This window comes from Brucella lupini (assembly GCF_002252535.1).
In the GTDB taxonomy this organism is placed as follows: Bacteria; Pseudomonadota; Alphaproteobacteria; order Rhizobiales; family Rhizobiaceae; genus Brucella; species Brucella anthropi.
The window spans coordinates 115,344-346,029 of the sequence record NZ_NNRN01000053.1; the positions used below are offsets into that span (position 1 = coordinate 115,344).

The following is a 230,686-nucleotide window of genomic DNA, read 5'->3' on the forward strand; positions in this document are numbered from 1 at the left end:
CGCGCTGAGGCGGGCGGCAGCACGCTTGCCGCTCCTTTCATCGAGGCAGCGCGCAATGCGCTGAACGAAAAGCCATGATCGTCGGAACGGCGGGGCATATCGATCATGGAAAGACCTCGCTGGTGCGCGCCCTTACACAGGTCGACACGGACCGGCTGAAGGAGGAAAAGGCGCGGGGCATTTCCATCGATCTCGGCTTTGCCTATCTGCCCTTGTCCGGCGACGAAAAGGACATACTCGGCTTTGTTGACGTGCCGGGGCATGAAAAATTCGTGCATACGATGCTTGCCGGTGCGGCGAGCATCGATTTCGTCATGCTGGTTGTCGCTGCCGATGACGGGATCATGCCGCAAACGCGCGAACATCTGGCAATCGTCAACCTGCTCGGTATCCGGCGTGGCATCGCCGTCATCACCAAATCCGATCTTGTCGAACCTGACCGTCTTGTTGAAGTTGAAACCGCTATCAGCAATGAACTGGCGCTGACGGGACTTGCCGACATTCCCGTGCTGGCGGTCTCCACCGTGTCGGGTGCCGGGATCGACGATCTGAAGGCGCTGCTGGAAGTGCAAGCGCATGCATTCGGTGAGCGGCGGACAAACGGACGCTTTCGTCTTGCGGTGGACCGCTCCTTCACGCTCAAGGGCGCTGGCACAGTGGTCACGGGCACGGTGCTGTCCGGCAAGGCCGCCATTGGCGATCATCTGGTCATCAGCCCGTCTGGCAAGGAGGCGCGTATCCGCACCATTCGTGCGCAGAACCAGCCAAGCGAAATAGCGCAGGCGGGTGATCGCTGCGCGCTCAATCTGGCAGGTGACGGCATATCGAAAGAGGCGATACATCGCGGCGATATGCTGGTGCTGCCAAGCCTTCATCGTCCGACGGACCGCATCGATGCATTATTGCAAATCCTCTCCTCGGAAAAAAAGCCGATCGGTCAGTGGTTCCCGGTTCGCTTGCATCATGCCTCGACGGAAGTCGGTGCCCGCATCCTGCTTTTGCGGGATGAAGAGCTCCAGCCGGGCACCGAAGATCGGGTGCAACTGGTGCTGGATCGTCCTGTCTCGGCTGCAGCCGGAGACCGCTTCGTCATCCGCGATGTGTCCGCACAACGCACCATTGGCGGCGGACGTTTTCTCGATCTGCGCCCGCCGCAACGCAAGCGCCGCAGTCCGGAGCGCATGGCACAGCTTGACGCCCATTCCATTGACGACCCGGTAGAATCGGCACGCGCACTGCTGACTGCTGAACCTTACTATCTTGATGCGACGGCATTCCTGCGCGACCGCGCGCTGGCGGACAACCCGCAAGGTTTGGCGCACGCGCTCGATGCCGTAATGCTCCCGCAGGCAAATTCCGTGTTGTTGTTATTGCCGGAACGATGGGACGCTCTGCGTGACGATATTCTGGCGCTACTGGCCACCTTCCATGACGAAAATCCAGACCTGATCGGCATGGGTGTCGAACGGCTGCGGTTGTTGTTGAAACCGCGCCTGCCAGCGCCCGCCTTTCGCGCTGCCATTGCTGCGCTGGTCGAGGCGGACCTGCTGAGACTGGACGGCGCCTGGCTTCGCCTGCGCGACCATGAAGTCACGATGAGCGATGCCGACGAGGCGCTCTGGCAGCGTATAGCACCGTTGCTTGGCGGTGAGGCTCGTTTTCGTCCGCCGCGCGTGCGCGATATTACAGGTCTGCTTGATGAACGGGAGGAAGATATTCGCCGCCTGCTCAAGCTTTCCGGGCGTATGGGCCGGGTGCATGAAGTGGCGCAAGACCATTTTTTCCTGCGGGGAACGATTGCTGAAATGATCGGCATCCTGTCGGATATGGATGCGGCATTTGATAGTGGCTGGTTCATCGCGGCGCGATTTCGCGACCGGGTGGATAGTGGTCGCAAGGTGGCGATCCAGATACTGGAATTCTTCGATCGCAACAGTGTCACGATAAGACGCGGAGACATACGTCGCCTGAACCGCCGCAAGCTGGACTTGTTCGGCGATCTCGCGCAAGGGGAAGCACCACAGACCGGAGGAACAAAATGAAATCTCTGTCGACTACAATCTGCTTGTTGCTCGTTCTAGCCGCCGTTGGTGGCTGCGCCAACCGGCAGTGCAGCGACTGGCCGGGAACCTGCATCATCCAGTGACGGGCAAGATTAATAGAGAACAAAGCTCGTTACTATCAAAACGCTTCTCTCAGCGAACTATCCGCTTGTTTGGCGCATCAGAAATTCCAGCGACCCCACGGTGTCCGCTCCATTCTCGCAGCTAACACTAACGGCTTGGCGCACGACGGTTCCTGCATTCTTGCTGAGTACGATCTGTTTGCATCACGCGGAACAAAATTTTGGCTAGCGCCATCTCGCATGCTGCATTGATATCACTTCGCGCCAGACACATCGACAGCCGCGCGCAGCCTTGCAGGCTTGACTTGCCGATCTGGAAGCTTGCCCAGTACGTATGCCAAGCGCCGCGCTGATATTTGCTAGGTGCGTCAGGCCATTGTTTGTTGGGATTACCCACGGACAGGGGATCATGAAAAGCTCAGAAGTTGAGAATGCCATTCGGCATCTCAAATTGCGCGAGCCGTTCAATGGTGAAAACACTTCAACGCGCTTTGCAGAATTTGGATGTCACAAAATCGCTGTTCGACTTCAAAAGCACACAGTTAAGTTCAACAGGGCTTACAAACCCACCTACATCCAAGTCATGAGAAGCTTCTACGGGTTGAATGAACGTTGAACGTTAGGTCTTTACAAGCTCGAACTTCTTGAGGTGCCGATGACATATGACTTCCGACCCCGTGCGATCACGCTGAGGGGCTCTTTTTTAACAACTCACCAAGGAATACCGTCGAGATTTCCAACATGCAAAGTTAACAGACCAGCCCTAGACTGCTTCTCGCATCAAGGGGGATTGAGGGGGCGAGCGATGAATAGAATAATGAAACGTTGGGATGACGTAGAGAAATACGTTTCTGAAGATCATGTAATTGCATTTCAAGATACTCTCAGATCAGCTCTCGAGGAGCGAGGCATGTCACATTCAGATCTTGCAAATATGCTCGGTGTGTCGCGATCACGCGTAAGTCAGCTTTTTATGGAAGGCGTAAACCCTTCCCTTCGATATTGCGCTCTGGTTCTCTATCGTCTTGGCTACACTATTGAATTCAAGAAAGTTGAACCTAGCGGACTACCCAACGAATGACTGCTATATTTTCTTGTCCTGCGCCCGCACAGCCAATACGCGATCAAGCCACTTGTCGCTTCTTTCAGGCCCTCGTGCTCCCATCTATATTAGATAGCCATGCAGAGGGCATACAGGCCAATGCTGCTGCACTGATTGACGGCATGATCAGTAATGCGCTAGCAAAGATGAAAAATGGAAATGGTAGAAATTGGGCGGCTAAACGCCACTCAAAGCCGTTGCCGTGAAAGAAACTATATAATGAACTCAATATTTGGAAGGGATGCATGCCCGGTGGCATGTCCGGACTTCAAATTCTAGCGGTGGCATCTGGAAACGTATTGTTCATTCGCAAAATGTCCCGGTTTGTCGGGCTTCCTGATGCCACCGATCCTTTATCGTCCTAGGCTATTTTTGATCGTGCTACCGAGTTGGGTAGCAAAATGGTAGCAACTCGTTCCCGCACTGTTCACGGTGGAACCTTTCGCCCAAATCTGGACGCACCACTTGACCGCCCGCCGCGCCTCTGCCTTTTTCTGAATTGCGGATGCGTGTGAATGCCTGGGGCACGGGTCTACAGATTGCCAATCCCCCGAGTTTCAGGCCCCGCCCCGTGCTATCCGCATAGCCTTCTGTGCAGCCTTAGTGGACAGTCCTGCCTTATCGCGCAGCCAAGGGCCAAATTCGCCCCGTGGGAGCGATTGCTTATTCTGGATGAGAAATCGCCCTATCTCGGACCATTCCGCGTCTGTGCGATGAATACGGGGCTGGAAGATCGGTCTATCAACCTTTGGGCGCTCGACTGGTTTGATGTTCTCCGAACTGCATAGGTGATGAAATGCCTGCATCACTTCCCGCTGTAACTCGACCGGAAGCGCCTTGAAGCGCCTCAGCGACATGCCACACGAAAACGCATAGGGCATAATATCCCTGTTTGGCCCACGTGCTGCATGACGAATACGATTGTGATCTTCGTTGGTGAGGTGCCGGACTGTGCCGACACCTTCAATATGGATTTCGTTGATACGGTTCATGACCTACCTTCCAACTCGGTATTTAGTACGGGCGATGCTGGCTTGCTGTCCGATCCACCGTGTTGTTGATGTCTGCTCCTGCCAGGTCGCCAGACCTCGCGAGACACCTTCCTGCACCATGGCCGCGATCTCAGCATTACCGTTCGCACCGGACACATTCACGTTGATGTTCGGTGAATTGTTCTGGGTGTTGTTGTTGGTCTGCGACATTCCCGCCAGCGACGGAATGCGGGGCGCGCTTAATGATGCTACGCTAGGTACTCCTACCGCGCCGCCTCCAGCGAGCGCGAGACCCTTCCCGCTATTGATTGCATCCAGAAGCGGGCCGAATTTCTTCGTAGCCGCCGCGTTGATAACGTACTCTCCATTGGAGAGCATCGCCGGGATACTGTCGGACGTTGCGGAACCGCGACCGCGCACGTGGCCGCCGCCTGCCAGCCTCAAACCGGACCATGGGTCGGAACTGCCTCCACCGAATATGCCGCTGAAAAGACCTCCGATCCCGCCACCGCCGCCGCCAAACAGTGCATCCAGACCCGAATTCAGGAAGCGGTCAGCCAGTCGGCCCAGAGCATCGGACAGAACATCGGAAGCTTTTGCGCCACTTAGCAGGCCAGAAACCAGGGTGCCGGCGAACTCACGGCCAGCATCGTTAACTTCCTGAATAGCCGCCTGCTGCTTGTCGTACGCCTCGGTAGCCTTGTAGTTTGCCTCCACAAGCTGTTCTATCTGGGCCTTTTCCGCAGCCGTCGCCGCCGCCCCTGCATGGCGGAGAGCGGTCATCTTTTCCTTTTCCAGCGCCGATTTGCCTACCAGAGAGGCTTCGAACTCAAGGTCTTTGATCAGATCGGTGACGGCCTTGCGTTCTCGCTCTGCTGCCTTAGCTGCCCTGTCACGCGCCTTTTCATCGCTGCTCTTGCCTGTTTTTGACGGCGGCGGCGGCGTGTAAGGCTTTTCCGGCGGATCGATTACAATGGTTTCGAGTTTGACGGCGGTAAGCTCGTCCTTGCGAGCCTGCAAACGTGCCATCTGCTCGTTGACGGCCTGCAATTCGGTAGCAGCGTCCTTGCCGATCCAGCCCAGAACGGCATCCTCTGTGGTCCCTGCCTGCGCTTCAAGCTGAGCCTTGCGCTTGGTGAGAGTGTCCAGTTCGGCATTGATGCCAGACAGGGTTTTGTCTTCGAGGTTCTGCCACGACGACAGGAAGCCTTGCAGCGCGGTTGCTGCTTCCACGATAGCGCCTTTGACAGCCGTCCCCATCGTGGTCGCCAGACGGTTGAAAGCCTTGTCGATCTCATCAGCCTTCTTGATGAATTCAGCATCGAAGACAGCGCCCATCTTCTCGGCTTCATTGAGCGTTTTGGTTATGCCATCGCGGCCTTGTTCAATGAGCCTGACGAACTGTTCGCCACCCTGACCGCCTAGAAGCTCATCGAAGATGCGAACGCCTGCCGCTGTGTCCTTCAGACGGCGTGTTCGGTCGATCAGTTCCAGCATGAACTTCGACGGGTCTTTGATGCGCTCCTTCACCTCTGCCGGTGACATACCCAGACGCTGAAAGCTTTCTGCTGCCGATCCCTTGCCGGTCTGGATATACTCATCAGCCCGGAGGTTAAGCTCCTTGAAGCCGTCAATCAGGGCATCAACGCCGATCCTATTCTGGTCGGCCACATAACGCCATTTCTGGAAATCCTTGACGTTGATACCGGCTGTCTGCGCCTCGCGGCCAAGGTCAGCAAAAGACTTGGTGACTGCTTGGACGCTCGCGGCGATACCGGCAACGCCACCGGCAGCAATTCCAGCAAACAAGCCCTTGCCGAATTCGGACACGATGCCCTGCATCTTGGAAAAGCCACGACTTAGCGAGCTTTCCATGTTCTTGGCGGCTTTATTGGTGCGGCGCTCCATACCGCCCATCTGGCCGTCAAGCTGCTTGGCAAACTTCGCCATCTGCTTTTCAGCCTGGGCGACACGCATTTCCATGCGCGCATACAGTGCGGGTTCATTTGCCATCGTTGAAATCCTTGATTGCCTTGTTCATGGCACGGGAACGCCGCCTGCCGAACTTGTCGCGAAACAACCGATAAGCGGTCCAGAAAAAGGGCTGAGCAGGCATTTTGACCGTGCCGAACTCAACGGCGGTGGCGTAATCGAATGTGGCGTTCTGGCCGTTCTTAACTGGCCGTGTCGTCGCTTCGCCGCCAGCCCGCACAACCTGACCGCCTGTCTCGGTCTCGTAATGGCGGATGCTCGGTCTCAGATGAATGCCGTCTTCTGGATCGACGGGCGCAAGCTTGCGCGACCACTTCACCCATTCATCGGCGTTCTGCTCAATGGCCTTATTGGTTTCTTTCTGCACCTTCTGCGGCAGCCGAGACAGCCGCCGCTTGAACTCATTGCTGACGTACCAACCTTTAGCCATTTGCAGTCTCCGGTTCGTCGTCTGCGCCGAAAAGGAATGCCTCTGCTGCTGCGAGCGCGACAGGTAGGCTTTCCGATAGCGGTCTGCTCTCGACGTACTGCTTAACCAACCGGAACGCATCTGCCGGAGCCATACCGCCACCTATGAGGCTGATACGGATGATTTCCTTCACATCGGATACGAAACCGGCCTTAGTCGCCACCATGGCGTCAAACGTCTGGTAAAGGCTGCGGCCTGTCTTTTCTTCCCATTCTTGTGCACCGGCCCAAGTGAGGGCGAATGTGTATTCGTTGTCACCGAACACCTGTGTAGTCTTGGAAAAAATCTTGTTTTCCATGTTAACTCTCCGAATAAAAATGGGCGCGAGCTGCCATCGTGGCGCGGTCAGAAGCCCGGATTTTCAGGATCAAGCGAGCGGAAGGTTTTTCGGTCATTTTTCCGTTTCGCTTAACAATTCGATCTGGGGGAAAAAAATATGCCCGTGGGGGGGATGCGGGTCTAGCCCAGACACGGGATTTCAAGTTTTGATGCCACCCGCCCGCTTTTTTTGAATTGCAGACGTTTGTAATCGCTTGGCGCACGGGTCTGCTGATACAGTTGCGCCAGACATTTACCCACGCCCCGATAGGAAAAGGGCGACGACAGCCCATGAAACAATCGTCGCCCTTCACGCCCATGCTGGATTGCTCCAGTTGCCTCATGGGTTATCCGCCTGTCGGGAATGCACCATAGGTCAGAGCCTTGGCGCGCTTCACTGCCAAGCCGATACGCTCTTCACAGAGGATAGCGACAAGGTTGCGGGTGAAGAAGTCGGCATGTTCGGTCGATACCTCGATACGGGCTTCCCAACGGTCATACAGCGTCGCCGCGGTCTGGAACTGACCTACAAGGAAGTTACCTTGAGACATAGCCGGAGTATCAACCACGGGCAGTCCGAACAGCACACGCGCCGGGCTGGTCGCTGGATTGCCCAAGATGTATTCGCCATCAGCATTCTTGATAAGGCGCATCTTCATCCAGTCAGCCGAATGAACCACGATGCCGTCAGCAGGCAGATCCGCGAGAGAGTTTTGCAAGATAGCCAGGCCGAGAGTGTCAATGGCGTTAGGCGTACCTTCCACCACACCCGGAGTTGCAGCATATGCCGTGGCATTCGGGATCAGCCCGGAAAGGTTCTGACCTGTGCCGTCGCCGTTCAACAGTTGGTTTTCTTCCAGAAGCTTCAGGCCATAGAGCAATTCACTGTCGATGATGCCCTGAAGCTGTGGAATATCACTGAGAACCTGACGAGAAGCAGCCACCCAATGCGCGAGCGTGCGGATTGGTGTGTTCTTCATCTCGAAGGTGTAATCACTCTCCGGCTTCGCTGCGCCTTCGGCCACCGGTGCGGCGTTATTCACGCGGGTGGCCTGATTTGGATATTCCACCGAGTTATCAGTGACGCGGATCACCGGCAGCAAATCGCGGACAGTGAGACGGCGTGTCGGCATAATCACGGTGGCGTCACGTGCGGTCGTACCAAGCGCCCCGGCGGACGTGGTGGCGTTCGTGATGGTCGCCTTCATGTTCATGCTGAAACGAGACGGGCGGGCCTGATATTCCGAGAAGCTTTTCACCTCCGGGTTTTCGGCAAACTGCTTGCCAAGCGTATCAGGCTGATGATCGGCTGCCGGTCCCTGACGCGCCGCCTTCTGTTCAAATTCATCGAGACGGGCCTTGAGTTCTGCAAGCTGCTCGTTCGATGCACCAAGCTTGGTCATCACTTCGGCAGTATGGTCGCCAAACTTCTTGGCAATCAGCGCAAGCGGGTCGCCGCCGTCCTTGGTGTGCAGTGGGGCCGCCGATGCTACCAGATGTGCAATTGCTGCCGTGGTGGCGTGGTTCTTGATAAGGTTCATGTTAGATGGTCCTCAACTTCTGTGTGGCGCGATCAATCATGTCGGCCAGTTCAAATGCTTTCTCGTGATCGGCACCGGCGAGCGCTTCCCATCCACCGGCTGCAATTCGTGCAGCTGCGGCGCGAGGCAGGCCATTGTCGCGAAGCATGTCGATCAGTTCGGATTTGGATTGCAGTGTCTTCACGCCCGATACGCGGGCGCGTCTGTTAGCTGGGAACACGACTGCGCTGACTTCGACCAGATCGACATCAGTCAGGATCGTGGTGCCGTTGCTGCCGCTTTTTTTGCCCTGGGGACTGACATAGAAACCGATAGAGAAGCCCGTTGCATCGCCGTGAACGACATGCGCGTGAGCGTCCTTACCGTGGCTCGTGTCGAGATTGAGCCTTCCCTTAACAAACAGGCCGAAGTCATCTTCGTACATGTCTGTCCATTTGCCGATAGGCTTTGTCTGGTCGTGGCTCCAGAGCATGGCAGGCATAGTGCCTTCTGCCCTGTGTTCGCTCAGGGTGCGCAGGAAAGCGCCTTTCTGGACTATATCGCCGTAGCTGTCAGGATTGCCGCCGAATGCGCTGGCATAGCCCTCAATGGTTCCTGCTTCGGAACCCGCCGAGAACTTTACTTCGAGCGTGGGCGACAGCCGCAAGGACTGTGCAGAGCTTTTGATGTGTAGGAGGTTCTTCATCTGTCACCTACGGTTACGTCAAAACACCGGGCATATCGCCCGTTCTGTGCTTCGCGCTCGGTTTGATAGCCGATACTGCCGAAGGTGACTTGTCGTTGTGATCCCGGCCAGCCGGTGATGGAACGATCAATTCGAGTGATAATGTAGCATCATCGATCAACGATTTCAATGCTTCGCACTCCCTTCGTCTAGTTTGAGGAAGTCGAGTGCACCCTTGTCGATATTGCTGGCCATCTCGCGCAGAATAGCGGCGGCACCTTCCTTTCCCTGAATGATGTACGCCTGAGCGGTGGCGAACGTGAATACGCGGTCGAGCATCATCGGTATGGATGCACCCACCTCATCAACCATCATTGACGCAGCACGGTGAATGATCTCGTCACAGACGGCCTTACGCTGCTCTTCCTGTTCGCCTTCGATAGTGGTCTTTACCGGCTTCATCAGTTCGCCCTCGCTTTGATTAGTACGCTTTCAGCGGCTGCTTCCGTCGCCTCAAGCATGGTCAGACTGAAGCGCTGTCGAAGCGCTGGAATGATCGGATATGGCCGGTCACGGTCTGGGGTCTTTGCCAGCCAAGTAGCAGCCTCGATAACTCGCGGGTTCTTCTGATCGGTCATGCCCGTTTCCTTTCTTCAAGGCGGGCGACTTTGCCGTCACCCTGCTTGTTAGGAATGCTGTAGATCACTTCCATTGCCGCCTTTCGGATCAGGTGCGGCATCGCATCGATGACGTTAGACGGCTTGGTGTCGGCCCAGGCGAAAAGATCAAGCTGGCTCATGCTGCCCTCGCTTCGCGTTTCCAGTTGTCGACAATTCGCGGGAATAGTGTTCCCGCCATCACGCGCTCAATTGCGGTCGTGACGTGTCGTGGTGGCAAATCCAGTTTCCTGACAAATGCCTTGGCGTCTTCTGGATTTTCTAGCTTAGGAAAAGGCTCTGACGATCCACTCGCGTGCGCATACGTAGACGCCTCTTTCTTATCCTCCAAAGCCCCATGATTTGACTTTGGCTGTGACGGTGGCTGTGTTTGTAAATCTGAATGTGATTGTGGTTGTGAATGTGATTGTGATTGCTTTTCATCGGCTTTATGCCGATTGAAAGCCGAATTTAAGCCGGGCTTTTCATCGGCTTTTTCTTCCTTCCTTGGGCGGCCACCTTTTTTCCCGTTTTCAGATAGGTTTTTGTGCTTGGTTTCCGATGCGGCGCGGATATCGGCGGTGCGTTTGTGAACCCAAAGATAATCATACAGCGGGGCAAGAACGTCCTTTACCGCGTCCCATCGTTCTGCATCCACGTGAGCTATGCGGCACAGACGATTGTCGTCTGTCGGAAGCTCGCCATGTCGCCACTGGTGAAGGCGCAAGAACATATGCGCCCCATATTCTTCAGCAGTGAGAGCCGCAGCTTCTGCGAACTCATCACCGATATAAATCTGCATCCACGGTAAGTTTGTCATAGATCACCTCGTAGGCCATCAACCATCCGGGTGAGTATCTCCCGTTCGCTATTCTCGGCGGCTAGGAGCACTTTCAACTCATCCTGTGGCAAATGAATATTGATCGCTTGTTCTACGATCTGTCGAAGTCGGGCTGGCTCGATTGCATCTAGTTCAACGGACACATCGCTCTCGAAATTCTTCGCACGACTATCCGTCTTTTTTGTTGGCCTAGATGGGAGGCTCCAAGCGTCTATCTGATGCGGAAGGACTGCGAGCCGTTCAAAATGTATCTCCGCATTCGGTGCCATCTCTCGTAATGTTTGTTCGATCTTTTCACCGGCGTTGACGCCAGACGGATCATAATCACCAAGGTGATAAATGTACGTGGGTACCTCCAGATCATCGATAAAGTCAGCCGCGCTATGTAAAAACGATAGGCTTGCGTAGCCACGTGCTACCATCAGCGGAACGTCATAGAGGCCTGTTACCGGCATGATGACGCCTGACAGTGCATCCTTCTCCAGCCACACCTCAACATACGCGTCAGCATCGCTCCATAGGCTCTTTCTGTAAAAGCGAGCTGTCTCCTCCAGTGCTGCATCGATGCTGTTGAATGTCTGCGGCTTACGCTGCCAACGGGTATTATCTGCCAGCCATCCGTAGGGCATCATTCCCGTGCGGCGCATGATGGTCAGATCGGTCTGGACCTTGGCATAACCGGCCTCTGTCTTTTCGATCAGCCCGTGCACCGTAGCTTGATAGAATACCTGCCGAACGGTCATAGGCTTTCCATAGAAAACGATCTCCCGAAGTTCCTTTCTGCGTGCCTCAATCTCTGATTTCGTCGCTCTGGCGCGTTTTATCTGGCTAGGTTGATAAGTCATTCACGATCCCCTTTTTCAGTGATTTCCGGGGCAATGAACTCGGCAAACCAACGGGAAGCCTTGAGAGCAAACCGTGCTGCGCTGATACGAATGCGGAAAGTGCTCATCGGTCGTACCTCCGCAGGAAGTCCTCATATGAACGGTCAGCCTGCCTACAGGCCCAGAGCGCCAGCCACTGCCAGCAGCGGTTACGGAATGAATGGAGGAGCATCATTGTCCGCTCCTCCGCCGTTCCTTCCGCAATGTGACGACTGCTTGAAGCAGTTCGGCAAATTCGCCTTCGAGGCAAATCTGAATGGGATAATCTGCCGCAGCGGATGGATAGATGATGATGACCTGATAATCATCGACATCGTTCAGTGTCGCTGAAATCTCCTTGGCGAGCCGCCGAATGCGTTGCTCCGGGTGCTCGCTTGCAGCCTGAAGAGCTTCTGTGCTATTCGTATCCATGTTCTTAAGTCCTGTTGAACGGATTGAACCATGGCTCGGAACCGTTGGCGCGGTTGCCGGGCCTTTTGTTTGCTGGGTCATTGTGATGCGCCTCCGATATTGGCGCGAAGTCCGAGGCTTGCAGCCAGCGGCGCAACCGGCACCACGATCCGGCCTCCAACTCTGATTGTCTGGAAATCACCACGCTTGGCAGCATCGTAAGCTGAATTTCTCCCTAGGCCGAAAAATAGCTTTCCCGCATCAATTACCGAGATGGTCGGCTTTGTGAGTGCTTCTTCGAGGGTCAACATCTTTCCTTTCTATGAACATATGAACCTACGTAGGAACTGATAACACAAATTAACGGTCTTGCAACCTGTTTCTGCGTAGGTTACGTAATTTGTGAACAGGAAGGACAATCCGATGTCGGATAAGCCGAAGCAGGAAGAGCAGAAGACTGAGCGTTTCAATATGTTTATGTCGCCGTCTGAGATGAAGGCGATTGATGATTGGGCTTGGGAAAATAAAATTCGGTCGAAATCGGAGGCCGTGAGAAGGTTATGTCAAATCGGAATAGCTGCCGATGAACATTTCATCCCCATGGCCAACGGGTATGTCGATGTTTTTAATGCTGCCCTTGAGGTAGCCGAGCAGACTGATAATGAAGCCGATGCGATCAAGATATTTGATAGCGTATCAAAGATAGCCGAGGCATTCACTCGTATGCGTGGCGCTATTTTGTCGATGAAAGGCAACGAAGAAATTGAAAAGTCGTTGATAGAAATCGAGGAATATAGAAACGCTTGCGACACGCAAAATTTAAGCCCAACTCAAGCAATGCTATCCCTCTGGAAGTCGAATAAAAGAAAAAGCGAAAAGTGAGACTAAGCGAAATCACATATGCAATGATTGCATATGCCGTTCGATCTTATCGGCAATCGTGTCCGCTTTCTACATGTTCGACAACATGAAGCCGCCTGCTGAGAAATGGAAGGATGAAGAATGAAAGGCCACATCCGCGAACGCTCGCCCGGTAAGTGGGCAATTGTGCTTGACGTTCCCGATCCTGAAACTGGTCAGCGCCGTCGCAAGTGGCATACCTTCCACGGCAACAAGCGCGAGGCTCAGGTAGAGTGTGCGAGGTTGATCTCGGAAATTAAGGGCGGTGTCTATATCAATCCAGACAAAACGACAGTCGCAGAATACCTCAAGCGGTGGCTTGATCATGTGAAGCCCAGCGTGTCGAACAAAACGCATGAGCGATACGCTGAGCTTTGCGACCAGAAGCTGATACCTGCACTCGGAAACACTATTCTGAATAAGCTCGAAACTGAGCGCATCGACAGCGCGCTTTCGAAGGCGATGGTATCTGGTCGCCATGATGGGAAGGGTGGTCTATCTCCCACAACCGTGAGACATATGCGTCGCGTTCTGGTCATGGCTCTCAAACAGGCCATTGTGTGGAAGTTGCTTTCGAGTAATCCCGCTGAAATGTCCAAGGCTCCAAAGATCAATCGAAAGCCAATGGCCGCGTATGACGCCAACCAGACAGCGATTTTGCTTGAAGCGGTCGAGGGTAAGCGGTTGCACATTCCGGTGTTGCTGGCGGTGATGTGCGGCTTGAGGCGAGGGGAGATTGCCGCACTCAGATGGAAGCACGTGGATTTCGTTGGATCGCGTCTGATGGTCATCGAAAGCGCAGAGCAGACGAATAAGGAAACCCACTACAAAGAGCCAAAATCGGGCAAGGGACGCGTTGTCGATCTTCCTGCCTCGGTCGCAGCCACATTGCAGTCACATCGCGCCAAGCAGGCAGAGAACTTATTGCTGCTTGGAATACGCCTGACCGACGATAACTTCATTGTTGCCGACCATGAGGGTAAACCGCTCCAGCCCAGAGCGCTGACTGACGCATGGCAGGACTTGATAAAGGGTCTCGACCTTCCCCGCATTCGTTTCCACGACCTCCGGCATACCCACGCCACGCAATTGCTTGCCGCTGGCGTCCATCCGAAGATTGCCAGCGAACGGCTCGGCCATTCAACAATCGGGATCACGCTTGACCTGTATTCGCATGTCATGCCGGGGATGCAGGCCAATGCCGCCGCCCAGATTGACGCCATGATCAGTAATGCGGTAGCAAAGAAGGGAAAATAGAAATGGTAGCAAATGGGTAGCAAAACGAAGCTTCCGGCTACTGCCAAAACGGAAATTATGTAATAAAAACAATATCTGGAAGGGATGCATGCCCGGTGGCATGTCCGGACTTCAAATCCGGGAGGGGCCGATAGACGGTCTTTGGTGGGTTCGACTCCCATTCTCTTCCGCCAAACGGCTTTTGAAGTCATCTTGATCGTACGATGCTCAGCACATTGCGAACCACCTCGTCTTGAAGCGGGCGCTGCTTTTCGATGTTGAAATGGCCGATATCCTTCATGCCTGAGAAGTCGCGATTGTTGAGGTTGCCCTTGAAACGGGGACCGGCGGCGAGCGGCAGACCCCAGCCATGCTGCTTGAAATAGAAGTTCACGACACGCTTTATATTACCGGGCAGCGGGGCAGGCGCGGTGGCCGCAAAGGTGGCCATATAAGTGACCTGAATGCCCTTCTTTTCAAGCGCGGTTGCAATGTCGATGACGGCATTGGCACCGAGCGAATGGCCGATCAGTACCACGGGTGCGCGTGGGTTCTTTCGCTGATCGGCGAGTATCCGGTTCAGCACGAAACGCCAGGCCTGATGCCCCTCGACATGCGCATCCACTCCGTTGGCCTGCAACTGCTTGCCGATCTCATCGATGCCAGTGGAGAAGACGTCCCCGAAACCGCGCAGAAGATAGACATCGGCTTCCGGCGAGATTCTGGAAGACGTTTTCGGCGCTGCCTGTGCCGGGCTGCCGTAGAGCGCAAATGCAGCCCCCGCAAACAGCAGGCCGCGACGGGTCAAGGATTTCGGACGGAAATTGTTCGGCTTTGAAGTCATCTTCGATTACTCGTTGGAGCACGTTCGAGAACGATGAAACGACTTTGAACGCGATATACTGGAACAGGTATCTAGAGCGCCGATCCGTTTCAGCCAAATCACTAGAACTTGATTTTTGGAAAGACACGGCCTGTTCGGCTTGCATATTCGTCATAGGATGTGCCGAATGTCGCACGCATCATCGCCTCCTCGTGATCGACCCGATAGAAATAGAGGATAGCGACGCCGACAAGGCCAGCCAGACCGGCAAACCAGTTCGGTAGCAGGCAGAATTGGGCAATCGCCCACAGCCAGAATGACAGATACATCGGATGACGGACATATTTGTAAAGCCCGTCCGTCACCAGCTTGTGCTCGCGGCGGATTTCAAGCGAGACGGACCAGTTCTTGCCCAACTGGCGATGGCTTGCATAGAAAAGCCAGAGGAATGCGATCTCGACAATCAGACCGATCCAAGCCAGCCATGGCTGGAAAGCATAGTCAGCAAAGGCGGGAAAGCCGGTTGCGACATAGACAATAGGGATCAGCGACAGGCCGACGCTCGCCGCACCCAGCGCCAGCCGATCGGCCAGCGTTTTTGCATTGTTCGCAACCTTGATCTTTCGCGCGCGCCTCTGATGCGGAATGCGGATAACGACCCAGGCAACAAGCCCTATAGCCCAGACGATTGCGGCCAGTGTCGGTGTCATTCGGCAATAGTTTCCTTCTTTGGCAGGGCACCGATTATTCGGTCATCTGTTCGAGCCCGGAGCGAGATCGGCCCACAGCAAATCTGAAAGAAATCATACCAATAGGGCATCGTATTTCCGAATACATATTGATAGTGCACGCGAAAAAGGTTCCGTTTTACACGCTTGTAGATTTCCGGCTGCAGCATTTCCTTCATCCGCACAGTCTTTGTGACAGGAAAGGGCCGCTGCGGCTCCCGCTTCAGGCCCATTTCGGCTACCGGATCGGTCTTGTAGAAATTGATCGCATCGGTCAGGCACTGGATTTCCACCCAGTCGATCTTGCCGTCGTCCACGAGCCGTTGCACGCCTTCGCGAAAGTGTCCGCCTGCAGGGTGATAGCCTGCCTTGAGCGCGGTTGAACCAAGCGTGAGGACCGTCACTTTGGGCGCGCGGCTGCTGAACTCCGGATCGATGGCAAGGCAGCGCGCGGCAACGTCCAGCATCAGCATGCCGCCGGTGCTGTGGCCTATCAGAATGACTTCGTCGTAATGTTTTGCCGTGATGCGCTCGACGATACCGGCTGCAAAGCGCTGCATCAGCGATTCGGCATCCTGCCGCCGCCCCCGAATGAAATTGAGCGAAAACGACCATAGGTCCATCAGATGGTTGGTTGACCACCGCTTGCCGAGAACGGTGAGCGCTGCGGAAAAAACCACCAGACCGAGGAGCCAGCTGACGGCGCCCAGCCATTGCACAGTCCATCGCGCCACGGCATAGCCTGCTACTGCAAACAAAGCGAGCACAAGAAACGGGTAGAGGAAATAGAGCCCGAAGCGCCAGGCCTTGGTAAAGAAGCGAAAGGCTGTGCCGGTTACGACGAAATCGCCGAAAGCGACAAGATATTTGGCCAGCCTGACAGGCAGGGGGCGGTCGAAATCCGCCAGCACTATTCTGTCCAGAACGAGAAAATTAAAGTCGGTTTCGGTGTCCCAATCGTCGTCAGCAGGAACCGTTTTGATCGACACGGAGCCGATTTCGCAATCAGGCGAGATGCTGACATCCGAAACATCGGAACGAACGCCCCAGAGTGCCTCGAACCTTTTGATTTCTCTATTCAATCGTCCGAAAAACGCCTTGGGCGTTTTAGGGTCATAGCCGCCAATGAAGAAGACAGCGCGTCGTCGAACCGGTTGCTTCATGCGCAAACCGTAGTTTGGGGGTTTCTGATTGTCGAGATCATTGCCGGTCCTCCCCAAACAAATATGTTTGAACTTGCTCGCTTATCTCATGTCGACGAGACCGCGCCTTATTGCTTCACGGGTTGCCTCGGCGCGAGAAGAGACGCTCAGCTTTTGATAGATGGCCTTCACATAGTCGCTGACTGTATGTTCCGATAGTCCAAGTTTGCGGGCGATTTCACCATTTTTGTGCCCGTCCCCGATCTCCTTCAGCACTTCGGTTTCCCGGCGCGAAAGATGGATGAACTCGCCTTCCAGTTCCATTGCCGCCGGATGGGCGGATATGGCTTTCACCCGAGCGACCAGATTGAGCCTGGCGCGGATCGTGAGGATAAGAACGTCGAAATCGATTGGCTTGGTCAGATAATCGTCAGCGCCTGCTTCTCTGCCGGTCAGCTCGTGGCTGCGGTCGGCAAGAGCAGTCAGGAACAGAAATGGTGTTCCGGCTAGGTCGGAGCGGGCGCCGCGAATCTGTTCCAGAAACTGCAGGCCGTTGGTGCCGGGCATCAATATATCGCAGATGATGATGTCAGGCGTCGTCGTGTCCAGTACGCGCATCGCCTCGATCGCGTTTGCCGCGCCGACAGCGTTGAAACCCGAAGTGCTCAGTTCATCGATCAGTTCTTCCAGAATATGGGCTTCATCCTCGATGCAGAGGACGGTCGGCATGGGGAGGGTTTCAGGTAGTCGCATGCGGGGCCACCTTTGGTAGGGTCAGAATGAACACCGTACCTTGTCCTTCAACCGAAGTGAAGACAAGCGTTCCGCCGTGTAATTCGGCCAAAGCGCGCGACAGGCTGAGACCAAGGCCGGTGCCTGCCATGTGCGATGCATTGCTGGCGCGGAAAAAGCGCGTGAATATGCGGTAGGTATCCTCTGCCGGTATGCCGATACCGTAATCGCGGACGATGCATCTGAACCCGTTTTCGTCTTCTTCGGTGGTCACCTCGATGGGCTTGTCGGCAGGGGAGTATTTGGTGGCATTGCCAAGCAGGTTGACCAGAATCTGCTCGACCAGAATGCCGTCGCAATAACAGAAGGTCTCGCTGTCCTGAATGTTTGTGACCAGCTCCAGCTCCGGATGCAACTCCTGATGATAGGCGCAGGTATTGCGGACCAGTTCCGAGAAATCGACTGGTTGCCGGTTGATCTGAAATCCGTTCTCATCAAGACGTTCCGCATTGGCGGTACTCTCCAGAAGCAGGATCAGGCGGCGGCTGGCGTTCCGCATCCGCTTTGCCTTGTCGACGATGATTTCGGGCGTGAACTCGTCGGCGCGACGGATGAAACGCTGGGCGATGATGTCGATGATCGATACGGGTGTGCGGAACTGGTGAGACACCGTGGTGATGAAACTCTTGTAGAGTTCTTTGGCCTTGCGTTCACTCTCCAGTGCCTCGCGCAGGGCGGCGGTGCGGTCAGCGACGGTGTGTTCCAGTTGCTGCTTGTATTCCTGCAACGCCTTGTGGGCGCGTTCGGCCTTGCGCATGTTGGAAAATACCTGCCATGACAGAATGGCGCCAGTGGCCATGATGCCCAGTACCGCGAACATGATCAGATAGATCGACTGCAATTGCTGGTCGCGCTGCGCGCCGCCGCGGTCACGCTCCAGTATCATCGCATCATTGGCAACTTTGGTCAGTTCCTCGCGCATGGGAACCAGCGCTTCATAGATGGCAATCGGATCGAATTTGTCAGGCTCCGCATCGATCATCGCCTCGATCTCGGGAAGCCGGTCCGCATTGCGCTGGATGGTTTGGGCGCCGCCCGGAATGCGGGCGAAATATTTCTTCTGCGGGGCATCGGCCAGCAGCGCAAAACGGCTGTAGAGAACGTCGAGACGGAGTGAGAGATCGGCGGTGTTGGTGTTGCCGCTTGGCAGGGTCAGCGCGGTTTCGCCGAGACGCCCGGCGTCACGCTCGGTCTGGGTGATGGCCCAGACCATGTTTTCGCCGACATAGGTAGCGAGCGATTTCTGGATGACGAGAAGCTGAATGAAAGCATAAGCGAGCAGGGCCGCAAACCCCACCATGACTAGGCCGGAAAGAATGTAGCCCCGCTTTAATCTCATTTCACCTCGATCTGCTTCAGCTGCCATGCCCAGCGGTGATCATAGCGCGAATCGTTCAGTTCCTCATGCTGGTCGCGCGGGTAGACGATCCAGTATGGCCCCTTGTCTCGCCGGTTCAACTCCTTGCCGTTCATCTTGTGCGCGACAAGGACGTCGTATTTATAGGCGTCTTCCAGCGGAATGCTGATGCTGTAATCGTTGAGCGCAAGCACCGTAATCGAGTGGCTGCCTGCCTCTGTTCCGTCGACACCCACCGTCGCCAGCACATCGCGCAGCAATACGCCGTCGAAGTTCTGCGGCCCTTCGGTCCATGCGGTGTTGGTTTGCAAGCTGTTCTGCGGCAGTTTCGTGAAATCATCGCTGCTCAGCACGCGCGTCGTTCCATTCGGAGCGACAATAGTCAGCGTGATGGTTGCCGCAGCGGGTGGTGCGGCATCAGCCGGGCCAGTGAAATGGATGACTTGGCAGATGGCGAAAAGCGCGATCAGTGCTCTGAACGCCAGAAGACGCTGGAAAGCGAACATCCAGTTTGCACATGACACGTGAGGCATCTCCAGAAGCGAAAAATTGCGAATGTATCCAAGCTTAAACGGGAGGACGCGCGCAATTTCAAGATTCTCTTGAGTTTGCCGAGCGAAATTCCCCTTCAAAAGCGATAATTCACACATAACACTAAAAAATTTTGGTCCAATTCCAAATAAATATCAAACTGATTCACGAAATTTTTTAATCTCTACCGGCGGTTACACGTCAGTTTTGGATAAAATGGTTGGTTTTTCTTTGTGAACTATCCCCCTGAATAGGGGAATTGTTTTTCGCTACTAGAGCGTTCACTAAATAATCGCCGGCCTGTTGGGGCTTAGGAGGCTGGCGCAAAAATTGGGCGGGGGCTGCTTATCGACCGCGGGGAGTCGGGGTCGATAGGCAGCCAACCAGTCCGGATAGCGCGGAAGCGGCGATAACGGTTACTCTCGGAGCGATGCGTTTCGAGCTACGAATAAAAACCGATCCTGCAATCATTGTTGCTTTCCGGGAAGAATGGCCGACTGGCATCTGGTCGAGCCTTGTGAACCTGCCGTTCGGGTTCCTCGATCAGAGCGAGCTTGCACCTCTTTCGCGTCCTTCATCTGGAGGGCGCGCTTTTTTTTGGCGTTTCGCTGAAGCGCAAAATGTTTTTTTTGGTCATGCTTCGCGAATTCTCGGTTGTGCGCTGCTGCATCTATTGGTTGCAAGTACATCGGGGCGCGCTATCGAATAAACCCAATATTACTCGCAGAAAATTGTAGTTTCATCTTTTGTTTCTGCAATTCGCAATGTAAAAGCGAAAATGCGCGTTCGCGTCGTTCAGTAAAATCTATGCACTGCTGGCGGATATCCGGGGGGATTCACATGAAAGGCGTATTGCGTCACAAATCCATACTGTTGATGACGACGGCAGTGGCCAGTTTGTGCGCGGCATCTTCCGCGCACGCGGCATGCTCAGCCAACGGGACGGTAGTGACCTGTTCAGGTGCTGCAAATCCATTGGCACCCAACTACTTGAACGCTGATGACAATCTGAATGTCACTGTATTATCCGGTGCCAGCGTAGGTGTGCTTCTGGGTCTTGGTGGCGACACGATGAGGCTTACAGGCGGCAACCTCACTGTCACGAATAACGGTACAATCGATCCCGCTCTTCTGGGGCAATTGAGTATTGTGTCTTCTGGACTTGTGGTCGGTAATTTCGATTCCAGTGTTAACAAGATCACCAATAACGGTTCGCTGTATGGTGTTAGGAGCACGTCATCTGATCCCACCCAAGGTCTGGCGCTTATGGTGAAGAGCGGCAGCGGCGGCGGCGTCAACATTACCAATAATCATACGATTGGAGCCAAGCCTGTTTCGGGGACAACAATAAATCCGGCTGACGCAGGTGTAGTTGCGGTCTATGGCGGCGGGCAGGTCAATTTCGAGAATTTCGGAACCATCACTGGGCGCATCGGGTTTGGCGCTTCGGCATCAGGTAACACATTTACAAACTCCGGAACAATTGATGGCAGCGTGTCGCTGGGAGTTGGGGGCGCCAATCATTTCATCGCCAACACGGGTTCATCGGTCAATTCAGCGGGCGGCACTGAGGGGGCTGTAGCCGTTAGCGTGCCCGAAGGCAATTTCGGTTACGCCCGAACGGGATATGTCGATGGCGGAGCCGGTGGGAACAATACGCTAACCCTTCAGCAAGCCGGATCATCAGCTGGCACAATCGACGTCAGCCGGTACATCAATTTCAACCTGCTCAATGCTCGAAGCGGGTCCTGGCTGATATCAGGGGCATCGAGTGCCTCCAGTGCCAGCATTGGCGCCAGCGCTATTGTAACTATCGATAGTGCTGTATCTCTGGGTATTGGCCAGATTACATTTTCTGGCGGGCATATAATGTCGGCGGTCCCGGCATTGATGCTTCCCAATGATATTGTCGCCGGAGCTGGGGGGATGAACGTCGGCGGCGTGAATGACCTCATTTTGAGTGGCGTCATTTCTGGTGGCGGCTCGCTTAAGAAGAACGGCAACAGCACGCTCACTCTCAACGGCTCCAATACTTTCAGCGGTGGCACAGATCTTGTTGCAGGCAAAATAGTGGCCAGCAACAACCTCGCATTTGGAAGCGGCAGCATTACCGTCAGCGGGAATGCCAGACTTGACGGCAGTGTATCTCTTGATATCTCAAACCGTATAAATCTGATTAGTGGTGCAACGCTTGCAGTTAATGGCTCCAACGCCATGACCTTGAGCGGCGTGGTTTCAGGTAGCGGTGGACTGACGAAGAACGGCGCCGCCTCACTGAGGCTGAATGGTCCCAACACCTATAGTGGCGACACGACGATCAATGCAGGTACACTGGTGCTGGGCGCCGGTGGATCGCTTGCAAGCAGCGGCGCGATGAACCTCGCAGGCGCAGGTGCAAGTTTGGATATCAGTCAGGCCAGTTCGTCCGGATCGATTGGAGTGCTTGCCGGAACGGCAGGAACCCAGATCAGCCTGGGAGCGAACTCCCTGACATTAGGTGGTGCCGCAAACGCCACATTCGGCGGAACGATCGGCGGCATGGGCGGAATCACGAAAACGGGGTGGGGCACGCAGACACTCACCGGCCACAACTCTTATACTGGCGGCACGACGATCTATGCAGGCACACTGGCACTTGGAGGTGGTGGATCGCTTGTGGCAGGCGGCTCTGTAAATCTCGGCTCAGCAGGCGCCGGTTTCGATATTAGTGCAGCAGGCAGCCAAACCATCGGCGCATTGAGCGGTGTGGCTGGATCGACCATAGCGCTCGGTGGCAACACACTGACATTCGGCGATGCGACCAATCAGACCTTTGCTGGGGCGATCAGCGGTACGGGCAGCATTGTCAAGCAAGGCAGCGGACAGCAGGTTTTCAACGGCGTCAGCACCTATGCCGGATTTACCAGTGTCATGGCTGGCAGTCTCATCATCGGAGATACAAGAGGCACGAGTGCATCGATTGCGGGCAATGTTACGGTTGGTGCAGGCGCAACAATTGGCGGGCATGGTCGCATTGGTGGTGATTTGACCCTCGCCTCGGGTAGTCATTTAAGCCCTGGCGCCAGCATCGGAACACTGACAGTCGACGGCAATCTCACCGTGGGGCAGGGCAGCCAGCTTGATTTCGAGTTTGGAGCGCCGGGTATAAATTTCGCGACTTTCGGTCAGGGCGACAGTGTCAGGGTCCGAGGCGATCTGACCGTAAACGCTTCTGTCCTCAATGTCATCAACGGCGGTGGCATGGGGCCGGGTCTATACAATCTGTTCAGCTATGGTGGGGCTCTCAGTTTCAATGGCGGTGGGTTCTTTCCGCCTGCGGGAAGTGCTATCCAAATTCTCACCGGTACCAAGCAGATCAATCTGGTCAACATGACCCCCGGGGTCGAACTCAATTTCTGGAATGCAAACGGCCTGGCGGGTCCCTCCCAGATGGGCGGCGGCTCTGGTACGTGGTCCGTTGCCAACGCGAATTGGACGGATAGTCAGGGCAGTTTTACGGGGCCTATGACTCCGCAACCGGGTTTTGCAATATTCGGTGGAGCGTCGGGCACCGTCACGGTTGATGACAACGCCGGGACGGTTGGCGCGCTTGGAATGCAGTTTGCCAGCGACGGCTATCGGCTAGACGGCGATATTCTGATCCTTCAGAGCCAGAGCGCGACAATGCCTGAAATTCGCGTGGGTGACGGTTCGGCCGCAAGCGCAAACTGGACTGCAACCATCGACACCGTTATCGCTGGTATAGACGGTATCACCAAGACCGGCGCGGGGACACTCGTTCTCAATGCCAGCAATCTCTATAGCGGCGGCACACGGATCAGCGCCGGCACACTTTCTGTATCGAACGACAGCAATATGAGCTTTGTCAGCGATGGCCTCATCCTTGATGGCGGAACGCTGCGGATTACGGGAACAGGGTTCTCGCAAACAGCCCGCAGCGTGACCATGACTGGCAATGGCGGTGGCTTTGACATTGCCGACGCTGCGGCACGCTTTACGGTGTCGCAGGCTCTTTCGGGCAGCGGCGCTCTGGTCAAATCCGGCGACGGAACCTTGGTGCTGTCAGGCGCAAACAGCTATAGCGGCGGCACGCTTGTCAACGGCGGCACCTTGCTGGGTAACACGGAAAGCCTGCAGGGCAATATCATCAACAATGCGCGACTCGTCTTCGACCAGCAGAGCGACGGCGCATTTGCAGGCGATCTGTCCGGCACTGGCACATTTGTCAAATCGGGCGGTGGCAAATTGGTCCTTTCGGGTGCCAACAGCTACAGCGGCGGCACGCTTGTCAGCGGCGGCACCTTGCTGGGCGATACGGCAAGCCTGCAGGGCAATATCACCAACAATGCGCAGCTTGTCTTCGATCAGCAGAGCAATGGCATTTTCACAGGTAGCCTTTCCGGTAGCGGAAGCCTTGTGAAGCAGGGTTCGGGCATGCTGGTTTTCAACGGCAACGGTGCAGGTTTTGCCGGTTCCACAGTCGTCGAAAACGGTATGCTCAAGGTCGGCGATGCCGACCCTTCCGCTGCGGTTCTGGGTGGCGATGTCACCATCGGGACAGGCGGCACCTTGCGCGGTCACGGCGTCATTCTCGGGTCGGTAACCAATCAGGGCATCTTGCGTCCGGGCGGTTCCGTCGGAGCGCTGACCATCAATGGCAATCTGGTGCAGACGGTAAACAGCGTCCTGCAGATCGACACCACACCTGCGGGAGAGGCCAGCAAGCTCGTGGTCGGCGGTTCTGCGCAGCTTGCGGGTGGTCTTTCGATCATTGGCGAAAATGGCAGTTGGTCACCGCAGACCAACTATACGATCCTGACTTCAGCGGGTGGCATCAGCGGGACCTTTGCGACCATCGACAGCAATCTGGCATTCCTGACGCCGAGCCTGACTTATGGCGCGACAACACTCGATCTCCGTCTTGACCGCAACGACACCAGCTTTGCCAGCGTCGGCGAGACGCGCAACCAGAAAGCGGTGGCGGGCGCTGCCGACAGGCTGGGCCGTGGCGAGGTTTACAATGCGCTCGTCAGCTTGAGTGCTGCCGAAGCGCGGGCAGGTTTCGACGCCTTGTCGGGCGAAATCCATGCCAGCGTCAAAGGCGCTCTGATTGATGAAAGCCGGTTTGCACGTCACGCCATCGGCGACCGTTTGCGCGCTTCGTTCGATGCAAATTGCAAGGCGGGCAATCCGGTGTGGACCGGCAAAGGCAGCGCCGGAGCCTACGGTCAGGCCTGTGCCAATACCGCCGATGCGGCCTTCTGGCTGCAAGGTTATGGCGCTTGGGGCTCCAACGATGGCGACGGCAATGCTGCCAAACTTTCCGGTTCTGCAGGCGGTGTTTTCATCGGTACCGACATTCCGGTCGGCAGCTGGCGTACCGGTCTGATGGCGGGCTATGGCAATTCTTCCTTCGATGCGGATGACCGCTTTTCAAGCGCCGATGTAGACTCCTATACGCTGGGTGCCTACGCCGGAACTGTGATCGAAAAGGTTGGTGCAGGCGATATCGGGCTTCGTTTCGGAGCAACCCATAGCTGGTACAATATCGACACCGGGCGTTCGATTTCCTTTGCCGGCTTCAAAGCGGTGGAAGAAACTTCGTATGATGCACAGGCGCTGCAATTGTTCGGCGAGGCCGGATACAAGATGAAGGCCGGTCGCGCGAGCTTCGAGCCTTTTGCCAATCTGGCCTATGTGCGGCTTCATACTGACGGTTATGATGGGGATGGCGTCGCTGGCCTTCACAGTGACAGCGACAATAGCGATGTCACCTATACGACGCTGGGTCTCAGAGCCGCGACGGATCTGACACTTGGCGGTATCGCCTCGACATTGCACGCAACGCTTGGCTGGCAACACGCGGCGGGTGACATCACACCCGTTGCCCGTCATGCCTTCGCCGGTTCGGAACCCTTCAGCGTGGCAGGTGTGCCGATTGCCGAAGACGCAGCCCTGATCGAGGCAGGGTTGAACTTCCAGTTCAGTGAAAATGCTTCACTCGCTGCTGGTTACAAGGGGCAATTCGGTGATGGAGCGGTGCGGAATGGCTTCAACGCTTCGTTCAACGTGAAGTTCTAAAGCGGTTCCAATTAAACTGAATCATGGAACCGCTCTATCTATTTATTTTTACGCATTATCCTGCGCAAAACCGCTTCGCACTTTTGCTGGAAATGCTCCTATAAAAATTTGTGACGATGGTTGCTTATGGCAACCATCGTCACAAATGAAGATATGGCAGTTCAGCTTCAAACATTCCGGCAGCTATTTCTGTTCCGGTGCCGTTGTCTGAATGCTTGCAGTTGTCTGAGGCTTCTCCATCTTCGTGGAGGATTGAGCATTATGATAAGTGCAGTCTGCCATCGCAGCTGTAACCGACAGAGCGAGGACAGCTGTAGTCACGAATACGACTTTCATGTCTGTCTCCCTTCAGTTTGGGTGTGGCATTGCAACGGCAAGTTTAGCAGAGCGGGATCGCCCTGTCGCATCACATTGTCCCGGAATATCTTCTGCCATATTTTGGCCATGATTTAGTCGGGCGTTCGCCGTAATTTCCGTCGGGAAAACGCAACGCTTCTGCTCGTAAAAACGCATCTGGCGCGAAAATCGCGCCAAATCATGGTTATGCCTTAATGTGTTTTTGGGGGCGGTCAGGAGGTGCAGCGGCTCACCACTGCCCGCTTGCCACCCATGGACAGGAACGAGATATGCAGCGACTGGCCGACAGGTGAAATAGTGATGTTTTCGTTCGACTGTTGACCGTTAGCGGTGCAGGACATGGCGACGGTAAACGTGCCTTCGTAATTGTTGATCCGTGTTACGGAGCACTGGCTGTCGCGGCTGTCAAAACGCTCGCCGGAAATGGAGAACCGCTGGCCATCGGAGCTGCACCAGTTGCCGGTGATGGGTGCCGGATCGACAGGCCGTTTTGCAGGAGCGGCACTTGCCGACGGGCCGGGCGTTGTTTCGGAACACGCTGTTAGCGCAGTGACAACAAGGGCGAGGGCAAGCAAACCGGACTTTTGCAACAATCTTCTCCTTCATGCATCGAACAAGCTCCCTGTTAAGAAACAGATTCGGGCGATATCGCGACGCGAAGAAAATAAATCCGCTGATTACATGAAAAGAGCCGGATTGCTCCGGCCCTTCTGGTCAGGTCTTGAGGTGATGCCGGGGTCATTCTCCCGGCGCCAGATGCGGGGCTTCGATCTTTGCGCCTGCATGTTTCAACGGACGTTCACCTGAGAGCTTGCGGATCAGCACATAGAACACCGGCGTCATGAAGATGCCGAAGGCCGTCACGCCGATCATGCCTGCAAAGACTGCGACACCCATGGCTGAGCGCATTTCCGCGCCAGCACCTGTCGACATTACCAGAGGCACCACGCCCATGATGAAGGCCATCGAGGTCATCAGGATCGGGCGCAGACGCAACCGGCTTGCCTCGACCGCCGCCTGCACGACACTTCGTCCGGACAGCTCCAGCTCGCGGGCGAATTCCACGATCAGGATCGCGTTCTTTGCCGACAGCCCTACAAGGACTATCAAGCCGATCTGGGTGAAGACGTTGTTGTCACCTCCTGTCAACCAGACGCCGGTGAGTGCGGCCATGATCCCCATTGGTACGATCATGATGATCGACAGCGGCAGGGCAAGGCTTTCATATTGCGCGGCCAGAACCAGATAGACGAGCAGCAACGCCAGCGGGAAGACGAGGAAACCTGAATTACCGGCGAGAATCTGCTGGTAGGTCAGATCGGTCCACTCGTAAGCGATGCCCGGAGGCAGGGTTTCTTCCGCGATCCGTTCGATGGCAGCCTGTGCCTGCCCGGACGAGAAGCCGGGAGCCGGGTTGCCGTTGATATCTGCGGAAAGGAAGCCGTTATAACGGATGGCGCGTTCCGCACCTACGGTCTGCTCGACTTTCAGAAGAGCCGACAGCGGGATCATCTCGCCCGACTGCGAACGAACCTTCAGCTTGCCGATATCTTCGGCATGGCTTCTGTAATTCGCGTCGGCCTGAATGCGCACGCTATAGGTACGTCCAAAGGCATTGAAGTCGTTGACATAGAGCGAACCCAGATAAATCTGCAGGGTTTCGAACACATCGGTCACCGCCACGCCCAGCTGCCGTGCCTTCGTGCGATCAAGATCGGCATAAAGCTGCGGCACATTGATCTGGTAGCTCGAATAGAGACCAGCCAGCTCGGGTGTCTGATAGGCCTTGGCGAGAAACGCTTTGGTCGCATCGTCCAGCGCCTTGAAGCCAAGCCCGTTGCGATCCTCAAGCTGGAGCTTGAAGCCGCCTGTCGTGCCGAGACCCTGAACGGGCGGTGGCGGGAACATGGCGATGAAAGCATCCTGAATGGCGCCGAACTGCTGGTTCAGTTCTCCGGTGATGGCATTGGCCGAAAGTTCCGGGGTTTTACGCTCCTCGAACGGCTTCAGCGTCACGAAAACGATGCCGGAGTTCGACGAGTTGGTGAAACCATTGATCGACAGACCGGGGAAGGCAATGGCATTGGCCACGCCCGGATGCTTGAGGGCAATGTCGCTCATGCGGCGGATCACATCTTCCGAACGGTCGAGCGTTGCCGCATCCGGCAATTGCGCGAAGCCGATCAAATATTGCTTGTCCTGCGCCGGAACGAAGCCGCCGGGCACTGCACGGAACAGCACGAAGGTGACGCCGAGCAGCACGACATAGAGGCCCATCACCAGCGACTTGCGCGAGAGAATGCTGCCAACGCCGCGGCCATAGGCGTTTGAACTTGCACCAAAGAAACGGTTGAAGCCACGGAAGAACCAGCCGAACAGCCTGTCCATGATCCGGGTCAGCCGATCCTTCGGCGCATCGTGACCGCGCAGCAGCAGAGCTGCCAGAGCAGGCGAAAGCGTCAGCGAGTTGAAGGCGGAGATCACCGTCGAGATCGCGATGGTGAGAGCGAACTGGCGGTAGAACTGACCGGTCAGACCGGTGATGAAGGCAAGCGGCACGAAGACCGCAACCAGCACCAGTGCGATGGCGATGATCGGCCCGGACACTTCCTGCATGGCGCGATAGGTTGCCTCGACCGGCGACAGGCCCTGCTCGATGTTACGCTCGACATTTTCCACTACCACGATGGCGTCATCGACCACGATGCCGATGGCAAGCACGAGGCCGAAGAGGCTGAGCGCATTGATGGAGAAGCCGAACACATACATCACCGCAAACGTGCCGACGATGGAGACGGGAACGGCAACCAGTGGGATGATGGAGGCGCGCCATGTCTGCAGGAACATGATAACGACGATCACCACCAGCACGATGGCTTCAAGCAGGGTATGAATGACCGATTCAATCGAGGCTTTCACAAACGCCGTCGTGTCATAGACGATGTCGAAATCCACGCCTTCCGGCATAGTTTTCTTCAGGTCGGCCATGGCGGCATGGACGTTTTCGGAAATTTCAAGCGCATTGGAGCCGGGTGCCTGAAACACGCCCATGCCAACCGCTGACTTGTTGTCGAGGAGCGAGCGCAGGGAATAATCAGCGGCGCCCATTTCGACACGCGCAACATCGCCCAGCCGGGTGATTTCACCTTCGCTGCCCGATTTCACGACGATGTTCGCGAACTCTTCCGGTGATTGGAGACGGCCTTGCGCATTGACGGATAGCTGAAGGTCGAGGCCCGAAACGGACGGCGATGCGCCGATGACACCGGCAGCAGCCTGAACGTTCTGCTGGCGGATGGCAGTGGCGATATCGCTTGCAGAAAGTCCGCGTTCGGCTGCCTTCTGCGGGTCAATCCAGACGCGCATCGAATAATCACCGCCGCCGAATATCTGCACCTGACCGACGCCCGGAATACGGGCGATACGATCCTTGACGTTCAAAACGGCATAGTTGCGCAGATAGTTCACGTCATACCGGCCATCGGGCGAGATGAGGTGAACCACCAGCGTCAGGTCGGGCGAGCTTTTGGCAGTTGTGACGCCAAGGGTGCGCACTTCTTCCGGCAGGCGCGGTTCGGCCTGCGAAATACGGTTCTGCACCAGCTGCTGGGCCTGATCGGGATCGGTGCCGAGCGCAAATGTGACGGTCAGCGTCATGACGCCGTCGGCGGTCGCCTGGCTCTGCATATAAAGCATGCCTTCGACGCCGTTGATCTGTTCTTCAAGCGGCGTGGCGACGGTTTCGGAAATAACGGCTGGGTTGGCGCCCGGATATTGCGCGCGAACTACGATTTGTGGCGGCACGACTTCCGGATATTCCGAGATCGGAAGACCTGTCATGCCGATCAGACCGGCAACGAAGATCAGGACCGACAGAACGCCAGCGAAGACCGGGCGGTCGACGAAAAAGCGTGAAAAGTTCATCTGTTTATCCCCCTTAAGCGGGAAGGCAAAGACTCTCCCGGCCCGCGGGAACAAGTGTTCTCGCGGGTTGTTTAGGCTGAGTGTTTGCGTTTATGCGCGCTTCAGGCGCGCACTGTTTCAATGAGCATTTCCAGCAAAAGTGCGAAGCGGTTTTGCGTGAGGTAAATGCGTACAAGCAAAGAGATAGAGCGGTTCCACGATTCCGTTCAAACTGGAACCGCTCTAGTTCTGGGCAAGTGTTTCGGTTACCGGTTGCGGTGCGACGACCACGCCTGGACGAATGCGCTGCAGGCCGTTCACGACGATATTCTCGCCGGGCTTCAACCCGCTTTCGATAATGCGCAGGCCGTCATAATTGCGACCAAGAACTACCTGCCGGTATTCAACCTTGTTATCCGTGCCGACCACGAAGACGAACTTCTTGTCCTGATCGGAAGAAATCGCCCGGTCGCTCACCACCAGTTTTTCATCCGGTTCGGGCTCACCGAAACGAATGCGGACAAACTGGCCAGGAATGAGCCTTCCGTCCGGATTGTCGATTGCCGCACGAACCCGAATTGTGCCGGTTGTGGCATCGACTTCATTGTTGATGAGCTGAATATGGCCGGAAATCGGGGTGCCTTCATCGGAAGCAGTGCCGATCTGGACAGGAATGCGCTCGATGGCGTTTCCGCCAGGCGAGGCTGCAAGCTTGGCAAGCGCCTTGGTGACGACTTCCTCATTGGCGCTGAAGCTTGCATAGATCGGATCGACCGAAACAAGCGTGGTCAGGACCGGCGAGGCGGAACTTGCCGCAACGAGATTGCCTGCCGTGACTTCCAGCCGCCCGACGCGACCGGAAATCGGTGCGCGCACTTCGGTATATTGAAGATCGAGCTCGGCGGAACGCAGGGCTGCCTTGGCGGAACGTAAGCTTGCCTGCGTCTCATCATAGGCGCTGGAGCGCTGGTCGAGGCCGCTTTGGGCGATCGTACGGGTGGTCACGAGCTGGCGCCCGCGTTCCAGTTCGGTCTTGGCCAGTGCGACGCGGGCTTCTTCAGCGGAAACCTGCGCTTTTGCCTTTTCGACCGCCGCCGCATAGGGCTCGGGATCGATGGTGACGAGCAGGTCACCCTGTTTCACCAGAGCGCCTTCGCGGAAATGGGTTTTCAGGATGGCGCCGCCGACACGCGGCCGAATTTCTACCCGGTCAATCGCTTCCAGACGGCCGGAAAACTCTTCCCAGCTTACGATGCGTCGCGATTCTGCCTTGGCGACCGAAACCGGCACGGCGGGCGGTGGAGCGGAAATATCGGTTGCAGCATCGGCCTTGAGGTGAGGCGCGCCAAAGAGAATGGCGCCGCCGCCGGCTGCAGACAATAGGATACTCAGGCCGGCGCCCCATAGCGCCCGGCGGGCTGTGATCGATGTCATTGTTGTATCTCCTAACCGGTGGGGGCCGGCTTCAATGTGAGCACCAGATCAAAGCTTGGGAGGACTTTAAAACTGATGTTATGCTGCGATTGACTTTGCTCCTGCCTGCCGGAAGAAATCGGAAAACAGGTCGATAAGTTTATGTTCCTGTGGCGACCAGTCGGTGCCCGCCACCTTGTTTTCGGCTATCCAGCCGGCTTTCCCGGGCAGGACATGCGATTGTACCTTCACGCCCGCCTGACGGAGACGCTCGGCATAGGCCTGCGTTTCATCGCGCATCGGGCACTGGGCGCTGGTGACAAGCAAGGTGGGTGCCAGACCAGCAAGACGCGTACACAGGGCAGGCGCGGCGTAGGGGTGGGTGAAACCCGCACACTCGCCCAGATAATGCTGCCAGCCATCCGACATCGTCTGGACGGCGCTTTCCGGGCAATGCTTGCGGAAAGACGCCGTGGCGAGGCAGGGGTCGAGCATGGGCGAAAGCAGTATCTGACCCTTGAGTTCGGTCAGATATTGATCGCGCGCCATGAGGGCTACGCCGGCAGCAATATTGCCGCCCGCCTCTTCACCGGCGACGAACAGCATCGACTTCTTGTGCGCTAATTCAGGGCAACGCGCGCGCATCGAAGACAAAATGGAGTAGGCTATCTCAAGCGCCGCCGGGAACGGGTTGAGGCAGGCCGACGAATATTCTGGCGACACGACCACCGCACCTGCCTCGGCAAGTGTTTCGGCAACACGCTCGCAGTCACCAAGGCAGTTGACCGAGAAAGCACCGCCGTGAAGGTGCAACACCACAGGCGGCGGAGAGAGCAACTTAGCGCCCTTATAAATGCGCGCCGTGCAGTTGGTGTTACCCGCCTGCATTGTCTCAACCGTAAACTTCTCGCACATCTTTCTTGGCCTTCATGTATAGCGGCAAACCGCCATTGTTAGATATTAGCATTGTCTATAGGCTGGAATAGTCCCCTATAATTGGTTACACTGTCCAGAATCTCGAACAATGACGGCTTTTTGATAATGGACCAGCTCTCGGCCATGCGCGCTTTTCTCCGGGTTGTTGAAACCGGGAACTTCACGCGCGCCTCCGCCTCGCTCAATATGCCCAAGGCAACGATCAGCAATCTTATCCAAGGATTGGAAACCCATCTTCGTACAAAACTCCTCAATCGTACGACCCGCCGTGTTCTCGTAACACCGGATGGCGCACTTTACTATGAGCGCGCTGCACGATTGCTGGCCGATCTTGCGGAACTTGACGGCAGCTTGTCGAGCGCCCAGACCTTGCCCAAAGGTCGCCTGCGCGTGGAAATGGCGAGCGCGGTCGCCAATCTCATCATTATTCCGGCGCTGATCGAGTTTCATCAGCGTTATCCCGATATCCAGATCGATCTTGGCGTATCGGACCGGCCTGTCGATTATGTGGCGGAGAACGTCGATTGCGCCATCCGCATTGGCGAGCTGGCCGACCAGTCGCTGATTGCGCGGCGCATCGGCGACATGCATTTCATCGCCTGCGCTTCCGCCGAATATCTCGACCGTTGTTCCACGCCACTGCACCCGTCCGATCTCGGCAGGAACTGCACGGTGGTCGGTTATTTCCGGCCATCGACCGGCCAGCAGATGCCGTTCCGTTTCAAAAAAGGGACGGAGGAAATCGAGGTCAACGGACGCTATGTGGTGGCAGCGAACGAATCGACCACCTATCTCGCAGCCGCGCGCGCAGGGCTCGGTGTGGTGCAGGCACCCTTGTTCATGGTGAAGGATGACATAGAAAACGGCACGTTGCGCCCCGTCCTGCAGGAGTGGGAAATCGAGCCGATGCCGATCTATCTGGTCTATCCACCCAACCGCCACCTCAGCAACCGCCTTCGTGTCTTTGCCGACTGGGTCGTCAAGACCGTTGCAAAGTCACAGCTTAATGGGAGTTAGAACGGTCCTGTTATAGCAGGACTGTTCTAACGAATTGGTTTGCCGCACTATCCTAGGCAAAACCGCTTCGCGCTTTTGCTGGAAATGCTCTAGCGCGCGCACCGCCGCTTGTTGAGCCGGACCTTGATCTTGTCGGGAGAAGTGCTTTTCGCCTTGTGACCCGACGAGATGATATGCGCTCGCACGGTGCAGTCGCCTGCGAGAACCTCGAAATTATTGGAGCGGATATACATCACCGTATTGATCGGCTGGTCGGGCATTTTCTGCGCGACGGCGTTGATGACAGCGGTGACTTCCTTCGCCCTTTGTTTCGAACTGCCATTGCTGGCAGCCAGCGCCGGGCTGAGCGCGGATGAAAATGCGAATATGCCCGCAAACAGAAAAGCAGTCTTAGCTTTCTTCATTGGCATGGCCTCCGATTGAGCTGGAATTGAATGGACCAACATAGGCCCCAATTGCGTCAATACCAGTACCGGAAAGCCGTTTTACCCGCTCTTTGCTTCGTTTATGCCGTTTGTGATGCGCTTGACCGTGGTCGCGACAAGAAGCAGGCATAGGAGCGGCTGCAGCCAGAAAATCCATTGTGGCAGAATGCCATCAATGGAAATCCATGCGCCGAGCACGCCAAAGACCACAGCGCGGTCACTTTTGCCCATCGGGCCGTCATAGCGGCGGCTCGCACCCACGGACGCACCGGCAACGCCTGCAAATTCCGTAAGGGTGGCCAGAAAGATAATCGCGAATAGCCATGGGCCGGTGAACGGCGCGATGATCGCGAAGGGCGCATAAAGGGCAGCATCGGAAACAACGTCTCCAATCTCGTTGAGATAGGCACCCAGTGTCGATTTCTGTCCGTGTTCGCGCGCCAGCATTCCGTCGACGGCGTTCAGCGCCATGCGCAGGAAAAGCCAGATCGGGACGAGTGCAAACCATGCCGCGTTACCGCTCAACGCCAGAAAAGCGCCAAGTATGATCGAGACGAGCGCGGCAGCGACTGTAACCTGATTGGCCGTTACACCGCCTGCAGCAAGTCGCACGACAAGAGGTCTCAGTAAATTCTGGAAACGCGACTTGAGTTGATAAACCGACATCAAGAATCTCTTGGGAAACGAAGAATAAGTATTGAACAGCTATTTGCGGTTCGCTCCAGCTCGTTTATTCAAACATTTTGTTTCACTCAATAGAAATTGCGGGCAATTGTCCCATGAGGAAACAGGTGGAGAGGGGATGGCATGAACGAGCACGCTACAAATCGGCATCGCGCGGCGCAGGAAAGCCAGTTCGTCACCCATGACGGCACGTCGCTGTTCTACCGTTTCTGGCCGGCAATTTCCGGCAGGCCGAAAGGCGTGATTGTCCTCCTGCATCGTGGCCATGAGCACAGCGGACGCGTCGCACACCTCGTTGATGAGCTGGGGCTGGATGACTACGCCTTCTACGCCTGGGATGCACGCGGCCACGGCCAGTCGCCGGGCGTGCGCGGCTTCTCGCCGTCCTTCGGCGCGTCGATCCGTGACCTCGACAGTTTTGTCGCCCATATCTGTCAGGAAACTGGCACCGCCATCGAGGATGTGGCAATTATCGCGCAGAGTGTCGGCGCGGTTCTGGCTGCGGCCTGGGTGCATGACTATGCGCCGAATATTCGGGCGCTGGTGCTGGCTTCGCCCGCTTTCGACATCAAGCTCTATGTGCCATTCGCCAAGGAAGGCATCGGCCTGTGGCAGAAGCTGAAAGGCACCTTCTACGTCAATTCATACGTCAAGCCGCAATTCCTGACCCATGATCCGGAACGCATCGAATCCTATCGTACCGATCCGCTGATTACGCGCCCCATCGCCTCGCACATCCTGCTGCAACTCTATGAGACGGCGAAGCGCGTGGTGGATGATGCGCGGGCGATCACCGTTCCGACGCAACTGCTCATTTCCGGCAGCGATTTTGTCGTGCGTCCTGCGCCGCAACATCGCTTCTTTGAAAATCTCGGCAGCCGCATCAAGGAGCGGCATGTTCTGAAAGGGTTCTATCACGACACGCTCGGCGAACGGGATCGCAAACCCGCAATCGAACTCATCCACGATTTCATCGAGTTCCGTTTTGCCGAAAAGCCGCAGCGCGCCGATCTGACGGATGCGCATATTGCCGGCCACACGCGCGACGAGGCCGACCGGTTGTCCAGCCCGCTGCCGCTTCTGACCGCGCAGGGGCTTTACTGGGCGTCGACACGCGCTTCGATAGCCTTCGGTGCGTTGTTTTCGGAAGGGTTGAAAGTCGGCAAGCGCACGGGGTTCGATTCCGGTTCCACGCTCGATTATGTCTATGAGAATGAAGCACGGGGCCTCGGGCCGGGTGGCAAGCTCATCGACAAGCAGTTTCTGGAAGCGATCGGCTGGCGGGGTATCCGCCAGCGCAAGGTGCATCTGGAAGAACTGATCGGTGCGGCGATCAAACGGCTCAAAAGCGAGGGCCGCTCGACCAATATTCTCGACATTGCCTGCGGCCATGGCCGCTATGTCATCGATGCGATGGTGCGTGCCGACGCCATGCCGGACAGCATTCACCTGCGCGATTATTCGCCGATCAATGTGCTGGCGGGCAACAAGCTCATCCGGGATCGCGGGCTGGAGGCGATTGCCCATATGGAAGAGGGTGACGCATTTAACGAGGAAAGCCTTGCAGCGGTCACGCCGCAGCCGGACCTCGCCATCGTGTCCGGTCTTTACGAGCTTTTCCCGGACAATGCGCTCATTAACCGGTCGCTTTCGGGCCTCGCCCGTGTGCAGAAACCCGGCTCACTGCTCATTTACACCAACCAGCCATGGCATCCGCAGCTTGAAATGATCGCGCGTGCGCTCACGTCACATCGCGGCGGCGAGGCATGGGTGATGCGCCGTCGCACGCAGGGCGAAATGGATCAGCTTGTCGAGAAGGCCGGTTATCGCAAGATCGAACAGCGCGTCGATCAGTGGGGCATTTTCACCGTCTCGATTGCGGAGCGCGTGGGAGACGGCCAAGCGTGACAGTGCATTTGACGCAACTTGACGGATCTTCGCGGCGGCCTGTGATCCGTCGCGCGATCCTTTGGCTTCTGTTTCTAGCGCCCTTTTTCTACCTGACCTACGGTACGGCCAACTGGCTCGCATCGCAGCAAGGTCATGTGCCTAACCTTGCTTTCGGATGGGAAAGCCAAGTTCCGTTTATCGCGTGGAGCATCGTTCCCTATTGGTCGGTCAATCTGTTTTATGCGATTGCGCTGTTCGTCAATGACAGCCCCGAACAGGTCGACCGGCTGGCAAAACGCTATCTGACGGCACAGATCATCGCTGTTCTCTGCTTCGTCGCTTTTCCGTTGACCGCAACTTTTGTAAAACCGGCAACGGCAGGTCTTCCGGGTTTTATGTTCGATGTGCTTGGCGGCTTCGACAAACCTTTTAATCAGGCGCCCTCGCTGCATATCGCGCTCTTGATCATCATCTGGGATCAGATGCGCCGCGTGATGGGCGATACCATACGCATGGTCTGGCATGTCTGGTGTCTGCTGATCGGTCTGTCGGTGCTGACCACCTATCAGCATCACGCGGTCGATATTCCGGCAGGTGCTTTGCTTGGCCTGTTTGCCTTGTGGCTTTTTCCGCGCAGCGGTCCTTCGCCGCTGGCAGAGTTTCGGTTCACATCAGACCCCAAAGCCGGAAGGATCGGGTTTTACTATCTGGCAGGCGCAATCCTGTTTCTGGTGCTCGCCATCCATGGCCTGACCGTCACCGGCTATGCAGTTTTCTGGCTCTGGCCTGCAACGGCACTGGCCATTGTAGCGCTTGGCTATTTCGGTGCAGGTGCTGGCATTTTCCAGAAGCAGACAGATGGATCGGTCAGTCTCGCAAGCCGTTGGCTGCTTTGGCCTTACCGATTTTTTGCCCGGCTGAATGTGCGGTTCTGGACACGCAAGCTGCCGCCGCATGTCGAGTTGGCCGACGGAGTGTTTCTCGGGCATTTTCCAAGAGCCGCAGAACCCTCATCCTTTGCTGCCGTCATTGATCTTGCCGCTGAAATGGTGCCACCGCTGCATGCCACGGAATGGAAAAACTTTGGCACGCTCGATCTGGTCGCGCCGTCATCGGAAAAGGTGCAACTGGCCTCCGATGCCGTTGAAGCCGCACGCCATCACGGCCCGGTTCTTGTCTGTTGCGCGCTTGGTTTTCAGCGCAGCGCAACAGTTGCGGTCGCATGGCTCGTCTCTACCGGGCGTGTCGCCAATGCGCGAGAAGCCGAAGCGCTGATCCGTGCCAGGGGCTGGCCGGTGCATCTGCATTTGGCGGAGGAGCTGACATGAATTCTCCGGCAGCGTCCATAGCAATTGTTCTGCGCCGCAATGCCTTTCTCGGCATCGTTGTCGCCGTGGCTTTGCTTGCGGTCGCGCCCTTCATGCGCCCGGTGCATGATCTGGCCTTCTGGCTGATCTGGCCGCTTTTGTTGGTAAGCGCGTTGATCGTGCTGGGTATCGCTGCGCATCTCCTGTTCGATGCCGCGCTTTTCAAGCTGATCGCCGGTTCCGGTGAAACGGGCTTGGGTGAGGTAGACAGCATTCTTGAGCGCATGGGGTTGCGCTCCAATGACGGCACGGTCCGTCCACTCGCGAAAAGGATAGAAGGCTCGCGACGCATCATGGGGCGTCTGCGGTTCTTCATGGGGCTGGGTATCGTACTTTTCATTCTGCTGGCCACGGTGCCATTGGGTCAGGGGCTGTGACATGCGGGAACTGATCCGCCATCAGGTGCAATCGACGTTCGGTTCGTTTCTCGCAATCCTGTCGCGCGGGATTACCGGCGTGCGTCCGATCTGGAGCGGCACCGGTCCGTCGCGCAATCAGCGTATCTATTTTGCCAACCATACAAGCCATGGCGATTTCATCCTGCTTTCCTCCTGTCTCGATCAGGAAGAGCGCGCGCGCACCCGTGCAGTTGCTGGTGCTGATTACTGGCGGGGCAACCGCGTGCGCCAGTTCATGGCAGAAGTTCTGTTGCGCACCGTGCTTGTCGAGCGCAACTGGGTGGAACGCACGCAAGACCCGATGGAAGTCATGCTGAAAGCGTTGGCCGATGGTCATTCGCTCATCATCTTCCCCGAAGGCACACGCAACATGACCGACGAAGCGCTGCTGCGCTTTCGTTCCGGCATCTATAATCTGGCGCTGGCACGCCCCGATGTCGAGCTGGTGCCGTGCTGGATCGAAAACATGTCGCGTGTGCTGCCCAAGGGCGCCATGCTGCCGGTGCCGCTTCTTTGCCGTGTCATTTTCGGTGCGCCGGTGCAGCTTTGCGAGGGTGAGGACCGCAAGGAATTTCTCGCCCGCGCCCGTCAGAGCCTTCTCGATATTCAGCCCCAGAATGGTAATCACTCATGAGTGAAACGACCCGATTATTCCTTGGCCTCATGGGCGTTCTGATAACGGCAAGCGCCGTCGCCGGTGTTCTTTCATGGCGCGCGCCGAAGCCGCTTTCGTCCACGCTGGTCAATCTCAATGCCCGCATCAAGGCGTGGTGGATCATGGTCGGGGCCATGTGCATCGCCTTCCTGTTCGGCAAGGGCGGCGTGATCGTGCTGTTCGCGCTGATCTCGTTTGCCGCCTTGCGCGAATATGCGACGCTGACGCAGACACGCCGCGCCGACCATCGCGTGCTGCTCGGCATGTTCCTGCTGGTCATTCCGGTGCAATACTATCTGATCTGGATCGACTGGTACGGGCTCTATTCCATCTTCATCCCGGTCTATTGCTTCCTCGCCATGCCGGTTCTGACTGCACTTTCCGGGGACACGTCGCGCTTTCTGGAGCGTATCAGCGAGCAGCAATGGGGCATCATGCTGTCGGTCTATTGCATAAGCCATGTGCCCGCGCTGATGACACTGGATATTCCCGGTTTTGACGGTAAGAAACTGCTTCTGATCGCGTTTCTGGTGGCCACCGTGCAGGGCAGCGATGTGCTGCAGTATATTTTCGGAAAGCTGTTTGGAAAAAATCGCATCGCGCCCAGCATATCGCCGTCCAAAACCTGGGAAGGTTTTGTGGGCGGTGTCGCGAGCGCCTCTCTTCTGGGGGCCGGTCTTGCATGGCTCACACCGTTTTCGCCTGTGCAGGCGGGTGCCCTTGCGGCCACATCATGCATCATGGGTTTCTTCGGCGGGCTTGTTGCTTCCGCTATCAAGCGCGATCGCGGCGTGAAGGACTGGGGCCATATGATCGAAGGACATGGCGGGATGCTCGACCGGGCCGACAGTCTCGTCTTTTCGGCTCCGGTCTTCTTCCATATCGTGCGCTATTTCTGGACCTGAGCTCTGAATATTTGTTTCGTCGCATTATCCTAGGCAAAACCGCTTAGCACTTTTGCTGGAAATGCCCGGGTCGGTCAGGGCAGCTTCAAAGCAATGAACTGTGAAACCTGACCGTGGTTGAAATTGTTATCCGAGGCAAGGATCAGCGTTCTCTTGCCGTCAATCATCGGCCCGAAGGTGATGGCCTCTATATTGTCGATGTCGAGGCCGAAATCACCTTCGTTCAGCTGGAGGAAAAGTTTCTTGCTGAGCGATGTCACAGACTGATTGGCCAGTGAGGGCACATCCTTTACATTGCTGGCACCGTCGAAAGATGCGCGGTAGAGCGTAATACGATTGCCCACACCCATGGCGAAGGAGCGCTCGACGGTGAGGAGATCGTTTCCATCGGAAACGAATTCCGACAGACCGTTATCGTTCCAGAAGGGCGGCAGCGTCGCCTTGGTGAAGATCGGGTCGGTGTCATAGGCATATTCTGCCGTCACATTGCCTGAGGCGAGGTCAAAGGCGATGATGCGTGAACGGCTGCCATGATCGAGTGTCGCCTTGTCTCCATCCTGTGTCAGGGCGTTTTCCGTCCCCGCCAGAAGCGTCTTGCCGTCCGGTGTGATGGTCAGGCTTTCAAAAGACAGATTGTTGCGGACGCCGCGTGTCTTGCCTTCGTCGGGAATGTAGGCTTCCGGCAAAGCAAATTCGCGAATGAAACTGCCATCGGTCTTTGCTTCGCCGATAAAAGGCCTGCCGTTCTTATCGCCTTCGCTTGACCAGTAGATCGTGCCGGTCGCCGTGTTGAAACGGATGCTTTCAGGGTCCACATCCTTCAGCGCAAATGATTTGCCGGCCTTGTCCAGAAGCGTGACTGTTTCCAGAACATCAAGGCTTTGCACGCCGGAACCGTCGATGGCGAGCTTGAGCTTGTAAAAGCGCGCAGGTGCGTTTTCCGAACGATCGTCGGATATGGCGTAATAGATATTTTCACGTGGGTCGTAGTCGAGGCCGGAAATTCCGCCGAATTCAATGCCGCCGATTTTCAGGCCGGTCGGTAGCGTGATAGCGCCGATGAGTTCCGGCTTCTGCATTTCCTGTGCCGCAGCGCTGGTGGCAAGGGCAAGAAACAGTGCAACAAAAGGTGCTTTCATGGCGGATATCCGTTCGATCAGGAAAGTCACCGGATAGTCGTTCTGTTTGACAGGAAGATGAAAGCCGGTCTCAAACCCTGTCGGCCGTGCGCGCCGGTTCTTCCCTGTCGATCAGATGGGAAGGTGCCGCAAACTGCAGCAGCTTGTTCTTGTTCGTGATCTTGATTGCAGAGGCCTGCACACTGACACCGTGGGACCCGAGCGTTGCAAAACTGCGCGACAGGTTCTCCGGCGTCATGCCGAGATAGGCGGCAAGTGTCCGCTTTTCATAAGGAATCATTACGACATCTGCGCCGTTGTTAAAAAGCGATTCCTTGACGATCCAGTTGGCGAGGCGCTGCACACTGCTTCTAAGCTTCTGCGCCTTCAGCTCTTTGACCAGACGACGATAGGCGCGTGCCGTTTCAAAGACGACGGCGCGCATGAAACCGACGTCCTCGCTCATCAAGTCCCGAACCAGACTTGAAGGCACCATCAGCACACGGGTTGGCGTGAGGGTCTGTGCAGTTTGCAGGCACACATCGTCATTGAGCACGGCTGCGAGAATGAAAATATCGGCGGCGCGCAATATTTCCAGCGCGGTTTCGCCGTCGTCCGATTTCGCGGACATCAACACGAGGCCGTCCAGGATTGCGAACAGGAAGTCCGCAGGCTCGTCTTCCTTGATAAGGGTCGTGCGTGGCGGAAACGACTGCACGAAGCTCGGGCGCATGATCCGCTCGAAAGTGGCATCTGCCATATCCATGAAGAGCGGCAAATTCTTCAGCGCGTCGATGTCTTCTTTCCGCATTAAACCTCACTTTTGGGGTCAAGTTTTCATCAGTCTATTATGCTTGATAAATATCAATTACGCAATATGCATAAATCAATACTTTGAACTAACTAGGTCTATTTTGGTCGTTAAGCCACGAATATCTAAAATTCAACTTGAATAGTCTAAAGATATTGATCTTAATCAATGTATTCATCTGAAAGTCGACGCATAAGTGCATACGAAACCTCCAATGGTATTCAATTCGGAGTACGCCTATGCAACATGTCGCAGGGGAAAATCCCAGGGCGCAGACCACGGCGCTAGCGATGAGTACGACCGCTTTCACAGTGTGTTTTGCGGTCTGGACCATCTTTGCAATCATCGGCATTGAAATTCGATCCGAGCTGGGCTTAAGCGAAACCCAGTTCGGCTTGCTCGTCGGTACGCCGATCCTTACGGGATCGCTGATCCGCGTCATTCTGGGCATCTGGGCGGATCGCTATGGCGGTCGGGCCATCTTCACGCTCACAATGCTGGTCTCGGCGGTTGCCACCTATCTTCTGACCTACGCCACCACCTATCCGCAAATGCTGATTGCAGCGCTTGGTGTTGGCGTGGCGGGCGGGTCGTTCTCGGTTGGCGTTGCCTATGTCTCGCGCTGGTATCCGCCGGAAAAGCAGGGCGTTGCGCTTGGCATTTTCGGCGCGGGCAATGTTGGAGCGGCGGTGACGAAGTTCTTCGCGCCGATGGTCATGGTTGCATTCGGCTGGCATACGGTCGCCGAAGTCTGGGCGGCCGCGATGGTCGTCATGGCGCTGATTTTCTATTTCACCACGAGCGATGATCCGGTCCTGGTCGAGCGTCGGTGCAAGGGCGAAAAACCCGCCAGCACCTTGATGGAGCTGGAGCCGCTGAAGAATATTCAGGTCTGGCGTTTCTCGCTTTACTATTTCTTCGTCTTCGGCGCCTTCGTGGCTCTCGCGCTGTGGCTGCCGCAATAACTGATCCATGTCTATGGCGTCGATATTCGCCTCGCAGGTATTATCGCTGCGTTCTTCTCTGTCCCGGCAAGTCTTTTCCGCGCCTATGGCGGACATCTTTCGGATGTCTATGGCGCGCGCCGGGTCATGTACTGGACCTTCGCCGTCTCGCTGGTCGCGACATTCATACTGTCTTATCCGCCGACGGACTATGTCATCCAGAGCGATAATGGTCCGCTGGCCTTCCATGCCGAAATGGGCGTGATCGGCTTCACCATCACCGTCTTCATCCTCGGCTTCTTCATGGCCTTGGGCAAGGCAGCCGTCTTCAAGCACATTCCGGTCTACTATCCGGGCAATGTCGGCTCCGTCGGCGGTCTGGTGGGTATGATCGGCGGTCTCGGCGGCTTCATCCTGCCGATCCTGTTCGGTGTACTTCTGGACCAGACCGGCCTCTGGACGAGCTGCTTCATGCTGCTCTTTGTCATCGTCGCGGTTTCCTTTGCGTGGATGCATGTCTCGATCCGCCAGATGGAGCGCGCAGCCGAAGGCAAGACGACGGAAGAGCTTCCGGCCTTTGCTGAATTGCAGGGCTTGAAGAAAGCCGACGTCAAGCCGGCAAAGGGCGATTCCGTCCTGACCGACTGGCGTCCGGACGATCCGACCTTCTGGGAAGAGAAGGGAAGAAGGATCGCCAAGCGCAACCTGTGGCTTTCGATCCCGGCACTGCTTCTGTCCTTCGCCATCTGGCAGGTCTGGTCCGTGGTGGTGGCAAAGCTGCCACTGGTGGGCTACCAGTTCACGACCGACCAGCTGTTCTGGCTGGCAGCGCTACCCGGCATCTCGGGCGCGACCTTCCGCATCTTCTATTCCTTCATGGTGCCGATCTTCGGCGGCCGCCTGTGGACCACACTGACCACCTGGTCGCTGGTCATTCCGGCCATCGGTATCGGCTATGCCGTGCAGAACCCGAATACGCCTTACTTCATCTTCCTGCTGCTGGCGCTCTGCTGCGGCTTCGGCGGCGGTAACTTCGCCTCCTCCATGTCCAACATCTCCTTCTTCTTCCCGAAGAAAGAGAAGGGCAATGCGGCAGCGCTCAATGCAGGACTCGGCAATCTCGGCGTCAGCGTCGTGCAGTTCGTGGTTCCGCTGGTCATCACCGCCGGTATCTTCGGCAAGCTTGGCGGCGATCCGTCAATGATTGCGACCGAAGCGGGCAGCACGCCGCTCTGGCTGCAGAATGCCGGCTTCTTCTTCGTGCCGTTCATCATCATCACGGCTTTCGCCAACTGGTTCGGCATGAACGATATCGCGTCGGCCAAGGCTTCGTTTGCCGATCAGGCCGTCATTTTCCGCCGCAAGCACAACTGGATCATGTGCTGGCTTTATACCGGCACGTTCGGCTCGTTCATCGGTTATTCGGCTGGCTTCCCGCTTCTGACCAATATCCTGTTCCCTGAGGTTAATACACTTCAGTTCGCCTTCCTCGGACCTCTTGTCGGCGCGCTGTCGCGGTCGGGTTCGGGCTGGCTTGCCGATAAATATGGCGGCGGACGCGTCACCATCTGGGCATTCGTCCTGATGATGATCGGCGTGGCGGGCGTACTGTACTTCGTCGGCATCAAGGATCAGCCGAATGCGTTCTGGGGCTTCTTTGCTTCCTTCATCCTGCTGTTCTTCGCAACGGGCATCGGCAATGCCTCCACCTTCCAAATGATCCCGGCGATCATGTCGAAAGAGATGGACAGGCTTATGCCCAATGCCACCCCGGAAGAACGCCGTCACGAAGCAGACAAGGAATCTGCGGCCATCACCGGCTTCACCTCGGCCATTGCTGCCTTCGGCGCCTTCTTCATCCCGAAGGGTTACGGCACCTCGATCAGCATGACCGGCGGACCGGAAGCCGCGCTCTGGGCCTTCCTGATCTTCTACGTGACCTGCCTCGTCATCACCTGGGGCGTCTACACCCGAAAAGGCGGTCTGCTCTACGACGTGGAGCACCGCAGCAAACCAGCCGCTGCTGCTGCCTGAAGAAATAAAGTGAGGATATAATCATGAGTCTACTCCTCGATCGCCTGAACTTTCTTGCGCGCAAGAATGTCGGCACCTTCTCGGAAGGCCATGGCGTCACGACCAATGAGAACCGCGACTGGGAAGACGCCTATCGCAAGCGCTGGCAGCACGACAAGATTGTCCGCTCCACCCATGGCGTGAACTGCACCGGCTCCTGCTCGTGGAAAGTCTACGTCAAGGGCGGCATCATCACCTGGGAAACCCAGCAGACGGATTATCCGCGCACCCGGGCCGACCTGCCGAACCATGAGCCGCGCGGCTGTTCGCGCGGGGCAAGCTATAGCTGGTATGTCTATTCTGCCAACCGGGTAAAATATCCGCTGATCCGCTCCCGTCTCCTGAAGCTGTGGCGCAAGGAACGCACGCTGAAAACGCCTGTCGCGGCCTGGGCCGCGATCCAGCAGGACCCCGCCAAGCGTGCCGACTATATGAAGGTGCGCGGTCTCGGCGGCTTCGTTCGCGCAACGTGGGAAGAAGTCAACGAGATCATCGCCGCCGCCAATGCCTATACGGCCAAGACTTATGGACCGGACCGCGTGATCGGCTTCTCGCCGATCCCGGCCATGTCGATGGTGTCCTATGCGGCGGGCTCACGTTACCTGTCACTGCTCGGCGGCGTCTGCATGTCGTTCTATGACTGGTATTGCGATCTGCCGCCCGCTTCGCCGATGACATGGGGCGAACAGACCGACGTGCCGGAATCGGCAGACTGGTACAATGCCGGTTTCCTGATGCTCTGGGGTTCCAACGTACCGCAGACCCGCACGCCGGATGCGCATTTCTATACGGAAGTGCGTTACAAGGGCACCAAGTCGGTCGTGGTCTCGCCCGACTATTCGGAAGCAGCGAAGTTTTCCGATCTGTGGCTGCATCCCAAGCAGGGCACCGATGCCGCACTTGCCATGGCGCTTGGCCATGTGATCCTGCGCGAATATCACCTTGACCGGCAGGTCCCCTATTTCGAGAATTACTGCCGTAAATATTCCGACTTCCCGATGCTGGTCATGCTCTCGAAGAAGGACGGACGTTATGTGCCGGACCGCTTCCTGCGCGCTTCCGACTTCAAGGGCGATCTCGGCGAAGGCAACAATCCAGACTGGAAGACGGTCGCCTTCGACACGAAATCGGGTGCCTATGTTGCGCCGCAGGGCTCCATCGGCTTCCGCTGGGGTGATGACGGCCAGTGGAACCTTGAAGAAAAGGACGGCAAGGGCAAGGATGTGGAACTTGCCAAGAGCTTCATCGACAAGGACAGCCATGACGCCGTCGCCGATGTGGCTTTCCCATATTTCGGCAACCGCGAGCACGATTATTTTGAAGGCACGGACCATGACAGCGTGCTGGTGCGCAAGGTTCCGGCCCGCAAGCTGAAGATCAAGGGCGGCGACGTCATGGTTGCGACGGTGTTCGACCTGTTCGCAGCCAATTACGGTCTCGATCGCGGGCTTGGCGACGCGAACTCTGCCAAGTCCTATGACGAGGGCCTGCCATATACCCCGGCCTGGGCTGAGAAGATCACAGGTGTCCCGCGCGACCAGATCATTGCTGTCGCCCGCGAATTTGCAACCAATGCCGAAAAGACCAATGGTCGGTCCATGGTCATCCTCGGTGCCGGTCTCAACCACTGGTACCACATGGACATGAACTATCGTGGCATCATCAACATGCTGGTGATGTGCGGCTGTATCGGCCAGTCCGGCGGCGGCTGGAGCCATTATGTGGGGCAGGAAAAGCTGCGCCCGCAGACCGGCTGGACAGCGCTTGCCTTCGCGCTCGACTGGAACCGTCCGCCGCGTCACATGAACTCCACCTCGTTCTTCTATGCGCATACCGACCAGTGGCGCTACGAGACCGTGAAGGTGCAGGACATCCTTTCGCCCACCGCACCTGAGGGCGCGTGGGACGGCACGATGATAGACTACAACATCCGCGCCGAGCGCATGGGCTGGCTGCCTTCCGCGCCGCAGCTCCAGACCAACCCGCTGGAGCTTGCCAAAGAGGCAGCCGCATCAGGCAAGGAGCCTAAAGACTTCATCGCGAATGCTTTGAAGAACGGCACTGTCACCATGTCCTGCGAGGACCCCGACCACGAGGCCAACTGGCCGCGCAACATGTTCGTCTGGCGCTCGAACCTGCTTGGTTCGTCGGGCAAGGGGCATGAGTATTTCCTGAAGCACCTGCTCGGCACGTCGAACGGCCTGCTTGGCAAGGATCTGGGTCAGGAAGGCGCACAGGAAAGCCGCGAGGCGGTGTGGCATGAGAATGCTCCGGAAGGAAAGCTCGACCTGCTGGTCACGCTCGATTTCCGCATGTCCACAACTTGCGTCTATTCCGATATCGTTCTGCCGACTGCCACCTGGTACGAGAAGAACGACCTCAATACTTCCGACATGCACCCCTTCATCCATCCGCTGTCGAGCGCAGCCGATCCGGCATGGGAAGCACGCAGCGACTGGGAAATCTTCAAGGGTATCGCGAAGAAGTTCTCGGAAGTGGCGCCGGAAGTGCTGGGTGTCGAGAAGGACATCGTTCTTGTGCCGACCCTGCATGACACGGCGGGCGAACTGGCGCAGCCGAAGGATGTTCTTGACTGGAAGAAGGGCGAAGTCGAGCCGATCCCCGGCAAGACCATGCCATCGGTCGTGGTTGTGGAGCGCGATTATCCAAACCTCTACAAGCGCTATACGTCCGTTGGGCCGCTTCTCGACAAGCTGGGCAATGGCGGCAAGGGCATTTCGTGGAATACCGAACACGAGGTCGAGCTGCTCGGCAATCTGAACGGCAAGGTTCATGAGCCGGGGGCAAGCGAAGGACGTCCGCGCATCTATACCGACGTCGACGCAACCGAGGTCATTCTGTCGCTCGCGCCGGAAACCAACGGTGAGGTGGCGGTCAAGGCATGGGAAGCGCTGTCGAAGTTCACAGGTCGCGACCATTCGCATCTGGCCATTCCCAAGGAAGACGAGAAGATCCGCTATCGCGATATTGTTGCGCAGCCGCGCAAGATCATCTCCTCGCCAACCTGGTCGGGCATTGAATCCGAAACCGTCTGCTACAATGCAGGCTATACCAACGTGCACGAGCTGATCCCGTGGCGCACGCTGACCGGCCGTCAGCAGCTCTATCAGGATCACCTGTGGATGCGAGCTTTCGGCGAAGGCTTCTGCGTCTATCGCCCGCCGATCGATACCAAGACGGTCAATCCGGCAATCCGTGAAAAGGCGGACGGCCAGCCGCATCTGGTGCTGAACTTCATCACGCCGCACCAGAAATGGGGCATCCACTCCACCTATACGGACAATCTGTTGATGCTGACGCTCAATCGCGGCGGGCCGGTTGTCTGGATTTCGGAGCCGGATGCCGCAAAGGCTGGCATCGTCGATAATGACTGGGTGGAAGTCTACAACGCCAACGGCGCCATTGTGGCCCGTGCGGTCGTCTCCCAGCGCATGAAGGACGGAACCGTCTTCATGTATCACGCACAGGAGAAGATCGTGAATACGCCCGGCTCGCCGCTCACCGGCCAGCGCGGCGGCATTCACAACTCTGTCACCCGCATCATCACCAAGCCGACGCACATGATCGGCGGCTACGCCCACCAGTCCTATGGTTTCAACTATTACGGAACCGTCGGCTCAAACCGCGACGAGTTCGTGGTCGTGCGCAAGCTTGAGAAAGTGGACTGGATGGAAGGTCCGCTTGAAGAAGGCAACCAGAACTCCGCAGCGAAGGAGGCAGCAGAATGAAAATCCGTGCGCAAATTGGAATGGTGCTCAATCTCGACAAGTGCATCGGCTGCCACACCTGCTCCGTGACGTGCAAGAACGTCTGGACCAATCGTGAAGGCGTGGAATATGCCTGGTTCAACAATGTCGAGACCAAGCCCGGCATCGGTTTCCCGAAGGAATGGGAAAACCAGAAAAAGTGGAACGGCGGCTGGGTTCGCAAGAAGAACGGCAAGATCGAGCCGAAGATGGGCTCCAAGTGGCGCATCCTCGCCAAGATTTTCGCCAATCCGGACCTGCCGGAAATCGACGACTATTATGAACCGTTCGACTTCGATTACGGCCATCTCCAGACGGCAGGCGAAAGCAAGACCATGCCGACCGCCCGTCCGCGCTCGCTGATTTCCGGCGAGCGAATGGAAAAGATCGAATGGGGTCCGAACTGGGAAGAAATCCTCGGCGGCGAGTTCGCCAAGCGTTCGAAGGACTACAATTTCGAAGGCGTGGAAAAGGAAATCTACGGCCAGTTCGAAAACACCTTCATGATGTATCTGCCGCGCCTGTGCGAGCACTGCCTCAATCCTACCTGCGTTGCGGCCTGCCCGTCAGGGGCGATCTACAAGCGCGAGGATGACGGCATTGTCCTGATCGATCAGGAAAAGTGCCGCGGCTGGCGCATGTGCGTCTCCGGCTGCCCCTACAAGAAAATTTACTACAACTGGAGCTCCGGCAAGTCCGAAAAGTGTATCTTCTGCTATCCGCGCATCGAAGCTGGCCAGCCGACCGTATGTTCGGAAACCTGCGTCGGTCGCATCCGCTATCTGGGTGTGATGCTCTATGATGCCGACCGTATTTCGGAGGCCGCTTCCACGGCCAACGAACAGGATCTCTATGAGGAACAGCTCAATATCTTCCTGGATCCGAACGATCCTGCCGTGATCGAACAGGCGCGCAAGGACGGTGTGCCGGAAGCCTGGCTGGAATCCGCCAAGCATTCGCCGGTCTACAAGATGGCGATGGACTGGAAGATTGCCTTCCCGCTCCATCCTGAATACCGCACCCTGCCGATGGTCTGGTACGTACCGCCGCTCTCGCCGCTCCAGTCGGCTGCCGCTGCGGGCAAGCTTGGCATGGATGGTCCGCTGCCGGATGTTCGTTCCATGCGCATTCCGGTCCGCTACCTTGCCAATCTTCTGACAGCAGGCAAGGAAGAGCCGGTTATCTCGGCGCTGGAACGTATGCTCGCCATGCGTGCCTATATGCGCGCCAAGACCGTCGATGGTGTTATCGATGAGGCGATTGCCGACCGCGTCGGCATGAGCAGCGCGATGATCGAGGAAATGTACCACATCATGGCGATTGCCAATTACGAAGACCGCTTCGTCATCCCGACCACGCATCGTGAAATTACCGAGGATGCCTATGACGTGCGCGGCTCCTGCGGCTTCACTTTCGGCAATGGCTGTTCGGGTGGAACGTCGACCGAAGACCTGTTCGGCTCCAAGCGCCAGAAAGTCGTCCAGACACCAACGGATATTTTCCGGGAGCAGGTGTAATGAACAAGACCCTGAAAATCATTTCGCTGCTGCTTTCCTATCCGACCGCAGAGCTGCAACTCGGCGGCGAGGAACTGAAAAAAGCACTGGCCGGGGAAAAGCTTTCCCCCGGCATCCGCAGGCTGCTCGACAGCCTTGTCGATTATGTCTGCGACTGCGACCTCTACGAGGCGCAGGAACGTTACGTGCATCTTTTTGACCGCACGCGCTCGCTGTCGCTGCATCTTTTCGAGCATGTGCATGGTGAAAGCCGCGACCGCGGCCAGGCCATGGTCGATCTCATGAAGATGTATGACGACAACGGCTTTGTCGTAGATGCCAAGGAACTGCCGGACTATCTGCCGCTGTTCCTCGAATTCCTGTCGACACGCTCGCCAGAGGAAATCCACGATCTCCTCACCCAGACAGGCCATATCACGGCGGCCATCGGCGAGCGTCTGCGCAAGCGCCAGTCGCCTTATGCCAACGCCTTTGCGGCGCTGCTGCATGTCGCCAATGCCAAGCCGGACAAGAACCTCGTCGGAGAATTGCTTCGGCAAGAGGAAGACGACCCGAACGATCTCGCCGCACTCGACCGCATCTGGGAAGAAGAAGCGGTAACGTTTGGCGGCAATGCGGGCGACAATTCCTGCGGCCCGGACCGGTTGCGGACGCAGATGCGTGCAGCACAGCGCAAGCCCGGCAACCCGTCCAACCCTTCACATATATAGGAGACGGAAAATGGCTTATCTCCATACGTTTCTTTTCGGCATCTATCCCTACATCGCACTGAGCGTGCTCGTGCTCGGTTCGATCTTCCGTTACGACCGCGAGCCCTATACGTGGCGTTCGGGCTCAAGCCAGCTTTTGCGGCGCAAGCAGCTCATGTGGGGCTCGGTTCTGTTCCACCTTGGCGTGTTGTTCATCTTCGCCGGTCATTTCGTCGGCCTGCTGACGCCGATCTGGGTCTTCGACATGCTCGGCGTCAGCCATGAGGCAAAGCAGATTCTCGCTGTCGTGGCAGGTGGTATCGCCGGTGTGATGGCAATCGTCGGCGCCAGCATGCTTGTGCATCGCCGTGTGTTCGATCCGCGTGTTCGTGCGTCCTCGCGGCCATCCGACACGCTGATCATCATTCTGTTGTGGTTGCAGCTTCTGCTCGGTCTCAGCACCATTCCGATCTCGCTGCAGCATCTGGACGGCGGCGAAATGGTGACATTCATGAACTGGGCGCAAGGCATCTTCACCTTCAATCCGGCTGCATCAAGTTACATCACCAATGCGTCGATCATCTTCAAGATGCATATCTTCTTAGGCTTGACCATATTCCTGCTGTTCCCGTTCACGCGCCTTGTGCATATGCTGAGCGCTCCGGTGCGCTACATCTGGCGTCCGGGCTATCAGGTCGTGCGTGAGCGCAACCATACGGCTCAGCCCTCGCATATGCGTATTCCTGCGGAGTAAGGCTCATGGTGACACTTTTTGACCGGAAGCAGCCAACTGAACAGCCAGCTGAACATTCGCACGGAGCGCATGCTCATAATACGGGCTACACGACCTATCAGGAGCCGGATACGCGCGTGCCGCCGAAGCCGCGCCCGGTCTTCGATGCGGTGTCCGTCAATGGTGTGGCGATCAACGAAACCGACATTCTGACGGAGGCTCAAAACCATCCGTCGGAAAATCCCGGCGCGGCACTGCTTGCCGCCGCGCGGGCGTTGGCGATCCGTGAGCTTCTTCTGCAGCGTGCGAAGGAAACCGGCATCGTGCCCGAGCACGAGAAGGATGCAGAAGGGCGCAGCGAGACCGACGAGGATGCGCTGGTGCGCATGGTGATCGAACGGGAGGTGGAAGTGCCTTCCGCCACACGCGAGGAAGCCTTGCGCTTTTACGAAAACAACCGCCACCGCTTCACCAGTGCGCCTATTCTGGAGGCGAGCCATATCTTGATCGCTGCCGATCCTGCTGACAGCCAAGCCCGTGAGAAGGCCCGCACGACCGCATCCCATCTGGCATCCTCGGTGATTGCCGCGCCTGCCACATTCGCCTCGGTTGCGCATGAATATTCGTCCTGTCCTTCGGGCGCGCAAGGCGGCAATCTGGGTCAGCTCACACGTGGCAGCACGGTGCCTGAATTCGAGCGGGCGCTGGAACGCCTGACACCTGGTGAAATAACGCCAGCCCCGATTGAAAGCCGTTTCGGCTTTCATATCGTACGGCTTGACCGCCGTATCGAGGGCGAAGAATTGCCCTTCGACTATGTTGCCGACAGGATTGCCGGCTGGCTTGAAGCCTCCACCTGGTCGAAGGCCGTGTCGCAATATATCGCGATCCTCGCAGCCGATGCCGACATTACCGGCATTGATCTGCTGTCGAACGAGGGAGCCGAGGCATGAGCCATGAACCGACACTTGCAGCCATCCTGGCCGCAAAGGATGTGCCGGTGGACCAGCTTCTGGCTGGCGTAGCGCATCGGGCGAGGCAGGCAGGGCTGCGCGTGGCGGGCTTTCTCCAGCACCGCGAGAGCAATACGGATGAATGCTGCCGCGATATCGAGATCGAGCATATTGGCACCGGCGTGACGCAGATTATCTCGCAGTCGCTCGGTTCGGGGTCGAAGGGGTGTCGTCTCGATCCAGCGGCCCTTGCCGATGTGGCAGGTTCGCTTCTGGCGGAACTCGATAGCGGCGCCGATATGCTGATCCTCAACCGTTTCGGCAAGGGCGAGACGGAAGGGCATGGTTTCCGCTCCATCATCGAAATCGCCTATGCGCGCCAGATTCCGGTGCTGACTGTGGTGCGGGAAACCTATGTCGAAGGGTGGAACGACTTCGCCGGTGATTGCGGCGTTCTTCTGGCTCCTGATAGCCAGGCAACGCTTGGATGGTTCGACCGGGTGACGGAACCCCGGCAGCTGTCGGAAGCCGTTTGACGGCGGTCTTTCTGCCGGAATTGCTGCTCTATAAATCGAGCTGGTCGCGACGGTCTTCCGCAATCAGCTTGCGGATCTGATAGACGATCTGGTCTCCATGGGCCTTGCCAAGCAGATCGGCGGTATCCACGTCCCGTTCTTCGATGGCGCGGATCATGTCTTCATGCTCGGTGACGTAGCGCTCGGGCAGGCGATCGGCGAAAGACTGGTAATAGAGGCGCAACAGCCTGCGCCCTTCATCGAGAAGCCTCGAAAAGAAGGTGGTGTAGAAGGGATTGCGACCCGCTTCAGCAATAGCGGCGTGAAAATCGCGGTTGGTCGCGATCATTTCCAGCGCATTTTGTGAACGGACTGCGCGGGCAAAAGCTTCCTGATGCGCACGGATGTTCTCAAGATCCTTGTCGGTCCGGTTGCGGGCGGCAAGCCGCGTGGTCACGCGGTACATCAGCGTTACTGCGTCGAAAAATGCGGGCAGGCTCAAAAAGTCGATATTGGACACAACGGTCGAGCGATTGGGAAGCGTGGTTACGAAACCGTCGCTTGCCAGCCGCACCAATGCTTCGCGTATAGGCGTGCGTGACATGGAAAAGCGTTCGGCCAGCTGGTTTTCATCAATGGGGCTACCCGGCGCGAGCGAAAGATCGATGATCTCGTCGCGCAGCACGTCGTAAACCAGCTTGACACCTGAACCTTTTTTCCGGTCGGCTGTCTGGTTTGCGTCGTCTTTGTCCATGATCTTGTCTGTCCTCTGTCGGTGTAATTGCCGCAGCACAACTGCATTCTAACACCAGTTTAAATCTCATCGGTCAAGCAATCCTATCCCGAAATAAAATTTTGGTCGACAAGAAAAATACAAAGTGTATATTTGATTTCAATACAAGGTTCGGCAGACCGATTGTAGATCCAGCCCGCGTGAAGAACGCTCAAGGAAAAACGTCCAAGGAACGACGCTATGACCTCTAATATTTTCTCCGGTTGCATTCCGGCCCTCATGACCCCCTGCAAGCCCGACCGCACGCCGGATTTCGATGCGCTGGTCCGCAAAGGCAAGGAACTGATCGCGAAGGGCATGTCTGCGGTTGTCTATTGCGGTTCCATGGGCGACTGGCCGCTTCTCTCGGATGAGGAACGCATGGCTGGCGTTGAAGCGCTTGCCAAGGCAGGCGTGCCCGTCGTCGTCGGCACCGGCGCTGTCAACACGAAGATCGCTGCCGCCCACGCAGCCCATGCGCAGAAAGTTGGCGCGAAGGGCCTGATGGTCATTCCGCGTGTTCTCTCGCGTGGTTCGTCGATCTCGGCGCAGAAGGCCCATTTCAAGGCGATCCTTGCGGCAGCTCCCGATCTGCCAGCCGTTATCTACAACAGCCCGTATTACGGCTTTGCGACCCGCGCCGACCTGTTCTTCGCACTGCGTGCGGAACATCCGAACCTCATCGGCTTCAAGGAGTTCGGCGGTGCGGAAGCCATGCGTTATGCAGCCGAAAACATCACGAGCGCCGATGACAATGTAACCCTGATGGTCGGCGTCGATACCGGCGTTTTCCACGGCTTCGTCAATTGCGGTGCAACTGGTGCGATCACCGGCATCGGCAATGTGCTGCCGAAGGAAGTCCAGCATCTGGTGGCACTGTCGAAGGCCGCCGCCAAAGGCGATGTCGAGGCACGCAAGCTGGCGCTGGAACTGGAAGCCGCACTGGACGTGCTGTCATCCTTCGATGAAGGCCCTGACCTCGTTCTCTTCTACAAGCACATGATGGTTCTGACCGGCAATCCGGAATATGAGCTGCATTTCAATGAGACGGACAAGCTGTCCGATAGCCAGCGCGGCTATTGCGAAACCCAGCTTAAGCTGTTCCAGACCTGGTATGCCGACTGGCTCAAGCAGGGCAGTGCGGCGGCGAAATACGCTGCCTGAAACGCATACAGATAAAAGAAAAAGGCGCCGAATTCCGGCGCCTTTTTGTGTCTGGTCAGGATATGGCGTCCAGACCCTTATCCTTCAGTTTTTCCAGAAGCGCCATTTCGGCAGCGGTAAGCATGATGCCTTTGGCCAATGAATCGCGGCGGGCGGCAAAGCGGCGCTGCGACGGCAGGCGCGCGCCCTGTCCGGCTATCGCTTCGATCAGGATTTCGCCGCGCTCCTGCGGATTGCCGCGACCACCTGCCATGCGAGCAGGGTCGAAGGCAATGATGAGTTCGCCATGGCGCGGCGCCAGCGTCGTCGTGCCAAGGAAATCGAGCGCTTCGGGGCTGGTGAAATCACCGATCATCACACCGGCCAAAAGTTCGATCATCGTGGAGATGGCCGATCCCTTGTGCCCGCCAAATGGCAGCATCGCGCCTGCAAGGGCGGCTTCCGGATCGGTCGTCGGATTGCCGTCTGCATCGACGGCCCAGCCTTCCGGCAGTTGCTTTCCGGCGCGACGGTAGAGTTCCAGTTCGCCACGTGCGGCAACGCTGGTCGCAAAGTCGAACACATAAGGATAATCGCCGGAGCGAGGCCAGCCGAAGGCAAAGGGGTTGGTGCCGAGAAGCGGCTTCGTTCCGCCAGCGGGCGCAACGGTGGCATAGCTCGGGCACATGGCCATTGCCGCAAGCCCCTGTTCGGCAAGTGCTTCGACTTCCGGCCACAAGGCCGCAAAATGGGTGCAGTCGTTGATCGCCAGCGCCGCGACGCCGAGCTTGCGCGCCTTCTCGACGAGGGCAGGCGTACCGCGCTCGAACGCCAGATTGGCAAAACCGCCCTTGGCATCGACGCGAACGACGGCGCTGTCATCGGTCGTGACGACCGGATCGGCATCGGCAACGACCTTGCCGCTCTTCAGCGTGCGCAGGCAGCCTTCGATACGGTAGACACCATGCGATTTGCAGCCGTCGCGCTCACCCGCCACAATCGTCTTGGCAATGGCTGTGGCATGATCGGCGCTGAAACCTGCCTTGTGCAGGATTTCTCGCACAAGCCTGGCGAGTTCTTCTGTCGAAATCGAAATGGTGTCGCTCATTCTGTCATTCCTTGCCAATTCTCGGGGGCCGTTCTTAAGGGGGCAGTGCTGGGCTGTAATAGGCGTGAAGGCGAGTATCGTTCGTTGAATGCATACAAGATGCATGCAGGCTTGTCATGTCGCGCAGGCTGACCGGAGGCTGCGGCAAAAGGGCTGGCGGGCACATCAAATGGTGCGATGGTGGAATGCAGAAAATCAATCAGTTTTATTCTGAGCGTCATTATCATGAATAACTTCACCTGTTTGATCCAGATCAAAGAGGTTGGCAGGCGACGGGTCTAAACCCCATTACGTGGCGTGTTGAGGCCGAGACGGCAGGTGCGCCAATCGTTGGAGATCAGGACAAAATGCGTAACATCGCGATCAAATTTGCTGCCGCAGGCATCCTCGCCATGCTGGCTGCCCCCGCTCTTGCCGAAAATATCGAAGTTCATATGCTCAACAAGGGCGCCGAGGGCGCCATGGTTTTCGAGCCTGCCTATATCAAGGCCAATCCCGGCGACACGGTCACCTTTATTCCGGTGGACAAAGGACATAATGTCGAATCCATCAAGGACATGATCCCTGAAGGTGCCGAAAAGTTCAAAAGCAAGATCAACGAGAACTATGTGCTGACGGTTACCCAGCCCGGCGCATATCTGGTAAAGTGCACACCGCATTATGCCATGGGTATGATCGCGCTCATCGCTGTCGGTGACAGCCCGGCCAATCTCGACCAGATCGTTTCGGCCAAGAAGCCGAAGATTGTTCAGGAGCGGCTGGAAAAGGTCATCGCCAGCGCCAAATAAGAGCGCCAAATAAGATTGACCGAAAACTCTCGATGAGCCGAACTTGAACCGGCTTCATGACGAGGACATCATGACCAGACAGCCAGGCCTGCAGGCAGTACCTGCTGCGATGCCATCCGATCAAAAAGGTATGCCGCGCGGACTGAAAATGACCGGTCCCGTCCTCCTCAGCTATGGCTTCCGCCCATTCTTTCTGGGCGGAGCCATATGGGCCGTTCTGGCCATGCTCTTCTGGATATTGTCACTGACACTCGGAATGCCGCTCGGCGGCTCCTATGGCGGGTTGAACTGGCACGCCCATGAAATGGTGTTCGGTTTCTCCTCTGCCGTTCTGGCAGGCTTTCTGCTGACAGCCATTCCGAACTGGACGGGAGGCTTGCCGGTATCTGGCACACCGCTCGCCATTCTCTGCGGGGTATGGCTTGCCGGACGGCTGGTCTTTCTGGAGCCTGACCTAATCGATGTGCACTTTGCAGTCGTTGTCGAAAGCCTGTTTCTGCCCTTGCTGCTTTTCATCTGTGCGCGGGAAATCATTGCCGGGCGCCAATGGAAAAACCTGAAGGTACTGGTTGGCGTGACGACGGTGATGGTTGCCAATCTTGTCTTCCATTATCTGATCCTGACCGACGGCGACGTGGCATTGGCTAACCGCATCGGGGTCAGCGCCTATGTCCTGCTGGTCATGGTGATTGGCGGGCGCATTGTGCCAAGTTTCACCCGCAACTGGCTCAACAAGATGGGGCGGACACGCTTTCCGGTGTCTTTCAACCGCTATGACGGTTTCAGCATTCTTGTCGGGGTGGCTGCCTGCATCGGCTGGATCGCCGCTCCTGATCAGACGATAACGGCGGTGCTGGCGTGGATCGCAGCCCTGTTTCACATCGTGCGGCTTTACCGCTGGCGGGGATGGTCTGTGGCGCGGGAAAAGCTGCTGCTGGTTCTTCATGTCGCCTATGCGTTCATCCCGCTCGGTTTCATCGCCATCGGTCTTTCCGCCATTGATCGCCTCAACCCCTATTCCGCCTTGCATGTCGTGACTGTCGGCGCAATCGGCTGCATGATGCTGGCGGTCATGACGCGGGCCACCCGCGGCCATACCGGGCGCGAACTGACTGCCTCGCCCGTCACACAGGTCGCTTATCTTTGCCTTGTCGCGGCAGCGCTGATCCGTCCGCTGGCGGAAGTCATGCCGAATTTCTTCCATACCATCCTCGCAGCATCGGCTTTGCTCTGGATGGGTGCTTTCGGGCTTTATGTCCTGGAATACGGTCCGATGCTGTTGCGTGAGAGACGCCAGCGCATGGCCGGGGCGTAATCCGCCTCATTTCGATACCATTATAAAGCGCAGTCCGTGGTGATCTACGGGCTGCTTTTTTGTGTTTCGAGAGGTGAGTCGCGACGCCAGAGCTGCGATTCGGCCCGTCCGAAGGGCCTGAAACAGGGGTGTGGAAAGAAAAATCACACTCAAGATCACATTTAAATCGTTATAATGTTATGGCCGTATTGTTATGCTTTTGAAACGGTGTTACCGGAATTGGTGCCTGAGAGGCTGGCCTTAAAAGGACTGCGAAATCTCAGGCAGCACGAGCGCGATGCGCTCTGGCTTAGTTGTTTTACGCATATCGGCACCGAACCGGGTTTCGTCTGCCGGACATGCTCAAGGCTTTGCTTTTGGCAAGGAGGTTGCCGCCGATGAATTTCGCCCCGCCCGTATCAGATATGCTGCAACTCGCCAACTGCATTCGCGCTCTCTCGATCGATGCCGTCGATGCCGCCAATTCCGGCCATCCGGGAATGCCGCTCGGCATGGCTGACGCCGCAGCCGTTCTGTTCTCGAAGCATCTGAAATTCGACGCATCGGCTCCCAATTGGGCGGACCGCGACCGTTTCGTGCTCTCCAACGGTCACGGCTCGATGCTGCTTTACAGCGCGCTCTATCTGGCGGGCTACAAGGATGTGTCCATCGATGAGCTGAAGAACTTCCGCCAGTGGGGTTCGAAGACCGCCGGTCATCCGGAATATGGTCATACAGAAGGCGTTGAGCTGACCACCGGCCCGCTCGGTCAGGGTCTCGCCAGCTCTGTCGGCATGGCAATCGCCGAACGCGCGCTCGCCGACCAGTTCGGCAAGGATATTGTCGATCACCGCACTTATGTGTTCTGCGGCGACGGCTGCCTCATGGAAGGCGTGGGACAGGAAGCGATCTCGCTTGCCGGTCACCTTCGCCTCGGCAAGCTGATCCTGCTTTATGATGATAACGGCATCACCATCGACGGCAGCACGGAAATCGCCTTCACCGACGATATTCCCGCCAAGTTCAAGGCTTGCGGCTGGAATGTCGAAAAGGTCGACGGTCACGATCACGACGCCATCGATGCGGCGCTGACGCGCGCCAAGGCTCAAGCCGACCGCCCGACGCTGATCGCGCTCAAGACTGTCATCGGCTATGGTTCGCCAAATCGCGCCGGTACGAGTGGCGTGCATGGCGCGCCGCTGGGTGCCGCGGAAAACGCCGCCACCAAGGCAGCGCTCGGCTGGACGGCGGAAGCTTTCGAAATCCCTGCACCGTTGCTCAATGCCTGGCGTGAAGCCGGTGCGCGTGGCGTTTCGGAACGTGAAGCATGGCAGAAGCGCGTTGATACGCTGCCTGCAACCGAACGCGCCGAATTCGACCGTCGTATTGCCGGCGTTCTGCCGGAAGGCTTTGCGGCAGTTGTCCACGACGCCAAGCAGCGCCTCCTCGACAAGCCGCTGAATGTTGCAACCCGCAAGGCAAGCCAGATCGCGCTTGAAAGCCTGACGGCAGCCCTGCCGGAAATGATCGGCGGTTCGGCTGACCTTACCCATTCGAACCTCACCCGCGTTCCTGCCGTCGACAGCGATTTCACGCCGGAAAAGAGCGGTCGCTATGTCAGCTACGGTGTGCGTGAATTTGCAATGGGCGCGGCTATGAACGGTATAGCGGTTCATGGCGGTTTCATCCCTTACGGCGGCACCTTCATGGTGTTCTCCGATTACGCCCGTAACGCCATCCGCCTTTCGGCGCTGATGGGCGTGCGTGTCATCCATGTGTTGACACACGACTCCATCGGCCTCGGCGAAGACGGCCCGACCCACCAGCCGGTCGAACATCTGGCCAGCCTGCGCGCCATGCCGAACCTTTATGTCTTCCGTCCGGCAGACACGATTGAAACGCTGGAATGCTGGGCTGTGGCGGTTTCTGATCCGCATACGCCTTCGGTTCTGGCCCTGTCGCGCCAGAACGTGCCGCAGCTTCGCACCGATAATGGCGAGAACCTTTCCGCACGCGGCGCCTATGTGCTGCGTGAGGCGAAGGGCGAACGCCAGATCACGCTGCTTGCCACGGGCACGGAAGTCTCGCTCGCAGTGAAGGCCGCCGAAAAGCTCGCAGAAGAAGGCATCGCAACGGCGGTTGTCTCCATGCCGAGCTGGGATCTGTTTGAAAAGCAGGGCAAGGATTACCGCAAGGGTGTTCTGGGCGATGCGCCGTGCATCGCCGTCGAGGCCGCAGGCAAGTTCGGCTGGACGCGTTATGTCGACAGCGAAGACGATGTGATCGGCATGGATGGCTTTGGCGCTTCGGCACCTGCCGAGGTGCTCTATGAAAAATTCGGCATCACGGCGGAGGCGATTATCGCCCGCGCCAAATTCTTGCTGGAGCAGGGCAAATGACGATGGCTGGCAATTTTTCTCCACTGGTTCTGGTGGGCGATAGCGATCGCGTGGAAGCAGAAGCGGTCGGCGCCTATCTCGACAACTGGGCTGGCAAGGACGGCTTGCGTCTTGCGACCGCCGACGCTATCAAGGCTATTCTTGCTGGCGCAACGCGGCTCGCCGGTCGCATTGCACGCGGTTCGCTTCCCGGCGATCCGGGCAAGCTTGTCGGCGTCAACAGCGATCAGGACCAGCAGAAGTGCATTGATGTCGGTTCGCACAATCTGTTCGTCGAGCTGCTGATTGCGGCGGGTGCAGCCTCCATTCTTTCGGAAGAAGCGGACCTCCCCGTCGCAGGCAAGGCGGATGGGCTGATTGCCGTTGCCATCGATCCGCTTGACGGTTCGGGCAATGTGGGTCTCGGCGCACCGCTTGGCACGATTTTCTCGGTTTTCCCGGCAGATACGGCTGAGCCGTTTTTGCAGCCCGGCAACCGCCAGATTGCAGCCGGTTATGTTTCCTACGGCAATTCGGTCGATCTCGGCTTTTCGGTCGGCGAGGGCGTGATCTTCGCGACCTTCGATCCGGCAAGCGGGATTTTCCATATCACGCGCCGCAATGTGACGCTGCCGGAACGCACGTCCGATCTGGCATTCAACGCATCCGTCCAGCGGCATTTGTCCGCTGGTATGCAGGCCTATGTCAACGACGCATTCCTTGGAAAGGATGGTCCGCGCGGGCGTAACTTCAACATGCGCTGGCTCGGTGCTGCGGTGGGCGACATGCACCGCATCATGCAGCGTGGCGGTTTGTTCTTTTACGTGAATGACAGCCGCCCCGGCTACGAAAAGGGCCGCTTGCGGCTCGTCTACGAAGCCAATCCAATTGCTTTCCTCGCCCGTGAGGCGGGTGGCAAGGCGACCGACGGTTCGAGATCCATTCTCGATATCGTCCCGCAAACCTATCACGAGCGCAGTGCGCTGGTGTTCGGCGTGGCCGAAGAGGTGGATATCCTCGGCGAATATTTCGCGAAATAACCTGATCTGACATCGTCTGGAGCATTGGAAATGCTCCATCCATTTGTTTTTACGCGCATCTTGTTCCGAAAACCGTTTCACACTTTTCGGGATGCGCTCTAGGAGGCTAGAAATGGCGCGCATTACGCTGCGGCAATTGCTCGATCACGCCGCTGAAAAGGGTTACGGCGTCCCGGCATTCAACATCAACAACATGGAACAGGCGCTTGCCATCATGGAAGCGGCGGATGCCGCCGATGCGCCGGTGATCCTGCAGGCTTCGCGCGGCGCGCGTTCCTATGCAAACGACATCATGCTCCGTCATATGATGGATGCGGTGACGGAAATCTATCCGCATATCCCGGTTTGCGTGCATCTGGACCACGGCAACGAAGCCGCCACCTGCATGACCGCCATCCAGGCAGGCTTTACCTCCGTCATGATGGACGGTTCGCTCAAAGCTGACGGCAAGACGCCTGCCGACTGGGACTACAATGTTTCAGTCACGCGTCAGGTCAGCGAGATGTCGCATCTCGGCGGCATCTCGGTGGAAGGGGAACTCGGTGTTCTGGGTTCGCTCGAAACCGGCATGGGCGATGCAGAAGACGGCCACGGCGCAGAAGGCGTGCTGTCGCACGACCAGCTTCTGACCGATCCGGACGAAGCCGTGAAATTCGTGCGCGAAACCAAGGTCGATGCACTGGCAATCGCCATGGGCACGTCGCATGGCGCTTACAAGTTCAGCCGCAAGCCGGACGGTTCTGTGCTGGCCATGAATGTGATCGAGGAAATCCATCGCAAGCTGCCGAACACGCATCTGGTCATGCATGGTTCGTCTTCTGTGCCGGAAGAGCTGCAGGAAATCATCAACAAGTACGGCGGCAAGATGAAGCCGACCTGGGGCGTTCCGGTTGAGGAAATCCAGCGCGGCATCAAGCATGGCGTGCGCAAGATCAACATCGACACGGACAACCGCATGGCCCTGACCGGCCAGATCCGCCGCGTCCTGCAGGAAGATCCGAGCGAATTCGATCCGCGCAAATACCTGAAGCCTGCAATGGCTGCCATGACCAAGCTCTGCAAGGAGCGCTTCGAGCAGTTCGGCACTGCCGGTCATGCTGCCTCGATCCGTCCGATCCCGCTTTCCGAAATGGCAAAGCGCTATCGCGATGGTTCTCTGGACCCGAAGTTCAGCTAAATTCTGCTGTTAAACCAAGTCTCGCTGAGACCTGGTTAAGCCCGTGCGGCGATTGAGCATCTTCAGGGCGTGATGCGTTAGCATCTTAGCGCCCTGCTATAAGCCAAAAGAAAAGCGGCCTGATGGCCGCTTTTTTTGTTTTCAAGAAACTGAATAATCAGCCCTTGTTGTACTTCGCGTCAACTTCGTTGATCGCGTTGACATTGCCAGCCGAACGGCCATTTTCGTCAAAGGTCTCAGCGAGGAAGGCGTCGGCAATGGTCTTGGCTACTTCCGAGCCGATGACGCGGGCGCCCATGGTGATGATCTGGGCATTGTTGGAAAGCGCTGCGCGCTCTGCCGAATAGGTGTCGTGCGTCAGCGCGGCGCGGATGCCCGGAACCTTATTGGCTGCAATGCATACGCCGATGCCGGTGCCGCAAACGAGGATGGCGCGGTCATAGGTGCCGTCGAGAACGGCGGAAGCCACGCGGTCGGAGAGGTTGGCGTAGAATGTATCTGCGCCAGCGTCTGTACGCGAGATTTCCGAAACCTCGAAGCGATCCTTGAGGTGATCGGCGAGAACCTTGGCCAGACCTTCGCCGGCGCTGTCGCCTGCTACTGCTACTTTCATCATATTGCTCCTTAATTAGCTCGAGTCTTGGCGGCACACTTGGCCAGAATGTTGAGGTAACCTTCGACGTTCCATGCCGAGCGACCGATGAAAAGCCCGTCAATGTGCGGGCAGGCGATCAGCTCTTCGCAATTGCCCGGATTGACCGAGCCGCCATAGAGGCAAGGCACACGACGACCGAGCACGCTTTCTGCAACCGCGATGATTTCCGCCTGGCGCGCATCGGCATATTCCGCCGATGCCGGGATACCATTTTCGCCGATGGCCCAGACCGGCTCATAGGCAAACAGGATTTCCGCCTGCTTCTGGTCACCGGAAAGCTTGGAAAGTGCACCGCGCACTTCTTCCTCAAGAACTTCCGCGGCGCGTCCGCTTTCGCGGTCTTCCAGCGTCTCACCGATACAGATGAGCGGGATCAAACCGTGGCGCACCGCAGCTTCGACCTTGAGGCCAACCGTTTCGTTGGTTTCACCGAAATGTTCACGACGCTCGGAATGGCCAAGCTCGACGATATCTAGATTGCAGTCCTTGAGCATCAGCGGCGAAATCTCGCCGGTCCATGCACCCTGATCGGCCCAATGCATGTTCTGCGCGCCGACCTTGACGGAGGTGCCGGACAGGATTTCCTTTACTTCGCGCACGGCGGTAAAGGGAGGGATGACGAAACGCTGAATGTCGGTCGAGCGGCTTGCATCGGCAGCTTTCAAGGCTTCGGCGAAAATGCGGGCCTCGGCCAGCGTCTTGTTCATCTTCCAGCTGGTGCCAATCCAGATTTTTGTCATGCTCGATTTTCGTCCTCTAGGTTTATGCGCAGTCGTCAGCGATGGTCAGTGCAATGCCCGCCTGTTCAAGATCGGCCAGTACGGTCGCGTCGGGGGAGGCATCGGTTATGATCGCGTCAAAATCGGAAAGATCAGCCATGACATGCAGGGCAGGGCGTCCGAACCGCTGGTGATTGACCAGAAGGCAGGTGCGGGCGGCGGATGCCGTCATCGCGCGCTTGGTGCGAACAACATTCTCATCCATGTGATAGACGAGCTTGCCATTGACTGCAGGCGAGGAAATGAAGGCGATGTCGGCGCTTAGATGCGACAGGGCCCCTTCAGTCAGGATGCCGAAAAACGCATTGAACTTGGCTGAATAGGTTCCGCCGAGCGCAATCAGATTGATCCCGTTCTCGCCCTTCAGTTCATCGATGATGACCGCATTGTTGGTGATGACTGTCAGCGGGCGCTTTTCCAGAAGCATGCCGCCAAGGACAGCCGCCATGGAGCCGTCATTAATCATCACCGTCATGCCTGGTTCAACAAGCTCAAGCGCGGCGCGGGCCATCTTTTGCTTCGCTTCGCCGTCCTGCCGTTCGCGGAAGCGGAAATCGCTTTCAAATTGTGTGCCGGTATCGATCGTCGCGCCGCCGCGTACCTTGCGCAGCACACCGGTATGTTCCAGCGAATCCAGATCGCGATGGATCGTCATTTTTGATACGGCAAACCGATCCGCCAGATCGTCGAGATCGACGGCCTGATTTTCGATCAGAAGGTTTATAATCGCCTGTCTTCTGTCGTCGCGCTTCACGCTCTCGTCCGATCTTATTGGCGGAACATTTTCTGCGCGAAGTTAGATCACAAAATCACAAAATAATCCATTGCAAAAATGTTATTATGTTATTTTCCGTTCGGCTGCTCAACGAGCGTCTTTGCCGTGCGTTCATCGGTGATGAGACCGTAAAGACGACCGCTTTTCAACACGGCCCGGATGGCTTCCGCCTTGGAAATTCCACCGGCAAGGCCCACGATTCGGCTCATATCCGCGTTTTCGACCGATGCAGCGATGGTGCGGGCTGTCAGTGCGGTTTCAAGGCGCTGGCCATTGGCGTCAAAGAAATGGCCGAGCATTTCGCCAACGCCGCCGAGGCTGGCGATCTCTTCGACCTCGGCCAGTTCTATCATGCCGGATGTGACAAGCTGCGCCTGTGCATCGACCGTGCCGATGCCGACGATCTTCAGTTCGGCTTGGCAACCCATGTCGAAAACGGTGGTGACGCCGCGCTGTGCGAGCAGCACTTCGCGGTCTTCCGCCGTGTTGGCGAAGAAGGGCACCGGCATCACATAAGCGGGCATGCCGGTCTTTTCGGCGATACGGTGCATAACGTCGTGCGGGTTGGCGGCGAAATTGCGCGTCAGGCCGCCGAGCAGCGACACGAAGCGCAGGTCATTAGCAACGACGCGGGGCATATAGTTGACTGCAGCCGAAAGCGTGCGGCCATGACCGATGCCGATGACTTCATGGTCGCCATGCTCGATCTCGCGCCGCAGAAAATCCGCACCCGCATGGCCAAGCGCCATGAGTGGCAGGCCTTCCTCGCCAATGTCAGGGGCAACTTCGCAATAATCGAGGCCGTACATATCAGCGAGGCGGTTTTCGAGGTCGATACATTCGGTAATGTCGCCGTCGATACTGACCTTTACCGCACCGTCCGCGACGGCTTTGGCAATAAGGCGATGCGCTTTCACGGACGGCAGACCAAGGCGCTTCGCAACGGCTGACTGGGTCATGCCCGCCACGAAGTGAAGCCATGCGGCGCGCAGCGCCAGTGAATCGTCAGCATCTGCCATTGAAAGCGGTCCGGTTCCTGAAATCGTTTATATCTTCAAGTCCTTAGCGCCGGTGTCAATGTGCGGAGCCCAGAAAGCCACACTTTCCGCAATCTGCGGAATGACTTCACGGTCATTCGGCTCGCGCTCCTTGAACGACAGTTCGAGGCAGATTTCATTGTCCACAGCGCCGCCTTCGGCAAAGGCTTTCAGAAGCGGTTCCGGCTGGATGCGTCCTTTGGCATTGAACGCGGCTGTGAAAGGACGATGTCCGCCCTTGTCCATCAGGCTCTGCTTGATGTGAATGATCGGCGAGACTTTCGGCACGGCGCGTGCCCAGGCGTAGGGATCGAAATCGTCCGGATTGGCGGAAGTCACATCGCCGTGGTCGATATCGGCCATCATCCACATTGGAATAGCCATGTCGGCGGCGGTCAGGCGATCCTGAAGCTTCATGCATTCGGCAATCGTCTCGCCAAATTCACGCCCGATGCTCATCGGTTCCCAGAACACATAGTCGAGACCGGCACGGCTCGCATGTTCGGCGACTTCCGCCCAGCAATCGATGGCGATCTTGATCAGGTCTTCGCGGTGCGCAGCGTCATCGAAATCCTTATAGGTGAAGATCGCAAACTGCGTGCCGACCGACTTGCCGCCAAGATCGCCGATAATGTCGGCAAAGGTCTTGAACCAGTCGATATAGTAGCGACGCACTTCTGCATCCGGATGGCCGAAATGGTTGAGGCGGCCATAGGGGCCGGTCATGCCCGAAGTGACGCGGACACCGGTGCGCTGCAAGGCCTTGTCCATATCGCGCGTCAGGCGGCGGATGGTTGAAGCCTGCCAGCTCGGATTGATGAACTCGTGTGTGAGCTGGAGATCGCGCAGGCGCAGATCGCGCGCAACCGTTTCAATCAGGTCATCCGGTTCGGCAAAGCGGTTCACAAGTGGATTGGTGTTCAGAGAAAGCGTAAGGGCCATAGTGTCCTCAAGAGACCATTTTAGCGTTGTCGAACCATTCCACGAAAGCGGCGCGTTCGGCTTCGGTCAGGTGCAGATAGTGCTTGGTGCGGCGATAGAGAATGTCTTCCGCCGTCTTCGCCCATTCCCTGGCCACCAGATAGCGCACTTCCGCCTCATGGAAATTGCCGCCGAAATGACGGCCGAGCCCTTCGAGGTTCTGTGCGCCTGCAACAACGTCTTTCGTGCGTGCGCCGTAGAGACGACCGTAGTGCTGGACGAGCGCGCGCGGCATCCACGGATAGGTGTCGCGCAAGGAGTTGGCGAAGGTTTCATAATCGGCATTGGCGATTTCGCCGCCCGGAAGCGGTGCGTCATGCGTCCAGTCGCCGCCCATCTTCGGGAAGATATGCTTGAGGCGATGCATGCCGCGCTCCGCCAGTTCGCGGAACGTGGTGATCTTGCCGCCAAAGACGTTGAGCAGCGGCGCGTCATTGGTTTCATCGAGGTCAAAGACATAGTCGCGGGTGACGGCGGAAGGGTTGCCCTTGCCGTCGTCGAACAGCGGGCGAACACCGGAGAAGGAATGCAGCACGTCTTCACGCCTCAGCTTTTCCTTGAAATAGCGGTTCACTGCAGTCAGCAGATATTCGATTTCCTTCTCATCTGCCGCAACATCTTCGGCACGGCCTTCATAGGCGATGTCGGTGGTGCCGATCAGCGCCTTGTCGCCCTCGTAAGGATTGATAAAGATAACGCGCTTGTCGTGGTTCTGGACGAGATAGGCATTTGCGCCCGACCAGAATTTCGGAACGATGATGTGGCTGCCCTTGACGAGACGCACATTGCGCGACGAGTTGGAGCCGGCGACATTGTGGATGACATCCGTGACCCATGGTCCGGCGCAATTGACGATGCAGCGCGCGCGGAATGTGCGGGTTTCGCCCGTGTCGCGGTTTTTCGTTTCCACGATCCAGCCGCCTTTTTCGCGACGAGCGGAGACGACAGGCGTGCGGGTCAGAATGGTCGCGCCTTTTTCAGCAGCGCCAACCGCATTCAATGCAACGAGACGGGCATCATCGACCCAACAGTCGGAATATTCGAAGCCCTTGGTATATTGGTCGAGGATCGGCGTGCCTTCCGGATCGCGCCGCAGGTCGAGCGTGCGTGTGCCGGGAAGCTTCTTGCGACCGCCGAGGTGGTCATAGAGAAACAGGCCAAGCCGCACCAGCCAGGCTGGACGGTCCTGCGGGCTGTGCGGCAGAACGAAACGCATTGGCCAGATGATATGGGGAGCGGCGTTCAACAGCACTTCGCGCTCGATCAGCGCTTCGCGCACAAGGCGAAACTCATAATATTCGAGATAACGCAGACCACCATGTACCAGCTTGCCGGAGCGTGACGAAGTTCCCTGCGCCAGATCGTCTTTTTCCGCCAGCACCACCTTGAGGCCGCGCCCGGCGGCGTCACGGGCCACGCCCGCGCCGTTGATGCCACCACCGATTACAAAGAGATCGCAGGTTTCCGGTTCAGCCATTTCATGCTCCTTCGGATGCAATTGCATCCCATAGTCTATATGTGCCGGAAGGGAGGTCCGGCCTTATTCGTTTTGTTCACCGCATTTCCGAACGCAAAACCGCTTCACGCTTTCGCTGGAAATGCTCTATCGGAAGCCAACTTGTCCCAGACGGGCGTCAGTGCCAGCCGGGCTTCCTGATAGGCAACGAAGAGTTCTTCATAGTGCTTTGCGCGCGGACCATCCGGGGCCTCGCAAGGGCCAAGCAGCGGCTCGACCCATTCCGTAATACATGCATCCATGCTCGGATAAGCGCCGATGGCTACCGCAGCCATCATGGCAGCACCTGCGGCTCCCGCCTCTTCACGCGAGGAAACGCGCACGGGCGCATTCACCGCTGCGGCAAGGGTGCTGCGCAATGCTTTTGAACGCGCTGCACCGCCGGTGATGCGCAATTCTGCGGGCATTGCACCCATGGCCGTGTAGCAATCGCGCGTCGCCATTCCGAGGCCCTCAACAACCGAGCGCACCATTTCCGGGAAACGGTCGCGACTGGAAAGGCCTACGAACCCGGCTCGGGCATAGGCATTGACGAAGGGACCGCGTTCGCCCGCTTCCGAAATATACGGATGATAGAGGATTGCACCCGGACGGCTGGCATTAAACCAGTCATCAAGGCGGGGAATGAGGTCACTGAGCGAAACAGGCTTGTCTGGCGTCGACATGAGGTCGGCAGCAACCTGCAATATCCAGTCGATGTTGATCGTCGCCCCCATATTGGTCTGCACCTGGGTGACGATGCCGGGAATGGGCAGCGCGATGACGTAACCGGTGCCTTCCTTGTTCAGGTGGATATCGGCAACCGGCTTGGCGCGCATATGGACGCCTGTCGAACCAATGGTCGAGCACCCGGCGCCTGCTGTGCCGCCGCGCACGCCCGCACCAAGTGCTGTCATGGCCATATCGACATAGGCGAGACTCACCGGCGTCCCTGCCCGCAAACCCGTTGCAGCTGCCGCTTCGGGGGATAGCGGATGCTGCACTTCGGTGCCGTCGATGATTTCCGGCAGCAATCCACGCCGTTTCCTCAGACCGAGCGCGTCGATGACGACATCGTCATACTGGCGATTGCGGAAATTGCCGAAGGTGAAGCTTGCTTCCGAAGGGTCAGTGGCGCGAACGCCGGTGAGATTGAGATAGAGCCAGTCTTTGCAGTGGAGCGCGACTTCGGCATTGTCCAGCAGCTCGGGCGCGATGCTGTCCATATGCGCCATCTGCGAGCCTTGCTGGCAGGTGTTCAACCCAGTACCGGTCGCTTCAAAGCGCGCGCGGTTCATGGGGCCAGCGGCGAGGCGCGTCACCGTCGTTGCCGCGCGGGCATCGAGCCACAGCCAGGCGTCGCTGACCGGCTGGTTGTCGCGACCGACAAGCCAGGTTCCGTCACCCTGGCCGGTAACGGCGATAGCCGCGGTGCGTTCGGCAAGGCCGGGCATCTTTGCACCGAGGTCGCGCAAGGCGCGCGCGCAGTCTTGCCACGTCTGGGAAAGCGATTGTGTGACAGCGCCATGTTCGCCGGTATCGTATTTATTGCGAACGGCAGCAGATTCGATCTGGCGTCCGCTAAGGTCGAAAGCGACTGCCTTGAGCACAGACGTGCCCGCGTCGATCCCGATGATGATGTCACCTTTCTCACGCATGGCGGCTATGTGCTTTCATTGACATTTGGATTCCTCCCGCGACTGAAAATACGTCGCTCGCAGCCCTGTTTATAATGAAATCGGGCGATGGCGCATGCTGGAGATAACATAACGCTATCACGTTGTCTGTAAAATTTTCTAGATGGCGCATTTTTTTTCACCAAAGAGTGAATGCAGGGAAAATCTCCGCGCCTTCCAGTGCGGTTTTCCCACTGTTTTCCATCGATGGCTTAATGTTTCTTCGGTTTTGAGTATATTTAATTCATTGAAAATAAAAGAAAATATAGAAATTTGCGAGTATCTCTATGGCTGGCTTTGCGAGAAAAGACGGCGCTGTGAATAGTGCGATTGATAACGAATTATGTAGTGGATTTCTCTAGATCGTGATCGAGATTCGGCGCGAAATTGTGCTATTTCACCGGTGTTTCGAAAACATCCGATTGACAGCTTTCGAGCTTTATAACATCATTATTGGAGTTAATAACACGCCGCTATCATAGGTTTTGATTGCGGCGCATCTGTTTCCAGGGTGCACGGAGGAGCGGGGCCCTGGAATTCATGTGGAGGCTATCATGATCTCGTCTGTCGCGTCCTGCACCGCTTTGGCGGAGGCTTTTGCCTATCCGGTAAGCGTGATGACAATGGTCGAGGGTAATCTCCGGGCGGTCTAATTCAGCCGCATCATCCGTTTCCATAACGACAATACGGCAGAATTGCTGAAGGCGTTTGATAATGAGTGCACAAACCAGTCAAGTTTCACAAAAACCCGCCAAGCTGAGCCGCGCCGTCGTCTGGAGCGTGATCGCTGCGATCGTGGTTGTCGGTGCGATTGCCTTCGACACGAAGGTCGTGAAGATCGGGTCTGATTCCGATGTGCGCCAGCAGGCTTTCTCCCCCGATGCCTACGGTGCTTCCGAATTCCCCAAGGTGAAGGCGAGCGTTGAGCAGCGCGCCGTGGATGCAGTGGAAGTTGGAACGGCTCTCGCCGCCGACAAGGCCGCCGCCGGAAAGAAATATGGCGTCGGCGACGTCAATCCGGTTGTCCCGGTCAAGTTTACAGGCACCGTTGAGGAGCGCAAATCCAACTACAATGTCGTGAAGGTCGACGGCCTGCCGGAAGGCGTTGCCATCCGCGTTCAGACCGGCCCTGCCGTCAACGGCACCGATCTGCGCGATGCGACCGGTGAAATCCAGTTCGGCCAGTTCAAGAACCAGATCGAATATCAAAATGCCGGTTCTGCCCTGAACAACGAGATGAAGAAGCAAGTGCTTTCCGGCGTCGATGTCGAGAATCTCGTCGGCAAGACCGTGACGGTGGTTGGCGTGTTCAAGGTCGTCAATCCGAAGAACTGGCTCGTCACGCCTGTGGGGCTCGAAGTGAAATGAGCACCGCTTCGAAAATCGAAGGCAAAAACGGTGATGTCGTTCTTGCCGCAAACAACGTTGCCAAATCCTATGGTCGCATTCATGCCCTGAAGGGCGTGAATTTCGAGATTCGCCGTGGTCAGGTCACGACGCTTTTCGGCGAAAACGGCGCTGGCAAATCAACGTTGATGAAAGTGCTTTCGGGCGTCATCCAGCCGACTTCGGGCATGATCATTCTCGATGGCGAACCTGTGACGTTCAATTCGTCCACCGAAGCGCGCGACCTCGGCATCTCGATCATCCATCAGGAATTGAGCCTCGCGCCCAACATGAACGTGCGCGACAACATCTTCATGGGGCGCGAAATCCGCACCGCCACCGGCGTTGATTTTGCCGAGGAAGAACGCCTGACGCGCGCGCTTCTGAAGGAACTGGAAGAAGACATCGACCCGCTGACGCCGGTCGAGGAACTTCGTCTCGGCCAGCAGCAGGTCGTTGAAATCGCCCGCGCCCTTTCGGTCAATTCGCGCATTCTCATCATGGATGAGCCGACTTCGGCGCTCAGCGCCTCGGAAGTGGAAGTCCTGTTCAAGGTCATTCGCGACCTGACGGCGCGCGGTGTCGCCATCGTCTACATTTCGCATCATCTGGAAGAAGCGTTGCAGATCACCAATCATGCGGTGGTGCTGCGCGACGGAACCATGACGGCCTATGCGCCGCGTGAGGAAATTGATCTGGAATGGATCGTGCGCAACATGGTCGGCGAGAACTTCGATCTCGGCTCGCCTCCAACCGGATATGACTGGGGCGATGTGGCGCTCTCTGTTGAGAACCTGACCGTTCCCGACCCGGGTGGCGCGGGCTTCTCGCTGGTCGACCGCATGTCGCTCAATGTGCGCGCAGGTGAAATCGTCTGCATTTATGGTCTTATGGGCGCCGGTCGCACGGAACTTCTGGAAACCGTTGCCGGTCGTCTCAAGGCAAGCGGCGGACGCGTTCTCCTCAAAGGGCAGGACGTTTCCGGCCTCACCATCGCACAACGTATCGAGAAGGGCCTTGTGCTGGTGCCGGAAGATCGCCAGCGCGACGGTCTCGTCCAGACGATGACGGTCGGCAAGAATCTGTCGCTCGCCAGCATCACCGAAATGACCAAGGGTCTGTTCACATCGCGCAAGCGCGAAAAGCAGATTGTCAATCAGTCGATCAAGAATGTGCACATCAAGACGGATGGCGGCGAAGCGGCAATCGGTTCGCTTTCCGGTGGCAACCAGCAGAAGGTCGTGATCGGCAAGATGCTGGCGACCGAGCCGGAAGTCATCCTGCTTGATGAGCCGAGCCGCGGCATCGACATCGGGGCGAAGGCGGAAGTGTTCAAGCTTCTGGCTGAAAAGGCGAAGCAGGGTCTGGCCGTCGTCTACACGACTTCGGAAGTCGGCGAATGCCTCAGCATCGCTCATCGTATCATCGTCATGCACCGTGGACGCATCTCCGCCGAATTCGGATCGGACGTGTCCAAGGAGAAGATCATGGCCGCCTCGGGCGAAGCCATGGTCGGTCACTAAAGCATAATCCCGAAAAGTTGCAGACTTTTCGGACAAGATTATGCGTTAAAACAAAAGGATAGAGCATAAGACCCGACAAAGTCGGGTTGTTAAATGCTCTGGTTATGGAGCACTGATAGAATGTCAGTCACGAGCACCAACAAAGAAACAGCGGCTCCGAACGGCGCGAAGCGGAAACCCGGCATCGTGCATCTGCTGCTCGAAGGTCGTGCATTTTTTGCACTGATCGCGATCATTGCAGTTTTCTCGTTCCTTTCGCCTTATTATTTCTCGGTCGATAACTTCCTCATCATGTCGTCGCACGTGGCCATTTTCGGCCTGCTTGCCATCGGCATGCTGCTCGTCATCCTCAATGGCGGCATCGATCTTTCCGTTGGCTCCACATTGGGGCTGGCCGGTGTGGTCGCCGGGTTCCTGATGCAGGGCGTGACGCTGCAGGAATTCGGCATCATTCTCTATTTCCCGGTCTGGGCCGTGGTTCTCATCACCTGTGCGCTCGGCGCATTCGTCGGCGCGGTCAATGGTGTGCTCATCGCCTATCTGCGCGTTCCGGCCTTCGTTGCGACGCTCGGCGTTCTCTATTGCGCGCGTGGCGTGGCGCTTCTGATGACCAATGGCCTGACCTACAACAATCTCGGCGGACGTCCGGAGCTTGGCAATACAGGCTTTGACTGGCTCGGTTTCAACAAGCTGTTCGGCGTGCCGATCGGCGTTCTGGTTCTGGCGGTTCTCGCCATCATCTGCGCCATCGTTCTCAACCGCACCGCATTTGGTCGCTGGCTCTATGCGTCGGGTGGCAACGAACGTGCGGCTGAACTGTCCGGCGTTCCGGTCAAGCGCGTCAAGGTGTCGGTCTATGTCATTTCCGGCATCTGCGCTGCCATTGCAGGTCTGGTTCTTTCTTCGCAGCTGACGTCGGCCGGTCCGACGGCAGGCACCACCTACGAACTGACGGCAATCGCTGCCGTGGTTATCGGTGGCGCTGCGCTCACTGGGGGGCGCGGTACTATCCAGGGCACACTTCTCGGCGCTTTCGTGATCGGTTTCCTTTCCGACGGCCTCGTGATTATCGGCGTGTCCTCCTACTGGCAGACCGTCTTTACCGGCGCGGTAATCGTGCTCGCGGTTCTGCTCAACAGCATTCAATACTCCCGGCGATGATCGATAGCGGCTCTGTCCACCGTTCCGGACGGAGCCGCGAAAATAACCGGGCGTATCGAAAGACTTCCAAAAAGGCACAAGATCTCGAAAACGGCCTGATGGAAATGAGTACCGCCGGGGAACCGGCATAACACAAACGAAAAATGTTAAGGGAGTGAGACCATGTTCAAGAAGGGAATGCGCGTTCTGTTCGCCGCTGCGGCAGCGTTGCCTCTCATCGCCAGCACGGCCTGGGCCGAAGGACTGATGACGATCATCGTCAACGATCCATCCAACCCGTACTGGTACACCGAAGGTGAAATCGCCAAGAAGACCGCTGAAGGTCTCGGCTACAAGGCTGTTGTCGGTGGCCACAAGGGCGACACCAACACCGAAAGCAACCTGATCGACACGGCTATCACCAACAAGTCGGTTGCCATCATTCTCGATCCGGCCAATGCGGACGGTTCGGTCGGTGCGGTCAAGCGTGCAATCGCCGCCAACATCCCGGTTTTCCTCGTCAATGCGGAAATCAACCAGGAAGGTCTGGCCAAGGCACAGCTCGTTTCCAACAACGCACAGGGTGCCGCTCTCGGTGCGACTCAGTGGGTCGAAAGCGTTGGCGACAAGGGCAAGTATGTCGAGCTGTTCGGTTCGCCATCGGACAACAACGCCGCAACGCGCTCGAACGGCTATGAAACCGTTCTGTCGCAGTATCCGGATCTGGTGAAGGCCGGTCAGGACGTCGCCAACTGGGACCGTACCCAGGGGCACGACAAGATGCAGGCTCTGCTTCAGGCCAATCCGGACATCATCGGCGTTATCTCCGGTAATGACGAAATGGCTCTGGGCGCAATTGCCGCTCTGAAGAAGGCTGGCAAGCTGGATCAGGTGAAGGTCGGTGGTTTCGACGGTTCGCCGGATGCGGTTGCAGCCATCAAGGCGGGTGAACTGCAGTACACCGTTCTGCAGCCGGTTGCCGTGTTCTCGGAAGCTGCCGTCAAGCAGGCCGACAACTTCATCAAGACCGGCAAGACTGGTGTGGATCATGAAAAGCAGCTCTTCGACTGCATCCTGATCACCAAGGACAATGTCGACAAGTACACCTCGCCGTTCGTTCTCGAACAGTAAGGTTTGAAAAGGCGCATCCCGACAGCAGAAAGCTTTCGGGATGCGCATTCTGGAAGTCCCTCTCCGCAAGAAAGTCCCATGCAACCACTCGCTGGATTTTGGGGCTGAAGACCGCGCAATATGAAGCCTATCAGGCGATTTCGAGGCTTTCGAAACGCGCAAGCAAGGGGACAAGTGACAGGCATGGCAGTGAGCAACAAAGCAAGCATTGACAAGCTGATGGCGGAGCAAGTGCCGAACGACAGCCGGCATGCGCGTCAGCTCGTCCGGCGCCAGCAGATTGCGGAAACTGTAATGGCCGAAGGCTCGATGCGTATCGAGGACCTCACCGAACGGTTCGGCATCAGCCTGATGACAGCGCATCGCGACGTCGATGAACTGGTAAGCCGTGGCCTGTTTCGCAAGTCGCGCGGCATCGTGTCGGCTGCGCCCACAAGCCTGATCGAGGCAAGCGATCTTTATCGCGTTACCCGCCAGTCGGAAGAAAAGAAACTGATCGCCGAAGCTGCAATGCAGTTCGTTGAACCGGGACAGGCCATTTTCTTCGACGATTCCACCACTGTTCTGCAAATGGTGCCGCATCTTCCCGGCAAGGGACCGCTCACCGTCATCACCAATTCGCTGATCCTGATGAACGAGGTGCGTGACATCAAGGATGTGACGCTGCTCGGCCTTGGCGGTCAGCTCTATAACTGGTGCAACGCATTCGTCGGCGGCATGACGATCCACGAAATTCGTCGTCTTCGCGCCGATGTAGCGTTCATTTCGATTGCAGCGATCACCGACGACCTTCTGTTCCATCAGTCGCCGGAAATGGTGGAAACCAAGCGTGCCATGCTGGACTGCGCCGCCAAGCGCATTCTTCTGGCTGATCACACAAAATTCGAGCGCCGCGCTTTGCACAATTTCGGGGCACTCAGCGACTTTGATGTCGTCATCGTGGATGAAGATACGCCTTTCGCGCATATCGAGCGCATGGAGGCGCAAGGCATCAACGTGGTGGTTGCCCGCGCCAATGCCCGGACAGGCGGCAAGCAAGAATAGCCCGCGCATATTTATCAGGAATACGATACATGCCCTCTCTGCTCGGAATCGACAGCGGACTGACCGTCACCAAAGCCGTATTGTTCGATATTGACGGAACCACCCTTGCCGTTGCGCGCCGTCGCGTGGCGCAATCCTTTCCGCGCGCCCGTCATGTCGAACGCGACATGGATGAATTCTGGAATGCAACAGCGGATGCGATTGCCGAAGCTATAGCCAAAAGCGGGCGGCCTGCTTCGGACATTCTGGCCATCGCCACCACAGCGCATGGTGATGGCATCTACATGCTCGACAAGGACCGCCGTCCGCTTGGCGCAGGGATATTGTCGCTCGACAGCCGCGCTGTCGATGTTGCGGAGCGTTGGGTCAATAGTCCCGTTGCAGAGCAGGCCATCACTACCACGGGTCAGCTTCCCCATGCATCGGCTCCATCCGCCATTCTGGCATGGGTGAAGGATAACGAACCGGAACGCTTTGGCCGCATCGCGCATGTGATCGCCTGCAAGGACTGGCTGCGCTTTTGCCTGACCGGCGATGTGGGCACGGATCGCACTGAAGCCTCGACCTCCTTCACCGATGTCAACACGCAGGAATATTCGAAAGAAGCACTGGCCCTTTTCGGGCTGGATGCGCTTTGGGATGCGCTGCCACCCATGTCGCGTTCCGATGAAATTGTGGGTAGCGTCTCGGGCGAATGCGCGGAACGCACCGGCCTCGTTGCCGGAACACCGGTTGTCGGTGGCTTGCACGATGTCACCGCTTCAGCACTTGGCGTCGGCGGGCTTGGCATCGGGACCGTTGCCGTGGTTGCCGGGACCTATTCCATCAACGAAACGCTGTCTTCCGAACCGCGTGTCGACAAAAGCTGGTTCTGCCGCAATGGCATTGCGCCGGGCGAATGGAACAATATGTCGATCTCGCCCGCATCGACGGCCAATTATGACTGGTTTCTCGACAAGCTCTGCCCGGCAGAACGGCGCGAGGCAGAGGAAACAGGGCGTTCCATCCACGACATGCTGCGCCCGGAAATCGATGCGGCACTGGCAAAGCCTTCGACGGCAATGTTCCATCCCTACCTCTTCGGTTCGCCCTATGGAGCGATGGCGAGCGGTGCGTTTTTCGGTCTGCGCGGCTGGCAGGATCGGGGCGACATGCTGCGCGCGATATGGGAAGGCATTGCCTTCAATCATCGTATCCATGTCGATCACCTGAAAGACGGGTTTGCAATCTCCGTCGCGCGCCTCACTGGTGGCGTGTCGCGCAGTCCGGCTTTCGCGCAGATGTTCGCCAATGTTCTCGGCATGCCCGTTACCGTCACGGATACGGACGAGGCCGCTGCCTGGGGTGCTGCCCTTTGCGCTGGCAAGGGCGCTGGTGTCTTTGCCGATGTTTACAGCGATCCGCGCGATCTCGATGCCATAGGCCGCACCTATGAGCCGGATGCGGCGCGAAGCGCGCTTTATGAAAAGCGCTATCAGCTTTTCAGGGAGATTGCATCGGCGCTTGGACCGATCTGGCCGAAGATCGAAGCGCTCACGGATTGAAATAAACGGCGTGTCCCGCGCCTCAGAGCATGTCTCCCGAAAGTGGGAACCGGTTTCGGGATAAAGACATGCGTAAAAACAAAGAGATAGAGCATTTCCGATGATATGAGAAAAGCAGGGAATGCTCTAGAGAGACAGTAAGATGAATGACTTCGCAGGCAATGCCGAAATGAAAAGCCGTATCGGACAACTCGAGACCGAGGGCGTAGATGTGCTCATCCTTGGCGCGGGGGTTAACGGAGCAGGCCTTTATCGCGATCTTTGCGAGCAAGGCGTTAGCTGTCTCATTGTCGACAAGGCGGATTTTGGTTCAGGGACAAGTGCTGCGCCGTCGCGGCTTATCCATGGTGGTCTCAAATATCTGGAAACGGGCGAGTTCGGGCTTGTGGCCCAGTCCACCCTCGAGCGCAACCTGCTCCTGAAGAATGCGCCGCACAATGTCGAGCCGCTGCCGACTTTCATTCCTGTCTTCTCATGGACCAAGGGCATCACGGCCGCGCTGCGCACCCTGTTCGGCTCGACGACCGCGCCACGCAGCCGTGGCGCCGTGCTGATCAAGATCGGTCTGGCACTTTACGATTATTTTGGTGCGCGCGAGCGCGTCATGCCACGTCACCGTTTTCTGTTGAAGGAGATGGCGACGAAGGAAATGCCCTATATCACGCCTGCAATCGTGGCGGGCGGCATCTATCACGATGCGAAGGTCAGCCAGCCGGAACGTCTGGTCTATGAACTCGTCAGCGACGGGCTGCGCGCCAATCCGAAAAGCGCTGCCGCCAATTTCACGACGCTGGTTTCCGCCGAGAACGGCCTTATCGGCTTTGAAGGGCCGGATGGCGTAAAATTCGCGGTGAGGCCGAAGCTGGTCATCAACGCGGCTGGCCCATGGATCGACCGGGTCAATGCTGCACTCGGCAAGCCGACCAAGATGATCGGTGGCACCAAGGGTTCGCATATTCTTGTCGATCACCCCGAACTGGTGAAGAGCCTCAACGGACGAATGATCTATTTCGAGGCGGATGACGGGCGCATCTGTCTCGTCTACGACTATCACGGTCTGGCGCTGGTGGGTTCCACCGATATTCCATCGGACGATCCGGACAATGTGCGTTGCGACGATCATGAAACCGACTATTTCATCGACAGCCTGCGTTCGCTGCTGCCGAAGCTCAAATTCGACCGCAGCCAGATTGTCTACACTTATAGCGGCATCCGCCCGCTTCCAGCGTCCAATGCTTCCGAACCGGGTTTGATCAGTCGCGATCATTCCGCGCCTGTCATCGAGCCGGATAACCAACGGCCATTCGCGGTCATTTCGCTGGTCGGCGGTAAGTGGACCACATTCCGCGGCTTTGCCGAGGAAGTGGCCGACAAGGTTCTGGGCCGGTTCGACAAGACGCGGCAAGTGTCAACGCGCAACCTCCCCATAGGGGGCGGCAGGGACTATCCGTCCGACGATCGCGCCCGCAAGGCTTGGGTGACGAAATACGCCACCGAAACAAGATTGCCCGCCGCACGGGTTGAGACCCTGTTGAAGCGCTATGGCAGCACGGCCTTGCCGATCCTCCGCGAGGAAGCCGGGGTAACGGTTGCGATGCTGCCTGAAACCGACACGGTCAGCGCGACGGAAATCGCATGGATCGCACGCAACGAGCTTGTCGTGCATCTGGCGGATGTCGTTTTGCGACGCACCACACTTGCAATCGACGGGGCGCTGACGACCGGCAATCTTGCTGCAATCGCCGATATTCTGGCGCGGGAGCTTAGCTGGGACGATCCGCGCAAGGCGCAGGAAATCGAAGCGGTCAACACAGAACTTGCGAAACGGCATAACGTGATTTTGCAGCGGAACCCGGCCAAAAGGCGCTGAACAGTCCGTGAAGTTGATCTATGTTGCGTTGTGAACAGGAAAGGAAACGCCTCATGGATATCAAGCGAAACGGAACCGATCCTTCGGGAAAAGGCCCAGCCGACTGGTTTACGGGCAATGTCCGTATCGATCCGCTGTTTTCTCCCAATAATGCCCGGCGGGCTGCGGCTGCGACCGTAACCTTTGAGCCCGGCGCCCGCACTGCCTGGCACACGCATCCGCTTGGCCAGACCCTGATCGTGACCGCCGGGCTTGGCCTCGTGCAACGCGAAGGCGGACCGATTGAAGAAATCCGGCCCGGCGATGTGGTCTGGTTTGAGCCGGGCGAGAAACACTGGCACGGCGCATCCGCGAGCAATGCCATGACTCATATAGCCATTCAGGAACAGCTCGACGGCAAAGTCGTTGACTGGATGGAGCATGTCAGCGACCTGCAATATGGCGGTGGGAAATAAATTTCGCCCCGGTTTTGCGCAGCTTTCAGAAGTCGGCCCGACCGATCAATGGTCAAGGGTTGCGCAAAACGCAAAGATGATTGCGCATATTGCGAACAGGCGTTTCCTGTTTCCCCTATCATGTTGTTCTCAATAAAAACAAAGGGGAGAAGATAATGAAACGCCTATTTCTTTTGCTTGCAGCAAGCGTCGCCAGCCTTGCCAGCGTGCAGGCGCATGCCGCTGAAGGGGCAAACTGCAAGGCACCCAAATTCTCCGATGTCGGCTGGACCGACATTACTGCAACGACGGCGCTCGCTTCTCTGCTGCTTGAAAAAGCCGGATACGAGCCGCAGACAACCATCCTTTCCGTGCCGGTCACCTTCCAGTCGCTGGAAAATGGACAGATCGATATTTTCCTCGGCAACTGGATGCCGCTTCAGGAAGAAGCGCGCAAACCCTATCTTGAAGGCAAGAAGATCGAGCAGGCTAGCGTCAATCTCGAAGGCGCAAAGATCGGTCTTGCTGCGACGGGCAAGGATCTTGGCATCAAGAATTATGCCGATATCGCAAAATTCAAGGACCAGCTTGGCGGCAAGATTTACGGCATCGAGGCTGGCAGCAGCGCCAACGCCACGATCCAATCGATGGTCGAGCAGGACAAGTTCGGCCTGAAGGATTTCCAGCTCGCGGAATCGAGCGAGCAGGCCATGCTCTCGCAGGTTCAAAATGCGGTGCGCAAGGATGAGCCCGTTGTGTTCTTTGCCTGGACACCGCATCCGATGAACATTCGCTACAAGCTCACCTATCTGGAAAATGGTGAAAACCTGTTCGGACCGGATGATGGTGCGGCAACCGTCGAAACACTGACCCGCAAAGGTTATGCAACCGACTGTCCCAACGTCTCGCGCTTTGTGTCGAACCTGAAGTTCAACACGGATATGGAAAGCACGATGATGAACATGATCCTGAACGATGGCATGGAAGCCAAGGATGCCGTCACGAAATGGATCAAGGAGAACCCGGCGCAGCTTGATGCGTGGCTTGACGGCGTGACCACTTTCGACGGCAAACCAGCACTTGCTGAGGTGAAGTCGGGGCTGGGCCTTTAAGTAAGGGTGCCTTTACTGCCGCAGCTTGCTCGGCGACTGACCGAAATGCCGCTTGAAGGCGCGTGACAGTGAACTGATCGACGAAAAGCCGGTCTGTTCCGCTGTATCCGCCATGGAAAGATGCGTATCGAGGATCAGGCGCCGGGCTGCTTTCAGCCGGAGCGACAGGTAGTAATTGCCCGGTGACTGCCCGATCACATTGGCGAACAGCAATTCAAGGCTTCGTGTGGAAAGGCCAAGTCTTCGGGCGATGCTCGACACCGGGATCGGGAGGTCGATATGGGTTTCCATGATTTTTATGGCATCTGCCAGTCGCGGTTCGCGGTTAAGCAAACGGCCAAGGGATACCAGCGGCTGTGCGTCGGAAGCCTGTTTCACCTCATCGTAGATGTAGAGGCTCGCCACATCCAGCGCGATGGAATAGCCGTGGCGGGCGCGAATGAGTGCCAGCATCACGTCGAGCGCCGGGGCAGCGCCTCCGGTTGTCAGAAAAGCTCCATCCCGCACCCAGCGATCCGATTGCATTTCGACTTCCGGGAAGCGCTGCGAAAATGCTTCCATGTCCTCCCAGTGCGTCGTTGCCTTGCGTCCGTTGAGCAATCCCGCCTTTGCCAGCACCCATGATCCGGCTTCCACACCCACGACGAGTTTCGATTGCTTGGCCGCCTGGCGCAGCATGGCGAGAAGCTTCGGCGTCGCATGTTCCAGCGCATGAAAAGCGCTGACGATAATGAGAATGTCCTGCGCGCCGACCTCGAAACGGCCATTGGCCGCAACTTTGAGGCCGCTGGATGTGACGGGATCGCTGCCATCCGGTGACACCACCCGCCAGCGATAAAGCGAGCGGCCCGTCACGCGGTTGGCGCCGCGCATTGGGTCCAGCGTTGCGGCCAGCGACATCAGCGAACAATCCGGCAGGACCAGCAGGGTAACGCTCAGTTCTTCGTCGGAGGGTTCAAAGATCATATGTTTCGTTCTTCGCCAAATAGATTTCGTAAAATGATAATCCCGGCATTTCGCGACCTGTCAAGCTCGGCGAAAATTGAGGGAAACGATCATGCCTTTAAAGCCCGCCCGCGAAATATTCATCACTGCTGCCGTCACCGGTGCCGGAGCCACCACGCACCGCTCAAACAAGGTGCCGATCACGCCGCGCCAGATTGCGGATGCGGCCATTGAAAGTGCGGAAGCAGGTGCCGCCGTTGCGCATATTCATGTGCGCGATCCGGAAACGGGTGAACCATCGCGCAAGCTGGAGCTTTTCCGCGAGGTTGTGGACCACATCCGGGCGTCCGGTGTCGATATCGTGCTGAACCTGACTGCAGGCGTTGGCGGTGATCTGGTCTTTGGGTCGCCAGAAGCTCCACTGCCACCCGATGCCGCCAAGACCGATATGGCGGGCGCGACGGAACGGCTTGCTCATGTCGCTGAACTCTTGCCGGAAATCTGCACGCTGGATTGCGGCACGATGAATTTCGGCGAGGGCGATTACGTGATGACCAACACGCCTGCTATGCTCAGGGAAATGGCCGGACAGATACAACGGCTTGGCGTGCGTCCGGAGATCGAGATTTTCGACACCGGCCATCTGCCGCTCGCCCAATGGCTGCAACAGCAGGGTCTGCTTGATGACCCGGTTCTGGTGCAGCTGTGCATGGGTATTCCATGGGGCGCGCCGGACGATCTGGCGACGCTGGTTTCCATCGTCCACAACCTGCCGGACAACTGGATTTTCTCGGCGTTTTCCATTGGCCGCAATCAGTTGCCTTATGCGGCCCTTGCCGTGCTGGCGGGTGGCAATATCCGTGTGGGTCTCGAAGACAATATCTGGCTCGACAAGGGTGTTCTAGCGTCGAATGGCGATCTGGTCGAACGGGCCAAAGCCATCGCCGTTAATATGGGAACGAAAGTTCTGACGCCTGCTGAAGTCCGCGAAAAACTCAAGCTTACAAAGCGCTGGTGATATCCATGAACAGCCATCCTCCCAAGATTGCCTGCATCGGCAGCGGTGTCATCGGCAGCGGCTGGGCCGCACGCTTTCTGCTGAACGGTTTCGACGTTGCCGTTTACGATCCGTCGCCCGATGCAAAGGCGACGACCGAACACATTCTCGATAATGCACGCAAAGCGCTGGCGGCGCTGACCACCGCGCGCCTTCCGCAGGAGGGGCAACTGTCCTTTTCCGCTTCGCTGGCAGAGGCGGTGGCAGGCGCGGCGCTTATTCAGGAAAGCGTTCCCGAACGCCTTGACCTTAAACTTGCCGTGCTGGCGGAGATTGAAGCCGCTTGCGCAGACGATGCACTGATCGCCTCGTCCACTTCCGGCTTTCTTCCAAGCAAGTTGCAGGCTGGGTTGCGGCATCCGGAGCGCCTCTTGATCGCGCATCCCTATAATCCCGTTTACCTGTTGCCACTGGTGGAACTCGTGCCGGGTGAAAAGACCAGCGGATCGACAATTGAAAGAGCGTCCGCGCTCTACCGTCTGACCGGAATGGAGCCGGTCGTTCTTGAAAAGGAAATCGACGCTTTTGTTGGCGACAGGCTTCTGGAAGCGCTGTGGCGAGAGGCCTTGTGGCTCGTGCGCGACGGCATCGCCACGGTCGAGCAGATTGACGACATCATCCGCTATTCGTTCGGGCTTCGCTGGGCGCAGATGGGGCTGTTCCAGACCTATCGCATTGCCGGCGGTCCGGCAGGTATGCGACACTTCCTCGCCCAGTTCGGGCCTGCGCTACAATGGCCATGGACGAAGCTGACAGATGTGCCCGATCTTGATGACAGCCTGATCAGCCGCATCGCGGATCAGTCGGACGAGCAGAATGAAGGGCTTTCAATCCACGATCTGGAACGGATTCGTGACGAAAATCTGGTTGCGATCATTCGCGCTCTCGCGCATCAGCAGAACGGCAAGGGTTGGGGCGCGGGCGCGCTTCTCAATGCCTATACTGCACGGCTCGATGGGGCGGGCTCTTCCAAGGCAGGTTCCGGCCCGTTGCGTCTTCTGGATGCGCGCGTGATTCCGGAGTGGATCGACTATAACGGGCATATGACCGAGCATCGTTATCTCGATGTATTCGGCCAGACGACCGACAGGTTTCTGGCACATATCGGTGTGGACGAAGCCTATCTGAAATCCGGTCACAGCTACTACACGGTCGAAACCCATATCATGCATCGCGGCGAGGCCAAGGTAGGCGATGCGCTACATGTGGAAACGCAGTTGCTCTCCTTTGACGAGAAACGCGCGCATGTCTTTCACAGTCTGAGGCGGGGCGATACGGAAATCGCCAGCGCCGAGCAGATGCTGCTGCATGTCGATAGCACAGTGGGCAAGGCGGTCGCTGCGAAGGCCGGAATTCTGGCCGCATTGGAGGGGCTTTCTCATGCACACCGTGAGATGCCGACACCGATCGCCGTCGGGCGGCATGTTGGAAGACGGGGGTGAACGACGTCTATAATTTTCAGTGAAATCAAGGTGCTGATCCAGGATCGGCGCTTTGGTTTTTGTCGTGCTTGACATTTAATCAATCGATTGATTAAATCATGATATGAGCAAAGCGAAACATACAAGGCAAGAGCCTCCGTCACCTTCGGTCGATCAGACGCGAGCGGCGCTGATCCACGCGGCCTTGCAACTATTTGGCTCGAAGGGTTTCGATGCCACATCGACGCGTGAGATTGCCGGTCTGGCCAAGGCGAATATCGGTTCCATCGCGTATCATTTCGGCGGCAAGGAAGGGCTGCGACTGGCGGCGGCAGACTATATTGTCGAAACGATACAAGGCATAGCCGGGCAGGCGCTTGGACATCACGGTGTGATCAGTGCACCTGCCGAAACGAAGGAAACGGCCCGCCAGCAGCTCGGTCTGGCGCTGGAGCGGATGACGCATTTCATCGTCGCGCAACCACAGTCCGGCGAGATCGTTCAGTTTCTCTTGCGCGAACTGGCGCATCCGACCGCAGCACTCGATCGCATCTATTCCGGTGTTTTCGAGCCGACGCACAAAAGGCTTTGCGCCATCTGGGAAGTCGCGACGGGCGAACCTGCCGAGAGCGAGGCCACACGGCTTCTCATCTTCACCCTGCTTGGGCAGATCGTTTATTTCCGCATTGGCCGGGAAACTGTGAAACGGCGCATGGGCTGGTCCACGATGGGCGCGGAAGAGGCGGCGGCTGTCGCGGCAATCGCACGCCAGAATTTGATGGCCATTCTCGCAGCGAAGGATGCCATCAAAGACGGCGAGGTGAAAGCATGAGTATTCTCTGTATTGTTCCTTTCGCCTCTTATCTTTTCGCCGCATGCAGCGCGCAGCCCCTTGCTGTTGGTTACGTTGAGGGGGAATTCGTGCAGCTTGCGCCGCTGGAAGTGGCGCAGGTTCAGTCCGTTGCCGTCAGGCGTGGGGATCGTGTCGAGCCGGGCAAGCCCATAGCAATGACGGAGGATGCGGACGCAAAGATCGCCGTCGCGCAGGCCGAGGCAGCATTGGCGCAGGCACGCGCGCAACTGGCGGATTTGCAGGTTGGCAAGCGCCCCGATGAAATTGCAGTTCTGGAAGCGGCGGTCAGGACGGCCAAAGCACAGGCAGACGATGCCCAGCGAACCCTTTTGCGCACGCAAGACCTGACGAAACGTGGAGTGATGACACAGGCGCAGCTTGACGATGCGGCCACCAAGGTCGAAGTGGCTGAGGCCTCGATCAATCAGGCCACAGCCAATCTGGCGGTCGGTCGATTGCCCGCGCGCCCCGAAGAAATCAAGGCGGCAGAGAATGCCGTCAAAAGTGCCGAAGCGCAGCTGGATTCCGCACGCTGGCATCTGACCAAGCGAACGATTGAAGCACCTGCGCCGGGCCGGATCACCGATGTCATCCGCAATCCAGGCGATATTGCCGGTCCGTCTGCGCCGGTTTTGACGATGCTGCCCGATGGTGCGGTCAAGCTGAAGGTCTACATACCGGAAGACAAGTTCTCGACCGTGCGGGTGGGCGATACGCTGTCCGTGCGCTGCGATGGTTGCGCGCCCGGCCTGCAAGCCCGTGTGAGCTATGTTTCGCCCGATCCAGAATTCACGCCGCCCGTCATCTACTCGCTCGAAACGCGCCAGAAGCTTGTCTATCTTGTCGAGGCGCATCCTGTCGATCCCGCATCGCCTTTGCAGCCCGGCCAGATCGTGGATGTCGATCTGGCTGCCCGATAGGCGGAGGCGGCCATGGCGAACGCTATCGATGTCAAAGGTCTCGTCAAGCGGTTCGGTGACGCTACGGTCGTCGACCATGTGAGCATGTCGGTGGCCGAAGGTGAGATTGTCGGCTTTCTGGGGCCGAACGGTTCGGGCAAGACGACCACCATCCGCATAATGTGCGGGCTGCTGACGCCCGACGAGGGTGAAGGCAAGGTGCTTGGTTTCGATCTTCGTACCGAAGGGCTGAAGATCAAGCGTGAAGTCGGCTACATGACGCAGCGCTTTTCATTCTATGAAGACCTGACAATTGCCGAGAACCTTGAATTCGTTGCGCGTCTCTACCGGTTGAAGCCAGTGAAGGAGCATGTGGCACGGACACTTGAGGAACTGGGCCTGACATCACGCGGAGACCAGCTGGCGGGCACGCTTTCCGGCGGCTGGAAACAGCGGTTGGCACTGGCAGCCTGTATCATGCACAAGCCAAAGCTTCTGCTGCTGGATGAACCAACTGCCGGGGTTGATCCGAAGGCGCGGCGCGACTTCTGGGACGAGATACATCGCCTCGCCGATGGCGGGCTGACTGTGCTCGTTTCGACCCATTACATGGATGAGGCCGAACGCTGCCACCGCATCAGCTATATTTCCTATGGCAAGCTATTGGCGACGGGAACCGTCCGGGACGTTATCGATAAGGCAGGGCTGACAACCTTTATCGTCAACGGTCCGAGGCTCGGCGAAGTGGCGCGCGAACTGGAGGGCGAACCGGGTGTCGAGCAGGTTGCACCTTTTGGTGCGTCGCTCCATGTCGTGGGGTCCGACAGGGTGAAGCTTGAGGCGGCTCTGGAAAAGATCAGGCATCGTGAAGGAATTACCGTCGAGGCGGGTGAAACCAGCCTTGAAGATGTGTTCATCCAGTTCATGGCCAATGCGCAGGACAATATGTCGAAGGGCAGAAGTTCAGGGAGCGATAAGCAATGAGCGGCTGGTTCTCGTTTGAGCGTCTTGGCGCGATGCTGGTGAAGGAATTCATCCAGATGCGGCGTGACCGCATCACCTTCGCCATGATGCTGGTCGTCCCGTTGATGCAGCTGCTGCTCTTCGGCTTTGCCATCAACAATGATCCGAAGAGCCTGCCGAGCGCACTGGTCGCGACCAGCCAGGATCACTATACGCGCGCCATGATTTCTGCGCTGGAAACCACAGGCTATTACCGTTTCGACCATGTCGTGCAAAGTGCGGCGGAAGCCGAGGCGTTGATTGCCGATGGAACGGTTTCCTTCGTGGTGACAATCCCGTCGGATTTCGCAAGGCGTGTCGATGCCGGCGAACAGCCGCAAATTCTGATCGAGGCCGACGCGACCGATCCGTCAGTGGCAAGCGGTGCCATTTCCACGCTTGGAACCGTCGCAGGTCAGGCGCTCCTGCGTGAACAGGGCAAGCAGGCCGAAGCCGCAGATGCCGCGCGAAGCCAGCTACAGGTCATCGTGCATCGGCGTTACAACCCGGAAGGCGTATCGCAATACAATATCGTTCCCGGCCTGCTGGGCGTCATCCTGCAAATGACCATGGTGATGATGACGGCTATGGCACTGACCCGTGAGACCGAACGCGGCACGATGGAAAACCTGCTTGCCATGCCCGCCACGCCTGCCGAAATCATGCTGGGCAAGGTTCTGCCATTTCTGGTCGTCGGCGGCGTGCAGGTTGTGGTCGTGCTGGTCGCGGCAAAGCTTCTGTTCGGCGTGCCCTTTGTGGGATCGCTGGCACTTCTCCTGACCTGCGTGCTGATCTTCGTCCTGTCGCTGGTCCTGCTCGGCTACACGATCTCGACGGCATCGCGCACACAGATGCAGGCCATGCAGCTTACCTTCTTTTTCTTTCTGCCATCGCTGATGCTGTCCGGCTTCATGTTCCCGTTTCGTGGTATGCCTGATTGGGCGCAGGCGTTGGGCGAAATTTTTCCGCTGACGCATTTTCTGCGGATCGTCCGCGCAGTCATGCTTAAGGGCGCCCACCTTTCCGACATCGCCGGAGAGGTGAACGCCCTCATATTTTTCGTGTTCCTGTTTGCGTCGCTGGCGCTTTTGCGCTTCAGGAGAACGTTGGATTAGCAGGCCGATGGCGCCAGCGCTGTTTTCGGGCGGCGGGACAGTGTGAACAACAGTCCTGCCGCTGCCAGAAGACCGCCTGCGACGGGAATGGCTGCATAGCCATAGCCTGCGCTGATGACGCCGCCGCCAAGGGCCGCGCCCACCGCATTGCCGAGGTTGAACGCACCGATATTGATCGACGATGCCAGCCCCGGTGCTTCCGATGCAGCCTGCATCACGCGGGTCTGAACCGGAGGAACGATGGCGAAGGCCGCCGCACCCCAGGCGAGCAGGCCGATTGCTGCGCCGATATGGCTTCCCAGCAGGAACGGCAGTGCCAGACTGATGATGGCAACTGCTGCAAGAAATATCCGTGTCGCGCCATTGAGCGACCAGTCTGCGAGGCGTCCGCCGAGCGCGTTGCCGATAGTGAAGCCCACGCCGATAAGAATAAGCGCCAGCGTCACGAAGCCTTCCGAAGCGCCGGTAAGGTCGGTCAGTACAGGTGCTACATAGGTGTAGAGCGTGAACATGGCGCCAGCGCCCATGACGGTTGTTGCGAGCGACATCAGCACGGTCGGGCGCATCAGGACGCCAAGCTCGCGCCGGATGTCGGGCATCTTGCCTGCTTCACCGCGCGGCAGTGAAAGCCAGAGCGCCGAGATGGCGAGCAGACCCAGAACAGCAGTACCGGCAAATGACATGCGCCAGCCGATCTGCTGGCCGATCCAGGTCGCAGCCGGGACGCCGCCGATATTGGCAATTGTCAGACCCATGAACATGGTGGCAACCGCGCTTGCCCGCTTTTCAGGAGGCACGACGCTGGCTGCAACAATGGAACCGAGGCCGAAAAATGCACCGTGATTGAGGCTTGTTACCAAGCGTGCTGCAAGCAGCGTCCAGTAGTCCGGTGCGAGAGCCGACAGGATGTTGCCAAGCGTGAAGATACCCATCAGCAGCATCAGGGCCGTGCGTTTGCCGAACCGCCCGAAGGCAAGCGTCATGATCGGTGCGCCGACCATCACGCCGATGGCATAGGCGCTGACCAGAAGCCCGGCTGTCGGGATGGAAACGTCAACGCCGTCGGCAATGACCGGCAGCAGACCCATAGGTGCAAATTCAGTGGTGCCAATACCGAAGGCACCGATTGCAAGCGCCAGAAGCGGCCAGTTGAAACCGGCCGTCTTCGTCGCGCTGTCGTGAGACGTCATCGTGCTCATCATAGTCTCCGTTATTTGTCCCAGACTGGGGCCAGACCTTCGGGGCTGACCAGTCGTCCATCGGGACGGGCGAGTTTGGAAATCGCTGTCATGTCTTCAGCACTGAGCTCAAAGTCGAATATGTCGAAATTTTCAGCGACACGCTCGGGCTTGGCCGTCTTGGAAAGGGCGATGAAGCCGCGTTCAATCAGCCAGCGCAGACCGACCTGAGCTGCAGTCTTGCCGTATCGGGCGCCAATGGCCTGCAAGATGGGGTCGCGCGGCACTGCGCCATCAGCCATACCGTAATAGGCGGTGATAGCGACGCCTGCTGCCTTTGCGGCCTCGGCTACAGCATTCTGGTCGAGATAGGGATGGACCTCGATCTGGTTGGTGACGATGGGCGCGGCACTGCGAAGGATAGACTCTTTCATTTGCGCGACATTCTGATTGCTCACGCCAATGAAGCGCGTCTTGCCTGCCGTTTGCACTGTGTTCAGCATGTCAATCTGGTCGGCAATAGCCACCTTGTCGGCAGGCCAGTGCAGAAGCAGAAGGTCGACCTGATCCACTTTCAGCTTGTCGAGGCTTTCGTCGACGGATGTATTGAATTTGTTAGGACTGTAATTATCGACCCAGACTTTCGTGGTGAGGAACAGGTCCTCGCGTCGTGCGCCGGCCTTTTCCAGTGCGCGCCCGAGAGCAGCCTCGTTCTGGTAGATCTGCGCCGTGTCGAAATGGCGGAAGCCAGCTTCCAGCGCTGCTGGAACAACGTTTTCCACTTCCGCATCCGTCATGCGGAAAACACCGAAGCCGAGCGCGGGTATGGCCGCGCCGTGTGCGTTCACGATTTTCATATTATCTCCTGTTGACTGGCCTTCGGCGTTTCGCGTGAAGAGCGCGAGCTTGGGAGGCTCATGCTTCGGGCCGTCATTTTGTTGATCCTGTACCAAGCAGCTTTCGGTCAGGTTTGATTTCGTGAAGCAGAAATAGGATAATCGCGCGGGCTTGAAAATCCGCTCGGAAACCACATTATCTGTGAAACGGTTTCATAGATGGAGCGGGCGATGGATAATCGCGTTGGTGAAATGCAGGTCTTTCTGCGGGTGGTGGAAACAGGCAGTTTCTCCGAAGCGGCCCGTCTTCTGCGCATGAACCCTTCGACCATCAGCAAGCTCATATCCCGTATCGAAGCAAGGCTCGGCGTGCGGCTTTTGGAACGCTCGTCCCGCCGCCTGTCGCTGACGACCGAGGGGCAGATTTATTATGAGCGTAGTCAGGGGCTGCTGCGCGATTTCGAGGAAGTCGAACGCGAACTTTCGCAAGGTTCTGCAAGCACGGGCGGTACGGTCCGCGTCAATGCATCGGTTGCATTGGGCACGCTGGCGCTGGAGCCTTTGTTGCCAGAATTTCTGTCAGCCTATCCGAATATCGTGATCGACCTGTCCCTGTCGGACGAGCTGGTTGATCTTTATCTTGATCGCACCGATGTGGCTTTCCGTATCGGCACCTTGCCCAATTCCAGCATGATGGCGCGCAAGCTTGGCACGGCTCGGCGCAAGATCGTGGCGGCTCCCGCCTATCTGGAACGCTGCGGGATGCCGTTGACCATAGATGATCTCATTGATCACAATTGCATCGGTTTCAATTTCCGCCGTGCAGCACCTGTATGGCCGCTGAAGGAAAGCGGTCGCATCGTGGATCGCGCGGTCTACGGTTCGCTGCTGGCCAATAATGGGGAGACGGTCCGGCGCATGGCGGTCGCGGGGCTGGGGCTCGCTCGTATCGGCGATTATCACGCGCGGAACGACCTCGCGTCTGGCGCATTGGTGGAGGTTCTGGCCGAGGCGGTGGAGAATGACATAGAGGAAGTACACGCCGTATTTCTTGGCGGCGCGCGACTGCCGCAACGGGTCCGTGTCTTCCTCGATTTTGTAGTGCCGCGTCTGCAGGCTTATCTCGCAGCTCAGTAGAGTCTTTTTGCTCGAATCATTGGCAATGATCCCCGGAAACGTCGAATTTCCGGTGTAAAACGTGCGCTTCATCCAAAATAATTAGCTTTCCGATAGCCCAACGATTTCAGCTTGTTGCTGATGCGAACCCCTATGATCACGGGTTAGTGCTCCGCTTTTGTGTTGACTATTAACACTCCGTTAACCACAGTTTGTTGCAATATGTTACAAAGCGTTATCACTCAGTTGTCAGAACGAGGTGTGGATTGAGCAAAAACCGGCAGACCAGACAGCAATCCTTGCAGGCAAGGGGGAGGTCTGCCGTGGCTGACATGACGTCGTTCTGGGGGCTGATGCGCGCCTATTGGGTTTCCGACCGCTGGAAGGAAGCCTGGGTTCTCACCATCGCAATCTTCCTGATGACGGCCTTTGTGAGCAAGACCACCGTATGGGTGGCCGAGGCCTCGGGCCTGCTCATGAATTCCATTGTTAACGTCAACACTGCGCCTGTTCAGCATCCTCTCATGACCATTGCCGCCAATGCGGGCATTCTTGTTCTGCTGATGCTGGCAAAGGATGTGATGCTGGTCGGTTCCCGCCATTTCCTGTCCACGACGCTGCACCGTAAATGGCGCAAATGGCTGAACGACCAGTTCTCCACTGCGCTTTTGAACGGCAAGCATACACATTTCCATCTGCAACAGGGCAGGGGCAAGGATCAGCCCGACAATATCGATCAGCGTCTGCAGGAATCGATCAAGGGCATGACCGGCGGGGCCATCGGCCTCGTCATGGGCATTGTCGGTGTGTTCCTGTCTGCTTTCTTCATCGGCCAGAAGCTGATCGAAATGTCCACCCACGTGGAGGGGCTGGATTTCCTCGGCAGTTATGGCAGCGCCGTTTTGGCCTTTGCTGCGATCGTGATCTACGTCCCGCTCGGAACGCTGGTCGCGATCAAGATCGGCAAGCGTCTGGAGCGCCTCAATCTCGGCATCCAAAAGGCCGAAGGTTCCTATCGTGGCGAGTGGACAACGCTGCTGCGTCGCAGTTTCCAGATTTCGGCATCCGGCGGTGAGGCCGTCCAGCGGTCGGTCAACGACCGTCTCTACAAGGATGTCGATGGCACCTGGAACCGGCTCAATCGTTTCGATGCTGCCTATCTCGCCTTCTCGCAAGCCTATGGCTTTCTGTCGAACCGTATCGTTGCCTATATTCCGGGCCTTCTGCCCTATATGAGCGGTTCCGTCAGTTTCCGGAACTATGTAACGGGCGCGGAACTCGTCGCAGCAATGATCAACGATTGCTCGTGGTTCATTCAGGTGATGCCGGCGATTGCCAATCTGCGCGCCAATGCGGGCCGCGTGATCGGCCTCGCGCAGGCTATCGAGAATGTTCAGGACCCGACCGATTTCTACAGCCGCTCCGGTATCAATCGCTTCGCTTTTGCTGAACAGCATCCGCGTTTCGGCCTGTCGGTACGCGATCTCACCCTCATGCAGGGACCGGATAGCGAAGCACCGTTCCTGCGCTCTGGCGTGATCAATATTCGTTCAGGCGACTGGGTCTATATGCGCGGTGAATCCGGTTCGGGCAAAACTTCCTTCGTAAAGGCGCTGAACGGCCTGTGGCCATATGGTACCGGCGATATCATTTATCCGCAGAATGCCACCTCGTTTTATGCGACCCAGGAGGCCAAGTTCCCCTCCGTCTCATTGAAGCAGCTTGTCAGCCTGCCCGCCGATGAGAGCCTGTTCAGCGATCTCGCTGTTGCTGCCGTCCTGCATGAGGCGGGGCTGGGTGAATTCATCGAGCGTATGAATGACGCCGATGCCGATGGCACGCCTTGGGATATGGTTCTTTCCGGCGGCCAGAAGCAGAAGATCGTGCTGGCGCGCATTCTCCTGCACAAGCCGTCGATTATCTTCCTCGACGAGGCAACCGGTGCCCTCGATCCGGCTTCCAAGATGCGGTTCCATGAGGCGCTGAAGACGCGCTGCCCGCAAGCCATCGTCATCAGCATCATGCATGAGGACAAGCTGCCGCGGCTCGAAAACGGCCAGAACGTCTATTCGCATGTGCTGGATATCCGCAACGGCTATGTCTCGCTGCTTCCGGTCCATTTCGATACAATGCCGGATGTGGTTGCCGAAACGCCCCTTATCGCCGCCGAATAAAGCCTGTCTCATCGCTCGAAACACCGTAGAGTTGCAAAAGTCCAAATTTGGACTATATTCTGATCTGGACGATCGGAGGCAATTATGGCCAGAAGCAATACGGTGTTGAAGACAATGATAGGCAAGGGGCCTGATGTTCTCGACGCGGCTCGTTTTTCTCCTCATTCGCGCAAGCGATTGAGCGGGCCGGGCCTGCGTACATTTCTGACCATTGCCGATCTGTGGGGGCTGGACGAGCAGCAACGGCTGATGGTGCTGGGTCTGCCTTCCAGATCAACCTATTACAACTGGGTGAAGGCGGTGCGCGAGCATCGCGATATCACGCTGGATGTGGATGTGCTGATGCGCTTGTCCGCCGTGCTTGGCATTCATCAGGCGCTGGGCGTACTTTATCCAGATGGGAAAGCTGGTATCCGCTGGCTGCACACGCCCAATCAGTCCGGTGTCTTCGGCGGTCATCCGCCGTTGAGCCTGATAACAAGCGGTCTGCAGGATGGCTTGCTGACAGCTCGCCGGTTTCTGGATGCGGCGCGCGGCGGCCTTTATATGGAACCGAACGAACTGGATCGCGAGTTCCGACCTTATCGCGATGAAGACGTGGTGTTCTCGTGAAGCGCAATCCCGCGCCACAGCCAAGCTATCGCCTAATCCCGTCGCGTTTCCCGCCGATTGGTCTTTTTGACACGGTTGCCACTGCTGCCGATCTGGAAGCGGTGATGGAACTGGCTGGCTGGACGAATGACCGTCTTCTCAGTGAACGATTGCAGCGCCTTCCCCATGAGGAGTGGGTGTTCGGCAGGCCCAATTCCAGCATCGTCATGGCGACGTTTCTGCATGTCGCGCCGGGCGGCATGCGCTTCAATGGTCCTGAGCTTGGCGCCTGGTATGCGGCGGCGCGGCTGACCACGTCCGTCGTCGAGGTTGCGCACCACATGCGTCGCGAAACCGTTGCGATACAGCAGGACAGTCTGGCTCGCACCTTTCGGGTCTATACGGCGAAGCTGGAAGAGGATTTCATCGATATATGCGGCGAACAGGCGACACTACCTGCTGTTTATGATCCGGCAGATTACGCTGCGTCACAGAAGTTCGGCGAGGAGATGCGCGAGAGTGGCGAGTTCGGAATTCTGTTCGACAGTTTGCGCCACGATGGCGGTATCAATGCCGTAGCATTTCGTCCGAGCCGGATCGCTGAGGTAACGCAGGGCGACCATTATGAAATCACGGTCGAAAGAGCATCGCCGCGCATTCAGGCGAAGAAGCTTAGTGCCTGAAAAGGCAGGCGTTGCCGCCTGCCTCAGCTGACCCGATTATGACCACCCATATTCCTCATCGAGATCCTGAAATTTCTTCAGATCAACGATGTCGCAATATTGCTGATAGGTGATCATATCGCCGGAGCGGGCCTTCGGCGTACCGTCGCGCTTGAGGACTGACAGCGTGTCGCTCACCGCCTTCACCGCCGAGAAAAGCGTTGAAAGTGCATAGAATACGACGTTGAAGCCCATCTGTTCGAGGTCGGTGGCCGTCAGAGCCACGGTTTCGTTGCCGTCGACAATGCTGACGACCTTCGGCCCGTCGACGTGGCGGGCGACAGCTTCGACTTCCGCGATGGTCTTGATGCCGTCGACGAAAACAAGATCGACACCCGTATCCTGATACATTTTCGCGCGACGGATGGCTTCTTCCGCACCGGCCGCAGGCATGGCGTCGGTGCGGGCGATCAGGAGCAGGTCCTTGTCGGCGCGCGCCGCAATCGCGCATTTGAGGCGGCGCACATTTTCTTCTGCGGGGATCAGCCGGATACCGGCAAGCTGGCCACAGCGTTTCGGCGCCATCTGGTCTTCCAGATGAATGGCGGCAACACCGGACTGGATATATTCCTCCACCGTACGAACGATATTGGCCGGGCCGCCGTAACCAGTATCGGCATCAGCGATGACCGGAATATCCACCACGCGGGTCATATCCCGCGCATGGGTTGTCATTTCGGTCTGTGTGAGAAGACCCAGATCGGGCGTGCCGAGGCGGCTTGCCGTCGCGCCGAACCCGGTCATGTAAATGGCCGGAAACCCTGCCTGCTGCACGAGACGAGCGGTCAACGGATCGGGTGCGCCCGGCGCCTGAATGATGCGACCGGTTTCGATGAGGCTTTTCAGGGTCTTTGCCTGCGTCATCATTGTCTCCTTATCGCCCGCCCGAAACGTCAAGCACAACACCGGTAATATAGGCCGCTCCCGGCGACAGCAGCCAGATGGCTGCGTCTGCAACTTCGTCGGCAGTTCCAAGCCGCTTCAACGGAATGAGGTCGGCCATTTTCGCGATACTGGCGGGATCGGCAAAGACGTCCTTCTGGATTTCAGTGTCGATCACGCCGGGCGCCAGTGCATTGACGCGGATTTCCGGCGCAAGCTCCTTGGCGAGTGCGTAGGTGTAGGAAGCGATTGCTCCCTTGGTCGTCGCATAGGCGATATTGCCGACCATGCCGCCGGTACGGCCGGCGATGGAAGACAGGCCAACAATCGATTTACTCGGCTTGATGCCCGGATTGTTGAGGAAAGCACTGGAAACGTAGAATACACTTTTCAGATTGACGGCCAGCACCCGATCCAGTTCGTCCGCATCGAAGTCCTTCACGGTCATGCGCTGACCGATGATGCCTGCGTTGTTGACGAGATGATCGATGCCACCCCATTTGGCGGCGATATCATGCGCTGCGCGATCAACTGCGGCCTTGTCAGAGACATCCACAATGGCCGTCAGAACCTGCTCGCCATGTTTGTCCGCCATTTCCTGCAGGCGCGCGCCGTTCACATCCCAAAGCACTATCTTGGCCTTGAGCGCGATGAGTTTTTCAGCAACGGCCTTGCCAATGCCCGATGCACCGCCGGTGACAAGCACCACCCGGTCTGCAAAAAAATCGACTAGAAACGCTGTTGAACTTGTCGTCATGAAATACTCCTCCTCGAAGATGGACGCTGTTGCGCGCCCATAGGTCACCGAAGAGAATCTGCAGACTCAACCATTCGGCGACAGTGGCTTTAAAAGCCATGTGCGGACACTTCTGTCAATCTAAGGTACAAGATTTTGTATGCTACTTGTAAAGTAGTTGTTTGCACGCTAATCATTGCAGTGGGAGTGAGACGATAACGGCCGGATCAGTGCTCGTGGCCTGTCCGTGATCGGGATTGCCTATCTGTTGGAAGTGAGCCGGATTGGCCTCGGTTCCATTTCCGCTGATGAAGCTCTGAACGGGAGCGCGCATTAACGTGTGACAGCTCCCGCAAAGATTATTGCATGCCGCTCATGCTGGAACGTGAGCGGAGACCTGGGAGGACATCGTGGTCAATTCCACTCTGAGTGCGGTCGGCGCAACGCCCGACCTGCGCGACAGCACCATTCGCAAGCTCAATCTGCGGATCGTTCTGTTCTGCTTTATCTGCTTTATCGTCAACTATCTCGACCGTGTGAATATCGGCTACGCCGCGCTTCACATGAACAATGATATCGGCCTGACACCCTATATGTTCGGCATCGGTGCGGGTATTTTCTTCATTGGCTATATGCTGTTCGAAGTGCCGAGCAACATGATGCTGCACAAGCTCGGCTCGCGCGTCTGGATTGCGCGCATCATGGTCACGTGGGGGATCGTGTCCTGCGCCATGGCTTTCGTGCAGGGCCCGGTTTCGTTCTATGTTCTGCGCTTCCTGCTTGGCGTGGCAGAAGCCGGTTTTGCGCCGGGCGTTCTGCTTTATCTGACCTACTGGTTCCCGGCCAAGGAACGTGGTCGCGCAACGGCCCTGTTCATGACTGCAACCGTGCTTTCCATCGTCGTGGGCGCACCGTTCTCCGGCTGGCTGATGGATGCGGGCGAGGGGCTTTTCGGTTTGCATGGCTGGCAGGCGATGTTCATTCTTGAAGGGCTTCCCGCCGTGATCCTCGGTGTCGTGACCTTCTTCTATCTGGTCGACAGTCCGGAAAAGGACAAGCGTTGGCTGACCGCCGACGAACGCGCATGGCTGATGGCCGAACTTGCCAAGGAAAATGCAGGCAAGCAGGCCGATACCCGTCACTCGCTGAAAGAAGTGTTCAGCGATTACCGCGTCTGGCTTCTGACGCTGGTTTATATGTTCAACGGTATCGCTGTTTACGGCGTGATCATGTGGTTGCCGCAGATCGTAAAGAGCCTTGGCGATTATACCGCAGCGCAGACCGGGCTCATTTCGGCCATTCCGTTCGTGTTTGCCGCGATCGGACTTGTCGTGATTTCGCGCAGTTCGGATCGTACCGGCGAGCGCAAGATCCACACGGCAATTGCCGGCCTGTTCGGCGGTGTCTTTCTTGCCGCCAGCGCGCTGGCTCCGTCGCCGATCCTGAGCCTCGTGCTCCTGTCGGTCTGCGCGTTCTTCCTGTGGTCCTATCTCGGCGTGTTCTGGACGCTGCCGACGCAATTCCTGTCCGGCGCCGCTGCTGCTGGTGGACTTGCGGCCATCAATGGCTTTGCGCAGCTTGGCGGGTTCACAGGGCCCTATCTGGTCGGCTGGGTCAAATCCACGACTGACAGCTTCTCGCTGTCGCTGCTGGCTTTGTCCATCTTCCCGATCCTTGGCTTCTTCCTCTGCATGAGCCTGAAAGCCAAACGGGACTAATCAGATTGACGGGTCCGGTTTTCGGCCGGGCCCGTCATCGTTGATGGGTGTAATTTGAATGCGGTTTCAACCGCTCTATACGTCGCAATAAGGCGTCTGTAAGATTCGGACATGAGAGAGATTCGAGGCAAGAGCAAGAAGTCGCTGGCAAGCAGCATCGCCGAACGTATTCGCGGTGCCATTGTCGATGCAGAGTTTCAATTCGGAGAGAACCTCTCCGAAGACATGCTCGCTGCGGCTTTCGATGTCAGTCGCACGCCGGTGCGCGAGGCACTCAACATTCTGCAGATGCAAGAACTGGTTCACATCGTTCCGAAGTCCGGCACCTATGTTTTCACGCCGACGCAGGAAGATATAGCCGAGCTTTGCGATTTCCGCGTCGGGCTGGAAGATCAGGCCATGCGGTTGGCGCTAATCGGCAATCGCAAGAAGCTCGTCTCTCAATTGAAAAAGCAGTACGATCTTATGCGTGCGGCAATAGATGAGGACGATCTGCGCGCTTACGGGCGTTGCGACACCGAATTCCATCTGGCCTTTTTCCGCGTCTGCGGTAATCGCTATCTCGCCCGTGCCTATGACAGCATTCTGGGGCGCGTCGCAGCCTTGCGGACACATCTTGCCATCGGTGCCGAAGGCGAGCCTGCGCGATCCTTCGCCGACCATGCCACCATCATCGAGCTGGCCGATGCCGACAAGCCCGAGGAATTGCGGGAAATACTGGAGGCGCACATCATGCGCACCAAGACCAATTATTTGAATGCTTTCAATCGGCTGCCTCGTCAGCCGGGGGACAGCCGCACGATGCGGCTGCGCCGACAGTTGTCGCTGACGAACGAGTAACAACCATTCAGGTCAGACGGCCCACTCCACATCCGTCGTAAATGCGATGGTCAACCACCGGTCCGGTCCCTCACCGCCGAGTGCATCACCGATTTCGTCGCGTAACGCATCCCACTCCTCGAGCTTTCGTGGCGGAAGATCGGACGGAACGATGAAATAGAGTTCGATCTGCTTGCCGCGACCGACCTTGGCGACATAAGCGCGGTATGACAGAAAGCCGTTGCGTTTGACGAACTCTTCCGCAACCGCATCGACATGCTGCTTAAGGTCGACAGGCGTAACAAGAAATATGTCAGCCAATGCCTGTCTGATCGTGCCGACTGGCATGGGGATGATGACAAGACAAACAACCGCGAGAACTGCCGGATCGATATAGGGCGTCAGCCAGCCGAGTTCTGTTCCTTCAATGGCATAGCCGACCGAAAAAGCGATCAGAAGTGCCGCGGTTATGCCGCCGGACATGATCCAGGCTTTGGCATCGAGTGCGACGAAATCTGATTTTAGGGTTCGGTTTGCACGCATTTCCAGGAGTGCCATACCGAGGCAGGCAATCAGGGCAACGACAGCATAGAAAATCGCGTAGCTGAATTCGAGATCGCGTCCGCCATCCATCAGGCTGCCGACTGCGTTGATGAGCGCGTAGATCGCAACGCCGGTGAGCATCATACCGTTAAGGCCAAGCACCATCGGTTCGAGATGCCAGAAGCCCATTGTGAAGCGATCGCGCAATTTTCCGCGTGGCTGTTCCGGCAAGGCAGAAAGGGCGATGAGGCGTGAGACGAGGAGAGCTAATCCGCTCATCGCAGCATCAGCCAGCATGTAAACACCATCGAAAACGATAGAAAATGAGCCGGATAACAGGCCGAAAACGACACCGAAACCAGCAACCAGAATAGTAACCGCTATGGAAATTTGAAGAATAGATTGTTCACTACGCAATTTTTACTCCGATATAAACCGCATGCAACGCGGTTTGGTTTCAGATGCGTATTTCTACGTGCTGAACCAATTCCGCGTTGCACGACAAATCTACACCAGCGGCCTGAATCTGACAAATCGCGTCAAATCTTGAATATTACTAGGCCCATTCCGGCACGCGGGTTGCTGATTCTCGCAGGATCAGTTCGACCGGCCATAATTCATGGATGTCGGTTGCCGCGCGTCCGTCGAGTATGTCCATCAGGAGATCGGCACAACGTTTTCCAGCAGCGCGCATCGACGAGCGGGTTGCGGTCAGGGACGGCACCATATTGTCGGCGCTCAGGAACGAGATGACATCGTCATGGGCGATGACGGAAATATCCTTGCCGATAGTCAGGCCGAAAGAGCGCGCGGCCCGGTATATGCCAAGCGCAGTCATCATAGAGCCGGCAACAAACGCGGTCGGGCGCGGATCGCGCTCCAGAAGTTTGCGCGCGAGACGATAACCGATCTCGTCCGTGAAGTCGCCGTGCTCGACAAGTTCCGGATCGAAGGCGATGCCTCTGCTTTCGAGAGCGTTCCGGTAGCCTTCGTCGCGATGAAGCGAAAAGGTGAAGCCGTAGCGACCGTTTATCATCGCAATGCGACGGTGGCCGAGGTCGAGCAGATGGGCAGTCGAACGGTAAACCGCGCCTTCATTGTCGATGTCGAGCCATGCATGCGGAATATCGGTTTCAGACCGTCCGTGCACGAGGAATGGCATGCCCAGTTCGTGCAGCATGCGGATGCGCTCATCATTGGGCTTTGGAGATGTCACGATGATGGCATCGACGCGATGGCTGGTGGCCAGACGTCGGCAAAGCTGCACTTCGTCGTCGGTGCCGTTGTTTGCAATCGGGCTGACGAGAATATCGACTTCATCCTGACTGAGCCGTTCTGCCATGCCGCGCATGAACTCGGCGAAATGAAACTCGCTGTTGCGGCCCATCACGACGCCGATTGCACCGGCACGCCCGGTAACCAGTCTGACCGCGTTGACGTTAGGCCGGTAACCGAGACGTACAGCCTCGTCCATGACCCGCTTGCGCGTGCTTTCCGCCACTTCGGGATAGCCGCTCAACGCCCGGCTGACGGTCGTGGCTGAGAGGCCGAGATGTTTGGCGAATTCACGGAGCTTCATTTGGCTTTCGAATTATTCAGGCAGGCAAGGCAGCGGATTATAGCCGCTTCCTTGCGATTAACAATTGGTCGGTTGAGTTCTTTGAACTGCTGCAACATATAGGGTGCACGAAAACCAAACCGATTTCAAGTTTGTTTCAGTTTTCGCTTTGTGATGTTTGGGAAGCTAAGGTTCCAGACCGACAATCAACAATGAAACGGAACGGTAAGATATTGAAATATCGCTGTTTCATGGTTGGTGTTGGATGAAGTGAAGCATGGTGCAGAATCTGCGGCTTGACAGAAATGCGGTCCTCTGCAACCTTTTCGTCATCCAAACCGTTTTCGATTTTATCAAACCGCTTACAGAATGGATGGGAGGAGGGAACAATGAAGGCTTTTCAGGGTGTGCTCGCGGCCTGCGTGGCATTTGGTATGGCGACAGTGAGCGCTCATGCGGTGGAGATTTCCATCGCAGCCAATTCAACGGGCAATAACATCAAGTTTCTGCAGGAGCAGATCGTCAAGTTCGAGAAGGATACCGGCAACAAGGTCAACATCGTCTCGATGCCATCGTCAAGCAGCGAGCAGTTCAGCCAGTATCGTCTGTGGCTTGCAGCCGGTAACGCCGATATCGACGTTTACCAGACGGATGTAGTCTGGGCGCCGCAGCTGTCCGAACAGTTTGTTGATCTGACGGAAGCCACCAAGGATGTCACGGGCGCGCATTTCCCGTCCATTATCGCGTCGCAGACCGTGAATGGAAAGCTGGTTGCGTTGCCATTCTATACTGATGCTCCGGCACTTTTCTATCGCAAGGATCTCCTCGAAAAATACAACAAGCAGGTTCCCAAGACCTGGGACGAGATGACGGCGACTGCCAAGGAAATCATGGACAAGGAGCGGGCCGAGGGAAAGTCCGATCTCTGGGGTTTCGTGTTTCAGGGCAATGCCTATGAGGGCCTGACCTGTAATGCGCTTGAATGGGTAAAGTCGTCGGGTGGCGGCCAGATCGTCGAAGCCGACGGTACGATTTCCATCAACAATGAAAAGGCTGCGGCAGCGATCGATCGCGCCAAGGGCTGGATCGGTTCGATATCGCCGCAGGGCGCACTCGCCTATCAGGAAGAGGAATCGCGTGGCGTCTGGCAGACCGGCAATGCCGTCTTCATGCGCAACTGGCCTTATGCCTATGCGCTTGGCAACAGTGCCGATAGCGGCGTGAAAGGCAAGTTCGACGTTGCGCCATTGCCTGCCGGTGCGGAGGGTGACGCGCCATCCTCGACGCTTGGCGGCTGGAATCTTGCCGTTTCCAAATATTCCACCAAGCAGGATGCTGCCATCGCGCTGGTGAAATATCTGGCTTCGCCGGAAGTGCAAAAGGTGCAGGCGGTCCAGATTTCGCGCCTGCCAACCATTGAAGCGCTTTACGACGACAAGGATATCATTGCAGCGCAGCCTTTCATGGCAAACTGGAAGCCGATCTTCCAGAATGCAGTGCCGCGCCCGTCGGCTGCGACAAAGGTGAAATACAACGAAGTGTCGTCGAAATTCTGGACTGCCGTGCACAAGACGCTCTCGGGCAACGGTACGGCTGCGGAGAATCTCGAAATGCTTGAGGTCGAGCTGACTGAGCTGGAAGGCTCCGGCTGGTAGGGACCGATCAAGCCGCGTCCGGGTTGTCCTCCCAAGCCCCCGAAAAGGGCAGCCCGGACGCTCCAGTTTCTCTGAGCAGGACCAAGAGTGGGATCATGACGGAGACTTCTCTCGATATCTCGGGGAGCTCGGCAACAACAAGCCGGGTTCACTCCGATCTGCGCGCGCAACGTATCCGGTCGGCATGGGTGTTTCTCGCACCAACACTGATCGTGCTGGCGCTGGTGGCTGGCTGGCCGCTGCTGCGGACCATCTATTTCAGTTTCACCAATGCATCGCTGGCGAGCCTCGGTACGGCGGAATTCGTTGGCTTTAACAATTATCTGTCCTGGGTGACGCTCAAGAGCGGTCGTACCGTTTATCGCGGTCTTCTGGCTGATCCCGCCTGGTGGGGTGCGGTCTGGAACACGATCCGGTTCACTATTCTGTCAGTCAGCCTTGAAACGATTTTTGGATTGATCGTCGCTCTGGTGCTGAATGCGAATTTCCGGGGGCGTGGGCTCGTGCGCGCCGCAATCCTGATCCCGTGGGCAATCCCGACGATTGTTTCAGCCAAGATGTGGGGCTGGATGCTCAACGACCAGTTCGGCATCCTCAATCATATCCTGCTCAATCTGGGCCTCATCAGCCAGAAGATCGCCTGGACGGCCAATCCCGACACCGCGATGGTCGCGATCCTGATTGTTGATGTCTGGAAGACGACGCCCTTCATGGCGCTGCTTATTCTGGCCGGTTTGCAAATGGTGCCATCCGACATTTACGAAGCGGCCAAGATCGATGGCGTGCATCCGGTCAAGGTGTTCTGGCGGGTAACGCTGCCGCTGATCCGTCCGGCGCTGATGGTGGCGATCATCTTCCGTATGCTGGATGCCTTGCGCATCTTCGACCTGATCTATGTGCTGACGCCGAATAATGCGCAGACCAAGACCATGTCGGTTTTCGCCCGCGAAAATCTCTTCGATTTCGACAAATTCGCCTATGGTGCGGCAGCATCGACAATGTTGTTCCTCATCATTGCGGCTATCACCGTGCTCTACATGTTCTTCGGACGCGTCAATGTCGGCAGCAGGGGGGAATAGCATGATGCACTATGTGAAAACCCTCAGCTTCTATCTGCTGGTGGCGCTCATCATTTTGATCGCGGTGTTCCCGTTCTATTATGCGATCATCACCAGTCTCAAATCCGGGACGGCGCTGTTTCAGGTCGATTACTGGCCAAGCAGTTTCTCGCTCGACAATTATGCCGGTGTTCTCACGCAGGGCAGCTTCCTACGCAGTCTTGGTAATTCACTGCTGGTGGCGACCGTGGTGGTGGCAATCTCGCTGTTGCTGGCGGTGACGGCTGCCTACGCGCTGGCGCGTGTGAGTTTTCGCGGACGGGGCTTGTTACTGCTCACCATTCTTTCGGTGTCCATGTTTCCGCAGATCGCCGTTCTGGCGGGTCTGTTCGAGCTGATCCGCTTCCTCGGCATCTTCAATACGCCGCTGGCGCTGATCTTCTCCTATATGATCTTCACGCTGCCGTTTACGGTCTGGGTCCTCACCACCTTCATGCGTGACCTGCCAATCGAGATTGAGGAAGCGGCCATCGTGGATGGTGCATCGCCATGGGTCATCATCACGCGTGTTTTCATGCCGCTCATGTGGCCGGCGCTGGTGACAACCGGATTGCTCGCTTTCATCTCGGCATGGAACGAGTTCCTGTTTGCGCTCACCTTCACCTCTTCGGGCAGCCAGCGCACCGTTCCAGTGGCTATCGCGCTTCTGTCCGGCAGCAGTCAGTTTGAAATCCCCTGGGGCAACATCATGGCGGCTTCCGTCATCGTGACGGTTCCCCTCGTCATCCTCGTGCTCATCTTCCAGCGGCGGATCGTGTCCGGTCTGACGGCAGGCGGCGTAAAGGGTTAGGTACAACCATGGCAGAACTTCAGTTGCGCGATGTGCGCAAGTCTTTCGGTAACTTCGAGGTCATCAAGGGCGTGGATATGGATATCCGACCCGGTGAGTTCATGGTCTTCGTCGGTCCATCCGGTTGCGGAAAGTCCACGCTGTTGCGCCTCATTGCAGGTTTGGAGGAAATCTCATCGGGTGATCTGTCCATCGACGGAACGGTCGTCAACAGCTTCGCACCTTCGAAGCGCGGCATCGCCATGGTGTTCCAGTCCTATGCACTTTATCCGCATATGACAGTCTACGAGAACATGGCCTTCGGCATGCAGCTCGCGGGCAAGAGCAAGGATGAGTGCAAGAGCCGCATTCACAAGGCTGCGGAGATGCTGCAGCTGACGCCTTATCTCGAGCGCCTGCCACGCCAGCTTTCCGGTGGGCAGCGGCAGCGTGTCGCGATTGGTCGTGCCATCGTGCGCGATCCGAAAGTGTTCCTCTTCGATGAACCCTTGTCCAACCTCGATGCGGCACTACGTGTGGCTACAAGGCTTGAGATCGCCAGGCTCCATCAGAGCATGGAAGACACCACCATGATCTATGTGACGCACGATCAGGTGGAGGCGATGACACTGGCCGACCGCATCTGTGTGCTGCGCGACGGACGCGTGGAGCAGATCGGAACGCCGCTCGAGCTTTACGAAAAGCCAAATTCGCTTTTCGTCGCCGGGTTCATCGGATCACCGAAGATGAATTTCCTGACCGGCAGATATAGTGAGCCTTTTGGCGCGCATACGGTGGGTTTGCGTCCCGAACATCTCGCTATCGTGCACGAAAATGGTCATTGGACCGGTCAGGTAATCCATACCGAAATTCTCGGTTCCGATACCTATGTCTATATCGATCTCGGCCTGGAGGAACCGCTGGTGGTCCGCGAAAGCGGCGTGGCGGCGCGTAAATCAGGTGAGACGCTTTCGGTTTCCCCGATGGGTGAAAACATTCATCGTTTCGATGAAAAGGGTCGTGCCATCTGACGCTGACCTCCCAAGCATAATGACACATGAGACAAATGGGCTGTAATGCCCGCAGCAAGGAGAATACTCGTGCCTATTCGTACCATCGTCTGGGGTGAAAACATTCACGAGCAGATCAATGAAACAGTGCGTTTGGTTTATCCGGACGGCATGCACAACACTATCGCCAGGGCGCTGAGCGAGGATAGCGCCATCGAAGCGACGACTGCCACCTTGCAGGAACCGGAGCACGGCTTGACTGAAGAGCGTCTCGCCAAGACCGACGTGCTCGTTTGGTGGGGCCACAAGGATCATGGTGGCGTCAGTGACGAGGTTGTGGAACGCGTCGCGAAGCGCGTTTTCGAAGGCATGGGGCTGATCGTGCTCCATTCCGCACATTTCTCCAAAATATTCAAGCGTCTGATGGGAACGCCCTGTGCGCTCAAATGGCGTGAAGCGGGCGAGCGTGAGCGGCTCTGGGTGGTCAATCGCGGCCATCCGATCACACAGGGGCTGGACGAGAACTTTGTGCTTGAGAACGAGGAAATGTACGGTGAACAGTTTTCCGTGCCGGAACCGCTCGAAACCGTTTTCATCTCGTGGTTTGCGGGCGGTGAAGTCTTCCGCTCCGGCATGACATGGCGGCGCGGTGCGGGCAATGTGTTCTACTTCCGCCCCGGTCATGAAACCTATCCAACCTATCATGATGCGAATGTGCAGACAGTTCTGCGCAACTCGGTCAAATGGGCCTACAATCCGCAACCGGCATGGACGGGCATTCACACCGCGCCGAATGTTCCGGTCGAAAAGGCGTTGGAGCCGATTGTCGAGCGTGGGCCTAAACTGCACAAGCCGGGCGAAGCCGGTTATCGTTGAGGTGCATGATGCGTCTTCTTATTCTGGGAACAGGCGGCATGGCGAAAAACCATGCCGAAGCCTTCAAGGCCATCGAGGGCGTCGAGGTGGTTGCCGCATGTGACGTTTCGGCGGAGCGTGTCGATGGCTTCTCTGAAAATCACGACATCCACAACCGCTTCACCCGGCTTGAGGATGCGCTGGAGTGGGGCCGTTTCGATGCAGTTGCCAATGTCACGCCGGATGCCATTCATCATCCGACCACACTTGCGCTGGTGGGCGCGGGAAAGCATGTCTTCTGCGAAAAACCGCTTGCAGAAAGCTACGAAAAAGCCGCTGAAATGGCGGATGCTGCCGAGCAGGCAAATGTCATCAACATGGTCAACCTGACCTATCGCAATGTCGCGCCCCTGCAAAAGGCGCGCGAAATGGTGATGGCGGGTGAGATCGGCCAGGTGCGCCATTTCGAGGCGTCCTATCTGCAAAGCTGGCTAGTCTCGAAGACATGGGGCGACTGGAAAACTGAAAGCAAATGGCTCTGGCGCCTTTCGACCCGACACGGTTCGAACGGTGTTCTGGGCGATGTCGGCATCCATATTCTCGACTTTGCGAGCTATGCTATCGGCAGCGATGTGGAGCGGGCCTCGGCACGTCTCAAGACATTTGAAAAGGCGGATAACAACCATATCGGTGAGTATGTGCTCGATGCGAATGACAGCTTCGTCATGATGGCGGAATACACCAATGGCGCGCTGGGTGTCATTCACGCCAGCCGGTGGGCAACGGGGCACCTGAACGAGCTGCGGCTGCGGATCCATGGCGACAAGGGTGCGCTGGAAATCCTCCACACACCCACTGGCTCAAGCCTGCGTGGTTCCATCGGCGAGGACATTGAAACGCCGGTCTGGCGGGACATCGATGCGGGAACGGTAGAGACGAACTACCAGCGTTTTGCGCGTGCTGTGGCCGATGGTGCGGAACTGGAACCGAGTTTCCGTCACGCCGCCAATCTGCAACGGGTTCTCGATCATGCGATGACAGTGGATCGACCGTTGCCTGAAGTCGTGAGTGGATAAAAACCAGAAGCCCTCCCGGTGGGACCGGGAGGGCTATCGGTCAGTTGTCTTTGGTAAAAGTGTTGTCTACTTCACCACGGAAGAAGTCACGGCCATATATCAAAAGGCAGAGGACGACACCGGTCGCAAAAGCCCAGGCTGCACCGCGAGTGGCAAGAACCGCGCCGACCACGCCGGCAATGCCAAGATCGCGTTGGGAACGTGCTTCGAGAATGCCGACGCGAACCGAAACATATCCCTGAATAAGCAAGGTGAGGGCGAGTGCGACGCCAAGGATCGGCTGCACCAGAGTGACGATCGGCATCAGAAACAAGCCGGTATTGGTGCCCCAGCGAAATGAGCCTGCGCCACCAAAGATCGAATGCATGGCCTTCTTTCCTTGCGAAAAACGCTCGGTGATGACGACGTGCATGGCCGACCAGAGCGGGCCGCACATGCATACATCCGGTCCGAGAACACTCATTGCAGCATTGCGTCCACCAAAAATGAGATGTGCCCGGTCGGGGTTGTAGTCCACTTTTTCATCAGGACGCGCTTCATCGGCTTCCTTCAGAATGGCGCGGCTTTGCAGGACATCGCCGAACACGACGATATAGGCCGCAAGCATTGTCGGGATTGCGCTGAGGAACATCGAAAGCGGCGGCAAGCCGAGGCCGAAAACCGTATATTCGCGCCATAGCGTGGTGAAATCCGGACTTGTGATCGACCATTCAAGCTTCGGCCACTGTGCTTCACCGAAGAGGGGAGCGATAACGACAGCGAGCAGAATAATCGGGAACACACCAAGCTTTCCGACAATGGCAAGCACCGGATTACTGTTCTTGATACGCGCAAAATGGCGAGAGAAGATGACGTAGAAGCCGAGGCCAACAGCAATGGTGATCGTGAACGGGAACGTATCGAAACGCCCGCCCAGCTGGAAAACCGATATCACGGCGGCAAATCCCGCGCCGACAATGATACCCGCCTTGATGGCGGCGGGAATAAGCTTCACCACCCGATGCGCCATGCCCGTCGCGCCGATAAAGATCGAGAATATGCCGAGCATCATCTGGAATGCGACCAGAGCGTGAACGCGTTCGGGACCTTCGGGGAATGTGGAGCAATAGGCCATCAGAAGCGGGATGGCAGGCGTGATCCAGCCCGGAACGACGGGATCGCCCAGAAGATGATGCGCAAGATAGAACAAGCCGTTCAGCACGACCACAGCAAGGGCGACCTCAAAAGGCATCCCAAGAAGTTCAGTCATGAGCGGGATGGCGGACAGATCCACTGCGCACATCAGCAGACCTTGAAAATAATCAGGCCATTCGAATTTGTAGTGAACGAAAGGCAGGCGAATTTTGAATGGTCCGGCAGGCCAATAGGGCTGCTCCTGACCGTCGATACGTTCAGTGCTCAATTTATTCTCCAGAGACACAGAGACAAGCTGCGGAGAAGTGGCTGTCAGCTCGCTTCTCGGGTGTCCGGTCCGTCAGGTCGTTATGTTTGATCAGAAAGCTTCGCGATAAAGCGCCAGAGCGTCGGCCTCGGTCACATCGACCGGGTTGTTACCCAGAAGCCTTGTTTGCAGCATCGCGTCGCGCGCGAGCATTTCGAGGCTTTCTTCCGTCACGCCGACATCACGCAGGCGGCGCGGTGCGCCGGACTTGTTCATCAGCTCTTCCATATAGGTGACGAATGCCGCAGAACGCTCTTCCGTCGTGCCTTCGGATTTCTCCAGCAGCAGATCGCCAAGCTCTGCATAGAGCTTGGCCGCGCCCGCCATGTTGTAACGCAGCACAGGCCCCAGCATCAGCGCATTGGAAAGGCCATGCGGCACATGATAGTGACCGCCGAGCGGATAAGCCAACGCGTGAACAGCGCCGACGGGCGAGTTGGAGAAAGCCTGACCGGCATAATTCGCGCCGAGTAGCATGGCCTGACGGGCATGACGATCATTGCCGTTTTCGCAAGCGGCGATCAGATTGGCCGAAAGAAGCTTCAGCGCTTCGCGTGCAAATGCGTCGGACAGCGGGTTCTTCTTGATCCGGCTTGTATAGGCCTCGATTGCGTGGACCATGGCGTCGATGCCGGTTGCGGCTGTATGCAGGGCAGGCAGACCGCAGGTCAGTTCTGCGTCGAGAATAACGAAATCGGCGTAGAGCTGACGGGCAACGACGCCCATCTTCGTGGTTTCACCGGTCGTCAGAATGGTGATGTTCGTGACTTCAGATCCGGTTCCAGCTGTGGTCGGGATTTGGATCAGCGGAAGACGGCTGCCCTGCACCTTGCCGATACCATACAGTTCGGAAAGCTCCTGTTCGGAGACAAGCAGCACTGCTGCGAGCTTGGCGATATCCATGGACGAACCGCCGCCCAAACCGAGTACGATGTCGCAACCAGCGGTCTTTGCTTGCTCGACGCAGGCAAACAGCACGGATTCCGGCGGATCGGCCACCACGTCATCGAAAACGCTGATACCGAAACCAGCTTTCTCCAAAGAAGCCAGTGCACGGTCGAGAACGCCTGCCTTGTGCAGGCCTTTGTCCGTCACGATCAGAATATTGCGTTCGGAAAACCGTTCGCCGAGGATTTCGCCGAGGCGCTTCGCGGCGCTCCATTCGACGAGCATCGAACCGATGGTGTCGAACGAAAATGGCTTGATCTCTGTTGTCATCATTCCACCCTTATCACATTCACCAGCGCCGAGGTCTCTCATTTCCTCACCGGCACACAACGCTGGGCTTATCCCGGACCTGCTTCTGTCTTGGGAAGGAAGCGTATCCGTAATTCTCCGATGCAGCCGATGCACCGATGGCTTTGAAAGAAGGCCTTGGGAGAAACCTTCGATCGTTCAATATATTGAACGATGTTCAAAGCCTAAAGATCGATACATGATGGAAAGGCGGACTGTCAATTTCTCCCTTCGACTAAGACGCTGAAATCCATGTTGGAAAGCTCATCCGTGCACGCCTCGGAGCAATAAGCGATTGAAAATATTGTCGTTCTTGGCGAGTGTCATCAGGCTGTTCTGTGAATATTTCACTCGAAATAACTTGCGGGGCTTCGTCCGAGGCTGCGCTTGAACGTTGCGGCGAAAGCGCTTGCGCTTTGGTATCCGCAATCCAGCGCCACGGTCACGACAGGCACGCCTGCGGCAAGCGCTGGCAATGCAGCAAGCAAGCGGGCCTGCTGCCGCCAGCGACCGTAGGTCATGCCGGTTTCACGCTCGAAATGACGCATGAAACTGCGCCTGCTCATTCCCGCCCGCGAGGCGGCAGCATCGAGCGATAACTCCGTATCGGGTTCCGCTTGCAGCGTCTGGCAAAGGGTGCGGAGCCGGTGATCCGATGGCACGGAAAGACTGAGGGGTTCGGCGGGCAGAAAAGTGAGTTCCTCCAACAGCAATTCGCAGACACGTTGAGCGAAGGGAGTAGCTGGCCGGCCCTGCAATTCCACAAGACGCAGGATCAGTTCGCGCAGCAAGGAAGAAACTTCCACCACGCCGCAGGATGAGGGGAGGGATCGAGCGGCATCCGGGTGGATAAAGATCGTACGAAACTGAACAGGTCCGTGGCTGCGGGTTGCGTGCTCCACCATCGGTGGCACCCACACGGCGCGATTGGGAGGAACGACCCAGCTCCCGTTTTCGGTTGCAACGGTTACCACGCCGGACCGCGCATAGATCAATTGCGCATCGCGGTGACGGTGCGGCGGCCCTGTAAAGGATGCATCGTCCTGCGCGATGGCGGATATGGCGAGTGCAAGGGGCGCCGGATGATTCAGTGACATGGATTGACCCTTTTACGCTCAAGAATGGCCTTAAAGCGCAGGAATGCCAATATCCATTCACATATGATGGAGTGGAGAAGCCATTTTTAAGAGAGCCCCGCAGTGTCCGCTTGCGCCAGCCACAAGACACTTGTTTCAACGGATTTGAACGCTCCGGCTGGCGGCGCACGCCTGGCTTTTTCGCTTCTTCTCCTTCGACCTACCGGCGACCGTTGGGCCTGATGGCATCCCGGCGGTCGTAACCTGCCGTCAATCCCCTTTCCCAATTGTCGCAGCTGCTGCTCCGCAGCCGAAGGAACTATTGTCATGATGCAAAACCCGGATAGCAAATACCGTCCTTTCATATCTCCGATCGAATTGCCGGATCGCCAGTGGCCGAACCGACGGCTGACGCAGCCGCCGCGCTGGGTCTCGACGGACCTGCGCGACGGCAATCAGGCGCTCGCCGACCCGATGGACGGCGAGAAGAAAATGCGTTTCTATCGCATGCTTCTGGAAATCGGTTTCAAGGAAATCGAGGTTGCGTTTCCTTCCGCTTCGCAGACGGAGTTCAACTTTGTTCGTCGGCTGATCGAAGAGGAACTCATACCCGACGATGTGACCATTCAGGTGCTCACTCAGTCGCGCGCTGACCTCATCGCGCGCACTTTCGAATCCCTGCGCGGTGCCCGTCGGGCCATCGTTCATCTTTATAATGCAACCGCGCCGCTGTTTCGTCGCGTGGTGTTCAATATGGAAAAGGAGGAGATCATCGATCTGGCTGTCAGTGGGGTAACTGCCATGCTGGAAGAAAGCCGGAAACAACCAGAGACACGCTGGACTTTCGAATATTCGCCGGAAACCTTCTGCTTTACCGAGCCTGATTTCGCGCTGGAAATCTGCGAACGTGTTCTGGATGTCTGGCAGCCAACGCCCGAAGATAAGGCGATCCTCAACCTGCCGGCTACGGTAGAAGTGGCAATGCCGAATGTCTATGCGGACCAGATCGAATGGTTCTGCCGCAACCTGTCGCGCCGCGACAGCGTCATTATAAGCGTGCATCCGCACAATGACCGGGGGACGGCAGTGGCTGCTACGGAACAGGCCTTGCTGGCAGGCGCTGATCGTGTCGAGGGTTGCCTGTTCGGCAATGGCGAGCGCACTGGCAATGTCGATCTCGTTACGCTGGCGCTCAATTTCTATACGCAGGGCATCGACCCAAAGCTTTATTTCCCGGAGATGCGCTCCGTCGTGCGAACGGTCGAACATTGCAATGACTTGCCGGTTCATCCGCGCCACCCCTATGTTGGCGAACTGGTCCATACAGCTTTTTCCGGCTCGCATCAGGATGCGATCCGCAAGGGTTTTGCCGCGCATCAAAGCCGCAATGACGGCATATGGGAAATGCCCTATCTGCCCATTGATCCGAAAGATATCGGTGAAAGCTATGAAGCCGTCATCCGCGTAAACAGCCAGTCGGGCAAGGGCGGCGTAGCATGGGTGCTGGAGCAGGACCGGGGGCTGAAACTGCCGCGCCCGCTGCAAATCGATTTCAGCCGTCGCGTGCAGGCATTCGCCGACGATACCGGCAAGGAAACAACCGCGGAAATGATCTGGTCGCTGTTCCACGATGTCTATCATCTGGAAGAGAATGCTGATTTTGAGCTGCTGAACTACAAGGAAAGCAGGCCCGCACGGAGCGGAGAGGCGCGTGTCTTCGCCGGGCGCATTCGGCATCGCGGGCAGGAAATCGCCATAACCGGGCACGGCAATGGTTTGATATCAAGTGCGGTCTCGGCATTGCAGGCCGGTTGCGATATCGATCTGGAAATCGTCGACTATCACGAACATTCATTGAAAAAGGGCACCTACGCGCAGGCTGCGGCTTATATCGAATGCCGTACGCATGATGGACGGAAAGTTTTCGGCGTCGGGATCGACGACGATATCGCAACCGCATCGATACGGGCTGTGTTGAGCGCTGCTGCGAATTTTTCCACGAGCGTTGTCTAAAAATGAGGAAGCAGACGAGATTTGCTCTTGACCTCAACCAAGGTTGAGGAACTAGAGAAGCATGGCCGATCATCTGGAGTATCGTCCATGCGCTTGTCGCTTCTTTTTGTTCCCCTTGCTTTTTCCAATGTCCTTCTTGTTTCGACAGCTGCCTCTGGTGAAAGGGCAGATGCTGCGGCGGGAGAAAAACTCTTCAAGCGATGCTCCGTCTGCCACACGGCGGATGCCGACGAAAGCAAACGCGGCCCATCACTGAAAGGCGTGGTGGGCCGCAAGGCCGCCTCCTATCCGGGCTATCCCTATTCGGATGCGATGCGCAAGGCGGCTGCTGAGGGGTTGGTCTGGAACGACGAGGAATTGAAGGCTTTTCTCAGGAAGCCGCAGGCCATGGTGAAAGGCACCTGGATGGCTTTTGCCGGACTGACCAGGGAGAAAGACCTCGAAAACATGATCGCCTATCTGAAACAGCATTCCGAATAGCTGTTTGGAAACGATATGGCCGAACGGACATCCCGACGTGAGGCCATGGCCGGTCGGAAGCGCTGCGGGGCGTTTCCGACCGGCGCTATCAGGGACAGAAGCCGAAGGTTGCCTGAGATGATGAACAGAAACGTGCTGCATATAGACCGCGACGCAATCGGCGCCGTTTCGAAGCGAGAGTTCGCGGATGCGATGTCGCGGATGGCCGCAACAGTGTCCGTGCTGACCTCATGCGATGCCGGTGAAGCCCACGGTCGCACGGTGACAGCGGTGTTGTCGCTTTCCGCCGAGCCGCCCATGGTTTTGGTTTCGGTGAAAAGCGACAGCGCGCTGGCAACGGCGATCCTTTCTGATGGCGGCTTCTCGCTCGCCATGCTCGCGGAAGGGCAGGAGATGATCGGCGATGCCTTCGCGGGAAAGGTTCCCCCCGCGCAGAGATTTCTCATTGGTGTGTGGGGCGAATGGCCGTCTGGGAGACCGCGTCTTTTCGGGGCTTCGGCTGCCATTGACTGCGAACTGGCGGGCAACGTTCCAATGGCGGATCACACGCTTTTTGCCGGGCTGGTAACGAATACCGATCTGCCGCTGCATTCGCGCCCGTTGCTATGGGCACGCCGCAATTATCGCGCGTTGAGACATGATGCGGATTTATGACGCGTCTTGCAATTGTGCGGGGCTGCGGCCTACACATTCGGCATGATCGAGTTTGACGATATGGAACATTCAGGTCTCAAGAAAAGCCTGACGGTTGGTGACGTTTCCCGGCGCGCCGGCGTGGCGGTATCTACGGTCCATTTCTATGAAACCAAGGGGCTCATCGAGGGCTGGCGCACAGAGGGCAACCAGCGCCGCTATCACCGTGCCGTGCTGCGCCGCATCGCCATTATCAAGATCGCGCAACGTGCGGGCATCCCGCTTGCGATCATTCGTGAAGCGCTGGAAGACCTTCCCCACGACCACGTACCGACGGCAGAGGACTGGAGACGTTTTTCGGAAGCCTGGAAAGACATGCTTCAGGAACGCATCGACAGTCTGATGCAGCTTCGTGACCAGATTACGAGTTGCATCGGCTGCGGTTGTCTCTCGCTGTCCGAATGCCCGTTGCGAAATCCGGATGACATCCTCGGTCAGCAAGGCGCCGGTCCCAGAAGATTGATGGTCAAGCCCGGCAATCTTATCTGACTTCCCTGCATCTGAGGCGAACCTGTCCGACGCTGCTGCGCTCATTCGCAGCGGCAATCTTGCGGCGTTCCATGCCACATTTCGCACCGGTCAAAAGCCTTCGTTTCCAGTGGAAATAGCCTATTGACCTCAACCAAAGTTGAGGTCCTATAAACCCGTCGGCAACAATTCAGTTCACGGAGGCCGACAGTGCAAAGTTCGATCGAAGAAACAACACCAGCGGGGATTGCGGGACATGCGCCTGCTGGCTGGGGGGAGCTTCTAAGGGGTAAAAATGGTCTCTATGCCCTGGCTTTGGCCGGAGGGGTCACTCTCCATGCGGTCAATATGTATATCGCGACTACAGTCATGCCGAGCGTGGTGCAGGACATTGGCGGCATGGATTTCTATGCCTGGGCGACGACCTTGTTCGTCGTTGCCTCCATTCTGGGGGCTGCGCTCACCGCGCGGCTGCTGAAAAGTGCCGGTCCAAGAGGCGCTTATGTCGTGGCGACCCTGCTGTTTGCAGCAGGCACACTGATCTCGTCTCTGGCCATCAACATGCCGGTCATGCTGGCGGGGCGGAGCGTGCAAGGCCTCGGTGGCGGATTTCTTTACGCGCTCGCCTATGGTCTCACCCGTGTCGTTTTGCCGGAGCGCCTGTGGGGCCGGGCCATCGGTCTTATTTCCGCTATGTTCGGCGTGGCCACGCTGATCGGGCCGGCGATTGGCGGCATCTTTGCCGAATATGGCGCATGGCGCGCCGCTTTCTGGTCATTGCTGCCGGTATCGGGTCTTTTCGCTGTGGTGGCATTCGCGACTTTGCCACGCTCGAGCTGGGATAAAAACGAGCGTGTTTCCATTCCGATTCTTCAACTCATCCTCTTGACCGGCGCTGTCCTTGCGGTTTCAGCGGGGAGCCTGTCACAGGAAACGCTATGGAAGGTCGTCGGTTTGGGTGTGGCGATGTTCATGATCGCCATCATCACATTCGTGGAGCGCGACGCCAAGGCACGTCTCCTGCCGCGCCGCTCGTTCAGCCTGTCGACGCCGCTCGGGACTCTTTACCTTACGATCGCGCTTTTGATGCTCAGCATGCAGCCCGAAATATACGTGCCTTATCTGCTGCAGCACTTGCATGGCCAGTCTCCGCTCTGGGCAGGATATCTGGCGGCACTTATGGCAATCGGCTGGACGGTGGCATCCTTCCTCAGTTCCAGATGGCAGGAGAAGGGGGGCGACAAGCTTGTCGTTGCCGGACCTGTTCTGGCGCTCGCCGGTCTTGTCCTGCTCGCCATATTTCTCCCGATCCATGGCAACGGCAACTGGTTGCTGCTCGCGCCCGTCTGCCTTGGGCTCATCCTGATCGGTTTCGGGATCGGTCTTGCATGGCCAAGCCTCGTTACCCGCGTCTATCAGAGCGCTCCGTCCACCGAGCAGGATCTCGCAGCGGGTGGAATGACGACCGTACAACTCTTCGCCATAGCCTTCGGGACGGCTTGCGCGGGGATGATTGCCAATTTTGCCGGCATTGCCGTGCCGGGAGGTGTGGAGGGCGCGGCAAATGCCTCGCTCTGGCTGTCGGTGATATTCGCACTCGCGCCAGCAGTTGCCGTGGCGGTCGCATTCAAGGTTATCCGTATCACCGGCGGAAAGGGTTGACCAATGCCGCGTTTCATCGCCAACATCCTCGATTCCCATGCCAGCCTTTTGCTGGCGCGGGTGGTCCTTACCTTCATTTTCTGGTCGAGTGGGTTGGCCAAGCTCTTCAACTTCGGCGCCAATGCTGCGGAAATGGAAAGCTTTGGTCTTCATCCGGGCTGGCTGTTCAACAGCGCAACCCTGCTTTTGCAGATTGTCGGATCGCTGATGATCATCTTCAATCGCGGAATCTGGTTGGCTTGTGGTGCTCTTGCCGTCTTTACGATCCTGACCATTCCTGTTGCCCACCCGTTCTGGGCAAAGGAAGGAGAAGAAGCTTTCCGGGATATGACGGTGGCGCTGGAGCACATATCGCTGATCGGTGGTCTCGCTCTTGCTGCTATTCTATCGCGCAAGGTCTAAACCACTGGACGCATTGATTGCCCTGCCTGTACCTTGCCTGTCGTCTGATCGATAGGCAGGGAGGGCCTCGCATGGATGTGACGATCATAACGGGAGCATCGGATGGGATCGGTGCCGAAACTGCACGGCAGATTGCCCGGCGTGACCGTGCCAATGCTGCTCTGGTGCTTGCTGCGCGCAATGTTGAAAAGCTGGAAAATCTGGCCACAGAGTTGCGGCAACTGGGCAGTTCGGTTCTCGTGGTGCCAACCGATGTGAAAGATCGTACAGCCTGTATCGATCTTATCAGTAAAACCGTTTCCGCTTTCGGTCGTATCGACACTTTGATCGTGAATGCAGGCATGTCGGCCCACGCCAATTTTGCTGAGATCAAACCAGATGATCTCAACTGGATGCATGATCTGATGGAATTGAATTACTGGGGTAGCGTCTGGCCCATTCATGCAGCACTTCCGTATCTTGCCGGCAGCAAGGGACGGATAGTGGCTGTGTCTTCTGTTGCCGGATTGATCGGTGTGCCGGGGCGCACTGCCTATAGCGGAACGAAGTTCGCTCTTTCGGGTTTCTGCGAGGCGCTTCGCGCGGAACTGGAACCAAGCGGCATATCCATTACCATCGTCTATCCGGGCGTTGTCAAAACCGATATTCGCAAGGTGGGTTACAGCGCAAGCGGCGGCGCGCTGGGAACAAGTGGTGTGCGCGAAGATGACATGATGCCCGTTGAGGAAGCTGTGCGGCTGATGCTGGAAGGCGTGCAGGCTCGCAAGCGTGAAGTGTTGATGACCCGCCAGATGCGATTTGGGCGCTGGTTGAAACTGATTGCCCCCGCAATGGTGGATCGCATGGCCCTCAAGGCCATCAAGCCGGAGTTCAGACCGAAACCGATCAAGCCAGCTGGGTAAAGAACGCTTCGTTCATTCTACGCTTTGCGGATAACTATCTGTTGACGAGTTTTTAACTTCGACTACTATATATAGTGTTCTAGGTTCTTTCGATTCGTTGGATCGAAAGCTAAGACGGGAATCCGGTGCGTTTCATCCATGATGGATGCGGCAATGCCGGAGCTGCCCCCGCAACTGTAAGCGGAGAGTTCTGTCCATCACGTCACTGGCTTTGGCTGGGAAGGCGGACAGAATGTTGATCCGTGAGCCAGGAGACCTGCCTTGAACGAGTACGTCCACGGGCGGGGTGTCCGGTTGGCGCGCAATCTTGTGTGGCAAATCGTTGCCTTACGGGTTGCTGCCCCGAACTTCCCGCTCATAGCTTCGGGGTGAAGTCCATGTCCAGTTTATTCAGTTTCGGTTCCGATCCTCCCTTCGAGGCATAGTTTGTGTGGTCAGGCTGCTTGTTCGTGCGGCTGGCCGATCCCGTATCTCATGTCTTTCGACGCGCATTTTGCGATGCGCGAACGGCTCTTTGCGTCTCCTATCGAGAGTATTCCAGTTTAAACCGGACCGTTGGAAATACTCTATCTCTTTGTTTTTATGCATGTCTTAACCCCAAAACCGGTTCCCACTTTTGGGAGACATGCTCCAGTGAGGAAAAAATGAACGTCACCGTTTACAGCAAACCCGCCTGCGTCCAGTGCACGGCCACCACGCGCGCCCTCGACCGCCAGGGTATCGAATATGAAGTCATCGATATCTCCGCCGATGCCGATGCTTTCCATCTCGTTCAAGACATGGGTTATCGCCAGGTGCCGGTGGTTGTGGCAGGTGAATCCCATTGGGCGGGCTTCCGGCCCGATATGATCAGCGCTCTCGCCTGAGGGCTATGGTCACATGAGCCTGATCGTCTATTTCTCCAGCCGGTCGGAAAATACACACCGGTTTGTCGAGAGGCTTGGAATGCGGTCGAACCGTATCCCGATGGACGGTTCTGGCGGATTGCAGGTGCGCGAGCCATTCGTGCTCGTGACGCCCACATATGGCGGCGGCGGCTCCAAGGGCGCTGTCCCCAAGCCTGTGATCCGCTTTCTCAACGATGAGAGCAACCGCTCTTTCATCCGCGGCGTGATTGCCGGGGGAAACAGCAATTTCGGCGAGGCTTTCTGTATCGCCGGCAACATTATCTCCGCCAAATGTCAGGTTCCCTATCTCTACCGCTTCGAGCTTCTGGGAACCGATGAGGACATTGGCAATGTCAAAAACGGGATGGAACGATTTTGGACACGGCAGACACGACCCTGATCCGGGAACGCGAAGTATGGCCAGTGGCGCAGGATGCGCCGCAAGCGGCCACCTCCAACAGCAGCAAACCGTCAAAATCTTCGGACGGGCTGGATTATCACGCACTAAACGCAATGTTGAACCTTTACGATGACGAGGGCAAAATCCAGCTCGATCGCGACCGGCAGGCCGCACGCCAGTATTTCCTCCAGCACGTGAACCAGAACACTGTCTTTTTCCATAACTTGCGGGAAAAGCTCGATTATCTGGTGAGCGAAGGCTATTACGAACAGGAGGTACTGGATCAGTATTCCTTCAATTTCGTGCGCGACCTTTTCGACGAAGCCTATGCGAAGAAATTCCGCTTTCCGACATTTCTGGGCGCGTTCAAATATTACACCAGCTATACGCTGAAAACCTTCGACGGAAAGCGCTATCTGGAGCGCTATGAGGATCGCGTCTGCATGGTGGCGCTGGCGCTGGCGCGTGGCAATGAGCAGCTTGCGCGCGATCTCGTTGATGAGATCATTTCAGGCCGCTACCAGCCTGCGACGCCTACATTCCTCAATGCGGGAAAAAAACAGCGCGGCGAACTTGTTTCCTGCTTTCTGCTGCGGGTTGAGGACAATATGGAGTCCATCGGACGCTCCATCAATTCGGCTCTGCAATTGTCGAAGCGGGGCGGCGGCGTGGCGCTGAGCCTCACCAATATCCGCGAGGCGGGCGCGCCCATCAAGCAGATCCAGAACCAGTCATCCGGCATCATTCCGGTGATGAAGCTTCTTGAGGATTCCTTTTCCTACGCCAATCAGCTTGGCGCGCGACAAGGTGCGGGCGCTGTCTATCTGCATGCACATCATCCGGATATCATGCGTTTTCTCGACACGAAGCGTGAAAACGCGGACGAGAAAATCCGCATCAAAACCTTGTCGCTTGGTGTGGTCATTCCAGACATTACCTTCGAACTCGCGAAGAACAACGAGGATATGTACCTCTTCTCGCCTTATGACGTGGAGCGGGTCTACGGTGTGCCACTGACCGAGATTTCGATCACCGAAAAATATCGGGAATTGGTCGATGATGCGCGCATTACCAAGAAGAAGATCAATGCACGCGAGTTCTTTCAGGTGCTGGCGGAAATCCAGTTCGAGTCCGGTTATCCCTATATCATGTTCGAGGACACGGTGAACCGCGCCAATCCGATTGACGGGCGCATCACCATGAGCAATCTCTGTTCGGAAATCCTCCAGGTGAGTGAGGCGAGCATCTTCGGCGAAGACCTTTCCTATGATCATCTCGGCAAGGATATTTCGTGCAATCTGGGTTCGCTCAACATTGCATCGGCAATGGACTCGTCCGATTTCGGCAAGACCATCGAAACCTCCATCCGCGCTCTGACAGCAGTTTCCGATATGAGCCAAATCGGTTCCGTGCCGTCGGTCGCCCGAGGTAATGATGAAAGCCATGCCATCGGTCTCGGCCAGATGAATCTGCATGGTTATCTCGCCCGCGAGCGGATTTATTACGGCTCGGAGGAGGGCGTCGATTTCACGAATATCTATTTCTATACGGTTACCTATCACGCGATCCGCGCATCGAACCTGATTGCAGTGGAAACGGGCAAGTCCTTTAAAGGTTTCGAGAAATCCAAATACGCAACAGGTGAATATTTCGACAAATATACCGAGCAGCTTTGGGAACCGGCGACGGAAAAGGTTCGAGAAATTTTCGAAAAGGCTGGCACTGCGATTCCGACGCAGGATGACTGGCGCGATCTGAAAAATGCGGTGATGGAGGGCGGGCTTTATAACCAGAACCTTCAGGCCGTGCCGCCGACAGGCTCGATCTCCTACATCAACCATTCGACGTCATCGATCCATCCGATCGTGTCGAAGATTGAGATCCGCAAGGAGGGCAAGATCGGTCGCGTCTACTATCCGGCAGCGTTCATGACCAATGACAATCTCGATTACTATCAGGACGCCTATGAGATCGGGCCGGAAAAGATCATCGACACTTACGCGGCGGCGACGCAGCACGTCGATCAGGGCCTGTCTCTGACATTGTTCTTCCGCGATACCGCAACGACACGCGATATCAACCGCGCACAGATCTACGCGTGGAAGAAGGGCATCAAGACCATCTACTACATTCGCCTGCGCCAGATGGCGCTCTCCGGCACGGAAGTGCAGGGTTGCGTTTCCTGCGCCCTCTGACCACTGGTGATGACCAATGAATATTCAAGTGAAAACCAAGAACCCGAAACCCGCCGCAGTGCGTGCGATCAACTGGAACCGGATCGAAGATGAGAAAGACCTTGAGGTCTGGAACCGTCTGACCGGCAATTTCTGGCTGCCGGAAAAGGTGCCGCTTTCGAACGATATTCAGTCGTGGGAAACGCTGAAACCGCAGGAAAAGCAACTGACGATCCGCGTTTTCACCGGGCTGACACTTCTCGATACGATCCAGAACGCAGTCGGTGCCGTGAAGCTGATGGATGATGCAGCGACGCCGCATGAAGAAGCGGTGCTGTCCAACATCTCCTTCATGGAAGCGGTTCATGCACGATCCTATTCGTCGATATTCTCGACTTTGTGCCTGACGCCGGATGTTGACGATGCCTATCGTTGGTCCGAGGAAAACGAATTCCTGCAGCGCAAGTCCGTTCTGATCCTGGACCAGTATCGCGCGGATGATCCGCTGAAAAGGAAAATCGCCAGCGTTTTCCTGGAGAGCTTTCTGTTCTATTCCGGCTTCTATCTGCCCATGTACTGGTCGAGCCGGGCAAAGCTGACCAATACAGCCGATCTTATCCGGCTCATCATCCGTGATGAGGCTGTGCATGGCTATTACATCGGTTACAAATTCCAGCGCGGACTGGAACGCTTGAACGAAGAGCAGAAGCAGGCAATCAAGGATTTTGCCTTCGAACTTCTTCTGGAACTTTACGACAATGAGGTTCGCTACACGGAAGCGCTATATGATGGCGTTGGCCTAACTGAAGACGTCAAGAAATTCCTGCATTACAACGCCAACAAGGCTCTCATGAACCTCGGCTATGAGGCACTCTTCCCGGCTGAAGCGTGCAAGGTCAACCCGGCGATCCTGTCCGCTCTTTCGCCGAATGCAGACGAAAACCACGACTTTTTCTCCGGTTCCGGCTCTTCTTACGTCATCGGCAAGGCGGTCGCGACTGAGGATGAAGACTGGAGTTTCTGATGGCATCTCGGCGCCGCGTAACACCGGTGCCGAAGTTTTCTGTTCTGGAGATGACGTTGACGTTGCGGTCTTGTTTTGCGACACATGAATGATGCAGACCGCCATCACAATCGATCAGGACTATCTCGTAACACGGCTCAAGGCGCTTCTCGCCATACCGAGTCCGACCGGGTTTACCGACGAAGCCGTGCGTTATGTTGCGCGCGAGCTGGAGCATCTGGGACTTGAGGTTATGCTGACGCGCCGGGGGGCTATTCGCGCGCGCAGGGTGGGCCTGACGGAGAGACCGGCGCGCGGGATCGTATCGCATGTCGATACGCTCGGCGCGCAGGTAAAATATCTGAAGGAAAACGGACGGCTGGAACTGGTTTCCATCGGTAACTGGTCAGCGCGTTTCGCTGAAGGTGCCCGCGTTTCCATCTTTTCGTCCAAAGGAATTTATCGCGGTTCGATCCTGCCGTTGAAAGCTTCCGGCCATACATTCAATGACGAAGTCGATACGCAGCCGGTCGGCTGGCCTTATGTCGAACTCCGCGTCGATGCGCTCGCCCGAAATCGTGATGATCTGCTGCAGCTCGGTATCGATGTCGGTGACATAGTTGCTGTCGATCCCGCGCCCGAATTCATCGATAATGGCTTTATCGTCTCGCGTCACCTTGATGACAAGGCAGGCGTTGCAATCATGCTTGCGGCCCTCGAAGCGATGCAGAGAGCCAATGTGGAAACGCCGGTCGATAGCTATTGGCTGTTCACCATCGGCGAGGAAGTTGGAGTGGGTGCCTCTGCGGTCGTTGTGCCGGATATTGCCTCGCTGGTCGCCATCGATAATGGCACGACTGCGCCGGGCCAGAATTCATCGGAATTCGGCGTCACGCTTGCCATGGCGGACCAGACCGGACCGTTCGATTACCATCTGACGAAGAAACTTTACGAGCTTTGCGGAGAGCATGACATTCAGGTCCAGAAGGATGTGTTCCGTTATTACCGTTCTGATGCCGCGTCTGCGGTTGAGGCCGGGCATGATGTGCGTACGGCTTTGCTGACCTTCGGTGTCGATGCCTCGCATGGTTATGAGCGCATTCATCTAAGCGCTCTGACTTCCATTGCAAAACTTGCAGTTCATTATGCAATGAGCGAAGTCGAGATCAAACGCGATGCCGAGGAAACCGCCAAGGGCCTCAAGGGTTTCACGCATCAGAAATCGACCAAGGCAGAGCAGGATTTGAGACCCGAGGATACGCCTGCGGAATAGGCTCTGAACTTTCTGAAATCGCGAGCGGGCTCAGGCCCGCTTTTTTTGTCTCGCAAAAATTAATTATGATAATTCATTGATGATAGTTGATTTATGCCTATAAATTAGAGTCTGACGGATTTGACAAATGAAGGGGAACCCCATGAGAAGGTTATTCCGTGCCGTCCTGACTGCTATGGCGCTTTCGGTCGCCGGGGCGGGCACAGTCGCGCTGGCCCAAACGCCGCCCAATGTGCTGATTGTCGGGCAGATTGCAGAGCCGCAATCGCTCGATCCGCATACAGTCACGGCCACCAATGATTTCCGCATCCTCGTCAATATTTATGACGGCCTTGTGCGCTACAAGGACGGAACGCTGGAAGTAGAACCGGCACTGGCGGAAAGCTGGACGATTTCGGACGACGGCAAGACCTATACGTTCAAGCTGCGTCAAGGCGTGAGGTTCCATGACGGTTCGGATTTCAATGCCGAAGCGGTCAAGTTCAACTTCGACAGAATGCTAAAGGAAGACCATCCCTTCTATAACACCGGCCCATTTCCGCTTTCGTTCAATTTCTCGTCCATCGATGCAGTCAATGTGCTCGATGAACACACTGTCGAGTTCAAGCTGAAGGAGCCTTTCGCTCCATTTCTTTCCAATCTGGCCTATCCGACCGGCCTGATCGTGTCGCCGGAAGCGGTCAAGAAATACGGTAAGGAATTTGGCCGTCATCCATCCGGAACCGGTCCGTTCAAGTTCGCGGAATGGCAATCCGGCCAGCGTGTGGTGGTGGAGCGTAATCCCGACTATTGGGACACAGCGCCAGCATTGGAAGCAGTTGTGTTCCGCCCGATCACGGATGCCAATACCCGCGTCGCGGAGATGATGGCAGGCGGGCTGGATGTCATGGTGGAAGTGCCGCCGGATAATCTTGCCACCTTCAAACAGGACGCGAATTTCGCGGTTGCCGAACAGGCGGGCCCCCATGTCTGGTTTACCATCCTGAACGCGAAGAGCGGTCCATTCGCGGATAAGAAAGTGCGTCAGGCGGCGAATTATGCGGTTAACAAGCAAGGCCTCGTAGATAATGTGTTGCAGGGTTCCGCAACTGTTGCTGCGGGGCCGATCCCACCTGCCTTCAACTGGGTCGAGAACAAAACCGAACCCTATCCCTATGATCCTGAAAAGGCCAAGGCGCTCCTTGCCGAAGCTGGTGCAAGCAATCCCGAAGTCACGTTCTATGTGACCGAAGGCGGTTCTGGCATGCTTGATCCAATCACGATGGGTGCCGCAATCCAGGCCGATCTTCAGGCTGTGGGCTTCAAGGTCAAGATTGAAACCTATGAGTGGAACACGTTCCTTGGCAGGGTCAATCCGGGGCTGGATGGCAAGGCCGATATGGCCGAGATGGCATGGATGACCAATGATCCGGACACGGTGCCTTATCTGACGCTTCGCAGCGACGCACTGCCGGACAAGGGCGGTTTCAATTCCGGTTACTATTCCAACCCCAAAGTGGATGAGCTTCTGGAAAAGGCGCGGTCATCGACCGATCAAACCGAGCGTGGCAAGCTTTATGGCGAAGTGCAGAGCATTGTCCATGACGATGCACCATGGCTGTTCGTGGCGAACTGGAAGCAAAACGCAGTCACGACCGCTGCCGTCAAGGGTTTCAAGTTGCAGCCGTCCTTCCTGCTGCATTTGAAAGACGTAACCAAGGAATAAGCAGGGAGGGCATTTATGCCAGCCTATATCCTCAAGCGACTTTTGGCCGTTGTTCCTGTGTTGCTCGGGCTCTCGATCATCGTTTTTCTCGTCATGGCGATGATCCCCGGTGATACGGCAACCGCCTTGCTCGGATCATATGCGACGCCGGAAAATGTCGAGCGGATCAATCGCGATCTCGGTCTCGACAAGCCGTTGCTGCAACAATACTTCATCTGGATGGGCAATCTCCTGCATGGAGATTTCGGGCGTTCCTTCGTGCTCAATCGTCCGGTTCTGGATGAGGTTATGGAGCGCTTTCAGGCGACACTCGTGCTTGCAGGCGTAGCACTGGTACTGTGTTCAGTCTTCGGCCTGCTCGCGGGCATCGTTTCGGCGGTACGCCAGTTCGGCTGGGCGGACAGGACGATCACTTTCATCGTGCTTGCCGGAATTTCCATTCCCTCATTCTGGCTGGGGTTGCTTCTGATCTATCTCTTTGCAGTTCATTGGCGCATTCTGCCAGCGTCCGGCATGTATGCTGTTTATGGCGGCGGTGACCTGAAGGATCTGCTCTGGCATCTGATCCTGCCTGCCACGACGCTGGCCGTGGTAGCGGCAGGCGTGATCGCACGTCTGACCCGCGGCGCGATGCTGGAAGTGCTTCGCCAGGACTATATCCGGACAGCCCGGGCCAAGGGTCTCAACGAACGTCGCGTGATATACGGTCATGCGTTTCGCGCCGCACTTGTCAGCGTCATTCCTGTGATCGGTATTCAGGCGGGATTTGTGCTGGGCGGCGCCGTCTACATCGAAACCGTGTTCCAGTGGCCCGGTATTGGCGCCATGCTGGTGAAAGCCATTTCCACCCGCGATATCTTGCTGGTGCAGGGTGGCGTACTTGTGGTTGCCGCGAGTTATGTCCTTTTCAATCTGCTCGCTGATGTCATCCAGACCATGCTCGATCCAAGGATACGCTCATGAGCGCGCTTCCAGAAATTTCTGCCGCGCCAACGGCGGTCCGCATGTCATCATGGCGGCTCCTGATGAGCAATCGACTGGCGGCTTTCGGTTTTTTTATGCTGGTCCTGATCTGCCTCGTCATTCTGCTGGCCCCGGTTCTCCCGCTTCCCAATCCTGACGCGACTTCTCCCGCAATGCGATTGAAACCCGTGTTCAGCGAGGGACATCTTCTTGGAACGGATCAGCTCGGGCGCGATATATTGAGTCGTGTCATATGGGGCACGCGGGTGTCTGTCGCAGTAGGATTTGCAGCGACGCTGATCGCAGCGATTGTTGGCTCGGCAATCGGTCTCGTGTCCGGCTATGCGGGCGGACGAACCGACAATTTGATGATGCGCGGCATCGATATGCTGATGGCATTTCCTTATATCCTGCTGGCGCTGGCTATCGTGGCAGTGCTCGGGCCGGGCCTGATGAATGCGCTTTACGCGATTGCGGTGGTCAATATTCCGTTCTTCGCGCGTAATGTTCGCGGGGTTACGCTTGGTCTCGCGCATCGTGAGTTTATTGATGCTGCCCGGCTCTCCGGGAAAAGTCCGGTTTCGATCCTGTTGAGCGAAGTGCTGCCCAATGTGCTGCCGGTTATCGTCATTACCATGTCGACCACGGCGGGCTGGATGATCCTCGAAACGGCGGGCCTGAGCTTCCTCGGTCTTGGCGCGCAGCCGCCGCAGGCCGATCTCGGCTCCATGCTCGGCGAGGGCCGCGCGCAACTGTTCAACGCCCCGCATGTCTCCATCGTGCCGGGATTGATGATCTTCCTGCTGGTCATCAGTCTCAACGTATTGGGAGATGGGGTGCGCGATGTTCTTGATCCGCGATTGCGGTCAGGCGCGCTGGGGCGGCCAGGCTCGATAACCGATATTGCCAAGGACCGGTCATCGCCCATGATCAAGGTTAGCCAAAAAGCTCTTTCTATTGCCGGTCTCGAAACGGGCTTCGTCAATGGCGGGCATTTTACCCCCGCTGTCCGCAGCGTTTCACTGGAACTTGAACGCGGCGAATGTCTCGGCCTGATCGGGGAGAGCGGATCGGGCAAAAGCGTGACCGCCCTATCAGTAATGGGCCTCGTGGCGTCCCCGCCCGGACTTATCCGCAACGGCGCGATCTATCTGGGCGACCGGGACGTTCTTTCAATGTCTGAAACCGAGTTGACGGCGGCACGGGGCTCAAGAGTTGCTTATGTGTTTCAGGACCCACTGACGACGTTGCATCCTATGTATCCGGTCGGTCGGCAGGTCGAGGAAGCAATTGCAGCGCATCGGCGGATTGGAGCCAGTGAGCGGCGAGAACAGGCGATTGTGCTTCTTGACAAGGTTGGCATTCCGGATGCAGCGGAACGGGCCAATCACTATCCGCACCAGCTTTCAGGTGGCCAGCGTCAACGTGTCGGCATTGCCATGGCTCTGGCCAATGATCCCGATATCATCATTGCGGACGAGCCGACCACGGCGCTCGATGTCACGGTGCAGGCGCACATTCTCGAGCTGCTACGCGATCTCCAGCGCGAGCGCGGCATGGCTCTCCTGTTTATCACCCATGATTTTGGAGTGGTTTCGGAGATTTGTGACCGCGTGGCAGTGATGAAAGACGGCGAGATTGTCGAGACGGGTACAACTTCGGCAGTTCTGTCTAATCCGCAGCACAGCTATACGAAACGCTTGATAGCTTGCGTTCCCGAACTTGGGCAGGGCGCCGACTTTCTGGAACGTGTGGCTGGTCTCTTCAAGCGCGAAAACGGGAAGGCGGCAGGATGAGCGGAAATGCGATCAGCGTTCGCGATCTCACCAAAATCTTCGGTGGCGGACGAACACTTCTGGGCAAAGAGCGTCACAAGGTCGAGGCGGTTAAAAATGTTTCGTTCGATCTTGGAAGCGGTGAGACACTGGCGATTGTCGGTGAAAGCGGATCGGGCAAAAGCACGCTCGCCAGAATGCTCGTCGGGCTGACAGAGCCGACGGGCGGTACAATGACGATTGCTGGACGCGATGCGCATGAACTGCGAAATTCCGGTGCTCGGGCATTCGGCAAGGTCATACAATATGTGTTTCAGGATCCTGTCGCTTCACTCAATCCCAGAAAGACGATCCGACAGATACTGGAAACACCACTGAAGCTTCTGGGCGGGCTGGATTCAGCTCAGTGCCAGCAACGCATGATCCAGTTGCTGGACGCCGTTCAGATGCCCAAGGATACGCTGGAACGATATCCGCACGAATTCTCCGGCGGGCAGGCGCAACGTATCGCCATCGCGCGCACGCTGGCCGCTGAAGCGGAAATCGTGGTGCTCGATGAACCGGTTAGCGCGCTTGATGTCTCAGTTCAGGCACAGGTTCTTCTGCTTCTGGATCAACTGAAGAAAGAGTTTGGTCTCTCCTATCTCTTCATCAGTCATGACCTTGCCGTGGTGGAAGCCATCTCCGACAGGGTTGCGGTTATGTATTTCGGAGAAATCGTTGAGGAAGCAACTGCAAGCGCTCTTTTTGCCAGACCTGAACATGCCTATACACGACAACTCGTGGAAAGCGCGCCGCGCATCAGGAGAGAGTAGCAAGATATGGTCAGAATGGGCCGGAATTCCGATCACGAACCGCAATCGCGCGCGAGGGCGGCAAAGGTCCGTCGGCGACCGGAAGAGATTGCCGACCGTATCAAGGATGTTATCCGTTCCGATGCATTGAGGCCGGGAGATCGACTGCCACAGGAAAAGGAACTGATTGACCAGTTCAAGGCCGCCAAGGGCACTGTCCGCGAAGCGATGAAGGCGCTGGAGACGCAGGGTCTGATTTTTACGCGCAGCGGTCCCGGCGGCGGGGCTTTTGTGGCCGAACCTTCCGCCCAGCACGCAATGGAAATGCTTGGCAGCTATTTCTTTTTCGATCAGCCGAGCCTTGCCGAAGTTTACGCTATCCGTAAGCTTCTCGAACCAGAGGTTGCTGCTCTCTTGTCCGGCAGATTGACTGGTGACGACATTGCTCGGCTGGAAAATGCGATGCGGGTCTATGATCGCCCGCCGGTCGATCTTGATGATCAATATCGCCAGCGCATTGCGGAACTGGATTTCCATTCCTTGCTGGCACAGCTTTGTCCGGACCGTCTGTTGGGCTTCATCTGCGGATTGACCCACAATCTGTTGCGAAGCCTGCCAATAGCGCGCGCAATCTATGCTGATCCGACACCGGCTTCGCGCGAAGAAGGACTTATCTTCCAGCACCGATTGCTCGCAGCGCTTGTCGAAAATCGCAGCGAGGATGCACGCCGTATAACGTTTGAGCATATGGTTTCCGCTGAAAACTATATGCTTTCCAAGGCGAATTTAGTCGGAAAAGCCACATAGCGGAAACGAAAAAGTTGGGAACAATCCCGGCGCTCCCGCATTTGCAATTATGCAGGCCGCCGCCTTAACAGATGCGACGGCCTCATTTGTTTATGAATGACAATGGAGGTTTCGACCCTTTTTATGTGTGGTATTTGCGGAGAAGTCAGGTTTGACGGTGGTTCGCCGTCAGTTTCGGCAGTCTCGAAAATGGCGGATGTACTCAGTCCTCGCGGGCCCGATGCATCCGGGATTGTGATCCGGGGCAATATCGGCTTCGGGCATCGAAGATTGAGAATCCTTGATCTTTCCGAAAAATCGCAGCAACCGATGATCGACGCCGACCTCGGTTTGACGCTTGTGTTCAATGGCTGCATCTATAATTTCCGCGAATTGCGCACAGAGCTGGAACAGAAGGGCTACAAGTTCTTCTCCGACGGTGACACAGAAGTCATTCTCAAGGCATGGCATGCATGGGGCGAAAGCTGTGTAACGCGTTTTCTTGGCATGTTTGCTTTCGCCATTCACGAACGTGATACCGGCAGGGTTATCCTCGCGCGTGATCGGTTCGGCATCAAGCCGCTCTATATTGCCGAGGCGGAGGGTGCCTTGCGGTTCGCCTCTTCCTTGCCTGCTCTGGTTAAGGCAGGCGGCATCGACACCTCGATAGACCGCGCGGCCTTGCACAATTACATGAGTTTTCATGCCGTCGTGCCGCCACCGCGCACGATCTATAATGGTGTTCGAAAGCTCCCCCCGGCGACGATCCGTGTCTATGAACCGAATGGGCGTTTCGCTGACCGCATCTATTGGCAGGCGCCTTATCGCCGACTGCCCGGCGACGGCGCGTTGAGCCGCGAGGAATGGCAGGAGCAATTGCTCGCTATGCTGCGTGTCGCAGTCAAGCGCCGGATGATTTCCGACGTGCCGGTCGGCGTGCTTTTGTCCGGCGGGGTGGATTCCAGCCTGATCGTCGGTCTGCTTGCTGAGGCAGGTCAATCGGGCCTGATGAGTTTTTCAGTTGGCTTTGAGGAAGCAAACGGGGAAAAAGGCGACGAATTTGTCTATTCCGATCTGATCGCCGAACATTTCGGCACCGAACATCATAAGATCTTTGTGCCTTCTGCAGACCTCATGGACGCCTTGCCGGGAACGATCGCGGCAATGTCCGAACCAATGGTGTCCTATGATAATGTCGGCTTCTACCTTCTTTCCAAGGAAGTTTCGAAGCATATCAAGGTTGTCCAGTCGGGACAGGGCGCGGATGAAGTGTTCGGCGGCTATCACTGGTATCCACCGCTAGTCGATTCTAACGATGTCGTCAGCGACTATGCCAAAGGGTTCCGTGACCGCTCGCACGACGTTCTCGCCACGCAGCTATCGCCGGAATGGATGCCGGAACGTGATTACAGTCAGGACCTTCTGGAAGAACATCTGCTGCAGGATGGAGCGGATACGCCTGTCGACCGCGCGCTACGGCTCGACACCAATGTGATGCTCGTGGACGATCCGGTCAAGCGCGTGGACAACATGACGATGGCTTGGGGGCTTGAAGCGCGGGTGCCATTTCTGGATCATGAATTGGTCGAGCTTGCCGCCCGCATTCCGCCGGAGGAAAAACTGCGTGACGGCGGCAAGGGTATCCTAAAGGATGTGGCGAGAAAGGTCGTTCCAAGCGAAGTGATTGATCGCAAGAAGGGATATTTCCCGGTTCCGCAGCTCAAATATATCGATGGCCCTTATCTCGATATGTTGCGAGACGCCCTCTCTTCACAAAAGGCGAGGGAGCGCGGGCTTTTCCAGCGCGATTATCTTGAACGCCTGTTTGCAAAACCGTCCGAACACATAACGCCGTTGCGCGGTTCTGAGCTTTGGCAGGCCGGCCTCCTTGAAATGTGGCTGCAAACGCAGGAGGCATGAAATGCGGAAAACCGGTGAGGTGGATATGACCCGGCAGAAAGCGAAAGGTCGCAAAGCCTTTTCGCACCGTCTTACGCGCTTGCGTACACCTGAAAGCGCAGGCTTTTATCAGGAACATGCGCACGGCCATGACAAAGCGGGAAGCGAAGATCGCAAGCAGGATGTGGTTGTCGATTGCGGCTGGGGCCGACTACTCTTCGCGCAGACCTTCGAGACCAATGAAGCCATAGTGGAAGCATTGCGGGGGGAAGCGCCAGCGAGCCGCGATATCGTCTTTTACGTCAGCGATCCTCACGTACTGCTGTCACTCGCACCACATGAGATATTTCTCGATCCGTCGCATACATACCGGATTGAACTTGCGACCTATCGACCGGGCGGGCGACGGATACGTGGCATCACCATACGTCGCGCAGTCTCCGAAGTGGACGCGGAAGGCATCAACGCTGTTTACGCGGCCTGTGGCATGGTTCAGCTACGTCCCGACTTTTTTTCATCGGAGCGAGACAACCGTGCTGTTACCTATTTTGTGGCTCAGGACGATGCTACCGGCGAAATTGTTGGCACCGTAACTGGCATCGACCATCAGCGCCTTTTCGATGATCCTGATCGCAGTGCTTCGCTTTGGTGTCTTGCAGTTCATCCTCAAGCACGGCAGCCGGGTATTGGTGAAAAACTGGTCCGAAAACTTGCCGAGCATTTTCAGGCTCGCGGCTTGAGCCATATCGATCTCTCGGTTCTGCACGATAATGAGAATGCCATAAGGCTCTATGAAAAGCTGAAGTTTCGTCGCGTTCCGCTCTTCGCGATAAAGCGTAAGAACGCAATCAACGAGAAATTTTTCGCCTCGCATCTGGAAACCTTCGATGCGCTCAATCCCTATGCTCGCATAATCGTGGATGAAGCGGTGCGTCGTGGTATTCAGGTTGAAATAACCGATGCTGAAGGCGGCTTTTTCCGCCTCTCCTATGGCGGGCGTTCCGTCCATTGCCGTGAGAGCTTGTCTGAAATGACATCGGGTGTAGCGATGTCAATCTGCGACGACAAGGCTGTGACGCGGCGCGTCGTCGAGAAGGCTGGTCTGATAGTGCCGGAGCAGATTGCCGCCGAAGCGGACGATGATGCGCTGGAAGCTTTTCTAAAACGTCACGGCAAGCTGGTGGTGAAACCAGCCCGGGGCGAACAGGGAAGAGGAATTTCTGTCGGCATATCGACCATGAAAGACCTGCGAACGGCAATCAAACAGGCGCGAACCGTGTGCGACCGCGTGCTGCTGGAGGCGTGTTTTGAAGGTGAGGACCTTCGGCTGGTGGTTATCGACTACCAGCTCGTTGCCGCTGCGGTTCGTCGCCCGCCACGCGTTGTCGGTGACGGCAAGGCAACCATCCGCAAGCTTATCGAGATACAATCGCGCAGACGCGCTGCGGCGACTGGCGGAGAAAGCCGCATACCGGTCGATACGGAAACGAAAAGGTGTCTTGAGGAACAAGGCCTGTCGCTCGATTACGTTCTGGAAGATCATCGTGAAATCACAGTGCGCAAGGCGGCCAATCTACATACAGGCGGTACGATCCACGACGTGACAGCGACTGTTCATAGAAACCTTGTCGATGCTGCCTGTAAGGCTGCGCGTGCAATCGGCATTCCCGTTGTCGGGATCGATTTTATGGTCAAGCAGCCCGAAAAGCCGGACTATATTTTCATCGAAGCCAATGAGCGTCCCGGCCTTGCCAACCACGAACCGCAACCGACTGCAGGCAAGTTTGTCGATTTGCTTTTTCCGGGCTCAAGATAATGATAGTTTAGAGATGTCTAAACTATGGAATGTTCGCCGGAAAGTCTCTCCGGCGAACTTGAAACTATGCAACCCGCAAACAATATGCTGTATTTTAGCTATTGAGGAAATTTTAAGCAGAAACTGTACTCAGCAAATCAATTCTCGATTGTAATGGAAAAATTCATTTTTCATTTGGTTTCTGCCTCTATCCCTTTACGACAGGGGGCTCGGGCGGAAAAGGTTGATCGAACCGCATTCACGCCTGAGCGGAAAAGGGCTGAAAATGGATACGCGGGGGCAAAGCAGCAAGAATGTGCCGCTGGCAGTCGATCTGGACGGAACTCTGGTTTCGACCGATCTGCTGTGGGAGGGTATTTTTCTTCTTTTGAAGAGGAACATCCTGTTCGTCATCATGCTGCCGGTGTGGCTGTTCTCAGGCAAGGCATATCTCAAGCGACAGGTGGCTGAGCGCGTAACGCTCGATGCATCGCGACTTCCCTACCGAACCGAGTTTCTGGAGTTTCTGCGTAGCGAACATGGGTCGGGGCGGACTTTGGTGCTGGCAACAGCTGCTGCTGAACCGATGGCCAAGGCTGTTGCGTCTGAGCTTGGGATTTTCAGCGCTGTCTATTCAACATCCGGTACGACCAATCTTTCGGCACAGCGCAAGGCTGATCTGCTTGTCGAGCACTATGGGCGACAGGGATTCGACTATGCCGGAAATGATCGTGATGACCTGCCTGTTTTCGATGCAGCCCGACAGGCGATCGTTGTCGCACCTGATCGTGCAGCGGCACATTTCCAGAAGCAAACTGGTTGTGAACTTTTCAGTGCCGAAAAACCAACTATTCGAACCTATGCTCGTATGCTCCGCGTTCATCAGTGGCTAAAGAATCTGCTCGTCTTTGTCCCGGCCATTCTGGCGCATGACATAATGAAGCCAGACGTGTTGATTGCAACTTGCCTGGCATTCGTGGCCTTTTCTGCGGCATCGTCTGCGATCTATATCGTCAATGATATTGTCGATCTTCCGGTGGATCGAAGACATGTGCGAAAAAATCAGCGACCTTTTGCACACGGAAAGATATCCATTCCCTTTGGCCTAAGCGTTGCGGCCCTGTTGTTGCTTCTGACGGCTTTCGTCTGCTTTTTCCTTCCGCCCGCCTTTACGCTTGCAATCGTCACCTATCTGTTTTTCACGACCGCCTATACCTTCGCCTTGAAACGCATGTTGTTGGGAGACGTGATTTGCCTCGCGGGACTTTACAGCCTGCGGCTATTGGGAGGGTCGGCGGCTTCCTATATCCCGCCATCGTTCTGGCTGATGGCCTTTGCCATGTTCTTCTTTCTGTCGCTGGCGCTGGTGAAGCGTTATGTCGAACTGCAGGGCGCTACCGTGACAGAAAAGGACCGGATTTTGGGGCGAGGCTACCGTCCGGAAGATCGCGATATTGTCGGACAGTGTGGGGTCGCAGCCGCGTTTACCGCAGCGCTGGTTTTGGCACTCTATATCAATAGCGATGCCGTCAAGACGCTCTACACCTATCCCTGGCTGATATGGCCGCTCGGTCCGATCGTACTCTATATCAACGTGCGTGTGTGGATATTGGCGCATCGCGGCGACATGGATGACGACCCGGTCCTCTTCATTGCGAGGGATTGGCGCAGTCAGGTCGTCATCGCGCTTGGCGCGGTGCTGCTTCTTGTGGCTGGTATGCGCTGATGGAACAATCCTTCGACAGTTTCGGACGTATTAACCGGCGAAGCCGGCAATACCTTCGGCTGGAGAGACTGGAGACTGATTTCACGCGAGCCTTGCCCGGCGATGCAAGCCTGTTGCCATTCGGAAATGGTCGCTCCTACGGTGATAGCTGCCATAATGATATGGGCTTTCTCGTGCCCATGCAGGCGCGGAAAAAGATACTACTCTTCGATCCAGATACGGGATTGCTGACGGCTGAGAGCGGCGTGTTTTTGAGTGAAATCGTCACCCATGTTACTCCGCATGGCTATTTCCTCCCTGTCACGCCGGGCACGCAGTTTGTGACGCTCGGCGGCGCCATTGCCAATGACGTGCATGGTAAAAACCATCACCGGCAGGGTACTTTCGGGTGTCATGTTGAAAGGCTGGAACTGCTTCGTTCGGACGGCGTCTACTACAGATGTTCCGATACGGAGCACATTGATCTGTTTCGGGCAACCATCGGTGGAATGGGACTAACCGGATTAATTCTTCGCGCAACGATCCGGCTCAAGCGGGTCGGCGGTCTCGATGTCGAGGAAAAGGTTCTGCCCTTCGCCAACCTTGATGCTTATTTTGATATGGCCGGGGTGGCCGATCATGAAAATGAATATGCTGTTGCCTGGGTCGATCAGCTCTCCGATGGCCGGGGCTTGCTGATGGTCGGTAATCATGTTGCCGCGCCGAATGGCTCTATTTCGATCGCTGGGCGGTTTGGCGTGCCGGTTGAATTGCCATTCTCGCTGTTGAACAAGACAAGCCTGTCGCTTTTCAATGCGGCCTATTTCCAGCGCAAGAGGCGGCTGAAAACAGCGCGTATAGTGCCGTATCAAAGCTTCTTTTATCCACTCGACGGAGTGAGAAACTGGAACAGGATTTACGGCCCGGCAGGGCTCTACCAGCATCAAAGTGTAATTCCGTTCGAAGCAGCCCGAAAGATCGTTCCAGCGATGCTTGAGGCAAGTCGCAATGCAGGACAGGTCTCCTTTCTGACGGTACTCAAGCGTTTCGGTTTGATGAAGTCTCCCGGTCTCATGTCATTTCCGATGCCGGGATATACGCTGACGATGGATTTCCCCAATCGTGGCCACACAACGCTGGAATTGCTGAACCGTCTGGACCAGATGACTGTTGAAGCCGGTGGCCGGGTCAATCCATATAAGGACCAAAGGATGAGCGCAGAGGTTTTTGCTGCAAGCTATCCGCGCTGGCGCGATTTCGAGGCCTTTCGCGACAAGGCTTTCAATTCCAATTTCTGGCGCCGGACCGCATTGATGCTCGGCGCTGCAGGTTAGGAAACGTGATGAAATATATTCCCTTCATCCTGTTCACAGTCATGACCAATGCTGCCGCGCAGTTGATGTTGAAATATGGCATGCTGACGCTCGGGCCGATCAGCTTTTCAGCCGAAACATTGATCCAGCGCATATTCCAGATTGTCTTCAATCCCTGGATTTTTGCCGGTTTGCTCACCTTCGTGATCTCGATGGCGTCGCATCTTTACGTGCTGTCGAAAGTGGATCTTTCGTTTGCCTATCCGTTCCTCAGTCTTGCCTATGTCGCGGTCGCTCTGTTCGCCTGGCTTTTGTTCAAGGAGGAACTTGGCGCCTACAAGATTGCGGGAATTGCGTTCATCTGCATCGGGACAGTGCTGATCGCACAAAGCGGCAAGCCGTCCGAACCGCAGGCGGAGACGCATGTGAACCAGCAGACGCATAGTTGAACGGGGGCAGTACGATGAGACATGTAATCTTCGGTGGCGACGGTTTTGTCGGGCGCTATCTTGCTCCAAAGCTACTTGCCGATGGTCACGAGGTCCTTGTCGCGGATATCGTGAAAAGCGATCTGCCACACTATACTGATGCCGCTTTCATCGCGACTGATGTGACCGATCCGGAAGCAATCCGCAGGCTTGGTATCCGCGCAGACGACATGGTCTATAACCTGTCCGCCAAAATGCTTTCACCAATTCAGGTCCGGGCAAAGCGGCACGACTTCTTCTTTCCCGTCAATTATTACGGGACGGCGAACATCATCAAGGCGATGGATGTGGCTGGTGCCAACAAGCTCGTCCATTTCACCACCGATATGGTGTACGGGCACACCTATGTCTGGCCGCAGAAAGAAGACCATCCGTGCAAGCCGCTCGGTGAGTACGGCCTGTCAAAACTGAAAACCGAAGAACTCGCCATTAAATGGCGCGTGCGGGGCATGAATATCTCCCTGTTTCGTCCTCGTCTTATCATTGGACCGGGCCGTCTCGGCATTCTGGAAAAGCTGTTCAAGCTGATTGATTACAATTTGCCGGTGCCGATGATCGGCTCGGGCAGGAACCCTTACCAGTTCATTTCGGTGTTCGACTGTGCGGAGGCGGCACGTGCCGCTTTCAAGGCTGGTGTTCCAAACGAGGCCTATAATCTCGGCTCGCTCAATCCGCCTCCTGTCCGCAAACTGCTTGGTGATCTGATCAGCCATGCAGGTTCGAAATCTATTTTGTTGCCAACACCCGCCTGGGCGGTGAAACGCACGCTGGATCTGCTGGACTGGATGAACATGCCGATCATGGACCCGGAGCAATATCTGATTGCCGACGAAATGTGTGTTCTCGATGTCTCGAAGGGCGAGCGCGAGCTTGGCTGGATACCGCAATATCGTGATGAGGATATGCTGATCGCGGCTTACAGCGAATATCGCAAGAAAATCGGCGCGGCATCATCGGATGTGCGGGCTTCCGAAACGGCATAGAGGCAGAAATGAACAAGACCAATACAACGCCGAAGCCGAAGCTGTTGACGGTTGCCGAGGCGAAAGCGCTCGATCTGCCACGGATGACGGAGCTGTTTACCACTCACCTCAATCCAGGCCAGCTTCACTTCATGAAGCTGCTCGGCTTTCACAAGGTGAAGATCGAACGCGCTGAAGGCATGTATTATTATGATCAGAATGGGCGCGCCATTCTCGATTTTTTCGGCGGGTTCGGATCGCTGGCTTTTGGCCATAATCACCCGCGTATTCTCGAAGCACGGCGTCAGTTTCAGGAAGAAATGCGCCACGAGATTGCAATCGCCTTCATGTCGCAATATGCGGCCGCTCTTGCTTATGACATTGCGGCTTGCTCGCCGGGCGATCTCGACATGGTGTTTCTGGGGTCTTCCGGTTCTGAGGCGATGGAAGCCGCGATCAAGGTCGCAGAGCGCGCCGCAGGTCCTAAAAAGCCCAAGATCGTCTATGCGGAAAATTCGTTCCATGGCAAAACGAAGGGTGTTCTGTCCATCACTGATGGTGGGCTATATCGTGGCGAATTCAAGCTGGTCGATAACACCGTTCGGGTTCCCTTCGGTGACATTGCAGCCATTGAAAATGCGTTTCGCTCTGACCCCGAGATCGGGGTGATTGTGCTTGAAACGGTGCAAGGTGGTGGCGGTATCATTCAAACTGATGCACAGTTCTGGCAAAAGTTGCGAAGCCTTTGCGACCAGTATGGTGTGATCTGGGTTGCCGATGAAGTGCAATGTGGGTTGGGACGAACCGGGAAATTCTATGCTTTCGAGCATTATGGCGTCATACCGGATGTCACCGCACTGGCGAAGTCGCTTGGCGGTGGAAAGACCGCAATGGCCGCCATGATCGCGCGGCGCGACGTCTACATGAAGGCTTACGGCACGCCCAAGACGGCGATGATCCATGCGATGGCGACTTTTGGCGGGATTGGCGAAGCCTGCGTTACGTCGATTGAAGCTCTGAACGTTCTTTACGACGAGCATCTGATTGATAACGCAGCCGATGTCGGGGAATATCTTCTGGATCGGCTGCACGAACTGCAGAGCCGCTATCCTGCGCTTTTGAAAGATGTGCGCGGGAAGGGGATGATGGTGGGGCTGGAGTTCCATGATTTTTCCCAGACGATGCCGGTCGTGCTGCGACCAGTCCTGGCAATGCTTGATGAAAAACTGAAAGGTTCACTTCCCGGCTTTATTGGCAGCCATCTGCTGCGCGATCATGGGGTTCTGGTCGCCTTTACTGAATATAATCGAAACGTCATCCGTCTTGAGCCGCCGCTGATCTGCGGGCGGGAGCATGTGGACGTATTCATCAAGGCGCTGGATGAGGTCCTTTCACGCGGCATCGTCCGGATTGTGCGGGATTTCGTCAAGGCTCAGATCAAATGAGCCGTTTCTGATTACGGAATAAAGCCGGGGCGAAGCAGCAAATCCCAACAGGGGTTCAAAGCGACGACGGCGCGATCCTGCAGTGCTTCGGCATATATTTTCTGCAAGGCAAGACGATTGGTCGTCGTCGGACATTTCGGGCGCAATATGCCGTCTGTTGCTTCTACGGCAGCCTTCGTTTCCTTGGATAACGCCGGGACAGTGCGGAAGGGGTCGGCGCCGATCTGGATATGCCGTGTCGCATCGCGATCCAATATCCATGCAAACGGATTGACGAAGTCGAGCGACATGATGCCTTGCAGGCGAACGTTGTTCCGGGTCTCGAAGGATTTCAGATCCTTCACCATCCGGTTTGCAGAAACGAGCCAGTAGACCTGGAAATCGATTTCTGAATAAAGCTGCCAGCTAGGTAGTTGGCCTTGCGCTGCCAGCGCGTCATAGGCTGCATTGTTTTCCGGGTAGTGGGTTTCGAAAAGCTCTGCCCGCTGCAGGAAATCGGGCCGGGTCAACACCTGCCCGAGGTTCTTCAGTTCCGGGAAGGACGGTTGCACATAAGTCGGGGCTACGGCAACGGCGCGCAGGGTACGGTGCGCAACCTTGGTGAATGTCGGGAGGGCACAGAAGGCAGCGAGCACGACGAAGGCGATTTTGAGCTTCTCGGTGTCGGCTTTTATCCGCTGAAAAATCATAAGCAGGATGGGCCAAAGGAATATGAATTCCTGACTTCCGGTGTTCTGTGTCTCAAGGATGATGCCACCCAGAAGCCCAACGGCGAGCCAGACCGAACTCCGGTCGAAAAAGCGATTGTGTTTGCCGGAATGGAACTGTTCATTCCAGAAAAGAATGAGAACAAGGATCGTCGCTGGCAGAATGACGTCCAGCTTCAACGATATGACGGTCAGGAAACGCGGCAGCAGGGCTTCTTCGTTCAGGGCGATCAATGAGGCGATATCGCGAATATATCCGCCGATAATCCCATTGTACAATTCAAGGACGAACAGAAATGCAACGGTAATGGCGGCGGCCAGCAGAACGTTGCGTATAGAGATTCGTCCAGCGAGAAGTGCCGCAAGCCCGAACAGTCCACCTGCAAGAAAGCCCGTGACCTTCATCAAGAACAAGGCGAGCATCACTGCCGCACAAAACAGCGCGAGCTTTGCGCCGTTTCGCATAAACAGCAATCCGCACATCAGCACGTAGAGCAAAAGCGATGTATGGCGGTTATAAATGCCAAACCCATCCAGTCCGGGGTAGGGATAAAAGCTTTGTGTATTGGCCGGAAAGATTGCGAAAACTAGAAATGGAACAAGGATCAGAAATCCGGTTATTCGATTATGGGGGGAAAGCTCTGTCAGTACCCATGCCATCAGAGGGGCTGCAACGACCAATATTGACCATTGAACGAGCAAAAGCGGTTGTGCCTGTGGGAACAGGGAGTGTCCCCATGCAAAAAGATAGTAGCCAAGCGGTCCGACAGGCGTGGAAAAGTCTACACCGGGAATCTGGTCCATTCTTATGCGCTGGGCTGCGTCGAAGTAGATGTAGCTGTCCCAGTACATTGGCCCAATGGGGGCATTGAGCCTGAATGACAGAAGCGCGATCAGCAGAACGAGAACAAAACCTAGCCAGAGCATAGGCGCGCATAGCAGCGTCGGTCTGGCCGATTTGAAGGTCGTGCTGAAGAACATGGAACCCCGCTCCCTCGTGCATCACGCGCAGAAATTACCTGCAAACCCTTAAAACTACTGAAATAGCCACAGGCTCACCTGATTGGGCACAAATTTCCGATATGTGTGAAGAGCTTTCCAGAAAAGAGAGCGCCCACTGCACTGGGAGGAGGAATGTGCAGTGGGCGGATCTATAAAGCGCGATTGGGAGGAGGAGTATCGCGCTTTGGGTTCGGTTTTTGGGAGGAGGAGTAAAACCGAACAAGCCCAAGATAGGAATAAGGGCCGCTGCTTACAAGGGGCAACGCTGCAATGCAGATATGCATTTTTGGGTAGCTAAAAAAGAAACCGCCCCGCAGCGGTCTAGCGCGCTGGGGCGGTACTCCCTCCTCCAAGTGAGAGGAACAATAACCGTGCTCATGGAGAAAGCAACCCCTTAATAAAACTCTATAAATTTCAGAAAATACTGAAATTTGTGTAGGGTTATTGGGTGATAGTCATTCAGGTTCCATCCGGTACAAGAGCATTTTAATTGCACTGCAGGACTGAACTATACCCGATCTTTAATAGTGTTTAGTCGAACAGTTGCAGACGCGGAAAAGTTCGTTGAGATAGGTTTCTCAACCATTGGCTGATATTGTTCACCAGATTTTCAAGTGTGCGTGCAGATTGTCTATTTATTTTCGTCAAAGCTGTGAGTAAGTTCTTCTATCTTCTTCGATTGGGGGCTTTCGGGGGAGATATGCCGCCTCAGCGCGTTCATTCGCTGCGAGGCGGTTTTCATTTGGATCTGTTGAAAGTGCATATCAGCAATGCAAGCTTGTTGATTGAGTAGGCCGGCTGAACGGGTTATTAAAAAAACGTCCGGTTCACTCCTCCTCCCAAGAACCGGACCCAAAGCGCGATACTCCTCCTCCCAATCGCGCTTACAGATTAAGCCCACAACGTTCTCCTCCTCCCGAGCGTTGTGGGCTTTTCTATATTCTACTCACGTAATTTTTCAGGCTGGAACGTATTGTTAGTTCCAGAATCGGAGCTAACGTTCCATTTTCCCTGTGCGTGCACTCCTGAGAGCTCGCCCGCCTCGCGCCCCTAAGCCCCCCGCCCAAACGCGAGGCGGTTCCTTTGAGCGGAACCTTCCAGAAGATTTATATTTCAGTGTTTCCGTCAGGGATTATTCCCACTGAATAAAGCTGCGTTCGAAGAGGAATGAAAGCGATCAGAAAGATCGCTGTTGCTTCGTTGGGTTATACTCATTTGCTGCGTCGGCTAGGTTGGCTGATAGGGCGTGTGAAGATTCCTCATGGCGCAGATTGTTCATGGAATTCTTGACGCAGTGTCGACAATACCAGAAACTGATTTAGTTGATCTGCAATTCCGGAACAATTAGAAGAAATATACTTTAAAAAGAATCGGATAAGGTTCGGCAGCTTTCCACTTGCTACAAGTTATTCTGATTTTTGGCTAAATAAAAATATATTATAAAATTATAATACATTACGTAGCGTCATATTTGATTGGAAATTAATTTTATATTTTCTGCGTTGTCTTCTGTGGATGGGTGAAGAAACGATGATTATCGATCCTGATATCCGTTTACAATCAAGAATAAGCTGAGTCGTTTCCAGGCTGGAGGCGCTTTCGGCTGTTCAGGTGGGCACAATGTTGCGTTCTGTGTCTGGAGGCTAATGCCTCGTCGATAGTTATGCTTTGATCGTCAAAAGGGACCGGCCGCTTCAGCAATGGGGGCGTTCTGGCTTCAGAAATTAACCATCTGTTAACCATTGCGCATATAGACCGGATAAACCGTTTTTTAACCAAGATGAATCAAGTGCTAACACAGTCTCGTCCAATCCGTTTGAAAGGGAGATCCTTTCTTGCGCTGGTACTCTCGCCTGAACTGCCGCTCGATGGCTGGCTCGACAAGCTGGACGATCTTGCAGCCCGTTCCGTGGGTTTCTTTCTGAATCGCCCGATCGTTCTCGATCTGGAGAACGTTTCGATCGAGCGTCCGCAATTGGTTCAATTGCTTGAGGATTTGGTTAAACGTGGTGTCTGGATCACGGGCTTTGAAAATGCGCGGCCCTCTCTGCTGGGGCCAGGCATGCCGCCAGCGATGCGTGGCGGACAACCTGCCGCAGATTTCGACCCGGAGATCACAGAACCGAAGTCGCAGGAGCGCACTCCGGTGGCACCCGCATCGGTACAACTCGTCAAGGCCGTTCCGTCCATGGTGGTTACCGAGCCGGTACGGTCTGGTCAGTCGGTCTACTTTCCGGACGGCGATGTAACGATTGTTGGTTCTGTAGCGTCCGGTGCGGAAGTGGTGGCTGGTGGCTCGATCCACGTTTATGGCGCGCTGCGCGGTCGTGCGATGGCTGGGACAGCCGGAAATGCCGATGCGCGCATTTTCTGTCGCAAGATGGAGGCAGAACTCGTTGCCATCGACGGTCTTTACAAGACGGCCGAAGACATGGAGAGCCGATTGCGCGGACAGGCAGTCCAGCTCTGGCTCGACGGCGATTACATGATGGCCGAAACGCTAAACTAGCATGTTTCCCAAACGGCCGAACAGCCTTGGGAAAATGCTGGTCCAGACAAATTGTCAGGGCACTTTTGAGTGCTGAAAAAGAAAAGCAGAGCATTTCATATCCCGGGTAACGAATGCTCTGGAGGCGCGCGGGAGATACAGGAGACAAATATGGCAAAAGTGATTGTTGTAACTTCCGGTAAGGGTGGCGTTGGCAAAACGACATCAACCGCTGCAATCGGCGCTGCGCTGGCGCAACGCGGTGAGAAGACAGTCGTTATCGACTTCGATGTTGGTCTGCGTAACCTTGACCTCGTCATGGGGGCTGAACGTCGCGTCGTGTTCGATCTGGTTAATGTCATTCAGGGTGACGCAAAGCTTCCGCAGGCTTTGATCCGCGACAAGCGCCTTGAGACACTGTATCTGCTGCCTGCCTCCCAGACGCGCGATAAGGATAACCTGACCACTGATGGCGTCGACCGCGTCATGGAAGATCTCAAGAAGGAGTTCGACTGGATCATTTGCGATAGCCCCGCCGGGATCGAACGCGGTGCCACACTCGCCATGCGTCATGCGGATATGGCTGTGGTTGTCACGAATCCTGAAGTGTCGTCTGTGCGCGATTCCGACCGTATCATCGGTCTGCTGGATGCCAAGACACTCAAGGCCGAACGTGGCGAACGTGTGGAAAAGCATCTCTTGCTGACCCGTTATGACCCGGTACGCGCCGAGCGCGGCGACATGCTGAAGGTTGATGACGTTCTCGAAATTCTGTCCATTCCGCTTCTGGGTATTATTCCGGAAAGCCAGGACGTTCTGCGGGCATCCAATATTGGTTCCCCCGTAACGCTCGCCGATCAGCGCAGTGCGCCTGCATTGGCTTATCTCGACGCAGCCCGCCGCCTTGCCGGCGAAGAAGTGCCGATGACTGTTCCATCCGAAAAGCGCGGCCTTCTTGGTAAACTTTTCGGAAGGAGAGCGGCATGAGCCTGTTTCGTTTCTTCAGCAAGCCTGCCTCCGCGCCGCAAGCGCGCGAACGGTTGCAGGTTCTGCTCGCCCATGAAAGGGCGTCACACGAACATTCCGATCTTGTTGCGGTATTGCGGGAGGAAATTCTCGCCGTTATCGCCAAGCATATCCAGATTGATCGCGACAAGGTCAGCGTGAAAATGGATCGAGGTGACCAGATGTCGACGCTCGAAGTCGATATCGAGCTTCCGTTGAAAACAAAAGCGAAGGTGCGGGCAGCCTGATTAAAGCACAATCCGACCGGAGTGAAACGAAGGTCGATAAGATTATGCTTACAATAGAAAAGGTTAGAGCGCCGATCTGATTTAATCGGATCGAAATGCATTCTAACACCAGTCTTGCGGATAGCCAGAAAGATGGAGGGAAAACCATGAACCGCGGTGCACTTCTCACCAGATTGAAGGAGCTTCAGGAGCTTCCAAAGTTTCAGAAGCGGGATATCTGTACCATAAGCGCTTTCCTGCAGCTTGAGGCACTGGCTGAACATGTCAGAGTCTGCGAAGAGGCAGCGGGCGTTGCACAAACGGGGCAGGATCATTGATCCTGCCTTTTCCTTGTAGGATTGAGCTTTCCTGAACACTCATAGCGTGTGTTCTCGGCAGATCAAGATTGTTGCGTGTTTACGGCACGGCGAAAAACATCTGCAAATAGCAGCCGAGAAAGGCAAGGGCGATCAGCGCCACGATGAGGAACAGGAGCTTCATGCATCATGCATCGCTCAATCGCTGTTCACGTTCAAGAAAACAGATGGTGATTGACGGCAATGGTACAAAAAATATTGCTTCATCCCATTGTTTCCATGTGTTTTTCGAATTGGCGGCTTTCCTCATTTGTTTGAGATAGGCGCAAGCTCCTGTCGTGCCGTCGTCAAAACCGTCTGTGTCAGGCTTGCGAGCCTGTCGGCCGCAAGGCGGTTGACCTGCCAGAACAGGGGAATATCCAGCGGCGTATCCGGGATGAGTTCCACCAGTTTGCCCGACTGCAAATGGTCACCGACCAACTGCACCGGATTCATCCCCCATCCCATGCCTGACAGGCTTGCCTCGACAAAAGCCTGTGTCGAGGGAAGCCAATGTGTCGGGCATGCTATATCGGTTCGGAGGGCAGTGCGCACCCACTGATCCTGCAATCTGTCCTTTTGGTTGAACGTCAGTGCCGGCGCTTTGGCAATAGCATCGTGGGTTATTCCGTCTGGAAAGTGGCGAGCGATGAATTCCGGTGATGCCGTGGCGCGATATTGAAGGATACCAAGCGGGGTTAGACGACAGCCTTGAACTGGTTTTGATAAAGAAGTCACGGCGGCTACGACACGCCCGCGCTGCAGCCATTCGGCAGTGTGATCCTGATCGTCGACCGCAATGTTGAAAAGATATTCCGCTGTCGTGCTGAAATGCGAGATTGCTTTCAGAAACCACGTGCCCAGACTATCAGCGTTGGTCGCTATATGAAGCGTTACGCGCTGTGCAGTATTTTCGCTTCCGGACAGTCCAGGCAACTCTGCCAGAAGTTCGCGTTCGAGCATGCCTACCTGCTCGATATGCCGGCACAACCAGTCTCCTTTTTCGGTCGCCGTGCAAGGAGAGCCTCGCTCAATGAGTACTGCGCCAAGCCGCTCTTCGAGATGTTTGACACGTTGCGAGATTGCTGACGGAGTGACGTTCAACGCTCGTGCGGCTTTCTCAAAACTGCCCGTCTGAACCACCATCGCCACTGCTCTCAAGGCGGAGTAGTCGATCATTAGAATTCCTAAACTGAAGTTATTAAGTTTAATTATTCTAATCCTATAGCATTTGGTATCCAAGTGCCAACTTACTCCCAGATGGCGACCATTTATGAACACTTCAATCTACGTAACCGGCTTTACCATGGGCCTCACCCTCATTGTCGCGATTGGTGCACAAAACGCTTTCGTTCTGCGGCAGGGTTTACGCGATGAGCATGTGTTCGCCGTCAGCCTGGCTTGTGCCGTATCGGATGCCATCCTGATCCTGATAGGTGTGACAAGCTTCCAGAAGATCGCTGCCATCATGCCTGCGCTTGATCCCATCATGCGATATGGCGGTGCAGCTTTTCTGATCTGGTATGGTGCGCGAAGCCTTTACTCCGCTTTCACCTCGTCAGCGGTTCTGGCCACTGCGAACGGGGCGTCCGTGAGCCTCACCAAGACGCTTGCAACCTGTCTGGCACTGACATGGCTCAATCCGCATGTCTATCTGGATACTGTCGTGCTGCTCGGAACGATTTCTACGCAGTTTCCCGGTTTGGAAACGTCGTTCGCGGCGGGGGCTATCACCGCATCCTTCGTGTTTTTCTTTTCGCTTGGCTTCGGTGCCCGCTGGCTGCGCCCGATCTTTGCCCGCCCGTCGTCATGGCGCATTCTTGAAGGCGTCATTGCCGTTACGATGTGGTCTATCGCGCTGAAGCTCGTGACCGGCGTGTAACGATCTCAGGCTATCCAAACTAAAAAGCCGGATGCGTTTACTGCATCCGGCTTTTTAGTTTTTGGAAGAACACACCTAGAGGCCCATAGCCTTCAATTCCTGAAGCGGAGGGATCGTTTCGTACATAACAGGATCGAGGCGGTCCCATATGATTCCGCAGGTTGGCTTGTGCGGGTCCTTCACCTCTATTGTGCGGGTGGGTGTGAAAATCACGTCCGCGACGGTGTCATAGACATCCGGCGTGAGCTTTTCGCTCAGAACCTGACAGTCGTGTACGACAGCGGCAGCAGGCGTCGCTGCAGTGATGCGGCCCAGACGGTAAAGCATACCCCATTCGGCATCGAAGAAGCCATGCCCTTTGCCGAAGCGTACGCCCTCGAGATTGATCGCGCCGGTGCCGGTGACCATGTAATCGACGACTGGCATAGCCGAGATATCTTTCAGCGTGACCGGCTGTCCCACACGCTCCATGCCGTCGAGCGTCGAGGCGTAAAGATAATAATCCGGCGAAATCAGCTTCGGATCGAGAACCCAGAAGCCGCGCTTGATGGAATATGTGGTTATCAGAACGGTCTTGCCGTCTTTCAAAGCCTGAAGACGCAGGCGGTCGAGACAATTATCGGGCGTAATGAAGATGAAATCTGCATTCTGATAATAATGATGGCTTGTCAGCCGGGCTACCGCATCCTCTCCACCTTCAAAATCTGCGATGAACTCGCCGAAGTCGAAATGGAAACGGCTATCCGGGACAGCAACCTTGCGCAACTCGCTCCACACACGTTCGCGAACGGAAGCTTTGTGATCGGTGATTTCCATGGGGACTCCTTGCATTTTAGTCTGCCGGGCTCATGCCGCGGCGTGCGAGCACCTGGCGCTCGCAGAGGGCTACGATTTGATAGAGAATGACGGACAGCATCACGGACACCACGGCAACGGCCCAGATCATGCCGTAGTCGAGATAGCCGCGTGACTGGTTGAGAAGGTTTCCGAGCCCCGTACCCGTTGCCAGCCATTCTGCAATCATGACGCCGAGCAAAGCGCGCGGTACGGCAAGGCGAATGGCAGCGAAGAGATAGGGTAGGGAGGCGGGCACGGATACCAGACGGATTTGGGTCCAGATGCTGGCGCCATAGGCGCGGGGCACATCCAGTGCGGCACGAGGAACCAGTGCCATACCCTGAGCCATAGTCACGAAGGCAGGGAAGAATGTGACCGAGACTGTAATCCAGAGGATGACGGACGGGCCGCGTCCCAATAACAAAACGAGCAGGGGGGTCAGGGCAACGAGTGGCATTGTCTGCGTGACAAGGGCGACAGGCATGAAGCCGCGCACGATGGCAGGCTTGGCGACTGAGGCGATAGCGAGCGCAAAGGCGAAAAGGATGCCTGCTGCCATGCCAAGAAAGGTAAGCGGCAAAGTCTGTGAAAGCGCTGTCAGCAATTTTGCCTGTGCGGGAGCTGCAGACGGAGCGAGGAAAAGATAGTCGAACAGTCCGGCTGGTGTCTTGGCAATCATGGCCGGTGTTCCCATGAAAACGAGCAGCAGCCACCATAAGACGAACGGAAGCGCGATCGAACAAATGACGAGAATAAAGTTTAGGCCGCGAGAGTCGCGCGGGGCAGTGTTTGGAGCGTTGGCTGGGACGGTGATGGCCTTGGTGCTGCCAGTCAGCATTTTTGCAAGAATGGAAAAGAGCGCATAGGCCAATCCTGCGAGCAAGGTAGCGCACAGACCGATACCCCAGAGCCGGGTCGGTTCTGCTCGCCCGAGAGAACCGATCAGATAGGCGCCGAGACCGAAACGCCCACCGCCACCAAACTCAGCCAGAATGGAGCCTAGAACCGCATTGGGAGCGGCAATACGCAGGCCGGCAAGGATTGACGGCAGAGCGGATCGCAATTGGGCCAGACGCAGCACTTTCCATCGGTTGCCACCATAGGCACGAACAATATCCACCATACGGCGGTCCGTCTGGCTGATGCCAGTCACGGTGGCGGCCATGGTGATGAAATAACAACCAAGTGCCGCCAGCGTGATACGCGGTGTCATTCCTGAAAAAGTCAGAACCAGAATAGGCGAGATGGCAATTGGAGGCAGTGCAAAAATCGCGATGTTGACGCCCCGACCCAGTTTCGCGGCAGCTGGAAAGAGGGCGAACAGAATGCCTGCAGCTACGGCAACAAGGTTTCCGATGACAAAGCCAGCACCGGCGCCCTGAAGTGTCGCTAGTATATGAGCTGGATAATCGGCACGGTCGATCCACAGACGGGCCAGGACCGCCGAAGGTGCTGGCAAGGCGCCGCCTGCAATCAGGGAAAAGCGGCCACACATCTCCCAGGCTGCAATGAGGATGACCCAGTTGCGCAAGGTGGAGAGATGGGTTGATGGCTTCATGTCAGCCATGCAAAGCCTCCGCGACGGCGTCCTCCAGCGCATGGAATTGCGATGTGCTGAATATTTCGGGGCTGCGTGGGCGTTCCAGCGGAATATTGATGATCTTCGCGATGCGTCCGGGGCGACTGTGCATCACCACGATCCGGTCGGCGAGGAAAACCGCTTCGTCTATGCCATGGGTGACAAGCAGGGTGGTGGCCTTGCTTTCAAGCCATATGCGTTGAAGCTCAATGTTCATCTGGCGGCGCAATATCTGGTCGAGTGCGCCGAAAGGCTCGTCGAGAAACAGAACGCGCGGATCGGTGACCAGAGAGCGAGCAATTGCCACACGCTGGCGCATGCCGCCGGAAAGCTCACCCGGAAGAGCTTTTTCGAAGCCTTTGAGGCCAACAAGGGCGATCAATTCGGCAATCCGGTCGGTCTTTGTCGAACGAGACAGGCCAAGCACATCCAACGGCAAGGCAATATTGTCTTCGACATTGCGCCAAGGCATGAGCGCCGCATCCTGAAAAGCCACACCGGTCAGTCCGGCCTTTGCGGCCTCTACAGGGCTTTTGCCCATGACTGAAATCGAGCCGTTATCAGGCTGATCGAGACCGAGTGCCAGCCGCAACATGGTCGACTTGCCACAACCGGACGGTCCGATGAGTGCAGTGAACGAGCCGGTCGGGCATTCGAGCGAGACATCGGATAGTGCAATTACGTTCGTGCCGCGCCCCGAAAAGGAGCGCGTCACATTTTCAAGTTTGATCCCGGACATATCAGGCATCAAATCTCTTCAAGAAGCGTTGTGTCGAAATGATCGCGCTTGGCGGCGATGCCAATCGTACCGAGCGCCTTGATCGTGTTCTCGATGGCTTCTTCGCTCATGGAGAATACACCATTCGGCGTCTCGATCAGCGGCTTCTGCGCCGTGTTGAAATAGACTTCGTTTTCGATCGAGCGGCCGGTGCCCTTGAACCAGCTGTCGGCAAATTTTGGTGGGTAGGCTGCCGGGTCCTTGAGGTTTTCATCCCAGCCCTTGCGGCTTGCGCGAAGGAAAGCAACGAGATCCTTGCGCTTTGTCTTGAGTGTTTCTTCCGTAACGACAACCGTATCGTTGAAGATCGTAAAGCCAAAATCATAGAGCAGGAAGGAAACTGCTTCTTCGCCAGCCTGCTTGATGGTGAAAGGAACATTGGTCGTAAAATCGAGTGAAGCGTCGATTTCACCCTTGATGAGCGGCGTCGGATCATAGGCGTAAGGAACGATGTTGACTTGAGAAGGCTCTATGCCCGAAATCTTCAGCATGGCTTCAACCGAGATGACGTTGACCGGCGGCACAGCCAGCGTTTTGCCGATCAGGTCCTTTGGCTCCCTGATCGGGTTCTTGGCCAGCGAAATAATACCGATTGGGTTCTTCTGATACTGGGCGCCGATGATTTTGAAAGGCGCACCCTGTTCGACGATGGCCTTGATCGTCGTGTCGGGGGTGGTGAGGGTCAGATCGGCCTTGCCCGCGATGATCGTGCTTTCCGGAATGACGTCGGGACCACCGGAGATATAGTTCAGGTCGAGGCCTTCTTCGCGATAGAAGCCCTTGTCGACTGCAATGAAATAGCCGCTGAATTCCGCGTCATTGATCCAGGAAGCCTGAAAGTTGAATGGTGTATCCGCAGAGGCAAAACGGCTCATGGCTGGCAGAGCGGCTGCGGCGCCCATCAGTCCGAGAAAACGACGGCGATCCAGGGCAATATTCATTGAATTTTCCTTTTGGTGCTGAACTGTCAGGCAATGCCGCGCATGCGCGCAAGCTCACGCAGCGGGGGGATGGACTGGATTTCTTCGGCTGAAACGTCGTTCCAGCGAATACCACGCGGCCTGCGACGGTTGCGCGTTATCTCGATCAGGCGGCTGGGCGTGGCAATGAAGTCGAGAGCAATATCGTTCTCCGATACGTTGAGGCGCTCTTCCACGATCTGTACGTCATGCACGGCTGCCACAATCAGAGACTGCTCGTCGGCAAGTCCCAGATCGGTGAACATGCCCCATTCCAGATCGAAGAACGCATGGCCTTTGCCAAAACGGACTCCATCGATGGAAACAGCGGATGCGCCAGTCGCAATGACATCAAAACGACCGATATGGGTCAGGTCTTCTAGACTGACCGATCGACCGAAATGTTCCATTCCGTCAAGCCAGGCTGCGGCTTTCTCCAACCCCGGGGGAACGGATCCCGGTTCGAGCAGGAGAAAGCCGCGCTGCATGCCGTAGGTCGGCATGATGAATGGTGTACCCGACATGATCAGGCGACGGCGCAACTCGATCATGGAATTATCTGGCGTCACAAAAACCAATTTGGCTTTCGCAATCCCTTCAATCGCCAGCAAGCGATCCGTAGCTGCCTCTACTTCTTCAAAGTCCGGTATGAATTCCGAGAATTTGAAGTGGAAGCGTGCATCAGGGCGCGCGACGTCTTTCAGCCGATCCCAGATGCGCTGCCGTGTATTGCGGGAATACGCCATGGAGAATCCATGAATTTCAATGTTTCACTATCAATGAAACAAATGTTTCAGTATTGCAAGAGGCGATGATAAGCTTTTTTAGTGCACAGAGAGATTCGGAATAAACGCACATGGCTTCACGTCTGGTACTGCGCATACAGGAGCGCTACGCAAAGCTCACGGCAGGCGAGCAGAAAATCGCGCAGCTCGTTCTCGAGCGCGAGGACGACATTCTGATTCATTCCGCTACCGAAATCGCGGAGATGGCCGGCGTATCCAAGGCGACCACAGCTCGCTTCTTTCAGCATCTGGGTTATGCCGATTTCAATGAAGTGAAACTTCAGGCGCGCGAAGAGCGCAATCGCACTGAACCTTTTGAATATTCGAGTACGGTTGACGAAGAAGTGCCGTTGGTGCGCACCATCAGCACGCACCTCGATCTGGAGATCGCCAATATTACTCGAACGTTCGAGGCGCTTCGCTCTGACAAGATGCGCGAAGCTGCCGAACTTATTGCAGAAGCGCCGCGTGTCTGGGTGATCGGGCTTGGTGACGAGGAAGGGTTTGCGCGCTACGCGCGGCTTCTGTTTTCAAGGCTGCGCCACAGCGTGATGCTCCTGGGCATCAACCAGGGGTCATGGGCTGAGGACCTGGCCATGACTGGTCCGAAGGATGTGTTGCTGCTGATCACATTGCCGCCGCATCGGGCATTGCTGAAACAAATTCTGGGCTACGCCGCAACGAGCCGGTTGAATATCGTGACTATTACAGACCGTGGATCAGTTTTTGAGGCACAGCGTTACGCGCGTGTTGTTCTCCCATGTCATGTAGACAGTATCGCATTGGGCGCATCTTATACCGCCGTCAGCAGCGCCATCCGGCTTTTGGCGCTGACCTATGCTTCATATGCGGGGAAATCGGCGCAACAGCGGCTGGAAATCGTCGCCGGTATTCACGACGAACTTGACGATATGGACTGAAACTCAGCCGTTCAGTTGTTTCTGACATGTTCCGGGCGGAAGCCGACACCGATCAACCTGCCCGCAAGATGTGCAAGAATGGGCCAGCGTGCGAGGTGACGCATAAAGGTGGGTGGCCCATCGCGTCTGGTATTGTTTGTTTCACGCTTGCGACGATCACTGCGCATCATCAGTTGCAGTTTCTGCGTTGCCTTTGTGGGAAAGCGACGTCGGGCTTCGACTGCTTGGAGATACGGTTCCAAAGTTTGGTTATCCTTAAGCGGTGCGGCCAGAATATTGGCTGCTGCAACGGCATCCTGAATGGCGAGATTGACCCCAAAGCCACCAATTGGCGACATGGCATGGGCGGCATCGCCGATACACAGAAGCCCCGGTTTCCACCACGTTTTAAGTCGGTCGATGCGTACGCTCAAGAGATGAATGTCATCCCATGTGCCTATTTCGTTCATTCGGTCAGGAGGCAATGGAGAGACTTCTGCAACTGCCTTGCGGAATGCATCGAGTCCTCCCTGCCTGACTTCGGCAAAGGTCTGTTTGCGGAGTACAAAACCGCATTGCCAGTAGTCACCGCGATCAATCATGACGAAACCTTGTCGAGGGCCGCCATGGCCCATCGTATAGGGTGGGTCATTGGGAGCGTGCGACAACTTCATCCAGAGAATTTCGCTTGGCGAGCCAAAACTTTCGACCTCCAGACCGGCTTTTGTGCGCACCACGGAGTTTCTTCCGTCCGCACCCACAACAAGTTTGGCATTGATATTTATGGTTTCAGCTGGTGTTGTCGCGACGAGGCCGGTAACACTTCCGTCCTTCTCGGTCAGATTGATCACACTTGCACGCATAAGGAGCCTGAAGTTTGAATATTTCGCAGCTTCGCGTGCAATGTAATCCAGAAATTCCCATTGCGGCATGAAAGCGATGAAACGACACTGAGCGGGAATTCTCGAAAAATCGGCTATCGTGATGTCCTTGCCGCCAATCTCCGCATGTAACCGATGCGCCTTGGTATGGGGCAAGTCGAGAAGACCGTCCAGCAAGCCGAGTTCATGCATGACTTGAAGCGTGGACGGGTGAATTGTGTCCCCGCGAAAATCACGCAGAAAATCTGGATGCTTTTCGAGAACGGTCACGTTCACACCAGCGCGTGCAAGCAAAAGTCCCAGCATCATTCCTGCTGGCCCACCACCCGCTATCGCGCAATCGGTTTCGATATAGCTTATTGGCTGCGTCATGACTGTTCCACTCGACCGCGCTTGTTTTGCACAAGACATAAAAAGACCGGCGCTCTCAATAGGTCAAGCGCCGGCTGGAAGTCTACGCGACCAGTAGAGGTCAAAACATGAATTAAATTATCAAGTTTAATTTGTCAAGCCGGTGAGCCCTGTCGTTGGGTCAGTGATTGGAGCTGATTTGACGGAAAGTACTCGAAACCTCTGACTCGTCGGTATATCAGGCATTGAGAATTGAAACCTATCCAAGCGCGGGTGGATTTCTTTTGCCAAGCTGCCGCTCGCGGAAGACCGAGAACAATCCGGCGCTGACGACGATGACCGCACCGGCAATGATGTTCCATGTCAATTGCTCGTGGAACACTGTGACTGCAATACACGCGCCGATAACGAGCTGCAGATAGGTAAGCGGTTGTACTTCTCCTGCCTCCAGAATGTTGTAGGCACGGATGAGGAAATAATGGCTTGCTATACCGCAGGCACAAAGGGCTGCCATCCAAAACCAGTCGCTTCTGGCAATAGGCATGAGATAGAAACTGCCGACAAATGTGAGGGCAACAGCACCTGCTATGCCAGTGTAGAAGAAGCTGGTCATGGCATCGTCGCTCTTGCTGACGGCGCGTGTCGCAACCGCGTAAACGGCGAACATGACCATCGCCGCCACGGGTAGAAGCAGGCTTGCGTCGAATGTCGCGTTCACTGGATTGATAATCAGCAGAACACCGATCAACCCGACAATAATTGCAGTCCAACGTCTCCAGCCAACCTTTTCGCCAAGGAAGGGCACCGAGAGCATGGTCACCAATAGCGGCGCGCCCTGAAAAATCGATTGTGCCGTTGCCATGCCCGCGCGACTGAGGGCGAATATGAATGTAACGATTTCAGCAGCAAGCAGGATGCCGCGAAAAACCTGCAAAAAGGGACGTTTCGTTGCTGCGGCCTTGGCAATGCCTCCGGAGCGGATTGCAAGCAGGAGAACGAAGGCAGCAAAGACCCAATAGCGGATCATCGTTATGAGGATCGGCGAATAATGGGTGCCAAGATACTTCGAGATACCATCCTGCGTTGCAAAAATGGTAACCGCGAGAAGTGTGAAGAGATAGCCCTGGCCTTTGCGTGTCATGGCGCACTCATATCGACACAGCTTTGGTGCTGCCACCCATAAAATCCGAAATGCCCACATTGTATGAGCATTCCATCGTTATCGACGGAAGATTTTCAGTCGATGTACTTTGATGGATTGACACCTCCAAGTTCTCGGCTATTCTTTTATAAAAGCCTATATAACATAATTGTGGAACAAATCAAGAATGGGGGTTCTGCCTTGCGGATCAAATTAGCACTCCTTCTGGCTTCTGCCATGATCTTCAGTCCCGGCGTTTCGCTGGCTCAGGACAAGGGTGGTGTCATCAATGTCGCGACCATTGGCGAGCCGCCGACGCTCGACCCGATGGTATCCACTGCCGATCTTGTGGGTATCGTCACGCAGCATATCTTCGAAACGCTCTATACGTTCGACAAGGAATGGAAGCCGACGCCATTGCTGGCAGAAAGCCTGCCTGAAATCAGCGCGGATGGAAAAACCTATACGATCAAGCTGCGTTCCGGCATCAAGTTCCATGACGGTAGCGACATGACGTCGGAAGACGTGGTTGCGTCGCTGGAGCGCTGGACGAAGCTCGCTTCGCGCGGAAAGCAGGCGTCGGCCTTTATCGATAATATCGCGGCGACCGATCCGGCCACAGTGACGATAACGCTCAAGCAGCCTTATGCGCCATTGACCTCTCTGCTTGCCTTCAACAACTCTGCGGCGATCATCATACCGTCAGAAAAACAGGCTGAGCCGATGAATGAATTTATCGGTACCGGTCCCTATATGCTCAAGGAGCGAAAGGCTGATCAGTATATTCAGCTGGTGCGTTTCGACGGATACAAGTCGCGCGACGGTGAGAGTGATGGTTACGGTGGCGCACGCCATCAATATCTAGACGAAATCCGTTTCGTGTCAGTCCCGGATGCTAACACCCGTGTCGAGGCAGCGGTTTCCGGACAGTATGATTATGTCGATTCCATTCCGGTTGAATCATTTGACAAGATCAAGTCTTCGACAGCTTCCCAGCCATTGCTTCTCAAGCCCTTCGGCTATCCTGTCTTTGTTTTCAACACCAAGGAAGGTGTGGCGTCGAAACTGCCGGTCCGAAAGGCCGTGACACATGCGCTGAGCATGGAAGACATGCTTGCAGCGGCATTTGGCAGCACGGAATTCTATGCATTGGACGGCGCTTTCTATCCGTCCAATTTTGTCTGGAATACAGAAGCTGGCGTCGAAGGGAACTACAATGTGGCCCAGCCGGAAGCTGCAGCGGAAGAATTGAAGGCGGCTGGCTACAACGGCGAGCCGCTGCGTATTCTGACCAGCCGCCAGTACGAGTTCCATTACAAGATGGCGCAGGTGGCTGCCGAATATCTGAAACTTGCCGGTTTTACAGTGGATTTGCAGGTTGTCGATTGGGCGACGCTGACACAGCGCCGCGCAGATCCCAAGCTCTGGGATATCTACATAACGCACAGCCCCTTCCTGCCCGAGCCTGCTTTGATGGGCTCTCTATCGACCAGTTCGCCGGGTTGGTGGGACACGCCAGCGCGTAAAACCGTAGTCGATGCTTTCACGTCCGAATCCAATCCGGAAAAGCGCGTTGCGCTGTGGGCGGACGTTCAGAAGACCATCTATGACGAACTGCCCCTGATCAAGATCGGCGACTTCAATGCCGTTGCAGCGATGTCCACCAAGCTGGAGGGCGTCGAGCCAGCGCCGTGGCCTTACTTCTGGAATGCTTCGTTGAAGAAGTAACTTCCGGCAAGGCGAATGCCGTCCTTACGGTCGGCATTCGCTGAATGGTTCAACCTGGAGAATCTGATCGCATGGTGCGCTACATCCTTCAGCGGTTTGTCGGCATGGCTGTCGTCATGTTTCTGGTCGTAACGATCGTATTCGTGATCGTTCGTGTGACGCCCGGCGATCCTGCCGCCGTCATGCTTGGGCCGGACGCATCGGCGCAGGACATTGCCGATCTGCGCGCTCGACTCGGACTCGATCAGTCGCTGGTCATCCAATACTTCTACTACATCGGTCAGCTACTGAAGGGCGATCTCGGCCAGTCGATCTTCCTCAACATGCCGGTTGGTGCAGCATTGCTCGACCGGGCTGAGCCGACCTTCTTTCTGACCGTTCTTTCGCTTCTGATTGCCTGCAACATTGCCCTGCCGGTTGGAGTTTATGCAGCTTATCGGCGCGGTTCCTTTGTCGATCAGGCGGCGACAACGGTTGCTATGCTTGCAGCGAGCATACCGAGCTTCTGGCTCGGTCTCATCCTCATGCAGTTTTTTGCCGTCCGGCTGAACCTGTTTCCGGTATCCGGCTATGGCGGGCCGGGTTCGAGCTTCATCGATCGAATGTACCATCTGATCCTGCCAGCCATCGCGCTGGGGCTGGTTTCCTCCGCTCTGATCCTGCGTTTCACGCGCGCCTCAATGCTTGATGTTCTTGGTGACGATTACATCCGCACGGCGCGCGCAAAGGGGTTGATCGAGCGGCGCGTGATCATGAAGCACGCATTGAAGAATGCGCTTATCCCTATCCTCACAGTCGTCGGTCTCACCGCAGCCGTTCTGATCTCCGGCGCTGTGGTGACGGAGACTGTGTTCGGCCTGCCGGGGGTTGGCAATCTTGTCGTGTCTGCGGTCCTCCGACGGGATTATCCGGTAATTCAGGGCGCGCTGCTCGTCATCGCGGGGCTCTATGTCCTGATCAATTTCATCATCGACATGCTCTATCTGTTCGTAGATCCGAGGGTTCGCTACTGATGGCCGATCTTGTTACGACCACGCAAAAAGCCCCTTCGGAACGCGCTTTGTTCATCCGTCGGCTGTTCAAACGCAAGACGGTGGCGGCAGGCATCATTGTGCTTGCCGTCTTCGCTATCCTCGCGCTGCTGGCACCCTGGATCGCGCCTTATTCACCGTCGAAGCTTTCTATCGTCAACCGGCTCAAGCCACCGAGCGAGATGTTCTGGTTCGGTACGGATGAGTTCGGGCGCGATGTCTTTTCTCGCACGATCTATGCCGGACGGCTGTCACTTATGGTGGGCGCGGCGGTCGTTGTCCTGTCGGCGATCATAGGCGTTACGCTCGGATTGCTTGCAGGCTTCTTTCAGCGTCTGGATACGCCGATCGCTCGCCTGATCGACGCGATGATGGCATTCCCCGACATTCTGCTGGCCATTGCGCTGGTCGCGGCGCTCGGCCCGTCGCTGGCGACGGTCATCGTTGCGCTGTCTGTTGTTTACGCACCGAGGCTGGCGCGCATTGTGCGCGCCTCAACGCTGGTGATCCGTGAGTTGCCCTATGTCGAAGCGGCCCAATCGCTTGGAATTTCGACATTCCACATCATGACGCGGCACGTGCTGAGAAATCTGATCTCACCCATCATCGTGCAATGCACTTTCCTTTTTGCGAGCGCAATGCTTGCCGAAGCGGGGCTCTCTTTCCTTGGTCTCGGCGTAAGCCCCGAGATTCCAACCTGGGGAACCATGATTGCGGCAGGACGCCAATATATCGGTCAGGCCGACTGGATGACCTACTTCCCCGGCTTCGCCATCATTCTTTCCGTCCTCTCGCTCCAGATGGTGGGGGATGGACTACGCGACATGCTCGATCCAAGACTGCGAAGGGATTTGTAATATGATTTCCGGTGAACAGGCGAAGCCGCTTCTTATCACCAATGTCAAACCGGTAGCCTTCGGGGTGGAACACTCCGACGCGACGACCGATATTCTGGTAGGGAAAGACGGTAGTATCAGCGCCATCGGCAAGTCGTTGAACGCACCAGCCAATGTGGAGCGTGTCGATGGCAAAGGAGCTTGGATTTCGCCAGGTTGGGTCGACCTACATGTCCATATCTGGCATGGCGGTACGGATATTTCGATACGCCCTTCGGAGTGTGGCGTTGAACGAGGGGTGACGACGCTTGTCGATGCCGGTTCGGCGGGAGAAGCCAATTTCCATGGCTTCCGGGAGTATATCATCGAGCCGTCCAAGGAACGGATAAAAGCCTTCCTCAATCTCGGCTCCATTGGCCTTGTCGCCTGCAACCGGGTTCCGGAATTGCGAGACATCAAGGACATCGATCTCGACCGTATTCTCGAATGCTATGCAGCCAACAGTGAGCATATTGTCGGGATCAAGGTCCGGGCCAGCCATGTCATAACCGGGTCATGGGGCGTTACGCCGGTCAAGCTTGGCAAGAAGATCGCCAAGATACTCAAAGTGCCTATGATGGTGCATGTAGGCGAGCCGCCCGCGCTCTATGACGAGGTTCTTGAAATTCTTGGCCCTGGCGATGTGGTCACGCATTGCTTCAACGGCAAATCCGGCTCCAGCATTATGGAAGACGAAGACCTGTTCAACCTCGCGGAACGCTGTGCAGGCGAGGGTATCCGGCTGGATATCGGCCATGGCGGGGCGTCCTTCTCGTTTAAGGTTGCTGAAGCGGCAATTGAACGTGGCCTCCTTCCATTCTCAATCTCGACGGACCTACATGGCCATTCGATGAATTTCCCTGTCTGGGATCTGGCGACAACCATGTCCAAGCTGCTGTCGGTCAACATGCCGTTCGAAAATGTCATCGAAGCTGTCACGCACAATCCAGCGTCGGTGATCAAACTCTCGATGGAAAACCGGCTTTCGGTAGGACAGCGCGCAGATTTCACGATCTTTGATCTGGTCGACGCCGACCTGGAAGCGACGGATTCCAATGGCGATGTGTCTCGCCTGAACAGGCTTTTTGAACCCCGCTACGCAGTCATCGGTGCCGAGGCCATCACGGCCAGCCGCTATATACCGAGTGCGCGCAAACTTGTTCGTCATAGCCATGGCTATTCGTGGCGCTGACACTGTCGGCGCAGCATTGAATTTGCGGGAACGTCCCGTGACGAAATGATGAGGAAAATTCGTGTCTCATTCTCCCCAAACGACCGAAGTACAGCACTCCCCCTATGACCGGCTGGCTTCGCTTGGCATAACTTTGCCACCACCGCCACCGCCTATCGCGAATTTTGTCACGCATGTTCGGGAAGGCAATATCCTCTATCTTTCCGGGCAGGGGCCGCGGGAAGAGAGCGGATATTTGCGTGCGGGTAAAGTCGGTGGCGATATCGGCGTGGATCAGGCCTATCAGGATGCCCGACTGACGGGTATCAATCTGCTGGCCGTCATGCACGAGGCGCTTGGCGATCTTTCCCGTGTGAAGCGTGTCGTAAAGCTGTTGGGGATGGTCAATGCCGTGCCGGACTTCGAATTGCACCCCAACGTCATCAATGGCTGCTCCGATCTTTTCATCGAAGTATTTGGCGCTGCCGGACAACATGCACGTTCAGCCGTCGGCTTCGGTTCCTTGCCGGGCAATATCACGGTTGAAATCGAAGCGATCGTCGCCCTGAATGACTAGGACAGCGTCAATGATTGCGCCAACCCATCAGCTTTTCGATCTTCGCTGCCGAAGCGCGCACCTGACTGGTGTAGCGGCTTTCGTCGGAAAGCACTTTCTGTTCCGGGAGCACGATGGAGATTGTCGCAACGCATTGTCCATCGCGGTCGCAGATCGGGGAAGCAATACAGGCAACCGCATAATCGGATTCCGCAATCTGGATCGAGAGTCGCTCATCGAAGGCTTTCGCCGCAGCCTCCGAAAGACTTGCGGCATCGATTTCAGCCCGACCGGTTGGAGAAGTCCGGGCGCAGCGCTTGAAAAGCTCGATCCGTTCATTTGCAGCCAAATGGCCGACCAACAGACGTCCGGATGCGGTCCAGTTCAAGGGCACTCTTGTGCCGACACGCGAGGCAACCTGGAACGGGCTCGGTCCATCTGCCATAGCCAGAACAAGCATATGGTCGCCGTCCCGGCCACACAGCTGCACCGCTTCGTTTGCTTCGCGGCAGAGATCATGCATCTCGTGCGTGGCCACACTCATGAAGTCAAGCGACCGCGCGTAAGCAAGACCGTAGTGATAGAGCCGCGCGCCGAGCCAGATTGCGCCATCCGCATTGCGGGCGAGCATATTCTTTTCAACGAGATCATCGATGGTCACATAGACCGTCGACAAAGGCGCCTTGATCGCCTTTGCAATCGCATAGGGGCCAGCCGGAGCACCGGTTTCATAAAGATAATCAATCACCTGCAACGCACGATCTATGCCGCTCACACGCGAGCGGCGTGTCGACTTGGCTTCGGTGTCGTCTGCAGGGGCCGTTTCAGCGGGGACGGTGGATGATGATGCGCTCACTCAAGTGCTCCATGTGAATTCGAGAAGTTATTACATTACTATGGTATATCCGTCTATGCCTGAGACAGCGAAAGAAATGGGAGAATTGAAATGACCGATGATATCCGCCGCAAGATCGGGCTTCGACCGGTCATCAATGTTTCCGGTACGATGACATCGCTTGGCGCGTCCATCGTTGTGCCTGAGGCGGTAGAGGCGATGGTGGCCATCCTGCCGCAATTCATCGAGGTCAATGATCTTCAGCGCAAGGCAAGTGAAGTGATTGCGCGATTGACAGGCGGCGAGGCTGGCTTCGTCACGGCGTCCTGCTCGGCAGGCATTACGCTTGCTGTTGCCGGAGCTATGACAGGCAGCAACCTTCTCGCAATTGAAAGGCTACCGGACACTACGCCGGAAAAGAACGAAGTTCTGGTGCAGACCGGTCACGTGGTCAGCTACGGCGCTCCGGTCGATCAGGCAATCAGGCTTGCGGGAGGCAAGGTCGTCCTGATCGGACAGGCAACATCGACTCATCGCTATCATATGGAAAATGCGATTACCGAAAAGACGGCTGCTGCGGTTTATGTCGTATCGCACCACGTCGTCGACTATGGCCTTCTGCATCTCAGCGAGTTTGTCGAGATCGCGCATGCCAAGGGTGTGCCTGTGATCGTGGATGCCGCATCTGAATACGACTTGAAGCTGTTTCTGGAAAAGGGCGCAGACATCGCAATCTATTCGGGACACAAGTTTCTGGGCGGTCCGACCTCCGGCATCGTTGCGGGTAAGAAGGAGCTCGTCCGCAATGCGTTCCTGCAAAATCTCGGCATCGGGCGCGGCATGAAAGTTGGCAAAGAGAGCATTTATGGCGTTATGGCGGCGCTGGAAGCGTGGGAGAAGCGTGACCATGCTGGAATTCGCGAGAGGGAAACCGGATATCTGGAATTGTGGAAGAAGACACTGGATGGTCGCCCCGGTATCACGGCTCTGATCGAACCAGATCCGACCAATAACCCGCTCGACCGCCTGCGAGTAATTGTATCAGCTACTGATGCCCACATCACGGCCTGGGATTTGGTAACCGCTCTTGCGCGAGGGAACCCACCGATCATCACACGTGACCATGAGGTAGAGCACAACTATTTCTATCTCGATCCCTGTAATCTTCATCCCGGTCAGGAAACCGTTGTTGCGCAGCGTCTTGGTGAGGAGCTCGATAAAGCCCGGGCGTCTAATGAGATTATCGCCACTCCTTTTGAGGACCGAAGCAGACATCGTTTCGACGGTTTGCTGCGTTGGCCGGATTGATAATCGGAAGAGCCTGAGTAAAGCGGAGGAACATCATGACGTCTGAGAAAATAGCGACGGTTGGAAAACACGAACCTGTTCTATCCGTTCAAGGACTGACCACTTCTTTTCTGGTCGATGGTGTCTGGAAGCCTGTTGTCGATGACGTTTCCTTCGATGTCCACCCCGGAGAAACCGTGGCAATCGTCGGGGAATCCGGCTCGGGCAAGAGCGTAACCTCGCTGTCGATCATGCGTCTTTTGCAAAAGGATACGAGCCGCACCGAAGGCAGTATCAGGTTGGGAGATCTGGAGCTTCTGACGCTCCCGGAAGAGGAAATGCGCCGGATACGCGGCAATGAAATCTCCATGATCTTTCAAGAGCCGATGACCAGCCTCAACCCGCTCTTCACAATCGGAGACCAGATTTCGGAAGCATTGCTCTGCCATTCGCAAATGTCGAAGGCAGATGCGCGCGCTGAAACGATCCGCTTGCTTGAAAAGGTCCGTATCCCGTCGGCTGCTTCCCGCTTCGATGAATATCCACATCGCTTTTCAGGCGGTATGCGTCAGCGTGTCATGATCGCGATGGCTCTGGCGTCGAGACCCAAACTGCTGATCGCCGACGAACCGACAACGGCATTGGATGTAACCATTCAGGGGCAGATACTCGATCTTATCAAGACATTGCAGGAAGAAGAGGGCACGTCCGTTCTTTTCATCACGCATGACATGGGCGTGGTGGCCGAAATATCGGATCGTACGGTCGTCATGTTTCGGGGAAAGCAGGTCGAGACAGGGCAGACTGCTGATATTTTCCGGCAGAGCCAGCATCCTTATACGCGAGCACTTTTGTCGGCGGTTCCTGTACTGGGTTCAATGCAGGGCTATCAACGTCCTCTGCGGTTTCCGATAGTAGACAATGCGACTGGCCTTTCGGAAACGCCAGTCGAGGTGGCGGATACGGTCGACAAGATCGATGTACCCGTGTTGGAAGTAAAAGGCCTTACAAAGCGCTTCGAGATTTATTCGGGCTTTATGTCTCGCCTGAGCGGGCGTGTTCATGCCGTGGAAAACGTGTCCTTCGATCTTCGCAAGGGCGAAACCCTTTCGCTAGTTGGCGAGAGTGGGTGTGGGAAATCGACGACCGGCCGTGCCATCATGCGGCTGAGCGAACCGGATTCCGGTGAAGTTCTGGTTGAAGGCCGAAACATTCTGTCCCTCGACAAACAGGCTATGCGCGAGATGCGACGGTCGGTTCAGATGATCTTTCAGGATCCCTATGCATCGTTGAACCCGCGCATGACAGTGGGTGCCGCGATCGCGGAACCCTACATTGAACACCGGCTGGGGAGTGTGCGGGACGCGAAGGATGTTGTTGCAGACATGCTGGAGAAAGTTGGCCTCACGCCTGATATGGCAAAGCGCTATCCGCATGAATTCTCTGGCGGGCAAAGGCAGCGTATCTGTATCGCCCGCGCGCTTGCCTTGAAACCTAAAGTCATCGTGGCAGATGAGAGTGTGTCGGCGCTCGACGTCTCGATCAAGGCGCAGGTCATCAATCTCATGCTCGATCTTCAACAAAGTCTCGATCTAGCGTTTCTGTTCATCTCACACGATATGGCCGTCGTCGAGCGTGTAAGCCATCGTGTGGCCGTCATGTATCTGGGCGAGATCGTAGAAATCGGACCGAGATCGGCGGTATTTGAGAACCCTCAACATGATTACACACGCAAGCTGATGGCGGCTGTTCCGGTTCCTGATCCTGACAGACGCCGGGTGAAGCTTTCAAGCGAAACGGGAGAACTCAAGAGCCCAATCCGTCCTGCGGATTTCGTTGTGCCTTTGCGCGAATATCGAGAGGTATCGCCGCAGCACTTCGTGGCGTTGTAGAGCATGCAATTCATTATGGTGCGCCGAGACGATCCAGTGCAGTGCGAAGCGGAGTTTCGGAAATGTGGATCAGTCCGGCATAGGGGCTCGCCATATCCGAAATCACGAAAATCGCGCCGGCAACGGACAATGAGCATACGATTATTATCAGTATGACAGTGCTGTTTAGCGGGGCCTGTAGGCCAAAAGTTGCGAATAAAAGCGCCAGCCATGAAATCAGCACGATGAGAAATGGGACAGGCAGCCCTTCATCTGTCGTTTCCACCAATTGCCAGTGACCTTCTGCAATCATGCCGCTGACTTCAAGCGCGCGTGTTTGGAGAGAGCCTTGCGCGGCGTCCTTCGGGTTCAACGCGCGCAGACTGTCCTGAATATCCTCAATATCCTTGAACTCCGGCAAAGCTCCATTGGAGAGCTCATCGGCCCGCTCGGCATTCCATGCCCGATCAAGACGTTTCTGGATTATTTGCTTGAGTACGGCACGTGGATGCTCCGTTTCAGGACCATAGCGGGCCATGATCCGGTCCAGGAGAACAATGCGGGCTGCCGATGTCTTCATCTCGGCTTGCGCATTGTCGTAATCGGATTTTGCTGAAGCAATCAGAAGTCCGAGAGCGAGAGCGGAAAGTGTTCCGACAACAGCGGTGGCAAGGCGTATGACATCCTTGGACTCAGAGTTAAGATGATGCTCGGGCAAACGCGATCGAGCGAACATGCCAAGCATAGTCGCCAATATCAGGATGAAGAATACCAGTGCGCCAAGCAATAAAGAGTTCAACTTCGCCTTCCGCGACTTGCTCTCGAATGATCGCCCATTGAAACTTAGTATATCATCTGTGAGTTGAGATGCAGCTTCACCAAAGGGATGGTGTTTTCGGCTCGATATGGCCCGGTATGCGAAGAAAGTGCATTCAATAAATCACACTGCGATCAGATGAAAAAGGTCGGCACATATGGCCGACCCTTTGTTATCAAAACTGCTTTCAATCAGTTCTCTGTATGTTGCTGCTTTGCGAGGTCCTCGACGCTCATGTCCGGTTCGTTACGGGTTTTATACAGCGAATAAAGCACACCGCTTGCGAGGATAGCCAGCGTTACGACAAGCGACAGCAGCGTGTTGATGTGAACGCCCAGCGGTACAAGGAAAATCTTGATACCGATCAGCACGAGAATGATAGCAAGCGAAACCTGTAGATAGCGGAACCGGTTCATCGCCGCAGCCAGCGCGAAATAAAGCGCGCGCAAACCCAGAACGGCAAAGATGTTCGAAGTGTAGACGATAAACGTGTCCTGAGTGACTGCGAAGACGGCGGGGACAGAGTCGACTGCAAAGATCAGATCGACAGTTTCCACCATGATGAGCGCAACCGCCAGAGGGGTCAGCCAGGTGACCATCTTGCCGGTTTTGGGATGTGGCTGTTTGACCGTGAAGTTGCGACCATGCAATTCGCGGGTGATATTGAACCGGCGACGAAGGAACTTGAAGACAGCGTTCTGCTCGATGTCGGGTGTCTCGTCCTGATGGCCGAACATCTTGAAGCCGGTGAAAACGAGAAACGCGCCAAAGAGGAACAGGATCCAGTTGAACTCGTGCACAAGGGCTGCACCAAGTCCGATCAGGATTGCCCGGAAGGCGATAACACCGAGAATACCCCAGAACAAAACACGATGCTGGTAAAGACGAGGAATGCCAAGAAAGCCGAAGATCGTTGCGATAACAAACATGTTGTCCATCGCAAGACTCTGTTCGATCAGATAGCCGGTATAAAATTCCAGGCCGGATTCCGCTCCGCGCTGCCACCACACCCAGCCACCGAAGGCGAGTGCGATCAGAACATAAAAGCCATAAAGCAGGAGGCTTTCCTTGGCTTCGATCTCGTGTTCGTCACGATGGAGAATGCCGAGGTCGAAGACAAGCAAGCCGACGACGACGACGATAAACGCCGCCCAGAAATATACAGGTGTGCCAAGAAAATCGCCCGAAAGGGCTACAATAAGCGAATCCATCGCCGGACCATCTCCATTTGAACAAGTGGAGCAGCCCCGACATCGCCATAGCGGTAGCCATGACCAGAGGGGCCCGGCGCTGCATTTCTTCAAATGTGTATGGTTTTGCCAAGTTCAAGAGTGGAACCTGAATTTTTTGTAATGTTCGATCCGGTACGTGTCCCGTTCTGAGAACTTTCAATGCGAGTTACGATATCTAAGCCAAGTACTGGAAGCTGATTGCCGCTAAACGCGACATGAAAAAAGCCAGGAAGTGTCCCAACTTGCTGTCTATAACATTGATTTTATTGAAGAAAGTATTGGCTGGGGAACCTGGATTCGAACCAAGACTAGCGGAGTCAGAGTCCGCTGTTCTACCCTTAAACTATTCCCCAGCAGGAATATGCAAATGCCTTCGATCTGGAGGCCTGCAAGCGCGGTAAAGCATCAGCTCATCCGCGACGGCTTCCATCTAGCGAACTCAAACACCGAACGCAATACTTTTCTTCGAAAAAAATCAAAGCGATTTAAGTTATCCAGCAATTGCTGATTTCATGCGATAGGGTCGCTGCAAATTGATGCGCTGAGGAATGGTTTCTGGAAGCCGGCGCATAAAAAAAGCCCGGCCAGCGGAGGAGCGGCCGGGCAAGAGGCAGGCTGACCGGGAGGGGACCCGGTATGTGAAGGTGGCGCCTGCCAGATGATTTGTCTGCGGGCTTAAAAAGGCTGCGCCTTACTTACCCGAAGAGATGTTGGTTCAGCAGATCAGGCGTGTAGCCTTGATCTGCAACCGAGCGTCTGCCAGCTCACTCAGAACCCGCGTAGGGTCTTCCGTGCCGCGATAATGAGCTGCCGTGTAAATATCCTCACGGCGAAGTCCGATATCGCGCAGCATGTGGTCGTCAAAGCTGCTCAGGTTCAGCACTTGCCGTCGACCATTGGAAAACGTCCAGCGACGCATGATCGACGTAAATACGGTCTTTACCATCTGCACGAACGTGGAGGTTTGTCCGCTTATTGCAGGTAAATGCGTTGTCGTTATCTTGCTTGTCGCTGTCATGTCCGCTCTCCTTTGATCTGGCGGGGCTAAGTGATCCTTATCGTCAGGGTCATTCGCTTTCGCGGCTCCTTTTCCTTTACGATGGCGGCTTTATCCAACAATCGAATTGATTGTTCCAACGAATGTTTTTAATGTAATTCTTCAATAATAATGATGGATGACGCCGATGAGCACGCCTCTGGATCTCGATCAGTTGCAGACCTTCATAGCGATAGCGGATGCGGGCAGTTTTACGCGGGCAGCCGATGCTGTTTTCAAGACACAATCCGCTGTTTCCATGCAGATGCGCCGGCTGGAAGAGCGTATTGGTAAACCGTTATTTGAACGTGATGGACGGATCAATCGTCTTACTGAAGAGGGCGAGCGGCTTCTGCTTTATGCACGCCGCATGATGCAGCTCAATGGTGAAACCATCGCTGCGTTTGATGACACTCAACTGGAAGGCCACGTGCGTATCGGTACGCCGGACGATTATGCCGATCGGTTTTTGCCGGAAATCATGGCGCGTTTTGCGCGATCAAACCCGCGCGTCGAATTGTCGGTTGTGTGCGAACCGACCGTCAATCTGGACGAGATGATCCGCCGCGGAACACTGGATATTGCTCTTGTCACCCAGTGCGATGATAAGCGTCGCTCCGAGGTCGTTCGTACAGAACCACTGCTTTGGGTGACTTCTGCCAATCATGCGGTGCATGAAGAGGCTGTCCTGCCGCTTGCTGTCGGGCGCCCGACCTGTATCTGGCGACATACAGCCATTGATGTACTGGAAGCGGCCAGACGAGATTATCGCATCATCATCACAAGCTGGTCAGCGACCGTTCTGGCGGCGGCGGTTCTCTCCGGCCTTGCGGTCTCAGTTCTTCCGGAATGTGCACTGCGTCCCGGTATGCGGGTCCTTGGTGAAGCAGACGGGTTTGGAATGCTGCCGGAGTTCGGTATTGGCATCATGCGCGGCCATACAAAACAGAATGCCGTCGTCGACGCCCTTGCGCAGCATATTATTGAAAGTCTAGACAATATATCGTCACCGCAGCCCGGCGCGATGGCTTCGGCGGAAATTTCACCGTTTCCGGCGGTTCGTACGAGGAGGGTGCGAGCCAACGAATTGCTGCCAGGCTGGTGACGACACCGTAAATAGCCGCATGGCTTCTTGACCAGCCATGTCACCTGGTTGCCTATGATGGGATGAGCATGGGTTCCGATTCGAGTTTTACCGGCGCATCGTCTAATGTTGCCGAGTATAGCGTTTCCGAGATTTCCGGCGCGTTAAAGCGCACGGTTGAGGATACGTTCGGGCATGTGCGCGTGCGCGGCGAAATTTCCGGCTATAGAGGTCCGCATTCGTCGGGGCATGCCTATTTCGCATTGAAAGATGATCGCGCGCGTCTTGAAGCCGTCATCTGGCGCGGTTCGATGAGCCGCCTCCGCTTCCGTCCCGAAGAGGGGATGGAAGTCATTGCTACAGGCAAACTCACAACCTATCCGGGCTCGTCGAAATACCAGATTGTCATCGAACAGATGGAGCCTGCCGGGGCTGGCGCCTTGATGGCGCTTCTGGAAGAACGCAAGCGGCGGCTTGCTACTGAAGGGTTGTTTGATCCAGCAGTAAAGCAGCTTCTACCCTTTATGCCCCGTGTGATCGGGGTGGTGACATCTCCAACCGGAGCGGTCATTCGTGATATCATCCACCGCATTGCTGATCGTTATCCGTTGCATGTCATTGTCTGGCCTGTGCGTGTGCAGGGCGAGACAAGTGGACCTGAAGTGGCCGCCGCGGTGGACGGTTTCAACGCTTTGCTCGACGAAGGGAATATTCCGAGGCCGGATGTGCTGATCGTGGCGCGGGGTGGCGGCAGTCTGGAAGACCTTTGGGGCTTCAATGACGAAATCGTCGTTCGTGCCGTTGCTGCATCGCATATACCGGTAATTTCTGCGGTCGGCCACGAAACCGACTGGACTTTGATTGATCTTGCAGCCGACATTCGTGCTCCCACGCCAACAGGCGCGGCGGAAATGGCGGTGCCTGTAAAGGAAGATCTTCTGGCAGCGCTGGCGGGGCAATCCGCGCGGCTTTCGTCGGCCATGTCCCGCTTTATCGACCTTAAACGGCAAGCCCACCGTTCGGCAGCGCGAGCTCTTCCGTCGGCTGACCAGTTGCTGGCTTTGCCGCGTCGGCGTTTCGATGAAGCCGCTGCGCGCCTCACGCGGGCTCTGTTCGTTAATACGCAAAAGAAGCGGGTCCACTTTGACGGTCATGCGCGACAGTTATCGCCGCGTCTCCTTCAACGCCGGTTTACGGAACTGCAGCGCGATGTTTCCGCTCTTGGACAAAGACTGCCTCGTGCGCTCGAGGCATTCCTGCGCGAACGAAGAACAGCTTTCATTCATCGGGCAAATCGCCTTTCGGCGGAGCCGATACTGCGGCGAACAAAACTTACGAGCGTTGCAATAGAACAGCTGGATCGTCGTCGCGATCAAGCCGTCCGTCTTCTCATTGAACGAGCTAAACGGCGCGGGCAGGAACTGGAGCGTCTTATGCGCACGCTTTCTTATGAAAGCATTCTAGAGCGCGGTTTTGCGGTTGTCTTCGATGAAGAAGGGAAACCGGTGAAGCAGGCTGGATCCGTATCGGCTGGCGATGCATTGTCTATTCGGTTTCGCGATGGTGACGTTGCAGTCGTTGCGGGTGATGAGGACGAGAGCGAGCCCGCAAAGCTTGTACAAACAAAAAAGGTTCAGTCTCCCGGCTCTGGCAATCAGGGATCGTTATTTTAGCAACAGTCAGTCGCTGTGTTTTCCGTTTTCTGCTGAGATTGTTTGGCCTTAAGGCTGGCTTAAGCTTGGACGTCTTTTTCTCGCGCATCTGTCATTGTTAGAGATTTAGGATGTCGCGTAAAAAATCCCAGGACGACCTCACAAATGGCTTTGCGAAGGCTGCTTTCAGCCGTCGCGGCTTTCTTATAGGTGTAAGCGCGGTTGCGTTGTCGGGCTGTGTTTCCACGACGCAACAGCCACCTCAACCGGTGAAAAAACTGCCTGAACCTGCACCGTCGCGACCTGTGCCGCTGATGTACCAGGCGCTGCCGGAAGAACAGTTCCCGATCCCGGCTGTCGATACGAGCAAGGTTGATCCAAAATTCTGGCGGCAGGAAGTGGATTATCCAACGGACGAAGTCAGAGGCACTGTTATCGTCGATACGCCGAACAAGTATCTCTACCATGTACTGGGCAATGGGCGGGCCATGCGCTACGGTATCGGTGTCGGGCGCGATGGTTTTGCATGGGCCGGACGCGCCAAGATCGCTTATAAGCGCCAATGGCCGCGCTGGACGCCGCCGGATGAGATGGTTGCACGTCAACCTGCGCTGGAGCCTTACAGCATCGCCAATGGCGGGATGCCCCCTGGTATCAAGAATCCGCTGGGTGCGCGAGCGATGTACATTCACAAGGATGGGCGCGATACGCTCTATCGCATTCACGGATCGCCGGAAGCATGGAGCATCGGTAAAGCCGTGTCGTCGGGGTGCATTCGCATGCTCAATCAAGATGTGATTGATCTTTACAATAATGTACGCGATGGCAGCACGATTGTCGTGATACCCGATCCGAGCAAAGGCCAGCAGGTCACAAGCTGACTAAAACAAAAAGGGCGCGGTATCCGCGCCCTTTTTGTTGGATGTGTTTTGCGGCTCAATGCTCAATAGGCATATTCGAGAAAGATTGGATCGACCGACCCTGCCCATACGCTGTTATATGCCTTCAGCATGCGCTCGGCATCCGTGACGCCTGCTGCTACGATTTCTTCAAGCGGTGCAAGGAAATGCGTTTCGTCATGGCCTTCGCTGTTGAGCTTGTTGCGATTCAAAAGACCGAGCCGGGAGATTTTCAAAGTCTCACGAGCGACCTGTTCCAGCGGCTTGCCCCGGAAGGTCGTGTTCAAAGCTTTAGCGGGAACCTCGTTACGAAGGGCAAGGACCTCTTCGTAAGTCCAATCCTTGGTGAGAAGCTCGGCAGCAGTCAGAGCCTCTTCATCATAAAGCAGGCCGACCCAGTAGGCTGGAAGCGCACAGATACGGCGCCACGGACCTCCATCGGCTCCCCGCATCTCAAGGAAGCGTTTCAGACGGACTTCGGGGAAAAGCGTGGAAAGGTGATTGGTCCAGTCGCCCATATTGGGAACCGGGTCGCTCACTTCACCTTTCAGCGCACCATTCATGAACTGACGAAACGTGACATGCGTACAGTCGTGATAATGGCCGTCGCGCAGGATGAAGTACATCGGTATATCAAGCGCCCATTCGACATAATCGGCGAAACCGAAGTTCTCCGAGAAGACGAACGGCAGCACGCCCGAACGCTGGTTATCGGTATCGCGCCAGATATTCGAGCGCCACGACAAAAGGTGGTTTGGCTTGCCTTCGGTGAATGGGGAACTGGCGAAAAGTGCGGTGGCCACAGATTGCAGCTTCATCGAAACCTGCATCTTGCGGCGCATGTCGCGTTCCGAGCTGAAGTCGAGATTAACCTGAATGGTCGACGTGCGGTACATCATGTCCAGACCTTCATGCCCGACTTTTGGCATATAGTTGGTCATGATTTTGTAGCGTGATTTCGGCATGACAGGTGTTTCAGCCAAGGTCCATTTTGGACTGCCACCAACACCTAAAAATTGGATGCCCAGAGGCTCGGCAATTTCGCGGACCTGGGACAGATGCGCATTCACTTCTCGACACGTCTGGTGAATGGTGGAAAGCGGTGCTCCGGAAAGCTCAAACTGGCCTCCGGGTTCCAGCGAAATGGCACCCTGTCCGGTTGGCTCTACCAAGCCGATGATATTGCCTTCATCGATAATAGGCTCCCAACCAAGCGTGGCCTGCATGCCTTCGAGTATGGCTTTGATACCGCGCGGCCCCTCATAGGGAACAGGACTAATATCGGCTGTGTAAAATGGAAATTTCTCATGCTCGGTGCCGATACGCCAGGCATCCTTGGGCTTGCATCCGCCAGCCAGATAGTTCGCCAGTTGTTCAACGCCCGTCAGTGCCGTTTCGTCAGTTGTATCGCGCGCCATGCAGTCTATCCCTAGCCTATTTTTCGCTTTTCAGCGTGATTGGACAAATTTGTCAAATCACGCAAGTCAATTCCATTGAACGTCAGATTTCGAGAACGTCATCCTGCATTCCGCCAGTCTCCGAGCACAGATTGTACCAGAGCCATCGCAGCGACAGCAGCTGTGTCGGCACGCAGGATTCGAGGGCCGAGCGGAATAGCTGTCACGAAGGGGAGATTTCGGAGCGTTTGACGTTCGTCTTCTGAGAAGCCACCTTCGGGACCAATCAACAACGCGACAGGGCCGGGCGCCATTTTCTGCAAGATGGTCAACGGATCGTCCGATTCGTACCCTTCATCGCAGAAGATCAAATGTCGGGATTTGTCCCACTGCTCAATGAAGCGGTCAAAGCGAATGGCCTCACAACATTCCGGTATGGAAAGTACGCCGCACTGTTCCGCAGCTTCTATCGCATTGGCCTTGATGCGATCGGCCCCCAGCTTTGGTACCTGCGTGTGCTGTGTGATGACAGGTTGCAGTATACCTGCGCCCATCTCGACAGCTTTCTGGACCATATAGTCCAGCCGCCCCTGTTTCAGAGGGGCGAAGCAATAAACAAGATCACTCGCTAAAGGCTGCGGGCGCGTCTGTTCGAAGGGCATGAGGAACAGACGCTTTTTACCCTCCGGCTTCAGCCGTGATTTCCATTCGCCGTGGCGTCCATTGAAGGCGAGAATTTCATCGCCATCCTTCAAGCGAAGGACGTGGGTGAGATAATGTGCGGCCTGCGGGGCGACCTCAATCTGGTCGCCGTCGTCGAGGTCGTTTTCAACGTATAGTCTCTGCATTTTGTAGTTTGCGCGCATGACAGCATCGATGGCAGAGGGCAGGGGCGGCGGTCAAGCGCTTTGGTAATGCATCAAGAGACAATTAATTAGCATTCCTACACAAACAATTGATGGGAAACATCATGGCAGTTGCATTTAATTAGATTGTATCCATATAGGTATGAAGCTATCTATTTGAATGGAATTGATGTGATGAAACAAACTTGGGTCGAATTCGCACCGCTTCTTGCAAGCACCGCCAGAGGATGGCGGAAAGCTTTCGATGCAGCGATGGCGGAACATGGTCTTTCCGACGCGAAAGCCATACCGCTGATGATCCTGTTGCGGCACGGAGATCGTATTCCCCAAGGTGTGCTGGCCGAACGGGTCGGTATCGAGGGAGCAACGATTGTCCGGGTTGTCGACGAGTTGGAGAAGGATGGCCTGATCCAGCGGGTTGCCGACGATGCTGATCGTCGCGTCAAGCTCATTCAACTGACAGAGGACGGTCGCGCCCTTGCCGCCAAGGTGGAAAAGTCTGCTGCCCGTCTTCGCGCCATTTTCCTTGGTGATTTCGATTCCGATGCGGTCGACATCGCCATGGAAGTGCTGCGCAAGCTGAATGAGAAGTTTCAAACACAATCTTTCTGATCGGTCGCGCGACCGGAAAGATGCGATGCATTCAACCGGTGCCCTCACAGCCATGATGAAGCCAGTCGAAACAACTCCGAAGTTCTGGGACGTAGTCTTTTCACTGAAGACTTTCGCTGCAGCCATGCTTGCGCTGTGGATCGGCCTGATGGCCAATTTGCCCAATCCTTACTGGTCCATTGCGGCTGTCTATATTGTTGCGCATCCGCTCTCAGGTGCGACGACATCAAAGGGTTTTTACCGTCTGATCGGTACGATTATCGGCGGAGCAGTGACCATTCTGTTCGTGCCGCATCTGGTCAATTCCCCTGAAATACTGACGCTGGCGATCGGTCTTTGGATGGGCCTCTGCCTTGCGATCAGCCTGCTCGATGGTACGCCGCGCAGTTATTTGTTCATGCTGGCTGGCTATACGGTGGCTATCGCGAGTTTTGCCGTTGTTTCCGTGCCTGAAACGACTTTCGACTATGCCGTGGGTCGTGTGGAAGAGATCGCAATCGGGATCATTTGCGCTGCTGTCGTCAATCGACTTGTTTTTCCACGTCACAGCGGCCCGGTGCTCGTCAGTCGTATCGATAATTGGCTGCGTGACGGCTCAAAGCTGGCGCTGGCAAGCATGCGGGGTGAAGGTGCTACACCTGAATTTCTTCGGGATCGCCAGCGTCTTGCAGCCGATGCGCTCGAGCTGCGCAATCTGACGACGCATGTTGCCTATGACACGTCATCAATCAGAAATGTCGGAACGCAGCTTCACGTTTTGCAGCAGCGTATGGTGGCTGTTCTTCCGATCATATCAAGCTTGCACGATGTGCTGGCGATGAAGCCTGGTGAAAACGAAAAGTCCTGGCATCCAGCGGTGCAGAAACTGTTGGACGAGGCCTGTGACTGGATCGAGAGCGGCGAAAACCTGACAGAGGAACGCCGTGCTGTTTTCTTGCAGTTGATCGACGAAATCGACCGGCATGGGAAGGATGCGACAAGTTGGGGTGAATTGCTGCCGTTCAATGTGGCTGCGCGCGTTCGCGATCTGGTTCAGATATGGAGCGATTGCATCACATTGCGTCAGGACATTGTTTCCGGTTCCCGACATTCGCTGCGCTGGCGTCGCTACGACGCACATTTGAAGGCCCGCCCTATGCATCGGGACTACGGCATGGCCTTCCTGTCTGGCTTTTCCGCCTTTCTGGCAACTTGTGTAGCGACTGCATTCTGGATTGCGAGCGGCTGGTCTCAAGGCAGTGCTGCAGCCATGATGGCCGGTATTTTCTGCTGCATCTTCGCAACCATGGATGATCCGGTGCCGGTCATGCGCAAGTTCAACTGGCTGCTTTTGATTGTCATCGTTGCTGCCTTCATTTTTGAGTTTGCGTTGCTGCCACTTGTGGACGGGTTCTTTCCGCTGGTTCTGGTGTTGGGACTGTTCCTCATCCCGGCAGGCTTGCTGCTTGCCATTCCTTCGCAATTTTTGCTCGGCATGGTGCTCTGCGTGAACTTGCCGAACATGCTCATGCTGCAGGGCCATCTGACCCACGATTTTGTCAGTTTTGCCAATGCCAATCTGGCCACCGTAGTGGGGATCGTAATCGCTGCCGTAGTGACTTCAATTGTCCGGTCTGTCGGTGCTGAATGGAGCGTGCGCCGCCTGATCAAGGCGGGTTGGAACGATATTGCACTTGCTGCTGAACGGCGCCCCGGACGTCATCGTCGCCAGCGCATGAATCGCCTTTTGCTCCGGATGATCGACCGTATCGGCATGATGACCCCGCGTCTCGCGCTGGTCCCGGCGGCAGATGTCGCGAAGGTCGATCTGTTGCGCGATCTGCGAAACGGCATGAACACGATCGATCTCCAGCAATACCGCTCCAAACTGCCCGAAAACTGTCGGCCAGCTGTCGATGAAGTGCTGGATGGTGTTGGCGCGCATTACCGAGCCTTGGCCAACAAGCCACAGGAGGCAGGTGAAATCGACAGAAACCTGCTCGCCTCCATTGATGCGGCAATCACTACCATTATCGAGAGCGGATCGCCAGTAATAGCCAAACGTACGCGAATGGCGCTGGTCGCCCTTCGCTTCAATCTGTTTCCGAAAGCGCCACCTTTTGCCTTGCCGCCGCGTCCACTCATGGAACTCCCGCAAGCAGCCTAAGACAACGATGTGATTTGTGATGCAACCTGAACTCGATATCTACGGAATTTACATTCCGACCCTCGGCGTGCTGGCGCTTGGCGCTTATTTTGCAAATACGGTCATGCAACGCCTTTTGGCGCGGGCACGCCTTTATCGTTTCGTCTGGCATCGGCCTTTGTTCGATGCTGCGATGTATTTTTGTATTCTCGGTGTTGCCGCCGTCATTCTCAATGGAATACCGCTATGAAAAAGCTCTTTGCACATTCAGGCCGTGTCTTTGTAACCGTCGTCATGGTTACGATGGCAGGGCTCCTCGGTTGGCATTTGTGGGATTACTACATGAACGCGCCATGGACACGCGATGGCAAAATTCGTGCCGATGTCGTGCGTGTTGCGCCGGATGTCTCGGGCCTTGTTGGCGAAGTGCTCGTCCACGACAATGCGACTGTTCATCAGGGCGACGTTATCTTTCGCATCGATCAGGCCCGTTACAAGCTCGCCCTGCAAACAACGGAAGCAAAGGTTGATAGCAGCAAGGCGGCACTTGATATGGCAAACCGCGATCTGGTCCGCTATCGCCAGCTTAACGACACGACCGTGACACGCCAGAAACTGGAGCAGATTGAAACGACGGCCCAGCAAGCGGAAGCTTCCTATCGGCAGGCGCAACTGGATCGCGATCTTGCAGCACTCAATCTCGATAGATCGTCGGTAAAAGCGCCCGTCAACGGTGTGATTACCAACTTCTCGCTTCAGCCGGGTGATTACGTCTCCGCAGGCTCAGCAGTGACTGCCTTGGTGGATACGGACTCGTTCTACGTTTCTGGCTATTTTGAAGAGAACAAACTCGAGCGTATCCAGATTGGTGACCCGGTAGTGGTCGATATCATGGGCAGCAAAGTGCAACTCAAAGGAAAGGTTGAAGGCATCGCTGGAGGTATTGAAGATCGTGAGCGTAGCGATTCTTCCAGCTTGCTTGCGAATGTTTCGCCGACCTTCAACTGGGTGCGTCTGGCACAACGTGTGCCAGTGCGTGTGAAACTTGAAGAGGTGCCGGACAGTGTCCATCTCGTTGCTGGCCGAACAGTCAGCGTTTCGGTGGTGAACTGATTTAAAAGCCCGGCTGTCGTCCGGGCTTTTTCCATGTTAGCAAAGACAAAAGCGGTTGGGGATTTCTCATGGGTGTGCTGGTTGTCCAGAACTACGATGGGTCCGGATTGGGACAGATCGAGCCAATACTGGTGAATGCTGGGCATTCGATTGATCTGCGTCATCCCTACAACGGCGATTCATTACCCTCCGATGACAATGGCTATCAAGCCTTGATCGTTCTTGGTGGTGAGCAGAATGCGCTTGCCGACGCCGAATGTCCTTACTTCCCCCATTTGCTCGAGCTTATACGCCGGTTTGGCGATCATGATAAGGCCGTTCTCGGCATTTGTCTGGGCAGCCAGCTCGTGGCTCGTGCTTATGGTGGGGAGAATATTCTGGATCGCCCGATGGAGTTCGGCTGGCAAGAAATTCGGCTTACCGAGGAGGGTAAAAGCGATCCGGTCTTGTCTGCCGCGGGTGACATCTTTCCAATCTTTCATTGGCATCGCGATACGTTTTCGCTTCCGAAGCAAGCTTTGCATATGGCGATAAGCGATATGACACCTCATCAGGCTTATCGCATTGGACGTGCAGTCTATGGCACGCAATTCCATTTCGAGGCGAACACGCAGCTTGTGGCCGAGTGGAATGACCAGCTAAGCGAACTGATCGCGGGTTTCGCGCCGGATTGGGCGTTACAATATCCAGAGCTTGCAAAGAAGTTCGGAGCACAGGCGGATGCCGCAGGTGCTGCATTAGCCAAGGCGTGGGTAAACCAAATCTAGAGGCCTCGTAACTGCGTCTTAACCTTAAGTCGAAGTATCGCGTTGCCGCTTTGCCACAGCGTTCAACCAATTCGGTTTTTCAAGAGAAAAGCGGTGGCTTGGCTGGAACCGTTCAGTTGCGGGTAACTTTTTTCGGGTGTAACTGAACGCCGTCTCCCCGGGCAGCAACCGAATGAGCAAGGCTGATCGCCATGCTCTCAAGTGGCGGCTCGTCTACCGAACTTTATCCGGCCACCGTCGAAAGAGTTTCCGAATATGACCGCCAAGCATGCCGCTCTTCTCACCGTCCTGATGGTTTCCGCGATTGTATTCATGGCGGTCGGCATATTTACCGTCGATGCGGGCAACAACGCGATGTCTACTGACGGTTATGGCATTTCCAGCGCTCATTGAGCGTACTAGCTCGTTGCAATAAAACGCTTTTCAGAGCCGTTGATCACGATGGCTGAAAGCTGCCCACTTCTCCATGCATATGTATCGAGATTGACCCTGTTCGGTTGAATATCGATAGCGCTTTGCGGTGTATGCCCGTGGATGATGACCTTTTCGAAGGGCTCAGTCCATTTGAGGAAAGCTGTGCGAATCCAGATCAATTCTTCCGGGTCTTGTGCATCCAGCGGCACAGCAGGGTTTATGCCTGCATGACAGAAGAAGAATTCGCCAAAAGCGACTGAGCGCGGCATGGCGCGAATGAAGTCGATATGGGTTTGGGGAACGGCCTTGACGAGCGCGGCATGACCTAGGCGCGCTGAATCTGCATCAGTAAAATCAACTTCCACATTGTAGGAGCGGGCGGTATCAATGCCACCGTGGAGTGCGAATATCCCGGCAACGTCTCCCGTTGCTAGATAGGTAAGAAAACCGTCGTCGTGATTGCCCAACAGCGAAATGACGCGCTTATCCCGACGTGACACATCAATCAGAAAATCCAGCACTTCTTTCGAGCGCGGACCACGATCGATATAATCACCAAGATGAATGATACGCCAGTCGTGAGCGGGGCGGTGGTCAAGGTCGGCACGGATCAGCCCGTGCATATCCTGCAACAAGTCGAGACGGCCATGTACGTCGCCGATGGCATAAAGGCGGATACCGTCGGGTCCTTTGGCATCTTTGAAAACTACGCCGTTCATTCGCTGTCATTTTCCTTCGTGTCCTTGCCTGACTTCGCACCCGCCCGCTGCCGATAGCGCAGGCGCGAGACACGTTCGCGTTCTTCGTGAAGCTCGCGATCATGCGTGGCCTGTTCCACGAAACGAATGTGTTTTCGCACCGCTTCGCGTGCCGCTTGCGGATTACCGGCCATGACGGCATCGTAAATGGCGCGGTGCTGCGAAAGAAACATGTCGGCGACGCCAGGATAGCTGTAAATTAGGCTGCGATTGTAAAAAACGCCATCCTTCAGAAGTTGATAGCAAGACCGCAGGGTGTGCAGCAGAACGATGTTGTGTGCTGCTTCACCAATGGCATTGTGCAATTCCACATCGAGGCGTGCCTCCGTGTCGAAGTCGCTGACGCCATGAGCCTTTTCCATGGCCTCCATGATCTCGGTCAAAAGCGCTTTGTCAGCTGGTGTAGCTCGAAGTGCTGCATATTCTGCGGCAATGCTTTCGATTTCCCGGCGATATTCGAGATAGTCTGCGGTCGCCTTGCGATGATCGGCAAAAAGCTTGACCACAGGGGCGCTGAATACCTGTCCGATCACGTCTGCAACGAATGTGCCTCCACCATGACGAGAGATGAGGAGTTCGGCAGTCTCAAGCCTTTTTAGAGCATCGCGCAATATCGGGCGAGATATATCGAACTGGCGCGCCAGTTCACGCTCGCCGGGAAGCCGGTCGCCACCGCGCAGAACGCCTTCGAGAATGAGCGTTTCGATCTGATGCACAACGTCGTCTGCCGTGCGGCTTGCCTGTATGCGTGAAAAAATTGTTTCGGCCATGCCGTCTGAAGCCCTCTCCATAACGGCGGCAAATTAGCCTTTAGGTCGATGCCCGGCAACGGAATATATTGAAAAGGAAAGTCCGATCGATGATGCGACCGGGCTTTCGGAATACATGATCAAAAAATGATCAGGCTTTTTTGCGCTTGCGTGTCGCGACGAGTACGAAAAGACCTGCGACAAAGCCGTACATAGCCCATTTAAACGGGAGTGCGTCAGCGGTTTCGCTGCGGATCGGAAGTACGGTCACAGTGCCGGGGCGGCTTTCTACGCCCGATTTGCCTTCGGCTTTAGCTTGTTCGATCTGTTGTGGAGAAACGACCCACTCGGCGCCACGTGATTTGTCATAGAACATGAAACCACAGCCGACGATAACGGCGACGATGATCGCTAGAATAAAACGTAAAGGTGTGTTCATCATTTTTCCCAGAAAATCAGGACAATGGGAGAAAATCATCCGATTCGCTTGAATAACGGATTGCGGGATATTTAAGCCTTTTAGAATCAAAAGCTTAGTTAGCTTTATATGCTGGCACACTAATATAGCGCGCGCGACTTATTAACCGACGAACGAAAGCCAGTCTATTTCTTTGCTACTTCGTGCGGAGATGCGCCGCTTTCCCAGTAAGGAACAGGGCCATAAAGATCTGCCAGATAGTCGATGAACAGTCTGACCTTTGCCGGGAGGAACTGTTTCGATGGATAGACGGCATGAATTGCAACGTTGCGAGACGCGGCATAGTCGGGCAGAACTTGTACCAACTTGCCTGCTGCAAGTTCCGGGCCGATATCCCAGGTCGAGCGTTGCGCTATGCCGAGGCCTGCCAGGACTGCCTCGCGTACCATTTCGCTGGAATTGGTTTGCAGTGGCCCCACTGGGCGAATGACGATGGGGCCTTTGGGGCCTTCCAGTCGCCAGGGGTCGTTGTTGTGCGGTGCCAGACAGATATGGTCCTGCAAGTCCTCAATCGTCTGTGGTGTACCGCGTTCCGCGATATAGCCGGGTGAAGCGACGAGAATACGACGCACGGGTGCGAGACGGCGTGCGACGAGGGTTGAATCGGAAAGTTCGGCGATCCGAATGGCAAGATCGTATCCATCGCCTACAATGTCGACCATCTCGTCGGTGAGCTGCATATTGACGGTAAGGTCTGCGTTGGCGCGCATGAACGGCACGAGATAGGGCGCAATGTGCATGCGACCGAAAGTCGTAGGGGCTGAAATTTTCAATGTACCGCGCGCATCGGCAGAACGGCGGGCAACAAAGGCTTCCGCTTCTTCGATGTTGGAGAGAATGGCCAGAACCCGCTCATGATAACCCTGACCGGCCTCAGTCAACGCGATCTGGCGTGTCGTTCGTTGAAGCAGTCGGGTTCCGAGGCGCTCTTCCAGCCGTCCCAGACGTTTTGAGACGACCGCTGGCGAGAGGCCCAGATCGCGAGCGGCTGCTGACATGCTGCCCGTTGCCACGACGCGGGCAAAGATTTCCATATCCGCCAGACTGCTCATCATGTTCTGCTATCCCACTCATTGCCGTGCTTTGCTAAAGCTTTGGGTTTAAAGCATCTAGCCGAGCGCTAGGAAACTAGGCAAGCAATTATGCCGCAGTGTGAAAACTGTTTAGCCGCTGACTAAAGTGGTAAAAATGATTTACCACTTGACGAGAATGGTGCGGAGTGCACTTTGACCACATAAGTGGTGGAGGAGAATATGAGCGGACTCATCATGCCGGAACCGGACGCGTCCGTCATGCAGCGGCGCGAGCAGATCGTTGCAGACTTGCGCGACATCGTGTCGGGCGAAGGCGTTGTGGATGCTATCAATGCAATGCGCGTGTTCGAGAGCGATGGCCTGACCGCGCACCGTTCGTTGCCGTTGGTCGTTGTGCTGCCAGAAACGGTTGATCAGGTTTCGCAGGTTCTGCGCTATTGTCACGATAACAACGTTCGTGTCGTGCCACGGGGAGCGGGCACATCGCTGTCGGGCGGTTCCATGCCGCTGCAGGATGCGGTGCTGCTTGGTATGTCTCGCTTCAATCGTATTCTCGAAATCGATTATCCGAACCGCGTTGCCGTGGTACAGCCGGGCGTGACCAATCTCGGCATTACCAAGGCTGTTGAACACGAGGGGTTTTATTATGCGCCTGATCCCTCGTCACAGATTGCCTGTTCCATTGGCGGTAATGTCGCTGAAAATGCGGGTGGTGTGCATTGCCTTAAATACGGTCTGACCGCCAATAATGTGCTCGGCATCGAAATGGTGCTTATCACCGGAGAAGTTATCCGGCTTGGCGGTAAGCATCTCGACAGTGAGGGCTACGATCTTCTCGGTCTGATGACCGGCTCAGAAGGACTGCTCGGTGTCGTGACAGAGATTACGGTCCGTATCCTGCAAAAACCGGAAACGGCGCGTGCAGTCATGGTCGGCTTTCCCTCCAGCGAGCAAGCCGGTCAGTGTGTCGCTGACATCATCGGCGCAGGTATCATACCAGGCGGCATGGAGATGATGGACAGGCCAGCCATCAAGGCTGCCGAAGATTTCGTGCGGGTCGGTTATCCGCTCGATGTCGAAGCGCTGCTGATCGTCGAACTTGATGGGCCGCCCGTCGAAGTGGACTATCTGATAGGTCGGGTCGAAGCACTGGCGCTTACAAACGGTTCCACAACCTGCATTCTGTCGCAGTCGGAAGAACAACGTCTGGCTTTCTGGGCAGGCCGGAAGGCGGCATTCCCGGCAGTGGGACGCATCTCGCCGGACTATCTGTGCATGGATGGCACCATTCCGCGCAAAGAGCTGCCGCGTGTTCTGTCCGGGATGCGCGAACTTTCCGAGAAATACGGATTGCGGGTGGCCAATGTGTTCCACGCGGGCGACGGCAACCTGCATCCGCTTATCCTCTATGATGCGAATATTCCTGGCGAACTGGAAGCTGCGGAAGATTTTGGCGCGGACATTTTGCGCCTTTGCGTGAAAGTCGGTGGTGTTCTCACTGGCGAACATGGAGTAGGCATCGAAAAGCGCGATCTGATGCCGGAAATGTTCAACGAGATCGATCTTGACCAGCAGATGCGCGTCAAATGCGCTTTCGATGCCAAGCATCTGCTCAATCCCGGCAAGGTGTTTCCGCAATTGCGCCGCTGCGCCGAGCTTGGTCGCATGCATGTGCATCGCGGCGAGCTGGCCTTCCCGGATATTCCCCGATTCTGAGTTGTGGTTTTGATCATGAGCGATGCAAATATTCTAAAGCCGCAGGATGAGGCGGGCGTTCTGGAGGCGGTGCAGGATGCACTGGCCAGTTCTACGCCGCTGGAAATTATCGGCCATGGCTCCAAGCGTGGCATCGGACGCAGGGTTGATGCAGGTCGCGTGCTCGACGTGTCGCGGCTTACGGGCGTGACCTTGTATGAGCCGGACGAACTGGTGCTTTCGGCAAAAGCCGGAACGCCAATGGTCGAGATCGAAAAGCTTCTGGCCGACAACAATCAGTGCTTTCACTTCGAGCCGATGGATTACGGCCCGTTGCTGTCGGGCGAGGGTGGGCGCGGCACGATTGGTGGCGCGCTTGCCGCCAATCTGTCCGGTCCGCGCCGTCTCAAGGCAGGTGCTGCCCGCGATCATGTGCTTGGGGTGCGCGTCGTGTCCGGGCGTGGCGAATTGTTCAAATCTGGTGGTCGCGTGGTCAAGAACGTGACCGGCTATGATTTGTCCAAAGGCATGGCTAATTCCTGGGGCACACTGGGCGTTGCCACCGAGGTGACGTTCAAGGTTCTGCCGAAGCCGGAAACGGCGGCAACGCTTGCCGTGCGTGGGCTGACTGACGAACAGGCCGCGCGCGTCATGGCCATGGCGATGGGGTCGCGCGAGGAAGTCGCATCTGCGGCACATTTGCCACCGACGGTTGCCAACCGCTTCCTTGACGGAAAACTCGGCTGGGATGCGGCGACCGTTCTACGGCTCGAAGGCTTTGCACCTTCGGTCGAGCACCGTAGTCGGCAATTGCAGGCGCTGCTGGGCCAATCCGGCACGGTGGAAGTGTTGAACGGGGGGCAATCGCAGCAGCTCTGGCGTGAAGTGCGCGATGTCCTGCCTTATGCCAATGCAGGCGACAATCGCGCTGTCTGGCGTGTTTCGATGACGCCGATGCAAGGCTGGCAGATGGTGGACGAGTTCCGCCGTCATGCGGGCGTCGATGCCTATTACGACTGGCAGGGTGGGCTGATCTGGATGCGGATGGAAGCGGACCCGGAAGCGCAAACTTTGCGCAAGCTGATTACCAAATATGGCGGTGGCCATGCGACGCTCGTGCGCGCATCGGAACATATTCGCGCAAGCAATGCAGTGTTCGAGCCGCAACCGGCAGCACTTGTAGCGCTTTCTCAGCGGTTGAAGCAACAATTCGATCCCGAAAATATCCTCAATCCGGGGCGTATGCATCCCCGTCAGGCTGGAGCTTGAAGCCATGCAGACCCATTTCAGTCCCGATCAGTTACGCGATCCTGGTGTCAGCGAAGCCGAAAAAATTTTGCGCAAATGCGTGCATTGCGGCTTCTGTACCGCAACATGCCCGACCTATGTGACGCTCGGCAACGAACTCGACAGCCCGCGCGGGCGCATTTATCTGATCAAGGACATGCTGGAAAATGGTCGTCCGGCGGATGAGGAGGTCGTGCGCCATGTCGATCGCTGCCTGTCGTGCCTCTCATGCATGACGACCTGTCCTTCGGGCGTCAATTACATGCATCTGGTCGATCATGCCCGCGCGCATATCGAGAAAACCTACAAGCGCCCCTTCATGAACCGTTTTCTGCGCGGTGTTCTGGCGCAGGTTCTGCCCTATCCGGGCCGGTTCCGTGCAGCGTTGAAACTGGCGAAGCTCGGCAAGCCGTTCGCGTCGCTTTTGCGCAAGAGCGATGCCCTGAAACCCATGGCGGCGATGCTTGATCTCGCGCCGCAAAGCCTGCCATCAGCGGCCCCTATTGAAGCCATCAGCGCTGCCAAGGGAGAAAAGCGCGGTCGCGTGGCAATTCTCAACGGCTGCGCGCAACCTGTGCTCAATCCGGGTATCAATGCCGCCACCTTGCGGCTTTTGAACCGCTTCGGCATCGAAGTGGTGACACCGAAGGGCGAAGGCTGCTGCGGTTCGCTGGTCCACCATATGGGCCGCGAAGAGCAGGCGCTGGAACAGGCGCGGCACAATGTCGATGTGTGGACGCGCGAGATCGAGGCGGGCGGTCTCGACGCGATCATCGTCACGGCGTCCGGCTGCGGCACAACGATCAAGGATTATGGTTACATGCTGCGGCTTGATCCGGCCTATCACGACAAGGCTGCGCGCGTGTCGGCGCTGGCAAAGGACATCACCGAATATCTCACCGGCATCGATCTGCCGGAACCCGATGCGCCGCAGGCGCTGACAGTCGCCTATCACTCGGCCTGCTCGATGCAGCACGGGCAGAAAATTGTGCGGCAGCCGAAAGACCTGCTGTCAAAAGTGGGCTTCACGGTGAAGGAACCGCTGGAAGGGCATCTGTGCTGCGGATCGGCTGGCACCTATAACATCATGCAGCCGGAGATTGCCGCCAAGCTGCGTGACCGCAAGGTAAAGAACATTGAGGCGACAGGCGCCGATCTGATCGCTACCGGTAATATCGGCTGCATGACCCAGATCGCCACCGGCAGCAAGCTACCCATCGTGCACACGGTGGAACTGATCGACTGGGCCTATGGTGGGCCGAAGCCTCAGGGATTGTCACAAATCGCTGCATAAAAAAAACCGGGCAATTGCCCGGTTTTGTCTTCGATGTCTGCTCAGCCAGCCGAAAAGGTACTCGGGTTCGGGCCGATCCGACCGTCTGCCTTGTCCAGTTTCGTAATCGCATCGTGATCGGTTCCGTTGAGACGGAAATCGAAAATATCGAAATTTTCTTTGATACGGGCGGGCGTAACGGACTTGGGAATGACGATATTGCCCGTTTCGATGTGCCAGCGCAGGATGATTTGTGCGACCGACTTGCCATGCTTTTCCGCGATGGCCTTCAGCGTGGCATTCTCCAGAATTTTACCCTGACCAAGTGGGCTCCACGCTTCCGTCGCGATGTCGTGTTTGCTGTGGAACAGACGCAACTCGTCCTGCTGGAACTGTGGGTGCAGCTCAATCTGATTGAGAACCGGCGTTACGCCGCTTTCCGTGATGATGCGTTCGAGATCGGCTGTACGGAAGTTGGATACACCAATGGATTTGGCTCGACCCTCTTCTTTCAATTTGAGAAAAGCGCGCCATGTTTCCATGAAAAGATCTTTCGAGGGCATCGGCCAGTGGATGAGATAGAGATCCACATAATCCGTGCCAAGCTTTTTCAAGCTGGCGTCGAATGCTTTCAGCGTCGATTCATAGCCTTGTTCACCGTTCCACAGTTTCGTGGTGAGGTAAATGTCGCCGCGCTCGATTCCGGAACTCTTGATCGCCTTGCCGACGCCTTCTTCATTGCCGTAAATGGCAGCGGTGTCGATGTGACGATATCCTGCTTTCAACGCTTCGCTGACAGCGGCCACTGCTTCGTCATTACCTACTTGCCAGACACCGTAACCGAGCTGCGGAATGTGATTGCCGTCGTTCAGTTTAACCGTCGGTACGGTCATGATTTATCCTTTCCCTCCGAAGCATTCAGCGCAAAGGTGGATCCTTTGATGCGCATGAATGCTATTGACCTGCATGCCGGTTCTTTCTCCAGCACGAACTGCCATTTGGCAGCCATTTTCATATCTCTTTGGACTTTGCCACTGTCAGCATATGGGTGTTCGGGGGAAAAGGAAAAGCCCTTTCAATCATGTTTCCAAGCCTGCAATCATTCTTTCTGTGCAGAAATTTTGATCTTTTCAGATTTATGAAAACAATACGACCGCCTCCGAGAGAAGGCGGTTGTAAATGGCATAAAAAAAGATGGTTCGATTAGCGGACAACCACTTCTGCGCCGACCGGGACACGTTCATAAAGATCGGTGACGTCTTCATTGCGCATGCGAATGCAGCCGGACGACATTGCCTTGCCGATAGTCCAAGGCTGGTTAGTCCCGTGGATACGATAGAGTGTTGAACCGAGATAAAGCGCGCGCGCGCCAAGCGGGTTATTTATCCCCCCTTCCATACGCGCCGGGAGGATACGCCCCTTCTTGCGCTCGCGGGCGATCATTTCCTTCGGCGGCGTCCAGGTTGGCCATTCAGCCTTGCGGCTGATGCGTTGCGAACCCTTCCAGCTGAAACCTTGTTTCCCGACGCCGACGCCATATCGCATCGCTTTACCGCCGGATTGAACGAGATAAAGGAAGCGCTTGCCTGTATCGATGACGATTGTGCCCGGTTTTTCGTTGCCGGAATAGGAAACCGTCTGCGGCAGGTAAGCGGGATCGATCTGGTGCTTTCGTACTGTGGTTGCCGGATTCGCAGCCGGGCGTTGATACGAAACCTGACGATAGCTGGATTTGACTTTCTGCTTCTGTCTGGCGGCAACACGTGGCGCTGGCTGCAAAGATTGCGGTACGGCCTTTATGCGGGCAGGCTGTCCATGCAATTGAGCTACCCATGGCGCGGAAAGATCAGGACTCACACGTACCGGCGGCAGCGTTGCATAGCGGTCGTTGGCAAAGGCCATGCCCGTACTGACGATGGAAACGGCAATCGCCGCAAGCGACCCGATTAAAAGAAGATGCCGTGGTTTCATAATTCAGATCCGTATCTTTGCGCCTGAAAATCTTTGTGACGCAGTTGCCCGTTGCAGCTCCTGACATCTGCTGTCAGGAGAGCGACCCTCATGCTCGTGTGGGGATTGTGTGCCGGAATGGAATCGTAAAGGTAAATTTTGGTCGCGTGTTTTGCCTGACGGCCCTTCCAATTAAAGTTGTGGTTAGTGTCAGGTTGCGCGACATAATTAATTATGGATGAAACTTGAGAGGCGGAACAATGAGCGATGTCGCTGAGGCAAAAACCGGTCTGATCGTCGGCGCCGATGGAATGACGCGTTGCTTCTGGCCGGGCGAGTTACCCGATTATCTTGCTTATCATGACAAGGAATGGGGTGTTCCTGTCTCTGACGATTTCCGGCTTTTCGAAAAAATCTGCCTTGAGGGTTTCCAGTCAGGCCTGTCGTGGCTCACGATCTTGCGCAAGCGTGAGAACTTTCGGGCCGCTTTCGATGGCTTCGATTTCCATCGTGTTGCGCAGTACAATCAAGAAGATGTGGCGCGCCTGCTGGCCGATAAGGGTATCGTGCGCCATCGCGGCAAGATCGAATCCACGATCAACAACGCCAAGCGCGCAATTGAGCTGGTTGCCGAAAAGGGTTCACTTGCGGCCTATTTCTGGTCATTCGAACCGGGCGTAAAAGATCGCCCTACCGTGGTGGACTATCCAACTCTTGTTGCCAATCCGAAGACTGAAACATCAATTCGCATCTCCAAAGATTTGAAGAAGCGCGGCTGGTCATTCGTTGGTCCAACGACTGTATATGCTTTCATGCAAGCAATGGGGCTGGTGAACGACCACATCGAAGGTTGTCACTGTCGGACACACATTGAAAAATTGCGACAGAGTTTCAAACGACCCAGCTAGAGCAACGATTGCTAAGCTGCATCATTTCTGCGAGAAACATCCATCTTTGAGTATGGGAGACGATCATGGATTTGGTGTCGTTGTTGGCATTTGCCGGTATTCTGGTTGTGGCGGCGGGTACGCCGGGGCCGAATGTCGGCGCGCTGGTGGCACGCGTCATCAGCCGCGGCCACAAGGGCGTCTTTCCATTCATGTTCGGTCTGTGGCTTGGTGATGCTATCTGGCTTTCACTCGCAGTCTGGGGACTGGCTGCGCTGGCCAACACATTTCACACTGCGTTTCTCATCCTCAAATATGTGGGCGTAGCCTATCTGATCTATCTTTCGTGGAAGATGTGGATCGCACCGGTAGATGAAGTTGCGGATGAAAATGCCATTCCGCGTCAGGGTGAGGCTGGGAAGCTCTTCCTTAGCGCGCTGGCGATTACACTTGGTAATCCGAAAATCATGGTTTTCTACCTTGCCATTCTGCCGACGGTGGTTGATATCACCCATGTTTCGCTGGTTGGTTGGGCTGAATTGCTGGTGGTCATGTTTGCTGTTCTCGCTGCAGTTGATACGGCATGGGTGGTGCTTGCCGCGCAGGCAAGACGGTTTCTGCGCAGTCCTCGCATGATGCGGATCGCTAACAGAACCAGCGCTGGCATGATGGCAGGCGCGGCCGTCGCCATTGCGACACGCTGAACACGCTTCCTGCACTTGCCGCAACGGACTTGATCGGTTAGGAAACCGGCAACAGAATTGATGCCGGTTCCAATCGGCATGTGTGTATAAATCAGCGATCAGGCAGGAAAAATGGCCGATAAAGCGGACAAGATGAAGGCGCGGTTGCCGCGCGGGTTTGTCGATCGGGTGCCGGATGATTTGCGCGCCGCTGAAAAGATGATGGCGACAATCCGTGAAGTTTACGACCTTTATGGCTTCGAGCCGGTGGAAACTCCGCTCGTGGAATATACGGATGCGCTCGGCAAGTTTCTGCCGGATCAGGACCGCCCGAACGAAGGCGTGTTCTCGTTTCAGGACGACGATGAACAATGGCTGTCGCTGCGCTACGATCTGACTGCGCCGCTGGCACGTTACGTCGCTGAAAACTACGAGTCGTTGCCAAAGCCTTATCGCAGTTATCGTAATGGTTGGGTGTTCCGCAATGAAAAGCCGGGACCGGGTCGTTTCCGTCAATTCATGCAGTTCGACGCTGACACGGTCGGTGCGCCGAATGTCTCGGCCGATGCCGAAATGTGCATGATGATGGCCGACACGATGGAGCGCCTAGGCATCAGTCGTGGCGATTATGCGATCCGCGTCAATAACCGCAAGGTTCTTGACGGTGTGTTGGATGCTATCGGTCTTGAAGGTGAGGGCAATGCTGTCAAGCGCCTCAATGTACTGCGTGCCATCGACAAGCTCGACAAGTTTGGACCTGAAGGCGTTCGCCTTCTGCTCGGCAAGGGCCGTCTTGATGAAAGCGGCGATTTCACCAAGGGCGCTGAACTTACTGATGATGCAATCGAGAAAGTTTTGGCTTTCACTGCGGCGGGCGGGGCGACAGGCGTCGAAACGATCGCCAATCTCCGTGCAGTTGTGGCTGGCAACGCCAAGGGTGAGGAAGGTGTAACCGAACTTGCCGACATGCAGGTGCTGTTCTCGGCGGGTGGCTACGATGGTCGTGTGAAGATTGACCCGTCCGTTGTGCGTGGTCTTGAATATTATACGGGGCCGGTTTTCGAAGCGGAACTGCAATTCGACGTTACCAATGAAGACGGTCAGAAGGTCGTGTTTGGTTCTGTGGGCGGTGGTGGCCGGTATGATGGTCTCGTGTCACGCTTCCGCGGCGAGCCAGTACCAGCGACGGGCATTTCTATTGGTGTTTCGCGCTTGATGACGGCTTTGAAGAACCTCGGCAAACTTGATGTTTCCGATGTTGTCGGCCCGGTAGTGGTTCTGGTTATGGACAGGGATACAGAAAGCCTTGGCCGCTATCAGAAGATGGTCTCCGACCTGCGCCAGGCCGGTATTCGCGCTGAAATGTATGTCGGCGGGTCCGGCATGAAGGCGCAGATGAAATATGCTGATCGTCGTGAAGCGCCTTGCGTCATCATTCAGGGCTCGCAGGAGCGTGAGGCAGGTGAGGTGCAGATCAAGGATCTGGTCGAGGGCAAGCGCCTTTCTGCGGAGATCGAGGACAATGTAACCTGGCGCGAAAGCCGCCCGGCTCAGATCACGGCCGAGGAAAATGGCCTCATCGATGCCGTCCGTGAAATCCTTGCCAGCCAGGCGCGAGATCGCGCAGAACAGTCGAAGTGACGGAAACCATGGCTGGATCGAGCTCGTCTGGTGTTTTCAATTCTCTTCGTGCGACGCTTGGTGCGCGCGAAGCCGAAATTGTCGAAATTCCGCTGATTCAGCCGGCTGATCCATTTCTGGATATGGCGGGCGAGGATTTACGCCGTCGTATTTTTCTCACTGAAAACGAGAACGGCGATAGTTTGTGCTTGCGGCCTGAATTTACCATTCCCGTCTGCCGCAACCACATCGCCCTGAATGCTGCCACGCCGAAGCGCTATGCCTATCTGGGCGAAGTGTTCCGTCAGCATCGTGACGGTGCGGCTGAATTCCTTCAGGCCGGTATCGAAGACTTGGGTGCTTCCGACGAAGCCGCATCGGATGCGCGCTCGATTGCTGATGCGCTTTCCTGTGTTCGAGCGGCGGCTCCTGAAGCAGAGCTTGAGATTGTTCTGGGAGACCAGTCGGTTTTTGCGGGTATGCTGAAGGCGCTGGGCCTGCCACAAGGTTGGCGCAAGAAGCTTCTGCGTTCTTTCGGCGATGCGAATTCCATGGAACAGGTACTTGCTGAACTGACTGGCGCACAACGGCGTGATCCGTTGCCGGAAACGCTTGCCGGGCTGGTGGCAGAGGGCGATGAATCCGGGCTTGCACGCATGCTGGAAGCGGAAATGCTCGAAGCTGGCATTTCGCCCAGTGCAGGACGTTCGCCGGCCGAGATTGCACGCCGGTTGATCGAGAAGGAAGATCTTGCGGTTACGCGCTTTCCTGCACCCGCGCTTGATCTTCTGAAACAGTTTCTTGAAACGCGCGTCTCGCTTGATTCCGCAGCCGTTACCTTGCGGGCATTTGCTTCGGAACACGCCCTTGATCTTGCTGCAGTCTTGCAGAAGTTTGAGGCGCGCAGTGAAGCTATTGTGAATGCGGGCATCGCCACAAAAGATATTATCTACGATGCCTCCTTCGGGCGTCCGCTCGATTACTATACCGGTCTCGTTTATGAAATCCGGGCTCCGGGTGTTGAAAAGGAAGGCGTTCTCGCTGGCGGCGGTCGCTATGACCGGCTTCTGACCATGCTTGGCGCTTCGGAAAACATTCCCGGCGTCGGCTTTTCCATCTGGCTCGACCGACTGCAAATGCTGGCGGGAGAGAAAAAATGAGTGTGACTCTGGCATTGCCGTCCAAAGGGCGCTTGAAGGAACAGACGCTCGCAGTACTAGACAAGGCAGGTTACAAAGTGATCCTGCCGGATGACTCGCGTAATTACCGGGCTCGTGTTGAGGGCGAAACTGATCTCGACATTCTGTTCCTTTCGGCTTCCGAAATCGCCCGTGAACTGGGATACGGCAGTGTTGATCTGGGCGTTACAGGCGAAGATCTTGTTCGCGAAACATTGGCGCATTCGGAAGAACGCGTGGCCATCGAAGCGGAACTGGGGTTCGGTCATGCTGACGTTGTGGTGGCAGTTCCGGAAGTCTGGCGTGATGTGACCAGCATGGCTGACTTGGACGATGTGGCGGCAGATTTCCGCCAGCGTCATGGTCGCCGTCTGCGCATCGCCACCAAATACTGGCGACTGACACAGCAATTCTTTTCGCAGAAGCATGGCATTCAGGTTTACCGCATCGTTGAAAGCTTGGGGGCTACTGAAGGCGCTCCGGCTGCAGGTTCTGCAGACATGATCGTCGATATTACATCGACGGGTTCAACACTGCGGGCTAACCGCCTAAAGGTTCTGGAAGACGGCGTTATTCTGCGCTCGCAGGCTTGCCTTGTTTCAGCGCGCCGCAGTCGCGAGAATGCACGTGTCACAGAAGTTGCGACCCGTATTCGTAAAGGACTGGGCGGGTAGATAACTTCAAGTTTGTCTTTTATGTTGCGAGTTGCCATTTCACAATTGGAACTCGGAACAGTTCAGATGAATAGTGTGCGGAAATTGATTGGACGTTGTACCTGCGAAGCAGTCCGTTTCACAGTGACGGATGAATTCGAATATGCCCTGAACTGCCATTGCTCATTATGTCGTCGTGCCACTGGCAGTGCATTCAAGGCTTTCGGTGGAATAAAAACCCACGCACTCGAAGAGACAAATAGTAAATCGTCGCTCATGCTTGTCGGCAACGAGATCGATCACGATGTGCGATGCGCTTCTTGTGGTTCTTTTCTATATTCCATCGTTCGCGGGGGCGAATATGTTCACGTCAATTATGGTGTGTTGGCTGAGGAGCCAAAGCTGAAGCCGTCTGCTCATATTTTCGTCGGCTCGAAAGCTCCATGGTATGACATTCTGGATGACTTACCTCAATTCGAGGAGAATCCTCCTTTTTAACCATTGGCAGCAAGACGCTGGAAATTAAAAAACCGCGCCATCTGAATAGCGCGGTTTCTTTATGTTGTGTTGGTGATTTCTGATCAGCCGCGCTTGGCGTCAATCGAAAGCGAACCTGCACCATGCAGGGCGAGGATAAAGAGACCACCCGCAATTGCGAGGTTTTTCTGCGCCATCATGGCGTTCATGCCTTGCGAGAAGTCCATGTGGGCAACAAGCGTCGCGCCGATGGTGAACAGACCGACAATGGCTGCCGCGATGCGGGTCTGAAAGCCGACGAGAATTGCGAGGCCGCCGACAAATTCCACCAGACCGACAATGACAGCCGTAACGGTTGGAACCGGAAGGCCGAGACCAGCGAAGTAACCTGCAGTGCCCGAGATGGCGGTCAGCTTGCCGTAGCCGGCAAGAATGAAGAGGATCGAAAGAAAGATGCGGGCGATGAGCGTTACAGCGCCATTGGACTGTGGAGTGATAGAGGACATGCGGGGCTATCTCCTGTTGAACTGAGGCATCAATTAACGACTGCAGACTGTCAAGGAAAGCCGTCTAATCCTCGACAGTTTGTTTACAGTATGAATACCAATTCACTCTGGTGCAATCATTCTCTCTGCCCGCACCAGCCGCTCATAGTCTTCTGCCGACACCAATCCGCTCGCCAATGCTTCTTCACGTAAGGTCGTTCCATTCTTGTGCGCAGTCTTGGCGATCTTGGCTGCATTGTCATAACCGATCGCCGGAGCCAGCGCGGTCACAAGCATCAGCGAGCGGTCCAGCAGTTCCTTGATACGGTTCAGGTTCGGTTCGATTCCCTCCACACAATGATCGGCAAACGACACCATGGCATCACTGAGAATGCGGATCGATTGCAGGACATTATATGCGATTACCGGTTTGAACACGTTAAGCTCGAAGTGACCCTGGCTTGCGGCGACCGTAATTGTGGTCTGGTTGCCAAACACCTGTGTTGTGACCATAGTCAAAGCTTCTGCCTGGGTCGGATTGACCTTGCCCGGCATGATTGAGGAGCCGGGTTCGTTTTCCGGCAGTGACAGTTCACCAAGCCCGGAACGCGGACCCGAACCGAGGAAACGAATGTCATTCGCGATCTTGAAAAGATCCGCCGCCAAAGCATTCAGGCTGCCATGGAAATTGAGGATAGCGCCGTGGCTGGCAAGAGCCTCAAATTTGTTGGGCGCAGTCTTGAAAGGGAGGCCGGTAATTTCGCTCACGGCTTCAGCAAAGCCCGTGTCGAAACCGATTGGCGCGTTCAGGCCCGTGCCGACTGCAGTCCCGCCTTGTGCGAGCAGAAAGACGTCTGCGAGCGATTGCTCGATGCGATGGCGCGCATATTCCAACGCGGCGCGATACCCGGAGAATTCCTGTCCCAGTGTAACCGGCGTTGCATCCTGCGTATGGGTACGACCGATCTTGATGATATCCTTGAAGGAATCTTCCTTGGCCTGGAGCGCCTTGGTCAGATGTTCAACCGCCGGATAAAGCCGATTGACGGCCTCGACTGCCGTGGCAACATGGATTGCCGTTGGGAAGCTATCATTGGACGACTGGCTCATATTCACGTGGTCATTGGGATGGACCGGCTTCTTGGACCCCATTTCACCACCGAGAAGTTCGATAGCCCGGTTTGAAATGACCTCGTTGGCATTCATGTTCGATTGCGTTCCCGAACCAGTCTGCCAGACGACCAGCGGGAAGTGCTCGTCGAGCTTACCCTCGATGACTTCGGACGCCGCCACTGCAATTACCTGGCCGAGAACCGGATCGAGTTTGCCAAGCGCAATATTGGTTTCCGCTGCCGCGCGCTTGACGACACCCAGTGCGTGGACCAACGGAAGCGGCATGCGCTCCCCGCCGATCTTGAAGTTTTGCAACGAGCGTTGCGTCTGAGCGCCCCAGTAGCGGTCTGCAGGAACATCAATCGGTCCGAACGTATCTGTTTCGGTACGCGTAGCGGTCATTTCAGGTCTCCGGGTAATTGGACTCGAAACCGAGCCATCCAAAGCAAATATAGCACCGCCAGGTGCTTGGCGGGCTAATGTTTCTTCGTGAAACTTTTATAACGCAATCATTTGATAAAACATGACTATAAAAGTCAATTTTTGTTGACCTGGACCTCCACGGTCAAGCGTCGTCCTCTTCGTCACCGTTATCCGTTTCGGAAATCCAGGCGGTCGGTTCGATCTTGCGCTGGGTTTTGCTATCGGTGAACGTCCACCAGCCAGTATCTGTCTCATCCCACTGACCGCCACCGGCCTGCAATTGGGCTAGCGTTCGATACTGTGCAATTGACTCATTGCGCTGGTCATCTTCATCGGTCCAGACGACTGTAATCTTACGGCCGTCTTTCGGAGCTGTGGCGATAGGAAGTTCTTTACGCATATGATCATCCATTACATTGTGACTGCGGATAATCATAGGGCATACAATGCTAGCGGCAAGCCGGAACTCTAACGTTCCGGCTTGCCGTCTTATTCAGATGGCACGCGCCGACTTAAGTGCCTTGCCCCACCAAACCAACTGATCCAGCATGTTTTTGGCTGCTTCTGCCAGATGAGGGAAGTCGTCCAGCTTATTCTCGCCTTTGACGACGGCGAGATAATCAGGGAAAAGTATATGAACGCCGGTCTTGACGGACATAGAAGACATTTCGACTGCAATCATCCGCAGTTGTTCGACAGCGCGAGCACCACCGACGCCACCATAGCCGACAAATCCCATTGGCTTCTGAACCCAGTCACCATAGTCGATGGCGTTTTTTAGAACAGCAGTAGGAGCGTGATTGTATTCAGCCGCAGTCAGGATATAGGCATCGAATTCGCGCAGCTTGTTTTTCCATTTGTCAGCAGTTTCTGCTTGTGCGGTCGTGGTGGAAGTGTCGCCATAGAAGCCCATCGGATAATCGGCGACATCGAGAATTTCCACGTCCAGTTCCGGGCGTTCTGCTACGAGTTTCGCAATCCACTGAGCAGGGACTGGAGCAAAACGCTGTTCACGTGTACTGCCGACGATGACGGCGACTTTGAGCTTAGACATAGATAGCACCTTTATTTAGAGTGGTAACCGTTAGAAACTGACGCTATATAAGTGACTTACCTAGCGCACAAGGAGGCACTTTTATGAAACCCGGTGACTTCAAGGAAACCAGTGCATGCAGGACCGTTGCGGATATTCTGTCTCGCGTGGGCGATAAATGGACGGTGCTTGTGGTGAGCTATCTCGGTAATCATCCAATGCGTTTCAACGAGTTGCGTCGAAGCGTAGATGGTATTTCTCAGAAAATGCTGACGACGACGTTACGCAATCTGGAGCGAGATGGTTTCGTCACGCGTACGATCTTTCCGACAATTCCGCCCAAGGTCGAATATGAACTGACTGAAATGGGGAGCGATCTCTTGCGGCCTGTGCGCGCATTGGGTGAGTGGGCGATAGCCAATGAAGCAAAGGTAATGATGGCTCGCGCGCGTTATGACGCCTCGATATCAGGAAAGGCGCAGATTGACGCCGCAGAATAGAAGCTGAGTTTTTGGAAGTGCAAGTGGAAAGACAGGCCGAAGCCTGCCTTTCCTGTTGCCTGAGACAGGACTTCCAAAGTGCGGGGGCAAACAGGAAGTCCATCTCTGTGTCATTCGGGATTGACCATGATTGGTGGTTATGAGTCAATCAGAAGTTTCTAAAATAAAGACTTCGGTGCAGCAAAGCGCGAGCAGAGTAAATTTTTCATAAATCACAAACGGTTATGCAACGTAAAAAGAAAGGCGGCCCAAGGCCACCTTTCTCGCATTTTCATCAAAGTAAGCTTGACGGACTTCTTGGAAGTCCATGCCGCTACCCGCACCGCTTTGCGGTGCGAGCTTATTACCTGATGGGCGTGCTTTATAGACTTCTTAGAAGTCCATGCCGCCCATGCCGCCCATGCCGCCAGGCATGCCAGCCGGAGCTGCATCCTTCTTCGGCAGTTCAGCGATCATGGCTTCCGTCGTGATCAGGAGGCCGGCAACCGATGCAGCATTCTGCAGGGCGGTACGGACAACCTTAACCGGATCGACAACGCCAGCCTTGATCAGGTCGCCGAATTCACCATTGGCAGTGTTGTAGCCGTAGGTTTCAGAAGCATTCTCAAGAATCTTGCCAACGATAACCGAAGCTTCTTCACCGGCATTGGTCGTGATCTGACGAGCTGGAGCCTGCAGAGCGCGACGAACGATGTTGATACCAGCTTCCTGGTCGGCGTTGATGCCCTTGGCGGAGATCTTGGCCGAAGCGCGGAGGAGGGCGGTGCCGCCACCAGCAACGATGCCTTCTTCAACCGCAGCGCGGGTTGCGTTCAGGGCGTCGTCAACGCGGTCCTTCTTTTCCTTCACTTCAACTTCCGTTGCACCGCCGACGCGGATCACGGCAACGCCACCAGCAAGCTTGGCAAGACGTTCCTGAAGCTTTTCACGGTCGTAGTCCGAAGAGGTTTCTTCGATCTGCTGTTTGATCTGGCTAACGCGAGCGTCGATTTCAGCCTTCTGGCCTGCACCGTCAACGATCGTGGTGTTTTCCTTCGAGATCGAAACCTTCTTTGCACGGCCGAGCATGTCGAGCGTAACGGTTTCGAGCTTGATGCCGAGGTCTTCGGAGATAACCTGACCGCCGGTGAGGATCGCGATGTCTTCGAGCATGGCTTTGCGGCGATCGCCGAAGCCAGGAGCCTTGACAGCAGCGATCTTCAGGCCGCCGCGCAGCTTGTTGACGACGAGCGTTGCAAGAGCTTCGCCTTCGACGTCTTCAGCGATGATGACGAGCGGCTTGGAGGTCTGAACGACAGCTTCCAGAACCGGCAGAAGAGCCTGGAGGTTCGAGAGCTTCTTTTCGTGCAGAAGGATGTAGGCGTCTTCGAGGTCAGCAACCATCTTTTCAGGGTTGGTGACGAAGTAAGGCGACAGGTAGCCGCGGTCGAACTGCATGCCTTCGACGACTTCGAGTTCGGTTTCAGCGGTCTTGGCTTCTTCAACCGTGATCACGCCTTCATTGCCGACCTTCTGCATCGCATCAGCAATCATCTTGCCAATTTCGGCTTCGCCGTTAGCGGAGATGGTGCCAACCTGAGCAACTTCTTCCGACGTGTTGATCTTCTTGGCCTTGCCGAGAAGTTCAGCAACAACTTCGGTTACTGCGAGGTCGATACCGCGCTTCAGGTCCATCGGGTTCATGCCGGCGGCAACAGCCTTTGCGCCTTCCTGAACGATTGCCTGACCGAGAACGGTAGCGGTCGTCGTGCCGTCACCGGCAGTGTCGTTGGTCTTCGAAGCCACTTCGCGCAGCATCTGTGCGCCCATGTTTTCGAACTTGTCTTCCAGTTCGATTTCCTTGGCGACCGATACGCCGTCCTTGGTGATGCGCGGAGCGCCAAAGGACTTGTCGATGACAACGTTACGACCCTTCGGGCCGAGCGTTACCTTTACAGCGTCAGCAAGGATATCGACGCCGCGCAGCATCTTTTCGCGCGCAGAGCGACCGAATTTTACGTCTTTTGCAGCCATTTTACTCTCCTGGGAATTGTCCCGGTCAGATTATGGTGAATTGGTTTGTGGTATATGATCGACCCGTATGTAGGCCATATTAGCCGACGATACCGAGTCGGAGGCGTTAGCCGACAATACCCAAAATGTCGGATTCCTTCATGATCAGCAGGTCTTCGCCGCCGATCTTGACTTCGGTTCCCGACCACTTGCCGAACAGAACCTTGTCGCCAGCCTTGACTTCCAGAGCGATCAGCTTGCCAGCTTCGTCACGAGCGCCTGCGCCAACAGCGACGATTTCGCCTTCCTGCGGCTTTTCCTTGGCGGTGTCAGGGATGATGATGCCGCCAGCGGTCTTGGCTTCCGATTCAACGCGACGAACGACGACGCGGTCATGAAGCGGGCGGAACTTGATATCAGCCATGGTATAACCCTTGGTGTTATAGACGTTGAACCCTGTTAACGGATCGAGCCGATCCGCGCTTGTTAGCACTCATCATGCGAGAGTGCTAACGTGGCTCTGAGATAGAAGCCGGACCTTATCTTGTCAAGGTTGCCTGAGAAATTTGACAGATGAATGATGGTTAATTTGCACCATCCTTAACGCGGAGCGGCCACGGGTTGACTATGTCCGATCCGGCATATGGTGATGTCGTTGGCAATATCAATCCACAATGCGCAAATTGGAGAGTTCGTCGCCGATCTGCCTGAATGTTTCGCTTAGTTCACCGCCGGTTGAGTTCCAGAAAAGCTTGGCTGGTCTGCCGCTCTCCATGCGAACGCGCGAGTTTGAAGAGCAGGATCTCAACAGATCTATTTGTGCTTTCTCGGTGCTGTTCGTCTCGTTGAGATCCAATGCGACTGTCATAACGATGATATTGGCTGACTTGGCGTTGTCGCAGAGCTTTGCAAAACGCGCATTCATAGCCTTCGTATATGTACTGTTATTTTGCGAAACCGAAACGCCACTTTCCTGAAATAAACGGGCCTGGCTGTAGTGTTTGGTTATGCGAGCAGTGTAGCCGTGCGCTGAATAGTAGGAAAAGTTTGCAGCTCTGTCGGGACCCGAGCCAGCCAGTCCGTCATATTTATAATAGGTGTTGGCGCCGTCGGTCAGCACGATCACAACTTTATCATTGCCGCGTTCGGTCGAAGGCCGGGCTTCTGTAAACGGTGCTCCTCGGACGATCGTTCGCCAGCCCCAGGCCATAGCCTCGGGAACATTCGTACCGCCGCTTGGTACCATCGCCTTGATTGCGGTTTGAATTGTTTTCATCCCCTGTTCGGTAGTGACGTCCGTCAATGGGGTGAGAGGTGATGATGTGCAGCTATAGTTGGGGCCGCCGCCATTCGATCTACCGCCTCGGTAAATCTTGTCGAGGGAATCGCGCAGATAGTATTTCTTGAGGTCGCTTTGCCGGGGCGAGTAAGCCAAGGATGTGTCGTCTTGCCACCAGCTGTTCAAAACGGTGGAAGTGACGTTTCCCCTGCTATCGGTATTGTAATACTCAGCCGGGCCGAACATGGGGACAAATAATGTGTCTGGGTTGTTGTCAGAAGGAGGCGTTACATCCAGCGCATAGGTGCCCGGACGAGATTCGACACAACCCTGCCAAGGGAGCCAAGTCTCTTTCGATCGCAGGGAAAGGTCGGCATAAAGTTCTGCACGCGAATAAGGTTTGTTATTGCGTTCCCCCCAGCCGGTTCCGGATTTGTAATATCGCCCGCTGCCTACCGGCTTTTCTTCTATCTTGCGTGTACTGTCGATGGTGACAGGCAGCGTAAAGTTTTCGAGATTGACGGGAGACCTGCCTTCCGGATCCATCCAGGCTGCGTTCAAATATTGCGGGCCGACATTTACTGAACCAGCAAAGGGAACGAGTGAAAATTGCACAGGGTTTTCAACGTGGGTTATGAGCGTGGATTGCGCGGCCAATGTCTCCACGAGCTGTGAGGCGGCTTCTTTCAGAAGGTCGATGCGCTTTTTTGTCGACCCGCTTCTGGTTTCATCCATGGAGCCGGAATTGTCGAGAACGAGAGCGACTTCAATCGTGTTCTTAAGCCTGACCGAAGAGCTGAGCGTATATTGGTTTTGATCCCAATCATCTCCTGTAAGGCGAGAAGCAATGACACCAAACAGGGACTTATAAGTGAATCCAGCGGTCGCCTGTATCTGTTGATCAGTTGTTTTATCTTTGGGAAAAGCGACGTCGAAATTGACCGCATCTGCGCTCAGTGCGGTAAGGTTAGCGGTAAAAACTTGCGCACCATATACCTGCACGACAGTTTGACTTTCGCCAGTGGAAAATCTCCTACCCACAGCAAGTGCCGCAGCATCGAGCGAAGCCTGCACATTGTTGCGCACGCGCATGAGATTGGCGGAGTCGACTGCAACCATGCCGGCAAGCAACAGGGGCACCAGCACCAAAGCCATTATCATCGCAAAATTACCGCGCTCGTCTTTGGCAAAGCGCAGGCTCATGGGTTGAGTCAATTGACGAAAACCACGCAGCGCAAGCCTGCTGGTTTGAGTGATCCAGTTTTTCAATGTAGCCCCCGCCGACGGTTGTGTCTGCGACACATGAAATGAAAGGTTGTATCCGCTCCTACCAGCATCCTTCTAACAGTCAGTCACGAAGCACGGTAAATGATCGGTGAAATCACCTATGGGATAATTGGACGCGCTTTGCCGGTCGGATATCCAGGCCAAAGACCGTGACAGATGTGATTGGCTGCGTTAGATGGAGCGCTGGCTGCCTTCTCGGCAGTCTTAAAGACACCCTATAGCGGTTCTCGCCTTACCGATGGATTATCAAGAGGAAACCATGAAGCAGCTCGAACGCCTCGACGATCTGACCGACCAGTACGATGTGCTCTTCTGTGATGTATGGGGCGTGGTGCATAACGGTGAAGCCGCGTATCCGGCTGCAATCGAGGCGCTAAAGCGCGCGCGCGCCGAGGGTGTTACGGTCATTCTGGTGACGAATTCTCCAAGGCCTCATCCTGATGTCGAAAAGCAGATGTTGGGTCTTGGCGTTCCCGCCGATGCCTATGATCGTGTGGTCACGTCCGGCGATGTAACCCGTGATCTGATCGCCGAAGGTCCGCGCAAGGTGTTTCACATCGGCTGTGAGCGCGAGTTGACCATCTATGACGGTCTCGATGTTGAATTGGTCGAAGAATTCGAAGCTTCGGGGGTCGTCTGCACCGGACTTTATGATGATGAAAGTGAAACACCGGACGATTATAAGGAATTGCTGGTCCGGCTGCGTTCGCGCAATCTTCCGTTCATCTGTGCCAATCCGGACATTATGGTTGAGCGCGGTACGCGGCTGATCTGGTGCGCAGGTGCCCTTGCACGCGAATATGGCCAGCTCGGCGGACGCACCCTTATAGCAGGAAAGCCGCATCGCCCGATTTACGAGGCAGCACTGAGGTTCGCTGAAGAGATCCGCGGTGAGACAGTCGAGAAAAGCCGGATTCTCGGTATCGGAGACGGTGTCTTGACCGATGTGAAGGGAGCTGCCGATTTCGGACTGGATGTGCTCTACATCTCCGGCGGAGTTCATGCTGCGGACTATACGACCGATGGTACTGTTGACATCGCCCGAATGGAAGCGTTTCTCCAGAAGCATGGCAATCGTCCGGTTGCTGCGCTTAATGCTCTTGTTTGAGGGCGAGCAATCTCGTTACGACCAACGAAGTTCGGATCACAATGACCCCATCCAGCTTTCAGCGCCTTTCTGGAACGGATTCTTTGCCGGAACGCCTGCAGAATTGTGTCGTGGCAATCGGTAATTTCGATGGTGTCCATCGCGGCCATCAGGCTGTGCTGGAGCGCGCGCTGGAGATTGCTGAAAAAAGCGGTCTGCCAGCAGTAGTCCTGACTTTTGAACCGCACCCGCGTAGCTTCTTCAAGCCAGATGCGCCGATCGATCGTTTGACCGCAGCAGCAAAGAAGGCTGAGATTCTGCGTCTGATGGGTTTTGATGCGGTCGTTGAGCAACCATTTACCGGTGAGTTCTCGTCTCGCTCTGCGGAGGACTTCGTTGAACACATTCTGGTTGAAAGATTGCACGCAAGCTGTGTGGTCACCGGTTATGATTTTCATTTCGGCAAGGGCCGGCGCGGAACACCGGAATTTCTTCAGAAAGCTGGAGAAAAAGCCGGTTTCACGGTTACACTTGTTGACGCCTTTTCAGACGAAGGCGATAACCTCGTCTCATCGACCCGCATAAGAAATCTGCTTTGCGAAGGGGACGTCGTTCAAGCAGCGGGACTTCTTGGTTATCGCTATATGGCTTGCGGTAAAGTTATTCACGGCAAGAAGCTCGGACGTACGCTTGGATTTCCGACCGCGAACATGCAAATCGACGCGCAGGCGGGCTTAAAGCACGGAATCTATGCTGTCAGGTTCCGGCGCGAGAACGGTGACCTTAATGACGGGGTTGCAAGTTTCGGTCGTCGGCCAACCGTCGACAGTGACGGTACGCCCCTTCTTGAAACATTTCTTTTTGACTTTTCGGGCGACCTTTATGGTGAGATCGCTTGTGTATCCTTCTTTGGCTTTCTGCGCGGGGAAATCAAGTTTGATGGCCTTGATCCGCTTATCGATCAGATGAAGCGCGATGACGCAGAGGCACGAGCCCTGCTTGCAAGTGCGAAGCCACTGTCAGAACTGGATCGCTTGCTTTCTTTTGAGTGAGGTGAAGTCTTGGTTTCGTTTTCCACTTAAGATTTAAATCAAATTTTACTTATTCTCGACAAAAAGTGATAAATGCCTCAAAACTTGTTGGGGCGCTTTTTGTTGGAGTTTAATGTGGCACATATTGTTCCTTTGGCGCTCGTTGCAGGTGCCGCATTCCTAACGAGTAGTTCGCTCGCTTTCTCCGCCGATGTACAGCAAACCGATATTTATGCGGCGGAAACCGTTCAGCCCGCTCGCAAGCATTTCTGGTCCGGCGATTGGTATCTCAAGGTCGGCGCGGCAGGTCTCGTCGCTCCAAAGTTCGAAGGCTCGAACAAATATCGCTTTTCTGCCCAGCCGCTGATCTCGCTTGGCCGACAGGGGCAGGCGACGCGCTTCTCATCGCGAAATGACAACGTGTCCTTCGCATTGATCGACAATGACCGCTTCCGTGTGGGTCTCGCTGGCAAACTTCTTTTTGAGCGGGATGACGACATTCATGGCCTGAAAGACACAAAGTTTGGCGGTGAAGCGGGCGCTTTTGTCGACGTCTACCCCACCGACTGGATGCGTGTGCGTGGCGAAGTGCGTCACGGTATCCGTGCGCATAATGGCGTCGTAGCCGATATTGCTGCCGATGCATTCTATGATGTTACGCCGACTGTTCGTGTGTCGGGTGGTCCGCGTGCGACTTTCGCCTCAAAGGATTACTTCAAAACCTATTTCGGCGTCGATGCCGAGGAAGCGGTTACGTCGGGACTTTCAGAATATAGTCCGGGCGGTGGCTTCAAGTCAGCTGGTGTTGGTGGCGCAATTACCTGGAAGGCAACCGACAAGATCGATACGAGCCTGTTTGGTGAGTACAGTCGTCTGCAAGGTTCGGCAAAGGATTCAAGCATCGTGAAGGAACGCGGCTCCCCGGACCAGTTCATGGTCGGCGTTTCTGCGACTTACCGTTTCGATTTCTCGCTGGACTGACCTCAACGGTATCAATGTGAACACTTTCAGGGGGCAGGGATGCAGTTTTATTGCGTCTTTGCCCCTCTGGCCTCTTTATTCCTGCGAAGCTCATTGCTAAAAGCGTGCCCATGATGACGGATTTTCGGCTTATCATGACGGCCATACGAATTATTGGCCCGGCCTCCCGCTTTGCCTGAATGGCTGCTTTGCCAGGCAATATCTGGCGCGGAGGTCCGGGACCGACCGGCTGTGCTCTACAGCCCCCTGTTTTCTTTGATCCACTTGCCCGCCATCTCCGGCCGGGGCTTCACAGGCGAATACCCTCATGACTGAGACGACCAAAATCGATTATTCCAAAACCCTTTATCTGCCGCAGACAGAATTTCCGATGCGCGCGGGCCTGCCGCAGCGCGAACCGCTGTTCGTCGAGCGCTGGGAGGGGATGAACCTTTACAAGAAGCTGCGCGAACAGGCCAAGGATCGCCCGCTCTATGTGCTGCACGACGGTCCGCCCTACGCCAACGGCAATATCCATATCGGCCACGCACTGAACAAGATTCTCAAGGATGTTATCACGCGCTCTTTCCAGATGCGCGGATACAACTCGAATTACGTTCCGGGTTGGGATTGTCACGGTCTGCCGATCGAGTGGAAGATCGAGGAAAAGTATCGCGCCGAAGGCAAGAACAAGGACGAAGTTCCGATCAATGAATTCCGCAGGGAATGCCGCGAATTCGCGACCAACTGGATCAAGGTCCAGACGCAAGAGTTCAAGCGTCTCGCAATTCTTGGCGACTTTGAAAATCCTTACACGACAATGAACTTTCATGCGGAATCGCGTATCGCTGGCGAACTTCTTAAGTTTGCGGCCTCCGGTCAGCTATATCGCGGCTCCAAGCCGGTGATGTGGTCGGTCGTGGAACGTACTGCGCTTGCGGAAGCCGAAGTCGAATATCACGATGTCGAGTCGGATATGATCTGGGTCAAGTTTCCGGTTGCTGGCCAGAACGATCTTTCCGACAGCGCCGTTGTGATCTGGACGACAACGCCTTGGACCATCCCCGGAAACCGTGCGGTGTCGTATTCTTCGCGTATCGAGTACGGGCTTTATGAAGTTACGGAAGCTGAGAACGATTTCGGTCCGCGTCCTGGTGAAAAGCTTATCTTCGCCGACAAGCTCGCCGAAGAAAGCTTTGCCAAGGCGAAGCTTCAATTCAAGCGTTTGCGTGGTATCTCGGCTGATGAACTGGGTAAAATCGTTCTCGATCATCCGTTGAAGGGCTTTGGCGGTGGTTATGAATTCATCGTGCCAATGCTTGATGGCGACCATGTTACCGATGATGCAGGTACGGGCTTTGTGCATACTGCTCCAAGTCACGGCCGCGAAGACTTTGAGGCATGGATGAACAATGCCCGCGAACTGGAAGCACGCGGTATAGATCCGAGCATCCCGTTCCCGGTTGGTGATGACGGCTTTTATACCAAGGATGCGCCGGGCTTCGGTCCTGACCGTGAGGGTGGTCCCGCGCGGGTTATCGACGATAACGGCAAGAAGGGCGATGCCAACAAGTCTGTCATGGATCAGTTGATCGCGCGCGACAAGCTTTTCGCACGTGGTCGCCTGAAGCATTCTTATCCGCATTCGTGGCGTTCCAAGAAGCAGGTCATCTTCCGCAATACGCCGCAGTGGTTCGTCTATATGGACAAGAACCTCGGTGACGGTACGACCTTGCGTTCACGCGCTTTGAAGGCAATCGACGACACGCGTTTCGTACCGGCAGCCGGACAGACACGCCTGCGCTCGATGATCGAAGGCCGCCCGGACTGGGTGCTTTCGCGTCAGCGTGCATGGGGCGTGCCGATCTGCGTTTTTGTGGATGAAGAAGGCAACATCCTTCAGGACGATGCGGTCAACAAGCGTGTTCTCGATGCTTTTGAAGCCGAAGGCGCTGATGCATGGTTCGCCGAAGGCGCGCGCGAGCGCTTTCTCGGAAGCCGTGCCAATGAAGGCTGGACGCAGGTGCGCGACATCCTTGACGTTTGGTTCGATTCCGGTTCGACGCACACGTTCACGCTGGAAGACCGTCCGGATATGAAGTGGCCAGCTGATGTCTATCTGGAGGGCTCTGACCAGCATCGCGGTTGGTTCCATTCGTCGCTGCTGGAAAGCTGCGGTACGCGTGGCCGGGCGCCATATAATGCCGTCGTGACCCATGGTTTCACCATGGATGCGCACGGCAAGAAGATGTCGAAGTCGCTCGGTAATACAGTCACGCCACAGGACGTCATCAAGGAATCCGGTGCGGATATTCTGCGTCTCTGGGTCATGACGACCGATTATTGGGAAGATCAGCGCCTCGGCAAGAGCATCATCCAGACTAACATTGATGCCTATCGCAAGTTGCGGAACACGATCCGCTGGATGCTGGGCACGCTCGCCCACGATGAAGGCGAAAATCTTCCTCACGCTGATCTGCCGGAACTTGAACGCCTGATGCTGCACCGGTTGACTGAATTGGATGAAGTTGTTCGCTCTGGATATGATGCTTTCGACTTCAAGCGAATCGCTCGCACGCTTATCGACTTCATGAATGTTGAGCTTTCGGCCTTCTATTTCGATATCCGCAAGGACGCGCTTTACTGCGATGCGCCGTCGAGCGTTCGCCGTAAGGCTGCGCTACTGACCGTGCGTGAAATCTTTGATCACTTGACGACCTGGCTGGCGCCAATGCTGCCTTTCACCATGGAAGAAGCTTGGCTCGACCGCTATCCGCAATCGGTTTCGGTTCATGCCGAGCAGTTCCGGCCGACACCTGCCGAATGGCGGGATGATGTGCTGGCGGAAAAGTGGCGCAAGGTTCGTGCGGTGCGTCGTGTCGTTACTGGCGCTCTGGAACTGGAGCGTGCGGATAAGCGCATTGGATCGTCGCTCGAAGCTGCTCCGCTCGTCTACATTTCCGACAAGAGCTTGACCGATTCGCTCGAAGGTCTTGATTTTGCGGAAATCTGCATCACCAGTGGTATTTCATTGAGCGATGCGGCTGTACCGGAAGACGCGTTCACGCTTTCTGATGTGAAAGGCGTTGCTGTTGTGCCTGCACGCGCCGAAGGTGAAAAGTGCGCCCGTTCGTGGCGTTATACGACGGATGTTGGTTCCGATCCCGAGTTTCCCGAAGTCTCGGCGCGCGACGCTGCTGCTCTCCGGGAACTCAAGGCACTCGGCAAGCTTGAAGCTTGATGGAGTTCTGAAAATTTTACCCTCGGCGTTTCATATGTTGGGGGTATTTTCAGAAGGAAACGGCTTGCAATCCTTTCTTCGGACATGGTGAAATACCGATTAACATCGGATTGCCGCATGGGTTGCACTCATGTACAAGGCATTCCTCGGATAATTTCAAGATCTGCCTTGGAGTTGCCGGTTTCTTCAGTCAAGGCTTGCTTGAGCAAATTTTGGTGAAGATAAAATCGGCAAGCGTAAAAGAAGTGGCGCTAATGAAGATTGAAGGACGAGTTCTGGTGCTTATGACAGCGATAGCGGGCGTTTCGCTATCCGGCTGCGTTTCTTCGCCAACCTATGGAACCGACAAGACCGCAGGAGCACAGCTCTTTGACGATGTGTCGAATATGGCGAGCTTCGGACAGGGTAAGAACAAGAAAGAACGGATTGACTACAAGCCTCGCCCCGACCTGGTTCGTCCGGCTCCGGGGGATAAAGGTCAGTTGCCCGCTCCGCAACAAAGCGTTGTTAGCGCCAACGATCCGAATTGGCCAGAATCGCCGGAACAACGTCGCAAGCGTTTGCGTGACGAGATCACGGCAAACCGCGATGATCCGAATTTCGTGTCGCCGGTCGTTCAGGATGGTCCGGTAGCGTCCAACATTCAGGCAGCATTGCCGCGTGGTAACAGCCGCCGCGAAGATTATGAGTCCCGTACGCCGACATTCGACCCGGCAAAGGTTGCTGCCTACAAGGCTGCACGCCAGCAGCAGGTTCAGGGTTCCTCGACGACACGCCGTTATTTGAGCGAACCGCCGCTTACTTATCGTGAGCCTGCGTCTACTGCAGCTGTCGGCGAATTGGGTACGGACGAGGCGCAGAAGGAACGTGAGCGCAAGAAGGCATCCGGCAAATCCAAGGGCTGGCGCGACTATCTGCCTTGGAACTAATTGCTCGCTGAATTTATTTTCTTGATAATAAGCCGCAGTAAATAGAATTTACTGCGGCTTATTATTTCAGTAGTTTTAGTGAATGTTTAATCTGTTTTCTTGCAGGAAAGATTATTAAATATTTTTAATGTCGGCAATTCTGACGTATATTTGATTTCAATCAAAGATTTCTTTCATGCAAATCGTATCATGCCAACTTGGGATGTAAGGTATGATTTGATGAACGATACGAACACTATCTGGGATACGCCGTCGGGATATGGTCTGATCAGTCGATCTCTTCATTGGCTGATGGCCCTCCTGTTTCTTTGGCAGTTTGCGTCAGCAATTCTACGCGTCGTGGCTAAAGATACGATGATCTACAATATCTTCTGGTCGGCTCATTACCAACTTGGTTTCGTGCTTCTGGTGCTTGTACTATTACGTGGGGTCTGGGGATTGTTGAACTCAGGTCGTCGTCCGCATAAGTCGGGCCATGTCGGCAAACTGGCTAAACTCGGGCACCTCGTTATCTACGGCCTGATGTTCGCAGTTCCTGCATTGGCTCTGCTGCGCACATATGGCGGCGGGCGAGGCTTCTCTTTTCTTGGCATCCGGATTTTCGAGCAGACCGGTGTGAAAAACGCCGCGCTGACCGCTCCGGGCAGTGCATTGCATGGTTTGCTGGGTTGGGGCCTACTTGTGATAATTGCGGGACACGTTCTGATGGCTCTTATTCATCATTTCATGCTGCGGGATAATACGCTGCGCTACATGGCCGGACACAAGGCTCTGAGCAGAAGCTAGCGCTTGTCGCGGAAGAAATCCCGCAGGATTTTCTGTGAATCCCCCTCGGAGAAACCCGCATAAATCTCCGGTACATGGTGGCAGGTGGGCTGCGTATAAAACCGTGGCCCATGTTCCACACCGCCACCTTTCGGGTCGGAGGCACCGTAATAGAGGCGACGTATACGGGCAAAAGAAATGGCGGTTGCGCACATCGCGCATGGTTCCAGCGTCACATAAAGATCGCAGTCGACCAGACGTTCGGATTGTAGGGTTTTTCCAGCCTCACGAATTGCAAGCACTTCGGCATGGGCTGTTACGTCATTGAACTCACGTGTACGATTGCCTGCTCGTGCAATGATCGTGCCGTGATGCACAATGACTGCGCCAATCGGAACCTCTCCACGTGAACCTGCAGCGCGCGCTTCTGCAAGTGCTATCTCCATGGGGGTGGCCATATTTGGGTCCGGGACTTTGGCACTCTTATTCATGGCTGTTCCATTTCGTGCATTCTTTCGGAAATTTCGCTCGCAAGCCATGAAGCGATTTGTTACTGCATAATTCCCGAAATCGAAACCGATTTGCGAACGGATTTATACAGCGTTCCTGTTTCCGGCTGTCCCTTGCCTGTCATTAAAGGTGTAAGGTGACACGGCAGCGCTGCTGAAAGGCCAATACCAGATGACTAAAGATGATGACAACAAGGATGGCAAGCGTCCGCATGGCCGTGGAGGGCGCTCCGATCGTCCCGGTCGGCCAGATCGTGACACTCGTCCGCGCCGCGATGACGGCGGACGTGACAAGCCACGTAAATTCGCACCGCGCGACGCCGAGGGGCAAGAGGACACGGGCGAACGTATTGCCAAGCGTCTGGCACGCGCAGGCATAGCTTCACGCCGTGAAGCGGAAACGATGATCGCTGCTGGCCGTATTGCCGTGAATGGCAAGGTGCTTGAGAGCCCCGCGGTCAATGTCAAGCGCACGGATATTATTACGGTCGACGGCAAGCCATTGAAGCAGACCGAGCGTACCCGTCTCTGGCTTTATCACAAGCCTGCGGGTCTTGTGACGACCAATCGCGATCCTGAAGGTCGCCCAACGGTTTTCGAGGCGCTGCCTGCCGAGATGCCACGCGTACTTTCAGTTGGTCGTCTCGACATCAATACCGAAGGTCTGTTGCTGCTCACCAATGATGGTGGGCTTTCACGCGTTCTGGAGCTGCCTTCCACCGGCTGGCTGCGCCGCTATCGCGTTCGCGCCCACGGCAAGGTCACACAGGTGCAGCTTGATGAGCTGAAGAACGGCATTGCCGTCGATGGCGTCTTCTACGGCAGTATTGAAGCAACGCTTGAGCGGGAGCAGGGTGCCAATGTCTGGATCTCTATCGGATTGCGCGAAGGCAAAAACCGTGAAGTAAAGAATATTCTGGGCGCTCTTGGTCTGACTGTTGGACGTCTTATCCGCGTTTCATTCGGTCCTTTCCAGCTCGGCGATCTTGAAGAAGGTGCCGTACGCGAAATCAAGGGACGTATCCTGCGAGATCAGCTTGGTGACAAGTTGATTGAGGATTCAGGCGCAGATTTCGATGCGCCTGTTCTGAACGAGTTTTCCAATGCTGCTGTTCAGGGACGGACTCGTCGCGACGTGGAAGATGAGGGCGAGGAAGGCGAACGCCGGCGTGGCCCGCGCGAACGTGAATGGATTTCCAGCAGTCCTCAGCGTCGTCGCGGTCGCGACGACAAGGGAGCCGAAAAGGTTGAACCGCGTCGTCGCGGAAACGCTAATGTCTGGATGGCTCCAGGTGCGCGCCCCAAGGGCGAAAATGCGGCTGCCAAGCCCGCCCGTGTCGAACGTCAAGTTCCGCATCGTTCAGCGAAATTCAGTGGCGATCTGCAGATGCGCCCGCGTCGAGCTGGTGATGAGGAGCAGGGACGCGACGAAGGTGGTGAACGCCGCTATAACAAGCGACCGGAAGGCCGCTTTGATAAGGACGCTCGTCCACAGCGTCCGCGTCCGGAAGGAAACCGCTCGGAAGAGGGACGTCCAGAGCGCCGTGAGCAGCGTGAGGATGGACGCAAGGAGCGTCGTCCCGGCAAACGCGAGCGTGCAGAATTGCGCGACGCGGAAGGCCGGACTGTAGAGCACGGTAAGGGTGGCTTCGAGGGCCGCAAGACGGGAAAGCCGGGCGGACCGCGTGGTGAAGGTCGTTTTGGTGCATCCGATCGCGATACGCGCTCAGGCCCGCGCAGCAGCGGACCGGGTAATAAACCTCGTCGTTTTGATGATGGTCCGAAGGATGGACCGCGTCGTGGACCGGGAAACAAGCCGGGTGGTAAACCAGGTGGAAAGCCGGGTGGCGGCAAGTCAGGCGGTGGCAGAACTGGAGGCGGTGGTGCGGATCGTCGGCGGTAGATTCCGCGGGCGCGCGCTCGTAACACCTTCGACCAACGCCATTCGTCCCACCACCGATCGCACACGCGAGAGCCTGTTCAACATCCTCGCGCATAATTTCCCCGACAAGGTAGAGGGCGCACGCGTCCTCGACCTGTTTGCAGGGACAGGCGCGCTTGGTCTTGAGGCCCTATCGCGCGGTGCGCGCTACGCGACCTTCGTGGAAGAATCTGCGGAGGGGCGGGGATTGTTGCGTCAGAATATCGAGGCTTTCAGTCTGCAGGGGCACACCAAGATTTTGCGGCGCGACGCCTGTCAGTTGGGTATCGTCGGTACGATGGAGCCGTTCGACTTGGTTTTTGCCGATCCGCCTTATGGGCGGCGTACGGGGGAAAAGGCATTTTTGTCTGCACTTCAAGGTGGTTGGCTTAATCCTGACGCACTTTTGGTGCTTGAAGAAGATGCGGAGGCGGCGCTCGAACTTGATGAACGATTCGTCGTGCTGGAAGAGCGCAACTACGGGGGCACGATTATTCGGCTGATCCAGTTGAAAGCCGCCGAATGAATTAGCGGACGATTCCGTTCGCATAAAATATAACATGTCGCCCGGAAAAACGGGCGGGAATGAAACCGATTGGAGATGTCGCTTGGTGAATAACCCCTCACTCCGGCGCTTGCTGTTGTCCACCGCCTTGGGTTTCGTGCTGGCTTTACCGGTGGCAAGCGGTGCAGTCCGGGCAGAAAGCCAACCTGCCGCTGCCGCCGAAACGCAACCAGCGCCCGTGTCGCCCCCAGTCGCTGAACAAACAGCGCTTCCAGAAATCATCCAGTCGGATGGGGTCAGTCATTTCACATTGCCAAATGGTCTGGAAGTGGTTGTCATCCCCGATCATCGCGCTCCAGTCGTGACCCAGATGATCTGGTACCATGTAGGGTCGGCCGATGAAGCGCCCGGCGTTTCAGGTATCGCGCATTTCCTCGAACATCTGATGTTCAAGGGTACGAAGAACCACCCAGCTGGCGAGTTTTCGGCGAAAGTCGCCTCCATCGGCGGGCAAGAAAACGCCTTCACCTCCTATGATTATACGGCCTATTTCCAGCGGGTATCTCCCGAAGCGCTGGAAATGGTAATGCAGTTCGAGTCGGACCGGATGGAAAATCTGGTGCTCAATGAAGAAGCCGTGAAAACCGAACGGGATGTCATTCTGGAAGAACGCCGGATGCGAGTTGATTCCAATCCGGCTTCCATGCTGATGGAGAATACCGACGCTGTTCTTTTCTATAACCATCCTTATCGCAAGCCTGTAATTGGCTGGCAGCAGGAAATGGAAAAGCTAAGCCTCAAGAACGCCATCGACTTTTATCAGCAATATTACACACCGAATAACGCAACGCTCATCATCGCTGGAGACGTTTCACCGGAACGCGTACGCGAGCTGACGTTGCAGACATGGGCAAAGGTGCCGAAACGCGCGGAAGTTCTGCCGCGTGAGCGTCCGCAGGAGCCCGCGAAGCACGCCGCCCGCGTCGTGACGTTGCACGATGAGCGTGTAAGCACCCCCTCATTCCGTGTGTCGTGGCTTGTTCCTTCCTATGCGAACGAAAAACGGTTTCCGAATGTAAAACCAGGGGATGCCCCCGCCCTCGATCTACTGAGCGAAATTCTCGGCGGTTCGTTGCGTTCACGCCTTTATCAGGAATTGATTGTCAAGCAGGGTATCGCTGCCAATACGGGCGCGAGCTATGGTGGCGATGCGCTTGATGACGGCACGTTTTCTGTATATGGCGCGCCGCGCAATGGCGCGACGCTTGGCGATGTCGAAAAAGCCGTTGAAGCCGAAGTGGCACGGATCATCAAAGACGGCGTAAGCCAGACCGAGCTCGATCAAGCTCGCAATCGTTTCCTGAAAGCGGTTATCTTTGCACGCGACAGCCAGACAGGTATGTCCCGGATTTATGGCTCGTCACTGTCTGTTGGGCAAACGGTTGACGATATCCAGAAATGGCCGGAGGTCATCAAGGGTGTCACAGTCGATCAGATCAAGGATGTGGCGACGCGTTATCTCGTTAAAGACCAATCGGTAACGAGTTACCTGCTTCCTCCGGACGCCGAGCCGGAGAGCGCTCGCGAGAACCCGGATGCGTCAGCGGGAAGCGCCGGGGCCAATGGTGCGGGAGGAGCGATCCAGTGAAGAACATTCTTACGTTGAACTTCAGACGTGTTTTCGACTTTCGCTATGCCGGGTCGGCTGTGGGTGTTCTTGCCGCATCCGTGACATTGCTGATCGTGTGCGCCTTGCCGGCGCGCGCAATCGAAATTCAGGAAGTTGTTTCGCCAAAAGGTATTCATGCCTGGCTGGTAGAAGACGATTCAGTCCCGCTTATTTCCATGCGGTTCTCATTCAAGGGTGGCACATCGCAGGACCCTTCCGGGAAGGAAGGGTTGGCTAACCTGATGACAGGGCTGTTCGACGAGGGCGCGGGTGATCTGAAATCGGATGCGTTTCAGGAGAAGATAGACAATCTGGGCGCGGAAATGAGCTTTTCTGCAACACAGGATTCCGTTTCGGGTGGTATTCGCATGCTCGCGGAAAATCGCGACGCAGTCACAAACTTGCTTGCTCTTTCTGTCAACAAGCCTCGCTTCGACCAGGATGCAATTGATCGTATTCGACAGCAGGTGGTTGCGAGTATCGAATCCTCACAACGCAACCCTTCGACGATTGCATCGCGTAAGTTCTCCGAAGTTCTCTACGGGAACCATCCTTATGCGCGTCCCGACGATGGCACGGTGAAATCACTGCAGTCGATCACGCGTGACGATCTGGTGAACTTTCACCGCAAGAACTTTGCGCGTGACCGTCTGACTATCGGCGTTGTGGGTTCGATCAATGCGAAGGATTTGGGGGCGTTGCTGGATAAGGTGTTCGGCGATCTCCCCGCGATGGCCGAACTGGTTCCTGTACCCGATGCCAAACTGGCACTTGGCACGACGACCAGTCTCAATTTCGATATGCCGCAGACCTCGATCAGCTTTGTCTATCCGGCTATTCCGCGCAAGGATCCCGAATTCTTTGCAGCCTATCTGATGAACCATATTCTGGGTGGTGGCTTTACATCGCGTCTTTATGCCGAAGTGCGTGAAAAGCGTGGCCTTGCCTATTCGGTATCGTCATCCATGGTCATGCGCGATCACGTTTCGGCATTGATGATTTCGACTGCGACCCGTCCTGACAAAGCGCAGGAATCCCTGAAGATTATCCGCGAGCAGGTTGCTGCTATGGCCGCGGACGGGCCCACGGAAGAAGAACTCGCTGCTGCCAAAAACTTCCTCAAGGGATCTTACGCCGTCAACAATCTGGATTCATCCGCCGCTATTGCTGAAACTCTCGTTAGCTTGCAGGAAGCAGAACTTCCGCGTGATTATATCGACAAGCGTTCGGGGTTGATTGATGCTGTAACGTTGGATCAGGTCAAGGCTATTGCCAAGAAACTGCTTGAAGCGGAACCGGCAATATTGATTTTCGGCCCGGCCCAAAGCTAAAAGGTGCCAAATTGGAAAAGGCAGTGCCGTCATCGCCCCGAATTGCCGTCGCTTTCGGCGGAGGTGGGGCACGCGGCATTGCCCACATCCATATTGTCGAGGTGCTCGATGAACTTGGTATCAAACCGGTTGCAATTGCAGGCTCGTCGATAGGTTCGATCGTTGGCGCCGGAATGGCGAGCGGCATGACGGGCAAGGAAATTCATGAATATATGGCGGCGATTTTCAATCGCCGCTCCGAAGTCGCAAAGCGTATGTGGCAAACCCGCCCTGCGCGCTGGGTAGAATTGCTGAAAGGTGGCTTGCGCGTCAGCCAGTTCAATATCGAAAAGGTGCTGGACGTCTTTTTGCCTGCAAGCCTGCCGATGAATGTAGAAGAGCTGAAAATCCCGATGACTATCACAGCGGCGGACTTTCACGCCGCTCGGGAAATCCATATTCGCGATGGCGATCTGCATTCGGCCATCGCGGCATCCTGTGCCATACCACCAGTTTTCGCACCAGTACGCCGGGATGGCCGCATTCTGGTCGATGGCGGTTTGTTCAACCCCGTGCCCTTTGATCTGCTGTTTGATGAGGCTGATATTGTCATCGGTATCGACGTTGTCGGCACGCCGGTCGGACCAGATGACTATATGCCTACCACGTTCGAGGCAGTGATCGGAGCGAACCAGCTGACCATGTGCTCCATCATCGAAAACAAATTTCGAATTCGCCCCCCGCACATTTTCATTCGCCCTAATGTCGAGCGGATCGGTCTTCTGGATTTCCTGAAGTTCGAACAGATATTGTCACAGAGCGCCAGTGTTCGCGACGAACTGAAACGTGCTCTCGAACTGACAGTCGAGGGAAAAGTGGTGCCGATAAATTCAACGCTTGCAACCTGAATCTACCGGCTTCCTATACGTTTGCTATTCCGCCGGAACGGGTGATCCGACTGTGTCACTTGACGACGAGGCGGATACGATATCATCCGCGCCTTTGTCGATGCGCTGACCTTCGCGGGCAGGTTTGACCAGAGGCTCTGGTGTGACCGGTTTGTTAAAGAGCAGATGGCGACCAGCCATGATTCCTTCCGAAGCCTGCACGTGGAGACGATCTTCGTCGCGCTGGCGAACGTCTTCACGAATTTCGTAGGCTTGGGTTTCGGCTATGCCGAGCCCTTCGAGTGTACGCTGACCAAACAGCAAACCGGATTCGAACGTTTCGCGCAGTTCATACTCGACACCTTGAGCGCGCAGTTGCAGCGTATGTTCCCGATCATATGAACGAACGAACAGCCGCACATCCGGGTATTCGGATTGTATAAGGTTGATGATGTGGTTGGTCGTTTCCTTCTTGTGGGTACAGATGGCAACGATCTTCGCTTTTCTTATACCTGCCGCTTCCAGCACGTCTTTACGAGTACCGTCGCCAAAATAAATACGGAAGCCAAATTTTCCGGCAGCACGCACGCGATTGGGCGAACTGTCAATCACGGTTACGTCGATACCGCCAGCGAGCAGGATTTGCGATGCAATCTGACCGTATCGCGAGAAGCCGATCATCAATACGTCAGAACCGGCACCTTCGAAGTTTTCCTCAATTTCATCGACAGTCTTGTCCTTGATAAGCAGCTTTGAGCCAATCAAAACGGAAAGCGGTGTTAGCGCCATGGATACGGTGACGGCGGCTACAAGCTCTGAACCGAGTGCGCTTGAGATTATGGACGCGGCAGAAGCTGCCGAGAAAAGAACAAAGGCAAATTCGCCGCCTTGCGGCAGAAGAAACGCAATTCGCACAGCATCGTTATGGTTGGACCGGAAGACACGGCACAGCAGATAGATGATCGCGATCTTGGTTGCCATGAAAATGGGAACAGCAAGAAGGATAACCTTCCAATACTGTACGATCACAGTGAGGTTCAGCGAAAGACCAACCGCCACGAAAAACAATCCGAGAAAGATTCCGCGAAATGGTTCGATATCCGCTTCAAGTTCGTGTCGGTAGGATGATTCCGCCAGCAAAACACCAGCGATAAATGCACCCATGGCCATCGAAAGGCCAGCCGCCTGAAGCAGGCTGGCTGATCCGAGCACCACAAAAAGCGCTGCTGCGATCATCACTTCGCGAGCGCCGGTATTGGCGATAATGCGGAACATCGGATTGATGAGATAACGTCCGGCGACCACCAGTGCCGCGATGGCCGCAATTGCTGTGGCAAGATGGAAACCCGCGCTCGCCTGCGACGGTTCGGTCGGCGAAAGTGCCGGAATAATTGCAAGGATCGGCACGATGGCGAGGTCCTGGAACAGCAGGATCGAAAAAGCACGTTGACCGTGTTTCTGGTTCGTTTCGGCCCGGTCCTCCAAAACCTGCATGGCAAATGCCGTAGACGAAAGTGCGAGACCGAAACCGATGATGATCCCTGCTTCGGGGCTGAGGCCCGCAAAGTAGATGCCAAGAGCAGTCAGGGCTGCTCCACAAAGCAGAACCTGCGCGGTACCAAGACCGAAGATTGATTGGCGCAACGCCCAAAGTCTTGAGGGTTTCAGCTCAAGTCCGATGATGAAGAGAAGGAAGACAACACCAAGCTCGGAGAAGTGCAGGAAATCTTCGCCGTCTGCAATGAGGCGAGCTACGGGTCCGATCGTGATGCCTGCCGCAAGATAGCCGAGGACTGTACCAAGCCCTAATCGCTTGAACAGCGGCGCAGCGATAATCGCACCGCCCAAAATCATCAGACACTGCAGGTAGAGACTTCCGCCAGTTGCAACCATGCCAAGCTCTTGGAATTTGGAGAAATGTAGGAGGGCTTGCCTTGAAGCCCTAGGATTTCGGCAATATAGAAACAAGATATGGCTGTAATCAGCCCGATGTCGAACAATTTGACGATATTTTTTAGCAAGTCCCGGTTTCGGTCCCGCTGCAAATTGTATTGCGAGGTTGAACCGTGATGAACTTGGGAAACTCGGATTATATAATGATTTCAGATAATTCGGCGGAGAAACTTGTCGATCGCGCAGCCGTTCTCGTGGCTGCAGCCAAACGGGCGGGAGCTGATCAGGCTGACGCAGTCGTGATGCGAGCACGGTCAGTTAGCGTATCAGTGAGGTTGGGCAAGGTTGAGGGAACCGAATCGTCGGAAAGTGACGATTTCGCTCTGCGCGTTTTTGTGGGCCGTCGCATTGCGAGCGTTTCGGCCAATGCGAGCGCCGATCCCGACCGTCTCGCCGAGCGTGCTGTTGCTATGGCACGCGTTGCGCCGGAGGATCCCTATGAGCAACTCGCAGACCCATCGCTGCTTGTTGTTTCGCCTCGTGATCTTGATCTCTACGATTCAACGGAAATCGATTCCGACCGTTTGACGCAGGACGCACTTGCGACGGAAGCAGCTGCACTCGCAGTCAGCGGCGTGACGAATTCAGGCGGAGCTGGTGCCTCGCGCAGCCTGGGTGGTCTGGTGCTGGTCACATCGACAGGCTTTTCGGGGCATTATGCTGCTACACGCTTTGGACGATCGGTCTCGGCCATTGCGGGCGAGGGCACGAAAATGGAGCGCGATTATGATTTCAGTTCGCGCCTGCATTTTTCTGATCTTGATACGCCTGATGATATCGGTCGTCGCGCTGGTGAACGCGCTGTGCGGCGGTTGGGTGCACGTCAGGCGAAGACGGGGCCTGTCACCGTTATCTACGATCCTCGCCTTGCGCGCGGTATTGCGGGACATCTTGCAAGCGCGATTAATGGCGCTTCTGTTGCACGCAAGACGAGTTTTCTTCGTGACAGTCTCGGTAAACAGGTTCTCAAGAACGGCATAAATGTTACTGACAATCCGCTGCGTGTGCGCGGTTCGTCTTCGCGCCCGTTCGACGGCGAAGGGATTGAGGGGCAATCTTTGACGATGGTGGAGGATGGCGTTCTCAAACACTGGCTGCTTTCTGGATCGAGCGCCCGGGAACTGGGCCTGCAAGGCAATGGTCGTGGTGTTCGTTCGGGCTCTGGCGTTTCGCCTGCTTCAACCAATTTTGCCATCGAGCCCGGTTCGCAGTCGCCGGAGGAATTGATCCGTGCAATAGGCACAGGTTTTTATGTGACAGAGGTATTCGGGCAGGGCGTTGACATGATCACGGGCCAATATAGCCGCGGCGCGTCGGGGTTTTGGATCGAAAATGGCGAACTTGCCTACCCGATCAGTGAAGTGACGATTGCTTCGAACCTCAAGGACATGTTCCTCAATATGACACCCGCCTCCGATATTGACCGAAACTTCGGGATGACGGCACCGACACTCGTAATTGAAGGCATGACTCTTGCCGGAAACTGACAGGCACAACGAAATTGTCAGTGAACTGACGCTTCTGCGTGATGCTGCGCGTGAAGCCGGACGTATCGCGATGCGCTACTTCGGTCGTTCTCCGGAAGTCTGGCTGAAGGATGGTTCATCGCCGGTCAGTGAAGCTGATCTGGCTGTTGACCGCTATCTAAAGGATGTTCTTTTGAAAGCGCGGCCAGATTATGGCTGGATATCGGAAGAGACCGTCGATGAACGGGCGGCTGAAAAACGCAGCCGCGCCTTCGTTGTCGATCCGATTGACGGCACCCGTGCATACATCGCTGGACAGGATCAATGGTGTATTAGCATAGCCGTTGTGGAAAATGGCCGCCCGTTGGCTGGCGTTCTGGAATGTCCGGCGCGCAACGAACTCATCGAAGCAGGGAAAGGCGTTGGGGCTTCACAAAACGGTGCTGTGATACGTGTCAGATTACCATCGCCCGGTGAACAGGTGACAATAGCATCAGCCCGCAATATGGTGACGGCACTCCCGGAAAGCTGGCGGGATCGTGTAAAGATTCATCCCTATGTTCCCTCGCTGGCCTACCGTATCGCTATGGTGGCGCGTGGAGATATAGCGGGCACCTTCATTCGGCCAAATTCACATGATTGGGATTTGGCAGCAGCTGATCTGATCCTGAGTGAGTCGGGCGGGGCAATCCTGACAAGCGATGCCCTACCGATCCAGTATGGTGGTCCGACGTTGAGCCATGGCGCTCTCGTTGCCGCCAGCGGAGACCTTCTGCAAAAAATGTTGAGTGTTGTCGCGGACTGACCCTTGGGTTAATCATGCCGCGAACCAATTTTGTTCAGGGATAATTGTCATGAGCGTCGAAGGCGACAAAAAGCAGCTTCTTCATCTGGTGTTCGGCGGTGAGCTGAAAAAGCTCGGTACCGTTGAGTTCCGCGATCTTGAAAACGTCGATATCGTTGGCATCTACCCGGATTACGAGTCGGCCAAGACCGCATGGAAGTCGAAGGCACAGCAAACAGTAGACAATGCTCATATGCGCTATTTCATTGTGCACCTGCATCGGTTGCTCGATCCAGAAGGCGTGACGCTGAAGGCGGATTGAGCAGTTTGACTGCTCCCGGCCAATATCGGATGCAAAGCGGAGATAGCCCGGGTCAGACCACCGGGCATAAGAAGCAAGGATTCGCGAAGCGCCTCTGGCGACGTATTCGCGGGCCACTGGCGCAGTCTGCCGTGGTTAAAGCCATGCTGGTCTGGCTGATCACCTCCTACTTCAAGCTTGTCTATTTCACAAATTCTCGCTTGAAAGAATCAGCAGACCCACAGGCGCTGGTGGGTAAAGACGATCCTTTCATCGTGACTTTCTGGCATGGGCAACATCTCATGGGACCGTTCATCTGCCCCAAGGGAATTGAACTTGTCGCCATGTTTTCGCGCAGTGCAGATGCGGAACTGAACGCTCGTGTTGCGGAAAAACTTGGATTGTTGACAGTGCGTGGCTCTGGTGGACGAGGTTCGCGCTCCAAGCCTGAAAAGGGAGGCGCGCGCGCGCTTCTGACGTTGAAGAATGCTCTCAAAAACGGGCAGTCGGCATCAATTATAGCGGACATCGCTCACGGCAAAGCGCGTGAGGCCGGAGAAGGCATCATTTTATTGGCGAAATTGTCCGGTCGTCCGATAATACCGGTTGCTTATGCTTTCTCACGGAACCATGTTCTGGAAAAGTCCTGGGATAAAACGACGATTCCGCTGCCCTTTGGGCGTTCGATTATCGTGCGCGGCGACAATGTATGGGTCGACGCGGATGCCGATGAAACGCAATTGGAAGAAAAACGCATGGAGCTAACGCGCCAACTCAACGACGCGACCGTCAAGGCCTATGCTGCGTTGGAGAAAGCGAAATGAGCGAACGCTGGGCGCGCAATATGTTGTCTGCCTACCGTGCACTCGGTTCCGCGGCCTATCCATTTATGGGGCCTTACATCGCCTATCGTGCGTCTCGCGGCAAGGAAGAGCGCATGCGCCGCGGCGAGCGCTACGGCAAATCCGCCATAGCACGTCCGCAAGGGCCGGTTATCTGGGCCCACGCGGCAAGCGTTGGTGAAACCGTCGCGATCACGCCATTGATTGAGCGGATCGCTGCGACTGGTATCCATATCGTGCTGACGACAGGTACTGTGACGTCGGCAAAAGTTGTCGCAGATCAGTTAGGTAGTAAGGTCATTCACCAATACGCGCCGCTGGATTTGCAACCGGCGGTTAACAGGTTTCTCAACCACTGGAAACCTGATCTTGCCATCGGTTGTGAATCTGAAGTCTGGCCTGCTACTGTGCTTTCACTTGGCAGTCGCCACACGCCGCAGGTTCTGGTCAATGGGCGCATGTCTGACCGCTCTTTTGCTGCCTGGCAGAAAAGACCGGCTCTGGCCGAAGCGCTCTTTGAAAATTTTGCCTATGTGGTCGCACAGTCGGAACTAGATGCAGATCGCTTTCGTACGCTGGGAGCGCGGCCTGTCAGTGTTTCAGGTAATCTCAAGGTCGATACGAATCCGCCGCCGGCTGATCCACAGGCTCTGGCCGCATTGCAACGCCAGATCGGTGGACGGAGAACGTGGGCCGCAATTTCGACCCATGACGGCGAAGAAGCGATCACAGCAGAAGTTCATCAGATGCTGAAAGTACGCTATCCGCATCTTGTCACGATCATCGTGCCGCGTCATCCAGATCGTGCTGCGGCCATTCAGGCTATGCTGGCTGAAAAGGGGCTCAAGGTTGCGCGTCGCAGCGCCAATGAGCCGATTGAAGCCGACACAGATATCCTGCTCGGAGATACCATTGGGGAGATGGGACTTTATCTTCAGCTCACCGAAATAGCATTTATTGGCAATTCGCTGACCAAGGAAGGTGGACACAACCCTCTGGAACCGGCGATGATGGGAACTGCTGTGTTAACAGGACGAAATGTCCAGAATTTCCGTGAATCCTTCCAACGCCTCATCAAGAATGGGGGCGCACGCATTGTGAAGGATCGCAATATGCTCGCAGGAGCGATCAATTTCCTGTTCAACAACCCTCAGCATCTCCGTGCCATGATCAATGCCGGGGTGAGCACGGTCAGGGATATGCGCGGCGCACTGGATCGTACGCTTGTCGCACTCGAGCCGTTTATCCAGCCATTGATCCTGCAGGCACAGTTACCCGGCAATCGCAATGAGGCTGCCTATCAGACAGGCGGTCACTGAGCATGGTGAGTGAAGCGCCGCCTTTCTGGTGGGATAAACCTGATTGGCGCGCTTTGTCTTTGGCGCCTGCTGCCTGGCTCTACGGAGCCGTGGCGGGCCGTCGGCTTTTGAAAGCGGAACCACCAAAAATTTCTCTGCCGGTTCTTTGCGTGGGCAATTTTACCGTAGGTGGGGCCGGAAAAACACCGACTGCAATTGCTTTTTCTGCTGGTGCAAAAGCACGAGGTCTAAACCCCGGAATTGTCTCACGCGGATATGGCGGCGCTTACAAGGGACTACACGTTGTTGATCCCGCGCATGACAGTGCGCGTTACGTCGGAGATGAGCCACTCCTGCTGGCACGTCATGCTTCGGTGGCTCTCTGTCCTGATAGGCTAAAGGCGGCTCGATATTTACAGGCGCTCGGTTGCGATTTTATCATCATGGATGACGGTTTCCAGAGCGCACGACTTTTTGCCGATTTTTCGTTGCTGGTTGTGGATGCTGCCCGTGGTATTGGCAATGGTAAGGTCATACCGGCAGGCCCCCTGCGGGCTCCACTGACAGATCAAATGCGTAAGACCGACGCTTTGCTGCGTATCGGCAAAGGTGATGGTGCTGATTTCGTTATCCGTCAGGCAGCACGAGCAGGTAGACCGATATATGAAGCTCAGCTTAAGCCGTCGTCTACCGTACCGGTAGCGGGCAATCGTTGGCTTGCATTTGCGGGCATAGGTAATCCTGAAAAATTCTATGCAAGTGTTGCTGAAGCAGGCGGTGAGATTGTAGAAACACGCTCATTCCCCGATCATCACAGCTTTGCATCAGACGATATTCGCAATCTGACAGACACAGCACGTCGTCAGGGATTGGGATTGATCACTACGGCGAAGGATCAGGTGCGTCTGGCAACGATGATTGGAGTTCCTGCCGGTTTTCTGACGAAACTCGCTGTCCTTAACGTTGATCTCAAATTTGATCGCAACGATGCGCTTGATCACATTCTGGATACGGTCATCGAGCGCTTTAAAAGCCGTGTTGCAAGCTGATTTTAAGCCTTCTTTCGGCTACGCATTTCAGGATTGACTTCCAACTCACGTTCAAAAGAAATCAGGCCTGTTGCGTAGGGTTCCTGCCGCGAAACACTCCAATATTTGAGTTCATCGAGCGGGATATGGGCGCCTGTCACCGCGCACGCGACATAGGCTCCATGCCTGACGATTTCATAATCACCGTCGAGATAGCGCAGAACAGCTTCAGAAGAACGGGGGGATTCAAATTTATTCATGTGTGTAAAACCTTTGTAGCCGACTCTAGCAAGCGTCGTGCGTTGCGTCCAGCAGTACAACATCATACGTCGTTGTAATTCTATCAGCGCCTGCCAAATAGCCGTTCGATATCTGTCAGTTTCAGTTCGATGTAGGTTGGGCGACCGTGATTGCAGGTGCCTGAGCCGGGGGTGGCTTCCATTTCACGCAGGAGCGCATTCATTTCTTCAGGCTTCAACCGTCGCCCCGAGCGAACGGAACCATGACAGGCCATTGTTGCGGCCAAATGGTTCAACATGGCCTTCAATCCTTCAGATGTGTCGTGTTCCGCAATCTCATCCGAAAGATCGCGGATCAGCTGCTGCACGTTCATTTCTCCGAGCATTGCGGGCGTTTCACGCACTGCGATGGCACCGGGTCCGAATTGCTCGATGCCAAGGCCAAAGCGGGCAAGTGTTTCCGCGTGGGTTGCCAGTCGCTCGGCGTCTTCTTCTGGCAGATCCACAATTTCAGGAATAAGCAGCATTTGTCCCGGTATGGGGCGGGAATGCAGGGCGTTTTTCAACGCCTCGTAAACAAGACGTTCGTGAGCCGCATGCTGATCTACAATGACGAGACTGTCTTCGGTTTGGGAGACAATATAGTTCGCGTGGATTTGCGCGCGGGCTGCCCCGAGTGGCTTTTGCTGGAGTTCCACTGGTGCTTCGTCACGCGTCGCTCGGACATCTGCCGCCAGCACGTTAACGGTGGCGAGCGTCGCCTGGTCACTTTCCTGAAAGGAGCGTGCCGCTCCCAAGTCCAGCGGCCGATGCGCCGGATGTGCGGTCTGCGGTGACCATTCGGTTCTCGGCGAGAAAACTGCGGGGTGCCAGCTCCCCGATGCATAACCAGCCGAAGAAGGCCGCGATGTGAATGATGGTGAGGGCGGCTGGAATCCTTCTGCACGGAACGCTTGCAGCATGGCATCGGCACCGCTGGTCGCAGGCCGAATACCTGACTGCGCCAGTGCTTGTTTGATCGCCCCGACGATCAGTCCGCGCACGAGACCCGGATCACGGAAACGGACGTCAGCCTTGGCAGGATGCACATTAACGTCGACTAGTGCCGGGTCCAGCGTCAGAAACAGTACGGCAACCGGATGACGATCGCGTGCCATGACATCCGCATAGGCTCCACGCAATGCGCCGAAAAGCTGTTTGTCCCGCACCGGGCGCCCATTCACATAGGCGAACTGATGCAGGGCGTTGCCACGATTATGGGAGGGGATGCCGACAAACCCGGCCAGACGCACGCCGTCGCGTTCCGCGTCAATGGCAAGCGCATTTTCGCCGAATTCTTTTCCGAGCACCTGATTGATGCGCTCAAGCGTTGCTTCTGCGCCGCTGCCGGTTGCGGCCAGTTCCAGCGGTGTCCTGTCGGTGCCTGCAAGCGAAAAGCGGACATGGGGAAAGGCAATTGCGATGCGCTTGACGACGTCGGTTATGGCAGCAGCTTCCGCACGATCCGTTTTCATGAATTTGAGACGGGCAGGCGTCGCGTAAAAAAGATCGCGGACCTCGGCAATCGTCCCGCGATTGAGCGCGGAAGGACGGGGACCGTCGAGATGTCCGCCGGAAACCGATACTTCAAAGCCGGAGTCAGCGTCCTGCGGACGAGATTTGAGGGTCAGTTTTGCGACCGAGCCAATGGATGGCAGAGCCTCCCCACGAAACCCAAGTGCGCGAATGTCGTGCACATCGTCCGAAAGCTTGGAGGTACAATGGCGGGAGACTGCCAATGGAAGCTCATCGATCGGAATTCCCGAACCATTATCAGTCACGCGCAACAATGTCTTGCCACCGCCACCGGTCACGACCTCAATGCGGGTCGCGCCAGCGTCGATAGCATTTTCGACAAGTTCCTTGATAACGCTGGCGGGGCGTTCGATGACTTCCCCCGCCGCGATCTGGTTGATGATGGTTTCGCTTAAGTGTCGAATTGGCATGGTTGGACTATAGAAGGATTCGCTTCTGTAAAGAACACGCTTCTACAGCCTGTCCAGACTGCCTTTTGTGCATCTGACGGGCCGCCGAAGTGCACAGTATTGTTGACAGGTAACCACCTTACTGCGGGGCATAATCCTTATATGCTGGCAAATTCAAATCCTTAAGGCTGTCTGCATTGACAACTGCACGTGCCACGGCTTCTGCCATAACAGTCGCTGCAATTGCTCCAATCGCAGTTACATCGGCTTCCACGTCTTTTGCCTTGCCTGTGGAAAGTGCGAAGATCGTGTCACCGTCCCACATGGTATGGATTGGGTTGATTGTGCGCGCAAAACCGTCATGCGCCATGCCCGCAATCTTTTTCAGCTGAGCCTTGTCGAACGGGACGTTGGTCGCTATTGCGCCAATCGTGGTGTTGGCACCGCCGGACTTGACCACGCCATGGCCCTGCATGATGGCGGACATCGTATCACGGAAGCCCTTGCCGTCCTCGGTCCGCGCCCCAGCCAGAATCTGGCGTGAATTTGGCGCATAGACGTCACCAACAGCATTGACGGCAACAATCGCGCCGACAACGATTTCGGTGCCAGGCACCTTGTAACTGGCTGTGCCGAGCCCACCCTTCATGGCGTAGTCCATGCCGAACATTTTGCCGACGGTAGCGCCTGCACCAGCACCGATGTTGCCTTCTCCAGAAGCTTCAGCCTTGGCGGCCTGGCATGCCAGATAACCGGCTTCCTCATCGGGGCGGACAGAAAAATCTCCGACACCGAGATCCATCAGGATTGCTGCTGGTACAATCGGAACGACGCCTTTGCCGATCTTGAAGCCGAGATTGTTCTCTTCAAGATAACGCATAACGCCAGTCGCAGCCGCCAGACCATAGGCACTACCGCCTGAAAGCAGAATAGCTTGAACCTGCTGCACATAATTGATCGGATCGAGCAGATCGGTTTCACGCGTACCGGGCGCCGAACCGCGTACATCAACACCTGCGGAAGCGCCTTCTTCGCAGAGAAGAACGGTGCAGCCGGTCGGGCGTTTTGTTAGTGTGTGGTGTCCCAGCTTGATTCCGGGTACATCCGTGATGCTTCCACCCATAAGCTCCAGCATGCCTGCTCCTCCCTCAGTAGCTGCCGATGCCGCATTGACGACAAAGGGCATTGCCCCAAGTCCCGCAAGCGACTTGGCGAATGTTCTGCGATCCATGAACAGTTTTCTCCTCCATTTTCGCTCTATTGAGAGAGCGTATTCTTTTCGCGCGCCCGGCGCTGGCGCAGTACGTCTGCCACGTAGTCACGTGACAAAGCATGGTAGAGCGGCTCGTGAGAGATCAGCCGTGCAGTGCCGTAGCCCAGCATCGATGCGCACATGAGTGGAATGACGTTGTTATGATTGCCGGTCATTTCCAGAATGATGACGAATGCAGTCATCGGCGCTTGCACGACGCCGGCAAAGTAGCCTGCCATACCGAGAACAGCAGCAAGACTCGCACTGGTTCCAAGAACCAGGCCGATTGTGCTGCCCAGTCCCGCACCGACCGACAAAGAAGGTGCAAATATTCCGCCCGGTATCCCCGAAATCATGGAAAGGAGACCGGCAAGGAACTTCCCTATGAAATAAAGAGGTGGAAGAGCCAACCCTTCCACGGCGCTCCGTGCCTGATCGTAGCCTGCTCCAAAGGTCGATCCGCCGGACGCAATGCCAATGATAGCGACCAGAAGACCGCAAATTCCCGCGAAAAATACGGCATTGCGAAGAGGGGCCTTTTGTATGCGGCGTCGCACACGACGTCCTAGTTCGAGTGCGAGTGCACTGAAGGCAGCCCCGAATGCTCCACCAATTACACCGCACGCAATCACCAGAACCCAGTCTTTGCCGCTGGAAGCGGTAACGGTAGTCAGCCCGAAATAATTATAGTTTCCAACGAGGCCAAGTGAAGCAAGACCGGCGAGAATAACAGCAGATAATACGAGACCGTTGGTTCGTGCGGCGTAGGCGCGCCCCATCTCCTCAATAGCGAAGACAACACCTGCAAGGGGGGTATTGAACGCAGCCGCTATACCTGCGGCAGAGCCTGCAAGGATGAGACCACGCGCTTGTTCCATGCCGCCGAAACGCGCAGATTGCATCATGATGGACGCGCCGATCTGCACGGTTGGACCCTCACGACCGATAGATGCACCACTGAAAAGCCCGGCCAGAGTAAGAATGATCTTACCGATCGCGGTTTTGAGTGAAAGCAGCAGAGTTCGATCTTCATGATCGTGCAAATGGCGTGCGGCAATTGCTTGCGGAATGCCACTGCCTCCAGAATTTAGAAACCAGGATAAGGCTATCCAGGAGCAGGCCATAAACCCCACCGGCGTGATCAGCAGGGGAAGCCATGCACGCCAGCCGCTTCCACTTGTGAGGCTCTTGAACCAATCTTGTGCAATGTCCGCAGCTTCGGCAAAGCCTACACTGATAAGACCGATGGCCAATGCGCCGCACCAGAAGACCAGTCGCGGTTTCCAGACATGTGGTGAGATCCACATGGCTTTTGACCGGCGGATGAGTGGAACGCGTCTATAGGATTTTCTCACTTTGCCCCTGCAAGCCTGCTGCTGCCCGATTTCGATGTGTGCAGAGATTTATCACGTAAATCCTTATCGGTAACTGAAACTTGTCAGCAAAAGGCTTTCCATTTGGTCATAACCGTGTTACCAGCCGGTGCCAATTCAACCTAGCAAACCAGATGTGTCGCTGCTCCCGGACCTATTCCGGAGAGGCGGCTTTTCTCATTCGATAAAATCGGCAAAGGAATTGGCAATGGCTAAAATCGTGGAATCGCCCACTGGCGCTCTCGCTCTCACATTTGATGATGTGCTGTTGCAGCCGGGCCATTCCGAAGTAATGCCGGGGCAGGTTGATCTGCGCACGCGCATCGCCAAGGATATCGAGCTTAACCTTCCTCTTCTTTCTGCTGCCATGGATACGGTGACGGAATCCCGTCTGGCTATTGCGATGGCGCAGGCCGGTGGTATTGGCGTCATTCACCGTAATCTGACGCCGGAGCGTCAGGCGGAAGAAGTCCGTCAGGTAAAGAAATTTGAATCCGGCATGGTAGTAAATCCGGTTACCATCGGGCCGGATGCGACACTTGCCGACGCTCAGGCATTGATGAAGGCACATGGAATTTCGGGTATTCCGGTCGTTGAGAATGCTACCAAGGGTCCGGGGCGTATTGTCGGTATCCTGACCAATCGCGACGTCCGTTTTGCGTCCGATCCGAAGCAGAAAATCCACGAGCTGATGACCCGTGAGAACCTCATTACGGTTCGCGAGAATGTCAATCAGGACGAAGCAAAACGTCTGTTGCACGCTCATCGTATTGAAAAGCTTCTCGTTGTCGACGATCAGGGTCGTTGCGTTGGTCTTGTTACCGTCAAGGATATTGAAAAGTCGCAGCTCAATCCGAACGCCGCCAAGGACGCTCAGGGACGTCTGCGCGCTGCTGCAGCAACGAGCGTCGGCGAGGATGGTTACGAACGCGCCGAACGTTTGATTGAAGCCGGTGTCGATCTTCTGGTGGTGGACACGGCGCATGGCCATTCGCAGCGCGTTCTTGATGCAGTGGCCCGTATCAAGAAAGCCTATCCGAATATAGCAATTCTTGCAGGTAATGTGGCAACGACCGCTGGTACACAGGCACTGATTGATGCCGGTGCGGATGCGGTCAAGGTTGGTATCGGGCCGGGCTCGATCTGCACCACGCGTATTGTTGCCGGTGTCGGCGTTCCACAGCTTTCGGCCATTATGTCAGCCGTTGAAGCAGCGCAGAAGCAGAATATCCCGGTAATCGCTGATGGCGGCATCAAGTTTTCGGGCGATTTCGCCAAAGCGTTGGCCGCTGGAGCAGTCGCGGCAATGGCTGGTTCGCTGTTGGCCGGTACGGAAGAAAGCCCCGGCGAAGTCTATTTGCATCAGGGCCGCTCGTTCAAAGCCTATCGCGGTATGGGTTCGGTCGGTGCCATGGCGCGCGGCTCGGCTGATCGTTATTTCCAAGCGGAAGTGCGCGATGAGCTGAAGCTCGTACCGGAAGGCATCGAAGGACAGGTGGCTTACAAGGGGCCGATTTCCGCGGTCCTGCACCAACTTGCAGGCGGTTTGCGCGCTTCCATGGGCTATGTAGGCGCGAAGACGCTGGAGGAATTCCGCGAGAAAGCGACTTTTGTGCGCATTTCCAACGCCGGGTTGCGGGAAAGCCATTCGCATGGCGTTGCAATCACCCGCGAAAGCCCGAACTATCCCGGCGGCATGTAAACCTGTCTCATGGTATTCATGATAGGGCGGCTTTAGGCCGCCCTTTTATTTTGTGAATGCTGCCAGTTCCTTTGAACGAATGAAAAGCCCATTGGCGCTTTCCACGATACAATCACCAAGCGCCTGAAAATCTTTTCGGCGCATACTCTGTCGCCGCCAGAATAAGGCGATTTCCCGCTTTGGTTGCTCGCCGTCAAAGGGCACGATGCGCATATGATTGCTGCGTGCTTCCGCGCGCACCGCGATTTCGGGAATGAGAGTAAGGCCCATTCCATGACTCACCATTT

The 230,686-nt window shown here is 56.0% G+C and carries 207 protein-coding genes, 2 tRNA genes, 1 pseudogene and 1 riboswitch (2 of these 211 only partly in view); of the genes and pseudogenes, 128 read left to right on the top strand and 82 right to left on the bottom strand.

The window, feature by feature from the left end; all coding sequences use genetic code 11:
• The 3 genes from CES86_RS17435 to CES86_RS28305 all read left to right on the top strand — a co-directional run.
• On the top strand, window positions 1-78 hold the 3' portion of the coding sequence (locus CES86_RS17435) for a tetratricopeptide repeat protein (RefSeq protein WP_094515022.1). 660 nt of this gene lie to the left of the window's left edge; only the last 78 of its 738 coding nucleotides appear in the window; its start codon lies off the left edge, out of view; the stop codon is at window positions 76-78.
• Complete coding sequence (gene selB / locus CES86_RS17440) at window positions 75-2,042, top strand: selenocysteine-specific translation elongation factor (RefSeq protein ID WP_029928181.1); 1,968 nt, start codon at window positions 75-77, stop codon at window positions 2,040-2,042. Before CES86_RS17435 ends, selB begins: the two co-directional genes overlap by 4 nt.
• 900 nt (window positions 2,043-2,942) lie before the next feature.
• Complete coding sequence (locus CES86_RS28305) at window positions 2,943-3,206, top strand: helix-turn-helix domain-containing protein (RefSeq protein ID WP_166942908.1); 264 nt, start codon at window positions 2,943-2,945, stop codon at window positions 3,204-3,206.
• Between the two features lie 578 nt (window positions 3,207-3,784).
• Here CES86_RS28305 and CES86_RS17455 read toward each other — a convergent pair.
• The 13 genes from CES86_RS17455 to CES86_RS17505 form a co-directional block, all read right to left on the bottom strand.
• Complete coding sequence (locus CES86_RS17455; RefSeq protein ID WP_094515023.1) at window positions 3,785-4,219, bottom strand: DUF3102 domain-containing protein; 435 nt, start codon at window positions 4,217-4,219, stop codon at window positions 3,785-3,787.
• 3 nt (window positions 4,220-4,222) lie between these two features.
• Window positions 4,223-6,232: a hypothetical protein gene (locus CES86_RS17460; protein ID WP_094515024.1), complete on the bottom strand. Its 2,010-nt coding sequence runs from the start codon at window positions 6,230-6,232 to the stop codon at window positions 4,223-4,225.
• Window positions 6,222-6,641, bottom strand: coding sequence for an HK97-gp10 family putative phage morphogenesis protein (locus tag CES86_RS17465; RefSeq protein ID WP_167387123.1), 420 nt, complete (start codon window positions 6,639-6,641; stop codon window positions 6,222-6,224). The genes CES86_RS17460 and CES86_RS17465 overlap by 11 nt, the downstream gene beginning before the upstream one ends.
• A complete protein-coding gene (locus CES86_RS17470; RefSeq protein WP_094515026.1) occupies window positions 6,634-6,978 on the bottom strand; it encodes a gene transfer agent family protein in 345 nt (114 codons plus the stop codon). The genes CES86_RS17465 and CES86_RS17470 overlap by 8 nt, the downstream gene beginning before the upstream one ends.
• A gap of 367 nt (window positions 6,979-7,345) precedes the next feature.
• Complete coding sequence (locus CES86_RS17475) at window positions 7,346-8,539, bottom strand: phage major capsid protein (protein WP_094515027.1); 1,194 nt, start codon at window positions 8,537-8,539, stop codon at window positions 7,346-7,348.
• Window position 8,540: 1 nt separating this feature from the next.
• Window positions 8,541-9,224 carry an HK97 family phage prohead protease gene (locus CES86_RS17480; protein WP_094515028.1) on the bottom strand — a complete coding sequence of 228 codons (684 nt, stop codon included), beginning with the start codon at window positions 9,222-9,224 and terminating at the stop codon, window positions 8,541-8,543.
• A gap of 165 nt (window positions 9,225-9,389) precedes the next feature.
• On the bottom strand, window positions 9,390-9,665 hold the full coding sequence (locus CES86_RS17485; protein ID WP_094515029.1) for a hypothetical protein: 276 nt from the start codon (window positions 9,663-9,665) through the stop codon (window positions 9,390-9,392).
• Window positions 9,665-9,841, bottom strand: coding sequence for a hypothetical protein (locus CES86_RS27575; RefSeq protein ID WP_167387124.1), 177 nt, complete (start codon window positions 9,839-9,841; stop codon window positions 9,665-9,667). Before CES86_RS27575 ends, CES86_RS17485 begins: the two co-directional genes overlap by 1 nt.
• Window positions 9,838-10,002, bottom strand: a complete 165-nt coding sequence (locus tag CES86_RS27580; RefSeq protein ID WP_167387125.1) for a hypothetical protein — start codon at window positions 10,000-10,002, stop codon at window positions 9,838-9,840. Before CES86_RS27580 ends, CES86_RS27575 begins: the two co-directional genes overlap by 4 nt.
• Window positions 9,999-10,679 (bottom strand): DUF1376 domain-containing protein, encoded by a 681-nt coding sequence (locus tag CES86_RS17490; protein WP_094515030.1) that lies wholly within the window; start codon window positions 10,677-10,679, stop codon window positions 9,999-10,001. The genes CES86_RS27580 and CES86_RS17490 overlap by 4 nt, the downstream gene beginning before the upstream one ends.
• Window positions 10,676-11,545 (bottom strand): hypothetical protein, encoded by an 870-nt coding sequence (locus tag CES86_RS17495; protein ID WP_094515031.1) that lies wholly within the window; start codon window positions 11,543-11,545, stop codon window positions 10,676-10,678. The genes CES86_RS17490 and CES86_RS17495 overlap by 4 nt, the downstream gene beginning before the upstream one ends.
• 210 nt (window positions 11,546-11,755) lie before the next feature.
• The gene (locus CES86_RS17500) at window positions 11,756-12,076 is read right to left on the bottom strand and encodes a hypothetical protein (protein WP_094515032.1); all 321 of its coding nucleotides are present in this window, start codon (window positions 12,074-12,076) and stop codon (window positions 11,756-11,758) included.
• Complete coding sequence (locus tag CES86_RS17505) at window positions 12,073-12,285, bottom strand: hypothetical protein (RefSeq protein ID WP_094515033.1); 213 nt, start codon at window positions 12,283-12,285, stop codon at window positions 12,073-12,075. Before CES86_RS17505 ends, CES86_RS17500 begins: the two co-directional genes overlap by 4 nt.
• 112 nt (window positions 12,286-12,397) lie before the next feature.
• Here CES86_RS17505 and CES86_RS17510 point away from each other — a divergent pair, with 112 nt between their 5' ends.
• The 3 genes from CES86_RS17510 (at window position 12,398) to CES86_RS17520 (ending at window position 14,304) form a co-directional block, all read left to right on the top strand.
• Complete coding sequence (locus tag CES86_RS17510; RefSeq protein ID WP_094515034.1) at window positions 12,398-12,856, top strand: hypothetical protein; 459 nt, start codon at window positions 12,398-12,400, stop codon at window positions 12,854-12,856.
• A 120-nt stretch (window positions 12,857-12,976) separates the two neighbouring features.
• The gene (locus CES86_RS17515; RefSeq protein WP_094515035.1) at window positions 12,977-14,131 is read left to right on the top strand and encodes a site-specific integrase; all 1,155 of its coding nucleotides are present in this window, start codon (window positions 12,977-12,979) and stop codon (window positions 14,129-14,131) included.
• Window positions 14,132-14,208: 77 nt separating this feature from the next.
• Window positions 14,209-14,304: transfer RNA gene (locus CES86_RS17520), tRNA-Sec, on the top strand.
• Window positions 14,305-14,318: 14 nt separating this feature from the next.
• On the opposite strand, the gene CES86_RS17525 is transcribed toward CES86_RS17520, so the two are convergent.
• The 6 genes from CES86_RS17525 to CES86_RS17550 form a co-directional block, all read right to left on the bottom strand.
• Window positions 14,319-14,954 carry an alpha/beta hydrolase family protein gene (locus CES86_RS17525; RefSeq protein ID WP_081861794.1) on the bottom strand — a complete coding sequence of 212 codons (636 nt, stop codon included), beginning with the start codon at window positions 14,952-14,954 and terminating at the stop codon, window positions 14,319-14,321.
• Between the two features lie 101 nt (window positions 14,955-15,055).
• Window positions 15,056-15,643: a protein-S-isoprenylcysteine O-methyltransferase gene (locus tag CES86_RS17530; RefSeq protein WP_029928176.1), complete on the bottom strand. Its 588-nt coding sequence runs from the start codon at window positions 15,641-15,643 to the stop codon at window positions 15,056-15,058.
• Window positions 15,640-16,824, bottom strand: coding sequence for a hypothetical protein (locus CES86_RS17535; protein ID WP_029928174.1), 1,185 nt, complete (start codon window positions 16,822-16,824; stop codon window positions 15,640-15,642). The genes CES86_RS17530 and CES86_RS17535 overlap by 4 nt, the downstream gene beginning before the upstream one ends.
• An 81-nt stretch (window positions 16,825-16,905) precedes the next feature.
• Window positions 16,906-17,556, bottom strand: coding sequence for a response regulator transcription factor (locus CES86_RS17540; RefSeq protein ID WP_029928172.1), 651 nt, complete (start codon window positions 17,554-17,556; stop codon window positions 16,906-16,908).
• Window positions 17,543-18,934: a sensor histidine kinase gene (locus CES86_RS17545; RefSeq protein ID WP_029928170.1), complete on the bottom strand. Its 1,392-nt coding sequence runs from the start codon at window positions 18,932-18,934 to the stop codon at window positions 17,543-17,545. The genes CES86_RS17540 and CES86_RS17545 overlap by 14 nt, the downstream gene beginning before the upstream one ends.
• Window positions 18,931-19,485, bottom strand: coding sequence for a molybdopterin-dependent oxidoreductase (locus tag CES86_RS17550; RefSeq protein WP_235691851.1), 555 nt, complete (start codon window positions 19,483-19,485; stop codon window positions 18,931-18,933). Before CES86_RS17550 ends, CES86_RS17545 begins: the two co-directional genes overlap by 4 nt.
• A 428-nt stretch (window positions 19,486-19,913) precedes the next feature.
• On the opposite strand from CES86_RS17550, the gene CES86_RS17555 reads away from it, so the two are divergent.
• Window positions 19,914-20,192, top strand: a complete 279-nt coding sequence (locus CES86_RS17555) for a hypothetical protein (RefSeq protein WP_029928168.1) — start codon at window positions 19,914-19,916, stop codon at window positions 20,190-20,192.
• A gap of 266 nt (window positions 20,193-20,458) precedes the next feature.
• Window positions 20,459-25,564 (top strand): autotransporter domain-containing protein, encoded by a 5,106-nt coding sequence (locus tag CES86_RS17560; RefSeq protein WP_167387126.1) that lies wholly within the window; start codon window positions 20,459-20,461, stop codon window positions 25,562-25,564.
• Window positions 25,565-26,133: 569 nt separating this feature from the next.
• On the opposite strand, the gene CES86_RS17565 is transcribed toward CES86_RS17560, so the two are convergent.
• From CES86_RS17565 to CES86_RS17580, 4 genes are all read right to left on the bottom strand, one after another.
• Window positions 26,134-26,511: a hypothetical protein gene (locus CES86_RS17565; protein WP_029928164.1), complete on the bottom strand. Its 378-nt coding sequence runs from the start codon at window positions 26,509-26,511 to the stop codon at window positions 26,134-26,136.
• 148 nt (window positions 26,512-26,659) lie between these two features.
• Complete coding sequence (locus CES86_RS17570; protein WP_011982625.1) at window positions 26,660-29,845, bottom strand: efflux RND transporter permease subunit; 3,186 nt, start codon at window positions 29,843-29,845, stop codon at window positions 26,660-26,662.
• Window positions 29,846-30,067: 222 nt separating this feature from the next.
• Window positions 30,068-31,258: an efflux RND transporter periplasmic adaptor subunit gene (locus CES86_RS17575; RefSeq protein ID WP_029928162.1), complete on the bottom strand. Its 1,191-nt coding sequence runs from the start codon at window positions 31,256-31,258 to the stop codon at window positions 30,068-30,070.
• A 78-nt stretch (window positions 31,259-31,336) separates the two neighbouring features.
• A complete protein-coding gene (locus tag CES86_RS17580) occupies window positions 31,337-32,152 on the bottom strand; it encodes an alpha/beta hydrolase (RefSeq protein ID WP_029928160.1) in 816 nt (271 codons plus the stop codon).
• Between the two features lie 126 nt (window positions 32,153-32,278).
• Here CES86_RS17580 and CES86_RS17585 point away from each other — a divergent pair, with 126 nt between their 5' ends.
• Window positions 32,279-33,190: a LysR family transcriptional regulator gene (locus CES86_RS17585; RefSeq protein WP_029928158.1), complete on the top strand. Its 912-nt coding sequence runs from the start codon at window positions 32,279-32,281 to the stop codon at window positions 33,188-33,190.
• Between the two features lie 89 nt (window positions 33,191-33,279).
• Here the strand turns inward: CES86_RS17585 and CES86_RS17590 are convergent, their stop codons facing one another.
• Together CES86_RS17590 and CES86_RS17595 are read right to left on the bottom strand one after the other, a co-directional pair.
• Window positions 33,280-33,594, bottom strand: coding sequence for a hypothetical protein (locus CES86_RS17590; protein WP_029928156.1), 315 nt, complete (start codon window positions 33,592-33,594; stop codon window positions 33,280-33,282).
• 81 nt (window positions 33,595-33,675) lie between these two features.
• The gene (locus CES86_RS17595; RefSeq protein ID WP_029928153.1) at window positions 33,676-34,281 is read right to left on the bottom strand and encodes a CDP-alcohol phosphatidyltransferase family protein; all 606 of its coding nucleotides are present in this window, start codon (window positions 34,279-34,281) and stop codon (window positions 33,676-33,678) included.
• 141 nt (window positions 34,282-34,422) lie between these two features.
• On the opposite strand from CES86_RS17595, the gene CES86_RS17600 reads away from it, so the two are divergent.
• Genes CES86_RS17600 through CES86_RS17620 form a run of 5 tightly spaced genes read left to right on the top strand, consistent with a single transcriptional unit; the run spans window position 34,423 to window position 39,514 of the window.
• On the top strand, window positions 34,423-36,207 hold the full coding sequence (locus CES86_RS17600; protein ID WP_094515037.1) for a bifunctional alpha/beta hydrolase/class I SAM-dependent methyltransferase: 1,785 nt from the start codon (window positions 34,423-34,425) through the stop codon (window positions 36,205-36,207).
• The gene (locus CES86_RS17605; RefSeq protein WP_036596223.1) at window positions 36,204-37,517 is read left to right on the top strand and encodes a phosphatase PAP2/dual specificity phosphatase family protein; all 1,314 of its coding nucleotides are present in this window, start codon (window positions 36,204-36,206) and stop codon (window positions 37,515-37,517) included. Before CES86_RS17600 ends, CES86_RS17605 begins: the two co-directional genes overlap by 4 nt.
• Entirely contained in the window at window positions 37,514-37,933 is a 420-nt protein-coding gene (locus CES86_RS17610) for a hypothetical protein (RefSeq protein WP_029928147.1), read from the top strand. Before CES86_RS17605 ends, CES86_RS17610 begins: the two co-directional genes overlap by 4 nt.
• A 1-nt stretch (window position 37,934) precedes the next feature.
• On the top strand, window positions 37,935-38,588 hold the full coding sequence (locus CES86_RS17615) for a lysophospholipid acyltransferase family protein (RefSeq protein WP_029928145.1): 654 nt from the start codon (window positions 37,935-37,937) through the stop codon (window positions 38,586-38,588).
• Entirely contained in the window at window positions 38,585-39,514 is a 930-nt protein-coding gene (locus CES86_RS17620; RefSeq protein WP_029928143.1) for a phosphatidate cytidylyltransferase, read from the top strand. Before CES86_RS17615 ends, CES86_RS17620 begins: the two co-directional genes overlap by 4 nt.
• Before the next feature lie 74 nt (window positions 39,515-39,588).
• Here CES86_RS17620 and CES86_RS17625 read toward each other — a convergent pair whose 3' ends face one another.
• Both CES86_RS17625 and CES86_RS17630 read right to left on the bottom strand, forming a co-directional pair.
• Window positions 39,589-40,653: an esterase-like activity of phytase family protein gene (locus tag CES86_RS17625; protein WP_029928141.1), complete on the bottom strand. Its 1,065-nt coding sequence runs from the start codon at window positions 40,651-40,653 to the stop codon at window positions 39,589-39,591.
• A gap of 70 nt (window positions 40,654-40,723) precedes the next feature.
• Complete coding sequence (locus tag CES86_RS17630) at window positions 40,724-41,443, bottom strand: cyclic nucleotide-binding domain-containing protein (protein WP_010660850.1); 720 nt, start codon at window positions 41,441-41,443, stop codon at window positions 40,724-40,726.
• A 239-nt stretch (window positions 41,444-41,682) separates the two neighbouring features.
• Between CES86_RS17630 and CES86_RS17635 the strand changes: the two are divergent.
• The 7 genes and pseudogenes from CES86_RS17635 to CES86_RS17665 all read left to right on the top strand — a co-directional run bounded on the left by CES86_RS17635 (window position 41,683) and on the right by CES86_RS17665 (window position 52,655).
• Window positions 41,683-44,421: pseudogene (locus tag CES86_RS17635) on the top strand (nitrate/nitrite transporter).
• 23 nt (window positions 44,422-44,444) lie between these two features.
• Entirely contained in the window at window positions 44,445-48,209 is a 3,765-nt protein-coding gene (locus CES86_RS17640) for a nitrate reductase subunit alpha (RefSeq protein WP_029928137.1), read from the top strand.
• Window positions 48,206-49,744, top strand: coding sequence for a nitrate reductase subunit beta (narH, locus tag CES86_RS17645; protein WP_010660853.1), 1,539 nt, complete (start codon window positions 48,206-48,208; stop codon window positions 49,742-49,744). The genes CES86_RS17640 and narH overlap by 4 nt, the downstream gene beginning before the upstream one ends.
• Window positions 49,744-50,454: a nitrate reductase molybdenum cofactor assembly chaperone gene (gene narJ / locus CES86_RS17650; RefSeq protein ID WP_029928134.1), complete on the top strand. Its 711-nt coding sequence runs from the start codon at window positions 49,744-49,746 to the stop codon at window positions 50,452-50,454. Before narH ends, narJ begins: the two co-directional genes overlap by 1 nt.
• A gap of 10 nt (window positions 50,455-50,464) precedes the next feature.
• Complete coding sequence (narI, locus tag CES86_RS17655; protein WP_010660855.1) at window positions 50,465-51,187, top strand: respiratory nitrate reductase subunit gamma; 723 nt, start codon at window positions 50,465-50,467, stop codon at window positions 51,185-51,187.
• Window positions 51,188-51,192: 5 nt separating this feature from the next.
• Window positions 51,193-52,119, top strand: coding sequence for a peptidylprolyl isomerase (locus CES86_RS17660; protein WP_029928131.1), 927 nt, complete (start codon window positions 51,193-51,195; stop codon window positions 52,117-52,119).
• Entirely contained in the window at window positions 52,116-52,655 is a 540-nt protein-coding gene (locus tag CES86_RS17665; RefSeq protein WP_029928129.1) for a DUF2478 domain-containing protein, read from the top strand. Before CES86_RS17660 ends, CES86_RS17665 begins: the two co-directional genes overlap by 4 nt.
• Window positions 52,656-52,683: 28 nt before the next feature.
• Here the strand turns inward: CES86_RS17665 and CES86_RS17670 are convergent, their stop codons facing one another.
• Window positions 52,684-53,388 (bottom strand): GntR family transcriptional regulator, encoded by a 705-nt coding sequence (locus CES86_RS17670; RefSeq protein WP_006468363.1) that lies wholly within the window; start codon window positions 53,386-53,388, stop codon window positions 52,684-52,686.
• Between the two features lie 219 nt (window positions 53,389-53,607).
• Here CES86_RS17670 and CES86_RS17675 point away from each other — a divergent pair, with 219 nt between their 5' ends.
• Window positions 53,608-54,570: a dihydrodipicolinate synthase family protein gene (locus tag CES86_RS17675; RefSeq protein WP_011982643.1), complete on the top strand. Its 963-nt coding sequence runs from the start codon at window positions 53,608-53,610 to the stop codon at window positions 54,568-54,570.
• A 55-nt stretch (window positions 54,571-54,625) separates the two neighbouring features.
• On the opposite strand, the gene CES86_RS17680 is transcribed toward CES86_RS17675, so the two are convergent.
• Complete coding sequence (locus CES86_RS17680) at window positions 54,626-55,657, bottom strand: Ldh family oxidoreductase (protein ID WP_029928127.1); 1,032 nt, start codon at window positions 55,655-55,657, stop codon at window positions 54,626-54,628.
• Between the two features lie 347 nt (window positions 55,658-56,004).
• Here CES86_RS17680 and CES86_RS17685 point away from each other — a divergent pair, with 347 nt between their 5' ends.
• The 5 genes from CES86_RS17685 to fba all read left to right on the top strand — a co-directional run bounded on the left by CES86_RS17685 (window position 56,005) and on the right by fba (window position 62,334).
• Window positions 56,005-56,445 carry a pseudoazurin gene (locus CES86_RS17685; RefSeq protein WP_010660860.1) on the top strand — a complete coding sequence of 147 codons (441 nt, stop codon included), beginning with the start codon at window positions 56,005-56,007 and terminating at the stop codon, window positions 56,443-56,445.
• A gap of 70 nt (window positions 56,446-56,515) precedes the next feature.
• Window positions 56,516-57,760 carry an NnrS family protein gene (locus CES86_RS17690; protein WP_029928125.1) on the top strand — a complete coding sequence of 415 codons (1,245 nt, stop codon included), beginning with the start codon at window positions 56,516-56,518 and terminating at the stop codon, window positions 57,758-57,760.
• Window positions 57,761-58,137: 377 nt separating this feature from the next.
• Complete coding sequence (gene tkt, locus CES86_RS17695; protein WP_029928123.1) at window positions 58,138-60,138, top strand: transketolase; 2,001 nt, start codon at window positions 58,138-58,140, stop codon at window positions 60,136-60,138.
• The gene (locus CES86_RS17700; RefSeq protein ID WP_010660863.1) at window positions 60,135-61,157 is read left to right on the top strand and encodes a class 1 fructose-bisphosphatase; all 1,023 of its coding nucleotides are present in this window, start codon (window positions 60,135-60,137) and stop codon (window positions 61,155-61,157) included. Before tkt ends, CES86_RS17700 begins: the two co-directional genes overlap by 4 nt.
• 112 nt (window positions 61,158-61,269) lie before the next feature.
• The gene (fba, locus tag CES86_RS17705; protein WP_010660864.1) at window positions 61,270-62,334 is read left to right on the top strand and encodes a class II fructose-bisphosphate aldolase; all 1,065 of its coding nucleotides are present in this window, start codon (window positions 61,270-61,272) and stop codon (window positions 62,332-62,334) included.
• A 157-nt stretch (window positions 62,335-62,491) separates the two neighbouring features.
• Here fba and derI read toward each other — a convergent pair whose 3' ends face one another.
• From derI to CES86_RS17740, 7 genes are all read right to left on the bottom strand, one after another.
• Entirely contained in the window at window positions 62,492-62,947 is a 456-nt protein-coding gene (gene derI, locus CES86_RS17710) for a D-erythrulose-4-phosphate isomerase (RefSeq protein WP_029928121.1), read from the bottom strand.
• Between the two features lie 11 nt (window positions 62,948-62,958).
• Window positions 62,959-63,729 (bottom strand): triose-phosphate isomerase, encoded by a 771-nt coding sequence (locus CES86_RS17715; RefSeq protein WP_094515038.1) that lies wholly within the window; start codon window positions 63,727-63,729, stop codon window positions 62,959-62,961.
• A gap of 22 nt (window positions 63,730-63,751) precedes the next feature.
• On the bottom strand, window positions 63,752-64,522 hold the full coding sequence (locus CES86_RS17720) for a DeoR/GlpR family DNA-binding transcription regulator (protein ID WP_029928117.1): 771 nt from the start codon (window positions 64,520-64,522) through the stop codon (window positions 63,752-63,754).
• An 89-nt stretch (window positions 64,523-64,611) separates the two neighbouring features.
• Window positions 64,612-65,562 carry a sugar-binding transcriptional regulator gene (locus CES86_RS17725; protein ID WP_094515039.1) on the bottom strand — a complete coding sequence of 317 codons (951 nt, stop codon included), beginning with the start codon at window positions 65,560-65,562 and terminating at the stop codon, window positions 64,612-64,614.
• A gap of 27 nt (window positions 65,563-65,589) precedes the next feature.
• Entirely contained in the window at window positions 65,590-66,522 is a 933-nt protein-coding gene (locus CES86_RS17730; protein WP_094515040.1) for a sugar phosphate isomerase/epimerase family protein, read from the bottom strand.
• Between the two features lie 7 nt (window positions 66,523-66,529).
• The gene (locus CES86_RS17735) at window positions 66,530-68,038 is read right to left on the bottom strand and encodes a glycerol-3-phosphate dehydrogenase (RefSeq protein WP_094515041.1); all 1,509 of its coding nucleotides are present in this window, start codon (window positions 68,036-68,038) and stop codon (window positions 66,530-66,532) included.
• Window positions 68,039-68,142: 104 nt separating this feature from the next.
• Window positions 68,143-69,714 carry an FGGY-family carbohydrate kinase gene (locus CES86_RS17740; protein WP_094515042.1) on the bottom strand — a complete coding sequence of 524 codons (1,572 nt, stop codon included), beginning with the start codon at window positions 69,712-69,714 and terminating at the stop codon, window positions 68,143-68,145.
• Window positions 69,715-70,446: 732 nt separating this feature from the next.
• On the opposite strand from CES86_RS17740, the gene CES86_RS17745 reads away from it, so the two are divergent.
• The 9 genes from CES86_RS17745 to choX all read left to right on the top strand — a co-directional run bounded on the left by CES86_RS17745 (window position 70,447) and on the right by choX (window position 80,916).
• The gene (locus CES86_RS17745) at window positions 70,447-71,100 is read left to right on the top strand and encodes a DUF2291 domain-containing protein (RefSeq protein ID WP_011982655.1); all 654 of its coding nucleotides are present in this window, start codon (window positions 70,447-70,449) and stop codon (window positions 71,098-71,100) included.
• The gene (locus tag CES86_RS17750) at window positions 71,097-72,641 is read left to right on the top strand and encodes a sugar ABC transporter ATP-binding protein (RefSeq protein WP_094515043.1); all 1,545 of its coding nucleotides are present in this window, start codon (window positions 71,097-71,099) and stop codon (window positions 72,639-72,641) included. The genes CES86_RS17745 and CES86_RS17750 overlap by 4 nt, the downstream gene beginning before the upstream one ends.
• Before the next feature lie 120 nt (window positions 72,642-72,761).
• Complete coding sequence (locus tag CES86_RS17755) at window positions 72,762-73,802, top strand: ABC transporter permease (RefSeq protein ID WP_010660874.1); 1,041 nt, start codon at window positions 72,762-72,764, stop codon at window positions 73,800-73,802.
• A gap of 162 nt (window positions 73,803-73,964) precedes the next feature.
• Window positions 73,965-74,912, top strand: coding sequence for a D-ribose ABC transporter substrate-binding protein (locus CES86_RS17765; RefSeq protein ID WP_010660875.1), 948 nt, complete (start codon window positions 73,965-73,967; stop codon window positions 74,910-74,912).
• Window positions 74,913-75,095: 183 nt separating this feature from the next.
• Window positions 75,096-75,956 carry a DeoR/GlpR family DNA-binding transcription regulator gene (locus CES86_RS17770; RefSeq protein ID WP_010660876.1) on the top strand — a complete coding sequence of 287 codons (861 nt, stop codon included), beginning with the start codon at window positions 75,096-75,098 and terminating at the stop codon, window positions 75,954-75,956.
• A gap of 29 nt (window positions 75,957-75,985) precedes the next feature.
• The gene (locus CES86_RS17775) at window positions 75,986-77,500 is read left to right on the top strand and encodes an FGGY-family carbohydrate kinase (protein WP_010660877.1); all 1,515 of its coding nucleotides are present in this window, start codon (window positions 75,986-75,988) and stop codon (window positions 77,498-77,500) included.
• A gap of 142 nt (window positions 77,501-77,642) precedes the next feature.
• A complete protein-coding gene (locus CES86_RS17780) occupies window positions 77,643-79,370 on the top strand; it encodes a glycerol-3-phosphate dehydrogenase/oxidase (protein WP_029928105.1) in 1,728 nt (575 codons plus the stop codon).
• A gap of 53 nt (window positions 79,371-79,423) precedes the next feature.
• The gene (locus CES86_RS17785) at window positions 79,424-79,825 is read left to right on the top strand and encodes a (R)-mandelonitrile lyase (RefSeq protein WP_029928103.1); all 402 of its coding nucleotides are present in this window, start codon (window positions 79,424-79,426) and stop codon (window positions 79,823-79,825) included.
• 155 nt (window positions 79,826-79,980) lie between these two features.
• Window positions 79,981-80,916 (top strand): choline ABC transporter substrate-binding protein, encoded by a 936-nt coding sequence (gene choX / locus CES86_RS17790; protein WP_094515044.1) that lies wholly within the window; start codon window positions 79,981-79,983, stop codon window positions 80,914-80,916.
• Between the two features lie 12 nt (window positions 80,917-80,928).
• On the opposite strand, the gene CES86_RS17795 is transcribed toward choX, so the two are convergent.
• On the bottom strand, window positions 80,929-81,882 hold the full coding sequence (locus CES86_RS17795; RefSeq protein WP_029928101.1) for a GlxA family transcriptional regulator: 954 nt from the start codon (window positions 81,880-81,882) through the stop codon (window positions 80,929-80,931).
• 91 nt (window positions 81,883-81,973) lie between these two features.
• Here CES86_RS17795 and CES86_RS17800 point away from each other — a divergent pair, with 91 nt between their 5' ends.
• The 6 genes from CES86_RS17800 (at window position 81,974) to CES86_RS17825 (ending at window position 88,208) form a co-directional block, all read left to right on the top strand.
• On the top strand, window positions 81,974-82,879 hold the full coding sequence (locus tag CES86_RS17800; protein ID WP_010660882.1) for a BKACE family enzyme: 906 nt from the start codon (window positions 81,974-81,976) through the stop codon (window positions 82,877-82,879).
• A gap of 5 nt (window positions 82,880-82,884) precedes the next feature.
• Window positions 82,885-84,360, top strand: coding sequence for a carnitine 3-dehydrogenase (locus CES86_RS17805; protein WP_029928099.1), 1,476 nt, complete (start codon window positions 82,885-82,887; stop codon window positions 84,358-84,360).
• Window positions 84,361-84,463: 103 nt separating this feature from the next.
• Window positions 84,464-85,171: a DUF1956 domain-containing protein gene (locus CES86_RS17810; protein ID WP_094515045.1), complete on the top strand. Its 708-nt coding sequence runs from the start codon at window positions 84,464-84,466 to the stop codon at window positions 85,169-85,171.
• The gene (locus CES86_RS17815) at window positions 85,168-86,112 is read left to right on the top strand and encodes an HlyD family secretion protein (protein WP_029928097.1); all 945 of its coding nucleotides are present in this window, start codon (window positions 85,168-85,170) and stop codon (window positions 86,110-86,112) included. Before CES86_RS17810 ends, CES86_RS17815 begins: the two co-directional genes overlap by 4 nt.
• A 12-nt stretch (window positions 86,113-86,124) precedes the next feature.
• The gene (locus CES86_RS17820) at window positions 86,125-87,075 is read left to right on the top strand and encodes an ABC transporter ATP-binding protein (protein WP_029928094.1); all 951 of its coding nucleotides are present in this window, start codon (window positions 86,125-86,127) and stop codon (window positions 87,073-87,075) included.
• Entirely contained in the window at window positions 87,072-88,208 is a 1,137-nt protein-coding gene (locus CES86_RS17825; protein WP_029928093.1) for an ABC transporter permease, read from the top strand. The genes CES86_RS17820 and CES86_RS17825 overlap by 4 nt, the downstream gene beginning before the upstream one ends.
• On the opposite strand, the gene CES86_RS17830 is transcribed toward CES86_RS17825, so the two are convergent.
• On the bottom strand, window positions 88,205-89,407 hold the full coding sequence (locus tag CES86_RS17830) for an MFS transporter (protein ID WP_094515046.1): 1,203 nt from the start codon (window positions 89,405-89,407) through the stop codon (window positions 88,205-88,207). The two genes, CES86_RS17825 and CES86_RS17830, sit on opposite strands and share 4 nt — an antisense overlap.
• A gap of 11 nt (window positions 89,408-89,418) precedes the next feature.
• A complete protein-coding gene (locus CES86_RS17835; protein ID WP_029928089.1) occupies window positions 89,419-90,243 on the bottom strand; it encodes an aldo/keto reductase in 825 nt (274 codons plus the stop codon).
• 210 nt (window positions 90,244-90,453) lie between these two features.
• Here CES86_RS17835 and CES86_RS17840 point away from each other — a divergent pair, with 210 nt between their 5' ends.
• The 4 genes from CES86_RS17840 (at window position 90,454) to CES86_RS17855 (ending at window position 94,786) form a co-directional block, all read left to right on the top strand.
• Window positions 90,454-91,359 (top strand): LysR family transcriptional regulator, encoded by a 906-nt coding sequence (locus CES86_RS17840; protein WP_010660890.1) that lies wholly within the window; start codon window positions 90,454-90,456, stop codon window positions 91,357-91,359.
• 302 nt (window positions 91,360-91,661) lie between these two features.
• Complete coding sequence (locus CES86_RS17845; protein WP_167387127.1) at window positions 91,662-93,512, top strand: ABC transporter ATP-binding protein/permease; 1,851 nt, start codon at window positions 91,662-91,664, stop codon at window positions 93,510-93,512.
• A gap of 84 nt (window positions 93,513-93,596) precedes the next feature.
• Window positions 93,597-94,124, top strand: coding sequence for an MbcA/ParS/Xre antitoxin family protein (locus CES86_RS17850; protein WP_029928086.1), 528 nt, complete (start codon window positions 93,597-93,599; stop codon window positions 94,122-94,124).
• The gene (locus tag CES86_RS17855; protein WP_010660893.1) at window positions 94,121-94,786 is read left to right on the top strand and encodes an RES family NAD+ phosphorylase; all 666 of its coding nucleotides are present in this window, start codon (window positions 94,121-94,123) and stop codon (window positions 94,784-94,786) included. The genes CES86_RS17850 and CES86_RS17855 overlap by 4 nt, the downstream gene beginning before the upstream one ends.
• Before the next feature lie 36 nt (window positions 94,787-94,822).
• Here CES86_RS17855 and CES86_RS17860 read toward each other — a convergent pair whose 3' ends face one another.
• Window positions 94,823-95,689: an isocitrate lyase/PEP mutase family protein gene (locus CES86_RS17860; RefSeq protein ID WP_029928084.1), complete on the bottom strand. Its 867-nt coding sequence runs from the start codon at window positions 95,687-95,689 to the stop codon at window positions 94,823-94,825.
• 10 nt (window positions 95,690-95,699) lie between these two features.
• Window positions 95,700-96,464: an SDR family NAD(P)-dependent oxidoreductase gene (locus tag CES86_RS17865; RefSeq protein WP_029928081.1), complete on the bottom strand. Its 765-nt coding sequence runs from the start codon at window positions 96,462-96,464 to the stop codon at window positions 95,700-95,702.
• A gap of 389 nt (window positions 96,465-96,853) precedes the next feature.
• On the opposite strand from CES86_RS17865, the gene CES86_RS17870 reads away from it, so the two are divergent.
• Window positions 96,854-98,161 (top strand): MFS transporter, encoded by a 1,308-nt coding sequence (locus tag CES86_RS17870; RefSeq protein ID WP_010660896.1) that lies wholly within the window; start codon window positions 96,854-96,856, stop codon window positions 98,159-98,161.
• Window positions 98,162-98,272: 111 nt separating this feature from the next.
• Complete coding sequence (locus CES86_RS17875) at window positions 98,273-99,001, top strand: GntR family transcriptional regulator (protein ID WP_011982676.1); 729 nt, start codon at window positions 98,273-98,275, stop codon at window positions 98,999-99,001.
• Between the two features lie 12 nt (window positions 99,002-99,013).
• On the opposite strand, the gene CES86_RS17880 is transcribed toward CES86_RS17875, so the two are convergent.
• Together CES86_RS17880 and CES86_RS17885 are read right to left on the bottom strand one after the other, a co-directional pair.
• Complete coding sequence (locus CES86_RS17880) at window positions 99,014-99,940, bottom strand: cation diffusion facilitator family transporter (RefSeq protein WP_029928078.1); 927 nt, start codon at window positions 99,938-99,940, stop codon at window positions 99,014-99,016.
• Between the two features lie 139 nt (window positions 99,941-100,079).
• The gene (locus CES86_RS17885) at window positions 100,080-101,102 is read right to left on the bottom strand and encodes a substrate-binding domain-containing protein (protein WP_029928076.1); all 1,023 of its coding nucleotides are present in this window, start codon (window positions 101,100-101,102) and stop codon (window positions 100,080-100,082) included.
• Between the two features lie 368 nt (window positions 101,103-101,470).
• On the opposite strand from CES86_RS17885, the gene CES86_RS17890 reads away from it, so the two are divergent.
• From CES86_RS17890 to CES86_RS17915, 6 genes are all read left to right on the top strand, one after another.
• On the top strand, window positions 101,471-102,736 hold the full coding sequence (locus tag CES86_RS17890) for an ABC transporter substrate-binding protein (RefSeq protein WP_011982678.1): 1,266 nt from the start codon (window positions 101,471-101,473) through the stop codon (window positions 102,734-102,736).
• A 95-nt stretch (window positions 102,737-102,831) separates the two neighbouring features.
• Complete coding sequence (locus tag CES86_RS17895) at window positions 102,832-103,815, top strand: carbohydrate ABC transporter permease (protein WP_094515048.1); 984 nt, start codon at window positions 102,832-102,834, stop codon at window positions 103,813-103,815.
• Between the two features lies 1 nt (window position 103,816).
• A complete protein-coding gene (locus CES86_RS17900) occupies window positions 103,817-104,644 on the top strand; it encodes a carbohydrate ABC transporter permease (protein ID WP_011982680.1) in 828 nt (275 codons plus the stop codon).
• Window positions 104,645-104,652: 8 nt separating this feature from the next.
• Window positions 104,653-105,654 (top strand): ABC transporter ATP-binding protein, encoded by a 1,002-nt coding sequence (locus CES86_RS17905; RefSeq protein WP_029928072.1) that lies wholly within the window; start codon window positions 104,653-104,655, stop codon window positions 105,652-105,654.
• Window positions 105,655-105,723: 69 nt separating this feature from the next.
• Entirely contained in the window at window positions 105,724-106,509 is a 786-nt protein-coding gene (locus tag CES86_RS17910; RefSeq protein ID WP_029928070.1) for a ThuA domain-containing protein, read from the top strand.
• Between the two features lie 8 nt (window positions 106,510-106,517).
• Complete coding sequence (locus CES86_RS17915) at window positions 106,518-107,564, top strand: Gfo/Idh/MocA family protein (RefSeq protein WP_010660905.1); 1,047 nt, start codon at window positions 106,518-106,520, stop codon at window positions 107,562-107,564.
• Window positions 107,565-107,604: 40 nt separating this feature from the next.
• Here CES86_RS17915 and CES86_RS17920 read toward each other — a convergent pair whose 3' ends face one another.
• The 3 genes from CES86_RS17920 to CES86_RS17930 all read right to left on the bottom strand — a co-directional run bounded on the left by CES86_RS17920 (window position 107,605) and on the right by CES86_RS17930 (window position 111,338).
• Window positions 107,605-108,966 (bottom strand): hypothetical protein, encoded by a 1,362-nt coding sequence (locus CES86_RS17920; RefSeq protein ID WP_029928068.1) that lies wholly within the window; start codon window positions 108,964-108,966, stop codon window positions 107,605-107,607.
• Window positions 108,967-109,056: 90 nt separating this feature from the next.
• A complete protein-coding gene (locus CES86_RS17925) occupies window positions 109,057-110,226 on the bottom strand; it encodes an iron-containing alcohol dehydrogenase (protein WP_036596217.1) in 1,170 nt (389 codons plus the stop codon).
• Window positions 110,227-110,588: 362 nt separating this feature from the next.
• A complete protein-coding gene (locus CES86_RS17930) occupies window positions 110,589-111,338 on the bottom strand; it encodes an AraC family transcriptional regulator (protein ID WP_010660908.1) in 750 nt (249 codons plus the stop codon).
• 306 nt (window positions 111,339-111,644) lie between these two features.
• Here CES86_RS17930 and leuA point away from each other — a divergent pair, with 306 nt between their 5' ends.
• The 24 genes from leuA to CES86_RS18050 all read left to right on the top strand — a co-directional run bounded on the left by leuA (window position 111,645) and on the right by CES86_RS18050 (window position 139,304).
• A complete protein-coding gene (gene leuA / locus CES86_RS17935) occupies window positions 111,645-113,330 on the top strand; it encodes a 2-isopropylmalate synthase (RefSeq protein ID WP_029928064.1) in 1,686 nt (561 codons plus the stop codon).
• A gap of 87 nt (window positions 113,331-113,417) precedes the next feature.
• Window positions 113,418-113,810: a c-type cytochrome gene (locus CES86_RS17940; protein WP_029928062.1), complete on the top strand. Its 393-nt coding sequence runs from the start codon at window positions 113,418-113,420 to the stop codon at window positions 113,808-113,810.
• Window positions 113,811-113,927: 117 nt separating this feature from the next.
• Window positions 113,928-114,464, top strand: a complete 537-nt coding sequence (locus CES86_RS17945) for a flavin reductase family protein (protein WP_029928060.1) — start codon at window positions 113,928-113,930, stop codon at window positions 114,462-114,464.
• Between the two features lie 60 nt (window positions 114,465-114,524).
• Window positions 114,525-114,992: a redox-sensitive transcriptional activator SoxR gene (gene soxR / locus CES86_RS17950; protein WP_029376206.1), complete on the top strand. Its 468-nt coding sequence runs from the start codon at window positions 114,525-114,527 to the stop codon at window positions 114,990-114,992.
• A 189-nt stretch (window positions 114,993-115,181) separates the two neighbouring features.
• Window positions 115,182-116,633, top strand: a complete 1,452-nt coding sequence (locus CES86_RS17955; protein WP_029928058.1) for an MFS transporter — start codon at window positions 115,182-115,184, stop codon at window positions 116,631-116,633.
• A 3-nt stretch (window positions 116,634-116,636) separates the two neighbouring features.
• Window positions 116,637-117,035 (top strand): DoxX family protein, encoded by a 399-nt coding sequence (locus CES86_RS17960; RefSeq protein ID WP_010660914.1) that lies wholly within the window; start codon window positions 116,637-116,639, stop codon window positions 117,033-117,035.
• 71 nt (window positions 117,036-117,106) lie between these two features.
• Entirely contained in the window at window positions 117,107-117,937 is an 831-nt protein-coding gene (locus tag CES86_RS17965) for an SDR family oxidoreductase (protein WP_029928056.1), read from the top strand.
• Between the two features lie 64 nt (window positions 117,938-118,001).
• Window positions 118,002-118,215, top strand: a riboswitch (cobalamin riboswitch).
• A gap of 366 nt (window positions 118,216-118,581) precedes the next feature.
• Window positions 118,582-118,803, top strand: coding sequence for a glutaredoxin-like protein NrdH (gene nrdH / locus CES86_RS17970; protein WP_010660916.1), 222 nt, complete (start codon window positions 118,582-118,584; stop codon window positions 118,801-118,803).
• Window positions 118,804-118,816: 13 nt separating this feature from the next.
• A complete protein-coding gene (gene nrdI, locus CES86_RS17975; protein WP_029928054.1) occupies window positions 118,817-119,224 on the top strand; it encodes a class Ib ribonucleoside-diphosphate reductase assembly flavoprotein NrdI in 408 nt (135 codons plus the stop codon).
• The gene (gene nrdE / locus CES86_RS17980; RefSeq protein WP_029928052.1) at window positions 119,200-121,419 is read left to right on the top strand and encodes a class 1b ribonucleoside-diphosphate reductase subunit alpha; all 2,220 of its coding nucleotides are present in this window, start codon (window positions 119,200-119,202) and stop codon (window positions 121,417-121,419) included. The genes nrdI and nrdE overlap by 25 nt, the downstream gene beginning before the upstream one ends.
• Window positions 121,420-121,435: 16 nt before the next feature.
• Window positions 121,436-122,422: a class 1b ribonucleoside-diphosphate reductase subunit beta gene (nrdF, locus tag CES86_RS17985; protein WP_011982691.1), complete on the top strand. Its 987-nt coding sequence runs from the start codon at window positions 121,436-121,438 to the stop codon at window positions 122,420-122,422.
• A 91-nt stretch (window positions 122,423-122,513) separates the two neighbouring features.
• Window positions 122,514-123,674, top strand: coding sequence for an osmoprotectant NAGGN system M42 family peptidase (locus CES86_RS17990; RefSeq protein ID WP_029928050.1), 1,161 nt, complete (start codon window positions 122,514-122,516; stop codon window positions 123,672-123,674).
• Window positions 123,675-123,816: 142 nt separating this feature from the next.
• On the top strand, window positions 123,817-125,379 hold the full coding sequence (locus tag CES86_RS17995; RefSeq protein WP_029928048.1) for an ABC transporter substrate-binding protein: 1,563 nt from the start codon (window positions 123,817-123,819) through the stop codon (window positions 125,377-125,379).
• 15 nt (window positions 125,380-125,394) lie between these two features.
• Window positions 125,395-126,342 carry an ABC transporter permease gene (locus tag CES86_RS18000; protein ID WP_029928046.1) on the top strand — a complete coding sequence of 316 codons (948 nt, stop codon included), beginning with the start codon at window positions 125,395-125,397 and terminating at the stop codon, window positions 126,340-126,342.
• Window positions 126,339-128,138, top strand: coding sequence for a dipeptide/oligopeptide/nickel ABC transporter permease/ATP-binding protein (locus CES86_RS18005; RefSeq protein WP_029928045.1), 1,800 nt, complete (start codon window positions 126,339-126,341; stop codon window positions 128,136-128,138). The genes CES86_RS18000 and CES86_RS18005 overlap by 4 nt, the downstream gene beginning before the upstream one ends.
• Window positions 128,135-128,932: an ATP-binding cassette domain-containing protein gene (locus CES86_RS18010; protein WP_029928043.1), complete on the top strand. Its 798-nt coding sequence runs from the start codon at window positions 128,135-128,137 to the stop codon at window positions 128,930-128,932. Before CES86_RS18005 ends, CES86_RS18010 begins: the two co-directional genes overlap by 4 nt.
• A 6-nt stretch (window positions 128,933-128,938) precedes the next feature.
• A complete protein-coding gene (locus tag CES86_RS18015) occupies window positions 128,939-129,718 on the top strand; it encodes a FadR/GntR family transcriptional regulator (RefSeq protein WP_029928040.1) in 780 nt (259 codons plus the stop codon).
• A 123-nt stretch (window positions 129,719-129,841) separates the two neighbouring features.
• Window positions 129,842-131,617 carry an N-acetylglutaminylglutamine amidotransferase gene (locus CES86_RS18020; RefSeq protein WP_029928038.1) on the top strand — a complete coding sequence of 592 codons (1,776 nt, stop codon included), beginning with the start codon at window positions 129,842-129,844 and terminating at the stop codon, window positions 131,615-131,617.
• A 1-nt stretch (window position 131,618) separates the two neighbouring features.
• Entirely contained in the window at window positions 131,619-133,412 is a 1,794-nt protein-coding gene (gene ngg, locus CES86_RS18025; protein WP_029928037.1) for an N-acetylglutaminylglutamine synthetase, read from the top strand.
• Window positions 133,413-133,677: 265 nt separating this feature from the next.
• Window positions 133,678-135,117, top strand: coding sequence for a UbiA family prenyltransferase (locus CES86_RS18030; protein WP_029928035.1), 1,440 nt, complete (start codon window positions 133,678-133,680; stop codon window positions 135,115-135,117).
• Window positions 135,117-136,430: an FAD-binding oxidoreductase gene (locus CES86_RS18035; protein WP_094515050.1), complete on the top strand. Its 1,314-nt coding sequence runs from the start codon at window positions 135,117-135,119 to the stop codon at window positions 136,428-136,430. The genes CES86_RS18030 and CES86_RS18035 overlap by 1 nt, the downstream gene beginning before the upstream one ends.
• 8 nt (window positions 136,431-136,438) lie before the next feature.
• Window positions 136,439-136,858 carry an EamA family transporter gene (locus tag CES86_RS18040; protein WP_010660930.1) on the top strand — a complete coding sequence of 140 codons (420 nt, stop codon included), beginning with the start codon at window positions 136,439-136,441 and terminating at the stop codon, window positions 136,856-136,858.
• Between the two features lie 14 nt (window positions 136,859-136,872).
• Window positions 136,873-137,880 carry an NAD-dependent epimerase/dehydratase family protein gene (locus CES86_RS18045; RefSeq protein ID WP_029928030.1) on the top strand — a complete coding sequence of 336 codons (1,008 nt, stop codon included), beginning with the start codon at window positions 136,873-136,875 and terminating at the stop codon, window positions 137,878-137,880.
• 8 nt (window positions 137,881-137,888) lie between these two features.
• Entirely contained in the window at window positions 137,889-139,304 is a 1,416-nt protein-coding gene (locus tag CES86_RS18050) for an aspartate aminotransferase family protein (protein ID WP_094515051.1), read from the top strand.
• A gap of 11 nt (window positions 139,305-139,315) precedes the next feature.
• On the opposite strand, the gene CES86_RS18055 is transcribed toward CES86_RS18050, so the two are convergent.
• Window positions 139,316-140,992, bottom strand: a complete 1,677-nt coding sequence (locus CES86_RS18055; protein ID WP_051686657.1) for a hypothetical protein — start codon at window positions 140,990-140,992, stop codon at window positions 139,316-139,318.
• A 1,801-nt stretch (window positions 140,993-142,793) separates the two neighbouring features.
• Between CES86_RS18055 and minC the strand changes: the two genes are divergently transcribed.
• The 4 genes from minC (at window position 142,794) to CES86_RS27585 (ending at window position 145,071) form a co-directional block, all read left to right on the top strand.
• A complete protein-coding gene (gene minC / locus CES86_RS18070) occupies window positions 142,794-143,522 on the top strand; it encodes a septum site-determining protein MinC (RefSeq protein ID WP_010660935.1) in 729 nt (242 codons plus the stop codon).
• A gap of 150 nt (window positions 143,523-143,672) precedes the next feature.
• Window positions 143,673-144,488 carry a septum site-determining protein MinD gene (gene minD, locus CES86_RS18075; RefSeq protein WP_010660936.1) on the top strand — a complete coding sequence of 272 codons (816 nt, stop codon included), beginning with the start codon at window positions 143,673-143,675 and terminating at the stop codon, window positions 144,486-144,488.
• Window positions 144,485-144,754 (top strand): cell division topological specificity factor MinE, encoded by a 270-nt coding sequence (gene minE, locus CES86_RS18080; RefSeq protein ID WP_006468449.1) that lies wholly within the window; start codon window positions 144,485-144,487, stop codon window positions 144,752-144,754. Before minD ends, minE begins: the two co-directional genes overlap by 4 nt.
• Window positions 144,755-144,900: 146 nt before the next feature.
• A complete protein-coding gene (locus CES86_RS27585) occupies window positions 144,901-145,071 on the top strand; it encodes a hypothetical protein (RefSeq protein WP_010660937.1) in 171 nt (56 codons plus the stop codon).
• Between the two features lie 285 nt (window positions 145,072-145,356).
• Here CES86_RS27585 and CES86_RS18085 read toward each other — a convergent pair whose 3' ends face one another.
• Complete coding sequence (locus CES86_RS18085) at window positions 145,357-146,268, bottom strand: LysR family transcriptional regulator ArgP (RefSeq protein ID WP_011982706.1); 912 nt, start codon at window positions 146,266-146,268, stop codon at window positions 145,357-145,359.
• A gap of 94 nt (window positions 146,269-146,362) precedes the next feature.
• Here CES86_RS18085 and CES86_RS18090 point away from each other — a divergent pair, with 94 nt between their 5' ends.
• A complete protein-coding gene (locus tag CES86_RS18090) occupies window positions 146,363-146,971 on the top strand; it encodes a LysE/ArgO family amino acid transporter (protein WP_011982707.1) in 609 nt (202 codons plus the stop codon).
• A 75-nt stretch (window positions 146,972-147,046) separates the two neighbouring features.
• Here the strand turns inward: CES86_RS18090 and CES86_RS18095 are convergent, their stop codons facing one another.
• The 5 genes from CES86_RS18095 to CES86_RS18115 are packed head-to-tail and all read right to left on the bottom strand — an operon-like array spanning window position 147,047 to window position 151,870.
• Window positions 147,047-147,787 (bottom strand): 5-formyltetrahydrofolate cyclo-ligase, encoded by a 741-nt coding sequence (locus CES86_RS18095; RefSeq protein ID WP_010660940.1) that lies wholly within the window; start codon window positions 147,785-147,787, stop codon window positions 147,047-147,049.
• A gap of 16 nt (window positions 147,788-147,803) precedes the next feature.
• Complete coding sequence (locus CES86_RS18100; RefSeq protein ID WP_094515052.1) at window positions 147,804-149,375, bottom strand: ABC transporter permease; 1,572 nt, start codon at window positions 149,373-149,375, stop codon at window positions 147,804-147,806.
• Window positions 149,368-150,135: an ABC transporter ATP-binding protein gene (locus CES86_RS18105; RefSeq protein WP_029928018.1), complete on the bottom strand. Its 768-nt coding sequence runs from the start codon at window positions 150,133-150,135 to the stop codon at window positions 149,368-149,370. Before CES86_RS18105 ends, CES86_RS18100 begins: the two co-directional genes overlap by 8 nt.
• A complete protein-coding gene (locus CES86_RS18110) occupies window positions 150,135-151,106 on the bottom strand; it encodes an ABC transporter substrate-binding protein (protein ID WP_010660943.1) in 972 nt (323 codons plus the stop codon). The genes CES86_RS18105 and CES86_RS18110 overlap by 1 nt, the downstream gene beginning before the upstream one ends.
• 26 nt (window positions 151,107-151,132) lie before the next feature.
• Complete coding sequence (locus tag CES86_RS18115) at window positions 151,133-151,870, bottom strand: 5-formyltetrahydrofolate cyclo-ligase (RefSeq protein ID WP_029928017.1); 738 nt, start codon at window positions 151,868-151,870, stop codon at window positions 151,133-151,135.
• A gap of 110 nt (window positions 151,871-151,980) precedes the next feature.
• On the opposite strand from CES86_RS18115, the gene CES86_RS18120 reads away from it, so the two are divergent.
• Entirely contained in the window at window positions 151,981-152,829 is an 849-nt protein-coding gene (locus CES86_RS18120; RefSeq protein WP_029928016.1) for a MurR/RpiR family transcriptional regulator, read from the top strand.
• A gap of 11 nt (window positions 152,830-152,840) precedes the next feature.
• On the opposite strand, the gene CES86_RS18125 is transcribed toward CES86_RS18120, so the two are convergent.
• Both CES86_RS18125 and CES86_RS18130 read right to left on the bottom strand, forming a co-directional pair.
• Complete coding sequence (locus CES86_RS18125; RefSeq protein ID WP_029928015.1) at window positions 152,841-154,061, bottom strand: FAD-dependent oxidoreductase; 1,221 nt, start codon at window positions 154,059-154,061, stop codon at window positions 152,841-152,843.
• 238 nt (window positions 154,062-154,299) lie between these two features.
• Window positions 154,300-155,181, bottom strand: a complete 882-nt coding sequence (locus tag CES86_RS18130) for a DMT family transporter (protein WP_029928014.1) — start codon at window positions 155,179-155,181, stop codon at window positions 154,300-154,302.
• A gap of 237 nt (window positions 155,182-155,418) precedes the next feature.
• Here CES86_RS18130 and CES86_RS18135 point away from each other — a divergent pair, with 237 nt between their 5' ends.
• The 5 genes from CES86_RS18135 (at window position 155,419) to CES86_RS18155 (ending at window position 160,563) form a co-directional block, all read left to right on the top strand.
• Window positions 155,419-156,909 (top strand): ABC transporter substrate-binding protein, encoded by a 1,491-nt coding sequence (locus CES86_RS18135; RefSeq protein WP_373418748.1) that lies wholly within the window; start codon window positions 155,419-155,421, stop codon window positions 156,907-156,909.
• Between the two features lie 71 nt (window positions 156,910-156,980).
• Window positions 156,981-157,922, top strand: a complete 942-nt coding sequence (locus CES86_RS18140) for an ABC transporter permease (protein ID WP_167387128.1) — start codon at window positions 156,981-156,983, stop codon at window positions 157,920-157,922.
• Entirely contained in the window at window positions 157,922-158,797 is an 876-nt protein-coding gene (locus CES86_RS18145; protein ID WP_010660950.1) for an ABC transporter permease, read from the top strand. The genes CES86_RS18140 and CES86_RS18145 overlap by 1 nt, the downstream gene beginning before the upstream one ends.
• A gap of 1 nt (window position 158,798) precedes the next feature.
• Window positions 158,799-160,007 (top strand): amidohydrolase/deacetylase family metallohydrolase, encoded by a 1,209-nt coding sequence (locus CES86_RS18150; protein WP_094515053.1) that lies wholly within the window; start codon window positions 158,799-158,801, stop codon window positions 160,005-160,007.
• A gap of 61 nt (window positions 160,008-160,068) precedes the next feature.
• The gene (locus CES86_RS18155) at window positions 160,069-160,563 is read left to right on the top strand and encodes a RidA family protein (RefSeq protein ID WP_011982717.1); all 495 of its coding nucleotides are present in this window, start codon (window positions 160,069-160,071) and stop codon (window positions 160,561-160,563) included.
• Window positions 160,564-160,570: 7 nt separating this feature from the next.
• Here CES86_RS18155 and CES86_RS18160 read toward each other — a convergent pair whose 3' ends face one another.
• The gene (locus CES86_RS18160) at window positions 160,571-161,398 is read right to left on the bottom strand and encodes an IclR family transcriptional regulator (protein ID WP_029928011.1); all 828 of its coding nucleotides are present in this window, start codon (window positions 161,396-161,398) and stop codon (window positions 160,571-160,573) included.
• Window positions 161,399-161,488: 90 nt separating this feature from the next.
• Between CES86_RS18160 and CES86_RS18165 the strand changes: the two genes are divergently transcribed.
• Together CES86_RS18165 and CES86_RS18170 are read left to right on the top strand one after the other, a co-directional pair.
• The gene (locus tag CES86_RS18165) at window positions 161,489-162,685 is read left to right on the top strand and encodes an aminotransferase class V-fold PLP-dependent enzyme (RefSeq protein ID WP_010660954.1); all 1,197 of its coding nucleotides are present in this window, start codon (window positions 161,489-161,491) and stop codon (window positions 162,683-162,685) included.
• Window positions 162,686-162,720: 35 nt separating this feature from the next.
• Window positions 162,721-164,556: an ABC transporter ATP-binding protein gene (locus tag CES86_RS18170; protein ID WP_010660955.1), complete on the top strand. Its 1,836-nt coding sequence runs from the start codon at window positions 162,721-162,723 to the stop codon at window positions 164,554-164,556.
• A 13-nt stretch (window positions 164,557-164,569) separates the two neighbouring features.
• Here CES86_RS18170 and CES86_RS18175 read toward each other — a convergent pair whose 3' ends face one another.
• The 4 genes from CES86_RS18175 to CES86_RS18190 form a co-directional block, all read right to left on the bottom strand.
• Window positions 164,570-165,334, bottom strand: a complete 765-nt coding sequence (locus CES86_RS18175; RefSeq protein ID WP_029376213.1) for a bestrophin-like domain — start codon at window positions 165,332-165,334, stop codon at window positions 164,570-164,572.
• A gap of 209 nt (window positions 165,335-165,543) precedes the next feature.
• The gene (locus tag CES86_RS18180) at window positions 165,544-166,563 is read right to left on the bottom strand and encodes a TerC family protein (protein WP_010660957.1); all 1,020 of its coding nucleotides are present in this window, start codon (window positions 166,561-166,563) and stop codon (window positions 165,544-165,546) included.
• A 300-nt stretch (window positions 166,564-166,863) separates the two neighbouring features.
• Window positions 166,864-166,937, bottom strand: a tRNA-Gln gene (locus CES86_RS18185).
• 362 nt (window positions 166,938-167,299) lie between these two features.
• Entirely contained in the window at window positions 167,300-167,602 is a 303-nt protein-coding gene (locus CES86_RS18190; protein WP_010660959.1) for a DUF1127 domain-containing protein, read from the bottom strand.
• Window positions 167,603-167,768: 166 nt separating this feature from the next.
• Between CES86_RS18190 and CES86_RS18195 the strand changes: the two genes are divergently transcribed.
• The 3 genes from CES86_RS18195 (at window position 167,769) to CES86_RS18205 (ending at window position 171,237) form a co-directional block, all read left to right on the top strand.
• Window positions 167,769-168,725 carry a LysR substrate-binding domain-containing protein gene (locus CES86_RS18195; RefSeq protein ID WP_029928010.1) on the top strand — a complete coding sequence of 319 codons (957 nt, stop codon included), beginning with the start codon at window positions 167,769-167,771 and terminating at the stop codon, window positions 168,723-168,725.
• Window positions 168,726-168,793: 68 nt separating this feature from the next.
• Window positions 168,794-170,377 carry an exodeoxyribonuclease VII large subunit gene (xseA, locus tag CES86_RS18200; RefSeq protein WP_029928009.1) on the top strand — a complete coding sequence of 528 codons (1,584 nt, stop codon included), beginning with the start codon at window positions 168,794-168,796 and terminating at the stop codon, window positions 170,375-170,377.
• A gap of 110 nt (window positions 170,378-170,487) precedes the next feature.
• Entirely contained in the window at window positions 170,488-171,237 is a 750-nt protein-coding gene (locus tag CES86_RS18205; protein WP_010660962.1) for a L,D-transpeptidase, read from the top strand.
• Between the two features lie 62 nt (window positions 171,238-171,299).
• Here CES86_RS18205 and CES86_RS18210 read toward each other — a convergent pair whose 3' ends face one another.
• A complete protein-coding gene (locus CES86_RS18210; RefSeq protein WP_094515054.1) occupies window positions 171,300-172,673 on the bottom strand; it encodes a glutamate--cysteine ligase in 1,374 nt (457 codons plus the stop codon).
• A 98-nt stretch (window positions 172,674-172,771) separates the two neighbouring features.
• Entirely contained in the window at window positions 172,772-173,518 is a 747-nt protein-coding gene (locus tag CES86_RS18215; RefSeq protein WP_010660964.1) for a 16S rRNA (uracil(1498)-N(3))-methyltransferase, read from the bottom strand.
• Window positions 173,519-173,692: 174 nt separating this feature from the next.
• Here CES86_RS18215 and CES86_RS18220 point away from each other — a divergent pair, with 174 nt between their 5' ends.
• From CES86_RS18220 to CES86_RS27590, 6 genes are all read left to right on the top strand, one after another.
• Window positions 173,693-174,130 (top strand): MarR family winged helix-turn-helix transcriptional regulator, encoded by a 438-nt coding sequence (locus tag CES86_RS18220; protein ID WP_010660965.1) that lies wholly within the window; start codon window positions 173,693-173,695, stop codon window positions 174,128-174,130.
• 52 nt (window positions 174,131-174,182) lie between these two features.
• Entirely contained in the window at window positions 174,183-176,276 is a 2,094-nt protein-coding gene (locus CES86_RS18225; protein ID WP_029928003.1) for an FUSC family protein, read from the top strand.
• 19 nt (window positions 176,277-176,295) lie between these two features.
• The gene (locus tag CES86_RS18230; protein ID WP_010660967.1) at window positions 176,296-176,505 is read left to right on the top strand and encodes a DUF1656 domain-containing protein; all 210 of its coding nucleotides are present in this window, start codon (window positions 176,296-176,298) and stop codon (window positions 176,503-176,505) included.
• Complete coding sequence (locus tag CES86_RS18235; RefSeq protein WP_011982727.1) at window positions 176,502-177,368, top strand: efflux RND transporter periplasmic adaptor subunit; 867 nt, start codon at window positions 176,502-176,504, stop codon at window positions 177,366-177,368. Before CES86_RS18230 ends, CES86_RS18235 begins: the two co-directional genes overlap by 4 nt.
• Window positions 177,369-177,436: 68 nt before the next feature.
• Window positions 177,437-178,135, top strand: a complete 699-nt coding sequence (locus tag CES86_RS18240; RefSeq protein WP_010660969.1) for a type 1 glutamine amidotransferase — start codon at window positions 177,437-177,439, stop codon at window positions 178,133-178,135.
• Between the two features lie 255 nt (window positions 178,136-178,390).
• On the top strand, window positions 178,391-178,528 hold the full coding sequence (locus tag CES86_RS27590; RefSeq protein ID WP_010660970.1) for a hypothetical protein: 138 nt from the start codon (window positions 178,391-178,393) through the stop codon (window positions 178,526-178,528).
• A 5-nt stretch (window positions 178,529-178,533) separates the two neighbouring features.
• Here the strand turns inward: CES86_RS27590 and CES86_RS18245 are convergent, their stop codons facing one another.
• The 4 genes from CES86_RS18245 to CES86_RS18260 all read right to left on the bottom strand — a co-directional run bounded on the left by CES86_RS18245 (window position 178,534) and on the right by CES86_RS18260 (window position 181,589).
• A complete protein-coding gene (locus CES86_RS18245; RefSeq protein WP_010660971.1) occupies window positions 178,534-179,268 on the bottom strand; it encodes a metallophosphoesterase in 735 nt (244 codons plus the stop codon).
• On the bottom strand, window positions 179,265-180,077 hold the full coding sequence (locus CES86_RS18250; protein ID WP_010660972.1) for an FCD domain-containing protein: 813 nt from the start codon (window positions 180,075-180,077) through the stop codon (window positions 179,265-179,267). Before CES86_RS18250 ends, CES86_RS18245 begins: the two co-directional genes overlap by 4 nt.
• Before the next feature lie 130 nt (window positions 180,078-180,207).
• Entirely contained in the window at window positions 180,208-180,495 is a 288-nt protein-coding gene (locus CES86_RS18255; protein ID WP_010660973.1) for a hypothetical protein, read from the bottom strand.
• Window positions 180,496-180,659: 164 nt separating this feature from the next.
• Window positions 180,660-181,589 (bottom strand): LysR family transcriptional regulator, encoded by a 930-nt coding sequence (locus CES86_RS18260; RefSeq protein WP_010660974.1) that lies wholly within the window; start codon window positions 181,587-181,589, stop codon window positions 180,660-180,662.
• A gap of 198 nt (window positions 181,590-181,787) precedes the next feature.
• On the opposite strand from CES86_RS18260, the gene CES86_RS18265 reads away from it, so the two are divergent.
• The 3 genes from CES86_RS18265 to glcF are packed head-to-tail and all read left to right on the top strand — an operon-like array spanning window position 181,788 to window position 185,844.
• Window positions 181,788-183,284, top strand: coding sequence for an FAD-linked oxidase C-terminal domain-containing protein (locus tag CES86_RS18265; protein WP_029928001.1), 1,497 nt, complete (start codon window positions 181,788-181,790; stop codon window positions 183,282-183,284).
• 15 nt (window positions 183,285-183,299) lie between these two features.
• On the top strand, window positions 183,300-184,532 hold the full coding sequence (glcE, locus tag CES86_RS18270) for a glycolate oxidase subunit GlcE (protein WP_029927998.1): 1,233 nt from the start codon (window positions 183,300-183,302) through the stop codon (window positions 184,530-184,532).
• 4 nt (window positions 184,533-184,536) lie between these two features.
• Window positions 184,537-185,844, top strand: coding sequence for a glycolate oxidase subunit GlcF (gene glcF, locus CES86_RS18275; protein WP_029927996.1), 1,308 nt, complete (start codon window positions 184,537-184,539; stop codon window positions 185,842-185,844).
• Between the two features lie 41 nt (window positions 185,845-185,885).
• On the opposite strand, the gene CES86_RS18280 is transcribed toward glcF, so the two are convergent.
• Window positions 185,886-186,716: an aldo/keto reductase gene (locus CES86_RS18280; RefSeq protein WP_029927995.1), complete on the bottom strand. Its 831-nt coding sequence runs from the start codon at window positions 186,714-186,716 to the stop codon at window positions 185,886-185,888.
• Between the two features lie 310 nt (window positions 186,717-187,026).
• Complete coding sequence (locus CES86_RS18285; RefSeq protein ID WP_029927993.1) at window positions 187,027-187,794, bottom strand: L,D-transpeptidase; 768 nt, start codon at window positions 187,792-187,794, stop codon at window positions 187,027-187,029.
• A 239-nt stretch (window positions 187,795-188,033) separates the two neighbouring features.
• On the opposite strand from CES86_RS18285, the gene CES86_RS18290 reads away from it, so the two are divergent.
• From CES86_RS18290 to CES86_RS18315, 6 genes are all read left to right on the top strand, one after another.
• A complete protein-coding gene (locus CES86_RS18290; protein WP_010660980.1) occupies window positions 188,034-188,681 on the top strand; it encodes a DNA-3-methyladenine glycosylase I in 648 nt (215 codons plus the stop codon).
• Window positions 188,682-188,746: 65 nt separating this feature from the next.
• A complete protein-coding gene (locus CES86_RS18295) occupies window positions 188,747-189,364 on the top strand; it encodes a LysE family translocator (protein ID WP_011982737.1) in 618 nt (205 codons plus the stop codon).
• 111 nt (window positions 189,365-189,475) lie between these two features.
• Entirely contained in the window at window positions 189,476-190,984 is a 1,509-nt protein-coding gene (hisS, locus tag CES86_RS18300; RefSeq protein WP_029927991.1) for a histidine--tRNA ligase, read from the top strand.
• A gap of 8 nt (window positions 190,985-190,992) precedes the next feature.
• Complete coding sequence (locus tag CES86_RS18305; RefSeq protein ID WP_029927989.1) at window positions 190,993-192,123, top strand: ATP phosphoribosyltransferase regulatory subunit; 1,131 nt, start codon at window positions 190,993-190,995, stop codon at window positions 192,121-192,123.
• Window positions 192,120-192,815: an ATP phosphoribosyltransferase gene (gene hisG, locus CES86_RS18310; protein ID WP_010660984.1), complete on the top strand. Its 696-nt coding sequence runs from the start codon at window positions 192,120-192,122 to the stop codon at window positions 192,813-192,815. The genes CES86_RS18305 and hisG overlap by 4 nt, the downstream gene beginning before the upstream one ends.
• A gap of 123 nt (window positions 192,816-192,938) precedes the next feature.
• A complete protein-coding gene (locus CES86_RS18315) occupies window positions 192,939-193,292 on the top strand; it encodes a GFA family protein (protein WP_308669810.1) in 354 nt (117 codons plus the stop codon).
• A gap of 83 nt (window positions 193,293-193,375) precedes the next feature.
• Here CES86_RS18315 and CES86_RS18320 read toward each other — a convergent pair whose 3' ends face one another.
• The 4 genes from CES86_RS18320 to CES86_RS18335 form a co-directional block, all read right to left on the bottom strand.
• A complete protein-coding gene (locus CES86_RS18320; RefSeq protein WP_010660986.1) occupies window positions 193,376-193,777 on the bottom strand; it encodes a DoxX family protein in 402 nt (133 codons plus the stop codon).
• 102 nt (window positions 193,778-193,879) lie between these two features.
• The gene (gene fumC, locus CES86_RS18325; protein ID WP_094515055.1) at window positions 193,880-195,271 is read right to left on the bottom strand and encodes a class II fumarate hydratase; all 1,392 of its coding nucleotides are present in this window, start codon (window positions 195,269-195,271) and stop codon (window positions 193,880-193,882) included.
• Between the two features lie 163 nt (window positions 195,272-195,434).
• Window positions 195,435-195,692, bottom strand: a complete 258-nt coding sequence (locus CES86_RS18330) for a hypothetical protein (protein ID WP_010660988.1) — start codon at window positions 195,690-195,692, stop codon at window positions 195,435-195,437.
• Between the two features lie 93 nt (window positions 195,693-195,785).
• Complete coding sequence (locus CES86_RS18335) at window positions 195,786-196,346, bottom strand: NADPH-dependent FMN reductase (RefSeq protein ID WP_029927984.1); 561 nt, start codon at window positions 196,344-196,346, stop codon at window positions 195,786-195,788.
• Window positions 196,347-196,429: 83 nt separating this feature from the next.
• On the opposite strand from CES86_RS18335, the gene CES86_RS18340 reads away from it, so the two are divergent.
• Entirely contained in the window at window positions 196,430-196,825 is a 396-nt protein-coding gene (locus CES86_RS18340) for a winged helix-turn-helix transcriptional regulator (RefSeq protein WP_010660990.1), read from the top strand.
• Window positions 196,826-197,197: 372 nt separating this feature from the next.
• Here CES86_RS18340 and groL read toward each other — a convergent pair whose 3' ends face one another.
• The 3 genes from groL to CES86_RS18355 form a co-directional block, all read right to left on the bottom strand.
• Window positions 197,198-198,838 carry a chaperonin GroEL gene (groL, locus tag CES86_RS18345; RefSeq protein ID WP_010660991.1) on the bottom strand — a complete coding sequence of 547 codons (1,641 nt, stop codon included), beginning with the start codon at window positions 198,836-198,838 and terminating at the stop codon, window positions 197,198-197,200.
• A gap of 106 nt (window positions 198,839-198,944) precedes the next feature.
• On the bottom strand, window positions 198,945-199,241 hold the full coding sequence (gene groES, locus CES86_RS18350; protein WP_006472506.1) for a co-chaperone GroES: 297 nt from the start codon (window positions 199,239-199,241) through the stop codon (window positions 198,945-198,947).
• A gap of 240 nt (window positions 199,242-199,481) precedes the next feature.
• Complete coding sequence (locus CES86_RS18355) at window positions 199,482-201,365, bottom strand: pilus assembly protein (protein WP_235819937.1); 1,884 nt, start codon at window positions 201,363-201,365, stop codon at window positions 199,482-199,484.
• Between the two features lie 277 nt (window positions 201,366-201,642).
• On the opposite strand from CES86_RS18355, the gene CES86_RS18360 reads away from it, so the two are divergent.
• The 6 genes from CES86_RS18360 (at window position 201,643) to CES86_RS18385 (ending at window position 209,417) form a co-directional block, all read left to right on the top strand.
• Window positions 201,643-202,491, top strand: coding sequence for a TIGR01459 family HAD-type hydrolase (locus CES86_RS18360; RefSeq protein ID WP_029927977.1), 849 nt, complete (start codon window positions 201,643-201,645; stop codon window positions 202,489-202,491).
• Window positions 202,492-202,532: 41 nt separating this feature from the next.
• The gene (locus CES86_RS18365; protein WP_029376216.1) at window positions 202,533-203,522 is read left to right on the top strand and encodes a bifunctional riboflavin kinase/FAD synthetase; all 990 of its coding nucleotides are present in this window, start codon (window positions 202,533-202,535) and stop codon (window positions 203,520-203,522) included.
• 72 nt (window positions 203,523-203,594) lie between these two features.
• Entirely contained in the window at window positions 203,595-204,482 is an 888-nt protein-coding gene (locus CES86_RS18370; protein ID WP_374828132.1) for a MipA/OmpV family protein, read from the top strand.
• Window positions 204,483-204,789: 307 nt separating this feature from the next.
• On the top strand, window positions 204,790-207,702 hold the full coding sequence (gene ileS / locus CES86_RS18375; protein WP_029927974.1) for an isoleucine--tRNA ligase: 2,913 nt from the start codon (window positions 204,790-204,792) through the stop codon (window positions 207,700-207,702).
• A 254-nt stretch (window positions 207,703-207,956) separates the two neighbouring features.
• Window positions 207,957-208,631: a hypothetical protein gene (locus CES86_RS18380; RefSeq protein ID WP_011982750.1), complete on the top strand. Its 675-nt coding sequence runs from the start codon at window positions 207,957-207,959 to the stop codon at window positions 208,629-208,631.
• Between the two features lie 219 nt (window positions 208,632-208,850).
• Complete coding sequence (locus CES86_RS18385; RefSeq protein ID WP_029927972.1) at window positions 208,851-209,417, top strand: cytochrome b; 567 nt, start codon at window positions 208,851-208,853, stop codon at window positions 209,415-209,417.
• Here the strand turns inward: CES86_RS18385 and CES86_RS18390 are convergent.
• Window positions 209,414-209,887: a nucleoside deaminase gene (locus CES86_RS18390; RefSeq protein ID WP_010660999.1), complete on the bottom strand. Its 474-nt coding sequence runs from the start codon at window positions 209,885-209,887 to the stop codon at window positions 209,414-209,416. The genes CES86_RS18385 and CES86_RS18390 overlap by 4 nt on opposite strands.
• A gap of 190 nt (window positions 209,888-210,077) precedes the next feature.
• Here CES86_RS18390 and CES86_RS18395 point away from each other — a divergent pair, with 190 nt between their 5' ends.
• The 5 genes from CES86_RS18395 (at window position 210,078) to CES86_RS18415 (ending at window position 216,218) form a co-directional block, all read left to right on the top strand.
• Window positions 210,078-211,808: a pseudouridine synthase gene (locus CES86_RS18395; protein ID WP_010661000.1), complete on the top strand. Its 1,731-nt coding sequence runs from the start codon at window positions 210,078-210,080 to the stop codon at window positions 211,806-211,808.
• A complete protein-coding gene (rsmD, locus tag CES86_RS18400; RefSeq protein ID WP_094515073.1) occupies window positions 211,789-212,352 on the top strand; it encodes a 16S rRNA (guanine(966)-N(2))-methyltransferase RsmD in 564 nt (187 codons plus the stop codon). The genes CES86_RS18395 and rsmD overlap by 20 nt, the downstream gene beginning before the upstream one ends.
• Before the next feature lie 85 nt (window positions 212,353-212,437).
• Window positions 212,438-213,979, top strand: a complete 1,542-nt coding sequence (locus tag CES86_RS18405; RefSeq protein ID WP_010661002.1) for a M16 family metallopeptidase — start codon at window positions 212,438-212,440, stop codon at window positions 213,977-213,979.
• A 5-nt stretch (window positions 213,980-213,984) separates the two neighbouring features.
• Complete coding sequence (locus CES86_RS18410; RefSeq protein ID WP_235691860.1) at window positions 213,985-215,331, top strand: M16 family metallopeptidase; 1,347 nt, start codon at window positions 213,985-213,987, stop codon at window positions 215,329-215,331.
• A gap of 11 nt (window positions 215,332-215,342) precedes the next feature.
• Window positions 215,343-216,218 (top strand): patatin-like phospholipase family protein, encoded by an 876-nt coding sequence (locus tag CES86_RS18415; RefSeq protein WP_029376221.1) that lies wholly within the window; start codon window positions 215,343-215,345, stop codon window positions 216,216-216,218.
• A 24-nt stretch (window positions 216,219-216,242) separates the two neighbouring features.
• Here CES86_RS18415 and CES86_RS18420 read toward each other — a convergent pair whose 3' ends face one another.
• On the bottom strand, window positions 216,243-218,090 hold the full coding sequence (locus CES86_RS18420; protein WP_029376222.1) for a monovalent cation:proton antiporter-2 (CPA2) family protein: 1,848 nt from the start codon (window positions 218,088-218,090) through the stop codon (window positions 216,243-216,245).
• A 203-nt stretch (window positions 218,091-218,293) separates the two neighbouring features.
• On the opposite strand from CES86_RS18420, the gene CES86_RS18425 reads away from it, so the two are divergent.
• The 6 genes from CES86_RS18425 to lpxK are packed head-to-tail and all read left to right on the top strand — an operon-like array spanning window position 218,294 to window position 223,890.
• The gene (locus tag CES86_RS18425) at window positions 218,294-219,637 is read left to right on the top strand and encodes a TldD/PmbA family protein (RefSeq protein WP_010661006.1); all 1,344 of its coding nucleotides are present in this window, start codon (window positions 218,294-218,296) and stop codon (window positions 219,635-219,637) included.
• On the top strand, window positions 219,624-220,421 hold the full coding sequence (locus tag CES86_RS18430; RefSeq protein WP_010661007.1) for a 3'(2'),5'-bisphosphate nucleotidase CysQ: 798 nt from the start codon (window positions 219,624-219,626) through the stop codon (window positions 220,419-220,421). Before CES86_RS18425 ends, CES86_RS18430 begins: the two co-directional genes overlap by 14 nt.
• A gap of 49 nt (window positions 220,422-220,470) precedes the next feature.
• Window positions 220,471-220,722: a DUF4170 domain-containing protein gene (locus CES86_RS18435; protein WP_010661008.1), complete on the top strand. Its 252-nt coding sequence runs from the start codon at window positions 220,471-220,473 to the stop codon at window positions 220,720-220,722.
• 29 nt (window positions 220,723-220,751) lie between these two features.
• The gene (locus CES86_RS18440) at window positions 220,752-221,525 is read left to right on the top strand and encodes a lysophospholipid acyltransferase family protein (protein WP_010661009.1); all 774 of its coding nucleotides are present in this window, start codon (window positions 220,752-220,754) and stop codon (window positions 221,523-221,525) included.
• Window positions 221,522-222,862 (top strand): lipid IV(A) 3-deoxy-D-manno-octulosonic acid transferase, encoded by a 1,341-nt coding sequence (waaA, locus tag CES86_RS18445; RefSeq protein ID WP_010661010.1) that lies wholly within the window; start codon window positions 221,522-221,524, stop codon window positions 222,860-222,862. Before CES86_RS18440 ends, waaA begins: the two co-directional genes overlap by 4 nt.
• 2 nt (window positions 222,863-222,864) lie before the next feature.
• The gene (gene lpxK, locus CES86_RS18450; protein ID WP_029927964.1) at window positions 222,865-223,890 is read left to right on the top strand and encodes a tetraacyldisaccharide 4'-kinase; all 1,026 of its coding nucleotides are present in this window, start codon (window positions 222,865-222,867) and stop codon (window positions 223,888-223,890) included.
• A gap of 2 nt (window positions 223,891-223,892) precedes the next feature.
• Here the strand turns inward: lpxK and CES86_RS18455 are convergent, their stop codons facing one another.
• From CES86_RS18455 to CES86_RS18470, 4 genes are all read right to left on the bottom strand, one after another.
• Entirely contained in the window at window positions 223,893-224,129 is a 237-nt protein-coding gene (locus CES86_RS18455) for a DUF2093 domain-containing protein (protein ID WP_010661012.1), read from the bottom strand.
• An 83-nt stretch (window positions 224,130-224,212) separates the two neighbouring features.
• Window positions 224,213-226,093, bottom strand: a complete 1,881-nt coding sequence (gene mutL / locus CES86_RS18460; RefSeq protein WP_094515056.1) for a DNA mismatch repair endonuclease MutL — start codon at window positions 226,091-226,093, stop codon at window positions 224,213-224,215.
• A 118-nt stretch (window positions 226,094-226,211) separates the two neighbouring features.
• A complete protein-coding gene (locus CES86_RS18465; protein ID WP_010661014.1) occupies window positions 226,212-227,303 on the bottom strand; it encodes a P1 family peptidase in 1,092 nt (363 codons plus the stop codon).
• Between the two features lie 26 nt (window positions 227,304-227,329).
• Window positions 227,330-228,679: a chloride channel protein gene (locus tag CES86_RS18470; protein ID WP_029927962.1), complete on the bottom strand. Its 1,350-nt coding sequence runs from the start codon at window positions 228,677-228,679 to the stop codon at window positions 227,330-227,332.
• A gap of 226 nt (window positions 228,680-228,905) precedes the next feature.
• On the opposite strand from CES86_RS18470, the gene guaB reads away from it, so the two are divergent.
• Complete coding sequence (gene guaB, locus CES86_RS18475) at window positions 228,906-230,399, top strand: IMP dehydrogenase (protein WP_094515057.1); 1,494 nt, start codon at window positions 228,906-228,908, stop codon at window positions 230,397-230,399.
• Window positions 230,400-230,444: 45 nt separating this feature from the next.
• Here the strand turns inward: guaB and CES86_RS18480 are convergent, their stop codons facing one another.
• Window positions 230,445-230,686, bottom strand: partial view of a hydrogen peroxide-inducible genes activator gene (locus CES86_RS18480; RefSeq protein ID WP_094515058.1) — the final stretch only. The gene runs 688 nt beyond the window's last position; the window shows 242 of its 930 coding nt (coding positions 689-930); its start codon lies off the right edge, out of view — the gene reads right to left on this strand; its stop codon occupies window positions 230,445-230,447.

Bases quoted from the DNA above. Each gene is read 5' to 3' on its own strand.
- selB (WP_029928181.1), top strand. From the start codon at position 75: ATGATCGTCGGAACGGCGGGGCATATCGATCATGGAAAGACCTCGCTG.
- CES86_RS28305 (WP_166942908.1), top strand. From the start codon at position 2,943: ATGAAACGTTGGGATGACGTAGAGAAATACGTTTCTGAAGATCATGTA.
- CES86_RS17455 (WP_094515023.1), bottom strand. From the start codon at position 4,219: ATGAACCGTATCAACGAAATCCATATTGAAGGTGTCGGCACAGTCCGG.
- CES86_RS17460 (WP_094515024.1), bottom strand. From the start codon at position 6,232: ATGGCAAATGAACCCGCACTGTATGCGCGCATGGAAATGCGTGTCGCC.
- CES86_RS17465 (WP_167387123.1), bottom strand. From the start codon at position 6,641: ATGGCTAAAGGTTGGTACGTCAGCAATGAGTTCAAGCGGCGGCTGTCT.
- CES86_RS17470 (WP_094515026.1), bottom strand. From the start codon at position 6,978: ATGGAAAACAAGATTTTTTCCAAGACTACACAGGTGTTCGGTGACAAC.
- CES86_RS17475 (WP_094515027.1), bottom strand. From the start codon at position 8,539: ATGAACCTTATCAAGAACCACGCCACCACGGCAGCAATTGCACATCTG.
- CES86_RS17480 (WP_094515028.1), bottom strand. From the start codon at position 9,224: ATGAAGAACCTCCTACACATCAAAAGCTCTGCACAGTCCTTGCGGCTG.
- CES86_RS17485 (WP_094515029.1), bottom strand. From the start codon at position 9,665: ATGAAGCCGGTAAAGACCACTATCGAAGGCGAACAGGAAGAGCAGCGT.
- CES86_RS27575 (WP_167387124.1), bottom strand. From the start codon at position 9,841: ATGACCGATCAGAAGAACCCGCGAGTTATCGAGGCTGCTACTTGGCTG.
- CES86_RS27580 (WP_167387125.1), bottom strand. From the start codon at position 10,002: ATGAGCCAGCTTGATCTTTTCGCCTGGGCCGACACCAAGCCGTCTAAC.
- CES86_RS17490 (WP_094515030.1), bottom strand. From the start codon at position 10,679: ATGACAAACTTACCGTGGATGCAGATTTATATCGGTGATGAGTTCGCA.
- CES86_RS17495 (WP_094515031.1), bottom strand. From the start codon at position 11,545: ATGACTTATCAACCTAGCCAGATAAAACGCGCCAGAGCGACGAAATCA.
- CES86_RS17500 (WP_094515032.1), bottom strand. From the start codon at position 12,076: ATGACCCAGCAAACAAAAGGCCCGGCAACCGCGCCAACGGTTCCGAGC.
- CES86_RS17505 (WP_094515033.1), bottom strand. From the start codon at position 12,285: ATGTTGACCCTCGAAGAAGCACTCACAAAGCCGACCATCTCGGTAATT.
- CES86_RS17510 (WP_094515034.1), top strand. From the start codon at position 12,398: ATGTCGGATAAGCCGAAGCAGGAAGAGCAGAAGACTGAGCGTTTCAAT.
- CES86_RS17515 (WP_094515035.1), top strand. From the start codon at position 12,977: ATGAAAGGCCACATCCGCGAACGCTCGCCCGGTAAGTGGGCAATTGTG.
- CES86_RS17525 (WP_081861794.1), bottom strand. From the start codon at position 14,954: ATGACTTCAAAGCCGAACAATTTCCGTCCGAAATCCTTGACCCGTCGC.
- CES86_RS17530 (WP_029928176.1), bottom strand. From the start codon at position 15,643: ATGACACCGACACTGGCCGCAATCGTCTGGGCTATAGGGCTTGTTGCC.
- CES86_RS17535 (WP_029928174.1), bottom strand. From the start codon at position 16,824: ATGAAGCAACCGGTTCGACGACGCGCTGTCTTCTTCATTGGCGGCTAT.
- CES86_RS17540 (WP_029928172.1), bottom strand. From the start codon at position 17,556: ATGCGACTACCTGAAACCCTCCCCATGCCGACCGTCCTCTGCATCGAG.
- CES86_RS17545 (WP_029928170.1), bottom strand. From the start codon at position 18,934: ATGAGATTAAAGCGGGGCTACATTCTTTCCGGCCTAGTCATGGTGGGG.
- CES86_RS17550 (WP_235691851.1), bottom strand. From the start codon at position 19,485: ATGCCTCACGTGTCATGTGCAAACTGGATGTTCGCTTTCCAGCGTCTT.
- CES86_RS17555 (WP_029928168.1), top strand. From the start codon at position 19,914: ATGCGTTTCGAGCTACGAATAAAAACCGATCCTGCAATCATTGTTGCT.
- CES86_RS17570 (WP_011982625.1), bottom strand. From the start codon at position 29,845: ATGAACTTTTCACGCTTTTTCGTCGACCGCCCGGTCTTCGCTGGCGTT.
- CES86_RS17575 (WP_029928162.1), bottom strand. From the start codon at position 31,258: ATGACATCGATCACAGCCCGCCGGGCGCTATGGGGCGCCGGCCTGAGT.
- CES86_RS17580 (WP_029928160.1), bottom strand. From the start codon at position 32,152: ATGTGCGAGAAGTTTACGGTTGAGACAATGCAGGCGGGTAACACCAAC.
- CES86_RS17585 (WP_029928158.1), top strand. From the start codon at position 32,279: ATGGACCAGCTCTCGGCCATGCGCGCTTTTCTCCGGGTTGTTGAAACC.
- CES86_RS17590 (WP_029928156.1), bottom strand. From the start codon at position 33,594: ATGAAGAAAGCTAAGACTGCTTTTCTGTTTGCGGGCATATTCGCATTT.
- CES86_RS17595 (WP_029928153.1), bottom strand. From the start codon at position 34,281: ATGTCGGTTTATCAACTCAAGTCGCGTTTCCAGAATTTACTGAGACCT.
- CES86_RS17600 (WP_094515037.1), top strand. From the start codon at position 34,423: ATGAACGAGCACGCTACAAATCGGCATCGCGCGGCGCAGGAAAGCCAG.
- CES86_RS17610 (WP_029928147.1), top strand. From the start codon at position 37,514: ATGAATTCTCCGGCAGCGTCCATAGCAATTGTTCTGCGCCGCAATGCC.
- CES86_RS17615 (WP_029928145.1), top strand. From the start codon at position 37,935: ATGCGGGAACTGATCCGCCATCAGGTGCAATCGACGTTCGGTTCGTTT.
- CES86_RS17620 (WP_029928143.1), top strand. From the start codon at position 38,585: ATGAGTGAAACGACCCGATTATTCCTTGGCCTCATGGGCGTTCTGATA.
- CES86_RS17625 (WP_029928141.1), bottom strand. From the start codon at position 40,653: ATGAAAGCACCTTTTGTTGCACTGTTTCTTGCCCTTGCCACCAGCGCT.
- CES86_RS17630 (WP_010660850.1), bottom strand. From the start codon at position 41,443: ATGCGGAAAGAAGACATCGACGCGCTGAAGAATTTGCCGCTCTTCATG.
- CES86_RS17640 (WP_029928137.1), top strand. From the start codon at position 44,445: ATGAGTCTACTCCTCGATCGCCTGAACTTTCTTGCGCGCAAGAATGTC.
- narH (WP_010660853.1), top strand. From the start codon at position 48,206: ATGAAAATCCGTGCGCAAATTGGAATGGTGCTCAATCTCGACAAGTGC.
- narJ (WP_029928134.1), top strand. From the start codon at position 49,744: ATGAACAAGACCCTGAAAATCATTTCGCTGCTGCTTTCCTATCCGACC.
- narI (WP_010660855.1), top strand. From the start codon at position 50,465: ATGGCTTATCTCCATACGTTTCTTTTCGGCATCTATCCCTACATCGCA.
- CES86_RS17660 (WP_029928131.1), top strand. From the start codon at position 51,193: ATGGTGACACTTTTTGACCGGAAGCAGCCAACTGAACAGCCAGCTGAA.
- CES86_RS17665 (WP_029928129.1), top strand. From the start codon at position 52,116: ATGAGCCATGAACCGACACTTGCAGCCATCCTGGCCGCAAAGGATGTG.
- CES86_RS17670 (WP_006468363.1), bottom strand. From the start codon at position 53,388: ATGGACAAAGACGACGCAAACCAGACAGCCGACCGGAAAAAAGGTTCA.
- CES86_RS17675 (WP_011982643.1), top strand. From the start codon at position 53,608: ATGACCTCTAATATTTTCTCCGGTTGCATTCCGGCCCTCATGACCCCC.
- CES86_RS17680 (WP_029928127.1), bottom strand. From the start codon at position 55,657: ATGAGCGACACCATTTCGATTTCGACAGAAGAACTCGCCAGGCTTGTG.
- CES86_RS17685 (WP_010660860.1), top strand. From the start codon at position 56,005: ATGCGTAACATCGCGATCAAATTTGCTGCCGCAGGCATCCTCGCCATG.
- CES86_RS17690 (WP_029928125.1), top strand. From the start codon at position 56,516: ATGACCAGACAGCCAGGCCTGCAGGCAGTACCTGCTGCGATGCCATCC.
- tkt (WP_029928123.1), top strand. From the start codon at position 58,138: ATGAATTTCGCCCCGCCCGTATCAGATATGCTGCAACTCGCCAACTGC.
- CES86_RS17700 (WP_010660863.1), top strand. From the start codon at position 60,135: ATGACGATGGCTGGCAATTTTTCTCCACTGGTTCTGGTGGGCGATAGC.
- fba (WP_010660864.1), top strand. From the start codon at position 61,270: ATGGCGCGCATTACGCTGCGGCAATTGCTCGATCACGCCGCTGAAAAG.
- derI (WP_029928121.1), bottom strand. From the start codon at position 62,947: ATGAAAGTAGCAGTAGCAGGCGACAGCGCCGGCGAAGGTCTGGCCAAG.
- CES86_RS17715 (WP_094515038.1), bottom strand. From the start codon at position 63,729: ATGACAAAAATCTGGATTGGCACCAGCTGGAAGATGAACAAGACGCTG.
- CES86_RS17725 (WP_094515039.1), bottom strand. From the start codon at position 65,562: ATGGCAGATGCTGACGATTCACTGGCGCTGCGCGCCGCATGGCTTCAC.
- CES86_RS17730 (WP_094515040.1), bottom strand. From the start codon at position 66,522: ATGGCCCTTACGCTTTCTCTGAACACCAATCCACTTGTGAACCGCTTT.
- CES86_RS17735 (WP_094515041.1), bottom strand. From the start codon at position 68,038: ATGGCTGAACCGGAAACCTGCGATCTCTTTGTAATCGGTGGTGGCATC.
- CES86_RS17740 (WP_094515042.1), bottom strand. From the start codon at position 69,714: ATGCGTGAGAAAGGTGACATCATCATCGGGATCGACGCGGGCACGTCT.
- CES86_RS17745 (WP_011982655.1), top strand. From the start codon at position 70,447: ATGAGTGCACAAACCAGTCAAGTTTCACAAAAACCCGCCAAGCTGAGC.
- CES86_RS17750 (WP_094515043.1), top strand. From the start codon at position 71,097: ATGAGCACCGCTTCGAAAATCGAAGGCAAAAACGGTGATGTCGTTCTT.
- CES86_RS17755 (WP_010660874.1), top strand. From the start codon at position 72,762: ATGTCAGTCACGAGCACCAACAAAGAAACAGCGGCTCCGAACGGCGCG.
- CES86_RS17765 (WP_010660875.1), top strand. From the start codon at position 73,965: ATGTTCAAGAAGGGAATGCGCGTTCTGTTCGCCGCTGCGGCAGCGTTG.
- CES86_RS17770 (WP_010660876.1), top strand. From the start codon at position 75,096: ATGGCAGTGAGCAACAAAGCAAGCATTGACAAGCTGATGGCGGAGCAA.
- CES86_RS17775 (WP_010660877.1), top strand. From the start codon at position 75,986: ATGCCCTCTCTGCTCGGAATCGACAGCGGACTGACCGTCACCAAAGCC.
- CES86_RS17780 (WP_029928105.1), top strand. From the start codon at position 77,643: ATGAATGACTTCGCAGGCAATGCCGAAATGAAAAGCCGTATCGGACAA.
- CES86_RS17785 (WP_029928103.1), top strand. From the start codon at position 79,424: ATGGATATCAAGCGAAACGGAACCGATCCTTCGGGAAAAGGCCCAGCC.
- choX (WP_094515044.1), top strand. From the start codon at position 79,981: ATGAAACGCCTATTTCTTTTGCTTGCAGCAAGCGTCGCCAGCCTTGCC.
- CES86_RS17795 (WP_029928101.1), bottom strand. From the start codon at position 81,882: ATGATCTTTGAACCCTCCGACGAAGAACTGAGCGTTACCCTGCTGGTC.
- CES86_RS17800 (WP_010660882.1), top strand. From the start codon at position 81,974: ATGCCTTTAAAGCCCGCCCGCGAAATATTCATCACTGCTGCCGTCACC.
- CES86_RS17805 (WP_029928099.1), top strand. From the start codon at position 82,885: ATGAACAGCCATCCTCCCAAGATTGCCTGCATCGGCAGCGGTGTCATC.
- CES86_RS17810 (WP_094515045.1), top strand. From the start codon at position 84,464: ATGAGCAAAGCGAAACATACAAGGCAAGAGCCTCCGTCACCTTCGGTC.
- CES86_RS17815 (WP_029928097.1), top strand. From the start codon at position 85,168: ATGAGTATTCTCTGTATTGTTCCTTTCGCCTCTTATCTTTTCGCCGCA.
- CES86_RS17820 (WP_029928094.1), top strand. From the start codon at position 86,125: ATGGCGAACGCTATCGATGTCAAAGGTCTCGTCAAGCGGTTCGGTGAC.
- CES86_RS17825 (WP_029928093.1), top strand. From the start codon at position 87,072: ATGAGCGGCTGGTTCTCGTTTGAGCGTCTTGGCGCGATGCTGGTGAAG.
- CES86_RS17830 (WP_094515046.1), bottom strand. From the start codon at position 89,407: ATGAGCACGATGACGTCTCACGACAGCGCGACGAAGACGGCCGGTTTC.
- CES86_RS17835 (WP_029928089.1), bottom strand. From the start codon at position 90,243: ATGAAAATCGTGAACGCACACGGCGCGGCCATACCCGCGCTCGGCTTC.
- CES86_RS17840 (WP_010660890.1), top strand. From the start codon at position 90,454: ATGGATAATCGCGTTGGTGAAATGCAGGTCTTTCTGCGGGTGGTGGAA.
- CES86_RS17850 (WP_029928086.1), top strand. From the start codon at position 93,597: ATGGCCAGAAGCAATACGGTGTTGAAGACAATGATAGGCAAGGGGCCT.
- CES86_RS17860 (WP_029928084.1), bottom strand. From the start codon at position 95,689: ATGACGCAGGCAAAGACCCTGAAAAGCCTCATCGAAACCGGTCGCATC.
- CES86_RS17865 (WP_029928081.1), bottom strand. From the start codon at position 96,464: ATGACGACAAGTTCAACAGCGTTTCTAGTCGATTTTTTTGCAGACCGG.
- CES86_RS17875 (WP_011982676.1), top strand. From the start codon at position 98,273: ATGAGAGAGATTCGAGGCAAGAGCAAGAAGTCGCTGGCAAGCAGCATC.
- CES86_RS17885 (WP_029928076.1), bottom strand. From the start codon at position 101,102: ATGAAGCTCCGTGAATTCGCCAAACATCTCGGCCTCTCAGCCACGACC.
- CES86_RS17890 (WP_011982678.1), top strand. From the start codon at position 101,471: ATGAAGGCTTTTCAGGGTGTGCTCGCGGCCTGCGTGGCATTTGGTATG.
- CES86_RS17895 (WP_094515048.1), top strand. From the start codon at position 102,832: ATGACGGAGACTTCTCTCGATATCTCGGGGAGCTCGGCAACAACAAGC.
- CES86_RS17900 (WP_011982680.1), top strand. From the start codon at position 103,817: ATGATGCACTATGTGAAAACCCTCAGCTTCTATCTGCTGGTGGCGCTC.
- CES86_RS17905 (WP_029928072.1), top strand. From the start codon at position 104,653: ATGGCAGAACTTCAGTTGCGCGATGTGCGCAAGTCTTTCGGTAACTTC.
- CES86_RS17915 (WP_010660905.1), top strand. From the start codon at position 106,518: ATGCGTCTTCTTATTCTGGGAACAGGCGGCATGGCGAAAAACCATGCC.
- CES86_RS17925 (WP_036596217.1), bottom strand. From the start codon at position 110,226: ATGATGACAACAGAGATCAAGCCATTTTCGTTCGACACCATCGGTTCG.
- CES86_RS17930 (WP_010660908.1), bottom strand. From the start codon at position 111,338: ATGTCACTGAATCATCCGGCGCCCCTTGCACTCGCCATATCCGCCATC.
- leuA (WP_029928064.1), top strand. From the start codon at position 111,645: ATGATGCAAAACCCGGATAGCAAATACCGTCCTTTCATATCTCCGATC.
- CES86_RS17940 (WP_029928062.1), top strand. From the start codon at position 113,418: ATGCGCTTGTCGCTTCTTTTTGTTCCCCTTGCTTTTTCCAATGTCCTT.
- CES86_RS17945 (WP_029928060.1), top strand. From the start codon at position 113,928: ATGATGAACAGAAACGTGCTGCATATAGACCGCGACGCAATCGGCGCC.
- soxR (WP_029376206.1), top strand. From the start codon at position 114,525: ATGGAACATTCAGGTCTCAAGAAAAGCCTGACGGTTGGTGACGTTTCC.
- CES86_RS17960 (WP_010660914.1), top strand. From the start codon at position 116,637: ATGCCGCGTTTCATCGCCAACATCCTCGATTCCCATGCCAGCCTTTTG.
- CES86_RS17965 (WP_029928056.1), top strand. From the start codon at position 117,107: ATGGATGTGACGATCATAACGGGAGCATCGGATGGGATCGGTGCCGAA.
- nrdH (WP_010660916.1), top strand. From the start codon at position 118,582: ATGAACGTCACCGTTTACAGCAAACCCGCCTGCGTCCAGTGCACGGCC.
- nrdI (WP_029928054.1), top strand. From the start codon at position 118,817: ATGAGCCTGATCGTCTATTTCTCCAGCCGGTCGGAAAATACACACCGG.
- nrdF (WP_011982691.1), top strand. From the start codon at position 121,436: ATGAATATTCAAGTGAAAACCAAGAACCCGAAACCCGCCGCAGTGCGT.
- CES86_RS17990 (WP_029928050.1), top strand. From the start codon at position 122,514: ATGCAGACCGCCATCACAATCGATCAGGACTATCTCGTAACACGGCTC.
- CES86_RS17995 (WP_029928048.1), top strand. From the start codon at position 123,817: ATGAGAAGGTTATTCCGTGCCGTCCTGACTGCTATGGCGCTTTCGGTC.
- CES86_RS18000 (WP_029928046.1), top strand. From the start codon at position 125,395: ATGCCAGCCTATATCCTCAAGCGACTTTTGGCCGTTGTTCCTGTGTTG.
- CES86_RS18005 (WP_029928045.1), top strand. From the start codon at position 126,339: ATGAGCGCGCTTCCAGAAATTTCTGCCGCGCCAACGGCGGTCCGCATG.
- CES86_RS18010 (WP_029928043.1), top strand. From the start codon at position 128,135: ATGAGCGGAAATGCGATCAGCGTTCGCGATCTCACCAAAATCTTCGGT.
- CES86_RS18015 (WP_029928040.1), top strand. From the start codon at position 128,939: ATGGTCAGAATGGGCCGGAATTCCGATCACGAACCGCAATCGCGCGCG.
- CES86_RS18020 (WP_029928038.1), top strand. From the start codon at position 129,842: ATGTGTGGTATTTGCGGAGAAGTCAGGTTTGACGGTGGTTCGCCGTCA.
- ngg (WP_029928037.1), top strand. From the start codon at position 131,619: ATGCGGAAAACCGGTGAGGTGGATATGACCCGGCAGAAAGCGAAAGGT.
- CES86_RS18030 (WP_029928035.1), top strand. From the start codon at position 133,678: ATGGATACGCGGGGGCAAAGCAGCAAGAATGTGCCGCTGGCAGTCGAT.
- CES86_RS18035 (WP_094515050.1), top strand. From the start codon at position 135,117: ATGGAACAATCCTTCGACAGTTTCGGACGTATTAACCGGCGAAGCCGG.
- CES86_RS18040 (WP_010660930.1), top strand. From the start codon at position 136,439: ATGAAATATATTCCCTTCATCCTGTTCACAGTCATGACCAATGCTGCC.
- CES86_RS18045 (WP_029928030.1), top strand. From the start codon at position 136,873: ATGAGACATGTAATCTTCGGTGGCGACGGTTTTGTCGGGCGCTATCTT.
- CES86_RS18050 (WP_094515051.1), top strand. From the start codon at position 137,889: ATGAACAAGACCAATACAACGCCGAAGCCGAAGCTGTTGACGGTTGCC.
- CES86_RS18055 (WP_051686657.1), bottom strand. From the start codon at position 140,992: ATGTTCTTCAGCACGACCTTCAAATCGGCCAGACCGACGCTGCTATGC.
- minC (WP_010660935.1), top strand. From the start codon at position 142,794: ATGAATCAAGTGCTAACACAGTCTCGTCCAATCCGTTTGAAAGGGAGA.
- minD (WP_010660936.1), top strand. From the start codon at position 143,673: ATGGCAAAAGTGATTGTTGTAACTTCCGGTAAGGGTGGCGTTGGCAAA.
- minE (WP_006468449.1), top strand. From the start codon at position 144,485: ATGAGCCTGTTTCGTTTCTTCAGCAAGCCTGCCTCCGCGCCGCAAGCG.
- CES86_RS27585 (WP_010660937.1), top strand. From the start codon at position 144,901: ATGAACCGCGGTGCACTTCTCACCAGATTGAAGGAGCTTCAGGAGCTT.
- CES86_RS18085 (WP_011982706.1), bottom strand. From the start codon at position 146,268: ATGATCGACTACTCCGCCTTGAGAGCAGTGGCGATGGTGGTTCAGACG.
- CES86_RS18090 (WP_011982707.1), top strand. From the start codon at position 146,363: ATGAACACTTCAATCTACGTAACCGGCTTTACCATGGGCCTCACCCTC.
- CES86_RS18095 (WP_010660940.1), bottom strand. From the start codon at position 147,787: ATGGAAATCACCGATCACAAAGCTTCCGTTCGCGAACGTGTGTGGAGC.
- CES86_RS18100 (WP_094515052.1), bottom strand. From the start codon at position 149,375: ATGGCTGACATGAAGCCATCAACCCATCTCTCCACCTTGCGCAACTGG.
- CES86_RS18105 (WP_029928018.1), bottom strand. From the start codon at position 150,135: ATGCCTGATATGTCCGGGATCAAACTTGAAAATGTGACGCGCTCCTTT.
- CES86_RS18110 (WP_010660943.1), bottom strand. From the start codon at position 151,106: ATGAATATTGCCCTGGATCGCCGTCGTTTTCTCGGACTGATGGGCGCC.
- CES86_RS18115 (WP_029928017.1), bottom strand. From the start codon at position 151,870: ATGGCGTATTCCCGCAATACACGGCAGCGCATCTGGGATCGGCTGAAA.
- CES86_RS18120 (WP_029928016.1), top strand. From the start codon at position 151,981: ATGGCTTCACGTCTGGTACTGCGCATACAGGAGCGCTACGCAAAGCTC.
- CES86_RS18125 (WP_029928015.1), bottom strand. From the start codon at position 154,061: ATGACGCAGCCAATAAGCTATATCGAAACCGATTGCGCGATAGCGGGT.
- CES86_RS18130 (WP_029928014.1), bottom strand. From the start codon at position 155,181: ATGACACGCAAAGGCCAGGGCTATCTCTTCACACTTCTCGCGGTTACC.
- CES86_RS18135 (WP_373418748.1), top strand. From the start codon at position 155,419: ATGATCTTCAGTCCCGGCGTTTCGCTGGCTCAGGACAAGGGTGGTGTC.
- CES86_RS18140 (WP_167387128.1), top strand. From the start codon at position 156,981: ATGGTGCGCTACATCCTTCAGCGGTTTGTCGGCATGGCTGTCGTCATG.
- CES86_RS18145 (WP_010660950.1), top strand. From the start codon at position 157,922: ATGGCCGATCTTGTTACGACCACGCAAAAAGCCCCTTCGGAACGCGCT.
- CES86_RS18150 (WP_094515053.1), top strand. From the start codon at position 158,799: ATGATTTCCGGTGAACAGGCGAAGCCGCTTCTTATCACCAATGTCAAA.
- CES86_RS18165 (WP_010660954.1), top strand. From the start codon at position 161,489: ATGACCGATGATATCCGCCGCAAGATCGGGCTTCGACCGGTCATCAAT.
- CES86_RS18170 (WP_010660955.1), top strand. From the start codon at position 162,721: ATGACGTCTGAGAAAATAGCGACGGTTGGAAAACACGAACCTGTTCTA.
- CES86_RS18180 (WP_010660957.1), bottom strand. From the start codon at position 166,563: ATGGATTCGCTTATTGTAGCCCTTTCGGGCGATTTTCTTGGCACACCT.
- CES86_RS18190 (WP_010660959.1), bottom strand. From the start codon at position 167,602: ATGACAGCGACAAGCAAGATAACGACAACGCATTTACCTGCAATAAGC.
- CES86_RS18195 (WP_029928010.1), top strand. From the start codon at position 167,769: ATGAGCACGCCTCTGGATCTCGATCAGTTGCAGACCTTCATAGCGATA.
- xseA (WP_029928009.1), top strand. From the start codon at position 168,794: ATGGGTTCCGATTCGAGTTTTACCGGCGCATCGTCTAATGTTGCCGAG.
- CES86_RS18205 (WP_010660962.1), top strand. From the start codon at position 170,488: ATGTCGCGTAAAAAATCCCAGGACGACCTCACAAATGGCTTTGCGAAG.
- CES86_RS18210 (WP_094515054.1), bottom strand. From the start codon at position 172,673: ATGGCGCGCGATACAACTGACGAAACGGCACTGACGGGCGTTGAACAA.
- CES86_RS18215 (WP_010660964.1), bottom strand. From the start codon at position 173,518: ATGCGCGCAAACTACAAAATGCAGAGACTATACGTTGAAAACGACCTC.
- CES86_RS18220 (WP_010660965.1), top strand. From the start codon at position 173,693: ATGAAACAAACTTGGGTCGAATTCGCACCGCTTCTTGCAAGCACCGCC.
- CES86_RS18225 (WP_029928003.1), top strand. From the start codon at position 174,183: ATGATGAAGCCAGTCGAAACAACTCCGAAGTTCTGGGACGTAGTCTTT.
- CES86_RS18230 (WP_010660967.1), top strand. From the start codon at position 176,296: ATGCAACCTGAACTCGATATCTACGGAATTTACATTCCGACCCTCGGC.
- CES86_RS18235 (WP_011982727.1), top strand. From the start codon at position 176,502: ATGAAAAAGCTCTTTGCACATTCAGGCCGTGTCTTTGTAACCGTCGTC.
- CES86_RS18240 (WP_010660969.1), top strand. From the start codon at position 177,437: ATGGGTGTGCTGGTTGTCCAGAACTACGATGGGTCCGGATTGGGACAG.
- CES86_RS27590 (WP_010660970.1), top strand. From the start codon at position 178,391: ATGACCGCCAAGCATGCCGCTCTTCTCACCGTCCTGATGGTTTCCGCG.
- CES86_RS18245 (WP_010660971.1), bottom strand. From the start codon at position 179,268: ATGAACGGCGTAGTTTTCAAAGATGCCAAAGGACCCGACGGTATCCGC.
- CES86_RS18250 (WP_010660972.1), bottom strand. From the start codon at position 180,077: ATGGCCGAAACAATTTTTTCACGCATACAGGCAAGCCGCACGGCAGAC.
- CES86_RS18255 (WP_010660973.1), bottom strand. From the start codon at position 180,495: ATGAACACACCTTTACGTTTTATTCTAGCGATCATCGTCGCCGTTATC.
- CES86_RS18260 (WP_010660974.1), bottom strand. From the start codon at position 181,589: ATGATGAGCAGTCTGGCGGATATGGAAATCTTTGCCCGCGTCGTGGCA.
- CES86_RS18265 (WP_029928001.1), top strand. From the start codon at position 181,788: ATGAGCGGACTCATCATGCCGGAACCGGACGCGTCCGTCATGCAGCGG.
- glcE (WP_029927998.1), top strand. From the start codon at position 183,300: ATGAGCGATGCAAATATTCTAAAGCCGCAGGATGAGGCGGGCGTTCTG.
- glcF (WP_029927996.1), top strand. From the start codon at position 184,537: ATGCAGACCCATTTCAGTCCCGATCAGTTACGCGATCCTGGTGTCAGC.
- CES86_RS18280 (WP_029927995.1), bottom strand. From the start codon at position 186,716: ATGACCGTACCGACGGTTAAACTGAACGACGGCAATCACATTCCGCAG.
- CES86_RS18285 (WP_029927993.1), bottom strand. From the start codon at position 187,794: ATGAAACCACGGCATCTTCTTTTAATCGGGTCGCTTGCGGCGATTGCC.
- CES86_RS18290 (WP_010660980.1), top strand. From the start codon at position 188,034: ATGAGCGATGTCGCTGAGGCAAAAACCGGTCTGATCGTCGGCGCCGAT.
- CES86_RS18295 (WP_011982737.1), top strand. From the start codon at position 188,747: ATGGATTTGGTGTCGTTGTTGGCATTTGCCGGTATTCTGGTTGTGGCG.
- hisS (WP_029927991.1), top strand. From the start codon at position 189,476: ATGGCCGATAAAGCGGACAAGATGAAGGCGCGGTTGCCGCGCGGGTTT.
- CES86_RS18305 (WP_029927989.1), top strand. From the start codon at position 190,993: ATGGCTGGATCGAGCTCGTCTGGTGTTTTCAATTCTCTTCGTGCGACG.
- hisG (WP_010660984.1), top strand. From the start codon at position 192,120: ATGAGTGTGACTCTGGCATTGCCGTCCAAAGGGCGCTTGAAGGAACAG.
- CES86_RS18320 (WP_010660986.1), bottom strand. From the start codon at position 193,777: ATGTCCTCTATCACTCCACAGTCCAATGGCGCTGTAACGCTCATCGCC.
- fumC (WP_094515055.1), bottom strand. From the start codon at position 195,271: ATGACCGCTACGCGTACCGAAACAGATACGTTCGGACCGATTGATGTT.
- CES86_RS18330 (WP_010660988.1), bottom strand. From the start codon at position 195,692: ATGCGTAAAGAACTTCCTATCGCCACAGCTCCGAAAGACGGCCGTAAG.
- CES86_RS18335 (WP_029927984.1), bottom strand. From the start codon at position 196,346: ATGTCTAAGCTCAAAGTCGCCGTCATCGTCGGCAGTACACGTGAACAG.
- CES86_RS18340 (WP_010660990.1), top strand. From the start codon at position 196,430: ATGAAACCCGGTGACTTCAAGGAAACCAGTGCATGCAGGACCGTTGCG.
- groL (WP_010660991.1), bottom strand. From the start codon at position 198,838: ATGGCTGCAAAAGACGTAAAATTCGGTCGCTCTGCGCGCGAAAAGATG.
- groES (WP_006472506.1), bottom strand. From the start codon at position 199,241: ATGGCTGATATCAAGTTCCGCCCGCTTCATGACCGCGTCGTCGTTCGT.
- CES86_RS18360 (WP_029927977.1), top strand. From the start codon at position 201,643: ATGAAGCAGCTCGAACGCCTCGACGATCTGACCGACCAGTACGATGTG.
- CES86_RS18365 (WP_029376216.1), top strand. From the start codon at position 202,533: ATGACCCCATCCAGCTTTCAGCGCCTTTCTGGAACGGATTCTTTGCCG.
- CES86_RS18370 (WP_374828132.1), top strand. From the start codon at position 203,595: ATGCCTCAAAACTTGTTGGGGCGCTTTTTGTTGGAGTTTAATGTGGCA.
- ileS (WP_029927974.1), top strand. From the start codon at position 204,790: ATGACTGAGACGACCAAAATCGATTATTCCAAAACCCTTTATCTGCCG.
- CES86_RS18380 (WP_011982750.1), top strand. From the start codon at position 207,957: ATGAAGATTGAAGGACGAGTTCTGGTGCTTATGACAGCGATAGCGGGC.
- CES86_RS18385 (WP_029927972.1), top strand. From the start codon at position 208,851: ATGAACGATACGAACACTATCTGGGATACGCCGTCGGGATATGGTCTG.
- CES86_RS18390 (WP_010660999.1), bottom strand. From the start codon at position 209,887: ATGAATAAGAGTGCCAAAGTCCCGGACCCAAATATGGCCACCCCCATG.
- CES86_RS18395 (WP_010661000.1), top strand. From the start codon at position 210,078: ATGACTAAAGATGATGACAACAAGGATGGCAAGCGTCCGCATGGCCGT.
- CES86_RS18420 (WP_029376222.1), bottom strand. From the start codon at position 218,090: ATGGTTGCAACTGGCGGAAGTCTCTACCTGCAGTGTCTGATGATTTTG.
- CES86_RS18425 (WP_010661006.1), top strand. From the start codon at position 218,294: ATGATTTCAGATAATTCGGCGGAGAAACTTGTCGATCGCGCAGCCGTT.
- CES86_RS18435 (WP_010661008.1), top strand. From the start codon at position 220,471: ATGAGCGTCGAAGGCGACAAAAAGCAGCTTCTTCATCTGGTGTTCGGC.
- CES86_RS18440 (WP_010661009.1), top strand. From the start codon at position 220,752: ATGCAAAGCGGAGATAGCCCGGGTCAGACCACCGGGCATAAGAAGCAA.
- waaA (WP_010661010.1), top strand. From the start codon at position 221,522: ATGAGCGAACGCTGGGCGCGCAATATGTTGTCTGCCTACCGTGCACTC.
- lpxK (WP_029927964.1), top strand. From the start codon at position 222,865: ATGGTGAGTGAAGCGCCGCCTTTCTGGTGGGATAAACCTGATTGGCGC.
- CES86_RS18455 (WP_010661012.1), bottom strand. From the start codon at position 224,129: ATGAATAAATTTGAATCCCCCCGTTCTTCTGAAGCTGTTCTGCGCTAT.
- mutL (WP_094515056.1), bottom strand. From the start codon at position 226,093: ATGCCAATTCGACACTTAAGCGAAACCATCATCAACCAGATCGCGGCG.
- CES86_RS18465 (WP_010661014.1), bottom strand. From the start codon at position 227,303: ATGGATCGCAGAACATTCGCCAAGTCGCTTGCGGGACTTGGGGCAATG.
- guaB (WP_094515057.1), top strand. From the start codon at position 228,906: ATGGCTAAAATCGTGGAATCGCCCACTGGCGCTCTCGCTCTCACATTT.